Genomic DNA, 230686 nt, shown 5'->3' with positions numbered 1-230686 from the left:
CGTTGGTCATTATGGCCTTGGTGGCAGCAACCGCTTCTTATGAAGGTTTTGATTGGTCGTCCCCTTTATTTATGCTGGTTTTGCTTGGGGCCGTTTCCGCGCACATCAGCGTTAATATTTTAAATGAATATGAAGACTATGAATCCGGATTGGATGCCATGACTGAAAGAACGCCTTTCAGCGGTGGCAGCGGAGCACTGGTTAAAAACCCTCAAGCGGCCGAAGCGGTGGGGTCGTTGGGGTATTTGTTTTTAGGTATTGTGGTCAGTTTAGGCGTCTTTTTCGTTTATTTGCGTGGCTGGGAACTGCTGCCGATTGGGATAGCGGGTATTTTACTCATTCTTTTTTATACCTCTAAAATTACGCGTAGGCCTTGGTTGTGTTTAATCAGTCCTGGTATTGCATTCGGCCCTTTGATGATGACGGGGTCTTATTTTGTGCTAACCGGGGAGTACAGCTGGGTGATTTTCGGGCTTTCAACCATCGTGTTCTTTTTGGTAAATAACTTATTGCTTTTAAATCAATTTCCCGATGAAGAGGCAGACCGAAAAGTGGGGCGTTTTAATATTTTGATGCACCTTGGTTCTGAGAGCAGCAGTGTTATTTTTAACAGTTTTTTAGGGTTAAGTTATTTGGTGCTCGCTTATATGATCATTGATGGCTGGCTTCCATACTGGGCAGGCCTGGGCTTTTTTACACTGATTCTCGCTTGGCCGCTTCGAGTTACAGTAAAATATCATCATCATTCGTTAACGAAATTGCTGCCGGCACTGGGGTTGAATGTTTCTGTGGTGTTGCTCATGCCTAGCCTGATTGCGGTTGGATTGGTATTGGCTTTACCTTGAGTGGAGGTAGTGGGAGAGAATTATGTATAAAACCTTAATGGATACGGTTGGCAATACGCCTTTGGTCAAAATACAACGTATGGTGAATCCGGATACCAACAGTGTGGTGCTGGCCAAATTAGAAGGGAATAATCCGGCGGGTTCAGTGAAAGATCGTCCAGCGCTGAATATGATTGTGCAGGCTGAAAAACGTGGCGAGATTGTACCAGGAGACACTTTGATTGAAGCGACCAGTGGGAATACCGGTATTGCTTTGGCAATGGTCTCTGCGATGCTGGGGTATCGCTTAAAACTGATTATGCCCGATAATATGTCGATGGAACGACGTGCCTCCATGGCGGCCTATGGAGCAGAGCTCATTCTGGTGACACAAGAGTCGGGCATGGAAGGCGCGCGTGACTTGGCGCAACGGTTACAAGCGGAAGGAAAAGGTAAGGTGCTGGATCAATTTGCCAACCCTGATAATCCTTTGGCACATTATCAATCGACGGGCCCAGAGATCTGGCAAGACACGGAAGGGCAGGTAACGCATTTTGTCAGTGCGATGGGCACAACAGGAACAATCATGGGAACGTCGATGTTTTTAAAAGAACAAAGCAGTGCGGTTCAGATTGTAGGCGTGCAACCGACAGAAGGCGCTTCTATTCCGGGAATTCGTCGTTGGCCGAAAGAATACCTGCCTGATATTTATGATGACCGTCGAGTTGATCGGGTGATTGACTTGTCGCAGGATGTGGCGGAAGACACCATGCGTTCAATGGCGACGCAGGAAGGGATTTTTGCGGGCGTGTCTTCCGGTGGTGCGATGGCTGCTGCTTTACAGTTGGCGCAAGAAGTTGAAAACGCCACGATTGTTACGATTGTGTGTGATCGTGGTGACCGGTATTTATCCACGAATGTTTTTCCGACAGGCAACGTGACGCACGGTTAAGCGGTTAAAGTTATTTTAATTTAGAGCATCAGACAATAAGAAAATTATGGCAAGAGAAATTGAACGGAAATTTTTAGTGACAGGCGAGGAATGGAAAAAACTCGCAGATAAACAGATTCATTTTGCACAGGGGTATCTCAATGATATTCAGCAACCCGGCAGTAAAAGCTCGGTTCGTATTCGAATAGAAGGAGAGCAAGCCAATATTAATATCAAAAGTTTAGAGATTGGTTTGAGTCGGGATGAATATGAATATCCGGTTGATTTGGACGATGCAAAAAAGATGTTGAAAACACTTTGTGTCGGGCCGGTAATTGAAAAAATTCGTTATTATGTTACATTTGAGTCACATATTTGGGAAATTGATGTCTTTTTAGGCGATAATGAAGGTCTGATCGTAGCCGAGGTTGAATTGGCTTCGGAGGATGAAGCCCTTCAGCTACCTGATTGGGCAGCTAAAGAAGTGACTGAAATTCCACGCTACTATAATATTAGTTTAAGCCAGCGACCATATTGCAATTGGAGTGATGATGAAAAAGATAACTAACCCTCGTGTTCAAAAGGCTCAGAAGAAAAGCCTGATGCTACCTAATTTAACAGCCGCTATGATGCTGGTGTCGTCGACAGCTTGGTCTGCTCCTGGGTTAATTGATATTTATCAAATGGCGGTGTTGCATGATGCGAAGTTAGCTCAAGCTCGAGCGACGTATCAAGCGAACCAGGAAGCTTTAAATATTGCCCGTTCTCCTTTGTTACCTCAGATTGCCGCCAATGCCAATTACGTTAAAAATGACAGTAATGTCGATACGGCGGATGTCACCACACGTGAGTTGGGTGTGAGTATGACGCAGTCGTTGTATCAGCATGACAATTGGGCACGCTATTCGCAAGCAAAGTATCAGATGCAAAAATCAGAGTATCAAATTAAATTTGCGGAACAGGATTTGATTGTGCGTGTTTCAGACGCTTATTTTAAGGTGTTGTTGGCACAAGAAGATGTGAAACTTGCGCAAGCAAAAGAAGAGGCGGATAAAACCCAATGGGATAGAGCAAAAGCCTCAGCGGAAGTAGGGCTTGCAAGTAAGACTGATGTGTTACAGGCCAAATCCAGCTATGACTTGTCCAAATCACAGCGTATCACTTCTGAGAATAACTTGGATGTTGCCTATGAAGAGCTGATGAAGCTCACCGGAAAACCAGTCAGTGAATTGAAAGTGATTCAGCTGAATGTTGATTTACCTGCGCAAAACCTGAATATGAGCAAATGGGAAAGCATGGCGGAAGAGCAAAACCTAGACGTTCTTCAGGTAGAGGAAAGCGCGAATGTGGCTTCAAAAGAGGTTGAAGTGCAAAAATCCGGACACTGGTTTAATGTAGATTTGAAAGCACAATATACCGATCAATCTTATTCTGATTACAATGCGTTTTATCCTGGACAGTATGCTGACCGAAATAATTTGATGGTGGGCGTTTATGCGACCTTGCCTTTGTATTCCGGTGGGGGAGTCAGTGCCAAAGTGTCTGAAGCGAGAGCTAATTATAAGGCAGCCACGCTAGGCTTGCGTGATGCAAAAGAATCTGCTCGCCTGAACGCCCGTATTCAGGTACGTAATGTGGAGCGTGGCATGGAATTGGTGATGGCGAACCGAGCAGCCGTGTTATCAAATGATGCGTTCTTAGAAGCGGCAGAAGAAGGATATAAAGTTGGACTGAAAAACTTGTTGGAGGTTTTGACGGCGAGAACTAACATGTTCCAAGCCAGAAGAAATTTAGCCGAGTCGTTGCATAATGTGGTGTTAAGCCGGTTGAAATTGGAAGCTACGGTGGGACGCTTGACGGCTGACAAGTTAGTGCAGTTTGATAAAATCCTTTCGAACCCGACTCATGAAAAGATGCCTAAGCTTGAAAAATCACCTTCTTAATGATGTTGGCTTGGATCGTATCTTGTTATGCATTTTAAACCGCGGAGCAATGTGATGTTGAACCGCAGAACTTTTTTTAAAGCCAGCCTTGTTTCCGCAACAGGGTTGCTGTTACAAAGTTGCGCCTCTCAAGGGCAAGAGCGACAAATAAGAGTGGGGGTGACTTCTCGCCCCAGAATGCTTGATCCTCGTCAGGCAACGGATGCGTTGTCCAGCCGAGTCAATCGGTTGATTTATCGTCAGTTAATCGATTTTAATGAATCGTTTGAACCTATTCCCGATTTAGCCACTTGGCAACAAATCTCGCCAACACACTATCGTTTTACTTTAACAGAATTTCCACGGTTTCATCACGGTATGCCTTTAACGGCGGAAGATGTGGCCGCGACCTATCGAAGTATCCTCGATAAAGCATTAGGTTCTCCTCATCGAGGTTCGTTAAAGAAAATCACCAAAATTGAGGTGCTAAACAATGCGGAATTGGATTTTCATTTAGAGTCGCCAGATGCATTGTTTGTCGGGCGTTTGGTGATTGGAATTTTGCCGAAGGATCTGATAGACAATCAGCATGCTTTTCAAAAAACACCGATTGGTTCAGGGCCGTGTTTTTTCAAGTCGATGACAGAGCAGAAGCTTGTTTTAGAACGCCCGGATGCTGTGCAGTTGGTCTTTATTCCGGTTAAAGATGCGACCGTACGCGTGCTGAAATTACGCAAAGGTGAACTGGATATTCTTCAGAATGACTTATCGCCTGAATTGGTCTCATACTGCGACAAGCTGGATGACTTAAATGTGCAATGGCATGATGGCACTAATTTTGGGTATGTCGGTTTTAATTTTGAAGACTCGTTATTGTCGCAGTTAGAGATGCGACAAGCGTTGGCTTACGGTATTAACCGACAGGCGATTATTGATGCAATTTTCGATGGGCATGCGCGTTTAGCGGGTGGGTTGCTAGTGCCGGAACATTGGAGTGGGGTGGCAGACATTCATGGCTTTGATTATCGTCCTGATAAAGCCAAGCAATTGGTGGATTCTCTTAAGCAAAAACAGCCAGACCTGGTCAATGACGATGGAATGATAGAGTTGAGTTATAAAACCTCATCGGACCCGACACGTATTCGATTGGCGACCATTTATCAATCTCAGTTGAGAAAGGTCGGGATTGCTTTGAAGGTGCAAAGTTATGACTGGGGAACGTTTTACAATGATATTAAACAGGGCCGTTTTCAACTGTATAGTTTGGCTTGGGTAGGGGTGAAAAGTCCGGACATTTTCCAATATGTGTTCGACAGTGATGCGATTCCACCCAAAGGTGCTAATCGAGGGCGGTATCGAGATGCTCAGGCCGATGCGCTGATTCGTCAAGCAGGTCATACCCAATCATTAACCAAGCAGGCCGAGTTATACAAAGCGTTACAAAGGCGATTGCAGGAAACCTTAGCCGTTATTCCGCTTTGGTATGAAGATCAGTATGCCGTGACACGCCCACAGGTTAAGGGATATCAGCTCTATTCAGATGGACGATTTGATGGGTTGTTGTCTGTTGAGTTGAGCGAGACATAATTAAGAGAGGGTAAGTCATGTTGAAATGGGCTTGGTTGACTGTGTTTGGAGTGGTTGCGATTTGGTCTGCCATTGGCTCAAAAGATACGGTGACCTGGTGGTTGGAAGCTGGACCTGCCCTCATCGGTATTGTTGTGATGGCTTGGACGTATTATAGCTTTCGTCTTACGCCATTGCTTTATGTGCTGATCTTATTACACATGATTGTGCTTTTTGTTGGAGCGCACTATACCTATGCCGAAGTACCGCTTTTTGATTGGATTGGACAGCTCTTGGGCGAAGAACGGAATAACTTTGATAAGTTAGGTCATTTGATGCAAGGGTTGGTTCCGACTCTGATTGCTCGTGAAATTTTAATCCGAAAACAGGTGATTCAAAGCCAGGCCTGGTTAAATTTCTTTGCCGGTACTTTTGCTTTGGCCTTGAGCGCATTTTATGAACTTCTTGAATGGTGGGTTGCACTGATCAGTGAAGAGGCTGCGGAAGCCTTTCTAGGAACGCAGGGATATGAGTGGGATACCCAGTCTGATATGGGGTATGCATTGCTGGGCGCAATCTTAGCATTACTGTTTTTCAAGCGCCTTCATGACCGACAGCTTAAGAATCAATTAGCCCTCTAAGGTCGTTTTTTCGGCTGGTGTTTTGAGGGTGTTTCGACTTCAATGCTCATACCTTGACAGGTGTAGTAAAATAGACCACATTAAAAAAGGTTATACCTGCTTGTTATGACCCGCTGTTGTTAGGTAATTAGGAATTAAGGATACTTGTTTGAAAAATACATATGAAAAAATCATTAACGCTGCCGTATGTGTTTGGAATGAAGATTACAGTGCTCCTTTAAAATCCATTGCGAAAGAAGCAGGCATCAGTCGAATGACGTTGCACCGTCATTTTTGCGGCCGTGATGCCATTTTATTAGCCATTGTCGAAGACTTTATCGAAAAAATTGTACTCATCCTGAATCAGGCTGAAAAAGGTCAAGATGTACCGATTCAGCAAATGGAGTATTTGGTGAAGAATACGCACCGTTTGGTTGAAGACTATAATTTTTTGTTTGACTTGTTTGAACAAAAAGGGCGTCCGGAAGATTTAGTGGAACGTTTCAAACGGTTTGAAGATTTATTTGAAACCTTTTTTATCTCGATTCAAGCGAAAGGGGTGGTGAAACCTACAAATGCGTTATTTGAAGGTGTGATGAAATCAGGTTTTAGAATGAAGCAAAAAGGCTTTGATCAAGACTTGGATTTGGCTGAAATGATTTGGGATGCATACCAGTCTGCCATTTTTACTCCGGAATCCATTGAACAATATAAAGCGCACTCCTAGAAGACTTCTTAAGCTTTATCGTCCCTTTCTTTGTTTCATATTTAGCTGATATTTTTTATTGAAAAAATGGCCAGGCCTGGTCAATTTTAATTGTTTTGGAGTTCTTTCCAGGCAATCTTTCAAAGAACCCGTTAAAATAGATTTTTTACTGAATTTTACGATTGTATTTTGTTTTTATATTTATCCGTACCTCAACAGACCTTAAATGTTTTTGACTCTGAGCAAGACGCAGACCCTGTGTGTTCATTTGAAGTCAGCACGGCTTTGAATGGCATTGGAAGTGAAAAAAATTCAGGTAAGACACCAAGCGGACGATTGGTGGTGCGTGCAAAAATTGGACAAAATATGCCAGTGAATACGGTTTTTGTCGCAAGACGACCGACTGGTGAAATTTATTCAGATGCCTTAGCGCAATCAGCGCCGGAAAGAGACTGGATTTTAACGCGTATTTTATGGCTATCTGGCTTGGAATTGGGTAAAAATCGTTTGGGAGATGTCGATACCATGCAACGCTATATTTATATTCATGGTACACCCGATACCGAGCCGATGGGCGTGCCCAAATCTCATGGGTGTATTCGTATGCGAAATCAAGATGTAATGGCCTTGTTTGATTTGATTCCGGTTGGAACGGAAATGGTTATCGCCACATGATTCAGTATTTAGTGAGATTGCTCTTGTCGGTGGTTTTGATCACCTGGGTGGTCAGTAGTCTGGTGTTTTTATTGATTCATCTGGTGCCAGGAGATCCTGTTGCTGTGATGTTGGGGGACTGGGCCAGCCCAACTGATGAAGCGTTGCTTCGCAAACAACTCGGACTCGATTTACCGCTTTGGCAACAATACGGACACTATTTGTATGGATTGCTGCAAGGCGATCTCGGGCAGTCTTTATTTTACCATCAACCGGTTTCTGAATTGATTGGTGAACGCTTCCCGTATACTTTAAAGTTAGCCGTTATGGCATTGTTGATTGCCGTTTTAATCGCCTTTCCACTTGGTTATTGGGCTGCGCTAAGAGCCGGCTCCTGGCCAGATTATTTTTCGATGACGGTGTCGTTGCTGGGGGTGTCTATCCCTAATTTCTGGTTGGGGCCCATGTTGATTTTGGTTTTCTCGATTGGTTTGGCTTGGTTACCGGTTAGCGGGGCTGAACAATCTTTATCTTGGGTGTTGCCTGCCATTACGTTGGGAACCGCCTTGTCGGCGATTCTGGCAAGAATGTTACGTGCTTCATTACTCGAAATTTTTCATGAAGATTATATTCGTACCGCACAGGCCAAAGGTTTGTCGGCTTCTCGTGTATATGGGCAACACGCATTACGCAATGCTTTGCTGCCTGTTATCACCATCTTGGGGCTTCAGTTAGGCACTTTATTGGGTGGAGCGGTGATTACCGAAGTGGTGTTCGATTGGCCGGGGTTGGGTCAGCTATTGGTCGATTCTATTCAGCGGCGAGATTATCCGGTTGTGCAAGCCTGTATTTTAGTGATAAGTGTCGCTTACATTACCGTCAATGGCTTAACAGAAGTGGTCTATGCCTGGTTAGACCCTCGGATTCGATTGGCGAAATAGGAATAAGGTGATGCAAGCAGTTAGTTGGATTAAAAAGCTACCGTATTTGATTGTTCTGATTTGGATTGTCATGGCTGTTTCCGGCAGTTTTGTTGGTGTCAGCGCTATTGAAGTGCAATTAGATAAACTCTTACAACCGGGAGACCTATCTAATTGGTTGGGGTATGATCAATTAGGGCGTCCGGTTTGGGATCGATTGTTAATGGGCGCGCAAACTTCTTTTTTAGTGGCGGTTTCGGTGGTGGTTTTTTCCGCTTTGATTGGCACGACAATCGGTGTATACAGTGCTTATGTCGGTGGTTGGGTCGATAAAGTCATTATTAAAATCATTGACGTTTTTTTGGCTTTTCCCGGTTTGTTATTAGCCATTGCGCTGGCAGCGGTATTGGGGCCAGGCATTGAAAATGTGGTTTTTGCATTGGTTACCGTGGGCTGGGTGGGGTATGCACGTCTGGCACGTGCTCAAACGCTCAGCTTGAGGCAACGCGAACATATTCAGGCCGCTAGGGCAATGGCGCTTCCAACACATTTGATTTTATTTCGACATCTGATCCCTTTGATTTTAGCCCCGCTTGGTGTTGAAGCGACCTTTGGTATTGCCGGGGCGGTGATTTCAGAAGCAGGATTGTCTTTCTTAGGGCTAGGTGTGCAGGCACCGGATGCTTCTTGGGGGAATATGATCCGAGAGGGAACCCGTTATCTGTTAGTGGCTCCGCACTTGGTTTGGGCACCAGGCGTTCTCTTGATGTTAGTGGTGTTAGGAGTGAACCTATTAGGGGATCAATGGCGAGACAGGTTAGATGTTCGTGCCAGACCCCGTCATGTATGAGTTAGGAATCAATTGCAGATAAATCAGTTTATTCATGCTTCTCTTAACCGAATGCTTTCTAGCTTTTCAGTCATTGCTTGTTTCGTCAGTGGGCGACTATAGTAATAGCCTTGAATCAGTTGACAACCTTCTTGTAAGACAAAATCTTGTTGCTCCTGTGTTTCGATGCCTTCTGCAATAATGTCCAAATTTAAACTCTGGCTCATGGAGATAATCGCTTTGGTGATTTCCGCATCATCTTTATCTTGAGGTAAGTTTGAAACAAAAGAACGATCGATTTTGACTTTGGTAATGGGAAGCTTCTTTAAATAAGCCAAAGAAGAGTAGCCCGTTCCAAAATCGTCGATAGAGATGGTAATGCCTTTTCGTCTGAGTTTACTCAGAAGCTGGATAGCTAATTCAGGGTCTTGCATGACGGAGCTTTCCGTGATTTCAATTTCAACCCAGTCTGATTGACAGTTGTTCTTGCTTAATGCTGTGTTTAAGTTATGAAAAAAACGATTGTCGCGTAACTGTTTGGCGGAAACGTTTATTGCCATGCGAGCACGGGTTAAATTAGCTCGATGCCACTCAGAAATAGTCTGTGAAGCCATATCAATGATTTGTTTTCCTAACGGTATAATAAGCCCCGTTTCTTCCGCTAAGGGAATGAAATGATCAGGGGGGATAATACCCTTTTGTTCATGATTCCAGCGAACCAAAGCTTCAAAACCGACAATTCGATTGGTTGTAATGTCTACTTGAGGTTGGTAATACAGTTCAAACTGTTGATTATCTAGGGCATCACGTAAATTATTTTCCATTAATAAGCGATTATAGGCTTGTTCGGTCATTTCTTTAGTATAGAAGTGATATGTGTTTTTACCATCTTCTTTTGCCTGGTACATCGCAGCATCGGCATTTTGTAATAATTGATTGGCATCGGTTCCGTCGTTTGGGAAAATGCTAATGCCTATGCTGGCTGTTATGTGAAAAATGTTTTCATTCACAAAGATGGGATCGGAAAGCGTTTTAATGATCTTTTTGACCACATTAATGATGACATTATTGGTCTTCAGTTCATCGATTAAGATCGTAAACTCATCACCTCCTAAACGGGCAACGGTGTCAATCTCACGAATGGCTTTTTTAAGGCGTTTGCCACACTCAATGAGAACCAAGTCCCCGCTGGCATGACCAAAAGAGTCATTGATCTCTTTAAAACGATCCAGGTCGATAAACAATAGAGCGACCTTGTCGTGATTACGCTGTGCTTGATGAATGGCTTGCGTTAAACGATCAAGAAAGAGAACCCGGTTAGGTAAATCGGTTAAAGGATCATGATAGGCTATGAAGTCTAAATCGTTCTTTTGCTGTTGAAGTTGTTCTTGAATGTCTAAATAATTCGTAATTTCATGTCCAAGTTGAATCACAGAATTGAGTTGACCGCTCCCATCCACTAACGGAGTGACGGTGAATTCAAAATAACGAGATTTTTGATGTTGATCGATAAAATGGTGCACTGCTTTTTCAGGCTTGGCTGATTTTAAACATTTGGTAACCGTTTCTAGGTAATCACGGCTTTGCTCGTTTTTATTTACGTCATGACTATATTGCTTTGAAGACGAGGTTAAACCGATTAGTTGTTCTGCAGCCTCATTTTTCATGGTGATGGATAAATTTTTATCGTAGACCACGACGGAATCAGAGACGCCATCGATAACGTTTTGTAAGAAGTATTTTTGATGTGATAGTTGGCGCGTTTTCTGATGAACAGACTCGGTCAAGCGTTGATTAAATTCGGTAATCTGCGTTTTTTCACGTTTATTCAGTTGATAGAAATAAATAATTAAAAAAAATAAATATCCGATGGTTGCATAAACGTAGAGGCTGAATTGGTTGTTTGAAAGTTGACCCGTTTCAATTTTATTTAAAGGGTAAAAGAAGAAAAAGTGTCCCATTGGGTCATTGTTGACGTTGGGCAACTCATAATAAGTTACTAATTGTTGTTTTTGTTGATCGACAAAATAGGGAAGATGACGAGGTTGATGGCTGTAATCGATCAGTTGGTTTTGTTTGATGTCATCAAGGTGTTTGGGGTCAGCATTTAAGTTAGCGACATAATAATCGTCTAAGAAAGTTTGGGTAAAGGGTCTTTTCAGTTGAGAGTGGTAGCTTTTGTCCACCAAAAAAACAGGATCGATGTTTTTGTGTTTTAGTTTGGCCGCGATGGAATTGAATTTAGCAATGGTTTCAAACACGCCAATAAATTTTTTATCATGATAAATCGGAACGCTGGATTTAAAGGTTAGGTCATAAATTCCGGTACTAATGGTTTGCATTGGCTTGGGATCTTTAAACATCTGTTGTAAATCCAAGCGCTTTTCTAAAATATTGTCACCTTGTTTGGGTGTCCAGCTTCGATAAAAGCTTCGGCCATGTTCATCGATAATATGCAGCCAAATGTTTTTAAAATCCGATACTTTAGCTAATGCATTTAAATAGCCATCATAAGACAATTGATGGTTATTATTTAAAAGTGCTTTTTTTAACTTATCGTCTTGTGCCAAAGAGAGTGTGATAAAAGAGACTTTTTCTTGTTTGTTTTCAATCAGTGTTTGAATCAGGTCTTGAATTTCTTTAGCTTTGTTGGAATAAGCCTTTTGCTGAATTTCATTTTGCTGGTCATCAACATAAATACCAATAATGGCAAAAGTAATCACCAGCATCATTAATGAAAAGACGGTGGGGGCTATGAAGTTTTTAAGTGACATCAAAATAGGAATATCTCTTTATTTGACATGTGTGTTGACGGAATTCTATCATTAAAAAAGACCTTTTAGGTCGGCTTAATAATAAGGCCCTTAGTTTAATAAGGTAATTTTGAGAATTATACGTCTTTAATAGTATTTTTCATTAAACCTGATCAATTTTATCCTTAAATTCATATTTTTTACACTTTTTGATTCTAAGAAGCTAACAGAGCTTCTTTATTCAAGCTTGATACGTTTATAATCATCAAAATAATAAAGATATCACTTTAGGAAAATATGGAAAAATTATTAGGCCAAGCCATGCCTTTAGGCTGCATTATGGTTGATTTAGAATCGACAACTTTACAAGCACATGAAAAAGAAAGATTGTTGGATCCTTTGGTCGCCGGTGTGATTTTATTTAGCCGAAACTATGAGTCCATCGAACAACTTCAAGCTTTGACAACAGAAATCCATCAGTTACGCCACCCTAAGCTTCTGATTGGTGTGGATCATGAGGGTGGGCGAGTCCAGCGATTTAAGAAAGGGTTTTCGATGTTGCCTGCTATGGGGCAACTTGGAAAAAGTTTTCGAATGAATGAAAAAGAAGGTTTAGAGCTGGCTCAACAAGTGGGCTGGTTGATGGCGACAGAGTTGTTAGCTGTCGGGGTTGATTTTAGTTTTGCACCGGTAGTGGATCTAGACTATGGTGACAGCCGGGTTATCGGAGATCGAGCGTTTGATTCTGACCCTGTTATCGTTGGTAAGCTTGGAAGTGCTTTAGTCAAAGGAATGCGTGATGCAGGAATGGCTTCCGTAGCTAAGCATTTTCCAGGACATGGTTATATTCAAGCCGATACGCACTTAGAGGTGGCGGTTGATCATAGAGAATTCCAGGAGATAGCCCATAAAGATATTCAACCGTTTTTAAAGTTAATTGAAAATGGATTGGATGCTGTGATGCCCGCACATGTTCGTTATCCTCAAGTGGATGATTTGCCAGCGGGTTTTTCAAAAGTTTGGTTGCAGGATATCTTGAGGCAGAAATGTTATTTCGATGGAGCGATTATCAGCGATGATATGTCGATGCATGCTGCAACAGAGTTTGGTGATGCGCCGACGCGTGTAACCGCAGCTTTAAAAGCGGGCTGTGATTTGGTTTTAGTGTGCAACGATCCAATAGCCGCCGATGAGGTGTTAAGCCAGGTGACATGGGAAACCGGTCCCTTATCACATGCCCGGTTAATTCGGTTGCATGGAAAAGGCCATCTCAAGTTTTCTCAGTTGCATAATAATCCATTATGGCAATCACGGGCCTCGCATGTCAGTCAATTTTTAAACAGTGTCAACCAACAAGGACTTTTGGTATGAATGGTGGAGTATTTATGTTGCAAATGATTCAGGGGTTGCTTACTGGCTTTCTGGGAGGAGTCACTAGTATTGAAACTACTTTGCTTTTAAATGTTAGCAGTGATTCGTTGACGACAGTATTTGAAAATTTTACCAATAATAGTTTGGGGCAATTAGTTAGTCTGTTTCCAGAAACCTGGCGCTTCCTAGTTGAGTTGTTTGGCGGCCAAGTCTGGTTTATGTTGCTGGTACTGATTTTATCGATCACATTTCTTATCGATTTAGTTTTCAGGTTGGTCGTGAACTTTATTGATTACCTGTTAGATAAGCGTAAAAAGCGTTTCTTACAAACGATTCCAAAATCATTGACCAGTCCAATTTCGTTTTATATCTGGTTGTCAGGTTCCGTATTAGCTTTAACAACGATTATGAATCAATTCAAATTGTTCTTAGAGTTAATTCCTTATATCTCGAGCTTTAAATCCACTTTAGGTGTGATTGCGGTAGCTTGGTTTTCTGTTCGATGGGTTCACCGAATTGAGATCTACTTGAAGCGCTTAGAGAGAAAAGATAAGCGTTGGGACTCAGTGACGGTTGAGGCAGCAGGTAAAGTGTTTAGGCTCACTGTTTTTATCATAACAGCGTTATTTGTTCTGAGTTCTTTAGGGGTTAATTTAACCGGGTTAATTGCCTTTGGTGGTATGGGGGGCATTGCCGTTGGTTTTGCAGCCAAAGACATGGTGAGTAACGTGTTGGGTGGATTAATGCTTTATTGGGACAAACCTTTTGTCGTCGGTGATTGGATTCGATCACCTGAAAAGGAAATCGAGGGCACCGTCGAGAATATAGGGTGGCGTATCACCATTGTCAGAACCTTTGATAAACGTCCGCTTTATATTCCGAATGGTACTTTCAGCAATATCACGATAGAGAATCCTTCTCGCATGCAATATCGTCGTATTAAAGAAACCGTGGGGGTGCGTTATTGCGATGTGAAGTCGGTCGCGAATATCACCGCGGATATTCGAAAAATGTTACAAGAACATCCTGAAATTGCCAGTGATGAAACCTTGATCGTAAATTTTAATATGTACAACCAATCCACATTGGATATTCTGATCTATACGTTTACCAAAACTACCGTTTGGGTCAAGTTTCACGAAGTTAAAGAGGATGTTTTGTTAAAGGTGGCAGACATTGTTGAAGCACATGGTGCTGAGATGGCATTTCCTACGCGTACACTCTATGTTGAAGATGCCGTTAAGGTTGAAGGGGTTACAGAAAAGTCAGATGAGGCTGTAAAAGCTTGATGAGTTGGTTTTTGCATTATGAAATAACAAACGTTATTTCATAATGATGACTTCTCGCTCTAAATGGATGCCGAATTTGTGATCGACATCTTCTTGAATCGCTTCAGCCAGGTGCACGACTTCACACCCTTTGGCATCGCCAAGATTGACCAGCACTAGGGCATGTTTTTCGGATACAGCCGCATTTTTCATTTTACGACCTTTCCAGCCTGTTTTTTCAATCAACCAAGCGGCAGGAATTTTATATTCATTGTTGACGGTTTGGTGATGTGGTACTTCTCCATGAATCTTACAGAGTTCTTTAAAATATTGTTCTGTGATAAGAGGGTTTTTAAAGAAACTGCCGGCATTACCATAAATACGAGGATCTGGAATCTTTTCCTGACGAATTTTGGTGACGGTGTTAAAGACGTCTTCTGGCGTTAAATTTTCCATGGAAGGGAAATGGTGTTGTATGGCTTCTTTTAGAGGATCGTAGACTAGGTTTGGGTGACCGGCATGTGCTTTTCTTAAACGAAATGTGACTCTGTGAACCAATAATCGGTTTTCATGTTCCTGTTTAAAGATACTGGTGCGATAACCAAAATGACATTCAGTGTTTCTAAACTCCCGGCGTTCGCCCGTAAATAAGTTCAGGGTTTGTACGCGTGTAATTGTATCCCTGGCTTCAGAGCCATAAGCACCAATGTTTTGAACCGGGGCTGCCCCGACGGTGCCAGGAATAAGCGCCAGGTTCTCAAGTCCCCAATACCCCTTTTTAACGGTATATTCAACAAATTCTTGCCAAGGCAGACCTGCGCCGACAGAAATCCAGATATTATCTTCGTCTTCTTTCATGACTTTGATTTTGTCGAATTTACAGGTCACGATGACCTTTTCAAGGTCTTGTGTGAACAGAATATTACTTCCTCCTCCCAGTATGATCCAGGGTAGGGCAGCTAACTTGATATCCGACCGTAAAACAGGAATATCAGACTGTTTGGTGATTTCGACAAAATATTGGGTTTTGATGTCGATCTTAAACGTGTTTCTGTTTTTCAGGGAATAATTAGCGTGAATATGCATATCTGTTATAATTTTGAAGCAATAAGTCTGGGTATTATAAAGGAATAATGTATGGCGCAGTTAAAAGTTTCGGCGCAGTTATGGACATCACAAACTGTTTTTATTATGGCCGCAATTGGCTCTGCCGTTGGGTTAGGGAATCTATGGAAATTTCCGTATATAACCGGCGAAAACGGTGGTGGAGCCTTTGTTTTAGTTTATTTATTGTGTATTGTCCTTATCGGGTTGCCTATTTTAATTGCCGAAATCAGTTTGGGGCGCGCCGGTCAGGCGAATCCCCCTCAAGCAATGGCCAATATTGTTAAAACCACTGGTGCGAATAAACTCTGGGTGTTTTTAGGGTTTAATGCTGTTTTAGGTGGTTTATTGATTTTATCATTTTATGCGGTGATTGCAGGATGGGGGGTTGCGTATTTCATTGAAAGCATTTCCGGCGCTTTTATAGATATGAATGCGGCTCAGGCTCAAAGTCATTTTGATCAGTTCGTATCGAATCCATTAGCGGTTTTATTTTGGCATACGATTGTGATGCTACTAACCGTTTTGATTGTAGTGAAAGGGGTTCGCAGTGGTATTGAAAGAGCCATCAATATCATGATGCCCGGCCTGTTGATTATTTTATTGATTCTATTGGGATATGCTACCACTACAGGGGCCTTTTCACAGAGTTTTGAATTCCTGTTTAAACCTAATTTTTCTGCTTTGACCAGCGAATCGGTTCTAATTGCGTTAGGACATGCTTTTTTCACCTTGAGTTTAGGGTTTGGAACCATGATGGTTTATGGGTCTTATTTGCCGAAGAATTATTCGATTGTTAAAGCCAGTATGTGGATTGTGATCGCAGATACCGTGATTGCGTTGATTGCAGGCCTGGTTATTTTTTCCATTGTGTTTGGTAATGGATTGGAAGCCGGATCAGGCCCTGGCTTGTTGTTTGAAACATTACCGATTGCCTTTGGCCAAATGAGTGGCGGGTGGTTTTTTGGAACCTTGTTTTTTGGCATGGTGGTTTTCGCAGCATTAAGCTCTTCTATTTCGATGATTGAGCCTGCCATCAGTTGGTTAGAGCAGAATTGGGGGTATACACGTAAAAAAGCCGCCTGGTTGCTTGGTGGATTTGCCTGGCTCTTAGGGCTAGGAAGTGTCTTTTCCTTTAATCTCTGGAAAGGACAGACCTTTTTGGAAGATAAAACATTCTTTGAAAGCATCGACTTTTTAACTTCCAATATTATGTTGCCACTAGGGGGCATGTTTACTGCGTTGTTTGTGGGTTGGGTTTGGACACTTCAGCAGAGAAATAACGAGACGGGGATGCCGCCGAAATGGTCTGGTGTTTATTCTGTGATTGTGAAGTGGGTTGCGCCGATTCTGGTCTTTATTGTCTTTTTCGAAAGCGTCACGGGCTAAAATGAACGGTGGGAAGTAAAAAAGGATAAAGACTTTGTTTATCCTTTTTTTAAAAAGTATGAGCAAACGACGTTTAATATTGCGTCATATACTCACTTTGGACGAGACGTAACATCTCTAGGTTTTCCTGCAGCATTCTGCGTTGTAAATGGTGCGAGAATCGAAGGATGGATTTCATGACATTGAACATGAGTTTAGGATTGTGCTCGCCGAGCGTTTCAAACTCATCACGGTGAATAATCAGAACCGTTGCCTCATTACGAGCTTGTAAGCGCATGGTATGCGCAATGCCATCGATAAAGCTTAATTCACCAATTAAAGAGCCTTTTTTCAAGGTGTTGATGTGAATGGTCTTGTTAGGATTGATCACCTTTAAGATGTCCAGTTTACCTTCTACTAGGATATACAGATTACCATCCAGCGTATCTGGTTCGAAAAGCACTTCTTCTTTTGTCAGATTTTTTTGTTTTACAATCTCGGACAAGATTTCACAATCTTCTTGCGTTAAATCTGAACCCAGTACGGATTCAGAAATCAATTGGCTTTCAGCGGCTTTTGCCATTCTTTAACTCCTAAATAAGTCAATAATTTGAATTAGTGATCAATTCGTTCAATAGGGTAAAGGGTATCAAAAAAGAATGATAACCCCACCATAAATAATAGAATTAAAACAAAAACAATCAGCACTGTGCGGGCTTGTTTATTGTCGATAAATTTTTCTTTCCATCGCTCTTTCTTGACGTACGGCCATATGAGAGCAATGAAAATAACCAGTGCGAGTATTTGTAGAATGATTGAAAGCATTTACTTCACCAATATGTTAATCAGGGTGTTGAGATAGATTTGAGTTAATTTTTCTAAATCGGATACGCTGACACGTTCATCTATTTTATGAATGGTATCATTTAAAGGCCCTAATTCAATCACTTGTGCCCCTGTCTGCGCAATAAAGCGACCATCTGAGGTGCCACCACCAGTAGAAAGTTCGGGAGCCGCTCCCATTTCCTGTTCGATTGCTTTTGAGACCGCTTGGATTAACTCACCATCTGCAGGCGTGATAAAGGGTAGTCCTGATAAATTCCAATCCAAATCATAGTTGAGTTGATGTGAGTCTAAGATGTGATGAATGCCTGCTTTTAAACTTTCCGGTGTTTGCTCGGTTGAAAAACGGAAATTAAAGTCAACGACACAATCCCCAGGAATTACATTGGTTGCGCCTGTTCCGGCATGCACGTTGGAAACCTGAAACGACGTCGGTGGGAAGTAATCATTCCCTTGATCCCAAACCTTGTTTACCATGTCATTTAAGGCAGGCGAAAGGGTATGGATCGGATTTTCAGCCAGTTGCGGATAAGCAATATGCCCTTGAATTCCTTTTACTGTCAAATGTCCGCTTAAGGAACCTCTGCGTCCGTTTTTAATTGAATCCCCTAATGTATTGCTGCTGGAAGGTTCTCCGACCAGGCAATATTCAAACTTTTCATTACGGGCTTCCAAAGCTTCTATGACTTTTACGGTTCCATTGACCGCTGGGCCTTCTTCGTCGCTGGTAATAAGGTAGGCGATCGAACCTTTAAAATCTGGATATTGTGTGATGAATTGTTTGGTTGCCACCATAAAACAGGCGATGCTACTTTTCATATCAGCGGTGCCGCGTCCGTACATCATGCCATCGGCATCAATGTGCGCAGAGAAAGGGGGGTGTGTCCATCGTTCTTCCGGTCCGGTTGGAACGACATCCGTATGGCCTGCAAAAACGATAACCGGTCCATCTGTGCCTGCTCTTGCCCATAAATTTTCGACCTCACCAAAAGGCATTGATTCGATTTCAAAGCCAAGTGGCTTTAAGTAATCGGCGATAAGGCTTTGGCAGCCGTTGTCATTTGGCGTGACCGATTCAGTTTGAATCAGCTTTTGAGCAAGTTGAATGGTTTCTGACATCTTGTGTTTCCAGATAAGTATGGCTTATAAAAATTTAAGCAAATTGTTCTTGATATTGCGCTTCTTTAAATCCGAAGAGGATAGTTTCAGACGTTTGTAATACTGGACGTTTAATCAATGTTGGGGTGTCAAGTAATAACGCAAACTGTTTGTTTTCTATTAAATCATGTTTTTGTTCATCTGTTAATGCTTTCCATGCTTTGCTGCGCTGGTTAACGATGTCTTCAAAGGAGATTTTTTTCAGCCAAGCTTCAATGTCTTCTTTGGAAAATTGATCTTTTCGAAAATCGATGTATTCAAAATCAATCTGGTTTGCTTCAAGCCATTTTTTCGCTTTGCGAACCGTGTCACAATTTGAAATACCGAATAGTTTATTCATAAAAAGTCCTAAATTGAGAAGGTAGATGCAAAAATCCCCGCAGGAGCGGGGATTTAATGGATTACTGAAATAAGATTAAATATCTCTTAGTAATTCATTGATGCCCACTTTTCCAAGTGTTTTAGCATCCACTTTTTTAACAATGACCGCACAGTATAGGCTGTAAGTTCCATCCTTAGAAGGAAGGTTTCCGGAAACAACAACCGAACCTGCAGGAACACGACCATAATGGATTTCACCTGTTTCACGATCATAGATACGAGTTGATTGACCGATGTATACACCCATTGAGATAACCGAACCTTCTTCAACGATGACGCCTTCAACCACTTCAGAGCGAGCGCCAATGAAACAGTTATCTTCAATAATGGTCGGAGCGGCTTGAAGTGGCTCAAGCACACCACCAATCCCAACACCACCTGAAAGATGAACATTTTTACCAATTTGAGCACAAGAACCCACTGTCGCCCAGGTGTCGACCATTGAACCTGAATCTACATACGCACCGATATTGACATAAGATGGCATTAGAACGGAGCTTGGCGCGATAAAGGATCCACGGCGAGCCATTGCTGGCGGAACCACACGAATACCTGCTTGTTCAAAATCCGCTTGAGACCAGTCAACAAATTTTGAAGGCACTTTATCAAAATAGCGTGTTTCAGAAGAATTCATAACCGTGTTTTCTTCTGTACGGAAAGACAGTAAAACAGCTTTCTTTAGCCACTCATTAACTTGCCAGTCACCTACGCCTTTTTGCTCTGCAACACGCATTTTCCCTGAATCTAAAAGCATGATGGCTTCGTTGATGGCTTCTTTGGTTTCAGCATCAACGGTTTTTGGTGTGATTTCGGCACGACGCTCAAAGGCTTCTTCAATGACTTTTTGTAAATCTGCTGACATTTGATTTCCTATTTGTTTTAATTCTATTCAGTTAATTTAAATTTTAAAAATTTTTACAATTATAGCATTTTTAAGGAATTTATCATGGCAAAAGTGTTGGGTTTTGATCATGTCAGTATTATTGTTGAAGATGCTGAAAGGGCGTTGAAATTTTATCAGGAATTGCTTGGATTGGAACGGCTTGAACGACCGAATTTAGGGTTTCCCGGATATTGGTTGGACTTATTGAGCGGACAAAGTCTGCATATCATGCAGCTTCCTAATCCAAATGAAAAAACCACCAGGCCTGAGCATGGCGGGCGAGATTATCACTTTGCTTTGAGGGTGGATTCGGTTGCTGAATATGAAGCTTTTCTACAGCAGAATGATTGGGTGTATACCAAAAGTCAATCGGGTAGAAAAGCCTTATTTATTAAGGATTTGGATAATAATGCTTTTGAGTTGTTTGAAGTTTAAAAGTGTGATTTTATTGTTCAATGTTATTCAGTAAGGCTTGTTTTAATTCTTCCTGGCTGTGACGAGTATGAATGGATTCATTCGTCGTTGAACTGATCATAAAGGTGTCTTCAGCCTTTTCCCCCACGGTATTGATTTTGGCATCATGAACACGGATTTTACAGGACTTGAATGCTTGACCAATTTTGGCGAGCAGGCCTGGAATGTCCTTCGTGCTGATGCTTAGTTCGGTCAGCTCTTCATTAATCTCTTGAAACTGAATATGCGTGGGCATTTCAAAGACGCGAATACGTCTGGGTTCCGGTTGAGTAGGCGGGGTGGTGTCGTCTTTCAAGAAAAGTTGATGTTTCAATGTTTCTTCAATTTCAGCCAAAATCATCGGATCGGTAATACTGGTACTTTCTCGGTTTAAGAGATAGATAATGACCAGTGTCATATCATCTTCACCTGAATAGATTTTGGCTTCCACAATATTCAGGTCAAGTTTGTCTATGATTTGAGTGAACTGGGCGAATAGATAGTCACGATCATGCATGTAAATAATTAATTCGGTCGCGCCACGAGAAGTGGTGGGTTGAAGATGAATATTAATCGCTTCATGATCTTCTTCAAAAAGCACTCGGGTAATTCGAGCAATTTCTGCCGCGCTTTGACGATTGAAAAAATCGGTTTGCTCAAACGCTTGCCAAAATCCTTGGAAGTGCATTGGAATTAAGCCTCTTTTTTTCAACAATTCACTGGCTTTTTCTTTGTTGAAAATGGCTTGTTTTACCCGATCTCTAGGTTGGCTTGAAGAGCTGTCTAATGCTTGGGTGGTATTGTGATATAGCTGTAAGAAAAGTTGGTTTTTCCAGTCGTTCCAAACTTCATCCGAGGTTGATCTGACATCGGCAAGGGTTAACAGGTACAGATAATCCAGTCGTTGTTGTGTGCCGACTTTTTCGGCAAATTGCTGAATAATTTCTGGATCGGAAAGATCTTTTTTCTGGGCAACATAAGAAAAGTCCAGGTGCCGTAAAACCAACCAGCTGAGTAAGTCGGTGTCGTTTTTGTTCAGGTTGTGTTTTTGACTGAATGCTTTGGCGTCTACCGCTCCTAGTTTTTCATGGGCGCCATTACGGCCTTTGGCGATGTCATGAAACAAACCGGCAAGCAGTAAGATTTCTGGCTTACATAGTTGGGTTGCGATCTGATGTGCGGTTGGAAATTCGTAGGCATGTTGTTTAATGAAAAACCGTCTCAGATTTCGAATCACGAGAATGGTATGTTCGTCTACTGTGTAAGCGTGAAAGATATTAAACTGCATCAAGCCGGTTATTTTCTTAAAACTTGGTAGATATGCTCCTAGAATGCCATAAGCATACATACGTTTGACGGCCGCATTTACCCCTTTGGGTTGACGAAAAATCTCGATAAATAGCGCCTTATTGATTGGGTCTGACCGAAACTGGTCGTCAATTAAGTGTAGGTGGTTTCGAATCAAACGAATGGTGCGAGATCGAATGCCTTGAATTAGGTGCTGGTAATTTTCAATAATGATGAAAATCTCAAGCAGTGCCGTTGGGTTTTTGGCAAAAAGATTCTCTTTCACCACATCCAGATAATTGTTGATGATGCGAAAGCGTGGGTTGATCGGTTCGATTTTGTCTTCAGAGAAGTGATAGATTTCTTCTTTAAAATGCTGTAATAAAATTTCATTCAGTCTGGCCACGATATGCGCATTTCGATAGTAGGGCTTCATAAAGGCTTCAACTGCTTTTATGCTATCATTGTGTTCAGGTCGGTCATCATGGTTGAGTAATTCAGCCAATTGCTGTTGGTGATCGAATAACAAGCGGTCTTCATGGCGTTTTTTCAAACGATGTAATGCGAATCGAATACGGTTTAAATAAAGATAAGCCGCTTGGATTTCTTTATATTCCTGTAAAGCGATGAAGTTGTGTTGCATCAGCTCTTGCAATGAGCTGGCACCAAAGTGTCTTTTTGCAACCCAAAGAATGGTCTGAATGTCTCTCAATCCGCCCGGGCTTTCTTTGATGTTGGGTTCAAGCTGATACAAGGTATTATTGTAGCGCTTGTGGCGTTTTTCCTGTTCTTCCAGCTTGGCTTGGAAAAACTCATGGCTGGGCCAAAATGATTTTAGGTTAAACAGGTTTTGTAACGACAGGAACTGTTCATACTTTCCCGCAAGCCATCTTGCTTCCAGTAAATTCGTGGCTGTGGTGACATCTTCTCGACCAGCTTCAATGCAGTCTTCCAGGTTTCGTACTGCATGACCAACCTCAAAACCAATGTCCCAAAGATAAGTGATGAATTCAACTATTTTGGGTTGTAAATCGGCAAAATTTTCACCCAAAATCAATAAGTCAATGTCTGAGTAAGGTTGGAGTTCACCCCGCCCATAACCACCGACAGCCACAAGTGTAAGCTGTTCACACTCTTCTTTGGAGAAAAAATGTTCCCAAATCTTTTTAAGCAGTTGATCAATGAAAGATGTTCTTTCTTTGAGCAGCGTTTCGATTGAGCAACCCTTGTCGAATTTTACAAACTGTTGCTCATTGAAGTCTGTCAATACGGCGCGACCACTTTTTAATGAGGTATTTCGGTCTTCATGGTCTAGGTTATAGACAAAGCTTGGAGAGTGAGGTGAAGCTTGCTTGTCTGATAAGGTTGCCATACTTGAGTTCCTTGTGGTTGCGGTGACTTATGGAAGTACCGGCTTTTCGTTGGGGCGAAGGGTCAGCACTTCATAACCTTCTTTGGTTACGGCAATAGTGTGTTCCCACTGTGCAGAAAGTTTTCGATCGGCTGTTTTGACTGGGAAGATCGTGTTTTCTGGGTATTTTTTATTCGGCCCAAGTGTTTTAACGTTTGATTTACCTTGGTTGATCATCGGTTCGATGGTAAAAACCATGCCTTCTTCTAGGATAATATCTTTTAATTCTGGTTGGGTATAGTGAACGACTTGAGGTTCTTCATGGAATTCTGATCCGATGCCGTGTCCACAATATTCTTTTACCACGGAAAAGTGATTGTTGTGCGCATGGGTTTCAATTGCATAAGCAATATCGTAAAGCGTTGCTTTTGGCTTGACAGCTTCAATGCCCAACCATAAACATTCGTGTGCGACTTGGCAAAGCTTGTGTGCGAAAGGCTTTACTTCGCCCACTTCGAACATCATGCTGTTGTCACCAAAATAACCATCCTTGATAACCGTGACATCAATATTGACGATATCACCTTTTTTAAGTTTTTTGTCATGTTCAGGGATGCCGTGACAAACAACGTCATTGACTGAAATACAGCTTTCAGAAGGGAAGCCATGGTACCCTAAAGTTGCGGAAGTCGTGCCTTGCACGTCAGTCATGTGTTTTGCCATGATGTCGTTAAGCTCGCCAGTAGAAATACCGGGCTTTACATAAGGTTCAATCATTACCAGTACATCGGCAGCCAGTTTGCCGGCGATACGAAGTTTTTCCAGTTCTTGTTTCGTTTTAATCTTAATTGCCATTGAGCTTCCAAAAAAGTGATTGTAAAATTCAATAATACTTGAAGGTTTCGCGCTTTCATGGTATAAATGCGCCGCCTTTCGAATGAAGGTAATTTTAACAGAAAATCCACACGCCTGCCGACACATCAAACGGGGTGCCAGTTTCATTAATCTGGTTCGTTTGATGGGCAGGCGGAGGCATAACCCAATATGGAGAAAATCATGGCTAAAGTCACTATGCGCCAAATGCTAGAAGCGGGTGTTCACTTCGGACATCAAACGCGTTATTGGAACCCGAAAATGGGTGAGTACATCTTTGGTGCTCGTAACAAAATTCACATTGTTAACTTAGAAAAAACATTGCCAATGTTCAATGATGCATTGAACTTCTTAGGTGGTATCGCTGCGAAAAAAGGGACGGTTTTATTTGTAGGGACTAAACGTGCAGCAGGCGATCTAGTTGCTCAAGAAGCACAGCGTTGCGGTATGCCTTATGTCAACCACCGTTGGTTAGGTGGGATGTTGACTAACTTCAAAACAATCAAACAGTCAATCAAGAACCTGAAAGACCTTGAAGTTCAAGAGCAAGATGGTACGTTTGAAAAAATCACGAAAAAAGAAGCGTTAATGCGTTCACGCCAAAAAGCGAAGCTTGAGCTTTCTTTAGGTGGGATTAAAGATATGCGCGCTATGCCTGATGCGATCTTCATTATCGATACAGGTAATGAAAAAATTGCGATTCAAGAAGCGAAGAACCTAGGTATTCCAGTCGTTGGTGTTGTTGATACAAACAATGATCCTAACGGTGTTGATTACGTTATTCCTGGTAACGATGATGCTGTTCGCGCTGTATCTTTATACCTTTCTGCCGCTGCAGATGCGATTAATGAAGGTAAAGGTTCTATTACAACAGCAGTGGAAGGTGATGAGTTCGTTGAAGAGAAAGCAGAAGCTTAATTTTTAAACGGTACGCCCTTTCAAAAACAACCAGGCCTGGTGAATTCTTTCCAGGCCTTTCAATTTATTAAACTTATTTGAGGTCTAAAAAATGGCTGTTACTGCATCTATGGTAAAAGAACTGCGTGAAGCAACTGGCGCAGGCATGATGGATTGTAAAAAAGCACTTGCTGAAACTGATGGAAACATGGAAGAAGCGATTGAGTTTCTTCGTAAGAAAGGTATGGCAGGGGCAGATAAAAAGGCAGGTAGAACTGCAGCAGAAGGTGTGATTGCAATTGCAGTTTCTGATGATAAGAAAAAAGCCGCAATTGTTGAAGTGAACTGTGAAACAGACTTCGTTGCAAAAGGTGATGACTTTAAAGCATTCGCAGATGAAATCGCAGCGATTGTATTAGCGACAGGCACAATTGATGTTGACGCGCTAATGAATGAAAAAATGGCAAATGGTCAAACGATTGATGAAAAGCGTCGTGAAATGATTGGTAAAATCGGTGAGAACATGGCGGTACGTCGTGTTGAGTTGGTTGAATCAAATGGTACTATCGGTAAATACCAACATGGTGAGAAAATCGGTGTGGTTGTTGCTGTGAATGGTGGTGATGATGCACTAGTACGTGATATTGCAATGCATGTTGCGGCTGCGAACCCTTCTGCAATCTCTGCTGATGATGTTGACCAAGAGATGTTGGAAAAAGAGCGTAAGTTCCAAATCGAGCAAGCGCAAGATTCTGGTAAGCCAGCTGAAATCATTGAAAAAATGATTGATGGTCGTATGCGTAAGTATTTGCAAGAAATTACGCTACTAGGTCAAGCATTTGTGAAAGACCCTGATCAAACAGTTGAGAAATTGTTGAAAGCTGCTGATGCGTCAGTTTCTAATTTTGTTCGCCTAGAAGTGGGTGAAGGGATTGAAATTGAAGAAACAAACTTCGCTGATGAAGTGGCGGCGGCTGCAGCTGCAGTAAAAGGGTAAGTCAGAATTTCTGAATCGAAATTTTTGATTTTGCTTAAAAAGAAATGTCGCATTTCTAAAAAGGTTTTAAATCTTTGAATTAAAACCATGATAAGCAAAGCTTGTTTATCATGGTTTTTTTTTAACTATAATTTAAAACTTATTTTGAAAGACACTTTATAATGCGTTGCATTGAGTTGGTTTTCAAAATAAGTTTAAGAAAGTATAAGGTATAGCATGTCGTTAAAATACGCTCGAGTATTGTTGAAATTTAGTGGTGAAGCCTTGATGGGCCAAGGGCAATTTGGCTTGGACTCTAAGACGTTGCGTCAGGTCGTTTCAGAGGTGAAAGCCTTGCGTAATTTGGGGGTTGAAGTCGGTTTGGTTGTTGGCGGCGGCAATATTTTCAGAGGGGCTCAAATTGAAGGCGCTGGAATTCAGCGTACAACAGGCGATCATATGGGGATGATGGCGACAGTGATCAATGCTTTGGCACTCCGCGATGTGATTGAAGATATGGGGATGTCATCAGTTGTTTATTCAGCCATGGCGATTGAAGGTGTCTCTCATGGGTTTAATGCCAATCATGTCAAAAAAGGGATGGCAGAAGGGCAGGTAGCTATTTTTGCAGCAGGAACGGGCAGTCCTTTTTTTACAACAGACACAGCGGCTGCCTTGAGAGGTATTGAGATTGACGCAGATATCGTTTTAAAAGCGACGAAAGTTGATGGAATTTATACGGCGGATCCAGCCAAGGATTCAAGTGCCCAGCGTTTGGTTGAGTTAACTTATGATGATGTCATTCAGAAAAACTTACAGGTAATGGATATGACGGCATTTGTTTTATGTCGTGATCACAAAATGCCGATTCGTGTATTTGATATGTTCAAGAAAGATGCCGTTATTCGAATCGTTAAAGGTGAAGATGAAGGAACCTTGGTACATTAAATTAGCTGTTTGACGCTTGAATTCACAGGAGAGAAAAACATGATTGATGAAATTTTTGATGATGCAAATGACCGGATGACAAAATCGGTTGAGAATTTAGAAAGTAATTTTGCAAAAATCCGTACAGGCAGAGCGCACCCAAGTATTCTGGATGCGGTTAAGGTGGATTATTACGGGTCTGAAGTGCCGGTCAGCCAAGTTGCAAACGTAAACGTTGAAGATGCACGAACGTTAACGGTTCAGCCGTGGGAACAGTCAATGGTGTCTGTGGTCGAAAAGGCGATTATGACTTCTGATATTGGCGTTAACCCAGTGACGACAGGTAATGTGATGCGTATCCCTATGCCGCCTTTAACAGAAGAACGTCGTAAAGAATTTATCAAGCTAGCTAAATCAGAAGCGGAGCAAACCAAAGTGGCAATCCGTAATATTCGACGTGACGCGAATGCTGATTTTAAAAATCTCAATAAAGATAAAGATATTACCGATGATGAGCTTCGCCAAGCAGAAGATCAGATTCAAAAAGCAACGGACGAGCATGTTTCTCAAGTAGATCAAATGCTTGCTAAGAAAGAAGAAAGCTTGATGGAAATTTAGGCTGAAATTCTTTTGTTTTTACGGCATAATTACATGATGTGTTGTAGACAGCGGCCTGTCTTGGCGAAAGCCTTGAGAGGCCGTTTTTGTTTAAGTAATGAACGTTTAGGATAATTTTTGAGCTCTAAATCCACTTCTCCCACTATTCCAAAGCATATTGCCATTATTATGGATGGTAATGGACGCTGGGCAAAAAAACGGATGTTACCTCGTTTTGTAGGGCATCAAAAAGGGTTGAATGCTGTTAAGCGGGTGGTGAGTCGGTGCGCAGAACTGGGAGTGGATTCGTTAACTTTGTTTGCTTTCAGCACGGAAAATTGGAAGCGACCTGAAGAGGAAGTGAATAAATTGATGGGGCTTTTTTTAAAAGCTTTACAAAAAGAGGTCTCTAAACTTCATGAAAACCAGGTGCGTTTGCGGATTATTGGTGACCGAGATGCCTTTAATGAAGAGATACAAGCGCATATCGTACAAGCGGAACAGCTGACCGAAAATAATACCGGTTTGACTTTGAATATTGCCGCTAACTATGGCGGGCGTTGGGATGTCGTAGATGCGGTAAAAAGGTGGCATCAAGCGAATCCAACCAAAGAGGTGTCAGACCTGTCGGAATCGGATATTTGTCATTATATTTCTTTAGCTGATCAGCCTGTGCCAGATTTGCTGATCCGTACAGGTGGGGAGCAAAGAATCAGTAACTTCCTAATTTGGCAAATGGCGTACGCTGAGTTTTATTTCTGTGATGAACTCTGGCCGGATTTTAATGAAGAATCGATTGATCGTGCAATAGCGTCTTTTCAACAAAGAGAAAGACGTTTTGGCAAAACAAGTGAGCAGGTAGCCCAATGTTAATGCAACGTGTCATCACCGCCAGTCTGTTATTTTTATTGGTGGCTGGCTTATTATGGGCTAACAATGACCAGGCCTGGTTACTTTTTGCACTCGGTGTGAGCTTTATCTCAGCTTGGGAGTGGTTTGGGTTTACAGGTTCCGAGAAAATCATTCCTCGTGTGTTATATAGTGCTGTTGTGGCAACTCTTGTCTTTGTTGGCGTTAAGTTTGTTGGCAGTTCTGGGGTATTCATGCTGTTAACATTGCTGGTTATGCTTATTATGGCGATGACGGTGGTTTTATATCAGCGCCGTGCAGGGCATTTTCAAATTCGAAACCGTTTAATAATTTTATTATTAGGTCTTTTGGTCATAATGAACTTTGGCAGTGTTTTGCTGTTTTTTGTCAGCGAATATTCAGCAGGCATTGTGCTGTTAAGTTTGTTTGTGATCTGGGCCATTGATACCGGAGCTTATTTTTCAGGTAGGCGTTTTGGTCGACATAAGCTGGCTCATCATGTCAGCCCTGGTAAAACTTGGGAAGGTGTTTACGGTGGCGGGCTACTTGCGTTTTTAATTGCTTTAATTGGTTTGTCTATCCTTCAGCCTGCGCTGCAAACTTCTTTTTTGAGCACCGCTTTGGTTTTTACAGCGATAGGGCTTTTCTCAATCTTTGGGGATTTATTTGAAAGTCTCTTGAAGCGTCAAGCCAATCTTAAAGACAGCAGTCAGTTATTGCCTGGACATGGTGGTGTGTTAGATCGTGCTGATAGCTTGTTGGTTGCTCTTCCTATGTTTTATTTTGTATGGCAATGGGTGGTCTGATGACATTATTTTGGTCCATTATCGGTTTCATTATTGCAATGGGATTATTGGTGACCATTCATGAATGGGGTCATTATATTGTTGCTAAGCTGTTTAATATTAAAGTGACGCACTTTTCTATTGGGTTTGGTAAGCCCGTTTATGTTAAGCAGAAAGGCGAAACACAGTTTCAAATTGGCAGCATTCCTTTGGGTGGCTATGTTAAGTTTGCCGATGAGCGTGAAGGGAATGTAGCTCAAGAAGATTTGGCTAGAGCTTTTAATCGGCAAAATGTGTATCGCCGTTTTGCCGTCGTGTCAGCTGGACCGTTAGTGAATTTGTTTTTTGCTTGGGTTGCCTTTTCGTTGATTTATTTTTCAGGCGTGACTGGGTTAAAGCCCGTTTTTGAAGAAGTTTCACAACATTCCGTTTTATCAAAATCCTTACCCAATAACCACCAGGCCTGGCAAGTTGAGCGTGTTAACGGGAAAGACGTACTGGATTGGAAAGACGTTTATCATAATGTACTGCAAGCATTGGTTAATAACCAGCAAGCGATACAAGTTGGACTGGTTTCTGTTGATACTCAAGTCACGAAAACGATTTTTTTACCCTTGTCAGAACTCGATATTAATACGCCCAAACAGAAATGGCTTTCGGTATTAGGGTTTAAACCGAAATATCCTGAAATGCCGGCCATGATTGACCAAATCTTACCTAATTCTCCAGCTGAAAGACTGGGCCTTGAAAAAGGAGATCTGATTCTCCAGATTGATCACTTATCTGTAGAGAACTGGAATCAGTTTGTGGCGTATGTTCAAAAGCATCCGAATGAAAAGGTACAGTTATCTTTTAAACGAAATGATGTTGTTTTTCAAAAAGATGTTCAGCTAGATGAAAAAAGTTTTAATGGCCAAAAAGTTGGTAGTTTAGGCGCATCGGTTTTTTTAGATGAAACGCTGTTAAGTGATTATAAAGTTTCTGTTTCTTATGGTGTATTGGAGTCGATTCAAAAAGGTTGGACACATAGTTTAGCGTTACTTGATATGACCGTTAATATGATTAAAAGAATGGTCTTGGGTGAAGTCTCAATTAAAAACCTTTCCGGACCTGTTAGTATTGCAGAGTTTTCTGGACAGGCTTTACAAAATGGATGGGTCGCTTTTTTGAGTTTATTAGGGCTGTTGAGTTTGAGCCTAGGGATTTTAAATTTACTCCCCATTCCGGTATTGGATGGTGGACACCTCTTCTTTTATGTCATTGAGATGATTAAGGGAACGCCGGTCAAAGAATCGATTGAGCTGGTGGCTCAAAAAGTCGGTGTGGTTCTCATCTTGATGCTTACTTTTTTTGCTTTATTTAATGATGTGGTACGAATTTCCAATGGTTAAACAGTTTCTTCAATCTTCTCTTCTTGCATTCTTACTGCTCTTTAATCTCTCTGTTGTGAAGGCGTCGGATTTTCAAATTAATAAGATCCAAATAGAAGGAAATCAACGAATCAGTTTTGAAACGGTTCGTAGTTATTTACCGATTGAAGTAGGGGATGAGCTTTCCCGCTCGAAAGTGCAAAAAAGTATTCAAGCGCTTTATCAAACTGGATTTTTTAGAGATATTGCTTTCTTTCAAGAAGCAGATGGTATTTTAAAAATTAGAGTGCTTGAACGACCTTCTATTGCAGATATCAGTATTGAAGGTAATGAGCTGATTAAAACAGAAGATATGACACAAGCTCTGAATACGATGGGCGTTAAAAAAGGGCGTATCTTTAATGACACCCAGATGGAACGCATCATCCTGGATTTAAGAAGGCGTTACCAAAACCAAGGGTATTATGCAGCTGAAATTGATATTCAAGTCAAAGAGTTACCTCGTAACCGTGTGTCTCTTGAAATCAAAGTCGAAGAAGGAAAGCCCGCCAGTATTGGTCGAATTACTTTGGTGGGCAATAAAACTTATGATGATGCACGCCTAAAAGGAAATTTATTGCTATCAGAATCCGCAATCATAGGTGACTCTGATAAGTATGCAAAACCGAAGCTACAATCCGATATCGAAACTTTACGTTCCTATTATATGGACCGAGGGTTTGCGGAGTTTAAAGTGGCGTCGTCTCAAGTGAGTTTGTCTTTGGATAAAACGCAGGTCTATATTACTATCAATATGAAAGAAGGCGTGCAGTATACCGTTTCAGACATAAAATTCACCGGAGAAACCATTGTTAAACAAGATGAACTGAAGAGCTTGTTGAAAATTCATGAGGGGGATTTCTTTTCAAGAAGTCAGATTGTCGCAACGGTGAATGCGATTCGTGACCGTCTGAGTGAAGAGGGGTATGCATTTGCTGAAATCGAACCCATTACCCAGCTTGATAAGAATAATCGTCTAGTGTCCTTGGATTTCCGGATCGAACCGAAAAGCCGTGTTTATGTTCGACGTATCCGTATTGAAGGGAATACCCGGACGAGAGATTATGTGATTCGAAGAGAATTACGCCAGTTTGAAAACGCTCCTTATTCATTGAAGGCAGTGCGTCGCTCCAATACCCGCCTTAATCGTTTAGGGTATTTTAAAACGGCTAAGGTTGATACGGATCGTATTTCAAAAGATCAGGTTGATCTTGTAGTGAAAGTGGAAGAACAGTCAACTGGTGCCTTTAATGCCGGTATAGGGTATTCTCAGCTGGATGGTATCAGTTTCACTATTGGGGTGACTGAGCGAAATGTGATCGGGTCAGGTTATCGGGCCAATGTGAATGGAACTTATAGTGCCTCTACCAAGTCTGCTGACATCGGTGTGACAAACCCATACTTCACCGCAGATGGCGTTTCATTGGGTGGTGGGCTTTATTATCGTGAAATCGATGCCCAAGAGTTAAATGTATCAAACTATACAACGAATAACTACGGGTTAAGAGTGAATGTCGGTTATCCAACCAGTGAGTGGAGTAGCTTGAGTTATGGTTTGAAGTTTGATGATCAAACTCTAAAATGTATTGATACATTTACAGCCTGTAAGACATATACCAGTAATTATGGCCGTCACTTTAATTCTGTTCGCTATACCATGGGCTGGAGTTATGATACTAAAAATGCTTTCTACTTTCCTACCGATGGCCAGAGAACCAGTGTGAGTGGTGAGTTGGTGATGCCTACAAATTCTGATGTTTCTTTTTATAAGTTGTATTTAGAAGAAACCCTGTACCAACCACTTTCACAATATTTTACGCTAAGGCTTAAAGGGGATGTGGCTTATGGAGATGGTTATGGTGATCATGACGAGTTGCCCTTTTATGAAAACTTTTATGCGGGTGGAATTGGAACCGTTAGAGGGTTTGAGCCAAATTCTTTGGGCCCAAGATATGATGCCACAATCGATGGTTCAACGGACCCTATAGGGGGGAGTCTAAGAATTGTGACAAATGCAGAAGTGACTTTCCCGATGCCCTTTGTTGAAGATTCTGGAAATTTACGCTTGAGTCTTTTTGTGGATGCTGGGAATGTCTTTAGTGATGCAAGTGCCGTCAAATTACCTGAATTTAGGTCAGCAGCAGGGTTAGGGGTTGCTTGGATTACACCGGTTGGACCTTTAGCATTTAGTTTGGCTAAAGCGCTTAATTATCAAGATACCGATAGAACACAAGTTTTCCAATTTAACTTAGGTGTTCCGATGTAAGGATGGTTTTAAACCGCTGGGTAGAAGTGAATAGATCAGTAAAATGATTAAAAAATTTTATTAAATCGGATACAATAATTTCCATATATATTTTTTCGTAAGGATCGTTTTTATGCGTAAGTTGCTAAAGGTTTTTTTAGCGGGTGTTTTAACCATTTTATCAAGCCAGTCGCTAGCGGAACCCGTTAAATTAGGTGTGGTTAATGTAGGTTTGTTATTGGAAAAGGCCCCACAAGCGCAGGCAGCTGGTAAGAACCTAGAAAAAGAGTTCGGTCCTCAGCAAACCGAGTTGAAAAAATTAGCGAAGCAACTTGAAAAAAAACAACAAGATTATCAAAAAAATCAATTGATATTGTCTGACTCTCAGAAGGTGGCTGCAGAAAGAGAAATCAGCATGCTGACAAGAGATATTCAACGTAAACGAAATGATATACAAGAGTTGGTGAATATTCGTCGGAATGAAGAGTTGGCCAGTCTTCAAAGCTTAGTGAATCAAGCCATTAAAGAAATTGGCAAGCAGCAGAAGTTCGATTTGATACTATATGAAGGGATTGCTTATACCAACAATCGCTTGGATGTTACACAGGAAGTTTTAGAATATCTTGAAAAAGAGTATCGAAAAAAACGTGCTAACTTTAATAAATAATAAGTTGAGCGTTTAATTTGAAGTTAAAAAATATTGTAAATTACCTTAAAGAAGCAGGCATCGACGTCGAATTAAAAGGTGATGATTCTATTAATGTCGACCAAGTATCAGGCTTGGTAGAAGCACAGCAAAATCACATCAGTTTTTTATCCGATTCAAAACGACTCCATGAGTTGGAGACAACTTCTGCAGGTGTCGTTTTGATCAATCCGAAATTTGAAAGCCTAACCACCACGACGCGCTTGTTGGTTGACAATCCATATTTTGCTTTTGCTAAAGTGTCTCAGTTGCTTAACCCAGAAAGTTTTTCAGCAGGCATTCATGCTTCTGCGGTTGTGGATGATTCTGCCAAAGTTGCAGAATCAGCATGGATTGGTGAAAATGTGGTTATTGGAAAAAGAGTCACGATTGAAGATCATTGTTTTATTGGTCCAGGATCGGTTGTGTTGGATGACGCCGTCATCGGTCAAAAGACGCGTTTAGTTGCCAATGTTACAGTGATGCATGACTGTATAATCGGTAAAGAAGTTTACTTGGATCCTGGCTGTGTCATAGGTGGACAGGGCTTTGGTTTTGCTAATGAACAAGGAGAATGGCATAAAATTCCACAAATTGGTCGAGTTGTGATTGGAGACCGAGTTTTTGTGGGAGTGAATGCAAATATCCATCGCGGTGCCATAAATGACACTGTTATTGAATCAAATTGTATTATTGATAGCTTGGTTCATATTGCCCATAATGTTTCAATCGGTTATGGGTCGGCAATTGCTAGCCAAGTTGGTTTTGCGGGGAGTACCACTGTTGGGAAATATTGCGTTTTTGCTGGGCAGGCAGGTATTAATGGTCATATTTCCATTACCGACAAAAGCTATTTTGCTGCAAAATCAGGTGTAACACATAGTATTAAAGAACCAGGAAGTTATTCTGGTTTTCCAGCGATTCCAACACCAGAATGGCAAAAAAATATGGTTCGGTCGAAAGGACTGAATAAAATGGCTCAAAAGATAAAACACTTAGAAAAAGAACTACAAGAATTAAAATCTAAATTGGAAAATGACTAACATGTTGAATGTAAAAGAAATATTTGAATATCTTCCTCATAGATATCCTTTTTTATTAGTAGATCGTGTGACTGAATTTAAATCGGGCGAATCCTTAAAAGCCTATAAAAACGTGACTTATAATGAGCCGCAGTTCACGGGACATTTTCCTGATAATCCTATCATGCCAGGCGTTATGATTATTGAAGCGATGGCGCAATGTACAGGTATTCTTGCTTTTAAAACACAAGAAGTTAAACCTGATGGTACCTCAATGTATTACCTTGCAGCGGTTGATAATTGTCGTTTTAGGAAACCAGCCATTCCTGGTGACAAGCTGGAATTTGAAGTGAAAACCGTGAACAATAAAAAAGGCATCTGGAAGTTTGAATGTACAACCAGTGTTGATGGTAAATTAATCGCTTCTTGTGATATGTTGTGTGCTGAACGTAAAGTTTAATTAAGTAAATAAAGATAGAAAGGGTTAAATGTGATTCATTCAACAGCCATTGTGGATCCTAGTGCAACAATTGGAGAAGATGTCGAAATCGGCGCTTATTCAATTATTGAGGCGGATGTATCGATTGGGTCTGGTTCTGTTATTGGTCCCCATGTCGTTATATCAGGACCAACAACGATTGGAAATAATAATCGTTTTTATCAATTCTGTTCTATAGGCGCTGCTCCGCAAGATAAGAAATATGCTGATGAACCCACTCGTTTAACGATTGGTGATAATAATACATTTAGAGAAAATGTAACGGTTAATCGCGGTACAGCACAAGACCGAGGTGAAACCACTATCGGTAATGATAATTGGGTAATGGCTGGTGTTCATATTGCTCATGATTGTGTTATTGGAAATCATGCCATTTTTGCGAATGCTTCTGCCCTTGCTGGACATGTGATTGTAAATGACTGGGCTATCTTAGGAGGCTATACGTTAGTACACCAATTTTGTAATATTGGAGAGCACTCTTTTTGTGGCATGGGAAGTGTTATTAATCAAGATGTGCCTAACTTTGTCACTGTTTCAGGTAATCTTGCAGGCCCGAGAGGCTTAAATGTTGAAGGGTTAAAACGCAGAGGCTTTGATAAAGACCAGATTCACTTGGTTAAAAAAGCCTATCGAGCGCTCTATCGTACAGGGTATCGATTAGAAGAAGCCATTTATGAAATCGATGCCATTAATGATGAGCGAGATACGCTGGGATCACTTGTTAGCTTTTTAAAACAGTCTAGTCGTGGCATTGTCAGATAAATTGCAACCTGGTAAAAAACCTCCTGTTATCGCAATGGTTGCAGGTGAAGCTTCAGGTGATACATTAGGGGCTGACTTAATCCTCTCTTTAAAAAAACGTTTTCCTAATGCTCGATTTGTAGGAATTGGCGGTCAGAAAATGATCGCCAATGGGTTTGAATCCTGGTATCCCCTTGAAAAACTTTCCGTTATGGGTTTTTTTGAAGTATTAAAACACTTACCCAGTTTATTACGCCTCCGAAAAGAACTTATTCAAAGATTATTGCAATTAAGACCAGATGTTTTTATCGGTATTGATGCGCCTGATTTCAATTTTAAAATGGAAGGAATCCTAAAAGAAAGTGCTATTCCGACCATTCATTATGTCGGTCCTTCTGTTTGGGCTTGGCGTGAAAAAAGATTGTTAAAAATCCGTAAGCAAGTCGATGGTGTGTTGGTTTTGTTTCCTTTTGAGACGGCTTACTATGATAAATATGGCATCCCGTCAAAATTTGTAGGTCACCCCTTAACAAATCAAGTGGCAAACAGTCCGGATAAAGACTCTGCACGTCAGCAACTCGGGTTGGCGACAGGTACTCCTGTTACGGGGATTTTACCCGGCTCTCGATCTAGTGAAATCAACTTGATGATTGATGTTTATGTTCAAGCTGCGGTGAAACTGCATCATACATACCCCCAAATGAAATTTGTTATACCTTGTATTAATCAGTCGGCTAAAGAAAGAGTAGCCTTATCTATTTCAGAATACGGTAATGGGATAGATTTCATATTGTTAGATCAGCAAGCACAATTGGCAATGGCGGCTTCTGATCAATTAATTGTTACCTCTGGAACGGCTACATTAGAAGCTGCGCTCATGCAACGTCCTCTCATTTTGGCGATTAAGTTACACCCTGTTTCATATTGGATTATGAAGCGATTGGCGACCACGAAGTGGGTAGGGCTTCCTAATGTGTTGGCAGGAAAATGTATTGTGCCTGAATTAATTCAAGAAAATGCCACCGTAGATACAATTGCTTTGGCTTTAGGTAAGTTGATTACGGATGAAAATATGCGCGAAGCACAATTAACAGAGTTTAAAAAACAATACGAGGTGCTTAATCAAAATGCTTCCGAGTTAGCGTCTGATGCGATTGTTAAGTGGGCAAAGTTAAAGAATGGATAGCAGTAGTATGCAGGGGTGTTTGGATTTTACACGATATGATATTTCAGAGGAATTTATTGTTGGTGTAGATGAAGTTGGACGAGGTCCTTTAATAGGCGATGTTGTCGCTGCCGCTGTTATTTTACCGAAAGGCTGTCAACTGTTATTAAAAGACTCTAAAAAGTTATCAGAAACTAAAAGAGAACAACTTGCTCTTCAGATAGAGCAAGAAGCTATTGATTTTTGCGTTGCAACAGCTTCCCCGAAAGAGATTGACTCATTAAATATTCTCCATGCAACCATGCTTGCGATGAAGCGTGCGGTTGAAGGAATCAATAAACCTATTGAAAAAGTTTTGGTGGATGGAAACCGCTGTCCGAATATTCCTTATGAGTGCGAAGCAATTATCAAAGGGGATGGAAAGGTGCCTGTTATCAGTGCGGCCTCTATTTTAGCTAAGGTGCATAGAGATCAACAAATGCAGACACTACATGAGGCTTATCCCCATTATGGATTTGATGCTCATAAAGGGTATCCGACTAAGCTTCATTTAGAAAAATTGTCTCAACATGGTCTGATTCCAGGCTATCGCCATTCATTTAAACCGGTTAAGAATATTATGCAAATCTTACCTAAGGTATAAGTTTATATCTGGGTGGTAGCTTTTCGGTAATCAAGTTATATAGAATTTTAATTTGAGATAAATCGGGATTTAGATTAGAGTTTTTTACATAGAACCTTAAATGAAATTCTATTTGCGATAGTGGCAAATACATACTAGGAAATGTTATGAGTACGACTTTAGAGCAAGTTGAAAAAACGGCCCAGCTAAGCAAAAACAACCAGATGAGCCTAATGATTTTTCAGGTTCAGTTTCCTAGGGAAGGGGCGTCTTCACCTCCTTACTATGGCATGAATGTCTTCAAGGTGAGAGAGGTTTTAGAGGCGCGTGTTTATGAACTCTCCGATATGCCGGATGCGAACCCATTAATTGAAGGGATGATAGAGTTAAGAGGGGTTTATCTACCTGTCATCGACCTTCCTAAGTGGATGGGGTTTGAGATGACTGAAGAAGAACGGGAAAAATCCATTATCATTGTGTCAGATTTCAGCCATAACTTTATCGGTATGCGAGTCGCTCACATTCACGGCGTTGAAGAAAAAGAATGGACAGACATTAAGCCAGCCACGAATTATAACGTTGATGTGAACACCAATCAGGTTATTAATCATACTTACTTGGAAAACAGCGATCAGCTTTGTTTTATTCTTGATATTGAAAAACTATTGATTGAAGCGATGCCTTCAATGGCCGAAAAGATTTTTTCATCTGCTAAAGAAGTGAACTCGGGCGCACATGAGTTTACAGAGGAAGTGAAAAACCGCCAGATTCTTTTCGCGGAAGACAGTAAATCCATTCAACAATACATGAGTATGGTATTTGATCAGTTAGGTTTAAGATATCAAGGGTTTGAAAATGGTCGTTTATTAATGGATTATGTTGATTCTCTTGAGAATATGGATGACATTTCGATGATTTTTACAGACCTGGAGATGCCTGTTGCCTCTGGACATACGGTTATTAAAGAATTGAAGGCAAATCCCAAAACACGAAATATACCGATTGTTGTTCATACTTCTATGACCAGTGAAAATAACAGCCGAGAAGTCCTTGATATGGGAGCGGATCATTTCGTTGGAAAGGTTGATACGAACTTAATTGTAGAAACAATTAAGAAGATTGAGGAAAAATATTATAAAAAATAGCCGTCATTTTTAAATTTCAGACATAAAAAAAGGCACTGATCAGGTGCCTTTTTAGTTTAAAGTCGTCTTAAATTAACGTTGACGAGCTTTAAATCTTGGGTTTGTTTTGTTGATTACATAAACTTTCCCACGACGTCTAACAACTTGACAGTCTTTATGACGTGTTTTTGCTGATTTTAATGATGATAAAATTTTCATATTAGATATCCAATATTATTTTTGGTTGATATTGATCAACGAGTTCAAATTTGAAAGCGTGGATTCTACTGATTTTTTGATGGTTTGTCTAGTTTTTTTGTTAGAATGCCAACTCTTTTATAAAAGAGTCTGGTGCCGTTGATTATATCGATTAATAGGGCTTAGAGAAATTTTTTCTATTCAGTTTAAAAACAGCTTTGCTTGGGTTGGGAAAACAGTAGTTTCATGTCATTAAAAAAACAAATTCAGTCAATCCTTGGAAAAGACGGGCAACTCTCTCAAAATACACCAGACTATGAAGTGCGCCACGCCCAAGTCGAGATGGCAGAAACCGTTGCTGATGTGATTGAAGAAAGCCAAACACTCCTTGCAGAAGCCGGTACTGGAACTGGGAAAACCTTTGCTTATCTCATTCCTGCATTACTGTCAGGCAAAAAAGTCATCGTATCAACCGCCACAAAGACATTGCAAGATCAATTATTAAGTAAAGACATTCCTCTTTTGATGGATATTTGTAATGCAAAAGGCACGGCCAAGATTTTAAAAGGGCGTGAAAATTATATTTGTCCTCAACGTTTAGAAATTGCCGAAACGGCAGAGCAAAATACCAAAGAAGTCTGGCGAAAGTTGTCACTGATTCATGATTGGCAGGAAAAAACACTGGTTGGTGATAAATCGGAACTCACGTCATTGGATGAAAATGATCCGCTATGGAGTCGAGTTTGCGCGCGCATGGAGTTTTGTCAGGCAAATGAATGTACAGGTGATAATGGCTGTTTTTACCCTGGCGTAAAACAACAAGCCACAGATGCAGAAATCTTAATCGTGAATCACCATTTATTCTGTGCTGACTTAGCATTAAGAGAGCAGGGGTTCGGTGAAATTTTGCCAGAAGCCGATATTTATATTTTTGATGAGGCGCATCAACTTCCAGATATAGCAGCCCAGTTTTTAGGGTTTAGTGTGAGTCGATTTCAGTTAGACGAATTGGTCAGAGATGTTCGGTTGGCTTATAAAAAAGAATCGCCAGAAAGCATTGAGCTATCGGATCAAGCAAAAGCAGTGGAAGACAAAGTCCGCATTTTTAATGAAGCATTAGGCAAATGGGAAAAGCGTTGGACTTGGGAGAGTTTTTCTGAGGCCAAAACCGGTCATAAAACACTTGAGCACTTGCGGAACCAACTGTCGTTATTGGCTGACGTGATTAAACCTCTTACTGATCGAGGCAAGTTGTTGTCGGCTTTGTACAAAAGAACGCAGGAATTTGAAAAACAAATTGAGACCTGGTTAAAGGCTTCCTCAGAAAATCAAATACGCTGGATAGAATCTTCACAAGCAAGATTTAAACTCAATCTTACGCCATTAAGTGTTGCTGCACCATTTAGCCGACAGCGTGATGCATTGGGCGGGGCCTGGGTTTTTACTTCAGCCACGCTCAGTGTGAATCAAAGTTTTGATTATTTTGCTCATCGCCTGGGCTTAGAATCTGCGCGCACCCATCAATGGGAGAGTCCTTTTGATTATGATCAACAAGCAGTCATTTATCATCCAATCGGTCTGCCGGATCCAAAACACCCTGATTACATTAAGATCTGTTTAAGAGCGGCTTGGCCGTTATTGCTTACCAGTCAAGGAAGAGCATTTTTATTGTTTACCAGTCATAAGGCATTACAAGAAGCGAAAGTCATTCTTTCTCAGCACTGGGAAGGAACTTTGATGGTTCAGGGAGATGGCCCGAAAACGACGTTGCTTGCGCGATTTAAAGAAACAGATAATGCGATCTTATTAGGTACCAGCAGTTTCTGGGAAGGAGTGGATGTGAAAGGAGATGCATTAAAACTGGTTTTAATCGATCGAATCCCATTTATTCCACCAGATGATCCAGTCGTACAAGCAAGAGAATCTTTTTTGAAACAAAAGGGATTGAGTGGTTTCTTTAATTTTCAAATTCCCGAGGCAACGATTGCCCTTAAGCAAGGAGTTGGTCGATTGATAAGAGATTCATCCGACAAAGGGGTGTTGATGTTGTGTGACCCACGGTTGACTCAAAAATCGTATGGTAAGATTATTACTAATAGCTTTCCGAGTTTTAAATGGGTTTATGATGTGAACGAAGCAAAAGAGAAATTATTATGAATGTACTAGCAGTTGAGTCGTCGACGAAAGCGTGCTCGGTTTGCTTGAAGCTGGGTGATAAAGTCTATGTTGAATTTGAAATGGCACCACAGCGTCATGCTAACTTAATGCTTCCGATGGTTGAAAAGGTGTTAAATCAATCTGGTGTCACGCCTGACCACATTCATGCCTTGGCTTTCAGTGAAGGACCTGGTGCCTTTACGGGAATTCGAATTGCAGCAGGGGTGACACAGGGGCTTGCGTTAGGATGGGAAAAGCCAGTGCTTTCTGTTTCAACTTTGGAAGCACTGGCCTGGCAGGCTTATAAGGAGACGCACCAGACGGAGTGGCTTGCCTGCCTAGATGCACGAATGAAAGAAATTTACGTGCAATCCTGTCATATAGAAGCGGGGCAGTTAATGTCAACACAGGCACAACTGCTTTCTCAAGAACAGTTACTTGAAACTTTAAAAAACAGTGCTATAAAAAATGGTGTGGGAGATATCGATACGGAATATCCCGACGTGGTAAGTGTGTTTGAAACCTGGCAAAGTGCTTATCCTTCAGCAGAAGCAATTGCTGATATTACTCAGCAGCGTTTAGGTCAAGCAAAAATGCTTGACGAAGAGATTCCTTTGCCTGTTTACCTGCGAAACGATGTTGCTGATAAACCGGCGGCCATGAAATAATTTAAATTGCCTGTTTTTTAAGCAATAGAGGTGATGTGTAAGACTTTATTCAGTTTTTTGTTTTTGTTGAAATGTTGCACACATAATTATCCACAACTTCTGTGTATAGATTGCAGGAGCACTTTAGAGGATAATGGCATTGTTTGATTTTAGTTAAATAGACCGTGATACGGGCTTTGGAGCGTTGTTTTGAAAAGATTGATTAAACTGTTTTTTATAACGGTGTGCTTTAGTGCAATGTCAACTGCTTGGGCAGTTAATAACATGATGTCTCACCAATTTAAAGTAGGGGATACCGTTCTAGTCGGTTTTCCTGCAACGAATATTAAAGATGACGCCTATATCATCGGTGTTGTTCAAAAAATTACGCCGAAAGGCAATTATCAGATTACCGTCAGAGATTTTGTTGAAGGGCATGATTATGGGTTGTCTTGTGTTCCGATTGCAGTTGATTCAGCGGGAAATGAAACGGGTCAATCTGGCTGGGAAATGTGGGATAACACTAAGCAGTTGACCTCTAATGGCTTGCAATATATCGTGCCTGCCGATAAGGTGGTCAAGTTAGCCAAAGGTCAAATGAACTTTATCGATCGTTATAATGTTTACATCACTTACTCCCGTTGGAAATCGAATGTGCCGGTCATGTCAATTGATCGTTTAGAAAGTGCTGAGGCAGAAGCCAGATATGCAAACATTTCTGGAATGATTCCCGCTTTTGAGATTGCCAAACTGGATCGTGCCAGCTATTTTGATTCAAGTAATGGCCGTCCTTACTGGCCTTATGAAAGCGTGCCGCATTTAATCAAATTGATGGATCATGTGATTGCTTTACTGGATAGTCGACCTGAGCTTAATGAGCTTTGGAGAGCGAAAAAAAGAGATTGGGCAAAAATTAATCAAAGTATGGAAACGTACTTTCTAATTGATGCCATTGATAAAGCGGTTGATGATGCTTATTTTCTATTAAATGAAGAGGGGATTGAAAAAGCTGATTCAAAGGCACTTAAGCGCTTAAAAGAACAGCTTAAGTACCTAGGCAAAATACAGTAAATATTTTTGTTGGTTACTTAGAAAATTGATAATAGGTTTTGTTTAAGTAATCAACCACTTCTTCACGTTCCTCATCAAACCAACCAACATTTAAATTCTGGTCGCAGTAAGCGACCGCTTTCTGAAGATCCTTATAATTGTTCGGCGCCATTTTTTTCAGGTTGGGTTTGTTGTATCCAAGCGTGCTGTGGCACTTCATGCAGTTTGCTTCATCATGTAATACCTTACCAGGATGTACTTCTGCTAAAACGGTCAAGGGAGAGCATAAAATTGTGGTTAATACGGTTTTGTGAACGAGCTTCATTGGGGTTTCCTCCATCATATAACTATGAATTAAATCGGACTTACAATTAATGAATACTACTAATAATCTATTTCATTTTACTGCTTTAAGAAATAAATCTATATAAATGTTTTTATAGGAATTTAGAATGATTTTATATCTCATATTTTTCGTGTGACTTTAAGGTTTTTGAATCGTTTTTGAAGTGAAAAAATAGCCAGGTCTGGGTGTTATTCTTAAAAAAATCACTCAAAGATGGGATTAAACAACCGAATGATATAAAGTCAGATAAAATACGCGGTTAATATCACATATTCAAAGGACGGAACATGGTAGAACAAACGTTTATTAAAGGTAAGGATGCGTGCTTAGAGGATTCCATTAATAAAATGCAAACCTTACTAGGCAAGGCAGGGTTTGATATTGAAGAGGCTTCTTGGTTAAACCCAGTTCCGAATGTTTATTCTGTTCATATTCGAGACAAAAATTGTCCAGCTTTGTTTACCAATGGTAAAGGTGCCAGTCGAAAAGCCACTTTGGCTAGTGCTTTAGGTGAGTTTTTCGAACGTTTAGAAACAAATTACTTCTTTTCCGATTTTTATTTGGAGGAAACTCTGGTAAATGAGCAGGGTGAGTTTTCATGGGATGAAAAGGGGTTGTACTTCCCAAATGAAAAATCATTCGAGCTGTCAGAATTTCGCCAGTGCTTAAGTCCTGATTTATGGGAAATTTATGATCCTGAAGAAGAGATGGTTGCAGAAGATTTATTGAGTTTAAATGATGCTTCATCAAAAATTCGTTGTTTGCCTTTAACGAATGCTTCTACTCTTGATACCGTCTATTTTCCGATGAACTTGTTCAGTAACTTGTATGCCAGTAATGGTTTGAGTGCAGGTAATACACCTGAAGAAGCGCTTGTCCAAGGGTTGTCAGAGGTTTTTGAGCGCTGGGTGAAGCGGCAGATTTTGACAGAAAATTTATGTTTGCCTGAAGTGCCAGAAGCGGTGGTGCAGCGTTATCCCACGGTTGTTAAAGCAAGAAAAGCGTTGCAAGAACAAGGAATCGACGTCTCCATTCGAGACAGCTCTTTAGGGGGGCAATTTCCTGTAATGAATGTCACTTTGTTTGAGCAGAAAACCGGTCGTTGTTTTGCTTCCTTTGGCGCGCATCCTATTTTTGAAGTGGCGTTGGAGAGAACCTTAACAGAATCTTTACAAGGGCGCAGCTTGGATATGTTGGATGGGTTTCAGTTACCTGTTTTTGATGAAGCGCTTGTTGCAGATGATGAAAATATTGAAAATCATTTCATTGACTCCAGTGGATTGATTCATGCGAAATTTATTTCCCATCAGTATGACTTTGAGTTTAATGAGTGGGATTTTGAAGGTGACACACAAGCACAATATGAGCTTTTGGTTAAGAAAGTGCATGAGCAGGGCGCCGAAGTCTATTTTGCTCATTATGAACATTTTGGTATCAATGCCTGTCGTATTGTTGTGCCCAAAATGTCGGAAGTATTCCCTATGCACGAACTGGTAGATAATAACCAAAACAGAGGTCGTGTACTTCGAGAAATTTTATTGGAACTTTCTCAATCAAATAAAGCGAATCGATTTGAAAACGCTTTGGAACAAGTTGAAATGATGGGGTTTTCAGAGCATCAAGGTGTCGCCAATTTAATTGGTTTGTTGCCTGATCCAAATTCTTACTGGAAAAAATTTAAAATCGTTGAGCTACAAATGTGGTTGTTACTGGCCGTTAAAGACTATGAAATGGCTTATGAAAGACTGCAGGAGTGCCATTACTTTGTCGATGATGAAGCAATGGCTCTTTTGTACAAGGCGCTGGGGTTTGCGTTAGACATCTTGCTGGAAGACACGCTGACGGAATTCCCGCTGTCTGTGCAATCTCAATTATTTGGTGAGGAAGTGGTTGAAAAAGTTTGGCGAAACATTAATGGTGAAGAGGTTTTTGGCGGGTTAGAAATTGGAATGTCTGCGTTTGAAAACAGCCAAAATCATCAGGCTTTGATAACCGTCTATCAAAAGGTACAACAAGTTAAACATTTTGTGAACACCCAGTAAGGTTTCAGCTTGGTTTCGAATGTGTACGTGCTTTTTAGAAAGAACGCGTATCAGTTTTATGAGCAAGGGTTGCTAAATTTGTTAAAATAGCACGATATTTATAAAACTTAATCAAAAGAGCTGAACATTGGGTTTGGCTTGAACAGGAACACCTATGAAATTAGATTTTTTAGATTTTGAACAACCAATTGCAGAGTTGGAAGCCAAAATTGATGAGTTGCGTCACTTGGATGGTCAAGATATGGACCTGATTAAAGAAGTGTCTGCGTTAGAGCAAAAAAGTAAAAATTTAACCCAGTCAATTTTTAATCGTTTGTCTGATGTTCAGGTTGCACAAGTTGCGCGTCATCCACAGCGTCCATACATGCTGGATTATCTAAAAGAAATGTTTACTGATTTTAAAGAGATGCACGGTGATCGAGCCTTTGCAGATGATGCTGCGATTGTTGGCGGGCTAGCACGTATTAATGGTCAAGCGGTCATGGTGATTGGTCAAGAAAAAGGCCGAGATACCAAAGAAAAAATTCGTCGTAATTTTGGGATGCCTCGTCCTGAAGGGTACCGAAAAGCGCTGCGTTTAATGAAAACGGCTGAGACGTTCGGTCTGCCTGTTTTGACCTTTATTGATACCCCTGGGGCTTATCCGGGGATTAATGCTGAAGAGCGTGGTCAGTCGGAAGCCATTGCACGTAACTTGATTGAAATGTCAGAGCTGAAAGTTCCGGTTATCTGTACCGTTATTGGTGAAGGTGGTTCTGGTGGTGCATTGGCGATCGGTGTGGGCGATGTTACGATGATGATGCAATACAGCACCTATTCTGTGATTTCGCCTGAAGGGTGCGCTTCTATTCTGTGGAAAGATGCAGCCAATGCAGCAGATGCGGCCAGCGCTTTGGGTATTACGGCGCCACGGTTAAAAGAGCTTGGTTTGGTTGATGAAATTGTTGAGGAACCTTTGGGCGGCGCACATCGTAATCCTTCAGCCGCGGCTTCTTCTTTAAAAGATGCGATTTTAAGACAGTTAGAATTATTGAAAAACAAACCTGTTGATGAACTGCTTGAAGCTCGTTACCAGCGTTATATGCAATATGGTAACTTTGACGTTGCCTAAACCGGTTCTATAGGATTTTCATGTCTTATCAAAAGGTTGAGTTAGCCATCTCAAAGCTAATTCACCTTTATCCTTCTTCCGTTCAATTCTTGGTTGCCTTCAGCGGTGGGCTTGACTCTACCGTCTTGTTAGACGCGCTTTGTAAAAAGGTTCCACTTCACTCAATTCATGCCGTTTACGTCAATCATGGGTTACAACCCGAATCAAAACAATGGGCCGACGTGTGCAAACAGGTATGTGAACGATTAGGTGTTACATTTGAAAGTGTTGATGTTGAGGTGTCAGAGGTGTTACGCCAAGGAATTGAATCGGTGGCGCGTCAAAAGCGTTACGAAGCGCTTTATAACAGAACGACAAAAGATACGCTGCTTTTGACGGCACACCATCAAAGAGATCAAGCCGAAACGTTATTGCTTAATATGGCAAGAGGGGCAGGGATTGCAGGATTATCCGGTATGCCTTATGCGAAAGAAACTCATTGGAATGGGCAGATTCTAAAGCATTGTCGACCTCTTTTAAATGTGGATTATGATGCTATTCGGGACTACGCAAAACAGCATCGGCTTGATTGGGTTGAAGACTCATCGAATCAGGAGCTTGATTATCGTCGTAATTACCTGAGGCATGAGGTGTTGCCTAAAATTCGCCAGGCCTGGCCGTTTTCAGATGCTAATTTTGCCAAATCGGCGCAGCATTTAAATGAAAGTTTAGCGCTTTTGAATGAGTTGGCTGAAATTGATTTACAAGGTTCTGATTACAGTGATTTTTATTTGTCGTTCACTCATGTCAAAGAGCTCAAATGGTCTCGGATCAAAAATATGACTCGGTACTGGGCACAGTTTTATCTGTCAGGTTTTAGGTTGAATGCCAAAATATATCAATGGTTGCAAGAATGTTTGAATAACAAGAATCCTCAAGCCAAACCGAAAATGCTATTGGCTCATGGAGAATTGAGATTTTACAACCATGTTTTGTATTATTTTGAAGATTTGAAAATGAACTACTCGTTGGCTTTTGATGAGTTTGACGCGGGTGCATTGCAGTTTTTTAACGCATTGCGTTTTTCTGAACAGTTTTCACTGGAGCAAAAAGAAAAGCTGGAAGGAGCGATTGTACGCCCCCTACAAAACGATGATTTAAGTTTGTCAGAGCAAAAAAAAGCGCTGAAGAAATGGTTTAAAGAGAATAAAATTCCAGAGTGGGATCGTCAACGGTGGCCTGTGTTAGAAAAAGAAGGGCAGATGGTTGCAATTTTAGGGTTTTATACGAAAAAATCATTTTAATAATCTGTAATGAAAGATTGCTCAACCCTTGATAATCCGTTATAATTTGCTTCCATTCTTATTACCCAATTCTGGTGGGTGCTTTACTCAAAACAAAGCTCTCAATTTGCTGAATTAAGTCTAAACTAAAGTGATTTCATGACAAAGTTTATATTCGTAACGGGTGGTGTAGTTTCTTCATTAGGTAAAGGAATTGCAGCCGCATCTTTAGGGTCTCTTCTTGAAGCAAGAGGCTTGAAAGTCAGTATGTTAAAAATGGATCCATATATTAATGTAGACCCCGGAACCATGAGTCCGCTTCAGCATGGTGAGGTCTTTGTCACAGATGATGGAGCCGAAACCGACTTGGATTTAGGTCACTATGAGCGTTTTGTTCAGCGTAACTTCACCAAACGTAACAGCTTCTCAACAGGCCAGGTATACGAGAAAGTGATTCGCAATGAGCGCCGAGGAGACTATCTTGGCGGTACGGTTCAAGTGATTCCGCATATTACGGATGAAATTAAACACCGTATCAAACTGGCTGCGGCGGGTTCTGATGTCGCGTTAGTAGAAGTTGGCGGGACCGTAGGGGATATTGAATCCCTGCCTTTCCTGGAAGCGATTCGCCAATTAGGTGTGGAAGTCGGGCGAGACCGCGCGATGTTTATGCATCTGACGTTATTACCTTATATTGCGGTTGCCGGTGAAGTGAAAACTAAACCGACACAACACTCAGTAAAAGAATTGCGCTCGATTGGGATTCAACCGGATATTTTGATCTGTCGTTCAGAAAGAGCTTTAGAAGAATCTGAAAAACGTAAAATTGCATTGTTTACCAATGTTGAAGAAAAAGCCGTCATTAACTCCTTAGACGCTCGCACCATTTATGAAGTTCCACGTATGCTGCATGAGCAAGGTTTGGATCGTCTCGTTACGGACCGCTTTAGAATCGATGCGCCTGTTGCTGATTTATCTGACTGGGATGATGTGGTGCAAGCGCAACTTAATCCGGAAAAATCCGTTGAAATCGCAATGGTTGGCAAGTATGTTGACTTGACTGAAGCTTATAAGTCTTTGATAGAGGCGTTGATTCACGGCGGAATTCAAACTAAGACTCAAGTCAATATCCACTATATTGATTCTGAAGACCTTGAAAAAGATGGAATCGGTGCCATAGAAGACATGGATGCGATCTTGGTGCCAGGTGGTTTTGGCGAACGCGGTGTAGAAGGTAAAATTGCAGCGATTCAATATGCAAGAGAAAATAAGATTCCATATTTAGGGATTTGTTTAGGAATGCAAATGGCGGTGGTTGAATTTGCTCGTCATGTTGCTGGATTGCCTTCGGCACACAGTACAGAATTAGACCCTAAAACACAGACGCCAGTTGTTGCGCTTATTACTGAATGGACCGATGAAGATGGCCATCTGGTAGAGCGTGATGAAAAAGTGGATTTGGGTGGCACGATGCGACTGGGCGGACAAACCTGTGCATTGGTCGAAGGCAGTAAAATGCGTGATATCTATGGTAAGGGCGTTATTCGTGAACGTCATCGTCATCGCTATGAAGTCAATGATGGTTATATTGCTAAGTTGGAAGCGGCTGGTCTGAAGATTTCAGGTCGTTCTGAAGATGGGAATTTAGTGGAAACAGTTGAAATCGAAGATCATCCATGGTTTGTCGCTTGTCAATTCCACCCTGAGTTTACTTCTACGCCAAGGAACGGACACCCATTGTTTAAAGCGTTTGTGGAAGCGGCTAGTCAGCACAAACAAACAACTCATTAAGAAGGTTTTTGTATTATGAATTTATGCGGATTTGACGTTGGGATTGACCAGCCTTTATTTTTGATTGCAGGGCCTTGTGTCATTGAGTCAGAGCAACTTGCCATTGAGACAGCGGGTCAGTTAAAAGAATTAACTGATGAGCTCGGTATTCCGTTTATCTATAAGTCTTCTTATGATAAAGCCAATCGTTCTTCGACTAAAAGCTTTAGAGGGCTTGGAGTTGAAGAAGGCTTAAGAATTTTACAAAAAGTTAAAGATGAGATTGGCGTGCCCGTCTTAACGGATGTGCATGAAGACACGCCTTTAGATGAGGTTGCTTCCGTAGTGGATGTTATGCAAACACCGGCTTTTCTGGTACGTCAAACCAATTTTATCCAAAATGTGTGTCGACAAGGATTGCCAGTCAATATCAAAAAAGGGCAGTTTCAAGCACCTTGGGATATGGACCAGGTGGTTGCAAAAGCACGTGAAGTCGGTAATGATCAAATTATGGTCTGTGATCGAGGAACTTCTTTTGGTTATAACACCTTAATTTCAGACATGCGAGGGCTGGCATCTATGAGACAAACAGGATGCCCTGTCGTCTTTGACGCAACGCATTCCGTACAGCAACCTGGTGGCCAAGGAACCACTTCAGGCGGGCAAAGGGAAATGGTGCCTGTGCTTGCTCGTGCTGCGATTGCAGCTGGGATTTCTGGCGTCTTTATGGAAACGCACCCCGATCCGGAAAATGCATTGTCAGATGGGCCTAATATGTGGCCTATCAACCGTTTGAAGCCGTTGCTAGAAACAATGAAAGAATTAGATGAGGTTGTTAAAAGACACGGCTTCATTGAAGATCAATCGTAATAAGGTTTTTTAAAGGTAGGTATTTATTTGTCATCCTTTTGCCATACAAGCATATTAAACTGATATTGGTCTGTTAACCAAATAATAGTCTCGGCGGGAATTTGCTGAGTAAACTTCAAAGAATTTAGAATAAAAGTAAATAGGAAAATAATCATATGTCATTGATTAAGGATATCAAAGCTCGTCAAGTAATTGATTCTCGTGGTAACCCCACTGTTGAAGCGGATGTGATTTTAGACGATGGTTCTAAAGGTCGTGGTATTTCACCTTCTGGTGCATCAACAGGCTCTCGTGAAGCAATTGAACTGAGAGATGGTGATAAGTCTAAATTTGGTGGTAAAGGTGTACTGAAAGCAGTGAATAACATTAACACTGAAATCAGAGACTTGTTGATTGGTAAAGAAGCAACCGACCAGGCAGCCATTGATAATGCAATGATTGCATTAGATGGAACTGAGAACAAAGCGCGATTAGGTGCCAATGCAATCTTGGCTGTTTCAATCGCAGTTGCACAGGCAGCAGCACAGTCAAAAGGGTTGCCATTGTATGCTTATCTAAAAACAGATGATTATAAAATGCCGGTACCAATGATGAATATCATCAATGGTGGTGAACATGCTGATAACTCGGTCGATTTCCAAGAGTTCATGATTATGCCTGTGGGCGCACCAACTATGTCTGAAGCGATTCGCTATGGTGCTGAAATCTTCCATGCTTTGAAGAAAGTATTGCATGATAAAGGCTATAACACTGCGGTAGGTGATGAAGGTGGTTTTGCGCCAGATCTTAAGTCTAACGAAGAAGCCATTACGGTGATTTTAGAAGCCATTGATGCAGCAGGTTACAAAGCTGGTGAAGATATCATGATTGCTATGGATGCAGCCTCATCAGAATTATATAAAGATGGTAAATACTTCCTAGGATCAGAGAACAAAACACTGTCATCTAAAGAAATGGTTGATTTGCTTTCTGACTGGGTAACTAAATACCCAATCATTTCGATTGAAGATGGTTTGGACGAGTCTGACTGGGATGGCTTTAAGTACCAAACAGAAAAAGACGGTAAGCGTCTACAGATTGTTGGGGATGACTTGTTTGTAACCAACCCTAAAATCCTCAAAGAAGGGATTGAAAAAGGGATTGCAAACTCGATCCTGATTAAAATCAATCAGATTGGGACGTTAACTGAAACATTCGAAGCGATTCAAATGGCGAAAGATGCCGGTTATACTGCAGTTGTATCACATCGTTCCGGTGAAACAGAAGACACGGTTATTGCAGACATTGCGGTTGCAACGGGAGCGGGCCAAATCAAAACAGGTTCTTTGTCTCGAACAGACCGTATTGCTAAATATAACCAATTGATTCGTATTGAAGAAGAGCTTGGTTCAAAAGCCGTTTATCCTGGTAAAGATGCTTTTTACAATCTTAAGTAATCAAGGATAAAGGTGTGAAAGCAATTTACATTGTTCTCGCCGTTTTTATTCTGATTTTACAAATTCGCTTATTGTCCTCCGATGGAGGCGTAGGCGAATTGCTTTCCTTACAAAATAAGCTCGATGAGCTTCATGTCAAAATTGATGCCTTAGAAGATAACAATGCCTTGCTTAGAAAAGAGGTGCAAGACTTACAGTCAAGTACTGAAGCAATTGAAACGATTGCAAGACAAAAGTTGGGTATGATTGCTAAAGACGAGGCATTTATTAAAGTGATTGAATTACCCAAAAACACAGATCCGGGTAGTTTAGATCGTCCTGATGATAAAGCAGAACAGAGTCAAGAATAACCCTTCAGAGTTGATTGAAGCGTTTGAATTGGTTTTGAGTTCAGCTCTTCTTTTTTAAAAAGACATATACCGCTCCAGTACCGCCATCTTTAGGTTGGGCACTACAATAAGCGAGCACCTGTGGTACTTGTGGGAGTCTTTGATTAACCAAGTTTTTTAGAATGGGGAAGTCGGTTTTTGAATTGTATCCTTTTCCATGAACAATGATAAGGTAACGAGCCTGTTGTTGTATGGCGTCGGTTAAAAAATCTTTCAAAATTTTATCAGCTTGCTCTTCGGTGTAGCCGTGCAAGTCTAGTTGCCAATGGGTATGAAATTTTCCGTTTTTTAAACGCTTCATGTCCTGACTATGCACACTGGGTTGCTGATATGTTAAGCTTTCATGCGCTGTTACTTGCGAAAAAGAGGTTTCTATTGAGTGGCCATAAGGCGATTTGTCGTTCAAAGAGGGCTGTCGGCGTACTTTAGGTTTGAGCGATGAAGTTTGATGTGAAACCACTTTTTTGTCTTGGTTAAGTTTTTGCACACCTTGGACGGCTTCAGCAAATAAGGATTTATCTTCATCTGAAATATTAGACATACTATAATTGTTCAATCATAAAACAAATAAAATATTCTACCCTAACTAAGTAATTATATGAAAATCTTATTATCCAATGATGATGGTTATAAAGCCCCAGGGATTCAAGCTTTATGGCACTGCTTGAAGGAACTGAATCTGCACTCTGAACTGAGGCTGATTGCACCGGATCGAAACCGCAGTGCAGCCAGCAACTCTTTGACCTTAATGGAACCTTTACGGATCACTGATCATGGTGATGATATTTACAGTGTGAATGGGACACCAACTGATTGTGTTCACTTAGGCATTAATGGTGCGATGGATTTCCAGCCGGATATGGTGGTTTCTGGCATTAATGCCGGCGCCAACATGGGAGATGATGTTCTTTATTCGGGCACGGTCGCTGCGGCTACGGAAGGGCGGTTTTTAGGAAAACCTTCGATTGCCGTTTCTCTTTGCGGGCAACAGCACTTTGAGACAGCCAGCCAAGTTATGCTGGAGTTGTTTAAAAACTTTCATGAACTACCATTGGACAGCTCAACCATTTTAAACATCAATGTGCCGGATATTCCTTATGAGTCTTTAAAAGGTATTCAAATTACGCGTTTAGGTAAGCGACACTGCTCTGAAAAAGTGGTCACCACGCAAGACCCTAGAGGTAATCAAATATACTGGGTTGGACCTGCCGGTCAGGCTGAAGATGCATCAGAAGGTACAGATTTTCATGCAGTCGAAAACGGCTATGCCTCTATCACTCCTTTAAAGATTGACCTGACTCACTATGAAATGCAGGCTGTTTTAAAAGGCTGGTTTGAGAATAAAGTTGTATGAGTATTTTACAAGATCCGGTTCATTACCCGAATCCAGCCTATGAGGCCAACCAAGGGGTTGGAATGACCTCACAGCGTACTCGGAACCGGCTGGTTGAGCGATTAATCTTTTTAGGTATTACTGATCCTGACGTTCTGAATGCGGTGAGGGTGACACCTCGTCATTTGTTTTTAGATGAAGCCATGGCCAGCCGAGCTTATGAAGACACCGCGCTGCCGATTGGGTATTCACAGACCATTTCACAACCTTGGGTTGTGGCCAAAATGACGTCCTGGTTAAATGCTAAAGGATCCTTGAACAGGGTATTGGATATCGGAACAGGTTCTGGGTATCAAGCAGCCATCTTAGCTTTACTGGCTCAACAGGTGTATACGATCGAACGGATTGAGCCGCTTTTAATCAGAGCGGAACAGGTTTTAAAAAAACTTGAACTTGAAAATGTTATGTTTTCGCTAGCGGATGGGTACTGGGGATTACCTTCTTATGCACCTTTTGATGGTATTTTGTCGGCCGCTTCTCCGGAAAGAGTGCCTGAAGAGTTGTTCGACCAACTGGTTGAAAATGGTCGATTGGTAATGCCCATTGGCTCTGAAGAGCAACTTCTATATGGTTATGTCAAAACATCCACCGGCTATACAGAAGAATGTTTGGGGGAAGTCATGTTTGTCCCAATGTTGAAAGGCATCGAGTCTTAATTAGAACTGAAATGGAAAGAAGATTGAATGAAAATTTTTACTGCTCTTTATGATCGAGCATTACTTTGGGCAAAACACCCTAAAGCCACTAAATATTTAGGAGGGATGAGTTTTGCAGAAGCCTCTTTTTTCCCGATTCCACCTGATGTGATGTTGGCACCGATGAGTCTGGCTCAACCTAATAGGGCTTATTACTTCGCATGGATTGCGACGGTGACTTCCTTGCTAGGAGGGGTATTAGGGTATGCCATCGGTTATTGGCTTTTAGATGCCATTTGGCCTATCATTGAATCATTAAATTATGTAGATAAATATCGAGCAGTTGAGCGTTTTTTTGCGGATTATGGTGTTTGGATTGTATTTTTAGCTGGCTTTAGCCCAATCCCTTATAAATTGTTTACAATTTCTGCTGGCGCGACAAGTATGTCGATTTTGCCTTTTTTGCTGGCGTCTTTTGTAGGAAGAGGCGCTCGGTTTTTTTTAGTGGCGGCATTGATGAAAATCGGTGGAGAACGCTACGAATCAAAGATTCGCCACTCAGTGGATTGGATTGGCTATGGCACGATTGCTTTAATTGTCTTTTATTTGGTGGTAAAACAGCTGTAATGGTTAAAAAGTGTAACGCATGATACAAAAATTGATCGCTGTCTTTTTATTGATTGAACTTTCCTTGATTTTAACGGGTTGTGCGCCTGCAAAATACCGTGGCTGGGATGATGGTGATATGTATTTTGAAAAAAGCAGTCGTTCTTATTCTTCTTCATCAAGTTCGAGTGGTCATTGCACTAATCCTTATGTTGTACGAAGTGGTGATACGCTCAGTGTGATAGCACAACGCTGTGGTGTTAATATGTACCAACTGGCGGATCGTAATAACCTCGTGCCTCCTTATCGGTTGTTTGTTAAACAAGAGTTAGTTATTCCATCTGGTAACACCCGTTCAACGCAGGCAATGCCTACCTCAAAAGGTCAAAAGACGGCGTTTTCCTGGCCTGTGAAAACCAAACTGAAATATGAATATGTCCCTGATCGTGCAGGTATTAATGGGTTGGTGATTTATGGCAAGCCTGGTGAAAATGTTTATGCTGTTGAAGCGGGGCATGTAGTTTACGCCGGAAATGGTATTGCCCATTACGGTAATATGGTTATTATTAAGCATGATAATGAGTATTTAACCGTCTATGCACACAACCAGACCTTGAGAGTGCGGGAAGGTATGCGAGTCGAAAAACGGCAATTAGTCGCGACGCTTGGAAAAACAGGTAGCGTTACCAAACCTCAGTTATATTTAGAAGCCCGTTATAGAGGGCGTAAGGTAGATGTGGAAAAGCTATTTTCGCAATAGTTTCCATTCGTTGAATCGGTGTTAACCTTCGGGTGAAGTGCTTTCCGATAAAATTAATGCCAGTACGACTTCTCGATCTTCAGTTGTTAAAACATTATACGTCCGGCAAGCAGCTGCATTGTCCATGACTTCAAGCCCAATTCCTTTTTGAGCACAATAAGCAAAGAACTTTGGTGCTGGAAAGGTTTGATGTTCACCTGTTCCCAAAATAATCACTTCAGGTGTCAACTCCAAAAGTTGATCCAGGTGAGATTCTGTTAGCTCTGAAATATGTTGGCAAGGCCAGTCCGTTTTTAATTCGATTTGACTTAGAAAACAACTTGAATGAACATCGATATCATTAATTTTAACCAGGCCTGGTTGATATTTTTTCACGGAGAGAATATTGGAATCTCTATGTTCGGTAAATTTCATGTATTCGCTCTTTTTTAACCACGTTTTAGCGTGATTATATCGTACATTTCAATTGACGAAAAAAAATGTTTCTGTATCATTAACAGATTAAAATCTCAACACACTTTCTGCTCTTGGAGCCTTGAACTTCGGCTAAAAATAGTTAGTAAGAAGTTTAATGTCGAGTTTTCGAATGAGTCAATTCAATCTGCTTGAAATACACGTGTTTTTATCGATTAAAAAGCAGTTTGAAAATTTTTATTCAAAAGCAGGTTAATTGCATCAGAAACTCTGATCTAAGCTCCGTAACAGAACAATTTAAAGGTTATAAATAAGTGACTGGCGACTTTCAAAGAATTAAACGGCTCCCACCTTATGTGTTTAATATTGTAGGTGATTTAAAAGCAGAAGCCCGACGTCGGGGCGAAGATATCATCGATTTTGGTATGGGGAATCCAGATCAAGATACTCCAAAACATATTGTCGACAAGTTAATTGAAGTGGTACAGCGTGAAGGTACGCATCGTTATTCAGTCTCTCAAGGGATTCCACGTTTACGAAAAGCAATTTGTAACTGGTATAAAAACAGATACGATGTCGATTTGGATATGGACACTGAAGCGGTGGTTACCATCGGTTCGAAAGAAGGCTTGGCTCATTTAGCACTGGCCACTGTTGAGAAGGGCGATACGGTATTAGTTCCTAATCCTGCATATCCGATTCATCCTTATGGATTCGTTATTGCCGGTGCTGATATTCGCCATGTCCGTATGACGCCCGATGTGGACTTTTTTGATGAACTGGAGAAAGCGATTAAAGAATCATGGCCAACGCCTAAAATGTTGGTTTTAAACTTTCCTGGTAACCCGACTACCCAAACGGTCGATTTAGAGTTTTTTGAAAAAGTCATTGCAATTGCCAAAGAACACGACATCTGGGTTATTCATGATCTAGCATATGCTGACATCGTGTTTGATGGGTATAAAGCCCCATCTATTTTAGAGGTGGAAGGAGCAAAAGACATTGCCGTTGAATTCTATACCTTGTCAAAAAGTTATAACATGCCGGGTTGGCGTGTTGGTTTTATGGTTGGAAACCCTACTTTAGTTCACGCACTCAAACGAATGAAGTCATATTTGGACTATGGAACTTTTACGCCGATTCAAGTGGCTGCGATAGCCGCATTGGAAGGGCCGCAAGAGTGTGTGCAGGAAATTTGTGACATGTATAAAGTGCGCCGAGATGTGCTATGCCAAGGACTGAATAGTATAGGTTGGGAAGTGGAACCGCCTAAGGCAACGATGTTTGTTTGGGCACCAATTCCTGAAGCATATCGTGAAATGGGATCGCTGGAATTCTCAAAAAAATTATTAACAGAAGCCAAAGTAGCCGTTTCTCCTGGTATTGGATTTGGAGATTACGGGGATGACTATGTCCGCTTTGGTTTGATTGAAAATGAACACAGAACTCGTCAGGCTATTCGTGGTATTCGCGATATGTTTCGTAAAGATGGTTTGATTGGTTAAACGTTGGAGTTGTAGTGAAGCAGATTAAGTTAGGATTATTAGGATTTGGAACCGTTGGCGGTGGCACTGCCAATATTTTAAACAACACTCTCCCAGAAATTGAAAGAAGATTGGGAGGGGAGGCGACCATTGAAATCGTCCAGGTGGCTGTACGAGATCTAGCTCGTCAACGTGCTGTGGATACTGATGGTATGCAGATGACCGTCCGTCCGATGGATGTCGTCAATAATCCTGACGTCGATATTGTGGTTGAGCTGATGGGGGGAACAACCCTGGCAAAAGACTGCATTGAAACGGCTATTCGAAACGGAAAACATGTCGTTACCGCGAATAAAGCACTCATTGCCGAGCATGGTAATGAGCTTTTTAAGCTGGCGAAGCAACATCAAGTCATGATTGCGTATGAAGCGGCAGTGGCTGGTGGCATTCCAATTATTAAAGCCCTTAGAGAAGGGTTATCTGCCAATAAAATTGAATGGGTTGCGGGCATTATAAATGGGACAGGAAATTATATTCTGACCGAAATGAAACAGCCCGAAGCCGATTTTGCAGAAGTCTTGAAAACCGCACAAGAGCTTGGATATGCTGAAGCCGATCCTACTTTTGATGTAGAAGGGATCGATGCGGCGCATAAGTTGACCATTTTGGCATCAATTGCTTTTGGCATTAAACTTCAATTTGATCGTGTCTACACAGAAGGCATAAGCCAGATTACGGCAGAAGATATTCAATTTGCAAATCAGTTAGGGTTTGAAATCAAACACTTAGGGGTGGCTAGCCGATCAGAAAATGGTTATTCACTGAGAGTGCACCCAACTCTGGTGCCGCAATCTGTATTGTTAGCTCAAGTGAATGGGGTGATGAACGCCGTGATGGTGAGTGGGGATCATGTAGGGCCAACGATGTATTATGGTCCGGGCGCAGGGGCTGGGCCAACAGCCAGTGCCGTTGTGGCGGATATTATCGATATTATCCGTGCAGAAGAACAGTCCGATGCTTATCGTGTGCCCGCGCTTGGATTTGCACAAGAGAAATTGGAAGACGCGCCGGTGGTTGAAATCGATGAAATTACAACTGCCTATTATTTGAGATGTTTTGCCAAAGATAATGCAGGGGTGCTGGCAAAGGTCACTTCAATTTTGGCGGAGTTTAAAATTAATATTGAATTGTTACACCAAGAACCATCAAGTCAAAATCCAGATGATGCAACGTTGGTGATGATTACCAATGCGGTTAAAGAAACGGCATTGAATAAAGCGGTTCAGGCCTTAGAAAGCCTGGATGCGATTGATGGTAAAATCATGCGTATTCGTGTGGATTCTTTAGATTAAAGTCGCTTAGTCTTAAATGATAAAGCCGGGTTTACCCGGTTTTTTTAGCGCTTAAAAAAGGAAATATGGATGACACAATCAAAAGGTGTTGGTCAAGCGGTTACGTTCTGGCTTCCAGAACTATTACATCCTATTCAAAGTGATGAAGGTTCCACTTTAATCAAATCCATGTCATTGCCTCACCTACAGACACTTTTAAGTAAAGCGGATGTGTTTTCGGCTAAAAAAGCCACATTTCATCAGCAAGCAAGTTATTTATTCCATCAACCTGAGTGTTTGCCAGTGGCCTCAACCATGGCCGCTACCCAGATAACCGATTATGATTCCACTGCGTTCTGGTTGCGGGTCGAACCATTGCAAATGGTGGCGGATCGAGATACGCTGGTATTGATTCCTCCACAAGACCTGGCAATCACAGAAGCCGAATCTAAGGCTTTAATCAGCGCATTTAATGCACATTTTGAATCGGATCGAGTGCAATTGGAATATGGTTCTCCGCAGGATTGGTATTTACGAATTGCGCAACCGATTGATATACAGACGGTGCCGCTAGAACAAGCGGCTTACCAAAGTGTGGACGGGCTTTATCCTCAAGGCAATGCTGGTACCTACTGGCATCAAATGATGAACGAAGTACAAATGTTGTTTTATACCCATCCTGTAAATGAAGCGCGCCGTGAAAAAGGTTGGCCAGAAATCAACAGTATTTGGATTTGGGGAGAAGGGCAGGTCAAAGCCGATCGATTAACCCCGCGTGATAACGCCTGTATTTGGTCGGAGCACCCATACTTACAAGGAATGGCGCAGCTTACGAATGCTTCTGCTTTTGAGGTACCTAAAAACTACCAGGCCTGGGTAGAATCGGCGGATAAAACGCAAACCCAACACCATTTGATTCATCTTGAACCTCCATATCAAACCTTACAGAACAGTAGTAAAGAAGAGTGGCAGTCATTTTTACTTGAGCTGGAAGAACAGTGGTTTTCAGAGTTGTTTAAGGCGTTACGTCAGAAAGAAATTACGTCCTTGTTTATTGATTTAGGCAATCAGAAGCGTTATTACTTGACCCCAAAACATCTCAAGCGATTTTGGCGATTTAAAAAATCATTAACAAAAGTCTGATTTTAGACGCCGATTTACAAGGATTTTCTAACCTAATTTTTGTATAATTTGCCGTTATTTAAAAGCATACTAATTTACTGGAAACAGCATGAACTTTATTGAAACGCGTGGTAATGACGGTCAAAGAGCACCATCGATTACTTTTTCACAAGCTATTTTAAGTCCAATGTCCTCTTTTGGTGGTATTTATTCACCTGAATCATTACCGGTATTTGATGCCGAATTTTTAAACAGTCATGTGGATTCCGGTTATAAAAAATTAGCGAAAGATGTCCTAAGTTTGTTTGAAGTGGATATTGATGAAAAAGTCATTGATGATGCCCTGAGCTTATATGATCAATTCGATGATCCAAGTAATCCTGTACCGGTTGTGAAAGTGTACGATGATTTGTATGTCAGTGAGTTGTATCATGGCCCAACGCGTGCCTTTAAAGATATGGCATTGCAGCCATTTGGTAAAGTGCTGTCTTCCGTAGCGCAATCGAATCAGGAAAAATATCTAATTCTGGCGGCAACCAGTGGGGATACGGGGCCTGCCGCTCTAGAGACCTTTAAAAACCGTGACAACGTTCAGGTGGTTTGTTTGTATCCTGATGGGGGAACCTCTGATGTACAACGTTTGCAAATGGTAACGGAAGATGCGGATAACCTGAAAGTCATCGGGATTCATGGCGATTTTGATGATGCGCAAACGGCATTGAAAACTTTGTTGGTTTCAGATACTTTCCGTGACAAGTTAAAAGAAAATCATATTTCTTTGTCAGCTGCGAACTCAGTCAATTTTGGTCGTATTATTTTTCAAACCATCTATCACATCTACAGTTATTTAGAGCTGGTTCGCGTCAAAGCAATTCAAATGGGTGAGCAAGTTTATTTGAATGTTCCCAGCGGTAACTTCGGAAATGCATTAGGCGGTTATTATGCTTATAAAATGGGATTGCCTGTTAAGCAGATTCATATCGCTTCCAACCAAAATAATGTGCTCACGCATTTTATTAAAACGGGGCAATATGACTTGCGTGATGCGTCGGTCATTCCAACAACGTCTCCTGCGATGGATATTCTAAAGTCATCTAATATTGAACGTATCTTGTTTGATTTGTTTGGTTCTGAAAGAACGAAAGAACTGATGCTGCAGTTGGATACAGATAAGTATTACGCATTGACTGAATCAGAACTGAAAGAAATTCAGTCCATCTTTGCGGCGGATTTCTGTACCGATGAAGAAGGGAAGCAATATATTCGTGAAGCCTTTGCTGAGGGTTATTTAATGTGTCCTCACACAGCAACCTGTTTCAAACCTTATCATACCTGTCGTGAGGATCAATCCATTAAAACAATTGCCTACTCGACGGCTGAATGGACCAAGTTCTCACCAGTGATTGCAGATGCCTTGACGGGACAAAAGTTTGAACATGACCGAGATGCGTTACAAATGATTTCTGAAAAAGCCGATGTAAAGATTCCAAATCAAATTTCGGCGTTGTTTGATAAAGAAATTACTCAGAAAACGGTCATTGATAAAACGGATATTGAACAGGAAATTCTTAACTTTTTGGGTTAATTCAATGTTTTTTCAAATTTGACTCTATTTAAAAATGACCAGGCCTGGTCATTTTTTTTGACTTTTTTACAAAGGATTCATCGCAACAACTTTGAGTTGTAGAGATGTTTTTCCATAAAAAGTATTTAAACTGGGTTGGTAAGCACATTCCACGTTTTCACCGATCGAAAAGCCATCTGGCGCTTCAGCATTGGGTTTGGCATTAAAGAATATCGCTGAGATTATTTGGTGGTCGTCGGAACGCAATTTAAATGATAAGTGCGTTTTTGTTTGTCCGACAGGGCGCAAATCCTGTATTTCAAAAAATCCTGAAAACAAGGGCTTAGGCCATTCTCTTCCATAGGGTTCTAATAAATTCAGCTCTTGAATAAGCGAAGGCGTGAGTTGCCATCCGGCTAATTGACCATCAGTTTCAATGGTCGGTGTTGGAACGGTATGGTTCAGTTGTTCTTGAATCGTTTCTTCAAACAGCGTTGAAAAAATGTCGAACTTTTCAATGGGAATCATACAGCCTGCAGCGCCTTTGTGACCTCCCATGGATTTGAACAAGCCCGCATGGCGTTCCGCCATTGTTTGAAATGCTTCTCGCAAATCAATATTACTCACAATACCGCGCCCGCTTCCTGCCAAGTAGCCATCTTCCAGGTCCGTCATCGCAATGGTCGGTACACCGTATTGTTCTCCAATTCGAGATGCAATAATCCCTTGGATGCCGGCATTGCCGGTCATTCGAATACTTAAAGTAAATTTGTTTTCGTGATACAAGGCTTCAGCCGTTTCACGGGCTTGCTTTAACATACCTTCTTGCTGGCTTCGGCGATCTAGGTTGTCTTGATCCAATTGTGCCAGCAATGGGGTCGCTTGTTCGAGGTTGGGCGCATTTAAGAATTTAAATGCTGTGGTCACATCGCTGACGCGACTTGCAGCATTGATTCGGGTGGCCACCTGAAAACCAAGGTATTCGGCATTAAAGGGTTGCCCTTGATTGTCATTCATTTTCTGCAGAGCTTGCCAGGCAGGGTGCGTAAACTGATTGATGGCAGCCAAACCGGCTTGGACAATGGCACGATTATTCACACTTTTCAGGCTGACGCTGTCTGCCACTGTGCCTAATGCAATATTCTGCGTTAAATCCTTTAAAGAAGGCGTGCTCTCGGGAATGACCTGTCTGCGGATCAATTCCGCGCGCGTTTGTCCCATCACCAGAAAGATAACAAAACACCCCGCAACGGTTTTATCGTAGTTACAGCCCGTTTGCTGTGGGTTGACTGTGCAAGCGGCACTTGCTGGAGCACCTTCTGTCGTCATTTGGTGATGGTCTGTTACGCAGACTTTAATGCCGGCATCGGCCAGCCGCTTAATTCTTGGTTCGTCACTGGACCCCTGATCTGCTGAAATGACCAAATCAATCGTTCCGTCAATCGCTAAAATACGATTCACAACTTCTTCAGTGATTCCATAGCCTTCTTTACGCTCACCGATCATGTGTTCAATGCGTTCAGGTGACACGCCAAAATAATCAATGAGCGCCCGAGTTGCAACCCAGGCGGAAGTAACCCCATCGGTATCGTAATCGGTTGCCAGGACAATTTTACCGTCCGACTCAACGGCATCAGCGATTAGCTCGGCAGCTTGTTTGGCATTTTTTAGCTGTTCTGGGTGTTGTAGGTACTGCAGCTTCGGAAAAACGATTTTTTGCAATTCTTCGAGCATGTTATCATGACTGAAATCCGCTTCGGTTAACCGGTTGGCTACCAGTTTGGCTTGTAATTCTGATAACCCAAGCGAGAGGGCGGCCTGGTATATTTTATCGGATGGTGTTCTTTCGGTAATGAGCGGTTTTTTGGGATATTTAAGCATGGTGAAATTTTAACATGATTCTTTACTTGCATGGCTTTTTAAGCTCGGGAAATAGTTATAAAGGGCAGTGGGTTAAAGCGCATTTCAACGCCCTGGGAACAGAGGTGTTGACCCCGACTTACCCGATTGATTTTCCTGAGCATTCAGTGGCATTCATAGAATCTATTATTCAGGAATCCATTTTACCGCATGTCGAATCGAATCCTGATCAGGCCTGGTGTATTTTTGGCTCTTCAATGGGCGGATTTTATGGTCAATATTTGGCGCAGAAATATCAAGTGCCTTTGGTGATGATTAACCCGGCACTAGACCCTGTACCATTGCTTGAACCATATTCTGGCAGTCATGTGAATGAAGCAACTGGTGAGTCTTTTAAAATTGATTCACCATATTTAAAAGCACTGAAATCATTTTACCGGGCACCGGACACCTCGATTGATAGTTTGGTATTACTAGATGAAAAGGATGAAGTGATTCCTTTCCAAATTGCACAACAGCAGTATCAGAGCATTGGAAAAGTATTGGTTTTCAAAGAAGGGAATCATGCCTTTCAGCATTTGGAACCGGCTTGGCCGGAAATGCGCTCTTTTGTTGCAAAAAACAAGTGTTTATAAGTGCAAAAGGGGTAGGCGGGTTAAGCCATGATATCGATTAGAGTGCCAATCATGTCATCATAAGATTTAAACGATTTGGCAGAGGCTTGCACTTGGGTTTCGTTCTGTTTTAGATCAACCAATGCTTCAGTCTTGTCGGTGTTATTTGGATTTGCTAATTGCTGACTGTTATCAGCCAGCCGGTTAAAGCCATCTTGCATTCCTTGGTAAGCAAAGGCCGCTGCTGAATTTGAAACTTGCATAAAGGTTTTTCCGTTTGTTGTTGTGACTTTAACTTTTAAACTTTATGTTACTGCGGTTTATCTTTATCTGCAACAAAATAAGGGTCTCTGTTGACAGTGTATTTGACAAATACATTGCCTAAGATTTCACTGCCTTCTCGGTCCACTTCAACGGTCATGAGATCATTTTTCCAAATGTAAGCATTATAGTCCGGCATGCCTCCCCAGCCTTTACGAAGTACTTGAGTCGGTTGTCCGATTTGTTTCATAATTTCAAGAGCGACCGCTCGAGTCTGTACTGGGGTTCTGCGATTTTGAAATTCAATCGTTCGATACTCGAATAGCTGGTAAGCAGATGTCACTTTTCCCGCATTATCGTAACGAAACTCAACATAATAGCTGTCTTTAAAGCGTGAAACGGCAAAGAATTTATCAACATTGCGTTGCCTGACCGTGGAGCGTGCTTGCTTAAAGCCGCCAATGTCCCATAGTTGTTGACGTACGGAATCCAAATCACTTTGAGTTAAATCCAACCCCAATAGGGTGACCTTATCAATAGGCTTCGGGCGGTCTTCTGCCGCTGAAACGTTTCCAGGCAGAATGAGCATAAAGCTGATAATGAGAACCGATTTTAAAACAGTCGTTAACATAATGGTTTGAACTTTTAATTGGATATTGTTTATAACGGCAGGTTTAACCAGTTCTTGAGGGCTTCATTGGACAATTCTTCTTTTGGAGTAAGTGTGAATACTTGTTCTGGTCCATAATCTGGCGCTTCATACTGTATTAGTTGACGTTGCATCACGCTGATGTCGGCATCAGACGGGTTGTCATTTGTCTGTATTCGTTGAGCCAGACTGTCTTCAATGATCGATACGTGGTCATGGTGGGGGATGGAAAACACATAAAAGTTGTAATCCTGCTTTTGAGCCAGCTTTTGAAAAGGACGTCGATGAGCTTCCTTTAAAAAAGTGGCGTCGATAATGACACTGTAACCGGATGCTAAGGTGGTTTTCGCCAGCTCCAACAGTGTTTGATAGGTTCGACGATTCATTTCCGGCGAATACAATGATTTTTGTTTTGCCTTAGAAACACGTTGCAGTGGGGAAATCCCAAACAATCGTTTGCGTTCAATGTCTGAGCTGATAATAATCGCATCGAGGTGTTGTAGGATTTGCTGAGCGTAATGACTTTTACCCGATCCAGATACACCTTGCATTAAAATCAGTTTGGGTTCCGGTAGGGCATAAGCGGTGTCTTCGGCCTGTTTCAGATACGTCAATGCCAATGCATAATAATGTTCGGCTTCGAAGCTGTTTTTCTCTAACTGGTGGTATCTTAACGCGGTGATTTTAGCGCGAACCATTGTGCGATAAACTTGGTAGAATGTCAGTAAATTCAACCCATTGTAGTCACCTGTTAAATTAATGTAATAACTTAACAATTGTCGCTTTAGCCCAAGCTGATGACGGTTTTCCAAATCAATCATTAAAAAAGCCAAGTCATTCATTACATCAATCCAGCGAAATTGTTCGTTGAATTCAATGCCATCGAACAAGGTTGGTTTTTCATTTAATAATGTGATGTTATCAAGATGCATATCACCATGACAGGCTCGAATATAACCTTGTTTTTTTCGCTCCAGTAACGCTCTAAAGAGCGTTTTTTGCGTGAAGTGTGTCCAATCGGCCAATTGTCGTAGTCGATACTGTTGCTCTGGATGAGTAAATGTTTTTAATAAGGAAGGAAAATTATCCAACATAGGATGGATGACATTATCAGGATGTCCGAATGCTAGGTCATCAGAGACTTTTTCAGCGCATAAATGAAAATGTGCGATGCTTTCTGTCAATTGTTTTATTTGTGAATGGTTTAATGTGTGGTCTTTCAAATAGCGACCGAGCACAAGGTTTGGATCAAATTGCGTCATTTTAATCACATATTCAACCGGTTCGCCATGCGGGGTAAATTGTAAGTGATCGTTTTTCAGGTACAAAGGGCAGACGTCTAAATATAAGTCAGGCGCTGTTCGACGATTGAGGCTGATTTCAAGTTCGCAAAATCGCTTGCGCTCAGCTAGGTCAGTAAAATCCAGAAAACCAAAATCGACGGGCTTTTTGAGTTTGTAAGCAAATTCACCGGTTAAAAAGATAATGGAAATATGCGTTTCGATCGTGGTAATGACCTCCACGGCATGGGGGTAAAGCTTTGAGCAGGAAAGTTCGTCAAATAAAAAAGATAAATTCACAGATTTTTAGGGTTTGTCTAATATGTTAGACGTTTTGATTAGAGAATAAAAAGCCTGCCATGAAAGCAGGCATCAAGAAGGTTGTGGGAAATTTAGGGGTTAAGCAATCCCTTGTTTTTCACGCATTTCCTGTTTGGTTTTCATTTCAACAGTCAAAGTTGCTGTTGGTCTGGCTTCCATACGTGCTAAGCCGATTTCTTCACCGCTCATTTTGCAATAACCGTAATCACCATCTTCAATGTCTTTTAACGATTTATCGATTTTAGAAATTAGCTTTCTTTCACGATCTCTCGTACGCAATTCCAGTGCAAATTCTTCCTCTTGAGATGCACGGTCACTTGGGTCAGCAGGCGTTGAAGAGTCTGATCTTAGGTGTTGAACCGTGTTGGTTGCTTCCCAAATCAACTGCTTTTTCCATGCCAGTAACTTGTTCTTGAAATGCTCCAGCATTTCAGGACTCATGTACTCCTCACCTGGCTTCATTTCGTATTGAGGATAGTCTTCTATAAAATCACTTGAGCTTTCCATAACCTTCCCTTTTTTTGTTGTTCTTATTAAAAAATCTAACTGCGTTTTATACCAACTTTTAAAAAAAGTGACAACATAATTTTTTTTATATCTAAATGAATTCAATGTTGCAAATTTGTGTAAATACGCTTTAATAGGCGCAGTTTTAAAATTTAAATACTTAAAAAATATAAGGAATATGATAATGGCAGAACTACAAGCTTTGTTGTTTGACGTGGATGGGACTCTTTCCGATACAGAGAGGGATGGACATCGAATTGCGTTTAATATGGCTTTTGAAGAAGCTGGGCTGGACTGGGATTGGTCAGAAAGTCTATATGGAGAATTATTAGCCGTTACAGGTGGTAAAGAACGTATTCGTTTTTATTTAGAAAAATTTAATACCGCTTTTCAAAAGCCGGATGATTACGATCAGTTTGTCAAAGACTTGCATGCGGCTAAAACTAAGTTTTATACGCAGTTAATGGGTGAAGGTAAAATTCCTTTAAGAACAGGCGTTGAACGTCTCATTAATGAAGCGCGGGAAACCGGTATGCGTATGGCAGTGGTAACAACCACTACCCCTGAGAATGTCACTGCATTGTTGACGAATACGTTAGGACCGGATTCAGAATCATGGTTTGAAGTGATTGCAGCGGGAGATATTGTTCCTGCGAAAAAACCAGCTCCGGACATTTATGATTGGGCGTTAGAGCAGATGAATTTGAAGCCAGAACAAGCGATTGCTTTTGAAGATTCCTATAACGGGATTTTGTCGTCTGCTGGAGCGAATCTCCGTACCATCGTCACAATTAATGAATACACCAAAAATGATGATTTTTCACAAGCGGAATTGGTATTGAATCATATGGGGGAGCCTGATGAACCATTTGAGGTATTATCGGGTGACGCCAAAGGTAAAACCTATTTGGATTTAGACTTGGTTAAAATGATTGCCGAAGTTTAAAGTTCAAGTTTTCTAAACTTTCAGAGTTTGGTATAGAAAAGCCCCTTTATTTTGTAGAAGGGCTTTTTTATTTGGAGATTAAACGAGTGACCCCGAAAGCGGCATCAGTGTTGTTGGCCGGTTCAATTTCAGCTGCGAGTTGTTGCGCTCGAAGCGTCATCCAAACTGCATTTTTTAATCCGCCACCTGCGGTAAAAATTCTTTTTACTTTGGGGGTTCCCAGTTCAGAGAGTCGTTCATAAGCCAACACCTCAATTTCTACTAACCCTTCTATAATGGCCTGTAAAAACTCAATATCTGAATCCGGTCTGGGTGTTAATTTGGGTGGAAGCTTTGCATTCGAGATGGGAAAACGCTCTCCTGGTTCTAGCAATGGGTAGTAATGTAAGTGTGTTGGTTTGTCGATGTGGATCTGTGGGAGGAGTTCAATCAACGTGTCTAATGCAAAATATTTTAACAATACTGCACCGCCTGCATTTGAAGCTCCACCAACTAACCATTGTCCCTTTAAGCGGTGACTGTAGATCCCATATTGAGGGGCAAAAACAGGCTGGTCTGATAGAAGTTTGATGGCTAATGTGGATCCTAAAGATGTGACCGCATCGCCTACTTGATTTGCGCCAGAGGCTAGAAAAGCGGCAATGCTATCGGTGGTGCCGGTGTATACCATCAGATTGGGGTTAAATCCATATTGCTGAGTCAGGCCTGGTTGAATTTTAGCCAATTCTGTGCCCGGGGCGACCACATCGGGAAGCGGAATAGAGACAAGTTTTTTGACCCACTCTGGCCAACCTTGGCGCATCGAGTCATAGCCTAACTTAAGGGCATTGTTTTCATCGGTTATGTTTGTCTTTCCGGTCAAAAAATAATTTAAGAAATCAATTTGATGGCAAATGAAATATGCATTTAAGTCCTGTTGACTCTGAGTGGCTTGAAGATGGTTTTCCAGCCACAAGACCTTAGCCAAAGTGCTGGAAGCACCATGAGCCCCACTTTCATTTGGCCCCGCTTTTTTGATGAGGTTCGCTTGTGTTTGTGCCCGTTTATCGTCATACATCAAGGCGGGCGTTTTCGGTGTGCCATTCTGATCGCACAATAAAACAGTGGAGGAGGTCGCATCTAAAACCAGTTTGGTTATCTTGGAAACGTTGTTGAAGCTTTGTAATTGAGAAAATAATTTTTCTAACGTCATTAACCAAATTGCTGGATTTTGTTCACTTTGGTTGCTTGTCCGTTCTGGAAATGGCATGGTGACGGTGGTGCTGAATACAATCTTTTCTTCAGAAAAACCTTTTGATTCAACAACTACCGCACGCATACCAGACGTGCCGACATCAATTCCTAAAATAAATTCAGAATGGTTTGAGGATTTATGCATTCAACGTCTTCCCACGTTATTTAAAAAATATCAGTGAAGACACCAGATTAAAAGGTGTCTTCACTTTTCTTTATGGTGAAATTAAAGTAAAATTTTCTACATTCAGATTGTATTCTATCAACTCAAAAAAAATTAAGGGAAGTGCTGGATGAACGAATTGCAACAAGTATTATTGATATTTGCAATTATTGTCATTGTTGGGCTTTATATTTTACAAAAAGTCAAAGCTCGCAACAGCGATAACACAGCACAAGACGAGACGGAGACGAAAGAAAACACGTCCCGTCAAGATGCTTATAACGCCTTAAAGGAGTTGGGGGAAGCACACATTCCACTTTCCAGTCGAACACAAAATCGTTTACATGTTGAAGACGAGGCAGAGCAGGTTCCAGAGTCCCAGCTAGGCTTGTCGTTCGGTCAAGAGTTTGAGGTAGAAAAGCCTAAGGAAAGTAAGGCGGCAGAAGGCGCTACGGAAGCCGACATAGAGACTCATCGTAAGCCAAAACATGTGGTGTTGGAAGTTGAGGACATGAAGCCAATTGGCTCGGAAGGCGAACCAGCTTCTGCTTCTGACTATGAGCCCAGCTTTGGGATACCTGAAGAAGGTATTCAAAAAGCGGAGTCTGACGCTGATGTTGAGCAAAAAGAGCCTCAAGTTTTTGCCATTATTGTCATGGGAACGGATGATTTTCTGTGGCCGAAAGTCAACCAAACCTTACAAGGGGTTGGGCTGGTACCTTCAGAGACAGGTATTTTTGTTAAAAATGACTCGATGGGAAATGAGATAATCCGTGTAGCCAATTTGATAGAGCCTGGAACTTTCCCGTTAGATCAGCCTACCAACAGTGAGCTTAAAACAGTAGGCGTGGTTTTGATATTGGAATTACCAACTACCGTTAAAGCTCCAGCAGTAATGCATGACATGATTATGATGTCTCGCAAGATTTCGCAGCGTTTGAATGGGCGTCTTTATGATGCAAATCGACACTTATTGAAAGAATCTGACTTGCAAGCCATGCGCGATGCCGCGGTGGCTTATGAATCTTCAGCCATATAAACTTCCATGCAAGATCAAAAAGCCTATCAAAAGCTGGTTGAGTCCTTAAACCAGCACAGTTACCAGTATTATGTGCTGGATGACCCAATCATCAGTGATTCACAATATGATGTCCTCTACCAGCAATTGCTAAAGATAGAGGACGAACATCCTGATTGGATCTTATCGGAATCTCCCAGCCAGCGTGTTGGCGACCAACCTTTAAAAGAGTTTCAAACCGTGCGTCATGCTGTGGCGATGTTTTCTTTAGATAATGCCTTTGAAGATGACGAGTTGAAAAGCTTTTTGAAGCGCATTGAGGAAAAACTCCCCGATCAGAAATCGTTAACCTTTTCTGCTGAACCTAAAATGGACGGGTTGGCAATTAATATCCGTTATGAAAATGGACAGCTGGTCCAAGCTACCACACGTGGTGATGGGCAAGTAGGGGAAGATGTCACGCATAATATCCGTCCGATTCATTCCATACCTTTAAAGCTGTTTGGTGATGACTGGCCGGAAGTGGTGGAAGTGCGTGGCGAGGTGTTCATGTCGAAGTCTGCGTTTCAGCAGTTGAATGAATACCAACAAGAAGTGGGAGGAAAGATTTTTGCCAACCCGCGAAATGCCGCGGCTGGTTCATTACGCCAGTTAGATTCCAAAGTGGCTGCGAAACGTCACCTTAGTTTCTTTTTGTATGGCTGGGGAGAGTTAAGCGAAGACTGGCGATTGCCGCAATATTATTCTGAAATGATCGGACAACTTGTTGAATGGGGCTTGCCGGCCAATCCTCAGACTGAAATCGTCAGTGGGTTGGAAGGAATGTATGCTTATTATGAAAAGATTCAAGCAAAACGTTCCGATTTGCCTTATGAAATTGATGGCATCGTCTACAAGTTGAATGACATTAAACTTCAGCAACAATTAGGATTCACTGCAAGAGCGCCTCGATGGGCCATAGCTAGAAAATTCCCAGCTGAAGAAGTCTGGACGACATTAGTGGATATTGAGGTTCAGGTCGGGAGAACAGGTGCAATAACACCTGTTGCACGGTTGCAACCCGTCTCTGTCGGCGGCGTGATTGTGTCCAATGCAACACTCCACAATATGGATGAAATAAAGCGAAAGGATGTCCGTATTGGCGATACCGTTATTGTCCGTCGGGCAGGGGATGTTATTCCAGAAGTGGTCGGACCTGTTCTAGCTCAGCGCCCAGAAAACACAGAATTGTTTGAAATGCCTCAGCACTGTCCTGAATGCGGCTCAGATGTGGTTAAAGAGTTGGATAAAGCGGTTTTCCGTTGTACAGGTGGGTTAGTTTGTCCTGCGCAGCGTAAGCGAGCTCTGCATCATTTTGTATCAAGAAAAGCGATGGACATTCAAGGACTGGGCGATAAGTTGATCGATCAGTTGGTTGATAAAGGATGGGTAAAGCACCCCGATGATTTTTATCATTTAACGGTTGAGAGACTGGCAACCTTAGAACGCATGGCTGAGAAATCTGCACAAAATGTGGTTGACGGTATCCAGGCTTCTTTGGAAACCACTCTGGCGAAATTTATATACAGTTTGGGAATCCCTGAAGTTGGGGAAGTGACTGCTAAAAATTTAGCAAATCATTTCAAAAACTTGGATGCGATTAAACAAGCAGAATTTGAAGAGTTAATCATGCTTAATGATGTGGGGGAAGTGGTAGCGGAACACATTGTGAACTTTTTTAAAGAGCCGCATAATGAATCGGTTATAAAAGGGTTGCTTGATGCGGGAATGCACTGGCCAACACCTGAAACGACTCCAATCGTGGAAGATTCCCCTTTTGCCAATAAAGTAATTGTTTTGACAGGTACCTTGTCGGAAATGAGTCGGCCAGAAGCCAAAGTGTTGCTTGAAGCGCAAGGCGCTAAAATCACAGGGAGTGTGTCCGCCAAAACCGATTATGTCATTGCTGGTGAAAAAGCAGGCTCAAAATTGACCAAAGCAGAGTCTTTGGGTGTGGCTGTTTTGACTGAATCAGAATGGCTTGCAATGATGCCACAACAAGATTAAAGTTAAAACGCTTAAACCGTCTTATCTTTGATCGCTTATAAATATAAATAACCCCAATAATGGAACCGATATGGTCAGACCTCGTAACGTAAACAGAACCAAACAAAAAAAAGAAACACCTGATTGGGAACAAGAAGAGTTTGAAAGCCGAACGGATATCAAAAAAGCTGCCCAGGCGGTTACCGATTTAGGTGAGCAGTTATCGGAGTATTCCCCTTCAACTTTAAAGACGTTTAACTTGCCGGATGATTTGCTTAAAGCTATCTTGTTACTGAAAGAAATGAGAAACGGACCGGCTATTAAGCGCCAAAAATTGTATATCGGTAAGTACTTAAGAAAAAATGAAGATTTAATCACTCAAATTAAACAGCGTTTATTTGAAATAGAGCAAAAATCCAAACAACAAGCGGCGCATTTCCATCGTTTGGAGAAATGGCGTGATCGTCTGGTCTCCGAAGGAGATGAAGCGTTGAATGAATTCATGCAGTTGTATACCCATGCGGATCGTACGCAACTGCGCCAATGGATTCGAAATGCTCAAAAAGAATCGGAACAAAATAAACCGCCGAAATCTTACCGAGCGATTTTCCAATATCTAAAAGGTCTTGAGTGGTAAGCACCACTCGAGAGGCGCGTTAACCTTCAGGTCTTGTGGATTGCGCGCGAATCGTTTTCAGTGTCGTGGCTTTATAAACAAACGTGCCGAAAGGGATGAATGAGGCAAGAAAACCCTTAAAGGCCTGAATTTCTGTTAAACCCCCTTTTAAGGCATAACCAAACAACACAGCATTAAAGGCAAGAAAGAGTATTCCGTGTGCTTGTCCAACCCAACGTACCGCTTCCGGATAACCGAATTGATACTTTAATGGCATGGCAATAAACAGCAAAGCCAGTAGAGAAGTTCCTTCCAATATCGCCATCCATCTTACCAGTGTCATCCTGTTTCCTTGTGGTTTTAATCTGTTTGTTTAAAGCGTTCTGGATGTTAATAGCTTTAAATTTTCTTTTGAAATACGGTGCCCGAATTCAAACAAAATTAAGCCAAAAATTACCAGGCCTGCACCGGTTAGGATACGGCTATTAAGCGGTTCATTGTTCAATAAATAGCCTAAAAAGAGCGCCATAATCGGTGTGATAAGTGTGATTAGCCCTAGCCGAATGGCATCGATGCGCTTGAGCACATAATAATAAAGAATAAATCCGACCAAAGAGCCAAACACACCAAGATAAGTAATGGCCCAAAAAGATTTTTCAGATAACTGGGGTAACTGATAAAGGTACTGCGGGTGAATCAGTAGATAAACAAAGCTCGTCAGCCAGACTGCGGCGGCGACAATATGAGTGTTCGGCACGCCATGGTTCAGTTTCTTGACCAGCACAGTGCTGAGGGAATGAGAACTCGCACCTAATACCGCCAGGCTCATGCCTAACAAGAGTTGCTGATCTGGTGCAAAGTTGAGTTTAGGGATAAAAATAATTGACAGTCCTGCGAAGCTCACCAGTATGCCGATGTATTTGCTCAATGTCAGTTGTAAGTTTTTTAACAAAATGAAAGCAAACACTCCGGTTAAGATAGGGGTCAAGCCAAAAATAAGCGAAATCCAGCCAGAAGGCATGGTCTGGGCAGCATAATACATCGGTGTCATTCCTCCCAGCATCCCCAAGGTCGCTGCCAAATAGATTTTGATGTCTCGCCAATGGAAAGAAAAGCGAACACGAGTCATCCATATCAGAATCGGGATAATCAGAATTGCACTGATTAAAATGCGACCAGCCACCCCGACGAACCAGTTGTCATGACCACTCCACTGGATGGCCAACGGCGTTGTTGCCCAAATTAAAATGACTGCAAAATAAGCCAATGCCACTTTCATTGAAATGTAAAAATCCTTGTCACTAAATAGGTCTTTGAAAGATAAAAAGTTAATTTCGGGTTGATTTAAAGCAAGAGTTTTTAGGTGTGTAGCTCAAAAATACCTTGTTGTCGGTTTTTGCTGACTTGGCTGGCTTCAAATAATTCACCGTTCATTGCAATATAAATCCCTGAAGAAGCGAGTTGGGCAGCCATTAATGCTGTGCCAAGGTTGAAAGAAGCATCCGATTGATTAAGCTGAAAAGGGCGCATTGCTCCTGTTAAAACCACGGTTTTATCTGTCAGTTGACGCGAGTTTTTCAGGAATAAGGCGGTATCGGTCATGGTGTCGGTTCCATGAGTAATAACCACTCTATCCGTGGCGCTTTCCAGACAAGCGTCGAGAATTTTCTGTCGATCTGAGTCCAGCATCTCCAAGCTGTCTTTGAGCATTAAAACGTTCAGTTTAATTGGCAGGGTGCTGTTCGCTTCTTCCAGTAATTTAGGTAAGTGGGTTTCAGAAAAAATCAACTCACCGCTGGTGGCCTGATAATCTTTGTCCAAAGTGCCACCAGTGACTAGAAGTGTAATAGGTTGAGGAGATGCTTTCATTCGGTTTGGAAACTAAATTCGTTAAAGTTGAAAAAAGTTAGTTTAAGGTTGACGTAAAATACCAGTGACAATGCCCAATATTTCTATATTTTCATTAGTAATGTAGATCGGTTCCATGTCAGCATTGGCTGGTTGAAGTCGAATACCGTTTTTTTCAATATAAAACTTTTTCATTGTGACTTCTTCATTATTGATGCGAACCACGACGGATTCACCATTTTCAGCCGTTGAACGGCGTTCGATGATGACAATGTCTCCGTCTTCAATGTTTTCCTCAATCATGGAATTCCCTTTGACGCGAAGGGCAAAGGTTTCTTTGCGGACCATGCTTTGAGGTACGGAAACCGTGTCGTAATCCATTTCCATTTGAATGGGTTCCCCAGCGGAAGTCCACCCGAGTAAAGGAACCTGTACAAAATCATATTCCACCAACTCAACGGGATCAGCGGCTTCCAGTTGTAATTTTTGATTACGTTTGGGAATAAGATAAGCAACATTCGACATGGTTAAATCCTATTTAAAACTTGAATGAGAGTATCATCATAGCGGGAAAAACAAGATTATGGAAGCACCTTTTTAAAGGGTTTGACTTCCACTTTTTCATACACGCCTGCCGCCAAATAGGGGTCGGCATTTGCCCAGGCCTGAGCTTCTTCGATAGAGTCAAACTCCGCCACAATTAAACTGCCAGTAAATCCGGCTTCGCCTGGTTCGTTAGAATCAATGGCTGGATTAGGTCCCGCCAAAACCAAGCGGCCGGCTTCGGCCATTTCGTTTAAGCGAGCGATATGGCCTGGGCGTGCTTTTGCACGTAATGGTAAGCTGTCTTCAACATCATAAGCAAAAATAGAATATAACATAGGGTTTTTCCTCTAACGACGGTCTAAATTATGACTTTTTAGAATCATGTTTCGTTTCAACCACAGAGTCCAGCTCCACTTCAGCAAGGGTTTCAATGGTGTTGTCCATAATCTTCTCTTCCGTTTCATCCACTTGATCTGTGTCGGTAGATTTTATGAAGCGACTGATATACACCCCTTGAATTAAGATAAAGGCCAGTGTTAACCCCATCAACCCGAAGAGTTTGAAGTTGACCCAGGTATCTGTATCGTACTGATAAGCCACGTAAATATTGGCAATTCCTGAAAAGATAAAGAAAGCGATCCACATGTAGCTGAGTTTTATCCAAGCTGCATCTGGTAAAGAAATCGCCTGATCCATCATTCGACGGATAATCGGTTTTTGTCCAATAAAATGACTGCCCAAGAAAACCAAAGCAAACCCCCAATTAACGACGGTTGGTTTCCATTTGATGAACGTTTCGTCTTGCAGAACTAAGGTCGCGCCACCGAGAATCACAATCAGTGCCAGCGTAATAATGTGCATCTTTTCAACGCGTTTGTTTTTAGCATAAACGTAGGCTACCTGAACAATTGATGCAACGATTGCGACGGCAGTCGCGACATAAATGCCGTAAAGCTTAAAGGCGATAAAGAAAAGAATGACGGGAAAAAGGTCAAATAATAGTTTCATTGGAATACTTTTGTGCTGTGTTTGATAGAATAATAAAAAGAGTGGTTTTTCGTTAAAGTCTGACAACTCTCTCAATGAGTATAAAGCAGCATTTTATATGGGATTGCCCGTGAAAGAAAGGTAAAGCCGAGTGTTTTACGATTTTAGTCACGCTTTTACTCTGTATTCCCTTTTTCTTAGGAGCCTTATGAAAGTCGATTTTCATTGTCACACCAGTATTTCTGATGGGGCGTTGACACCCAAAGCATTAGTAGATCTTGCCAAGGAAAAAGGCATTACAACACTTGCCATTACCGATCATGATACGACTCATGGCTATGAGCTCATTAAGGATTATGCAGTGGAGCAAGATCTTGAGCTGATTGCAGCCTCAGAAATTTCTTGCCAATGGAAAGGGCACACCATTCATATTGTCGGATTAGAGGTCGATATTGATAACCCGGTTTTAAAAGCAGGTTTGAAAATGAATCGAATCAAGCGTTGGAAACGAGCATTTGAAATAGACATTAAATTTCAGCGCCGAAACTTGAATGGAATTCTCGAAAATATTTTACCGAAAATTCAAGAGGGTATGATTGGAAGAAATCATTTTGCACAGGCTTTGATTGAGAAGGGGGTTGTCAAGAATCAGCGACAAGCATTTGATAAATATCTCAAAAAAGGTCGCCCGATGTATGCAGAGGTTAACTGGCCCGAGCTTGAGGAAGTCGTCGGCTGGATTAAAGCTGCCAATGGCATCGCGGTGATTGCTCACCCTCATATTTATAAAATGACTTCCAACAAACTGAATAAAATGATTGAAGATTTCAAAGCCGCTGGCGGGCAAGCAATCGAAGTGGTCAATCAGCCTAGAGTATGTGCTGAGCAAACCGGTATGGCAGATCGTGCAGAGCGGTTTGAGCTATATGCTTCAATGGGGTCGGATTTTCATCGTCCAGAGCATACTTGGCGAGGATTGGGATGGTTGGCACCTATGCCAACAAAATGCACTCCAGTTTGGGAATTATTCGAGACCCCGATCACTACGTCTTAGTTGCGCATAATGGCCGGACTATACCGGATTCACTGGTATGATTCATAAGGGTTTCGTGTATAATTCGAATACGCCTAAAAAGCGTTGGTTTTTTACAAGAATATAGCCTTTAACCGGATTAAGATTGTGCGTAAAGATTGCTTATACATTTCAGTTCACCCTGAGAACCCTCAAGAAAGATTATTGTTGCAAGTTGTTGATGTGCTCAATAAGGGCGGAGTAATCGCTTATCCAACCGAGTCAGGGTACGCGCTTGGCTGTCTACTTGATAACAAAGAAGGCGCAGATCGAATTCGTGCCATCCGTCGCCTAGATGAAAAACATCACTTTACACTTGTGTGTCCTGATTTAAGCCATTTGTCAGCTTATGCAAAGGTAGGTAATGTTCAATTTCGTTACTTAAAATCGCATTTACCTGGCCCTTATACTTTTATTCTACCCGCGAGCCGTGAAGTCCCTAGACGCTTACAGACGCCTAAGCGCAAAACAATCGGATTGAGGGTGACGCCTAATGTCGTTACCAATGCATTGTTGTCCTTCTTTGATAAACCATTGATTTCGGTTTCGTTGATTTTACCAGGAGAAGAGCTTCCGATGACTGATGGCTGGTCTATTCAAGAAACCTTGGGGCATGCGTTAGACGCAGTTTTAGATGGTGGTTTTTGTGGATTTGAGCCAACTACTGTAATTGATTTCACAGACGATGTGCCCGAATTGATTCGTCAGGGACAAGGCGAATTTAAAGAGTAAATTCATTATCTTGTGTTGAAAAGTTCATAGGATAAATGGCATGTTTAAACATTCGAGGCAGATATGATTGAATTAACAGTGATGCAGAAAATTGCGATATGGACGATTCCTGTTCTGATGGCCATTACGTTGCATGAAGCAGCTCACGGTTGGGTGGCTTCTAAGTTAGGGGATAAAACCGCTTTAATGCTGGGACGTGTTACGTTAAACCCTTTAAAGCATATTGATCTTATCGGAACCATTGTGGTGCCAATTACTTTATTAATACTTGGTGGATTTGTGTTTGGCTGGGCGAAAGCGGTGCCGATTAACGCGCGTAATTTTAAAAATCCATCTGCCGATATGGCTTGGGTGGCGATTGCAGGGCCGCTTTCCAATTTTCTCATGGCCATTGGATGGGCCTTTATTGCGAAGTTAGGGTATGACTTATCTGCAGGTGGCGCATCGCCAGACAATATTGGACAATTCCTAACCTATTCCGGTATGGCGGGGATTGCCATTAATTTAGTGCTGATGGTGTTGAACATGATTCCCATTCCACCGCTTGATGGAAGTCGGGTTTTATCTGCTCTGCTACCAGCCCGTGTAGCATATTCATATAACCGTTTAGAGCCTTATGGCTTCTTTATTTTATTAGGTCTCTTGCTTCTTGGTGTGCTTGGCCCTATTATCTCTGGCCCGTATCAAGCATTACAGGCTTATTTACTCCAAATGGTAGGACTATCGTCATGACGACATCATCTTCAAAAACAGCTTCTTCTAAAAAACCAGCCGGAGAAAAGTTGCAAAAAATACTGGCCCGAGGTGGGTTTGGTTCTCGTCGTGAAGTGGAAAAACTCATTGCGCAAGGCCTGGTCAAAGTGAATGGTAAAGTCGCCACACTGGGAGACCGTGCCTTTCCAACGGACACCCTCAAAGTAAACGACCAGCTGGTTAAAGAAACCCGCCTTGAAAAACAGCCTACGCAGGTCATTCTTTATAACAAGCCAGAAGGGCAGGTGTGCTCCCGTAAAGATGAAAAAGGGCGTGAAACCATTTTCACCAGCTTGCCAAGAATCATCAATAGTCGCTGGATCAGTGTTGGTCGCTTGGATATCAATACTTCTGGGTTGTTGATTCTTACCAACAACGGTGAACTGGCAAACCGATTGATGCATCCTTCTTATGAAATGGAACGAGAATATTCCGTACGAGTGTTTGGTGAAGTGTCCGATGAGATTTTGAATCGCCTTAAAAAAGGCGTCAAGTTGGAAGACGGTTTTGCCAAATTCGAAAGCATTGGCAAAATTCCACAACAGGAAGAAGAGTCTATTAATCAATGGTATCGCGTGGTAATCAAGGAAGGGAGAAACCGTGAAGTGCGCCGCATTTGGGAGTCACAAGGCGTGCAAGTCAGTCGCTTGGTTCGAACGCGTTATGGGCAATTTTCGTTGCCACGTAATTTGCGCAGAGGTAAAAGTGAACCTTTAACCTGGAAGCAAATCAACCAGTTGCTGAAATCAGTCGATTTACCTGAAGAACCTCGTCCGGATTTAAGAAACAACCCAGCCAAAGCGAAAAAAATGTCTGCTAGACATGCCGAACCGTTTAAGAAAGAGACTGGGCGCGGGAAATACAAAGAAAAAGGTGAAAACCACCGTGAAGAAAAATCTAAGCCAAGATCGACACGACGTCGTTAACAGTAATCGCTAAAAACAGCCAGGCCTGGCTGTTTTTTTACAGTTTAATATATTGAATTTGCAGACCCTTTTAGAATAAATAATTGAAACCGACTATGATGAATAAAAGTATTGTTACCAACTTAATCAGTTTTTTACTATTAGTGTCAGGTGTTGTGCTGGACAACCAATGGCTATTAATGATTGGTTTATTTGCCTTATCGGGTGCCATTACCAATTGGCTCGCGATTTATATGTTGTTTGAGAAAGTTCCCGGCTTAGTTGGCTCGGGGGTGATTCCGGCACGATTTGAAGAGTTTAAATCTGCTATTCGTCAGTTGATGATGGAACAATTTTTCAGTCAGGAAAACATTGACCGGTTTGTCAGCCAAAGCGGCAAACCTAATTTACATTTGGCGCCTGTGATTGAAAAGGTGGATTTAACACCAGCTTTTGATCGGTTGGTGGATGTGATAATGAATTCTAGTTTTGGCAGCATGTTGGGCATGTTTGGTGGGGCGGATGCATTAACCCCCTTGAAAGAACCTTTTATCACCAATATGAAATCATCTCTGATTGAAATGACAGAAAATGAGCATTTTGTAAAATTATTGCAAGATGAGATCGATCAACCAGATGTGATGGCAGAAATTCGAGCCAAGGTAGAAACCATCATTGAAGCACGGCTCGCAGAGCTCACGCCGCAAATTGTAAAATCCATGGTACAACAAATGATAAAAGAACATTTAGGCTGGCTTGTTGTCTGGGGGGGTGTTTTTGGTGGTTTGATAGGCTTTGTGTCCACGTTTTTCATCGTTTAATCTATCGAAAAATTCCTTTTCACTTTTGTTATGGTCTAAAAAGAGTTGTAACAAAGTTTGACAGAACTTATACTCATAAAGGCAGGTTATTCATTCTAAACAACCTATAAGGAGTCAGAAATGAGTGATATCGATATTGGAATTATTGAAAAAGATCGTTTGAATACGGCAGAAGGATTAAAGCGTTTATTAGCTGATTCCTATACTTTGTACTTACAAACACACTACTTCCATTGGAATGTCACCGGACCCCAGTTTCGTGAACTGCATCTGATGTTTGAAGAACATTACACAGAGCTTGCGATCGCTGTTGATGATATTGCCGAACGTATCCGAACATTGGATGTCGTTGCTCCGGGAACTTATAAAGCTTTTGCAAAACTGACTTCGATTCAAGAAGTAGAAGACATTCCTGACGCCATGAAAATGGTCGATCTTTTGACAAAAGGTCATGAACAAGTTGTCAAAACGGCAAGAGAAGTCTTAAAAGTTGCGGAAGAAGCGAATGATGAATCCAGTGCCGCACTGGTATCAGATCGTATGCGTGTTCATGAAAAAACCGCTTGGATGCTTCGCGCAACTCGTCAATAAACCTGTTAATGAATCTTTCTTATTAAAAGGCCACCTCTGGGTGGTTTTTTATTCTGCCCTTTTTTTATTAAGCGGATTTAAAAGGAAATATTATGTCCGACCTATCTGAAGCACTTAATATGGATTTCACCCAAAAAGTGGTTGTGGAGACCGAAAAGTTGGCTTGGGTCGGTAGTCGTGCAGACAATGTATTGCGCAAACCACTGGAAAGGGAATTTGCTGAATCGGGCAGGGCGACCAGCATCGTTCAATTCTTTCCTGGTGCCAGTTTTCCAGCACATCAACATGGTTTAGGTGAAGAAATCTTAGTGTTAGAAGGCGTTTTTTCTGATGAAAATGGTGATTATCCCGCCGGCACTTATCTACGCAATCCTCCTGGTTCAATTCATTCGCCGCACTCTAAAGAAGGGTGTGTCATCTTTGTGAAACTGGAACAGTTCTCTCCAGAAGACACCGAGCAGGTGGTATTGGATACCAATCAAGCCGCGATGCAGCCGGGAATCGGTAATTTAGAAGTGTTAAGTTTGCATAGCTTTCAGACCGAACATTCTGCGCTGGTATATTGGCCGCCGGGTGAAAAGTTCCAACCGCATCATCATTGGGGGGGCGAAGAGATTTTGGTTTTGAAAGGCGAGTTTATTGACGAGCATGGCCGTTATCCAAAAGGCACATGGATTCGAAGCCCACACTTAAGTTTGCATGACCCTTATGTAGAAGAAGAAACTTTGATTTACGTCAAAACAGGACATTTGTAAGAATAAAAAAGGGCTTTGAGCCCTTTATTTATTATGAAAACCCAACTTACTGCCTCTTTCAGGTCAAATAAGTCATACAAACGCCATACGAACACAAATTACTTCGATTCTACAATGGGGGTTTTACGGTATGGGTAGTTTTTCAATCTAATGTCGCCCCGCTTAATAGGGTTGGTGAATGTTTTTCCTTTATCAACCCAATCGTCCCATTTGAAGTTTTTAATGACCTTTGCTTGATAGCTTTCATGCAAAGGATGACTCAGCACGTCGTTAATATGCTTCCATTGATAAAAGCGCAAAAGGTCTACTTGGTAGGGTGTCGGGTGTCCCTTTGAATTCTTAACCTCTTTTTTAAGGTTGATAACTTCCTGCATATTAACTTTAGGCGTCCATTTTATTTTTCCAGGAAGAACGACAGGCTCTCCAGGGATATTATTAATGCCTTTTTTCCAAGTTGCCAGAACAGCAATTTTAGTATCTTCACGATACAAAAGAACAGCATGGTTGTAATTCTTGTTTTTAAAAAAGCCAAGATTACCATATTGAATGCGTGCTCCAGTCAGGAATGCAACTGCATCTGACCAACATGGTCCCGTTCCTGAAATCGCTTTTAAAACACTTCTGTCTATGATTCCATCAGGAAAAAGGATCTCAAAAGCCATTTTCATACTATTGGCGGCATGTGTTGTTCCCTCGCAATCATGACCATGCCATTTAATCATATCTTTAATCGTTACGGCATAAGTGCGTTGATAATATCGTCCTTGAGTTCCCCTGGTTGCAAGAATCTCAAAAACAGGGGCATACGGCATTGCGACCATTGGAGCATACCAGGTAGGGGTACGATCTGGCTTAGTGACGCCCGTTTCTATGAAGATATTAACCCCTTGTTTATAGGTGGGTTCTTGTGCCTGGCTAGAGGCATTAAGACAGATTAACAAAATGGCTCCTAAATAAAATGGGTTTATATTCATTACTACTTCTCCTTTTGAATTTAATTAACTCAGCCCTTATGATTAACCATAAGGGGTATGTCGGGTGCGAGAAGATATGCTCAGCGCCGTTACAGTGATCATAATCAGTGCAATCCCGACAATTTGCGAACTGACCAGAGTTTCATTTAAAACCAATACGCCGAATAGGGTAGCGGTGACAGGTTCGATCATTGCCACCACTGAAGCGGTGGTCACCGCAGTCCGCTTTAGACCAATAAAATAAACAATGAACGACAATCCCGCGCCAAGTACGCCAAGGGTTACAAACAGTGGCCAATCTGATGTACTCAGTACTAAAACCATCTGCGCCTTATTCCCCAGTCCTATAAGAACGACAGTAAGTGTCGCGAATGCAATTACCAGAATCGATTGAGGGCTGCCGTATGCGCCAGCATACTTGAAGCCGAAAATAAAGATGGCGTAAGACACCCCCGCAAGTAGTCCGGTGACCAATCCGGTTAGAGTGACATCCTCCGATTCAATATCGTAAATACGTGTGAGCAGTCCAATTCCAAGCAGAACCAATGCAATCGCAACGCCCTTGGAAGCGGTGAATCTTTCGAGTTTGAGTGCAGATGAAACAAGGTAGACGAACACGGGTGCGCAATACATTAAGGTTGCCGCAACTGCGACGCTGCCTTCAGAAATGCTCACGAAGTAGAATGTGAAGTTACATGCAATGCCGAGACCGGCAAGAGCTGACCAAAACCACAATATGGGATTTGATAATCCACTGCTGCGTGGTCGAAAGGCTAACCAGGCAAGCACAAATAAGAATCCAATGGCGCCTCGGTAGAACGATACCACCAACGCATCCCAGCCTTCGGCCATGAGAATTGCACCAATGCCTCCTGAGATTCCCCAGCATAAAGCCGCCAACATCACGAAAGTCGTAGATAGACTCGTCATTTGCGCTCCTTAGGACATGGTGAAACATGGATGACGATGGTGTTTCGTTAAGTATCGCTCCGCAAACCTCTGGCTGTCAATACCAATCATAAACTGACCCGAAGACTTTTCTAACTGACAATACGTGTTTAGTTATCAATCTGTTTCTTGAACCGTTGATTTAGTGCCAAAGCTTTTTTATTTAAAATCTCTTCATGTGAGTACGTGGTGGTACCTTCATCGCATTTGATATTTTCTGTGCCCGTGAATATTCTCTTGAAGGTTTTGAAGAGGGTTGCACAAACCCTTGTGTAGAAGAGGCCTTGAATTATGTAAAAAAGGCATTTATAAGGCCGGCAAAGGATAGAGTTATGGGCATAAAACCACCAGGCCTGGTGGTTTTAAAGGGTAAATGAAAAGGGAATCCTTGATTATTGGAGCGGTAAATAGATATCGGTGATCAATTCATCTTCAGGCATTTCACCATTTAAGTTGGTGTAATGGAAAAAGCACGGAAAATCCCTTAGCTCTTCACTACTGTTAGGTAACCAGTTGCAATAAAGATGACGTACTTTATCGCCAATGGTCTTTAAACTCCCTTCATGACGTAATACGGCGCACTTTCCTCCTGGGATTGTTTTGTTGACTAACCCCTGTGCATTATCAGGAATGGTTTTTGTCACTTCTGCACATAGATCAAACCTAAAATTAGCAGGCTCAACTGTATCTGGATCATCATATACCAGCCCAAAACTTCTATGGCTAGTAACAGGAGAGTAAGGGGTTGTCTTTCGCCACTCTCGGAAAATTTTAAGTGAGTTTTCAATTTTTTCGGCTGGCCCTCTATGTTCCAATGCCGCAATCATAGTGTGCTCAAATTCAATCAGATCAATATTCATAACGATATTCCTCTCAATAATAGGTTGGGCATACTGGGCACGCCAGTTCTGCCAATTAGGTGATTGTCTAAACTGAGAAGGCGTTTGACCAAATGTGTTTTTAAAAGCTCTAGAAAAAGCTTCTGGACTTTCAAAGTTAGCTTCCAGTGCGATATCAATAATCCGCATCGTTTGATTGTAGGCCAGTTGTTGTGATGCACGTTTCAATCGTTGCATCAAAACAAACTTGCCGACCGTCATCCCCGTATAGCTTGAAAACTGTCGATGAAAATGAAACTTTGAAAAACAAGCCACTTCACTTAATTTTTCAATCGATAGATCATCATTGATATGAGCTTGAATATAATCATAGACCTGTTCCATACGGTTGGCGTAACGTTTAACAGCTTGTTTACTCATAATTGGGTTTGCCTCCTAAGTCGAAGACATTGTGAGGTTTTGACTGAATGTAAGCCTGATTGAAATTGCTGAACTTACTCAATTTTATTTATTAAAGAAATCAGCATTAAATTATATGAATATATAAGATTATTATCTACGTAATTGCTAGTAGATAAGAGGGTTTTTTCAGAACATGTTATGCTAAATATGAATTCAACAGGAGTATCACAATGATTTTTTTTCAAACCAAACATCATGCTGATGTCAGTATGTTTGACGATATTGCGCTGAAGTTGATTAGCTTAATGGGACACAGTGCAACTGTGCCTGGCGCATTAACCGAAGAAGAGGTTGAGCAGGCAATGAATAAATTAAGTGATGCGCTCGAAAGTCCTTCGGCTCAATCTGGAGATGATTGGGAAGATGATTCGGTGAGTTTAGCGCATCGTGCACAGCCTTTATTAGAATTATTGGATGCTGCGCACCGTAATCACGATCACGTTATCTGGGAAAAATCGTTACGTTAATTTAAAAATTACTCTTCTGAACGAAAACCTATCAGAAAGATTTTCAAAACTCTTTTAATATTTTTGAACGGATGCTTTGACAGTCATTTCAAAATGAGTGGGAAAAATGTTGTTTAATGGCTGATGTCGTAAGTTAAATTTTAAAGATAAGGTTTTGAACTTGTTCTTAAAAAAGCACAAATGACATAAATTCCTTTTGTTCAAATCAAACTGCCAGCCCTTCCTTTAAAACTGTTGTCAGAGTGTTAGAGAGGTTGTCCTTTAAAATATTTTTTAGTGATGCGCTTTAAGGCGGTTACTTTTAGAGGGGGTTCTTTTTTTAAAAGAAAAACCAAAATACTAAAAATAAAAAGGATGAATCCATGTTGAATCTTTCAGCTCGTGAACTGTTTGCTAAATTATTTTCGTTATTGTTCTACAGCCTATCGGCGGCCATCGTGGTGTCAATGTTGGTGATCGTGTTTGATGATATTCGAAATGGCACGGATCTGATGCAGATTTTAATCAAGCTCATCAACGGCGGTATTATCTCTTTGGCAGTGTTTGAATTGGCAACGGTGATCTGTGCTGAGTATGGCAGCAGTGCCGCTGAGCATGGGGTCATTACAATGTTAAGACGCACTTTACCGCGTTTTATTGGAACTGTGTGTGTGGCGTTATCGCTAGAAGGGTTGATCATGGTCATCAAGTACAGTCAATTAGACCTTGCTGGGAATTTATATTATCCTGTCGCTATTATTATCAGCACGGCTTTCTTATTGGCGGCTTTAGGCGTTTTCTTAAAATTAACACCGCCAGATGAGCAGTCAGTAAAACATTAATTGGCAAATGGAGTCTTCATGGCGATCTTTTCGATTTATCTTTTCCCTGTTTGGGTGTTAATTTTTTCTGCTTATGCGTTGATTTTTCCCGAACCGCTGGTTGAGATGAAATCGTCCATTGTTCCGCTGTTAATGGCGGTCATGCTTGGGATGGGAATGACGTTACGCTGGCAGGATTTCGTAGACGTGTTGCAGCGCAAGACTGCAGTGATGTTAGGGGTTGGTATTCAGTTTGTGGTGATGCCGTTAGCCGCTTTGGGGCTCTCGAATGTGTTGAACCTCTTTGAAGAATTAACCATCGGGTTGATGTTAGTGGGCACGACAGCTGGGGGTACGGCTTCCAATGTGATGACGTATCTGGTGAAAGGCAATGTGGCTTTATCCGTGAGTATGACACTGATCTCAACGCTGTGTGCGATTGTGTTACTACCGTTTCTCACTTGGTTTTATTTGGATGAGACGGTTGCTGTACCCGCTTGGGAAATGGTGGTGAGTTTAATTCAGTTGATTTTGTTGCCCATTTCCCTGGGAGTGTTGCTCAATCACTTTTTCGCCAAACCGTTGCAGTTGATTCAACCTGTTTTACCGGTGTTCTCGATGTTTGCGATTATTTTTATTATTGCGATTGTCGTGGCGTTGAACCATCTGCAACTACAAAGCGTTGTTTGGGTGTTGGCTTTGGCAGTGATAGCACATAATGCGATTGGTCTAATTTCAGGATATGGCATCAGTAAGCTGGTAGGGTTTGATGAAAGAACCGCGCGCACAGTGGCAATCGAGGTTGGTATGCAGAATTCTGGACTGAGTGTGGCCTTGGCATTGAAATATTTCACGGCAATGAGTGCGTTGCCAGGGGCGCTGTTCAGCGTGTGGCATAATATTTCAGGATCGGTATTAGCCGCATACTGGCAAAGAAAAGACCAAAAACAACATCAGAACGATCAATCATAAAAACAAAAAAACCACCAGGCCTGGCGGTTTTTATGACTCTAATTTACAAGTTGGTCTTTTGCTAAACTCAATAATGTGGTGGCGGTATTTCTTCACTGGGTAGCTTTATACCTGAGCTACTTTCATCTTTTAAGGCTTTAAGAATGTCGGAAAGTAATCGAATTTGGGCCTGTAGTTGCTGAATTTCTTGATGCTGTTTTCCCAGTGTTTGATTGAGATGTTCAATCACATCTTCCTGGTACGCAGAGCTAACCTCTAATTGATGTATTTTATCAGTTAAATCAATAACCTGTTCTTTTAATGCGTCAACCATTCTAAGACCTCTTTTTGTGTGTTTTGTGCATGCTCTAGCAAGACTCTATCCTGCACCGGGCTTGTCAGTTTCAGGCAGGCTTCATACAGTTCATCGCGGCGAAAGTAATGACACTGAATGTGGTCACCCACTTGATGTCGTCTTAAAAAATCTTCTAACCCTTGAATGTTGCTGATTTTGAATCCATTCAGTGCAATGATCTCATCACCTGAAGCTAATCCGGCTAATTTGGCTGGTTGGTCATTCCAAGTATGGGTCAGTCGAACGGTTTGATGCTCGGTGTTGATTAAGTTTGCTCCCAATTGTGGAGGGAAGTTTTTCTGCTCGGTTTTGCCACCTGGATCTTTTACGTTAATCGCAGGTCGAAGGGTAAAATCAATGCCGAACTTAGCAAATAAAGATTCAAAAGGAATGTCTTCTGTACCGAATAAGTGGCGGTCAAAAAAGTCGGTTAAATCGATGCCGGACACTTCTGAACAAAGTGCTTCGATTTCACCTTCTTGAATACCTTTACGGGTGACGCCATATCTTTGCCATAAAGTCAGGAGAACATCATCCAATGATTTTTGGTTGTTGGTTCCGGCTCGAATGGTTAAATCCAATCCGAGAGCCAATAAGCTACCTTTCGTGTAGTAGCTGACAATTGCATTAGGTGCGTTTTCATCCTGTTGGTAGAACTTGGTCCAGGTCATGAGGCTGGATTCCGCCACAGATTGTTTAAAGCGACCTGGCATTCGATAGACACGTGTCATTTCTTTCGCAAGCCGATCCAGATAAGTGTCATTGTCTAAAATGCCGGCGCGGTTAAGGATTTGCAGGTCGTAAAAAGAGGTAATGCCTTCAAACCACCACAATTGGTTTGTAAAAACAGGCTTATCCAACAACGGCGCTTGGTAAACATCAGGGCGAATGCGTTTAACGTTCCAGGTGTGAAAGTATTCATGGGAGCAGAGCTCTAGGAATTGAGTATAGCCATCGGTGGTTTTTTCGTCGGTAAGGTAAGGCAGGTCGGTTCGAGCACAAATCAGCGCTGTCGAATCCATATGCTCCAAGCCGCCATAATCCTTTTCTGTGACAGTAACTTGAAATAAATATTGTTTAACCGGATAAGGTTTGCCAAACAAATTAAGCTCGGTTTCACAGATTTTAGTTAAATCGTTGATTAGTCTTTCTTTATCCAGACGATCGAATTCAATACGCCCTGTCAGTGCCATGCGGTGTGGAATGCCGCAGGCGGTGAATTCTAAGCAGTGGAAGTTGCCCATTTCAACGGGGTATTCAATTAAGTCTAAATAATTCTGAGCGACATAATGCCCATAACCAAACGCATCGGTTTGTTGTTGGGGAAGGGTGGTCGCAACTTGCCAGTTTTCTGTTCGAGCATGTTCGGATCGAACCAGCTCGACATGACATGGTTTTTCTCGTTGATTATCAACTGCCAAAAAGGCCGAGGTGCCGTTAAAGAACGCATGAGTGGTATCAAAGTGAGCGCCTCGAACCGAAAGATCCCAGGCATAAACTTCATAAGACAGCGTGACCGCCTCATTAATTGGCTCCAGTTGCCAAGTTGATTTATCGATAGGGGTTAATTTAAGAGGAACACCAGAAGCGGTTTTAGCATGTAAGCCAATAATATGCTTGGAGAAATCACGAATTAAATAACTACCGGGTATCCAGTTCGGCAAACTGACGGTTTGACCTTTTGAGTCGGGAGAAGCAATTTCAAGTGTGACTGAAAATAAGTGGGCGTTTGGATTGGCTGGGCTAATTCGATACTGGATATCCGGCATTGTGAAGATTGTCCTCTTAAATGAATCGTTCTATAACTGTTAAAGATATTTATTTTAATCATTGTATTATAAAGTCAAAGTTTTTACTTATTGGTAATCCTAAGCATCAAGCATCTGATTAAACAGTCAGGCTATGAGAAAGGGGCGGATTTAAAGCCACAATCAGGGGGGTGCGGATTGAGTAATTCAATAAAGTTTTCTAATAAAAGATGCAGTGATATTTTCAATTCAGCACACAATCGAAAGGATATTCCCTTTATAATATGCCTACATTTTTGAATCTTTGTCTTTGTTAGGAAGACGACCAAATTATTTAGGAGAATTTTGTGGTCAAAACTCGCTTTGCTCCCAGCCCAACAGGCTATTTGCATATTGGTGGCGTTCGTACGGCGCTTTTTTCATGGCTTTATGCTAAGCAGAAAAAAGGGGAGTTTACCTTACGTATTGAAGATACGGATTTAGAGCGTTCAACTCAAGAATCTGTTCAGGCGATTCTAGATGGAATGGCGTGGTTAGGCCTAGATTATGATAAGGGGCCTATTTACCAAACAGAGCGCTTTGATCGTTATAAGGCCGTTATTCAGGATTTGATGGATCGTGGTTTGGCTTACTACTGTTATGCCTCACCTGAAGAGTTGGACGAAATGCGAGAAGCACAGAAGGCCCGAGGTGATAAGCCGCGTTATGACGGACGCTACCGTGATTTTGATGGCACGCCACCAGAAGGGGTGAAACCTGTTATTCGATTCAAAAACCCAGAAGATGGGGACGTGGTGATTGACGATTTAGTGAAAGGTCGAATCGTTGTTGCCAACAAGGAATTAGATGACTTGGTCATTGCGCGTTCCGATGGTACACCTACCTATAATTTGACGGTTGTGGTGGATGATATGGATATGGAAATGACGCATGTGATTCGTGGAGATGACCATATCAATAATACGCCTCGTCAAATTAATCTTTATAAAGCTTTGGGAGCTGAGCCGCCAAAGTTTGCGCATATTCCAATGGTGTTGGGTGAAGATGGTAGTCGTTTGTCAAAACGTCATGGTGCGGTTTCGGTTTTGCAATATAAAGAAGATGGGTTCTTGCCGGAAGCACTGCTTAATTATCTGGTTCGTTTAGGCTGGTCATATAAAGATCAGGAAATCTTTACGATTCAAGAAATGATCGATTTATTCCAATTGGAATCAGTCAATGCCTCACCATCAACCTTTAACATGGAAAAGTTGTTGTGGATTAACCAACAGCATATTCAAATGACGGACATTGATAATTTGGTCAAAAACCTAAAACCGTTTATGGATCAAAAAGGGATTGATACCGAAAAGGGTCCAGAATTGTCTCATGTCGCAAATTTATTGCGTGAAAGGGCGAAAACGTTAATTGAAATGGCGGACAGCGCAGCGTATTTCTACCAAGACTTTACCGAGTTTGAAGCTGGAGCTGCTAAAAAGCATTTACGTCCCGTGGCGGAAGAGCCATTACGTTTGGTGCAAAAGAAGTTTGCGGAGCTATCAGACTGGAAAGCCGGTAAAATTCATGAAGCCGTTCATCAAGCGGCGGAAGAACTTGAAATTGGTATGGGAAAAGTAGGGATGCCTTTACGTGTTGCGATTACAGGGGGCGGTCAATCTCCTTCAATAGATGCGACGGCAGAATTGATTGGACAGCAGAAATGCGTGGCACGTATTGACTTGGCTTTACAAGCAATCGAAGAAAGAAAGGCGAACAGCTAGTTGAAAGGGCTGATGAAGTTTAAGAGTCAGGTATTATTCTTAATACTGGAAATTTGACTGTTTTTTAAGCAAGTTTTCATGAAAAGTAAAAAGTATGTCACTTTTGTTAAAAAATGCTTGACCACTCTCGTCAGTTCTATATAATACGCGCCATCAGCTCAAGGGGGCTATAGCTCAGCTGGGAGAGCGCAACACTGGCAGTGTTGAGGTCAGCGGTTCGATCCCGCTTAGCTCCACCAGAACTGATTATTTTCCTTAGTTTTAAGACCACTAGGCCGGACTTAAGTAAGAGCTGAGAAAAATACTGGGAAACCAGAAATACATTGGATTAACACTGTTAATCAACTTTGTGTCCCGTTCGTCTAGAGGCCTAGGACACCGCCCTTTCACGGCGGTAACAGGGGTTCGACTCCCCTACGGGACGCCACTACGCGGGAATAGCTCAGCGGTAGAGCACAACCTTGCCAAGGTTGGGGTCGCGAGTTCGATCCTCGTTTCCCGCTCCATATTTAAGTGGGATGAATTGTCTACTTCTAGGTCAGTAGGTTAAGCACTTCATCTTGCTGCTTGTTGAAATACAGGCACGAATGACAAGTCATTCAAAACTTGTCCCGTTCGTCTAGAGGCCTAGGACACCGCCCTTTCACGGCGGTAACAGGGGTTCGACTCCCCTACGGGACGCCAATTCTGAAAGCTCGTTTATCGCTTGATAAACGGGCTTTTTTTATGTCTGTCGCTTTTCAAATTCTCTTCATTTATTTTCAAAATAATTCATCGTTCCCAGCGCCTTTTAAATCGGGTGTGCTTTTTGCTTTATCGCTGTCATAACGGTTTAAATTAATTAAAAAAATTAGGATTAAACTATCATTTTAGTACTGAGTTATTAAAATGAAGTTGTCGTCTTTTTGCGTACTTACTTGGGGGTGTTATGTCTAAAGCAGATATTGGTTTGGTTGGGTTAGCGGTAATGGGACAGAACTTGGTGTTGAACATGGCTGATCATGGATATCACGTTTGTGTCTATAACCGTTCGAAAGAGAAAACAGATGACTTTATTCATAATCGTGTTGAAGATCGTCCAGTCTCAGGAGCGAGTACGCTTGAAGAGCTTGTAGGGTGCTTGAAAGCGCCCAGAAAGGTGATGTTAATGGTTAAAGCCGGAGATGTGGTTGATTCATTTATTGATCAATTAGTGCCTTTACTTGATAAAGGGGACATGATCATTGATGGTGGAAATTCTCTTTACACCGATTCCACTCGACGGACGCAAGCTTTAAAGGAAAAAGGCATTTTATTTGTTGGTACGGGGGTGTCTGGTGGTGAAGAGGGGGCACGAACGGGCCCGTCAATTATGCCAGGTGGAAACCTAGATGCCTGGGCATCGGTGAAACCGATCTTTCAAGACATTGCTGCAAAATCTGACAATGCACCATGTTGTGACTGGGTGGGCCCTGAAGGTGCAGGACATTATGTCAAAATGGTGCATAACGGAATTGAATATGGGGACATGCAGCTCATCACGGAAGCCTATCAATTAATGCGAGAAGGGTTAGGGTTGTCTGCGGATGAATGTCATCAGGTTTTTTCTGATTGGAATCAAGGCGTATTGGATTCTTACTTAATTGAAATAACAGCTGATATTTTGAGTTTTAAAGACAAGGATGGCGAACCACTCGTTGATAAGATATTGGATGCGGCCGGGCAAAAGGGAACAGGGAAGTGGACTGGTATCAGTTCATTGGAACTGGGAATGCCGTTGACATTGATAACCGAATCGGTTTACGCACGGTGTTTGTCAGCACTGAAAGCAGAAAGAATCGCCGCCTCTAAACTTTATCCAAGAAAGCCGGCTGTTTCAGAAGCCGACAAAGACGCGATGCTACAAGCCATTCATGATGCGTTGTATGCTTCTAAAATTATTTCTTACGCACAAGGGTATATGTTGATGTCGGAAGCAGCGAAAGAGTTCGATTGGGAATTGAATTATGGTGGCATTGCATTAATGTGGCGGGGCGGTTGTATTATTCGAAGCACTTTCTTGGCTGAAATTAAAAAGGCTTACGATGAATCGCCAAACCTTTCAAATTTGCTAAGAGCGCCATTTTTTGAAGATGCCATTAAGAACGCAGAGGATAATTGGCGAAAAGCAGTCATTTTCGGTATTGAAAACCAAATTCCAACACCGGCGCTCAGCTCGGCATTGGCCTTCTTTGATGGGTATCGCAGTGAACGTTTACCGGCTAATCTGTTGCAAGCCCAACGTGACTATTTCGGCGCCCATACGTATGAAAGAGTCGATGCACCGAGAGGAGAATACTTTCATACGGACTGGATTCAGTCCGGTGGCAATGTGAGTTCAAGTACATACGAGGTGTAAGAATGTCTGAAGCGTGTACATATGTGGTTTTTGGCGCAACAGGGAATCTGTCTCTGACTAAATTGATGCCGAGTTTCTATCATCTTGAACAAATTGGTCGTCTTGCCGAAGGGGTTAAAATTTTAGCGATTGGACGCCGTCAGTGGGATAAAGACAAGTGGATAGAGGTCGTGAAAGAAGCGATTGGGCCGAAAGCACGAGGAGGGTTAGATCCGGAAATATTTCAGCGTTTTTGCGAGCGCTTGGATTATTGCGTGATGGATATTGAAAATGGCGAGGCTTATCCCGCCATGTACGACAAAATTCTTTCTTCAGGCTGGTCCAATAATATTGCGTATTATTTATCACTCGGCCCAGGAAGCTTTGCCAGCGTGGTTCGGTATTTAGGCGAGGCGGGCATGTTGCAAGAAAGGGATGGTTGGAAACGCGTGGTGTTGGAAAAACCCTTCGGGTTTGATTCTGACAGTGCCAAACAACTGCAAGCACAATTGAATAAATATCTTAAAGAAGAACAAACTTATCGTATCGACCATTATCTGGGTAAAGGAATGGTGCAAAACATCATGGTGTTCCGTTTTGCAAACCTGTTGATGGAACCTTTATGGAATCGTAACTTCATAGATCACATTCAGATTACACATGCGGAAGATAAACCAATAGGAACGCGTGCCGGCTATTACGATTCCAGTGGCGCCATGCGCGATATGATTCAAAGTCATTTATTACAATTGATGGCGCTGGTGGCAATGGAACCACCGGCTTCAATGGATGCAGAAGACCTACGTGATGAGAAAGTAAAATTATTGAAATCGATTCGTCCAATCGCCAAAAAGAATGTCAAAGCACAGTCTTATCGCGCGCAATACACCGCGGGGGAAATAAATGGTCAGGCGGTCCCCGCTTATTTAGATGAGCCGGGCATGGCGCCGGACAGTGTGACAGAAACTTATGCGGCCTTGAAGTTATATGTTGATAATTGGCGCTGGGCTGGCGTACCTTTCTATATCCAAACGGGTAAGAATATGCCCAAAAATAAAACAATGGTTTCAATTTGTTTTAAGCATTCTCCTAAGCAGTTTTTTAGAGAGTCACAAGTGAAGAAAATGCACCCAAACTGGATTATTTTCGGCATACAACCGGATGAGTCCATCAAGGTTGAAATGATGGCAAAACAACCTGGCCTGGAAATGAACACTCAACAAATCAGTCTGGATGCTGCAATGCGACCTGCCGGAATCGATTCGAATGATGCTTATGAAGAGCTGCTACTGGATGTGATTAAAGGCGACCGTTCTTTGTTTCTTCGTTATGATGAAGTTAAAGCCGCTTGGAAAGTTGTGGATCCAGTCATCGAAACCTGGGGGATGGAAACGGCGTATATCGATACCTATCGTTCTGGAACTTGGGGGCCGGAAGGTGCCAACAAGCTGTTTGACCACCCAGAAGAACAGGGCTGGCGCTATCATGTACATCCTGAGGTGGATTAATGCAAAATTTACCGGAAAATTGGACTGTATTTGAGTCAGCCGAACTTGTGGCGCAAGCTTTAGCAGAAACTTTGTTGGAGTTGGCAGAAAAAGCGATTGCCGTGCGTGGAGAGTTTTTGTTAGTAACGGCAGGAGGAACAACGCCTCAACGTTGTTATGAAATTTTATCGACCAGGGAAGCAGATTGGCAAAACTGGCATATCTACATGGGCGATGAACGCTGTTTACCAGCGGAAGATAAAGATCGTAATAGTGTTAATTTAAAGCAGGCCTGGCTATTTTTTGGCAAAATTCCATCCGATCATATTCATTTTATTCCAACCGAATTAGGCTCTGAATTAGCTGCTGAATCGTATCAAAAACTTCTGACCGATGTTACTCGTTTTGACGTCGTGTTATTGGGGATGGGGGAAGATGGTCATACCGCGAGCTTATTTCCGGGTCACGCATATCCCGGCGGGAAGGCGGTGGTGATTGAGCATGATTCTCCCAAACCGCCATCGGAAAGAGTGAGTTTGTCTTTTCAGGCCTTGAGTAAAAGCCGTTATGTTTTTAAGTTGATAACTGGAAAAAATAAGCGTAATGCCGTGCACCAATGGCTGTCTGGAGAACCTTTACCGATTCAAAAGGTAACAGGGGAACAGACTATGGTTTGGCTGGATGAATCGGCTTTACAGTTAAGCTCTGAAAGCAAGGTACAAAGGTAGTCTAGTTGGAATTAAAAGAGTCCCATTTTCTAACCCAATTAACTTTTTGACTAAGAGGCTTGTTGTTTATTTAAGTTAACGGATGTTGAGACAACGTTTTGAATCTGTTCGAGTTGATCAAGCAACTCCCCCATGTTGGTATGCGGTTCGACATCAATCTCTAAGGTCATGGAAACACTGCCATCAGATTTGTCCGTGCGCGTGTCTGAATTGTTAACGTTAATATCCCATTGCGTTAATTCCATCATGATGTCTCTTAATAACCCTTTTCGGTCGAAAGCAAGAATTTGCAATGTAGCTTCATACGTTGTCTCTTGCGGCTCAGCATTGTACCAAGCCACCTCGATTAAACGTTTTTGTTCCTCAAACGTTAGATTGAGGATATTGGGGCATTCCTTTTTATGAATCGTGACCCCGCGGCCACGTGTCACATAACCGACAATCTGATCGTTTTCTGTCGGTTCGCAGCAAGGCGCGATGGTGGTTTTAAGCCGTGGCGCACCAATAACAAAAGCCTTGCCCGGTTCCGCTGATTCTTCTGGAGGGAAAGAGGGTGGACGTGCTTGTGGTTTGTCTTCTTCAGGCTTAATCAGTTTTTGAATGGCATTTGTCAACTGACGTTCGTTGATTTGTCCTTTTCCAAGCGCTTCGTAAAATTCATCTAACTGTTCATACTTAAAGCGCTCAGCCACTTCTTCTGCTGAAATGTGCTCAGCATGCAAGCGACGGGCTTCTTTATTGAAAAGGGTTTCTCCCGACTCGGTGTTGGCTTCTTTATTCTGCTGGTTGAACCAGTGTCGAACTTTGGCGCGTGATCGACTGCTACCTAAATAATGCAGATTAGGGTTTAGCCAGTTTCGGTTCGGCGTGCCGCCTTTGACCGATAAAATTTCGACTGTATCGCCGGTATTCAGCTGGTAGGTAAGTGGCATGATTTTGCCATTGATTTTGGCGCCACGACAACGATGTCCTAATTCAGAATGAATTTGATACGCAAAGTCCAAAGGTGTGGAACCTTTGCTCATAGTAATGATTTCATTTTTAGGCGTCATGACATAAATATGTTCAGTCAGAAGTTCAGTACTGATTTCATTTAAAAGATCAGGATTGTCATTATATTCAAGCATTTGCCGAACTAAGTTAATACTCTGTTCAAGTGCCGGGTCAATGCTCTTGCCACCTTCTTTGTAACGCCAGTGAGCTGCCACACCAAATTCTGCATGCCGATGCATTTCATATGTTCGAATTTGAATTTCGACGGTTTTATTTTCTGAGCCGATAATGACGGTATGAATAGATTGGTATCCGTTTTCTTTTGGATTGGCGATATAGTCATCAAATTCTTCTTTGATATAAGGCCAGCGGCTGTGAATCATGCCTAATACTTCATAGCATTGCTGCACTGTATCGACATAAATCCGCACGGCTCGTAGATCAAAGAGTTCATCAATCGGCACGTTTTTGCGGGACATCTTTTTCCAGATGCTGTATATGTGTTTTGGCCGGCCCGAAATGTGGTGCTCAATACCACTGTCTTTAAGCATCTCTTCTAAAGAATCAATAATGCCTTGGATATAGGCTTCTCGACCCAAACGTTTGGCATCGAGTTGTCGGGCGACTTCTTTGTAAGTATCGGGTTGTAAAAAACGGAAAGACAGGTCTTCCAGCTCCCATTTTAATTGTGCAATCCCCAGCCTGTTGGCCAAAGGCGCGAAGATAAATTGTGTCTCGGAAGCAATTTGTTGGCGAATGGCTTCTGGTTCGTTTTTTAATGTTCGTAAACGCGCCACTCGGAAAGCAAGCTTGACAATCATGATACGAATATCCGATGTCATTGCGAGCAGCATTTGTCGCAGACGCTCTGTTTGCACTTCATTGGAAGTGGTTGCCGGGTGGAATTCTTTGAAGTGGTTCAGGCGCCGAACCCCCGTTACCATTTGAGCAATATGATCGCCAAATTCGTCAGAAATTTTTTCGATGGGATAACGTTGTTCTAACCCCATATCACTGATTAATGTTGCAATAAGAGTATCGCGATCAAGTTTTAGGTCAGAAAGGATAGTTGCGGCGTCGATGCTTCTAACCAGGCCTTTATGTTCTTCTTTCTCGGCTTCAAGCGCCATTTTACAAGCTTGTAGCGCAAGGGGGTCTGATTCATCGGTTTTGAAAATTGTTTGATATAGTGTTTGAACGGAATCCATCTTAAAACCTTATTTTCTTCTACAGGGGATTTTAAGCCAAAATCGTTCTTCAGTGGCACTAAATGCCGAATGAATACGTAAAAACTAGAGGGTTATTTTTTCTTTTCAGATAACATGGTTTTTGAAGTGTCTTTCTTTGCATCTAATACTAGGCTTCCAACTTTCCAACCGGCTTCTACCTTAATATTTGAATCTTCAGCGAAAATATAAAACTCTTCTTTGGGAGATATTGCAAAAAGAGGAGTGGCTTTATCTTGCCAATACTCTTGGTAGTCTTTAAAAGAAAAGTTTTCAGTAATATTCGTCACTCTTACTTCCGCTCCTTGGTTGATGAGGTTAGATAGCATTGGCCAGGTCACTTCATCTCCAAAGAGTACTCGAGGATTGAGATTGGTACTTAAACTTTTTTCTTCTGATATTTCTGAAGAGGGTACGGTGCTGAGTGCATAAATGTTTTCGGGGCCAAAATCCGCTCTGAAATGCGTGTAATACAAAGGATGTAACTCAGACTTAAAATCCATTAAAAGCATGACTTTATAAGGGTTGATGTCGAGATATAACTCGGCTTTTTTACTGAGAAGATCTCCATAATAAGTTTTGATGCCATGCATTTTGGCTTCTTTATCAGCTGCTCGGCTTTGAGTGGCAATCATGACTTCAAGCCCTTGGTCTTTTAGTGCTTGTGCGATGGCAATGGAGACTTTATTGGCTCCTACGATCAGTGCGCCCTGTGTGTCAATATGGGAAAGTTTGAGTTTTCGAGCAAGAAAACCGGCGGTTAATGATTGAAACAATACCGTGCCCATTATCATGATAAAGACTAACGGTAAAATTGTTTCCGCTCCAGAGATGCCGTTTTCTTCCAGCCGAATCGCGAATAAAGCCGAAATGGCGGCGGCTACAATACCTCGAGGAGAAATCCATGACAGTAAAATCAATTCATTAAATTTTAGCTCTTTACCTCCAATGGTGGAAATAAAAACCGAGAGAGGGCGGGCTACAAACTGAGCGATGACCAACAGTAAAAGGGCTGACCAGCTTAATGAAAATAACAGGTCAAAATCCATCCGCGCAGCGAGCACGATGAACAGCAATGAAATGAGTAAAACGGTTAAATGCTCTTTGAAGTCCAAAATGGAATGCATGCTGATATCTTTTTGATTCGCGAGATAAACCCCCATGACCGTAACGGCGACCAGGCCAGATTCATGTGAAATCTGATTCGAAACTGTAAACATCAATAGCACGACGGTTAAACTGAAAAAATTCGTGAGGTAGTTTGGTATCCAATGGTTTTTTAAACATTTTGCAATAAACCAGCCTCCTAGAAGCCCTAAAGTGGTCCCGATGGCAATCAGTTCCAAAAATGTTAGCAGTACATCGGTATGATTGGCGGAAGATACGATAAAGACATAAACCAGAATCGCGAGCATTGCCCCAATGGGGTCGATGATGATGCCTTCCCATCGTAATACACTACCAACCCGCTCGGTGATTTTCATTGACCTCAACATCGGCATAATGACGGTCGGGCCTGTTACAGTGACAATGGCTCCAAATAAGAAGGCAATTGGCCAGTCAAGAGAAGCTAAGTAATGTGCCCCGACCGCCATGACTATCCAAGTAATCAAAACGCCAATGGTGGTTAAGTTTCGAATGTAATACTTAACCCCTTTTATTTCAGAAAACCGCAGTGTCAGGCTGCCTTCAAATAAAATAATGGCCACCCCGAGTGAGACAAAAGGAAACAGTAGATCTCCCAGCAATATATCTGGATTCAACCACTCTAAAACAGGCCCTAAAATAATACCTGTTAGCAGTAAAAAGATGATGGCGGGCAAGCGAAGCTTCCAGCCAAACCATTGCGAAAGCATGCCGAAAAGAACTAATAGACTTAGTTGTAAGGGGATGGAAAGATATTCAAACACAGGCAGCCCTTGTTCAGTTACTGAAAAGATATAATACCTTTTAATAAAACACCTTACTAGGGACAGTTCACGTTATAATTTGCTTAGTTTAACGGCTTAATAGAGCCATGCCAGCAATAAATTGAGGCCTATTTAAGGTCTGTAATATATAAAAAGTAGATTAATGTCGCTCAAAAATTCTTTATTAACCCCAAATTCATTACGTTCCAGTGCTTCTCAATTCAGTGTCGCGCCGATGCTCGATTGGACCGATCGGCACTGCCGAGTCTTCCATCGTCAACTCACAAAGCATGCCTGGTTATACAGTGAAATGGTCACGACGGGCGCTATTATTTACGGCAATAATTTAGAACGTTTTCTTGGACATTCGGAGATGGACAGTCCTGTGGTTTTGCAACTTGGCGGTTCGAATCCAGAAGAGTTGGCTCATTGTGCCAGACTTGGTGAAGAGTGGGGTTATTCCGAAATTAATCTAAATGTAGGGTGTCCTTCCGATCGTGTTCAAAATAATATGATTGGCGCATGTTTGATGGCGCATCCAAACATTGTTGCGGATGCGGTCAGTGCTATGAAAGCTGCTGTTAAAGAGATTCCTGTGACCGTTAAAAGCCGTATCGGGATTGATGAGCAGGAAGACTTTGACGCTTTGGTCGAATTTGTTTCGGCCATTCAGGCAGCCAGAGTGGATGGTGTAATTATTCACGCGCGTAAAGCTTGGTTACAAGGGCTGTCCCCGAAAGAAAACCGAGATGTGCCGCCCTTGAAATACGACTGGGTGCGCCGAATCAAAGCCTTGTTTCCCGAATTGGAGATTGCCGTTAATGGAGGCATTCAAACCCCGGAAGCCGGGCTGAATTTTTTAGAAATTTTAAAGGACGATGCGCAATCGTTGCCCGCTGTCGACGGTGTTATGCTTGGGCGGGCGGTGTACGAAAAGCCTTATTTATTGACGGAAGTGGATGCGCTTTATTATGATGATGCTTCGCCTGTAAAAAGTCGAGAAGCGATATTGGAGTCGATGTATCCCTATATTGAAACTCATTTAACTCAGGGTGGGAAGTTAAATCAAGTAAGTCGCCATATGTTAGGGCTGTTTGCTGGCCTACCTGGTGGGCGAATGTGGCGTCGATACATTTCAGAAAATGCTTTTAAAACGGGCGCAGGAATTGACGTGTTGCAAGAAGCTTATCAGCGTGTGGCGAATGAAATTCAACGAATGGAAGAACAGAATAGATGATTTTATTAGAGGTGCCTTTTTCGGAAAAAGAAGCGGCTAAATCGTTAGGAGCGCGTTGGAACCCACAGGAAAAAAAGTGGTATATCCCTGATGAGCTAGAAAACGATTTAAGCGCTTTTCAGAAATGGCTACCTCTAGAGCAAGTGACACAAACGACATTATCGCCTGGGGCAGTGCCGGCTAATGAAAAAGAAAAAGGCGTTACCTTGTCACAACTGATGACTCAGGTTCAAGTGGCTTTACGCCAGTCTTTTCCAGGAGCCGTCTGGGTTAAAGCCGAAGTGGCAAACCTTAATGAACGTCGTGGCCATGTGTATCTTGAACTTTCCGAAACCGCCGAATCCGGTCAGCCCATTGCCACTTGCCGAGCCATGATCTGGCAGAGTAATGTTAAACGCTTATTGGAGCGATTTGCGCTAGAAACGGGATCTGAGCTGAAGCCGGGTCAAAAAATCTTATTGTTGGCGGAAGTTAACTTCCATGAAAAATTTGGCTTTTCTTTGGTTGTTCAGGACATTGATCCGAGCTTCACGCTTGGAGAATTGGAGGCTAATCTCAATAAGATTCGCCAGCAACTGATTGCAGAGAAGTTATATGATCTAAATAAAGCGTTTCCGTTCCCAGAAGATTTTTTTAGAGTGGCAGTGATTGCGCCACCTAACGCAGCAGGCCTGGGCGATTTTAGAGCGGATGCCGATTTGCTGCAGGCCTCGAATTTATGTGAATTTAAATATTTTTATACCGCTTTTCAAGGGGAGCGCGTTGAAGCAGAAATGCTGGCGGCATTTGAAGCGTTTAATGGGCTGCATGCCGCCAATCCATTTGATGCGCTCATCATTATTCGAGGTGGTGGGGCAAAGCTGGATTTAAATCCGTTGAATGTTTACAGCTTGGCAAAACAAATTGCCCAAACCACGATTCCAGTGCTGACCGGTATTGGTCATGAACGGGATAATACGTTATTAGATGAAGTGGCTTCGACCCGGTTTGATACCCCGAGTAAGGTGATTGCCGGAATTCGGCACGCCATTTTCAATCGTGCACAAAAAGCGCAGCAACATTGGCTGTTGATTGAGCGAGCCAGTCAGCTGTATGTGCAAAAACAAAAGCAGAGTCTTGCCGATTTGGAAAAGACCGTACAACGTCAGAGTTTAGCGATTACCGACAAGCTGAAGCGTACTTTGGCACCCTTGAATTATCAAATACAGCGCCAGAGCGTTAGTTTGCTGCAAAATAAAAAACACCAGCTGTCTCAGTTAAATCAAGAAGTTCATTATCAGGTAAATGGTGCCTTAAGTTTGCAAAAACAACAGCTTAATCAAATAAATCAAACGATAAAAACGGAGCCCTTTATGTGTTTGGAGCAGGCTAAGAGTAAAAATAAACAGTGGATTGGCTTTATTTTAAGCTCCGGTCCTAAAACACAGCTTAATCGTGGCTTTGCGATTATCAAAGACAAGCAGGGCACACCGATTAAAACAGCTCAAAAAGCGCGCCAGCAATCTCAGATTGATATAACCTTTAGTGATGGCATCGTTCAGGCCATTCCCATTGACGAAACGTAATATAGGATATTCGTATGGCAAAAGTAAATAATGCAGAAAGTTATCAGCAGAATTATGCAAAATTACAGGAAATTGCTCAAAAACTGTCTCATTCAGAAGAAATTGATATTGATGAACTGGTTCCGATGGTGGATGAAGCCACGAGAGCTTACCAGGTATGTCAGTCCCGAATTGAAGCGGTTGAAGCGGCTTTGAATAAGCGTTTGGATCAAGAATCTGATGATGAAAATGCGACTGAAAGTATTGAATAACACCGTTGAGACGTTTTTATGAAGCAAGCTACAATCTACCATAATCCTCGTTGTTCCAAGAGTCGTCAAACGCTGCAAATCTTGCAAGACAATGGCGTCAGCGTTAATGAAGTGCGTTATTTAGACATGCCACCCAGTATTGAAGAGCTAGATGCTTTATGCCATGCAATGAACATTACACCACAGGAAATAATTCGAACCGGTGAAAATTTGTTTAAAGAGCTCAAGCTTTCTTTAAACGATGACAGATCGAGAAATGAATGGCTCGAAATTTTGGTCGAAAATCCTAAGCTAATTGAAAGACCGATTGTTAAGGTGGGTCATCAAGTGGTAATAGGAAGACCACCAGAAAATGTATTAACCATCCTGTAATGTAATGAATCTCCAATTACATACTCATCCATAATTTCTTTTTTAACATAAATAATGACCAGGCCTGGTCATTATTCTAATGAATTACGTTATTGCTTAATTGTTGATTTTGAAGCAGAAGAAGAGTGTCTGTGTATCAATTTCTTTATCAAATATTGAATTTAACATAATATACATTATGCGAATATATTAATAAAGGGGATGAATAAGACTTAAATTATTAAAAATAACGCGGAGTATCTTTACGAATGAGATTTACGTATGGAAAAGTTTATGGGTATTTATTTGATGGGTATTGGTTGGTTGAGTCTGGACATCACTCTTTGAATATCCAGACCTTGTTGTGTGAATGAGTTATATTGACTGATACTTTTTATTTAAAGTAATCCATGTGTTCGCTTAGCATTATCATGATTGGTGCCATTGAAACGATAGCCATTAAAATCGGTACCCAAGCTTTAGGCTGATGGTGTTTAACACCCATTGCACCGGCAATGACGGCTATCGGTGCGGCAATCCAAGTAATTGGTGGAAATACAAAAGCGAAAAAGATTGCGATAATCCCTGCAACCATCCCTAGTGTTGCCTCGTTTCCTGGGTTGTAGGACTTAGTATCACGCATATCATCAGGCATGGTGCTGGATGACTCTATTCGTGCCATAATCGTCGAAATCTCGGCTTCAGATAGTTGATTTTGTGTTAATTCTAGATCCGTCATCCCTAACGTAATTTTTTGATTACGATATAGACTCTTAATTAAGTCATTCCAGTTTGCATCATCTGGTAATTGATCAACGATTTCATGCGCTTGTTGCTTGATTGACACCTTGTCACTCCTCTCATTATTTTTGTATTATTTACTTAAAATCAAAATTTTGGCATGTTTTTTTAAACTTATGCCAAGGATCATACCGTTTTAAGTCATTTTAGATTATTATATAACCATTATTAAGATACTCAACCGATAAATCATTTCAGGGCAAGGAGATTCTATCTATGGCTTTAATGCCAGGTTTACAGATTAATATAGGTCAACAGCTCAAACTGACTCCCCAACTGCAACAATCTATCAAAATTTTGCAATACTCTGCACTCGAGGTTCAGCAAACCATTTCGACGACGCTTGAAACAAATTTCATGTTAGAACTTGATGAGGATGGTCCAGATGAAGCTGAAGAGTTTGATGCGGCCGATTCTGAATATGAAGAAGAGCCAATAAATGAAGCGAGTGAGACGGAATTGGATATCGAATCTTCCGATACCCTTTCGGATGATTTGCAGGCGGATTATGAATGGGAGGAGGTTTATATAGACTCCCCTATCTCGAACTCTATTAAGTCCAGTAATAATGATGACTATACGGCTCCTGAGAATTATACGTCGGCTGAAGTGACACTCAGTGAAAAGCTTTACTGGCAATCTGATATTTATTCCTGGTCAGATTCTCAAGAAGTTATAGCCTCTTATATTATTGATGACATTGACGATGAAGGTTATTTGAAAACGCCTTTGGAAGACATTATGGCGTCGATTCAAAAAAATGAACCGGACTTAATCATTAGCATAGCCGATATTGAACAAGTGCTTTTTGTTATTCAACAATTTGAGCCGACGGGTGTAGGTGCTAGAAATTTATCGGAGTGTTTGATTCTTCAGCTTAAGGCGCTTCCTCAAAATCCTTATGTTGTGACCGCCATTAAAATCATTGAAGAGAATTTTGATCTACTCAGTGTGCGCGATTACAAGCGGATTAAAAAAATCTACCTATTGAATGATGAGGAATTGATGGAAGTCATTCATGTCATTCAGGCGCTCAGTCCGCGTCCGGGGAGAGAGTATTCTTCCACACAGGGTGAAATTGTTATTCCTGATCTGAAACTGTATCGTTCTAAAGATGGATTTATTGTGGAATTGAATCAAGATGCCTTCCCGCGTTTGACTATTAATTCTGCTTACATCGATATGGCCGGCAGTTTGGGCGCAGACAATTCAGATACCAAACAGATAAAAGAACAACTGATTGAAGCGAAAGGATTGATCAAAAGCATTCAAAGTCGCGGCGAAACTTTGCTGAGAGTTGGTAAGTATATTATTGAAAAGCAAGCTCGCTTTTTTGAAGAAGGTGAACAAGCAATGCAGCCAATGGTGTTGCGTGATGTTGCTGAATCTTTAGAATTGCATGAGTCAACCATCTCTCGTGCGACTAATCAAAAATATATGCAAACCCCAAGAGGTACGTTTGAGTTGAAGTATTTCTTTTCAACCGGGGTCTCTCAGTATGGCAGTGATGATCAATCCGCCATCGCGATTAAGTCGCATATTAAACAGCTAATTGAAGGGGAAGATCCTAATAAGCCATTAAGCGATAATAAATTAATGGCTTTGCTGGAAGAAAAAGACATCAATGTGGCACGCCGAACGATTGCAAAATATCGTGAAGCACTGCATATCCCCTCTTCCAGTGAACGTAAAAAATTGAATAAATTTAAATAGTTAGGTAATAGGTTTTAAGTAATTATGATTCCAAAGCAAGCCGTTGAGCACAGACAAGAAGTAGCACAGCAACAGTGGGAAGCGCAAGCTGATTTTAATGAATACATGTCTGCGGTGAATCCGCCGATGCCAAAGATTGATGTGGTCGATTATCCGTCCAGTTTGCATCAGTCTGGCGATACTCGAGTGATTCCTTTTGATCTTTCTAAAAGCTTGGATGTTGCCTACCCTGCGACCACGCCTAATTTAATGGCCAATTTCTTGAAAATTAACCCGAATGACACCTTGAAAACGCAAGTTGAGGCGACTTCTCAGATGTTTTTTGTGATTCGTGGTTCAGGGCGAACGCAAATGTCTGAAGGAACCATTGAGTGGAAAGCGGGAGATTTGTTTACTTTGCCTGCCGTCACGGATGCTTTGCATACGGCAACTGAAGACACAGCGATTTACTGGGTACATGATGCGCCTTTGTTGGAGTATTTGGGGGTTGTGCCTAAAACAAAACGTTTTGCACCGGTTCTTTACACCAAAGAGCGTTTGGATAATGAGTTGGATAAAATTCGAGAAGAAGCGGCAGGACGAAATCGCACAGGAATATTACTTTCAAACCCTAATTTTCCGCACACGTTAACGCTGACGCACACTTTGTGGTCACTTTATAATGCTTTGCCGGCAGGGGTTGTGCAAAAACCGCATCGACATAATTCGGTTGCGCTGGATTATTGCGTGTCTGCCGGACCCGATACTTATACCATGATTGCTAAAGAGATTGATGAAGATGGGAATCTGATTGATCCGATTAAAGCGATGTGGACACCCGGTTCTGTTTTTGTCACTCCACCAGGTTGGTGGCATTCTCATCATAATCATTCAGATCAGGATGCGATTGTGCTGCCGATTCAAGATGCTGGAATCATTATGAATATGCAAGTATTGGACTTTCAATATATCAAATAAATTGCTTAAATAAGTGGAACAATCGACCTCTTTGGAGTAGCAAACTATGTTAAACACTGATTACACCATCAGTATTATTGAAGATGATCCATTGCAACTGGAAAACCTTGAAACAGCTTTAATAGAACAAGGGTTTCAAGTGAAAGCCTTTTCGGATCGAAAATCGGCTGAAAAAAGCTTTGATGTGAGTCTGCCGGATTTAGTCATTTCCGATATTATTTTGGGTAATGAAATTGACGGTGGTTTTGAGCTTGCGAAGCACCTGTTGTCTTATGAACGCGCGATACCGGTGATATTTCTGTCGGAAAGACAATCTGAGTTTGATATTTATACCGGGCATGCATTAGGTGCGATTGATTATTTACCCAAGCCAATTAGCTTGAGCGTGTTAACCGCAAAGGTTAAAAACTTGCTTCGTATCACGGGTTCTAGCCCTGCCATCGATAAAAATGAGCAATCATTGATAAAAGGGTTGGATTTAGCAAATGAAGAGTTCAAAGCGTATTGGCAAGAAAAGCCATTGGATCTCACAGCCACTGAGTTTGAGATGCTGAAACAGTTCGCCTTAACCGGCGAGCGAGGCGTTGTGACGTATGATACCTTGCAGGAGTCTACTCAAGGAGTGGTTGAGCGAAATACCATTAACACACATATTTGTCGAATCCGGTCGGCTTTTAAGAAAATCGATCCTGAATTCAACTTAATTCACAATGAATATGGACGAGGGTACAGCTGGCACAAAAAATAACCAGGCCTGGCCAGTTTTGACTAATAGGATTGTTTAAAAAAGATTATGCAAAAACCGGCCTTTCGTCTTCGATTATCTATTCGAACAAGATTCTTTATCTTGTTGTTATTATTAACTGTTTTACCCTTTTTGGCCTATAAGTTTGCTGTGGATTTGCACCGATTGCTTTTGAAGAATCAAGCAATCATTCAACAGCAGACGGTGATTAATTTATCCTATATTCTGGAAAATAGAACCGATTTATGGGCGTTACAAATTCAGGCTGGTAACCCCACCAGTCAATTGTCCCATCTGAATCTAGAAAAATCCGTTCTGTGGATTGTGAATGAATATGGGCAAGCCACTTATGTGGTCGGTCATTTGCCGAACTATAATTCGTTAGAAAAAAATAATGACCCTTTTAGTTTGTTAGGGCATTATTTAATTAAAACGTTTTCAGCAATCATTCCTTATACCTTGCCCTACCCTTATCCCCAGAGTAAAACACCAGAAATTGCTTTAATACGACAAGCGATTAATGGACGAACCTTTCAGCAGTATCGTATGGATCGTAACAACCAGCCAGTATCCTTAATGTCGGCCACCCCTTTAAGAGTAAAAAACCAAATTATTGGTGCTGCGGTTTTAGAACAAACGATGGACAGCTTGCTCTCTGAGTCATTAAATTACTTCTATCGTTTGATTGGGATTGGCGGACTTGTTTTCTTAATGGTGATTTTGGGTGCCATTTTTTATACGGCATCGCTTTCGAACCGCATCGTCCGATTAGATAAAGATGTTCGTAATACCTTTGATAATTATGGCAAAGTAAACCAGTTGTCTTTTCCTGACACTCGAATTCGGGGCTATCACGATGAACTATCTGACCTAAGGCATCATATTTACGAAATGCTGACCCAGCTTTCCTCTTACGAGCGATACTTAAAACAATTACCAAGAACATTAAGGCATGAAATTCACAATCCTTTAAACCGTCTATCGATGTCTTTGTCATTGCTGGAGAAAGATGTTGAACATAAGCAAGTACGTTATTCAAAACATGCTTTAGAACAGTTAAAGCAAATTATTGCTTCTTTGTCAGAGGCCTCTAGTATTGAAGACAGTTTACATTCGCAAAGTCCAGAACCTTTCGATATTGGTGAAATGCTAAAGCACTATCTAGAAAGTATTCAGGAAACCAATGATAAAAAAGAAATTTTGGTGGACTATCAGTTGAAGCCGGAGACCTATATTCTAGGTGATGGTTTTATGCTAGAACAGCTCATGGATAAACTTATCAGTAATGCCAAGGACTTTAATGACCATCAAATGCCCATTAAGGTTTTAGCGAATCAGGTGGATAAAATGATCATTATTCGAGTTCAAAACAGCGGCCCACGGCTTCCCTCTGGTTATGAAAAGCAGATTTTTGACGGTATGATGTCCATTCGTGAAGTGAATGCAGATGATCAAACGCACTTAGGATTGGGCTTGTTTATTGTGAAGTTGATAGCAGATTTCCATCACGGAAATGTTGAGGCTCATAACTTGATTAATGTTCAAGACAATGAACCTTATGGTGTTGAGTTTAAACTGGAATTACCTATATATCGATTGACGCATTAATCTGGTTTAATACGGCAATAGGATCTTTTGCCTGGGTTATTGGGCGCCCCACTACCAGATAGCTTGACCCGGCTGATATGGCATCTGCAGGCGTCATGATTCTTTTTTGATCATTTATGTCAGCATTTGCTGGGCGGATGCCTGGAGTGACCAGGCAAAAATCTTGTCCAATCTCTTTTCTTAACTCTGATGCTTCTTGCGCCGAGCTCACTACGCCGTCTAGCCCAGAAGAGTGCGCCAGCTTAGCCAAACGTAATACATTTTCTTTTGGGGTTCCTGTTAAACCAACTTCTGCCAAATCTTCGGTCTCCATGCTGGTAAGAATGGTCACGCCAATTAAAAGAGGTTGGTGTGAGTGTGAGGCCGATAAAATTGCTTCTTTAGCGGCTTCCATCATTTTCCGGCCGCCTAGGCTGTGAACGTTTACCATCCAAACACCCATTTCTGCAGCCGCGCGACAGGCCATGGCGACGGTGTTAGGAATGTCGTGATATTTTAAGTCCAAAAAAACATCAAAGCCTTGTGCAATGAGCTTTTCAACGAGTTGCGGACCGCCAAGTGCGAACAATTCTTTACCGACTTTTAAACGGCATAGTCGAGGATCAAGTTGGCGAGCAAAGTCCTCAGCCAATTCGGTTTTAGGGAAATCAAGGGCAACAACAACTTTTGGATCAGGTTGGACGGATTGGTTCATGGTTAGTCTCTTAAATAAAGCAGTCTATATTATTTTTGGGATTTACAAATTTGAATGTTTGGTAATGACACGTGAGCTTTATTGCTCAGTCGTTTCAAGGCTTAATAACTTTTTATCACTGTCATTTTTTTGTGTTTGTAGCTCGAGCATTTGTTTTTTGAGTTGAATGATTTCATCCAATTGTTTTTTATTCGCTTTTTCATGTCGTTTGAGTTGCCATTTTAATTTCAACGTTTGTGAAAAAAAATAGAGACTGGCAAGGAGCATCCCGATGACGAGTGCAATTGCAAGTAAAAGTGATAATGGCATTTCGATTTGTGTCCAGAAAAGATCGAACGGGACAAGATTGGGGTTAAGGATTCCCAATGTTAAACCGATTAATAGAAAAAGGATTGTGAGGGTAAATGAAAAAAATTTAGTCATAAAAAAAGGGCCACAATGTTTTAAAAACATTGTAACCCTTTTCAAAGAATAGTTGAACGATATTAGCCAATAATATCCGTGAAATCTTTGGAAGCGTCTACCCTATCGCGCAGGGATTTTCCTGGTTTGAAATGAGGGACGCGTTTTTCACTTAATTCAACCTTTTCGCCTGTTTTGGGATTACGCCCTAAACGTGCTTTTCTATGATGAAGACTAAAACTACCAAAGCCACGAATTTCAATTCTGTCGCCTTCTGATAAAGTGTCTATCATCGAGTCTAAGATTTGGTTGATTGCTAACTCAACATCTTTTTGACTAAATTGAGTTTGTTTTCTTGCAATCAATTCAATTAATTCTGACTTAGTCATTATTATTGTCTCTTTCTTCATTCATTAAAAATGAATCGTGTTCTAGCCTGCTGTTGCGTTAGCATAAGCAGACTAGAGTTTTAATGTATTTACTGACCCATTCACAGCAGCGTGAACAGGTGTTGAATTACAATTAATCTTCAGAAGAAAGCTGACCTTTTAACAAGTCCCCTAAAGTGTTTTGTGCTTGAGGTTGTTTTGCTGAATAGTCTTTAACTGCATTCGCTTCATCTTGCATTGCTTTTGCTTTGATTGATAGCGAAACATTACGGTTTTTACGATCAACATTGACAATCTTAGCTTCGACAGAATCACCGACTTTCAATACTGAGCTCGCATCACGCGTATCTTCATCCAACTCAGAAGCGCGAAGATAACCTTCAACTTCTTCTGCTAGGTCAATCACTGCACCTTTTTCATCAACAGATTTAACTGTACCAGTTACGATGCTGTTTTTACCATTTTCAGCAACAAACTCACCGAAAGGATCTTGCTCAAGTTGCTTAAGACCTAGAGAAATACGCTCACGCTCAGGATCGATTGATAGAATCACTGTTTCTAGCTCATCGCCTTTCTTGAATTCACGAACTGCTTCTTCACCAGATTGTGACCAAGAAATGTCTGTCAAGTGGACAAGACCATCAATGTTACCATCTAGGCCAATAAAGATACCGAAATCAGTGATAGACTTGATGCTACCAGAGATTTTGTCACCTTTAGAATGCGTAGCTGAGAAAGCTTCCCAAGGGTTGACTGTACATTGCTTGATAGACAATGAAATACGACGACGCTCTTGGTCAACATCCAAGATTTTAACTTTAACTTCTTGACCGAGGTGAACCACTTTAGATGGGTGAATGTTACGGTTAGTCCAATCCAGCTCAGACGTGTGAACAAGCCCTTCAATACCATCTTCGATTTCAATGAAAGCACCGTAGTCTGTGATGTTCGCAACTTTCCCCATGATTTCTGAACCAATTGGGTAACGTGCAACCATATCTGACCATGGATCTTCTTGAAGTTGTTTCATGCCTAGAGAAACACGGTTTTTCTCTCTGTCGAACTTCAATACCTTAACTTCGATCTCATCACCAACTTGGATAACTTCTGAAGGATGGTTTACACGACGCCATGCCATATCAGTAATGTGCAATAGACCATCGATACCACCTAAATCAATAAATGCACCGTAGTCTGTTAGGTTCTTAACGATACCTTGTAGAACTGATCCTTCTTCCATGTTAGCAAGAAGTGCTTCACGCTCAACAGAGTTTTCAGCTTCGATGACTGCGCGACGAGAAACAACAACGTTGTTACGCTTACGATCCAGTTTAACCAGCTTAAGCTCTACTTCTTTACCTTCTAGGAAACCGAAGTCACGGATAGGACGTACATCCACAAGTGAACCAGGAAGGAAACCACGAACGCCTTCAACATCAACTGTTAAGCCGCCTTTAACTTTACCAGTCACTAGACCAGTTACAGTTTCGCCATCTTCTAGAGCAGTTTCCAAACGATCCCAAGTCTTAGCACGTTTTGCTTTTTCACGTGATAAACGAGTTTCACCGAAACCATCTTCTAGGGTTTCTAGATAAACTTCAACTTCATCACCAACGGCAACTTCAAGTTCTCCGTTAGCATCTTCAAATTGTGACTTAGGAATAGCAGACTCAGATTTCATACCTGCGTCAACTAGGACAGTTTCTTTGTCGATACCGACAACGGTTCCGATAATCAAAGAACCTGTTTTGAATTTGTCTTCTTGTAAAGACTGCTCAAATAATTCAGCGAAAGATAATTCACTCATGGATAATTTACCAAAATTTTCAAACCGGCTATTTCTATCGTATTGGGGTATCTAGAATAATAGTCGGGTCAGTTCTTAATCGTCGGCATCCCAACAAGCCAACAAAATACATTTTTATAAAAAACAAAATCCCCATTCGGAATTCGAACAGGGATTTTATTAAATCTTTTTAATTCAACAGGTTATAAATATAAATTATATAAAACCTACTTCATTAACCCAGCGTCATAGAGTTTGTTCAATGCCATTTGGCAGACATCTTCAATCGATAAATCAGTTGTATCAATCTCTAAAGCATCTTCTGCCGGCACTAATGGAGAGCTTTTACGAGTTCGATCTCGTTCGTCTCTTTCCATAATGTCTTGAGTTATTTGGCGAATATTAACATCAACTCCTTGATTTTTCAACTGTTTAACACGTCTTTTTGCTCTTTCTTCTGCGGAGGCTGTTAAAAATAATTTAACGGGTGCATGTGGAAAAACAACAGTACCCATATCTCGTCCATCAGCGATAAGCCCTGGTGGTTGTGCAAAGTCCTTTTGACGCTTTAGCAATGCGGCTCTGACTTCCGGAATAGCGGCAACTTTAGAAGCTACTGCAGCCACTTCTTCAGTGCGTACTTTAGAGGTGATATCTTTTTCACGGTAAAGAATGCTGTTTTCAATAAATTTAACGGGAAGATTTTCAGCTAAATCAACCAGGCCTGGCAAATTATCAAAGGCAATGCCCTCTTCAAGGGCACCATAAGCTAAACTTCGATAAATCGCACCACTGTCCAATAAATGAAATCCGGTTTTGCAGCATAAAAATTGTGCAAGTGTTCCTTTCCCAACCCCGCTTGGGCCATCAATAGTCACAACTGAGTTTGTCATAAAAATCCTTTTATACTTCGACGGCAGAGACGTTTAAGCCAACCGTATTCGCTAGTTCAATAAAGGTTGGGAAAGACGTTCTGACGTTAGCGCAATCATCGATCGTGATTTCTGAAGCGGCATTCAATCCAGCTACGGTCATTGCCATCGATATACGGTGGTCGTGATGGCTTTGAATTTCAGACGATTGGGGACTCTGTATGCCACCATTGATGATCATGCCATCTTCCGTTGGTTGTGCATCAATACCAACAGCGACTAAAGCATCTGCCATGACTTGAATTCGATCACACTCTTTAACACGTAGTTCCTCAGCACCCGATAAGGTCGTTTGCCCTTCTGCCGAAGCGGCCGCAACAAATAGCACCGGGAATTCATCAATGGCTAACGGAACCAATGCTTCCGGAATTTCAATTCCTTTTAGCTTGGAAGATTTAATGCGGACATCTGCTACCGGTTCTCCTCCTACCGTGGCTTCATTTTCAAGGGCGATGTCTGCTCCCATCAATTTTAAGATATCAATCACACCCGTGCGAGTCGGGTTGATGCCAACATGTTCAATCACTAAGTCAGCTTCTTCAGCAACCGCAGCGGCCACCATGAAAAATGCCGCGGAAGAGATATCAGAAGGCACGTCGATATTCTTGGCGGTTAATTTACCCCCTCCTTCTAACATGACTTTTGTTTGCATGTCGTCTAGTTTCTCGGAATGTACCGTGTATCCAAAGCCGTTTAACATCCTCTCTGTATGATCTCGTGTAGGAGCAGGTTCAATAACGGTTGTTTTTCCTTCCGCGTAGAGTCCGGCAAGCAAAACGCAGGATTTGACTTGAGCACTGGCCATCGGCAATGTGTAATCAATGCCTTTTAAGTCTGAGCTTGGGTGGATTTTTAAAGGGGGTTTCCCGCCTTCTGCGGTATCAATACGAGCGCCCATGTCAGCTAAAGGACTTGTCACGCGTTTCATTGGGCGTTTTGATAAAGAAGCGTCTCCAATCAATTCACACTCAAAATCCTGACCCGCTAAAATACCCGCCATTAGGCGCATTGCCGTTCCTGAGTTTCCCATGTCCAATGGGTGATCTGGTTTCTTTAAACCTTTTAAGCCCACACCATGAATGGTAACGTTTCCTTGGTTCGGCCCTTCTATTTCAACGCCCATTGCTTGAAAGGCTTTCAAAGTCGCTAAACTATCGTCGCCTTCTAAAAAGCCGGTTACCTGGGTAATCCCTTCGGCAATAGACCCCAGCATAATGCTTCGGTGAGAAATCGACTTATCACCTGGAACACGAATCCGACCTTTGATCGTCCCGCCGGGTTGAACCTTGAATTGAATGTTATTCGACATAATCTTTCCTAAACTTTTAACTCTTTATTAAAGGGTGTCCCTTTATTGAATATGGGTATCACGCGCCTTTTTGGCTTGAATGAAAAAATCATAAATTTTATCGGATTCCTGTTTTTCCACCAATGTAATCAAGTAATCCAGCTCCTGCTGGTAATTTTTAAGCCATTTTACAATGGCTTGGCTATTGCTCATCGAAATGTCTCGCCACATTGTGGCATCACTTGACGCAATGCGCGTGAAATCTCTAAATCCACCAGCCGTATATTGAAATACATTGCCAAGCTCTTCATGTTCATTAAGTAAATTGACCAAGCCAAAGGCCAATAAGTGCGGTAAATGACTGGTAGCAGCAAAGACTTCATCATGAAACTCAGGTGTCATTTCCGATACGTCGGCACCTAACGCTTGCCACAAATGTTGCACTTGTTCTAAAGCTTGTTTATCCGTTTCGGGTGACGGCGTTAGAATTACTTTATGCGCATCAAATAAGGCATCGCAAGCCGCTTCCACGCCACTTTTTTCCTTTCCAGCAATTGGATGTCCCGCAACAAAATGAGATGGGATTTTACCAAAGACATTCTTGACAGCATTTAATACACTGGCTTTAGCACTACCAACATCGGTAATAATCGTTTTGTCGGTAATGAATGGTTTGATATCAGCTAGAACTGCTTGCATCGCTCCTAGTGGTACAGATAATAAAATTAAATCGGCCCCTTTAACTGCTGTGGACAAATCTAAAGAATAATTGTCAATCACGTTAAGCTCAACAGCTGTCTGAAGTTCTTTTTCATTCGGACCAAATCCAGTTATCTGGTCACACAGTTGTGCTTTTTTGATGCCTTTTGCGAAAGAGCCGCCAATTAGTCCGACGCCAATGATTGTCATTTTTTTTAAATGCATGCTTAATATTCTTTTATGTGTATCGCTAGTTATTTGAAGTTTGATGAGGTGAGTATTTTATTCAAAGCCGCCATAAAATGTTGGTTTTCATTAGGTAGACCAATAGAAACTCTTAAAAACTCACTGAATTCGCCTTCTGACGCAACCGGTCTGACAATGACTCCTTCCTTCAACAAGGCCTGATTGATTTTAAGCGAATCAGCCCCTAGATTAACGCATACAAAGTTACCTTGAGAAGGGATAAACGAAAGTCCTTTTTCTTCAAAAAATTGTGTTAGCGTGCGCATGCCTTGTGTATTTAAATCAACGGTTTTTTTTACAAACATAGGGTCTTTAAGGGCTGCCTTAGCAGCCACTTGCGCTAAATGATTAATGTTGAAAGGTGCACGCAAACGATTGATGTAAGCAATTAACTCCTCATTGGCAACCATGTATCCGATTCTTAAAGCTGCTAAACCATATGCCTTAGAAAAGGTTCGGGATACTATTAGGTTAGGATATTGTTCGAGATAATCCAGTCCGTTTGCATATTCATCATGTGTGACATACTCAGTATAAGCCTCATCTAAAACAACAATAACATTAGATGGTACTTTTGAAATAAACGCTTCCCATTCTTTTTGAGTAAATAGCGTTCCGGTTGGGTTGTTTGGATTGGCTAGGTAGATTAACTTGGTTTTTTCAGTAATTGCATTCGCCATTGCTTCCAGGTCATGCCCCCAGTCTTTTGCGGGCACTTCAATCCCTGTGGCTCCTACTGCCTGGGTGCTGATAGCGTAGACGGCAAAGGCATATTGGGAATAAATGATTTCATCCTCTTTGCCGGCAAAAATTCGCGCAACCAGTTCAAGCAATTCATTAGAGCCATTTCCTAGCGCAATTTCAGAGGGATGTTTTTTTAAAAAGTCAGCTAAATCTTGTTTTAGGTAAAAGCTATTTCCATCCGGGTAACGCCCCATGTTAATGAGTTCAGATTGTACCGCTTTGAGCGCTTTAGGACTAGCACCTAATGGATTTTCATTTGAAGCTAATTTTGAAATACGTAGTAGGTTATGCTCTCGTTGTACTTCTGAAATGGGTTTGCCTGGTTGGTAAGTTTGAATGCCACTGATATGGGGCAAAACATCATCACAAAAGCGAGGCTGAGACATGGTTTGATTCCTAATAGGTTCGTTCAAAAATTAACTTAAAGGAGACACAGGAAAAGAGCCCAATAATTTAAAAAAGCTCGTTTTTTGTTGAACTTCTTTAATCGCCGCCATTAATCCTTCATCTTTTTGATGTCCAATAACGTCGATAAAAAATAGGTAATCCCATTTTGTTTCAGAAGAAGGAAGCGAAATGATTCGTGTCATACTGATATCTCGTTCAGCAAAGCTGGATAAGACGCTTAATAAGGCTCCTGCCTTGTTTGGCATGGCAATGACCATCGCCGTTTTATCGTCCCCACTTGGCTCCGTTTCTTCAGACCCTAAAACCCAAAATTTCGTTGTATTGTCCTTACGGTCTTCAATATGGGTTTCAAGTGTTTTTAGTTCATAAAGCTGAGCGGCTTGTTCGGATGCAATCGCACCAAGAGAGGCATCTTTTTGAGCCATTTGAGCTGCCAGCGCATTTGACTCCACCGCTTCGATTTGTACAGTCGGCATATTGTTTTTAAGCCAATTTTCACACTGTCCTAAAGCTTGAGGGTGTGCAACGACTTTCTTGATATCATCTATATGGTCTGCTTGTGACAATAAACAATGATGAATGACAAGACTGACCTCTCCGGATATTTTTAAAGGGGTGGAAATTAATTCGTTTTGTGTTTGTTTTACAATACCTTCCGAGGAGTTCTCCACTGGTACTAAGCCATAGTTGGCTTCATTTTTTTCAACCGACTGAAATACTTCTTCAATACTGGATACGGCATAAGGGTGCACTGAAGAACCAAATTGTTTTAACACACTGGCGTGGCTGTAACTTCCTTCTGGTCCAAGATAAGCAACCTTGATCGGTTGCTCCAACGCTAAGCAGACAGACATGATTTCACGAAATAAACGAGCCATGTCATCCCCTGAAATTAAACTTTTATTGCGTTCCTTAACAGCTCTTAGAACTTGTGCTTCACGCTCAGGTCGATAAAAGACTGCTTCAACCTTACCACCCTGTGTTTTGATGTCAGCTACTTTTTGAGCGCACTCAGCTCGTCGCGAAATTAAAGCTTGAATCTCAGAATCAATGGCATCTATTTCATCGCGAATTTGGCTTAATTGTTCTTTTTCAGTGTCGTTATTAGTCATACTGTTTTGTTAGCGATTTCTTGGTCAATTAAAGGATAGTTTTAGGCATATTTGGCTTCAAACTGTTTCATAAAGTCAATTAAAGCATCCACTCCGGCTTCAGGCATTGCATTGTATATGCTGGCACGCATTCCACCATAAGCCTTGTGCCCTTTTAGACTTAAAAGGCCGGCAGCTTTGGATTCTTCTAAGAAGACCGTGTCCAGTTCCGTGTTTTTTAACTTAAAGGTCACATTCATCCACGAACGAACGTTAGGATCAATTTCGTTATAGTAGAAATCGGACGCATCAATCAAGTCATAAAGCTTTTGTGATTTACGTTGATTCACTTCAGCCATAGCTTCCACACCGCCCTGCTCTTTGATCCAATCGAACACTAAACCAGCTAAATACCAAGAAAAAGTAGCCGGTGTATTAAACATGGATTCATTTGCATTGTAGGTTGCCCAATTCATTAGATTCGGCGTATCTGAACGTGCTTGACCAATTAAGTCTTCACGGACAATAACGATGGCTAATCCTGCAGGACCAATATTCTTCTGAGCGCCTGCATAAATCACACCATAGTCAGAAACATTTATTGGTCGAGACAATATGGTAGAAGAGAAATCAGCTATGATTGGTTTGTCTGTTTTAGGCAGGGTTTGAAATTCAACACCTGTAATGGTTTCGTTTTGGCAAATATGAACATATTTTGCATCGTCGGACAGTTGCCATTCAGACTCATCAGGGATAAAGGTTTCCGCTTCAGCAACGACATTAACATTTACATAGCGTGCAGCTTCTTTAATGGCTTTTTGTGACCATACACCAGTATTGACGTAATCAACCGTATCATTTTCAGACGTTAGGTTCATTGGGATGCCAGCAAACTGCAAAGAAGCACCACCATGAACAAACAATACTTTGTAATTATCAGGTATTGCCATGATTTCACGTAATGTGTGCTCCATGTTATGGGCCACTGCCATGAATTCTTTGCTGCGGTGGCTCATTTCCATAACGGACATGCCCGTATTGTTCCAATCTAAAAATTCTGATTGTGCTTTACGCATGACCGCTTCTGGAAGCATTGCAGGTCCAGCACTAAAGTTAAATGCTCTCATTGTCTCTCTTTAGCTTATTTTTGGGTTTAAAACTCTTTCTTGGTGTAAATATAACGTAAGGAGGGTTACATCCGCCTGGCGATAACCATCGCCAGGCAAAGAAAGAGGGTTGTAAATATAGTGAATCTAATCAGTTGTTTTACTGCTCAGTGTTATCTTCAGAAGAGGTATCTGGTGCTTGATCCAATTCTGATGTTTCTTCAGAATCAATGTCAGGCAGTTCATCTTCTTGAACATCAACAACCGCCAGTCCGACGACGATTTCACCCTTGCCAACATTAATCAGCTTAACGCCTTGAGTGTTTCGCCCGACCACTGAAATTTCAGATACGCGTGTTCGAACCAAAGTACCTTTGTTGGTGATTAATACTACTTCTTGGTCCGGCGTGACAGCAACAGAATAAACAACATTACCATTACGGTCAGATGTCTTGATCGAGATAACCCCTTGTCCACCACGATTGATGGTTGAGTAGTCATCCACAGGAGTACACTTCCCATAACCATGTTCGGTAGCTGTTAAGATCAGGGTGTCTTTGCGTGCGACTTGCATGCTGATGATAGACATGTCTTCTTTCAGTTTCATGCCTCGAACACCGCGCGCTTGACGCCCCATGACTCGAACATCATTTTCATCAAAGCGAATGGCCTTACCAATATTACTGAACAGCATAATATCCTGCTCACCATCAGTGATGGCCGTTCCGACCAGTTCATCATCATCCAGTAGATCCACAGCAATAATACCATTGGCTCTAGGGCGAGAGAAGTCAGATAATGCTACACGTTTAACAGTAGATTGTTTGGTCGCCATGAAGACATAATAACCTTCCGAGAACTCTGATACTGGCAGGATGGATGTGATGTGCTCACCTGTTTCAAGCGGTAGGACGTTTACAATTGGTTTGCCTTTTGAGCCACGGCTTGCCAACGGTAATTGCCAAGTTTTTTGCCAGTACAACTTTCCACGATTCGAGAAGCACAGCAGCATGTCGTGTGTGCTGGCCACAATCATCTGACCGATCTCATCGTCTTCTTTCATTTGTGTCGCTGACTTACCTCGTCCACCACGGCGCTGAGCCTGATAATCTGATAAAGGCTGTGTTTTAATGTAGCCATCACGTGATAACGTGACAATGCGGTTTTCTACCGCAATCAAATCTTCCGCATCTATGTCTTGATAGCTGTGGTCAATTTCAGTTCGGCGTTTATCGCCAAAGTTTTCAACGACTTCTTCTAATTCTTCACGCACCACTTCTGTTAAGCGATCAGGGTTGCGTAAGATTTCTAGGAATTCAGCAATTTTAAGGACTAAATCACGGTATTCGGCAATGATTTTATCTTGTTCTAAGCCTGTTAAACGGTGCAAGCGCATTTCCAGAATGGCTTGTGCCTGTACAGGTGAAAGTTTATAGACACCCTTACCATCTGAGCCGAAACCTTCAGGAAGATCCTCAGGGCGAATATCTTTCATTTCGACCTTTTCAAGAAGCTGCTCTACATTACCAATAGACCAATCTCTTTCCAGCATACGCTCTTTTGCAACTGAAGGACTTGGAGATGCTTTAATCAACTCGATCATTTCATCGATGTTGTTAAGAGCCAGTGCCAACCCTTCTAAGATGTGTGCTTTTTCACGCGCTTTACGCAGATCGTAGATAGTACGACGTGTCACCACTTCTCGACGGTGGCGAATAAAAGCTTCGAGTACGTCCTTTAGGTTTAAAAGCTTAGGCTGTCCATTGATCAAGGCAACCATATTAATACCAAAGACGGTCTGCATGGTTGTTTGTTTGTAAAGATTGTTGATCAAAACTTCCGGAACTTCACCGCGCTTGACCTCAATGACAATGCGCATTCCGTCCTTATCCGACTCATCTCTTAGAGCAGAAATACCTTCAATTTTTTTCTCTTTGACCAGCTCAGCGATACGTTCAATTAGCTTGGCTTTGTTAACCTGGTATGGAATTTCATGAACAATGATGGAGGATTTACCGTTTTTGTCCGTCTCAACACTGGTTCTGGCACGCATTTGAACACGTCCACGTCCCGTTTCATAAGCTTCTCGAATACCTTTTGTACCATTGATGATCCCATGTGTTGGGAAGTCAGGCCCAGGTAGGAATTCCATCAACTCTGAGATGTTCAGTTCAGGATTATCAATTAATGCAATACACGCACTGATAGTCTCATTCAAGTTGTGAGGGGGAATGTTCGTGGCCATCCCAACCGCAATCCCTGAAGATCCATTGACCAACAGGTTTGGAATACGAGTCGGGAGCACGTCCGGTTCGGATTCGGACCCATCATAGTTAGGAGTGAAGTTAACCGTTTCTTTTTCTAGATCTGCGAGCAGTTCATGGGCAATTTTCGACATGCGCACTTCTGTGTAACGCATAGCTGCGGGAGAATCCCCATCAATCGAACCAAAGTTCCCTTGACCATCAACCAACATGTAGCGCAGAGAGAAAGGTTGCGCCATACGAACAATCGTATCGTAAACCGCGGTATCACCATGAGGGTGATATTTACCAATCACGTCCCCGACGATACGGGCGGATTTTTTATAGGGCTTATTCCAAGAGTTCCCTAATTCATTCATTGCGTATAAGACACGTCGGTGAACAGGTTTCAAACCATCTCTGACATCAGGCAAAGCACGCCCGACAATAACACTCATCGCATAACTTAGATAAGATTGTTGCATCTCATCTTCTAATGAGATTGGTAGAATTTCTCTCGCAAAATCTGACATAGAATTACAGTTTTCTTTTTAGTTGAAATTGACTAAGGATTATACCCCAAATCAAACCATTTCCTCTAGGTTTTATGATGTTTGATACTTAAAATTAATAATAAATAAGCTTCGAGTGTTCTTTAATGCCGAATATTACTCTTTTTTACTTAATTTTATAGGTGGGATAACAGGATAAAATCAGTCTGATTTCAAGATGTTTCATCGATTAAATTAAATAAGAAACGGATGAGTTGCTATAATCACGTCAATTTTTAAATGTCGGAACAGAGGTGCGCATGTCACAAGCTGATTTGAATAAGCATGAAAACGCAGACCCATCTGAATTGAACAATTTTAATCAATTGGCAAGCACGTGGTGGGATGAGTCGGGCGAGTTCGGTGCATTGCATAAAATCAATCCTCTTCGAATAGAATTTATTAAACGGTTTCAATCTATTGAAAAAAAAGCAATTTTGGATATTGGGTGCGGCGGCGGCATTCTGTCTGAGTCTTTAGCAAAGGCTGGCGGAAATGTGACCGGAATTGATTTGGCTGAAGATGTGTTGACTATTGCACGTTTGCATAGCCTCGATACGGAAACCAAAGTGAATTATCACTTGATTTCTGCCGAAGATCACGCTCAAACGCATGAAGAAGAATACGATATCGTAACCTGTATGGAAATGTTGGAGCATGTGCCCGACCCTGCTTCCATTGTTCAATCGGCTGCAAAAGCGGTTAAACCGGGTGGGTGGGTATTTTTTTCAACACTGAATCGCAACTATAAATCATATTTGTTGGCTATTTTTGCTGCCGAGCAAGTGCTTAATTTGGTTCCGAAAGGCACACATACGCACGAAAAATTCATTTTGCCGTCCGAGTTGGATACGATGGCTCGCCAAGCCGGTTTATTTTTAAAGGAAGGTGCCGGCATTGATTTCAACCCCCTTTTGAAGCGATATCGTTTGACAGACAGTCTCGATGTCAATTACCTGCTGGCTTATCAAAAGCCTGTTGTTTAACCCCCTTTTATAACCTTGAGAGAAAGCATGAGTATTCAATGTGTTTTATTTGATTTAGATGGCACCCTTTTAGATACCTCTTATGATTTTGCCTACGCATTAAACCAAACCTGTCGTCATTATGAGCAACAACCTTTACGCTATCAGGATATCCGTAAAACAGTATCTCAGGGCGGACTAGCGATGACGCAGCTTGCTTTTCCTGGATTAGAAGGAGAAGAACTGGAAGCCAGAAGACAATTTTTTCTGGATGTGTATTTCAAAAACATCGATCATCACACTCGTGTTTTTCCTGGATTGGAAGCAGGCCTGGCTGAAATTGCTCAAAAAAACTTAAACTGGGGAATCGTGACCAATAAGCCAGGTTGGTTGACAGAAAAATTATTAGAAAATATTTCTTTTCCATCTAAACCACTCAGTGTTATTTCTGGTGATACGTTAAGCGTGAGAAAACCGCATCCGGAACCCTTATTGTTGGCCGCGCAACAATGTGGTGCGGAACCGGAAAATTGTATTTATATCGGAGATCATCCAAGAGATATTGAAGCCGGTATTAATGCTGGTATGCAAACCGGTGCAGCCATGTTTGGTTACTTGCCCGAAGGGGCGCAGGAAACTGCCTGGCCTGCCAATCATTTCTTTGAAACGCCTATTGAAATCACCCACTTTATTCGAGAGCAATTATGAGTATTTATTTAATTACAGGGGCGGCACAAGGACTCGGCCGTAGCTTGAGTTTGGCATTAGCCAAAGAAGATAATCAATTGATTTTATTAGATAAAGATTTAAAAGCATTAAATTATCTATATGATGAAATCAATAACACGAATGAATTGTTGGCGGAACCTGCGCTTTACCCGATGGATTTGCTCGGAGCGAATATCGACCATTATCAAGCTTTGACAACCACGCTTGAAGCAGAATACGGACGTTTAGATGGTGTCTTCCTGAATGCGGCTACGTTACCGGCATTTACACCTGTTGAACATTTTGATTACACGCAATGGTATGAAGTGCTCCATACAAATCTGAATGCCAATTTTCATTTAATTCAGCAAACCCTCCCCTTGTTAAAGCAAGCTGATAAGAGTGTAATGGTTGCGGTGTTGGATCAAAATATCGAAGAGCATCCTGCTTATTACGGTGCTTACGGTGCAGCCAAGGCAGGCTTGGAGCAGCTTATGAAAACCTGCGCGAAAGAAAACCCAGAAACTTCGGTTCGTTTTTACAATGCCAAGCTGGAAGGTTTTCAATCGAATACCCGCAGTCGTCAGTTTCCAAGTGAAAATCCAGCCACTCTTCCTACATCTGACGCCATTGCTCAGCAATTACTGAATGTGGTACTTGAGGGATTGACATCGGAGTCCATTGAAAAGCTTTAACGGCTTTTTCAAATCTACCAGGCCTGGGTACAGTTAAAACGTTATCGGGGCACTGAAAAATTCTCTAGCGGCCCAGCCTGAATCAATGTGGGGATTCTGTTTTAAGATAAGGTAAGACCCACATTTGATACAAAGAGGTAAAAAGCATGACCGTCGCGGCCAAGCTATAGCCAAACCCTTCTATAATCACCATCCAAGCAAATTGTGGATTCAACTTAGTCAGCCACCATGCAGCGACATCGACAATTAAAAAAGCAAATGGCACAAAAATCAGAATCGACTTGACCCATTTGTTAAACCCAACGGCCATTGAAAAAATATACCCGACAAAAAAGAAAATAAATGAAATACCGAATAAGTGAATATGAGAAACGCGGGTTAACGATGTAATGTCCGCCCCCTTATCACTTTGGGCTAACTCTTTCAAAGTGTCATATTGGGTGATATCGGGTAAAGACATCATCATATGTTTGTGGCCATGACACATCGCGCAGCGTTGCTCAACGATTGGTTTGACGGTGGATTTAAATTCAGCATGATCCGCACCATCGCGTGCCCATTTAATCAACACAGTACGCTCTTCAACCGGGGCTTTGTCTTTCATCGACCCGTTTAGTTTGTTTTCAAGTTTAGAATTGGTTCGATCGCCATAATAACTATAAACAATGTCATTGACCGATATACCGAATTTGCCATCTGCTTGTCCATGCGTCATCAATATCTGCCCGCCTGCAACCAGCAATCCTAAGCCGACAACCATGATGTATCCAGTAAAAAGGGATTTCAGTGCGAGTGGGAGATCAGGCAATGTATTGTTCATATTCTATCCAGCTTTTCGTGAATCAAAAACGTTATATTGGGCTTTCGATTATAGCAAGACGATGTCGATAATTATTTTAATTTGATACGTAAAAGTCGTATCATGATTTATATCATTTTTATTCCCCTTATAGGTTTTGAACGAGAGAGAAATTATTATGAACAATCAACGATACATTCGTTTTTTTGATCAAATCAGTATTGAAGATATTCCTATTGTGGGTGGTAAAAATGCTTCTCTTGGGGAAATGTATCAAGCGTTGACGCCGGTTGGTGTACCGGTTCCGAATGGCTTTGCCATCACTGCGGAAGCTTATCGTGCGCTTTTAACGGAAAATAATTTATGGGACACGTTACATGAGATTTTAGACCCTTTGGATGAATCCAATGTGGCTGACCTAGCTGAACGCGGATTGCGAGCGCGTCAGCTTTTACTGGACGCCCCGCTTCCTGATGATTTACAGGCGGAAATATTGCAGGCATACCAAACACTCTCTGCCAGCTTCTCAACCCCCATCAGTTTAGCAATTCGAAGTTCCGCTACGGCAGAAGATTTGCCGACGGCAAGTTTCGCTGGCCAACAAGATACCTACTTGAATATTCAAGGGGAAGTCGCGTTGCTGGATGCTTGTAAACGTTGTTTTGCAAGTTTGTTTACGGACCGCGCGATTCACTATCGAATTGACCGAGGCTTTGGACAATTTGACGTGGGATTGTCTATTGGGGTTCAAAAAATGGTGCGGTCAGATTTAGCGGCATCAGGCGTTATGTTCTCAATTGATACTGAGACGGGGTTTAAAGATGCTGTATTCATTACCGGGGCATATGGTTTAGGTGAAAATGTGGTACAGGGAGCCGTTGATCCAGATGAGTTTTATGTGCACAAACCCACTTTTGAACAAGGATATCGCCATGTATTACGACGTCACCTCGGTGCTAAAAAAATCAAGATGATTTACGCACCTGACTCAAAAGGCAGCCCGGTTCGAAATATCACTACGACTGAGTCAGAGCGCCAACAGTTCTGTATTAGCGATGAAGAAGCCTTGAAGCTAAGCGGTTATGCGATTCGCATTGAAAAACATTACAGCGAGAAAGCCGGCAAACTTCGTCCGATGGATATTGAGTGGGCGAAAGATGGGGATGATGGTCAGCTTTATATCGTACAGGCTCGACCTGAAACCGTGGTGTCTCAGAAAACGGGACATATCCTGAAGTCATATAAAATCACGCCAGAACCCGATGCTCAAGTGCTTACGCAGGGACGGGCCGTGGGTGGCAAAGTTGCCCACGGACAAGCGCATGTCATTCAAGATGTGGCTTATATCGACCAGTTTCAACCCGGTGAAGTGTTGGTGACGGATATCACAACACCTGATTGGGAACCTGTCATGAAAACGGCTTCTGCCATTATCACCAATCGTGGTGGACGCACCTGCCATGCCGCCATTATTGCACGAGAGTTAGGTATTCCTGCAATTGTCGGCTGTCCGCAGGCCACCAAGGATTTAGAGTCTAACCCTTACGTTACTGTGTCCTGTGCGGAAGGCGATACCGGAAAAGTTTATTTAGGTGAACAACCATTCGAAGTCATTGAAACCGACTTATCACACCTTGAAACCCCAAAAACGGACATTATGCTTAATTTGGGTAATCCAGATCTAGCCTTTCAGACCAGCTTTATTCCAAACCATGGCGTGGGGTTGGCACGAATGGAATTCATCATCAATGAATCGGTCAAGGCGCATCCTTTAGCCCTACTTCAACCTGAAAAAGTCACTGCCACGAAAGTGCGTGAAGCGCTGGATGAGTTGATCAAAGGTTATGACAACGGGGAAGCCTTTTTTGTTGACCAACTCACCAGTGGTATCGGAACCATTGCCGCCGCCTTTTATCCTAAACCGGTGGTGGTTCGTCTGTCGGATTTTAAATCGAACGAATATGCCAGCTTATTGGGTGGTAAATATTTTGAACCGGAAGAAGAAAACCCAATGCTAGGCTATCGGGGAGCCTCTCGATATATTTCTGGTGTCTTTGAGCCCGCATTTGCGATGGAGTGCCAAGCCATTAAAAAAGTGCGTGAAGAAATGGGGCTAAGTAATGTCATTGTGATGATTCCGTTCGTACGGCGTGTGGTTGAAGCCCAAAAAGTCATTGCCTTAATGGAAAAATACGGCTTAAAACGCAATAAAAACGCGCTGCAAATCTACATGATGTGTGAAATCCCGAACAATGTGTTAGAAATGGATGCTTTTGCGCCCTACTTTGATGGGATTTCCATCGGGTCCAATGACTTAACTCAGTTGGTATTAGGGGTGGATCGCGACTCCAGTTTGGTAGCTGACAGTTATGATGAACGTTCAGAAGGCGTCAAAACCATGATTCGCTGGGCTGTGGAAGGCGCAAAACGTAATGGACTTCATTCCGGACTGTGCGGACAAGCGCCGTCTGATTATCCAGATATCGCCGAGTTCTTGGTTGAGTTGGGCATTGACTCCATGAGCTTAAACCCGGATTCCGTTTTGACGACGATGCAATGCGTCTTGGAATTGGAGCAAAAAATGAATGCATAAAAATGTAAGGTTACTGCAGCTAAACTAGCTTAAAACTGCCCAGGCCTGGGCAGTTTTTAACGAGCCACGGGCTTTTCCTTAAACGCTTTTTTGATTAATTCCGGCGCTGAGTTCAACAGTTTTTGGGTGTATTTATGTTGTGGATTACACATAATGGCTTCCACATTGCCCTGCTCCACAATCTTACCCTGTTTCATTACGGCCACTTTATGCGCAATGGCTGGAATAATGGATAAGTCATGGGTGATGAATAAGTAAGACATTTGATAGGTTTTTTGCAGATCATTAAGTAAATCCAATACCTGTGCTCGAACAGAAACATCCAAAGCACTGGTCGGCTCATCGCAAATAATCAACTCCGGTTCTACAGCCAACGCGCGTGCAATACCGATTCGTTGACGTTGACCCCCTGAGAATTCATGTGGGTAACGATATTTGTGTTCCGGTAACAGCCCCACTTGCTGTAGTAAATCATCAATTCGTCGGTCTTGTGCTTCACGCCCTTTGGGGCCGACTTTCAAGCTATTCATCCCTTCACGAATGATGTCACTGATTTGCATTCTTGGGTTCAAGGCGGAAAAAGGGTCTTGGAAAATGACTTGTACTTTTTTACGTAACGGCTTCATGTTTTTTTCATTTAATTTAATGAAATCAATATCTTGCTCTTTGTTTTGAAAAACAACCGAGCCATCTGTCGTGTCAATTAAGCGTAAAATAGCTTGCCCGATGGTGCTTTTGCCACTGCCAGATTCGCCCACTAAAGCCAAAGTTTCTCCTTTTGCAATGGATAATGTCACGCCATCCACTGCCTTGACATAGCCCACTGTACGCTGGAAGATCCCTTTTTTAATTGGAAAATGCACTTTTAAATCATTGATCTGAAGTAGGTCTTGTGTATCTGAGATCGGTTTGTAGGTGTGTTTAGGAACGGCATCTTCCAGTAATTTACGCGTATAAGGGTGTGTCGGAGCCGTAAAAAAATGCGTTTTATTCGCCTTTTCAACGATTTCTCCTTGACGCATGACGGCGACATGATCTGCCATTTCATTGACCACGCCCATATCATGTGTGATAAATAAAATAGCCAGACCGCGTTCATCACGAATTTTCTTTAACAGTTGCAATACTTGAGATTGAATCGTCACATCTAAAGCGGTGGTCGGTTCATCTGCAATCAGCAAGTCAGGTTCACAGGCCAGTGCCATCGCAATCATCACTCGTTGTTTCTGCCCCCCTGATAGTTGATGTGGATACCAGTCATAACGTGATGTCGGTTCAGGAATGCCGACTTCTTCAAACAGAGAAATTACTTTCTCACGAGCTTGGTTTCGATTCATATTTAAATGAATTCGTAAAACTTCAGCAACCTGCTCCCCGACTTTCATAACGGGGTTTAAGGAAGTCATAGGCTCTTGAAAGATCATCGCCACTTGCTGGCCTCGGACACGTTGCATCTTATGTTCAGGCAACGTAAACAGACTTTGTTCATTTAATAGGACTTTACCTTCTGCGATGTCTAAGGCATCCGGTAGTAGTCGCATAATGGCTAATGACGTGAGTGATTTACCGCTACCAGATTCACCGACCAGTGCAAAGATTTCGCCTCGTTGGATGTCGAAACTGATCCGTTTGACTAATTCTTTGACGCCCACTCGGATGGTTAGGTCTTCAACACTTAAAACGGACTGTTTTGAAGTCATAGTAAATATCCTATCGATTATTACGTGGGTCTAAGACAGTTTGAACACGATCTGAAAACAAGTTCGCCGCCAAGACTAAGATAAACATAAAGAAAAATGCGGAAAACAATGACCACCAGACCATCGGCTCTCGTGCCATTTCAAGACGAGCTTGGTTAATCATATTTCCCCAACTGTGCATGGTTGGGTCAACACCAACCCCGACATAAGATAATACCGCTTCTGCCAATACCAGGCCACTGAAATCTAAAACAACCGAAATCAGCACAATGTGCATGACATTCGGCATGATATGACGACCGATGATTTTAAAACGGCTGACACCAAAAGCTTTAGACGCGGTGACATATTCAACTTGGCTGATTTTCAGCGTTTCGGCACGCAGTAGTCGACATAATCCCGTCCAGCTGGTCATGCCTAAAATAAAAATTAAAAACAACAGGCGCACATCCGCGCGTTCTTCTGTGCTAGTAAACCAGTCAGGATGATTCCCCATGATAACTTGCATGACCAGTACGGCAGCAGCAATCAGTAACACACCGGGTATAGAGTTCAATGTGGTGTAAATATATTGAATGACATCATCCACCCACCCTCTAAAGAGCCCAGCACTGATGCCGAGGGTAATCGAAAGCGGTAGCATGACTAAGGTGGTTAAAACCCCAATCAGTACACCGGTTCGGATGCTTTTTAACGATTCGTATAGTACATCGCCGCCCACCTTATCAGTACCGAATACATGATAAAAAAAGCTTAAGAAATAAAGCCAGCTCAAAAAGAGCATAATCACGGTAAAAGTGATGTAGGCGGTTCGCCATGGTAACAAGGTTTGGTTTCTAATCACTTTGATTATAAAGGCAAAAACCGATAACTGATGTACCCGACTACGCCATAAAGCATGGAGCCAGATAAATAGTAAACTGATGGCTATTCCTGCTAAAAAAGCTTCCAACGTGGCTTGTGTGATTGAAACCGATCCAGAAACATCAATATGCTTTAAAGGCCGGTAAATCTGTTGTATTTCTCCAAGCTCGTTAATGTTCAAACTTTTGTTATATTCGGTTGTCGCAAAAGGAGCCGAGTAAGTTCGTTCTTGCTGATAAGCTAAGTGCGGAAAAATAGCATCCAATGCACTTTGTGTTTCCGAGATAACCGTCGGATCTTTTGATTCGATTTTAAAGTGAATGGAATCCAACAATGCAATCGCAAGGTAAAACAGTAAAACAATGGCTGAAACCATCGCAAGTTTTGACTCAAAGATTTGTAACCACTGCTGTTTTACTTGAATCGATCGACTGATGAGTCGTCCCCATATTATAAGGGCGATGACCAGCCCCCAGATCATATAGTCGGTCCACAAAGGTATCAGGCTAAACGATGACATCAGTTCAACCTCACTCGGGGGTCAAAAACGGTATAAGAAATATCGGTTAAGATTAGGCCGATGATATAAAGGACCGAACCTAAAAAAACCATTGATTTGACAATTCCAAAGTCTTGGGCATGAATCGCATCTATGGTGTAGCTTCCAAGGCCGGGAATACCAAAAAACGACTCCATGATTAAACTTCCCATGAACAGTGTCGGAATGACAACGACGACCCCTGTTAAGATGGGTAATAACCCATTTTGTAATAAATGCCCAAATAAAACCTTAATTTCTGACAAGCCTTTGGCACGAGCTGTTCGAATATAGTCTTTATTGATTTCTTCCAGAAAAATGCTGCGATACCAGCGTACGCCGGCCCCCAGCCCTGCAAAAATGCCAATAAAGATGGGAAGGATTAGGAATTTCAATCCTTCCCAGCCATCGGTATAGCCAGAGATAGGTACCCAGTGCCATATTTTACTGAATAGAACCTGGCCGGCGATAATATAAAACAATCCCGAAATTGACATAATCGCGACGGCAACGACCATAGTAGCAGAATCAAGGACAGATCCGCGAAAGAGGACAATGAGCAAAGCAATGGCGATGTTGGTGATTAATCCAATGATGAACGTCGGTAAGGCGATTGCCAAGCTCGGCCACATTCGTTCTTGAATGTCCGCTGAAATTTGTCGGCCATCGTCGGATTGCCCGAAGTCAAACCAGAAAAGTTTTAAAGATTCCTGTACAAATAATGTGTCATTAAGTTTTGACAGACCGGAAGCTTCTTCATTGTAAAACAGAGGCTTGTCATACCCATGGGTTTGTTTCCAGGCGGCAATCATTTCAGGTGAAGTTTGTTTAGCACCCAGATGGGCACGTGCCATATCATCTGGGGTATTTACCATAAAAAATAACGCAAAAGTAATCAGGTTGACACCGATTAGAATCGGGACGGCAAACAATAGTCGACGGAGAATGTAAGCTAACATTATGCGTCCCCTTTCTTGTGCGGCACGATGACCGCTTTTTGTCGCGCTTGATAGGCTTTCAGCAACGGATACATAGAAACTATCAGCAACAATAATACAATGATAATCGGCCAGATAACGGGCTTATTCCAAGCTTTTTGTTTTTGTGCTCGCTCTTTTGCATCAATCCGTTTGTATTTAAGTGTATTGTTGGCTAATGGGTTGGCCCAAACATTATGATACCAGCTGTGGTAAAGCGCCAAACTTTTCGGATTAAATCCCCAGGCCCAAGGGGCATCCTCTTGAACAATTCGAACCATCTTTTTAATTAAAGCCAGTCTTTCAGGAGAGTTTTCCATGGTTTTGATTTTTTTAAATAAACGGTTAAACGCAGGGTTATTATAATTGGCGTAGTTAATCCCCGCACCGTTGGTTTGGGTAACAGATTGTGCCCCATTTAATAGGAATAAAAAATTCTCTGGATCCGGGTAATCGGCATTCCAGCCCCAACTGAACATTTGTCCTTTTGCACCACGCATTTTATCTTGGAAACGATTGTAGTCTGTTGCTCGAATAACCAGTTCAATTCCGAGTTTGGCGAATTGCTTACGGTACCAGTTCAGCTGTGCTTTACTGTCAGGCCCTGTTGCCGCCGTATCGTAATGTAAAACCAAAGGCTCGCCATTTGGTTTACGCCCATTAGGGTAACCGGCCTCTGCTAAGAGTTTTTTAGCCACGTCAATCGGTTTGCGTTTAGGGTGGCCATTTTTCCAATCGTACACAATGGGGTTGATCCCGTTTTTACCTGATTGGTGTCCAAAGATACCTGGAGGAATTGGGCTTTGTGCAGCGACGCCTCGACCATTCATGAAGATGGAGATGTATTCCTCAAAGTTTAAAGCAATGCTCAAGGCTTGGCGAAGTTTACGTTGTTTTTTTGAATACCCTCCTACAATGGGATCGGCCATATTAAAACCAAAATAATAAATGGTGGGTTCCACCGTATTTAAAAACTGTATGCCCTTCTCCTGCATTTCAGGCGTTAAATTTAAATGTCCTCCCCCGCTGATTGAGATCGCTTGGTCAAAACTGTCTGAGCTGACGCCAGAGGCGTCATAGTATCCTTGCAAGAATTTATTCCATAAAGGAACGCTTTCTTTCTCTAAAGAGTAAACCACTTCTTTGATGAATGGTAATGATTTGCCGGCATCTTTTAGTAAAATCGGGTCGGCATCCTCAGCCAAGCCGGATTCTGGGTAGAAGCCATGTTGGTAATTAGGGTTTGCCAGCAATCGCATTCTTTTATTTGGATTGTTTTCAACCAGTTGATAAGGACCTGTTCCAACCGGATAAGTATCTAATGAAATATTTTTTTCAGCCAGGCCTGGCTGGTTAAAGAAGACCTCGGCTTCCCAAGGGATGGGCGCGAAAAAATTCATGCTGAGCCAATATAAAAATTGCGGATATTTCCCATGAATTCGAATCTTCAATTCGGAATTTGAAATTACTTGAACCCCTGGAATGTGCATTGTTCGAAGTTTTTGCGGGGGTATTGGCTGCTTTGAAACTTGTTCCGAAAACTCTGATAAACCAACAATGAGCTGTTTCATCGTGCCGAGTATCGGGGAGTGATTCTGTTGGACAGCCATGCGTTTAATCGCATAGGCATAGTCCTCAGCCTCTAGCAATCGAGTATCCGTTTGTTTGAAATCTTCTATCGTTGTGATTCCTGATAGCTGTTCAGGTGTTAAGTGCGCTAGTGCCAGCTGCCCTTTTTCATCTTTAACAAACGCTGGATGAGGTTGGTATTGTATGTTCGGTTTTAAATACAGCGTGTATTCAGAATAAGTGATGTCAGCAGACTCTTCAGAGATAGGCTGTGCTTGTTGATTTAAATAGATGACTTTAGGTAACGACTGAAGAGTTAAGGGTTCCAGTGTATAAGGACGTTTTAAATAGTGGTATTGCAGCGGTGGTTCATAAACCTGGCCCAAAATGGACCACTCGTTGGCATTGTATGAAATAACAGGATCTAAGTGTTTAGGCTTAGAAGAAAAGGAGCTAAATAAAATAGGTTGCTCGACCATTTTCAAGTCATATGGACTGTTCCAACGACTTTGCTCACATCCCGAAAAGGATGTCAGTGCCATTAGAATTGTAATGATTTTTAGTAACTTAGAGAACACTCTTTATCTACTTTATATGTTATTAAATTCATTGACTGTTCAAAACATCCATCCTAAAAATTACGAATGTCTTTTTCCCGCTAAAAGAAGGTTATTATAGCCCTATTTTAACGTTATAATTACCCAAATATTTCTAGATGATCACTCACAAAAAAAGGAGTAAAAATGGGATTTCTTGCTGGTAAAAAAGCCCTCATTGTCGGTGTCGCAAACAATAAGTCTATAGCATATGGTATTGCAAAACAAATGCATGAACAAGGTGCGGAAATCGCCCTAACCTATCAAACTGAAAAATTGAAAAGCCGTGTTGAAAAAATTGCCGAAGAATTGGGCAGCAATATTGTGCTTCCATTGGATGTGACTTCTGACGAACAGATTGAGCATGTCTTTTCAGAGTTGAATAAGCAATGGAACGGGCTAGATATCCTAGTTCACTCGGTTGCGTTTGCCCCGCGTGAAGAATTAGAAGGTCGTATGATTGATGCTTCAACGCGATCTGGTTTTTCGGTTGCGCACGATATTTCCGCTTACAGCTTAACGGCCTTGACCAAAGCTGGTTATGATATGTTGAATAAGAACAATGGCTCCGTACTGACAGTTTCTTATCTAGGTGCTGAGCGTGCTGTGCCTAACTATAACGTTATGGGAATTGCTAAAGCCTCACTGGAAGCTACCGTGCGTTATTTGGCAGCAGATTTAGGTCAAGACGGTATTCGTGTGAACGCCGTTTCTGCAGGTCCTATCCGCACATTAGCCGCATCAGGGATTAAAGACTTCCGCACTATGCTGGATAAAGCGGCAGCTGCAACGCCGTTACGTCGTAATGTGACGATTGAAGAAGTCGGAAATACCGCAGCTTTCTTATGTTCTGATCTAGCGTCAGGCGTGACAGGTGAAATCACTTATGTTGATGGTGGTTACAATACAACTGCAAGTAATTAATATTACATAAGGAAAAAACAGCCAGACCTGGTTGTTTTTAGTTTGATAAAAGGCTCCGAAAGGGGCTTTTTTTATAGCTGTTAAAAACAAAATAATCTAATGGTATAGAAATCGAAAATGAATGCTTGAAAAGAATAAAAGAAAACTTACAGGAAAGTAAATGGCGGAGTGGACGGGATTCGAACCCGCGACCCCCTGCGTGACAGGCAGGTATTCTAACCAGCTGAACTACCACTCCGAACAGGGATGATGTTTATAGAAGACATCAAAAGTAAATGGTGGGTGATACTGGGCTCGAACCAGTGACCCTCGCCTTGTAAGGGCGATGCTCTCCCAACTGAGCTAATCACCCGAATCGTAAAACAATTCGAATCAGGATTATAAATAATGGCGGAGTGGACGGGATTCGAACCCGCGACCCCCTGCGTGACAGGCAGGTATTCTAACCAGCTGAACTACCACTCCGTACAGGTCTTCAAAATTGGTGGGTGATACTGGGCTCGAACCAGTGACCCTCGCCTTGTAAGGGCGATGCTCTCCCAACTGAGCTAATCACCCAATCTTGAATCTATTTACAATCATTTAAACCTTCTCAACATTGTTGAGCTTGCTTAACTGATGGGCGTATTATAAGTACTTAGCGCCCTTTGTCAAACACTTTGAGCGCTTTTTTTATATATTTTTGGCATAAAAAAACCCCTCATAATTTAACCTATTGATTTGATTAAATTTGAGGGGTTAGCTGTTTAGATAAAAAGGTTTTATCTTAGTTAACAGCTTCTTTCAATGCTTTACCAGCCGAGAACTTAGGAACTTTAGCAGCAGGAATCTGCATTTCTGCACCTGTTTGAGGGTTACGACCAGTACGTGCTGAACGCTCACCAACTTTAAAAGTACCAAAACCAATGATGGCTACAGAGTCACCAGAGCTTAAAGCTTTTGTGACTGTTGATACAGTTGCTTCAAGAGCCTTTGCCGCATCGGCTTTCGTTAAACCAGCTTCTTCAGCGATCGCACTAACTAATTCGGTCTTATTCATGATTTGAGTTTCTCCATAAGTATTAAGTATTCTTTCCACCTTTTTAGGCTTGCTGGTAGTTATATCAGCGTTCAATATTTACTGTCAAGCCTGTTTACACGAAATTTGCACATTTTCAGTGTCTTTTTGGGCTTTTTTTCTGAATTTCCTTATTGGATTGCTTATTTGCCACTAATTTTTCCATTTCAGCATCTTTCATACTGATGCCAGAAATCTCATCATTATCCACGTTCGGCAAACTTTCCAAGGCGACTTTAAAGACCTCATCAATCCATTGGACAGGATGGATATCTAATCCCTCTTTCACTTCATCAGAAATCTCGGCTAAATCACGCACATTCTCATAGGGAATCAGAACAGTTTTGATGCCTCCACGAGAAGCAGCCAAAAGCTTTTCTTTCAGTCCACCAATCGGCAAGACTTCCCCTCTCAAAGTAATCTCCCCAGTCATGGCCACATCCGATCGTACAGGAATTTGTGTTAGCACAGATGCAATGGCGGTACAGATGGCAATACCGGCACTCGGACCATCTTTTTTAATGGCGCCTTCTGGGAAATGCAAGTGGATATCTTGCTTCTCATAGAAGTCATCAGCCAATCCCAATTCTTTTGAGCGACTGCGTATCACGCTCATAGCTGCCTGAGTCGACTCCTGCATCACGCTCCCAAGCTGACCTGTTGAGGTGTTTTTACCTTTACCAGGCATGGCTGTTGCCTCGATACGCAGTAAGTCTCCCCCTACACGCGTCCAGGCAAGTCCGGCAACTTGACCGATCTGGTTGGTTTCATCCGCTAGGCCAAAACGATATTTTGCCACGCCTAGGTATTTATCCAATGTGTCTGGTGTTACTTTAATCGGCGCTTTGGCTTCATTTGTTACAATCTCTTTTAGAGATTTACGACAAATTTTTGCCAGATTTTGATCTAACAATCGTACACCCGCTTCACGGGTGTAGGTTTGAATGATTTTTAGAATCGTATCTGAAGGCACCTCTAACTCGCCTTGTTTTAATCCATGCTCTTTAATTTCACGCGGCAATAGATGCTGCGTAGCAATGTTAAGTTTTTCGTTTTCGGTGTAGCCGGCCAAGTCGATTATTTCCATTCTATCCAATAGAGCTTCAGGAATATCCATTGAGTTTGACGTGGCCACAAACATCACATCAGACAAGTCATAATCGACTTCCAGATAGTGGTCGTTGAAAGCTTTGTTTTGCTCAGGATCCAACACCTCTAGTAAGGCACTGGCTGGGTCGCCTCTTAAGTCACGCGCCATTTTGTCGATTTCATCTAAAAGAAATAATGGGTTCCGTGTACCAGCGGTTTTCATTTTTTGAATGACACGACCCGGCAAAGCACCCAAGTATGTTTTGCGATGCCCCCGGATTTCGGCTTCATCTCTGACACCACCTAATGACATACGTACGTACTTGCGATTGGTCGCCTCTGCGATGGAACGAGCCAAAGAGGTTTTCCCAACCCCTGGAGGTCCAACCAAACACAGAATTGGCCCTTTCATCTTGTTAACACGCTTTTGCACGGCTAGATACTCGATAATGCGCTCTTTAACTTTCTCAAGTCCATAGTGCTGTTTATCAAGAATCGTTTGTGCTTTATTTAAATCTTTCGATACACGCGAACGCTTTTTCCATGGAATACTGACCAACCATTCGATATAGGTACGAATAATGTTAGCTTCAGGTGACTGCGGTGACATCATTTTGAGTTTCTTTAACTCATCTTCAGCGACTTTAAGTGCATCTTGTGTCATGCCAGCCTGTTCGATCTGCTCTTTTAGTCGAGCAAACTCACTCACGCCATCTTCAGAGGAATCCCCTAACTCTTCATGAATGGCTTGTAACTTGGTGTTTAAATAGAAGTTACGCTGTGTTTGATCCATTTTCTTCTTCACGCGCGAATTAATTCGCTGCTCAGATTCTAATAAATCAATTTCCGTTTCAATGGTTTTTAAAATATGTTCCAGACGATCGTTAATCGTTAAAATTTCGAGTAATGTCTGCTTTTCTTCAATACCTAGTTTTAGGTTGGCAGAGATTGTGTCAACCAAACGATTCGGATCAGTGATTTTTTGGACACTTTTTAACACTTCTGAAGGGATCTTTTTCTTCAGAGCCGCGTAATCTTGAAAACGTTCCTGAATGGTTCGAACTAACACTACACCGTCATTATCCAGTTCTTCATCGGATTCGACTTGTTGAATGTCACCTGTTAAAAAATTCTCTTCATCATTTAAAGCTAACAGTTCAAAACGCTTCACCCCTTCGACTAATACTTTTAAGGTGCCATCTGGAAGTTTTAACAATTGAAGAATGTTTGCCATGACCCCTGTTTGATACAAATTATCAATGGTAGGTGTCTCTTCTGTTGCATTTTTTTGTGTCACTAAAAAGATCTGTTTATCTTCTTTCATGGCCGCATTCAATGCATTCATTGACTTGGGCCGTCCAACAAATAGTGGCACAACCATGCCAGGAAAGACAACGACATCTCTCAGAGCTAATACAAAGACATTTGTTTTGAATTCAATTTGGTCAATATCCATAGTGCGTTTTATCCATTTAGTTTTATAATCAGCTCATGAAGAGATGAGCAAAATCAATAAAGGCATGCCACCTTCTTTTTATCCTATATAAGGATAAAAAAGGTGGATTCAAGTGTAGATGTATAGGAGAGCTGTATTTTGAGAATTAGCTAGAGACTTTTTCTTTGCTGTCTTGATACATCAACATCGGCTTTTTAGTGCCTTTAATAACGGCCTTATTGATGACTACCTTTTCAACATTTTTCATGCTTGGCAAGTCATACATTGTATCAAGCAAAGTTTTTTCCAAAATCGATCTTAATCCTCGCGCACCGGTTTTTCTTTCAATCGCAAGGTTCGCAATTTCAGACAATGCATCTTTTCTAAACTGGAGTTCAACGCCTTCCAGTTCAAACATTTTTTGGTATTGTTTAACCAGCGCATTTTTAGGTTCTGTCAAGATTTGGATCAGCGCTTTTTCATCCAGCTCTTCTAGCGCGGCCAAGATTGGAAGGCGCCCTACAAATTCTGGAATCAGACCAAATTTCACCAAGTCTTCCGGTTCAATATTTTGGAATTTTTCAGAAACAGTCACTTTTTTGTCTTGAGATTTCACTTCTGCTGAAAAACCAATACCGATGTTTTTCTCGGTACGTTGTTCAATGATTTTATCCAGCCCTTCGAAAGCCCCACCGACAATAAATAAAATCTTAGAGGTGTCCACCTGAATCATATCTTGGTTCGGGTGTTTACGACCTCCTTGCGGTGGAATGTTGGCGACGGTTCCTTCAATCAATTTCAATAATGCTTGCTGGACCCCTTCACCGGAAACATCTCGTGTAATTGAAGGGTTTTCAGATTTACGAGTAATCTTATCGATCTCATCGATATAAATAATACCTCGTTCTGCTTTTTCAGCATCATTATCACAACGCTGTAACAATTTAAGAACGATACTTTCAACGTCCTCGCCCACATAACCAGCTTCGGTTAAGGTTGTAGCATCAGCAATAGCGAACGGTACATCTAGCAATCTTGCCAATGTTTGTGCCAGTAACGTTTTTCCGGACCCTGTTGGCCCAATTAATAAAATGTTACTTTTGTTCAGCTCAACTTCATCTTTTTGATGACCGCTTTCTAAACGGCGATAATGGTTGTAAACTGCGACCGACAAGACCTTTTTCGCCTGGTACTGACCAATCACATAATCATCCAGAATCTGGCTGATTTCATGCGGAGTTGGTAAGTGATCCAGCTCAAATCCGCTTAATTCCTCTTCACCGAATTCTTCTTTTAAAATATCGTTACAGAGTTCAACACATTCATCGCAAATATAAACCGAAGGCCCTGCAATTAATTTTTTTACTTCATCTTGGGCCTTACCACAAAATGAACAATATAAGGTTTTTTCACTCATCTGACTGCCTTCTTTTCTTAATTTAACGACGCGTTAGAACTTTATCAACCAATCCATAGTCACAGGCTTCGTCAGCACTCATGAAGTTATCACGATCTGTGTCGTTCTCAATCACTTCAATAGGTTGCCCGGTATGATCGGCAAGCGCTTTGTTTAATTTTTGTTTAATTTGAATAATTTCTTTCGCATGAATTTCAATATCCGATGCCTGACCTTGGAATCCCCCTAACGGTTGATGAATCATCACGCGAGAGTTTGGTAAGGCATAACGCTTGCCTTCTGCCCCGGCAGATAATAAAAAGGATCCCATGCTGGCGGCTTGACCAATACACATCGTGCTGACATCTGGTTTTATAAAACGCATGGTATCATAAATAGCCATTCCAGCCGTGACACTCCCGCCCGGTGAATTAATGTATAAATGAATGTCTTTATCCGGGTTTTCAGATTCTAAGAAAAGCAACTGTGCCACAATTAAGTTGGCCATATGGTCTTCAACTTGCCCTACCAAAAAAATAACACGCTCTTTTAATAAACGAGAATAAATATCAAACGATCTTTCTCCTCGACTGGTTTGTTCGATAACCATTGGAATTAGTGCGTCTTGAATCGGTGTAGAATGCATTCAAATAAACCTTTGTAATTTATGTATTTAAGGGTAATTCACTCGTTTTTTAACAAGAGAAACGAGTGAGTTATCTTTGATTTTGATTAATAGATGGCTCTATCTTAGCTTTTTATTAGGCAAAAAAAAACTTAACCTTGTTACAAAATGACATAATTTCGTAACAGAAGTTAAGTTTTTTAAGTTAGATGCGCTGATGCTTACGCAGCAGGACCAACAACTTCTTCAAATGATTTAGAAACTTCTTTAGTTTTTGCTTCAGAAAGAATCTTGTTCGTGATTTCTTTCTCAACCAAGATCGCATCAATTTCTTTTTGTGCTTGAGGGTTTTTTGCATACCACTCAATCACTTCTTGAGGATCTTCATAAGAGGAAGCTTGATCTTGAATGAAGGCTTGACGCGCTTCATCAGTCGCTTCGATCTTATACTCTTTGATCACTTCACCCAGGACCAACCCAATTTTAACGCGCTTTTCAGCTTCTGGTTTGAAAGCTTCTGCTGTTAAGCCGATGTCTTCTGCTTTTAAACCTTGTTGCTGGAATTGCTCAAGTTGACGTTCCATTAAAGCAGACGCTTCTTGATCTACCATTGCTTGAGGCAGCTCAACTTCAACCTTTTCTGCTAAAGCATCTAGCACAGCCGTACGGTTTTTGTTCTCAACCGAACGCTTCAGTTCTTTTTCCATGTTAGAACGGATTTCTTTAACCAGTGCTTCTTCAGTTCCTTCATCGATACCGAATGACTTAACGAATTCTTCATCAATTTCCGGTAACACTTTTGTTTGAACCGAGTGAACTTTAATATCAAATGTGACGGTTTGTCCTTTCAGCTCATCAGATTGGTAATCTTCAGGGAATGTCACTTCAATTGTTTTTTCTTCGTTCTTTTTCATGCCGATGATGCCATCTTCAAAACCAGGAATCATTCGGCCAGATCCTAGTTCCAAAGGAACTTCTTCAGCTTTTCCGCCTTCGAATTCTTCACCATCTTTTTTACCAACGAAATCGATGATTACCTGATCACCTTCTTTGGCTTTTTTGTTGCCGTTTGCAGGCTTCCAAGCCATCTTCTGTTCACGAAGACGGGTAACCATTTTTTCGACATCTTTATCAGTGATTTCTGAAGTGATTGTCTCAACTTTCAGGCCAGAGAATTTTGGTAACTCTACTTCTGGGAAAACTTCAAATGTTGCTGAGTAGACAATGTGACCATCTTTTTCATCTAACTCTTGAAATTGTGGGTAGCCTGCAATATTTAGAGATTCTTTTGCAACGGCGTCATAAAAAGACTGTTGTACGGTTTCACCCATCATTTCTTGACGAACCTGACCGCCATAACGTTTTTTAACCACGCTCATTGGTACTTTGCCAGGACGGAAACCATCCATTTTAACTGTACGACGCATTTGCGCTAAACGTTGTTCAACTTTACTGTCTAAATCACCCGCTGGAAGCGTGACATTAATTTTGTGCTCTAGACCTGTTTCTGGCTTTTCTACTGTTACTTGCATGTGTTTAATCTCAAAAATTAAAATCCGGTTAGACGTGAACGAAACTTCTTTTCCGCTCGGCGGCTTTACTCTACTGTATAAAATAAACGGTGAATTATACTGATTTTATTAAAGTAATGAAAGACATAGCCCTAAATTAATGCAGGGATATTCCTTGAAAAAGAAAGTTGTGATAAAATATTCGTATCGGTACATTTATGATTTATATATCAAAAAATGACAAAACAACGAATAAAACTAAAGGGTTAGAGAAAAATGACAATTGAAAAATTCATGATGATTATGGTGGGAAGCATGGTACTTGTGTCTACCATTTTGGCATACACAGTTTCAGCAAGCTGGTTATTGCTAACAGGTTTTATTGGTCTGAATTTACTTATTTCGGGTATCACCGGGTTTTGCCCAATGGTTTATTTTTTACGTAAAGCCGGTTTAAAGCATGGCTGTGCTTTTCGTAATTGCTAAGTTTTAAATTAAAAAAACCGCTGCCAACAGAGGAATAAGGGGCAGCGGTTTTTTTATACCTCTGAAAAAGAGTTTGTTATTTCCTCTATTTCATCTTCCAAAAGCAACCACTCGTCTTCCAGTGATTCAATCAATACCTTCAATTGTGCTTCTTGCTTTAAAATATCTTTAAGCTCTTTAGAACGGTTGGCTTCATACAAGGTCGCATCTTCCATTTCAGCATGTAAATCAGCCAATTGTTTTTGCGCATCAGATAGTTGTTTTTCAACTTTAGCCAGACGTTTACTTTGATCTCTAGTCGCTTCTTTGAGTTGCTTTCGATAATGCGCATTTTGTTGACGTTGTGCTTTTTTATTGGCACTACTGGCATTGCTGGTATCTGAAATATTGCCAGGCCTGGTCGATTTTTCCGCTTTGATCTGAGCTTGTTTTTCTTTTAACAAGCGTAATCGTTGTTGCAAGTAAGCATCCAGGTCACCATGATAGCGCTCAACACGTTGATCATGCACCCACCAGAATTGATCTACAATACTGGTTAATAAATGTTGATCATGCGTGACCAAAATCAGAGCGCCTGAAAATTCCTGCAAAGCCATTTCCAGAGCATCACGTGTTTCCATGTCTAAATGGTTGGTCGGCTCATCCAAAATAATCAGGTTCGGTTTTTGATACACCATTAAGGCCAGGGACAAACGCGCTTTTTCCCCACCAGAAAAGTGTTTTATAGGGTTTAAGGTTTTATCATGCGAAAAACCGAATTGCCCTAAAAAGTCTCTGGCTTCTTGGTCGGTGACACGCTCCATGTCCTCTTTTGTTAAAGACAGCATGTGTGCCAAAGGAGATTGATCGAGATTAAGGGACTCGAGCTGGTGTTGCGCAAAGTAACCTATTTTAAGCCCTTTGCTGTGAACCAATTTCCCTGATTTTGGGGGATTCTCTTTAATCAATAATTTTAAAAGCGTTGTTTTACCAGATCCATTGACCCCTACTAAACCAATTCTGTCGCCCGCGCGCAAGGTTAAGTCAACGTCTTTTAAAATCAAATGATCCTCGTACCCAAAGCTCAACGCGTCTGAAAATAACATCGGATCTGGCAAATGTTCCGGTTCCGCAAAATGAAATTGAAACGGGTTGCTGGCTTGTACCGCAGCAACGGACTCGATGCGTTCTAAAGCTTTCACTCGGCTCTGTGCCTGTTTCGCTTTAGAGGCTTTCGCTTTAAATCGTTCAATAAAAGATTTTAAATGCTGCATTTGTTGCTTTTGTTTGTCATGCAACGCTTGTTGTTGCATCAACTGTTCATTGCGTTGGCGTTCAAACGCGGCAAAATTGCCTGAGTAATATTGAATTTTGCCTTGATCTAGGTGGGCAATGCCTTGAACCACTTCATCTAGAAAGTGCCGATCATGGGAGATGACTATGACGGCACCCGAAAAGCCTTTTAACCATTGAATTAACCAGGATACGGCTTCAATGTCCAAATGGTTGGTGGGTTCATCCAATAATAGTAAATCGGCGCGTTGCATTAATGCTCGAGCCAGCTTCAACCGAACTTGCCAGCCACCTGAAAAAGACTCTACCGGTTTATTAAATTCTGCTTCTGAAAATCCCAGTCCGTACAAAAGTTGTTGTGCTTTTTGAGGGACTTCGTAACCGGATATGCGATCGAGTTCATCATAAGAAGCGACTAGAGCATCATGATCATTATTAAGTTCGGCCTGGTCAATTCGAGTTCGTGCTTCGGCGTAAAGCGTATCCCCTGTCGTGACGTATTCCATGGCCGAAAAAGATAGATGTGTTTGCTCCTGCTCAACATACCCGACTTGCCAGGTATCGGGCATGGCAATATTGCCGGCTTCTAAAGAAACTTCGTTTAAAATCGCTTTTAAAAGGGTCGACTTTCCTGCACCATTCTGACCAATTAAACCGATCTTCTGACCGGGATGTAAAGTCAATGAGGCGTTTTGCAATAAGGGTTTTAACCCGGCCATTAAACTGACGGACTGTATATTGAGCATAAATTAACGTGTTTCTGAAGGCAGGATAAAATGCCCTTCTGTTAATTGATATTGACGGTCCATTTTAGCGGCCAATGATAAGTCGTGCGTCACAACCAATAACGCAGTGTTTTGTTCTTGGTTTAATTCCAACATCAAATCGAATACCTGTTGTGCAGAACTTTCATCTAAGTTACCAGTCGGTTCATCGGCTAATACACAAGCAGGCTTGGTGATTAACGCTCGTGCAATGGCCACTCTTTGGCGTTCCCCACCCGATAACTCTGACGGTTTATGATGCGTACGATGCCCGAGTCCAACGCGCTCAAGTAAAGCACTTGCCTGCTTTTCGGCCTCTTTTGAAGGCGTGCGACGAACCCGTAAAGGTAACATCACATTTTCCAATGCATTTAATTCCGGTAACAGAAAATGAAACTGGTAAACAAATCCCATATATTGATTGCGGAGTCGCCCACGTTTCACTTCATTTAAATTTGAAAATTCTTGCGACATTAAGGAAACCGTTCCACCCGTTGGTTTATCCAAGCCGGCCAGTAAATGTAACAAGGTACTTTTCCCAGAACCAGAGCTACCGACAATAGCGACTTTTTCATTCGCTCTGAGTTCAAAGTCCAGTCCTTTGATGACGGCTGTTTTTAATTTTCCGTCACGGTATTCTTTTTCTAGATTTGAGGCTTGTAAAATTAAATCACTCATAACGTAAAGCCTCCGCAGGTTGAATTTTTGAAGCACGTCTGGCCGGATAAATCGTCGCCAGTAAGGTAAGGACAAAAGCTAATCCGGATACCGTCCAAACATCTTCCCAGTGTAAATCTGACGGGATTTTACTAATATAATAAATATCGGCCGGAAAGAACTTAAAGCCAAAAATGTTTTCAATAAACGGCACAATTACATCTATATTTAATGAAATCGTAACCCCTCCGATCACCCCTAGAATAGCTCCAAACGTTCCGATAATCAGCCCCTGTACGATAAAAATTGCCTGCACACTGCCAGGCGTGCCACCAATGGTTCTCAATACTGCGATATCTTTTTGTTTATCGGTCACCACCATCACCATGGTTGAAACAATATTAAAAGCGGCCACCATGATGATCAAAGTCAAAACAATAAACATCATACGTTTTTCCATTTCAATGGCCTTAAAGAAATTGGAATGTTGTTGCGTCCAATCTCTCATGTAAAGCACATCATCAATGTTTTCCGCAACGGCTTCTCTAACATCTCGAACGGCAAACATATCATCAAGCCGTAATTGTAAAGCGGACACTTGATGTCCCATTTTAAATACACGCTGCGCATCGGCCATATGCACAAGTGCTAAAGCGCTGTCATATTCATGCATTCCCACTTCAAACAAGCCCGAAACGGTAAAACGTTTTAAGCGAGGCACAACTCCCATTGGTGAAATGGAAGCCTGTGGCGCAACTAATGTAATTTTATCCCCAACGGAAACCCCTAGCCCATTGGCCAACTCTGTTCCCAGAATGACGTTATAGTCTTTGGATTTTAAATCGGATAAATGTCCATAGACCATTTTTGACTCAACATCTGCAACCTGCCCTTCATATTTCGGGAGTATCCCTCTAACCAACACCCCTTTTACTCGATCTCCATGCGTTAACATGCCTTGTCCCATCGCATTAGGCGCTGCGCCTTCTACATGAGGTAATTGTTTAGCGACCGAATACAAGTCTTGCCAGTGGTTTAAGCGCTCTCCACGTTCTGACAATGTCACATGCGCCGTCATGTCTAAGATACGATCACGGAGTTCTTGTTGAAACCCGTTCATGATAGACATCACGGTAATCAATGCCGTTACACCTAAACCGATTCCAATGATCGACGATAATGAGATAAATGAGATAAACCCATTCCGGCGCTTGGCACGTGTGTATCGATAGCCCAACAATAACTCAAATGGCAGTTTGAACATAAAAGAAAACCTTTAGCTGTTAGTCCTGTGAATTGATCGGTTGAAAAACGGGTAATCCGATATTAAATAAAATGGCCCAAATGCGTAGACTGAAAATAACCATAACGGACAAGATGACAGCTAAATCCACCGGAAGATTTAAATGCACCAAGACCAGTAATAAACTGATGCCGATAAATGAAGCTGTGGCATAAATTTCTTTACGAAAAATTAATGGAACCTCTCCCATTAAGACATCTCGAATCACACCTCCGACCACGCCCGTCATTACGCCCGTCATGATGATGATTGGATCAGAGAGTCCAAGCGCCATCGCTTTTTGCGCCCCTATGACACTGAAAACAGCAAGACCGAGCGCATCAAGATATAACAGCAGTTTGACCGGAATTTCTTTTATACGCGCATAGAAAAACAAGAAAAGAGTTGAGAAAACAACAACATATATGTAAATATTGTGTTCAACCCAAAAGACAGGCTGGTCTAGGATTAAATCACGTAAGGTTCCACCTCCGACTGCCGTCACCATGGCGATGACAATTGCGCCGAAGAGATCCAGTTGTTTCCGGCTGGCAGCCAGCAAACCAGTCATCGCGAAGACAACGGTTCCCAATAGATCAAGGTAATAAAGTGTTTGGACTAAATTCATGGCGGTTATTATAAAGCAAAGCCTTCCATGAAAAAGAGACTTTATTAAGGAAAGGTGGGACTTAATTTTGAAGTCATGCTGTTTTGGTTCGTCAGTGACCCGTTTTGTCTTAGTAGAAACAAAAACGCCCTCAGGGAGAGGGCGTTAATAAAGAGTAATAACGTGTTGTTATTTATCAGATTTTAAACGGTTTATGCCAAGCATTTTCATAATATACTTTTGATAAATAGGCTCGGAATTCCCCGCTTTCATGTTACGGATAAAGTATTTTTCAAAGGCAATCTTCGCCAGGTGAACCCACTTACCACGTTTTGCCCAAGTTAAGTTACGAGGTGGAATTTGTGGTAAGGCGACAAATGCAGCCCCGGTATCCCCCATATCCGCTAAACAGACCGTGTTCCAAGTCGGCTCTTCGTGTGCATCCTTTCCTTCAAGGTTTGCTTGAATGTTATGACAAATCGCTGTAACCATTGATTCAATCATCAACCCTGTTTTGGGCGTTCCAACTGGAACAGGCGTCGCTTCAACCGGCGGGATAGCTATCCCGACACCTAGCGCATAAATATTATGATAGGTTGGATTGCGGCTGAAATTATCCACTTTCACAAACCCACGAGGGTTTACAAGTGGTCCGCCCATGTTTTCAAGTTCAGCCAGTTCTTGTAAGAACTTAGACCCTTTAAAGGCAGGAAGCATCATGGAATACTTGAATGGCAATTCATGTTGATCAATCACATCCCCTTTATTATTGTGCTCATCAACATACATTTTGCCGTCTTCAATCTTGGTCACTTTTGCATTGCAAATCCAGTTGATATGGCGGTTACGCATTTCTGTTTCCATTAGGCCTTTAGAGTCACCTACACCACCTAACCCTAAGTGTCCAATATAAGGTTCAGAAGTAACAAATGTCATCGGCACTTGGCTACGAATCTTACGTTTACGTAAGTCCGTTTCCATGATCATTGCAAACTCATAAGCCGGGCCATAACAAGAAGCCCCTTGTACCGCTCCTACAACGATTGGACCAGGGTTGTCACAAAACTCTTCCCACTGCTCAAATGCTTCACTGGCGTGTGGTGTTGTGCAAACTGATACGGTATTCCCCCCTTGGCTTTTGGGTCCAAACCCCTCAATTTCTTCGAAAGCCAATGCCGGACCGGTTGCAAGAATCAAATAGTCATAGTCCATTTCTGTTCCATCATCCAAGGTCAGCTTATTATTAGGCGCATCAAGCTTGGTTGCTGTTTGATGATAAAACTCAATGCCTTTGCGTGTTAAATGCGGCTCTAATTTGAAAGAAATATCTTCTGGTTTTCGCCAGCCAACTGCAACCCATGGGTTTGAGGGGACGAAGTTAAATTCATCAATTGCATTTACAACTTTAATCGTGTGTTCCTTACCAAGTTGCTTACGAACGTCATAAGCCATTGGTAACCCACCCGTGCTTGATCCAACTACAACAATTGTTGCCATTTTTCGTTCCTTTTCATTAGTATCTTTTGTTTTTATTATTAGCTGTTCAGGGAAGCAAAATACCTATACAAGAAGTCGGGTACTTTGCTGATAGTACAAAGTTCTTGTGCGGCAATAATGAATCATTCATATTGAAATTAAAAATAGATTTTTCGAATACTTCATAATAAAAAATACTAATTTATATGAGGTTATTATTTTATGATCGTCGTAAACGTATCACTGGCAACAACACTAAAATAATATAAGAGGCTAAAAAAACCGTAAAAATTGTAATGAAACTAGCTTGCTGAATAAGCGTATTCGGGTGAAAACTCAAGATCAATAGACCGATCATTAAAAGTTGTGTTGTCAACCAGATAGGCCGCCCTACCGTGCTCAAGGCAAACCGATGGCACGAAGCATCATCATTAAAAAAACCACGTTTAGACTTCAAATAACGAGAGAAATAATGAATGGCATCATCCAACACCATTCCCAGAGGAACAATCAATACAAACGCAGAAATGGAAAGCACACCCTGGAATGAAAAATAAGCCGCTAAAACAATGACAACGGATAAAAAACTGCTTACGAGTGTTATAAAAGTTATTTTAAGGTCCTGCCAGATAATTAATAGTAAAAAAAAGCTAGCTAAAAGCATGACCCCTACCGAATACAACTGTGTCATAAATTGTGCAAGATATCCCAAGCTGATCAGCGACACGATAATCGAAATACTCACACCCAATTTAACAGCGCGAGGATATTGTTGAATTCGGCTGACCAAATCAACTAGGCCATGTCGGTCGTCATAATGCCCAACTCGGAATTCCAAGAAAAACTTTAACAAAATGATTGGCAACCAAGAAAGCAGTGTCAAATAACTGATAATGGCGCCAAGCACTACAATCCAAGCCATAGCATAAAAGCTGGCATCATAAAAAGCAGCGACAACAAATCCAAAACAGGTCGTGATATTTGACAATAAAATAGGCGTTGCATTTTGTTTTAAAGCTTCAGCTAAAGCATCGTGCTGAAAACTCCCACGCGCCATTTCTCTTAACAAAGTCGAGAGGACATGAACCAAGTTGCTCATCATCATGGCAATGATAACAACCCAACCTAAAACGGAATGCTCATCAAATGATATTTCAAGCCAGCTCATAATTCCCGCTAGCATCAATAGCGCATAGGCACTCAGTAAAAAAAGCAAGCCACCCGCTTTGATTGAATCCATGATTTTCATGGCCCAAAGAGACATGATTAGAAGACTTGTTCCGATGTAAATACTGCTTTGGGTATCCAATATAGAAAAATTGTTGAACAGCCCGGCTAAGATTCCTAATGAAATAAAAGTAAACAAGGTCATGAGAGAGCTATAGTGGTGCCCCATTATTTGTACCCAGTTGAATGCCCAACGTCCAGTCATGATCTGATTACCTCATTTTTCGTTTTCAACGTGTTCCTCCCCTGAAAAACGATATTTTGTTAGAATAGCGACATTTTAAATTAGTCCATAAAAAACATGTCAAAAAATCACTCGCCATATGCCTTATTAGAAGCGGACCAAATTTCTCTCAAAGGTCAAACTTCAACATGGTCTTTAAACAATATCTCTGAAAGTGCTCTCGCTTTGATTGAAAAGGCGCAAAAAGCGCCAGGCCTGGCTGTTTTATTGACTGAAGACATGGCTGAAGCCAACAAATACAATGAATTGTTACGCTTCTTTGCCGAAACAGATTACCCTATTCTAAGTTTTCCTGAATGGGAAACCTTACCGTATGACCAGTTTTCACCACATCAAGACATTATTTCACAACGTCTGAAAACTCTATACCAGCTGCCCAGTACTCAACAAGGGTTATTGATTCTACCTGTCAGCACGTTGATACAAAAAGTTGTTCCTCATCACTTTATAGAAAAATATACCTTTCTATTACAGTGTGGTGAAACGGTTGATATCGATGCCTTTACTCGCCAGCTAGAATCCAGCGGCTATCAACGTGTCAGTCAAGTGATGGAGCATGGGGAGTTTGCCGTGCGCGGTTCCATTATCGATTTATTCCCGATGGGAAGTCGAACGCCCTACCGGTTAGATTTATTCGATGAAGAGATTGAAACCATTCGAAGTTTTGATCCAGATACACAACGCAGTGTCGACTCGATTGACCAAATCGAATTATTACCTGCCAAAGAATATGATTTAACGCCCGAAGGAATTAGTCTTTTTCGTCAAAACTTCCGCAGTCATTTCGGAGATGATGCCCGTAATAGTCAACTTTATCGGTCAGTTAAAGATGGGCAGACGGTCGATGGCCTGGAATATTATCTCTCCTTGTTTCATTCCAATATTGCCACCTTATTTGACTATCTTCCGTCTGATTGCCTATTCTTCAACCAGGGTCATCTTCAGACACAAATTCGACAAAACTGGCAGGATTATCAAGAGCGGTATGATATTGCACAACATAACCCTGATTATCCGGTGCTGGCGCCGTCTGAGTTGATCTTGTCTGAAAATGAAGTTTTCTCTGCTTTAAAAGCCTTCCATCGCATACAGTTTTCATTGCAGCCAACGGATAAAGCTACGGCAACCTTTAAGACCTATCCATTACCGGACCTAACGATTCAATCAAACAGTGAATACCCGCTGGCAAAGTTGAATGCATTTCTAGATCAATATGCATCGGAACATAATGGCCGTATTCTTTATTGCGCGGAGTCCACTGGTCGGCGTGAAACCTTATTAACGATTTTATCAAAGCACCCACAGTTCAAAGGCAAATTACCCAAACAAATCGACAGCTGGGACGACTTTAAAACATCAAAAGCACCTTACGAAATCATCGTCGGCCCACTAGAAGACTCGGTTTATACCGATGATTTCTGTATTCTGTCGGAGTCCCAAATCTTCGGGCAAACGGTCATCCAAAAACGTCGTCGTAAGCGTAAACATTCCGAATTTGATAGCGCAATTTCAAACTTAATTGAATTGGATTTAGGACAACCTATCGTCCACTTTGATCACGGTGTCGGCCGGTTTCTAGGATTAGAAACGATGGCGATACAAGGTGAAGAGCATGAATTCCTTATGATTCAGTATGCAGGGGATGCCAAGCTTTATGTACCCGTTACCTCCTTGCACTTGATCAGTCGTTATACTGGTGCCAGTGCCGAAACCGCACCATTACACAAACTAGGATCCGATAAATGGGATAAAGCAAAACGCAAAGCGGCTGAAAAAGTTCGCGATGTTGCAGCCGAACTGCTCGATATCTATGCTCAGCGTGAAGCTCGCCCCGGCCATGCCTTCCAAACAGATGAAGAAGCGTATGCTCGCTTTCGTGCTGGCTTCCCATTTGAGGAAACACCGGATCAGGAAGCCGCAATCGAAGCGGTGCTGACCGATATGAAGTCCGACAAACCGATGGACCGGCTCATTTGTGGTGATGTTGGATTTGGTAAAACAGAAGTCGCGATGCGAGCCGCCTTTATGGCCGCTTATTCTGGTAAACAAGTCGCTGTTTTGGTGCCAACCACATTGTTATCACAACAGCACCTGGAAAACTTTAAAAACCGGTTTGCTGATTGGCCGATTCGCATTGAAGGACTGTCTCGTTTTCAAACCGCAAAAGAAACCAAACAAATTCTCGAAGCGGTGAAAAACAACCAAGTCGATATCATCATTGGTACCCATAAGCTCATTCAGAATGAGATGAAATTCGGAAATCTGGGGTTGATTATCATTGATGAAGAACATCGTTTTGGGGTGCGTCAGAAAGAACAGCTCAAAAAACTTCGTACCGAAGTGGATGTGATGACCATGACGGCAACCCCTATTCCTCGAACATTGAATATGGCGATGAATGATTTACGTGACTTATCCATTATCGCCACTGCGCCGGCAAAACGGTTGGCCGTGCAAACCTTTGTGCAAGACTGGAATCCGGATGTCGTCAAAGAAGCTTGCCTGCGTGAAATACGCCGTGGTGGTCAGATTTACCTGCTCTTTAACAATGTTGATAAAATTGAACAGATGGCTGAAGAAATGCAAGCGTTATTGCCTGAAGCCAAAGTTGAAACCGCACACGGTCAGATGCATGAAAGAGAGTTAGAACAAGTCATGCAGAATTTCTATCATCGCCGATTCAATATTCTGGTGTGTACCACCATTATTGAAACGGGAATCGATATTCCAACGGCCAATACTATTTTAATCCATCGGGCCGACAAATTCGGTTTGGCGCAATTGCATCAGTTGCGTGGTCGTGTGGGACGCTCCCATCATAAAGCCTATGCTTACCTGTTTACAGCGGGCAAATCTTTGATGACGAAAGATGCGGAAAAACGATTAGCCGCCATTGCCAAACACGACACTTTAGGCGCTGGCTTTATGTTAGCGAGCCACGATTTAGAAATTCGTGGTGCTGGTGAGCTCCTTGGAGATGGTCAATCAGGCCAAATTCATGAAATTGGATTCGGACTGTATTCAGAGTTACTTGATCGTGCGGTCAAAGCTTTAAAGTCAGGCAAACAGCCTGAGCTGGATGCCAAATTGCATACAGGCGCTGAAGTTGAACTGGGGATGCCCGCCCTGATTCCGGAAGACTATCTACCGGATATACATACACGACTGGTTTTTTATAAACGCATTGCCAGTGCTGAAGACAATAATGCCTTGCAAGAATTGGAAGTGGAAATGATTGATCGTTTTGGCTTGTTGCCAGACCAGGTAAAAAACCTGTTTGAAACCACAAGAGTTAAATTGGTCATTGACGCTTTAAACCTGAAAAAAGTGGAAGCCAGTGAAACAATGATCCGCATTCAATTTGGATCGTCACCTAACATCAACCCGCTTGAATTGATTAAATTAATTCAAAACCATCCGAAGAACTATCAGTTAAAAGGGCAGATTGAATTAAAATATTTCGATACAATGCCAGAGATGAAACAACGAATTCAAGCTATCGAATTAATCGTAGCGACTATTTCAAATAAGGAATAAGCTTTTATGCAACCCCGACTGTTCTTTACCTCCGCGTTACTTTTTTTAGCCAGCTTTTCATTGTCTGCACAAGCAGAAACAGAAGAAAACCTGCCTAAATACCAAGTTGAACTGATCGTTTTTGAAACCTTGGCCCTTAGAGGTTGGACGGAAGAATACTGGAAAGAAGACTTACCGTTGATCGATATGGAGGGGGCCCTCGACATCCCCTCTCTACCTGAACAACAGTTCATGCTGACTTCAGAAGAAGAAAAAATGACACCCAAGAAAGGCTATTACATCTTGTATCATCGTTCCTGGATCCTACAAGGTGCATCGGAAGAAAACAGTCAACCCCTTAAGATTGAAGAACTGCCGGAAGAAGATTATCAGCCTAAACTTTCAGGCACGTTAAAATTCTATAAATCTCGTTATGCCCATGTTCGCTTACACCTTGAATTGGAAAGAAAAATTCCTCACCAGGTAAGAGAAGAGTTTGCAGCCAATCAAAGTATCGACCCTGAAATGCTACCGGAATTTTGGCGTTTTCAATTGCAAGAAGCCCGAAAAGTTAAGTCTGGAGAGTTGCATTATTTTGACCACCCTATCTTTGGAGCCTTAGTTAAAATCCAATACCAGGGCCGTTAATTTATAAAGCCAGTTGGCTTCATTTGCTTTGCTGTAAATATAAAAAACCGCCAGGCCTGGCGGTTTTTTTGTGACTTTTCGATATTGCGTGAACTTTATTTATCTGGTAACACTAAGTTCAATTCCAATACTTCAAATCCATTGGCTTCATCAATTGAAATTTGTAACTGTTCCTGGTCAATGGTGACATACTTTGAAATGACCGCCAGAATTTCCTCACGCATCTTAGGCAAGTACTCTGGAGCACTGCGTTCTGAGCGTTCATGCGCAAGTAAAATCTGCAAACGATCCTTTGCAAGATTTGCCGACTTCTTTTTCTTTTGTCCGAGTAAATAGTCTAATAATGCCATAACTTACTTCCCAAATATTTTTTTGAAAAGGCCTTTCTTTTCGGCAATCAAGAAGCGATGTTCTTTTTCTTCGCCCAAGAAACGATCAACGACATCCATATAGGCATGCGCCGCATCAGAATCTTCCTCTAAAATAACAGGCTGTCCAGAGTTAGAAGCGTTCAATACTTGTTCGGATTCCGGAATGACTCCTAACAGTTTAATGTTAAGCAAGTCAGTCACATCTTCAACCGACAACATTTCTCCTGTCTCAACCCGGCTTGGGTTATAGCGGGTTAAAACAAGGTGCTCGATAATCGGTTCACCCCCCCCCTCAGCACGTTTGGATTTCGCTTGTAAAATCCCTAAGATACGATCGGAATCGCGTACAGAAGACACTTCCGGATTCGTAACGATGATGGCTTCATCCGCAAAATACAAGGCTAACTGAGCCCCTTTTTCGATCCCCGCAGGAGAATCACAAATGATAAAATCAAAGCCGTCTTCTTTTAAGTCATCAATAACTTTTCCAACGCCGTCTTGAGTTAAAGCATCTTTATCACGCGTTTGTGAAGCCGCCAAGATATAAAGGTTTTTAATTCGTTTGTCTCGAATTAACGCTTGATTTAAAGTCGCTTCGCCTTGAACCACGTTCACAAAGTCATAAACAACGCGGCGTTCACATCCCATGATCAAATCTAAGTTACGTAAACCAACATCAAAATCGATGACCGCAACTTTATAGCCTTTTAAAGCCAAACCAGCTGAAATACTTGCACTCGTAGTGGTCTTGCCCACACCACCTTTTCCTGAGGTTACGACGATTACACGTGACACCTAAGCTTCTCCTCGAATTTTAAAACAGGGTCCCATCAATATAATGAAAGACCTTAATGATAGAATTATAACTGAGTATTTTACGCTGCGTAAAATTACTCTGCCTTAAAAATTAATCCAGTAAATCTGGGTTAAAGACCAACTTCCCATCGGCTAAGCTGATTTCAACAAACCCGTTTTTAAATGACTCGTCAATGTCTTCTGACAATTGATACATTCCGGCAATGCACACCAGCTCGGGATTCAACTGTTTTGCAAAAATCTTAGCCTGCGTATCGCCAGACGACCCTGCAAACACTTTGCCCATCACTTTACCAAAAACATGTACATGTCCATCAGCCACCACTTCAGCGCCTGGATTGATTGACCCCATAACAATCAGGTCTCGATCCTTAGCATAGATTTGTTGTCCAGAACGCACGGAATTTTTTACCATTAAAGCTGATTTTAAACCGCCTTTTTCAGGTTCTTCTTTGGTTCTTTTAGGACGTGTTTTCGGTTTTTCTCTCGGAAAAATAGCCAGGCCTGCATATTCGGCCTGCTCTTTAATGGCTTCGTCTTCGGTTCGAATACCGATGGGAATCATTTGAAGCTGCGTTAAATACTCCACTAGCAGCGCCAAAAAGGTGGGATCTTTCAATGTCATTTGAGGTTCGAGTACAATCGGAATCCCCACAAAAAAGTCCGGTGCTTGTTCTATTTTTGCCGCTATGGCTTTTTTCGTTTCGTCAATTTGATCTGAAAAAAGGTTTAAAACCGTTAAAGAAAGGATAGAGCCTTTTAAATCTACTATTTTGCTCATGTGTTTGAGTTAGGCCTAGACAGTTAAAAACCATAATCTTACTTGACCAATAAGGGCGAGTCAAAGGCAAATTACGGTTAAAAAGGCTTTAAAAAAATATCTCAGTTAAGGATTTTAAAGCGGTGACCACAGGAGTTGATAAAAAATGATTTAAAATCAACGCAACATCAAATTATTCTCCATTTCACGGTGCTCATTGACTGTGTCAAAATGGTTGTAATTGGTAATAGACATATAGGAAGAAATATCGACTTCATGCACTTCTCCGCCACTATGTGAAATACTTTGTAACCATCCTTTTATTGAATTGCGCTTCGAATCTAAATAGGATGACAGGGAATTCTTTAATTCCTTCGAGATAGACAAATGTGCATAATGCGCACGACGATGTTGTGAGATAAAAGATACTTCTGATTCCAGAGCCAGCATGTGCAATAAATAATGGTCAGGAATGTTTAAAGAGTCTACTGGCCAAGTGATCCAACGATTAATATGTGACAAGGAAGGTTCATTCATAACTGCTTCAATACCCGCCAAAGGGCCACAGTACCCCGGCCGGATATCTGAAACGACAGGGGGGCCTAAATTTGAATAATCAGATAAATTCCGGTTTGCACTAATGACGATCGTAACTGTTTGAGTTACCCTCTCTGCTTGTCGTTGAATTTGTTGCAACACCACTTCGATAAAAGCTTTGTTGTTTCGGACACACCAACCTTTGTCCTGCCCACCCATTCGCCTGCCCTCCCCACCGGCTAGAATAAGCACGCCAATCATTACGGATTCACCCAAAAATCAACAATGTCGCCTGCCTGATAGGTTTGGTTTGGGTCGATTCGGATATAACCGCCTGATTCAACCAAATTCATAATCTGGCTTGTTGAGACATTTAAAATCGGCTTGACCCCTTGCTCTGTTTCCCTCACCTGACACCAGACCAAACAGTCATGGTTCATTTTAAGGTCACTGGCAAGTACCCTTTTTGCAGGCTTAATTTGCCATTCCTTTATACCGGCTTGTTTTCGAATAAAAGGGGTGACCAATGCTTGAAAGGTCATGAAAGCCGCCAAGGGATTACCCGGCAAAGCAAGAATACTGGTTTGCTGAGAAATTGCCATGGAGAAAGGTTTACCAGGTTTCATATTAAGCTTCCATGTCCAGAAAGAGTGACAAGCAGCTAAAGATGATTTCATAAAGTCCTTTTCTCCTACCGAAGCGCCCCCTACCGTCAGAATTACATCAACTTGGCCTTGCCAAGCGGCCAAACGGTGTTTGATTTCTGCCTCATCATCAGCCAGTCTTTCATTGGCGATGACATTAACCGGAAGCCTTTGGCAAAGGGACTCTATTAGAAAAGCATTGGCATCATAAATCTGCCCTTTTTTCAAAGGGTTTCCTGGTGTAACCAATTCATTTCCTGAGGTTAATATGACCAGAGTAACTTTTTGAAAAACCCGCAATTCATTGATGCCAACCGAGGCTAATAATGCTTGATCTTGGGGTCTAATGACGTGTCCTTTAGACAACAGTTTTTGGCCTTCTTTCACATCCGACCCAATGGGTTTAATGTGTCGCTTCGGCTTTAGAGTGTTCGGTTTGAAAACATATTGCCCTTGTTCTGTTTGCTGAATACATGCTTTTTCAATCGGCACAATGGTATCAACCTGATCGGGAACAACGGCTCCTGTCATAATATAGACAGCTTCATTTTCAGACAATGGCTCAGCAGAATGACCAGCAAAAGCGATTTGTTTGACAGGGAGACATTCCAAAGAAGAACGCGCTGAGAAACCATAACCATCCATGGCACTTTGTCGCCAAGCCGGCACAGATATCGGTGAAAAAAGATCCTCTGCCAAAATTCGACCCACTCCGACAGATAATGGAATTTGCTCATGTTTGTTCAGTGTTGTTGCTTTCGACATCACAAAAGTAAAGACATCATCAAAATCATGCCGTAACTCTTTATTATGCTTCAACATTCTATCTTCCTCCGAGCCCAATATCCCTTAGCTTTAGCAAGCGCTTCAACCTCGGAAAGCGAATCCAACAGCATCAAAGCCGTAGCGGTGGTCGCCACAACGGAGGATTCGCCATATAAATCCTTTTTGTCACCACGCCATAAATCAATGATGTCTTGCTGTTGCCATTCTTTTGGACGTATTTGACGTTCAATAATGCCTTTGAATGGATGTTGTCTCATTCCAGTGGCGTTTCTAGTCGAAAAATAGAGCTGTGTTAACGCATCGGGCCGTATTTCAGCCTCCCCACCTTCCCCTTTAAAGACCAAATTATGCTCAGTTCCAATGACCATGGCTGTTGAGTGATGAAGCGATTCCACACCCTTATGAAAAATACCTTGAATGGATGCAGGTGCATTCAATGGATTCAATAACTTAACAGCGGTATTAAAAACTGTTCGAACACCTAGCTCGGATTTTAAATGTAATATCTCGCGTAAGTCAGGCGCAAAATTTTCTAATGGAAGATAGGTCGCTTTGCATTCTGAAACCAAGTCCCGAGCGTGCATAATCGAACTGGCTTGATAAAAATTTAGCGGCTCTAAAAAGGATTCAACATATTGACGATTACTAAATTGGCCGGCATCCCCATGCAACAAGACTCGAGTGCCATTCTGCGTTAACAGTTTTATCGCCAGTAAAAAATAAGGAGGATAACGCCATTTACCGGCATAAGCCGCCCAATCCAATTCTACAACACCCTGTTTTTCATTGAGGTCTAATGCTTGCCTAATGCCTTTGACAAATCCGATGAGCTCATCAGGGGTTTCGCCATTTGCACGCATTAACAGTAAAAATGCGCCTAATTGCTTGTCTGTCACCTGTCCAGACAAAATCATCCCTAGCGCATCACTTGCTTCTGCTTCGGTTAAAGAACGTCGGCTGATAGGTCCTTTACCAAGAATCCTCAGGTATTGACTGAAAGGATGATCTGTCATGCCGGCACCTTATCATCCAATAATGACTTTTTTTGCAATCGTTCTCTGACTTTAATCACATCTCCTATCACTAATAATGCAGGAGGTTTAATAGACTGTTTTTGAATCGTTTCAGACAGTTTGGCCAGAGAAGTGACGGTTACCTTTTGGTTAACGCGCGTTCCATTTTCGATAATCGCAGCCGGCGTGTCTGGGTTAAGACCATGAGCAATCAAGCCTGCTTGAATTTTAGGAGCATTTTTAATTCCCATATAAAATACCATCGTATCACCGGATTGTGCCAGCTTGGCATAATCAATGCCTTGTGCGCCTGCCTGCTGGTGACCGGTTACCAAGGCCACAGATTGCGCATAATCACGATGGGTTAAAGGAAAATCTGCATAAACAGAACAGCCCGCGGCCGCCGTAATCCCTGGCACAACCTGATAAGGCACATCATGTTGCACCAAAAGTTCAACTTCTTCTGCTCCTCGGCCAAAAATGTAAGGGTCCCCTCCTTTCAATCGTGCAACACGTTTCCCTTGTCGTGCCAGATCCACCAACATTTGATTGATGTCTTTTTGATCAACCTTATGCCATTTCTCTTTTTTGCCTACGTAAATACGTTCAGCTTCACGTCGTCCCATTTCCAGAATTTCAGGTGCAACCAATCGATCGTATAAAATGACATCCGCCTGTTGTAGCAATCTAAGTCCTTTGAAAGTCATTAAATCGGGATCGCCTGGTCCTGCTCCGATAATATAAACCTCCCCCTGTGGCAAACTCTGCCCGTTGGTTCTGATTGTTTCAAGCTCGGCTTCCAATAAGGCTTCGGCTTCTCCTGTGTTCCCATGAACCGCCTTATCAATAAACAAACCTGATAAAAGGGTTTCCCAGAATGTTTTTCGTCCATCAATGTCCGAAATCACATTTTTGACTGCCTGACGATAACGACCCAGCAAATCCGTTAACACACTGAATCCATGTGGGATCATCGTTTCTAAACGTGCTTTCATTACTCGAGCCAATACCGGGGAGCGCCCTCCGGTTGAAATCGCAATGGTCATTGGGGCACGATCTACAATCGCAGGCAGAATGAAATCACAGTATTCGGTTTGATCCGCCACATTAACGGGAATGGCTTGTGCATGATACGTTTCATAAACCGCTAAATTTACGTTTTGATCATCTGTTGCGGAAATAACCAAGTTAGGTCGTGGCAATTGGGATACCAAGGCGGTCGAAAAGGTATTCATATGCCAAATGATTTTTCCTTGAGCCAAATGAAATGACATTTCATTCCCCAGTTTAGGTGCCACGACCGTGACGATGGCTCCCGACTTGATAAACAAATCGGCTTTTCTGGCGGCAACCGCTCCACCTCCAACAATCAGGCAATGCTGTTGTTCAATTTTCATAAAGATCGGTAAATAATCCATACACCCTCCTCATCCTGTTTTTTCAGAAACGCCTGAGTTCAGTTCAACCGCTAAAATTTCCGTTAATTCCGGAACACAACTACCGCAGTTTGTCCCCGCTTTAAGTGCTTGTCCTATGGCTTCTACACTGACTAAATTTTGTGCTTCAATCGCATCAATAATGGTGTTAATTCCGATCCCAAAACACGAACAAATCGTTCGCCCTGGGTCCTTCGCACCACTTGCTTTACCAGCCAACAAACTGCGACGCTCTGCAGAAGAAAGTTCCGAAGTTGAAAATAATTGACCTAACCAATCTCGGCTGGGCATTTTATGGTCCGCCGCCATAAAAAATACTTTTTGAAGTTGATCGTTCTTGATTAAGGCAGCACGGTATTGCTGACAAGAGGCATCGTCATATTCAATCCACTCCGTATTTTCTAGGGAAGACAGTACGGTTTTTGCCCAGGCCTGGGCATTTTTAAGTGCTCTTTCACTGGCGATTTCATACCGGTAAAAATGTTTACCCGTAATCTTTACCCAATAGTCATCGTCAAACAATTCTGGATCAATCTCAGTTCGACTTAAAATAAATCCTTGCCACTGCGCAGAATAACGTTTGATTTTCACAGTGGTGTGTTTTGATTCCGGTTGTCCGGAAAGCGGATCGACATGAGCCCTTACCAAACTGTCAACTCGACCGTGGCTGGCATACTGACTGGTCCAATGAATCGGTACAAAGATGTCACCCCGACGCTGTGCACGACTGATTTCAACCCGTCCGATCAACTGTCCAAGTTCATTTGAAACTCTAACCAAATCGCCTTCTGATAATTGATGGAGGCTGGCATCATCCGGGTGAAGCGTAATGTAAGGTTCATTCTTATGTGCCATCAACTTGGCTGTTTTAGCAGTACGAGTCATCGTATGCCATTGGTCGCGAACACGACCGGTATTCAATACATAGGGTTTGTTCTTTGTGGGCTGACTCAAGGGCGAATAAGGTGTGATGGCGATGAATTGCGCCTTTTTAGAAGGCGTATAAAAGCGACCATCTGAAAACATACGTTGTGTTCCGTTCGGTGCAGCGGCATTCACAGGCCATTGAGTCGGTTTTAAATTGGCATATTCTTGTTCAGAAATATTTGCAAATGCTGAAATATCAAAATCACGTGAGCCATTGTTTTCAAAGCCGGATAACTGAGCGTGTTCTCTGAAAATATCCACTGCGGTATCATAATTGAATGCATGCTCCCATCCCATCCTTTTGGCCACTTCCGATAAGATCCACCAATCAGGTCGAGCATTTTCTGGCCCTTGCATAAATTGCCTTTGAATCGAGATAGTTCGATCGGAGTTGGTCACGGCGCCATCGGTTTCTCCCCAGGTGGTGGCAGGTAATAACACGTTAGCAACTCGTGTTGTATCAGTGTCTTGCATGCAATCCTGCACCACAACATAGTCACATTTTTCCAGGGCGCGTTTGACGTTATCCGCATCCGGCATTGAGACCACCGGATTGGTATTCATAATCCAAATGGCTTTAATCTTGCCCTCGCCCACAGCTTGGAATAAATCGACTGCTTTCAAGCCGTTTTGTTGAGCCATGTTTTCGGCTTGCCAGAAACGTGCTACTCGATCGATATTTTGAGGGTCATTAAAATCCATATGGGCTGCGAGCTGGTTCGCTAAGCCTCCGACTTCTCGCCCACCCATTGCATTGGGTTGTCCGGTAACCGAAAACGGTCCCATTCCTTCTTTCCCAATTCTGCCCGTTGCTAAATGACAGTTAATAATGGCATTGGATTTATCCACGCCAGAGGATGATTGATTAATACCTTGCGAGTACATCGTCACCATTTTAGGTGTGTAAGTCGCCCAATCTAGCCACTGTCGCAAGTCAGTTTCATTAAGGTCGCATTGTGTCGCCAAATCCGATACATTGCCTTGCAGCTCATCTGCTTTTTGCAATGCGCTTTCAAATCCTTCGGTATGCTTTTGAATATAATCTAAATCAAGTGCATTCTGCTGATAAAGGTACGCCAACAAACCATTGAATAAAGCGGCATCCATTCCTGGCTTAATGGCTAGATGAAGGTCAGCAATGTCGCAAGTTGCCGTTTTACGCGGGTCAACCACCACAATTTTCAGTTTCGGATTTTTCTTTTTAGCCGCCGCAATTCTTTGATAAATAATGGGATGCGCCCATGCCGTGTTTGATCCCACCAACGTAATTAAATCGGCGTGTTCTAAATCCTCATAACAGCAAGGCACTGTATCGGAGCCAAACGCTCGTTTGTAACCTACTACCGCCGAGGCCATACAGAGACGGGAATTGGTATCGATGTTCGCGGTTCCAATAAATCCCTTAATCAATTTATTGGCAACGTAGTAATCTTCCGTCAAGAACTGTCCAGATACATAAAAGGCGACGGAATCGGGACCGTATTCTGAGATGGTTTTCTGAAACGTCTTAGCTACATCATTCAGTGCGGTTTCCCAATCGACGATGTTGCCATTAATCTGTGGGTGTAACATTCGCCCAGAAAAATCCACCGTTTCACCTGCGGATGATCCTTTAACGCATAATTTGCCATAATTTGCACGATGTGCTGACGAACCTTTAACCTTGACTTCGAACGAATCACTCTTGGTTGACGGTATTTTAGGCGAAACCGTCATACCGCACCCTACCCCGCAATAAGGGCAGGTTGTTTCGACATCTTCAGAGCTTAAAAACACAGGACGATTCATTTATAATTTTACCCAGACGGATTGATTTTCAATCTTCGTTTCGAATGTGGGAATAGAAATGGCCTCATCGTCCATACAAACCCCGGTATTTAAGTTGTAATGTTGTTTTTGCAAAGGAGACGCCACCATCAACTCCCCTTTTAGATCACCCACCATACCGCGGGACATCACATTGGCCTGACCAATCGGATCATAATTACTTAAAGCAAACACTTTATTTTCAACATAAAACAACGCAATCTGTTGATTTTCGATCAATGCCGCGACACCAGAATTATTTATTAAATCAGACAGTTGACAAACTTTTTTAAACTCACTCATGTCTTTATACCCTTCTCCATAAGGTTTCAAAAACAACCAGGCCTGGCTGTTTTTATGCATAACAACGGCATTAAGCGATTTCCTTAACTTGAACCGCAATTCCGTTCAATTTATCCTGCTCGGTGGCCGGACGAATTTGCCCTCGTTCTTGAACAAACAACTGCTCGGCTTTGTCATCCACATTGACAAAAGAACGGAATCTTTTAGTGAAAGATGGGCTTGCAATAGCTCGCTTCCAATCACATTCATAGGTTTCTCGCAAATCTTTCATTTGATCTTCGAGAGATTCGCCAATGCCTAATGAGTCTTGAATCACGACCTCTCGTAAATAAGTTAATCCACCTTCTAGATTATCCAGCCAACTGGCGGTTCTTTGCAGGCGATCCGCCGTTTTGATATAAAACATCAATAACCGATCGACATAACGGAAAACTTCTTCCTGAGTCAGTTTCGTTGCAAACAAATCAGCATGGCGTGGCTTCATTCCACCATTACCACATACATATAAATTCCAGCCTTCTTCTGTTGAAATCAAGCCGATGTCTTTTGCCTGTGCCTCCGCACACTCACGTGTACAACCCGACACCCCCATTTTGATTTTATGGGGTGAGCGAAGTCCCTTATAACGATTTTCCATATCAATCGCCATGGTCACGGAGTCATCCAAACCATAACGACACCAGGTAGACCCTACACAGGATTTAACGGTTCTCAGCGCTTTAGCATAAGCTTGACCTGATTCAAAACCAGCATCAATCAATTCTTTCCAAATCGCAGGAAGGTCATTCATCTGCGCCCCAAACAGCACAATTCGTTGTCCCCCGTTAACCTTTGTATAGAGCTTGTATTTGGTCGCTACCTGACCCAAAACAATTAATTTTTGAGGGGTTATCTCACCTCCAGGCACTCGAGGAATCACCGAATAGGTTCCATCTTTTTGCATATTGCCCAAATAATTATCATTGGTATCTTGTAGTGGAATTTTGTCAGGCTCCAAGGCATAACTATTCCATAAGGAGGCAAAAATATTGCCTGTGGTTTGTTTACAGATATCACAACCGTGGCCACGGCCATGCTTTTGGATAAGGTCTTCGAAGGTTTTAATTTCTTCAACCTGACAAATATGAAACAGTTCTTGACGGGTATGGCTAAAGTGTTCACAAAGGTCGGTATTGACTTCCACTCCACGCTTTTCTAGCTCATTGTTTAAAACATTGGTGACCAGTTGAACACATCCCCCGCAGCCGGTACCTGCTTGTGTGGATGCTTTCACGTCTGAAACGGTGCAACATCCTGCCTCAACCGATTGAATGATGTCTCCTTTTGACACGTCATAACACGAACAAAGCTGAGCTGTTTCCGGTAAAGCATCGGGGCCGAATAAATCACTACCACTGCCATCCCGGTTAGGAAGAATTAACGAATCCGGGTGTTCAGGTAGCGCCATGCCATTCAACATGATTTGCAGGAGATTGCTAAAATCCTCAGCGTCACCTACTAAAACCGCGCCAAGTAATGTCTGACCATCTGATGAAACGACGATTTTTTTATAGACCTCTTCCGGACCATTTTCATAGACATAAGACAACGCGCTTTCATCGTTACCATGAGGGTCTCCGATGGAACCAACATCAACCCCCATTAACTTCAGCTTGGTGCTCATATCCGCGCCTTCAAAGTTGGCAGAAGTTAAGTTCAGTTGATCAACGACGGCTTGTGCCATGGCATAACCGGGCGCAACCAGTCCATAGATCATCCCGTTATGTAACGCACATTCACCAATGGCATAAATATTAGGGTCTGACGTCAAGCATTGATCATTAACTTCAACCCCGCCGCGTGGCCCAATCGTTAATTCTGCTTGCTTTGCCAAATCATCACGTGGACGTATACCGGCTGAAAATAAAACAATATCAGTTTCCAAGGACTCTCCATCGGAAAAGATCATTTTATTAAGACAGCTTTCCCCGTCCGTAATCTCTTGCGTTGCTTTTGAAACATGGACATGGACGCCCATGTTTTCAATTTTTCTTTTCAGCAACCCTGCACCGCCCTCATCCAGTTGGACAGGCATTAACCTGGGCGCAAATTCAACCACATGTGTATCCAAACCAAGATCTTTCAGCGCTTTAGCCGCTTCTAAGCCTAATAAACCGCCGCCTACAACCACACCCGTTTTGCCGTTAGTGGCTGCAGCTTTGATGGCTTCTAAATCTTCAATCGTTCGATAAACCAAACAGCCAGCACGATCATTCCCTGTAATTGGCGGTACAAAGGGATAGGAACCTGTTGCTAGAATGAGTTTGTCATAACAAACTTTCTGACCGGATTCTGACGTAATCGTTTTTTGCGTACGATCAATCTCAATGACTCTATCTTTCAAATACAGCTGAATGCCATTCTCTTCATAGAACCCCGGTTTAACCAAGCTCAAATCTTCAGCCGTTTTACCTGAAAAATAAGAAGATAAATACACACGATCATAGGCTTTGCGAGGTTCCTCTCCAAAAACCGTTACCTCAAAGTTTTCAAAACCCTCGCTGGCGATAAGCTTTTCGAGAAAACTATGCCCGACCATCCCATTACCAATGACAACAATACGCTGTTTCATTTCCTGCTCCTAATCTCTAATTCCTGACTGTCAGCTTCAATAACCCGGACCAAAAACCAACGTATCTCGCATCGGCGAAATATTTTGTTTTTGTCGTAACAGTTCAAATAACCAAGTGGCACCGGTGGTGTCACCAAATAAAAGGGCTCCGATGACCTGATTGTTTTTTAATACAATTTTTCGATAAATATTTTTTGCCAGATCTCTAAAAACAATAACATCCGTTCCGTTTTCCCCTTTAAACTCACCCGCAGAAAACAGGTGAACGCCCGTGACTTTTAACATCGTCGAGGTAATGGAACCGGTATAAGACACGGATTGCCCCGCCAATCTTTTAGCTAGAATCTTGGCTTGCTCATACAAAGGGGCAACCAAGCCATACGTTTGGCCTCGGTGTTCATTGCACTCCCCTAATGCATAAATATTTTCAGCCGAAGTCTCAAGGAAGTCGTTCACCAAAATCCCTCGGTTGACTTCAAGGTTGGCTTGTTTGGCTAACTGTGTGTTAGGACGAATCCCTATCGACATCACCACGAGGTCAGTCACAATTTCTGACCCATCATCTAAGCGAATGCCTTCGACTTGATTTTGTCCAATAATTTCGGTGGCATTGACTCCCAGACGGAATTTCATCCCCGTGGTATCATTCGAACTCTGCTCAAGATGTTTTTTTAGCAATTGACCAGATTCTTTATCCATTTGCATATTCATCAGCACGTCACTTCGATGAATAACGGTGACGTCCATTCCTCTTTTCATTAAACCATGAGCAGCTTCCAATCCTAGTAAGCCCCCACCAATTACGACCGCTTTGTTATGACTTTGGGAAACCGATACCATGCTTTCGACATCACGAATATCTCTAAACGTGACCACGCCTGGTAAATCAACACCTGGAATCTCTAATTTAAATGGGTTCGAGCCTGTTGCGATAACCAATTTGTCGTAATAATAAGTCTCACCGCAAAAGGTGGTAAGAACTTGTCCAACCGGGTCAATAGCTGAAACCATCTTGCCGGTATGCAAACGAATTCTTCGTTCCTCAAACCAGGTTGCATCATGAGTCATTATCTCTGGAATCGTTTTTTCACCTGCCAATACCGGAGATAACATAATGCGGTTATAACCGCCAACTGGCTCTTTATTGAATACCTCAATTTCATAGCTGTTCGGAGCTTCTTCTAGCAAATGTTCAAGGAAACGAGTTCCCGCCATTCCTGTACCGACTAAAATGAGTTTCGGTTTCATAAAATCACCCGTTCCTTAATGATTAACCTTGCGTTGCTTTTCATATAAAAAGCGCAATACTTCTGAACGATAGTGGTTGTAAGTTGGATCATCCGCTAACGCCAACCGATCTCGTGGCTGTGGCAAATCAACCTTTAATATTTCTCCTATACTAGCCGCTGGCCCATTTGTCATCATCACAATACGATCTGACAATAAAACGGCCTCATCCACATCATGCGTAATCATAATAACGGTATTGTTCAAGTCTTTCTGAATCTCCATCAATGAATCTTGCAAATGCGCTCGGGTTAGAGCATCAAGTGCTCCAAAAGGTTCATCCATTAACATGATCTTAGGTTGCATCGCCAATGCTCGGGCAATACCCACACGCTGCTTCATGCCACCTGAAATCTCGTCAGGTCGTTTGTGCATCGCATGGTCCATGTGGACCAACTTTAAGTTATGTTCAATCCATTCTTTTTTCTCAGACGCGGTTTTGCTTTTTTTAAACACTTGATCAACCGCCAACTCCACATTTTCATAAGCCGTTAACCAAGGCAATAAGGAATGGTTTTGGAAAACAACCGCTCTTTCAGGACCGGGTTCGTTAACCTCTCTTCCATCCAGTAACACTCCGCCTTCGGTCGCTTCATACAATCCGGCAACGATATTTAATACCGTCGATTTACCGCATCCTGAATGCCCGATAAGAGAAATGAATTCTCCTTGTTGTATTTTTAAATCCACTTTTTCTAAAGCCCTAAAAGGCCCTTTAGGGGTTGGAAATTCAATTCCAACATTCGTTAATTCCAAATGAACTTCTGACATTTTTTTCTCCTACCCCTGCTTATCGTAATGTGACCGACTTATCCCAAGACACGGCTTTTTGCAAAACCAACATGCCTCGGTCTAATATAAACCCAACAATCCCGATCATAATGACGGCAACCATAATTCGGCCTAACGAATTAGAACTGCCATTTTGAAATTCGTCCCACACAAATTTACCCAGGCCTGGGTTTTGGGCCAGCATTTCAGCGGCAATCAACACCATCCATGCAATTCCTAAAGAAATTCTCAAACCGGTAAACATCATTGGGATCGAGCACGGTAGAACAATTTTTCGAACATGGGTCCACCAGTTCAGGCGTAAAACCTGACTGACATTTTTTAAATCTTGTGTCACCGTTGCCACACCTGCTGCGGTGTTGATAATGGTAGGCCACAAACAGCACAATAAAACAGTGAACATCGAATTTAAAAACGCCTTATCAAAAGCTGGGTCGTCCGTCACATAAACCGCTGACACCACCATCGTCACCAAGGGCAACCAGGCCAAAGGAGAAACAGGTTTAAATATTTGAATAAGAGGATTCACAGCAGCATAGGCATTGGCGCTTAACCCGATGATAATTCCAATTGGAATCGCAATGATTGAAGCTAGGATAAACCCACTCATGACGGTAACTAAGCTCCGTCCTATCTGTTCAAAGAATGTAGGCGGTCCGGTATAGTCGCGAATGGTTGGCTCATAGCTTGGATCTTTTTCCACTCTTTGTGCATTACGCTCGGCTTGACGCTCGTAAAACTTTTCTTCTTTAATAGCGCTTGCTTCCGCTTCTTCCTGCAACGAAATAAACTGCTCATACGTTTGTATTGGCCCTGGAAACTGGCCCAAAGAAGTATGAATATGCGAGGCGGCGCCTTGCCAAATGAATAAAAAAACCACCAGGCCTGCTATTGGCAAACCAATCATTTTTATAATGTTATTGAGTTGGCTTTTACGATCTTCACCAATCATCAGTTTGTAAAAAGGTTCAACAAGTGACCACTTTAAAGGATTCATAGAACTTACCTTTATTTCTCAAAAGCAGGTTCGTCTGAACCTGCGTATACGTTTATTTAAAGTTTTTCTTTGCCTTTCAATCCAATCTTAAGGCTATCGATGTATGCATTTGGTTTAGAGCCGTCATAAGGAATGCCGTCCATAAAGTCATTCTGAACGCCTCTGTAACCATCTGTTGTGAACACAGCAGTATCAAAATCAGATTTTTTCATCACGCCGTCTTCAATCAAAGCTGCAACCGCTTTTTTATAGATGTCTGGACGGTAGACTTTTTTAGCCATGTCCTGATACCAAGTATCTGGTTTATATTCTGAAATTTGCCCCCAACGACGCATTTGCGTCATATACCATATGGCATCGGAATAATAAGGGTAGGTTGCGTTATAACGGAAGAAGACATTGAAATCTGGCTCGGAACGCTTATCGCCTTTTTCATATTCAAATGTGCCAGTCATGGAGTTAGCGATAACTTTATAATCGGCCCCTACATAACTTGATTTAGATAGGATTTTGACTGCTTCCGGACGGTTTTTGTTATTCTTTTCATCCAACCATTTTGCAGCTCTGATCATTGCCTTTACGATTCGAATCGTCGTGTTCGGATACTGCTCATAAAAATCCTCTCTAAGACCGAATACTTTCTCAGGATTGTTTGTTTGAATGGAGTTATCTGAAATGACGGGAACACCGATGCCTTTGAAAACGGCCTGTTGATTCCAGGGTTCTCCGACACAATACCCTTCAATGGTTCCAGCTTCCATTGTGGAAGGCATTTGTGGAGGGGGCGTCACTGAAAGTAATACATCTGCGTTGAGTGTCCCTGCTGTATCCCCTTTATGAGGAGCGTAATAGCCAGGTTTCAAGCCACCTGCTGCTAACCAATAACGTAGCTCATAGTTATGGGTTGAAACAGGAAAGACCATTCCCATCTTAAAGGCCTTACCAGCATTTTTATAAGATTCCACCACAGGTTTTAATATCGATGCACTGATTGGATGTTTGGGCTTACCGTTTTCCATTTCAACATTGGGTTTCATCGCTGCCCAGGTTTTATTAGAAACGGTGATTGCATTACCATTTAAGTCCATCGAAATGGGTGTGATTACGTTTGCTTTGGTTCCATATCCTATGGTGGCCGCAATCGGTTGCCCGGCTAACATATGAGCGCCATCCAACTGACCATCAATAACCCTATCCAACAATACTTTCCAGTTGGCCTGAGCCTCTAACTGCACATAAAGCCCTTCATCTTCGAAAAAACGCTTTTCATAAGCGATGGCTAAAGGAGCCATGTCCGTTAACTTGATAAACCCGAACTTCAAATCTTCTTTTTCTGGATACCCTAGTGCGTATGCACTTCCTGATGAAAAAACCATTGCCGAGGCAATTGCCAGGGTTGTTTTTTTAATGAATGAGCGTCGACCTGTTTGTTGGTTTGTCATAATTTCATCCTTTTCGGTTTAATACTGTGTCATTCAACTAAAACTTTTAAATTCTTTTCATCGTTGAAGTTTTTTAAAAGCAAAAAAAAACGCCCACAGGCAATCTTCTCGCATGAGAAAATGCCTATGAGCGTCTATACTCTTTTCAAATTTTAAAAGTATTTAACGAATTTTATGCCAAAAAAATTAAATCCTTAATTAACAATAATTTAATTACAAACCAATAAAAACATCACGACTTTAAACTGCGCCATATTGAACCTTTATTGTTCAGAAATGCACCTAAATAAAACAATCTTCGCCTAACTCTACCCCTTCCAGCAACCATGGCTGCAGATGAATGCCTTCTTTTTTATGATTGACACTCGGTAACACCACACCTTGAGAAGAGATGATTTCCCGGTAGGTATCAGTCAAGTAAATGGATGCCGCCACTTTTTGTATGTCAACGCTATCATCTATTTGATTCGACTCTTTCATTTGTTCCAGAATCCATTCTGCATGTGACTGCCATGGGAAGTTTGCTAAATATTTAAATGGCACTGAAAAGTTAATCACTTTTCGGCAGAATTGAGTGTCTGGGTGATAAATATCACCATCTATCGCATTGCATAGAGACGCCTCTGGCGCACCCACATACTCTGGCCGAGCCAAGTACTTGATCAGTTGCTCTTTATGTTCAACTCGATCTATCCATTCACTTGCCTGATACAGAGCTGTAATTAACTTTTGATGCGTTGTTTTATTTTCATCCGCCCATTGCTTCGTAACACCCAAAACCTTTTCTGGCGCATTGTTCCATATTTCGTACCCCGTGATTAGGGTGACGGCTGTGCCGCATTTCACGGCATGTGAACTCCATGGTTCTCCCACGCAATAACCATCAATCAACTTTTCTTCTAAGGCTTTAACAACACTTGAAGGTGGCACAACCACTATTTGTACATCTCGATCTGCATCAACGCCTGCACTTTTTAACCAATGTCGTAAAAGATAATGATGCATGGAAAAAGGAAACACCACCGCAAACCTCAGGGGTTCCTGTCGATTCGCTGCTCTCTTTTGAATAAGTTTTTTCAAAACATATGCACTTTCTCTTGGTTTTAACAGCAGGTCTGAATCATATTGTTTCATTTCATTGAACAATGTATTCGAAACACCAACAGCATTGCCATTCAAACCAAAAGAGTACGCTGTGACCAAATGTTTTTTCAAACCTCCTATGCCTAAGGTTGTCGCCATTAACATGGGGGCAAGCATATGTGCCGCCTCGACCTCTCCAAAGATTAATTTATCTCGAATATTTGACCAAGAGACTTCTTTTTGTAACTGAACGTTTAAGCCTTGCTTTTCAAAGAAACCTTGTTCCTTCGCAACAATTAACGGTGCGCTGTCCGTTAAAGGGATAAATCCAATATTTACATTTTTCATTTACTTTTCACCACTCCAGCACACTAATGATATTTTCCGCCACGTCAGCCATGCGAATATTACGATCCATCGACATTTTTCGCATGGCTTCATATGCTTCTTGTTCCGAAACCCCTTTTTGAGACATCAACAGATGTTTTGCCTGATCAATCAGTTTTTTGCTTTCGAGTTCATCTTTTGTCTGTTTCAACTCATTTTTTAAAGCCTGGTATTCTCTGAAACGAGCAATCGCTACATTCATAATCGATTTAACACGTTGCTGATCCACTCCTTTGGCAATATACCCACTGACGCCTGAGCGTATCGCTTCCTGAATCACGGTTTCATCCTCAACATCCGAAAACATCACTACCGGCATCGGGTTATGCTCGTTTAATAATGACATGCTTTCCAGAATGTCTCGATCAGGCGAATCCGTATCAATTACGATCATATCGGGTAACACTTTAGCCACCTTCGATAAAAGGCTTGGTCCTGGCTCAACACGCGCAATAACCTCATACCCATGATCTCGCAATGCTTGAGACAATAATGCCGCACGAGCAGAATCATCATCCACCAGCATCACTTTTATAGGTTCATTGGCTTCGGCCATCTCTGCACCCTTTCGTTAACATCAAAAATGAAAAAATCATAAATGCATAATTACTTTTATTGAACTTATTTTTGCGATTGCTTTTCATAAAACTCATCAAATGCTTCGGCTGTTAATGCTTTACTATAATAAAATCCTTGAATTTCATCACATTGCCTTTCTTTTAAAAAATCCAACTGCGCTTGGGTTTCGACCCCTTCAGCGATTGTCTTTAAACCTAGGGCTTTTGATAAACTGATAATAGCTTCTACAATTGATCGATCATCTGAATCAACGGCAAGATCACGAATAAAGGATTGGTCGATTTTTAATTTCGACGCCTTAAAACGTTTTAAATAACTCAAAGAAGAGTATCCCGTCCCAAAGTCATCAATTGACATTTTAATTCCCTGTCCAACTAACTTATCCATCATGTCAATCGCTGCTTCTGGATTAGCCATTGCAACACTTTCTGTTAACTCTAATTCTAAAAACTCCGGAGAAACGCCTTCTTCTGTCAGGATTTTCATAACCTGTTTAGGCAAATCCTCATAACGAAACTGGACTGCAGACAAGTTAACAGCCACTCTAAAACATGGCTTATTGTGCTCAGACCATATTTTAATTTGTCTTATTGCTGTTCGTAACACCCACCAACCAACGGCTAGAATCTGTCCACTTTGTTCGGCCACCGGAATAAATTCTTGCGGAGAAATTTCCCCCATCTCTGGATGATTCCATCGAATCAAGGCTTCAACGCCAACAATATTGCCAGACTGAGCACAAACTTGGGGTTGATAATACAATTCAAATTGCTGGTTAAATAAAGCCATGCGTAATGCACTTTCAATTTGCATAAGTCGTGAAGAATGTGCTTGCATTTCCATCGTGAAGAATCGATAAACATTACGCCCATCATTTTTCGCTTCATACATGGCGGTATCGGCATTTTTCAAAAGGCTGTCTGCATCCACACCATCCTGAGGGTAAACCGCAATTCCAATTGAGGGCGTAATATAGAGCTTATAAGGTTTCAAATTCAGTTCATCAGATATTGTTTCCAAGATTTTTTCAGCTACATGTACTGCACCGTTTTCACCGGTATCAGGTAGAACAACAATAAACTCATCTCCACCTTGGCGCGCAATCGTATCCTCATCTCGTAATATTTTTAATATACGCTGCCCAACCTCAATCAGTAGCTGATCTCCAACTTGGTGACCTAATGTATCATTCACATTTTTAAAATGATCCAGGTCAATAAACAATAATGCTAATGGCGTGTTGTTTCTTTCTGCTGTACTGATACTGTGATGAAGTCGATCCATAAGCAGTTCTCTATTGACTAATCCCGTTAAGGGATCGTAATGGGCTAAATGCTTTATCTTTTCTTCCGACTCCTTTACTTTGGAAATATCATTAAAGATACCAACATATTCAGTTACATTGCCAGACGTATCCAATCCACAACTGATTGACAACCACTCTGGAAAAATTTCACCGTTTTTCCGACGGTTCCAAATCTCGCCTTGCCAGTGCCCTTTTTCTTTAATTGATTTCCAAATTTTTTGGTAAAACTCTTTAGAATGCCGACCTGAGGCCAGTATCTTAGGTGTTTTTCCTAACGTTTCTTCAACACTGTAGCCACTGATTTCTGAGAAGGCCTCATTCACCATTAATATCTTTTGGTTTGAATCCGTAATCATGATTCCCTCACGACTCTGTTCAAAGACCTTTGATGCCAACTCTACTTGAGCTTCCGTTTTCTTATGCTGACTGATATCTGTGATAAAACCATGCCATAAAATAGACCCATCTTCTTGTTTCTCCGGCATGGCATTACCTGACAACCACCGAACATCGTCATTCTCAAAACACACTCTATATTCTTGATACCAAGGTGCTAATCGCTCAGCCGATTCTTGAATTGATTGCTGTACAGCGTCAATGTCTTCTGGATGAATTACTTCAAAAACCTTATCTGCGCTCTCCATAACGTCTTCGGGTCTAACGCGATAAATGTCATACAAAGCATCACTTGCAAAAGGAAAGAAACTTGTTCCATCAGGCATTAAACGGAATTGATAAATCACGCCAGGTAACCTGTCTGCTAATTTTTGTAACCTATCATAGGCCTCTTGACGAGAAGCTTCTATTTCCTTGCGTTCCTTAGCGTGAAAAAAATCATTCAGAGCAAAGCTAATATCTACAGCCATTTCCAACAATAAATTTTGGATAGGCTCATCAAATGCTTCTTTTGTATCACTGTATAAATTAAGGGTTCCAACCACCTTAGAGTTTTGATGTAATGGCAGAGAAGCGGAAGATTGCCAGCCAAACTGCTTTGCACGTTCATGCCAGGGTTGTGTATGAGGATCTGTCTGAAAGTCTTGACACCAATAAGGTTCGTCTTGCCGAATCGCAAGTGCTGTCGGACCTTGCCCTATTTCAGCTTTTTGGTCAATTGATATTTCTAGCCCTTCAAGATATTCAGAGTTATTACCAAAATGAGCCACAGGGTAAACAAGGTTTGACTCTTTATCAATCTTACCGATCCAAGCCATCTTCATTCCGCCTTCACGAACCGCAATTTCACAGACTTTTGAAAACAAAGTGATTTGGTTGCTACTACGAATAATGGCTTCATTAGTGTGATTCATCGCAGAATAAAGTTTGGTCAAGCGTTCCAAGCGAGCTTCATCTTGTTTACGCTTACTGATATCTCTTGCCACCCCTAAAACGCCAATCACTTGCCCTTGTTCGTTTTTCATCGGCGTTTTAATGGTTGAAAAAAGGCCTCGATAACCGTTCTCTTTAAAGGTTAACCATTCTTCATTTTCGACAGATTCATTCGCTGCCATTGCATTACAATCATTTTCTCTAAAAAAATCTGCCAGCTCTTTATCAACAAAGTCATAATCCGTATTGCCAATGATATCGGCTTCTTTTGCACCAAAAAATTTTTCAAAACTTGGGTTACAACTTAAATACTTCCCTTCCGTATCCTTTAACCACACTAAGTCTGGAATAGTATGGACTAAGGCTGTCAATTGATTTTGATGTTCAATGTTAAGTTCAGCTAAATGCTTTAATTCTGTGACATCCTGTACCGTCATTAGATAGTACTGCACCACGTCATGAGCATCTCGTACACATTTAACATTAATGGTCCCAAAAACAATGCTACCACCAGCCGCTAACAGGTTAACTTCTGTAGTAAACCCTTCGCTTTTACCCGATTCAATCTTTTCTAATTGAGTAGAAACCTCCGCTAGATCTTTAGGGTGAATAATTTCTCTAAAGGTTTTAGATGCTAAATCTTGCGCTGAATATCTTAATATTTTGGGTAACCGATGATTAAACCGAACCCATTTGTCATGCTTAGCATCTAAGATCGCCATGCCGATAAATGGTAGTTCGTAAAATTTTTGCAGAACTTTTTCGGCTTCCGTTTTTTCCGCATACCGTTCTAATGCTTGTAGATCACGTTGTTTTTTCAAAACAATCAAAAAGGCAATTCCAATCAAAAATAAAGCGAAAAAGGAAACTAAAACAATCCAGAAAACCAAGTCGTTAAGTGATTTAGTTGATTCTTCCATATCAACTTTGGAAATAATCATCCAGTCTGTATTTTTGACTGGATAGTAAGCTGCTAAAACCCTAGCACCTCGATAATCAATCCCTTCAACAACGCCAGGTTCACGGTTCTTTAAAGCCACAACGGCCGGCAAAGTATCCTCGTTCATTGATCTTTCTACAATCCCCCCTTGGTTATCATTGACAGCATGACGTAGCGGCGATAAAAACTGAACACGCTTTCCTTTTTGTAAAACCAGCAAGGTTTCGCTAGATTGGCTAGAGGTTGGCCAACGTTTTAGGTAAGGGAAAATAAAATGGTTTGGGTCAAGATGTAATAAAACCACTGCCATCACTCTATTTTGTGGGGCTGAAGGTTCGAATAAAGGAACGACTATATCAAGATGAGCTGTCGTACCTGATTCAAAAGTCATATCACTCTTCACTATAGACTTGGTTTGAATGCTTTTATGAATGAGTTTTAATATTTCAGGGTTTGACAAATCATGAGCCTGTCCAACATTTAAAAGAAGTGAGGCATCCGGTTTAATTAGTGAAATGGATTCATAGTGATAAAATTCTTGCAATGCAGCAAACAGCTCAGAAATATTTTTCTTTTGATCCAATACCTGTTTGTTAAGCAGAATATTTTTTGTATATAGCAATAGCAATCTGTTACTAGAAACAACTTTGGTAACTTTGTCTTGCTCCTTGAGCCAGTTAGCAATCTGATAAGATTTAAGCTCCGCAATGCCCAGTAAATTATTAAAAGTTTGCTGTTGCATTTTAGGGCCATGGTTTGCAATAACCGTTATTGCAAATAAGGGCACCATTAAAAAAAGTAATAAAAACATCAGCCAAATACGGTAAGACTTAAGGTAGTGCTTTAACTTACTTTTCTTTTGAGTCATTCTTCATAATGCCTTTTGAACATACAACGATTACATGGAACTTTTTATCAATTATACTTAATAAGCATTATTAATTGTGTCAATCCTTTAAGACTCTTTGGATTGGAGCATATGACGTAAACAAGAAAAATAACCCAAGGGTCAATAGGCCAACACTGTAACGTCCTACCCAATCATGAGCAAAATGAAACAACTCTGGATGATCTAATACAACCAAGGTAATCAACAGCATCCGTATCACATTAATAACCAGTAAAGCGATATAACCTAATGCGCTCCAAATCAATCTATGCTTCCAATTAACTGGATAGGCGAGGATCGCGGCCAAATACAATAAAAAAGGGGTCAAACCGTTACACTCATGGACAATCCGTAAATTCATGCCATTTGCTAGAATGAGTGTATTGTCTTGGATACGAATCGGCAATTCTAGAATATCTACCCATAACCAGGTCAGATTCACAATCAAGTCAGTTTGAAGCTGATTAATCATAAAAAACGGACTGAATGCTTCAAAAAACACTAACCAAAAGAGTAAACACACCCAAAAAACATAACGAAGAATAAAAGCAAACATCGAAAATTCCTAACAACATGGATTGGTTTATTTTACCGTGAGTTAATAACAAAAAAGCGCCGAACGGCAAACCCGAACGACGCTTAATAAGACCTTATTAAATTCTAAACGTTACTTAGACAGCTTTCTGCGTGCAACCCATGCACCCAATCCTAAGAATCCTAAAATCATTGCAATCAAGCTTGTGTTATTGTAAGCGCTGAATGAACTTCCACCTTCTCCAGTCAAAACCAATTCCGTTGGTGGCTGATTTCCCTCTTCCATATACCCCGGAACATATTGATTTGAGTCTGCAATCGGAATCATTCTTAGCGTAAACGTATCTGAAGCTGGAGCAATATCTCCAACATCAACAGCATAAGTCAAACCAAGGTTGACCGTGTCTTCAATACCACCAATGTAATATTGAGAGTTACCAACATAAGAGTTCAACGTATCAACGGGTACTGGAGTAAAATTGTCTGCATCCCCTTTCAACCATTGATAATCCTCAACAGTGGTATTCGGGTTATCTCCCCACCAAGCAACTAATTGATCATCGGTATCAGGATTATTATCATCGTCATAGAAAATCCCTTTAGGCTGATACTTAGCTGGTAACCATTTACTGCCACCAAACAACGTCGTATAGTTACTGGTCATCGTGCCAGTAGAGGCGATTTCGTCTTTATTTGTATTTTCTGCATCAGTAAACCCTGCACGGTTGGTATTGTCAAAGAAACCTGGGTTAGGATGTTTTGGCGGATCTGCTGGCCCAAAGAGCCCAGCAGAGAAAGCAGCGCGATCTTCTGGCCCCCAGATATCACCCCCCCCTGTTTTTTCACCGGCACCATCAGACAATTCGACAGTGGTAGCCGCACCTATTGCTGTAAACGCTGCACCCACTCCTGTTCCGACTTGAATTTTAAAGCCCGATAAATGCTTACCAGTATAGTTATTCAACTTCTGCAGTACCATGTATCTTGTAGCACTATTAGGAGCTAAAGTAGCACTTGTATTACCATCAGAGACATTAAAGACCATATCAATCCCACCTGACGTTAGCGAAGCCGGTTGCGCACTGACTTTAAAACGTTTATGCGTTTGGAAAGCACTGTCACACATGGTTGGGTTTGGGTAGGATGAATCTAAAAACCCATCACTTGTCACCGCACCAGAAGGAGGGGTTAAATTTGAATCATCAGAATAACGATGATAAGCGGTACTCATAATGCAACTGGCAGGTTTTCCATTACTTTCATAGACCGTATCAGTATCGGTCAAAACTTTAACACCAGCCGGCTCTCCAACAGGCCAAACTTTACTCGCCAGCTTCCCTGTCAGATTGCTGGCACCATCATAGATGGCACTGTAAAATGTTTCACCATCTACCATCGCAGAATAAGTTCCCGTTGTAGTGGTCAAGTAAATTTGGCCACGTCTTTAGAGCAATTTAACCAGTAAATCTGCTCCGCCTTATTTGGCGTTTTACCGCCGTTAAATTGATGCGGCCTCACCTGTGAGTAATACCCTAGAATGTAATTTCCGATGTGTTTTTTGGCCTCTGCCAGATTCCGATAACCCGCTGTTGGAATCCATTCAGTCTTTAAGCTTCTAAAGAAGCGTTCCATTGGGCTGTTATCCCAGCAATTTCCTCTGCGACTCAAGCTCTGTTTTATCTTGTATCGCCACAGCGATTGGCGATATTTAACACTGGTATAATGGGTTCCTTGGTCGGAGTGAAACATCACACCTTCCGGTTTCCCCCTAGACTCATGAGCTATCGTTAAGGCTTTGACTGTCAATTCCGAATCAGGAGAGTAACTCATAGCCCAGCCAATAGGTTTTCTGGCAAACAGGTCTAGCACTACGGCAAGATAAGCCCAGCGATTGCCCGTCCAGATATAGGTGACATCACCCGACCACACTTCGTTCGGTTTACTCGGTGAAAACTGTCTATCGAGCAAGTTAGGTATGGCAATGTGTTCTTGCAACGCTTTTTTGTAGTTATGCTTCGGCAACTGGCAGCTTTGTAGTCGCAATTGCTTCATCATCTTGCCAGCACGATAACGACTGATTGGTAATTCTCTATCAGAGGATATCTGCTCAATCGTTCTTGCCCCGGCTGAACCGTTGCTTTCCGCATGAATTCGCCGAACCATAGCGAGTTCTTTAACTCGTTTGGCATTCGGTCGTCTGCGACGATTTTTCCAGTATTTAAACGTGCTACGGTGAACCTGGAAGACCTTGCAAAGACGCTTGACTGAATAGCGCTCCTGAAGCTTTTTGATGACCTTCAGCTGTTCAGTGAATCCGACATCAAGAGCGCTGTAGCCTTTTTTAATATGTCTTTTTCCTCTTCGAGGTACTTAACCCGCTTTTTGAGTTGCTGAATCTCAATCTGTTCAGGCGTTAAAGCACTGGCTTTAGGCGTTTTACCTTTGCGTTCTTCACGCAACTGCTTAACCCACTTATTCATCGTTGATAAACCAACACCCATGGCTTCAGCGGCTTCTGATGCCGTATAGCCCTGGTCAACGACCAATTGCGCAGATTCAAGTTTGAATTCGGCTGAAAATGTTCTTCTTGTCTTTGTCATTTTGACTCACCTTTTTGATTTAGATGCATTTTAGCATCTCCAATTAGGTGGCCAATTTCACTTTACCACTACACGTAGTCTCATCAAAAGACTTAGCGACAGCGTCACCCGTTTCAGCATTGATAATATTGACCGTAACATTATCTAAATTCCAACCGCCATAACCAAACTGCTTAAGTGAAGTAAAGTCGTAACTCGTCACCGGTGCACTTTGTGTTCCTACATCTGTTCCTTGAATTCCATCAATAGTATCTGCTTGTACCGCTGACATGGCACTCATACAAGCTAAACTTAACATTGAGAGCTTGAAATTATTAAATGATTTCTTTGTTGCCATAATTATATCCTCCTTAGGGGTAAAATCAGGTATGGCCTTTTTATTTCAAGAACTAAATAATTTACCCATACCTGAGCCAAATAAATGACTGCATACCCTTCAATTCTCTTTTAAAAATCTTCAAGCTTTCAGCCATCCTTAAATTAACTATAACGCATTTTTTCTATGGTTACATTTGAATTGTCTTTTTTTTACATTTTTTTTATTTTATAAACTTTAAAATTTTTTTATCACTAGGCAATGTACTCAATTAACGTTTACCCCCTGAGCGATTTCCTCCACCCATAGAGCCACGGTTACCTCCACCGTTCGAATTCCCGTTCATACCATTGCCATACGTTCTATTACCATTTCCTTTAAACCCACCTTCGCTTCTCTGGTACTTATGTTGCATTTGTCGATTGTATTGATACTGATTTTGAATACGTTTTTGTTGTCCTTGGGTAGAAGGTGCACTGGACCCCATTCGACCCGAGCCGTTTTGCTGCATTCTATTTTCTTGTGTTTGCACACGATCCTGCACTTGGCTCTGAGTTTGAGTTTGAACCTCATCAACAGCCATGGCTTGGGTTACAACGGCACCAGATAATAATAAACTTAGGATTAATGTATTTTTTTTCATTGTTTTCTTCCTTTAACTTGGATAACGAAACATTCTTTCCAAGCACTCAGTGTTTGGCTTCATCTTTATAATAGAACGATTTAATCGTGGCTGTCAATAAAAATGTAATATATTTACATTTTATTTAAGCGCAAAAAATTAAGGAGCAAAGTGAAGAAAAGGACTGACTCATCTACGTAATGCTATTTTTAGCAAAAGACTATTTCAAGAAAGAAAAAACAATTTAAAAAGACATAGAAATACTGTGAAAAATGAATGCAAGAAAAGCAATTAAATGATGAAGGTCGATATAAAGGAAATTATATCTTTAAAGAAATGGTGCCCAGGGCCGGAATCGAACCGGCACGGTGTTGCCACCGAGGGATTTTAAGTCCCTTGCGTCTACCAATTTCGCCACCTGGGCATAGAATCTGTTCGCCAACAGAAAAAATGCAATACGAAAACCCAAAACCATAATGGAGGCGGAACCCGGAGTCGAACCGAGGTCCACGGATTTGCAATCCGCTGCATAGCCACTCTGCCATTCCGCCTATTTGGAGCGGGAAACGAGGATCGAACTCGCGACCCCAACCTTGGCAAGGTTGTGCTCTACCGCTGAGCTATTCCCGCATTTCGTAATGAGGCCGTATTATAGGGGGTTGCGGAAAAATTACAAGCTTTTTTAATCAAAAAAATGACAAAAAAATAATGGTTGAAATTATCTTTTTACTAACCAGCTGATTATGATGACTTTTTTGTTTCGTCCGACACGGTTTCAAGCATGACTGGCAAAGCAGCGCGCCCATATTGATACCAAGTAATAACCGTTAACACCGCTGAAAAATACAACATCGGGAAGCCTAAAGTTCCCCAGTCGACCCCCCAAAGCTCGCCACCATACAACAGCCATGTTAATGCAGCCAGCTGTGAAGCGGTTTTGATTTTTCCTAAACTGGAAACAGCCACCACATCACGCGCATTGTTTTCCGCCATCCACTCTCTTAAAGCAGAAATACTGATTTCTCGCATCATAATCACAATGGCAGACAATGTTACCCAGATATTCTGATATTCAACCGACACCACAATCAATGCAGCTGCCACAATCAATTTATCCGCTACCGGATCTAGAAAAGCGCCGAGTTTACTGCTGACATTCAATTTTCTAGCCAGATAGCCATCAAACCAATCGGTAATGGCCGCAATCATAAAGGCCAAGCCGGCCCAAAAACGCGCATCCTCTATAGGGGCGTAATAACAGACTAAAAAAACAGGAATTAAGGCGACTCGAGACCAGGTCATGATCATAGGTAAAGATTGTAACGTCATAAGTGTCTTTGGTTAACTCATTAAAAAACTAAAAAAATATTACCATACCACTCTAGCGGAATGAGAATAAATGAAAAATAATCCTAAATCAGATTTCCCCGTGAAAAAAATCATAAATGGTCTGAGCAATTCGGTTACTGATTCCAGGTACTTTTTGTAACTCTGAGACCGCTGCATTTTTAACTTCTGCCAACCCGCCAAAATGGGTTAATAACTTATGACGCGTCTTAGCGCCAACACCAGGGATATCTTCCAAGCGAGAATGTGTCTGCGCTTTTTGTCGGCGGCTACGATGACTGGTTATGGCAAACCGGTGCGCTTCATCTCGAATATAATTCAGCAAATGCAATGCAATATCATCAGGTTCTAAATCAATCCCTTCCTCATTGAATGGAGTATATAAAATCTCCAGGCCTGCTTTACGCCCTTCTCCTTTGGCAACCGATACCAAAGGAAGATTATCCAGTTCCAGCGTCTTAAACACCTCAATAGCTTTGTTTAACTGCCCTTTCCCCCCATCAATCACAATAAGGTCTGGTAACGGTAACCCTTCTTTCTTCACACGGCTGTAACGCCGTGTGATCGCTTGATGCATAGCAGCATAATCATCTCCAGGCTGAATACCTTCGATATTGAATTTACGGTAAGCACTGGTATTAGGCACCCCTTCGCTAAACACCACGCAACTGGCCACCGTCTGATTTCCCTGGGTATGACTAATATCAAAACACTCCATGTGATTGGGAGGTGAAGCTAAGGCTAACACCTCTTGCAATGCCTTGACACGGTCCGTTTGTGAGGCTTTCTGCGTCAGCTGTTGCTTTAAACCAGATTGAGCGTTTGTCAACGCCAGTTTCATCAAACCTTTATGTGTTTGACTGACCGCTTTTCGAATCGAAACCTTGGCCTTTTTCTGTTCAGATAACCAAGCTTCCAATGACGGCTTTTCTTCCAATGTATCAGACACTAAAATCATCTGCGGAACCGGTAGATCAATATAATGTTGTGCGATAAAGGCACTAATGACTTCTTCCGGATTAATAGATTGCCCACCCATTTTAGGAAAGTAGTTCTGACTGCCCCACAAGTTCCCGCCGCGATACATCATAATTGATACACACACTTGGTTCGCTTCTTCTGCTAAAGCAACCACATCGGTATCTTTTGATCCGGGTTGATTAATTAAATGCTGGCTTTGTATCGCTCTTAAAGCAGAGATCTTATCTCGGTAAACTGCGGCTTTCTCAAACTCAAACTCATCGGAAGCTTGTTGCATTTTATGCCCGAGCGACTCAATCACGTCAAAACTTTTCCCTTCTAAAAAAGCAATGGTATGTTGCACATCTTCTTTATATTCATCCTCTGTGACCAACCCTTCTACACACGGCCCTGAACAGCGTTTAATTTGATATTGAAGACACGGGCGTGATCGATGGTTAAATACACTCTCAGCACACTGTCTAACCGGGAAAATCTTTTGCAGAGCATGTAATGTCTGATGCACGGCAGACGCATTTGGAAAAGGACCAAAGTAACGCCCCACTTTCCGTTTTGCACCACGATGATAGCTTAGCGAGGGAAATTTTTTTCCTGTTGATACAAAAATATAAGGATACGACTTGTCATCCCTAAACAAGATGTTATAGCGAGGTTTATGGCGCTTAATTAATGTATTTTCTAGGATCAACGCTTCGGATTCCGTATCCGTCACTGTCACTTCAATAGATGCAACTTGCGACACCAATGTTTCTGTCTTAATCTCTTCATGGCGTTTTTTGAAATAACTGGAAACTCGGCGCTTCAAGTTCTTCGCCTTACCCACATAAATGATTTGACCACTGGCGTCGTACATCAAGTAGACGCCAGGCCGTTCGGTTAAATGCTTTAGAAAAGCATCAATATCAAATTGGGTTTCGAATTGATTTGGCATTTGAGTTAGAATGGCGTTATTAAAATAATTATGAGTCTTACAGGCTTATTCATCTTGTGGGTATTATAAGGTATTGTCAATGGATAATCAGAATCAAAATGAAGGTTTAAATCGTTTAGCGGGTGCGGCAGAAAGTTTTGTTAAACAAGAAAAATGGAGTCGTCGCTGGACGAACCTATTAAAACTTTCGGTGATTCTTTACATCATTGTGACAATCGTCATGCTTGCCAGCCAGTTTACATCAGAAGAGGATGTATTGAGTGGCAGCAAACATGTGGCGGTTGTGAAACTTGAGGGGCCGATTATGCCAGGTAGCCGTACCAGTGCAGAAACCTTAAACCCGTTATTAAACAGCGCATTCAAAAACCCCAATTCTGAAGCCGTTATCATAAAAGCCAATTCACCTGGTGGCAGCCCAGTGCAATCGGCTCTCATTAATGATGAAATTACCCGCTTGAAAAAGCTTTATAACAAACCGGCTTACGTTGTTGTTGAAGATCTCTGTGCTTCCGGTTGTTACTATATCGCCGTTGCAGCCGATAAAATTTATGCCAACAAAGGTTCCATCATTGGTTCAATTGGCGTACGCATGGATACATTCGGTGTCACAGGTTTAATGGAAAAAATGGGCATTGAAAACCGTTCTATGCATGCAGGTGAACATAAAGCCTTTATCGATCCTTTCAGCCCCAAAGATGAAGGGGGGCGTCAATTCTTTCAAGAGCGTATTTTAGAAAGAACACATCAACAGTTTATCGAGGCCGTTCGAAAAGGTCGCGGGGACCGAATCAAAGAAAATGAAAACACCTATACAGGGTTGGTTTGGCTTGGAGATGAAGCCGTCAAGAATGGAATGATTGATGGTTTAGGTGACATCGGTTACGTCAAACGTGAAGTCGTCAAACAAACCAATACACGTCATTATGAAGCGGAAAAAACCTTTATGGAACAATTAATGGGTGATATCAGCAGTGAAACCGCTACTCGGCTTTCGATGTATTTCACCACATTAAAATAATGGTACAAACGAAGCCTTGTTATGAGCAGCTTAACCTAAAACGAGCATGATATAATTTGATCAAACCCCATTTTATGGAATAAAGACTGCAATATGCCAACTTCTTCTAAACAGCATCGGGTCATCAAATGGCGTTCTCTTTCGTCAAAGCGTCTTGCGTTTCTAGTCGCAACCAGTGTGTTTTTATTTTTAAGTGGCATGAGTTTTTGGGTCGGGTTTTCTAATTTCACGACCCAAAAACAGCACCTCATCAATTATGACAGCAGTCATGAAATGAATAGTTTTAACGCCAGTAAAAAGGCGCTTAACATTCACGCAAAAACCATTTTTCAAACCTCAATTTACAAAGATGATATCTTCAAACTCATGGCCAAAGCTTATCATGGTAATACGCAGGTCAAAGATAAGGTCAGAACAGAGCTTTATCATAAGCTCCAGCCCATCTACCAACTCTTACAACTTGAACACATCCGGCAGCTTCATTTTCACCTGCCTGGCGGAATCAGCTTTTTAAGATTTCATCGCCCAGAAAAATACGGTGATAACATATCAAGCGTCCGTTATAGCATCGTACAAGTCAATAAAACAAAAGCACCTATTTCAGGATTTGAAGAAGGTCGGATTTTTAATGGCTTTCGTCATGTTTTTCCAATTATTTACAAAGATGAGTTAGTTGGAACGGTTGAGATCTCTTTTTCAGTAGACGCAATCTATGAATTGATGACACACAGCAATAAAGAATTTTACAGCCTGTTACTAAAAAAAGACTTGGTAAAAGAAAAAGTATTCTCCAATGAACGCCAAAACTATGCCCCTTCTGCCATTTCCGACAACTTTTTAGTGGACAGAGCAGTAGAAGGCATGAAGTCCCATATCAATGCCATTCCTAAAAATAGAATTCAACAAATTAACAACGCTTTAAATGGCGAGTTTTTAAAACAACTGGATCGTCAGTGTCAAAGCTGTAACTTCATGATCAATGTTGATCAGACCTACTATTTGGTGAACTTCTTTCAGTTAAAAAATATCGAACAAAAACCTGTAGGTTATATCGTGAACTATCAGGAAGAGCCCGGTATTAAACTCATTACTGAAAATTTTTTACAACACTTGTTAATCAATGAACTCTTGCTATTCATTATCAGCTTATTGGTGTTCTTTTTTATTCGTAATCAAATTCGCCAGCGACGTTTACTACATAAAATGGCAAGAACAGACAATTTAACAGGCTTACCTAATAGAAGTATTTTTAAACGAGCGTTAAATGAAAACATCAAACGAAGCAATAAAAAGCAGTGGCCCTTAAGTTTGATTTTCTTCGATATTGATCATTTTAAAAAAATTAATGACACTTATGGCCACCTGGTAGGAGACAAAGTCCTTAAAAAGGTTGCTCGACACATTGAAGATGGGTTAACCCACAAAGACATTTTTGCCCGCTGGGGTGGAGAAGAGTTTGTTATTTTATTACCAAACACAAACCTACAAGATGCTGAAAAAGTTGCGGAAAGACTTCGACATAAGCTTGAAACCATGACGGATTTCGATATGCAAATTACGTCAAGCTTCGGGGTTTCAGACCTCCGTCCAGTTGATACTGCAGAAAGTTTGATGCAGCGTGGAGATGAAATGCTCTACCACTCAAAAGAACATGGACGGAATCGCGTAACGGCCAACCCTGCAATTCACTAAATCCGCGTTCAGCCTTACCCACACATTCTTATAAAAACAGCCAGGCCTGGCTCCATTATTCAACTCGTATTTAAATCCCTAAAACCAACAGACATAAAAAAACCGTTTGGCAACAAAGTCGCCAAACGGTTTTTTATGAAAAGTCTGTTTAACTTAAATAGTTAAGAAGCAACAGCTACCCCGATATCGGATAAGTTTTTAGGCGACTCCACTTTATAGTCCGCCATCTCATCAAACTGTAGGTAACGATACACTTCACCCGTCATCGTATCGAGCATCGCGACCGCGTCCATATATTCCTGAACGGTTGGGATACGCCCAAGTACAGAACACACGGCGGCTAATTCGGCCGAACCAAGGTAAACATTGGCACCATTTCCTAAACGGTTCGGGAAGTTACGCGTTGAGGTCGAGAACACGGTTGCCCCATCGGCAACACGAGCCTGGTTCCCCATACAAAGCGAACAACCCGGCATTTCAGTCCGTGCCCCCACTTTACCGTAAATGCTGTAATAACCTTCTTCGATTAATTGGCGCTCATCCATTTTGGTTGGCGGTGCAATCCATAAACGCGTCGGCACATTCCCCATTTGCTCAAGCACTTTACCGGCCGCACGATAATGACCGATATTCGTCATACAAGATCCAATGAAGACTTCATCAATTTTGGTATTTTGTACTTCAGACATCAGTTTCACATCATCTGGATCATTCGGACATGCCACAATTGGCTCTTTGATGGTATTCAAATCAATTTCAATCACCGCAGCATAATCTGCATCTGGATCGGATTCCAGTAATTTAGGATTATCAATCCAAGCTTGCATTTCATCACGTCGGCGCAATAATGTTCTAGCATCCTGATAGCCATTTTCAACCATCCAATCAATCAATGCCATATTGGATTTTAAATATTCAATGATCGGTTCTTCGCCTAATTTCACTACACAACCGTTGGCAGAACGTTCTGCAGAGGCATCGGATAATTCAAATGCCTGTTCCGCTTTCAGGTGTTCTAGCCCTTCAATTTCGAGTACTCGACCATTAAAGATGTTTTTCTTACCTTTCTTCTCTACGGTTAGGTGACCGTCCTGAATGGCTTGATACGGAATAGCATTTACCAAATCACGAAGCGTAATGCCAGGTTGCATTTCACCTTTAAAGCGAACCAAGACGGATTCTGGCATATTCAAAGGCATCACGCCTAACGTGGCCCCAAAAGCAACCAGGCCTGACCCTGCCGGGAATGAAATCCCGATTGGGAAACGGGTATGAGAATCCCCACCCGTTCCAACCGTATCAGGTAATAATAAACGGTTTAACCACGAATGGATAACACCATCTCCAGGACGAAGCGCCACACCGCCGCGACTGGTAATAAAATCAGGAAGAGAGTGTTGCAATTTGATATCAACTGGCTTCGGATACGCAGCAGTATGACAGAAAGACTGCATCACCAAATCCGCAGAGAAACCTAAGCAAGCTAACTCTTTCATTTCATCACGCGTCATTGCACCGGTTGTATCCTGCGACCCCACGGTCGTCATGCGTGGTTCACAATACATTCCAGGTCGAACCCCTTCAATACCACACGCTTTACCAACCATTTTTTGCGCTAACGTATAGCCATGCGCTGCCTGCGACTTATCCGTTGGACGAATAAACACATCAGAAGGTTCTAATCCAAGCGCCTCACGCGATTTATCAGTCAAACCTCGACCGATAATCAAGGGAACACGTCCCCCTGCTCTGACTTCATCCGGCATCGTGTCCGGTGCGAGTTCAAAGGTAGAAACTGTTTCACCCGCTTCATTCGTAATTTTGCCTTCATAAGGATGAATTGTAATCACATCGCCCGTATTCAGTTTTTCGACATCACATTCAATAGGCAAAGAACCTGAATCTTCTGCAGTGTTAAAGAAAATCGGCGCAATCTTGCCACCCAGTACCACACCACCCTGGCGCTTATTCGGTACATATGGAATATCGTTCCCGAAAAACCACATAACAGAGTTCATGGCTGACTTACGTGAAGACCCCGTTCCAACAACGTCACCGACATAAGCAACTGGGTGACCTTTTGCCTCAAGGCTGGCAATCGTGCCATCCACGTCGTCCATTCGAGACTTCAACATTTCTTTTGCATGCAATGGAATATCCGGACGCGACCAAGCAGCTGTTGCAGGTGACAAGTCATCCGTATTGGTTTCGCCTTCCACTTTAAAGACCGACACGGTGATTTGCTCTGGCATTTTCGGTTTCGACAGGAACCATTCCGCTTCAGCCCAAGACTTCAATACCTGCATGGCATAATCGTTTGTTTTCGATTTCTCGACCACATCATGGTAAGCATCGTATACCAATAATGTTTTTGATAAGGCTTTGACAGCTTCTTCTGCGACATCCGTGTTCGCACTGTCCAATAATTCAATCAACGGCAAAACGTTATAACCACCTAACATGGTGCCTAATAGGAAAGTCGCTTTAACAGGTGAAATCATCTCGACTTTGGTTTTCTCAGCCGCGACGTCTGCCAAAAAGCTTGCCTTAACGTATGAGGCTTCATCGACCCCTGGTGGCACTCGATTCACAAATAAGTCTAAAACAAAATCTGCTTCCCCCGCTGGCGGGTTTTTAATCAGCTCAACCAGTTTTGCCGTTTGTTCTGCATCCATTGGCAAAGGAGGAATCCCCTCTGCTTCACGTTCGGCCACATGTTGACGATAAGCTTCTAACATACTCTTTAAGTCCTTTCTGTTTAGATTTGGGAGTATTTTATCATAGACAAACCCAAACTCTTAAGCCAGTCATGCGACATCTTAAAAAATAATCCTTTCCGTCAGCACAAAAATGAATTTACACAGTGTTTCAGATTGATTAAATGACTCAAAATCCAATCTTTTTTATTCTTTAACAAATTGAATTAAAAGGTGCTTTAAATCTTTAATGAAGCGTCACCTTATGAACCCCTTCCCAAAAGAGCATGACCAGCAACCACAAATTCAAAGCAACAATAATAACAGTGGCTGTCCACGCCAGGAGCTTAGTGATTGGTTGGTTCACCAGCTCTCCCATTAATTCAGGGTTAGATGTCATCATCACTAAAGGAATGACCGCAAACGGCAACTGCATTGACAGAATGACCTGAGACAGAACCAATAAACTTAAAGGCTTAGCACTCAACAGAATCGCGATTGCTGCAGGGATCATCGTTGCCAAACGGATATAAACGCGAATTTTAAGAATATTAACAGGATGTTTTTTGAAAAAAGATTCAAACACAATTTGGCCAGCCAAAGTACCTGTTGCTGAACTGGCGATTCCAGAAGCCAATAAAGCAATCGCAAATGTCAATGCTGCGGAACTTCCCTGCAATGGACCTAAGGTATGATAAGCCTCATCAATATCGGTAATTAACAACCCTTTTTCATGGAATGCGGCAGAAGCCATAATCAAGATAGCGGAATTAATAATCCATGCTGCCATCAATGCCAGAATCGTATCCCACTTCATCATCTTATAAAAACGCTGTAGCGCTTCACCCGCTAAATTAGCTCGTGTCGTCACCTGGTGCGAGTGGAGATATAAATTATGGGGCATGACCGTTGCCCCTAAAATCCCCATCGCAATAAATAAAGCAGTGGTGTCCATAATCGTATCATTTGGAACTGCTAATGCTTGAGCCACTTGAACCCATTCTGGCTGGACCAGCCACAATTCCACCACATACCCTAGGCCAATGGTTGCAACGAAACCAAAGATAGTCATTTCCACCCAGCGAAAACCGAAACGCTCTAGCCAAAGGATCAGTAATACATCAAATATGGTTAAGAAAATAGCTGCAACCAAAGGAATGTCAAACAGTAGGTTTAAAGCAACGGCAACGCCTAAAAACTCCGCTAAGTCGGTAGCAATCATCGCCAACGCAGCCGATGACAATAAAAAAGTGCCCCCTTTTCCTGGGTGTTGACTTCGAATCATCTGAGCTAAGTTCTTCCCCGTCGCAATGCCTAATTTCGCACTTAAAAGCTGCATCAGTATCGCAACTAAAGAGGCTAACGTAATAACCCATAGAAAATCATAACCATAACGCGAACCGGCTTCTATCGATGTTGCCCAGTTTCCAGGATCCATATACCCAACCGACACTAAAAAAGCCGGCCCCAGAAAATACCAGAACGATCGCTGATGTTGCATTTTTTCTGCGGTTTGATGATTCATATAAAATAAATTTTCTTTATTTAAAATTAAAAAAATAATTAGCTATGACTAAATAACAACTGATTCAGTTTATAACATATATCAGGAAATGTTTATATAAAACCATTCGTATAATGTTGAGAAACAACTATTTACTGCATGTTACCAACCCGAATTCAGTGTTAAAATATAGTGCAACATAATCCTTTCACTGAAGCCAATATGCCTGAATCCGATATCCAACTCAGCCTTCAAGTTCATTCTTCTATGCAGACCATTGATAAAAATCAGTGGGACAGGTTGATTCGAGACAACACCCCTTTTCTAAAACATGCCTTTTTATCGGCAATGGAAACGCATGGCTGTGTCAGTGACAGATTCGGTTGGATTCCGCATCACATTACCTTGTCTTACCAAGATAAGATCATTGCCGGCATGCCTCTTTATGAAAAGCACAATAATTATGGCGAATTTGTTTTTGACCAAGCCTGGGAACAAGCATGGCATCAAGTTGGTTTAAGCTACTATCCTAAATTGGTTTCTGCGGTCCCCTATACCCCGGCACAAGGTCAACGGTTTTTAATCGATGCGGAAGTGGATTTCATCAGCCAAGAAAAATTACTCGACACTTTAATTCAAGCCACCCAGAGTTTAGCAACTGAATGGGACATGAGCAGCGTACACATCCTGTTTGCCGAAACAGATCAACAACACCAAATTGAAGAACTTGCTTTGCCTGATTTTTATTTTCGCCATGACTGTCAATTTCACTGGTTCAACCAAGAGTTTGAAACTTTTAACGACTTCTTGGCTTCCTTAAAGCGTAAAAAACGCAAGAATATCAAACAAGAGCGCCAATCCATTCTCAATAATGGCATTACGTTTCGTGTTTTAAATGGGCACACCGCCACAGATCAAGATTGGGAAATCTTTGATTTTTTCTATCAAAAAACGTTTATTGAAAAATGGAGCACACCCACCTTTAATTTAGGTTTTTTCAAAGCCATTGCCAAGGCCTTGCCAGACCAAATTGTATTGGTATTGGCAGATCGAGAAAATGAATGTATCGCAGGCGCCTTGATGTTCGAATCCGATACCGTCTTATATGGTCGGCACTGGGGATGCGCTGAGAATATCAAACACTTGCACTTCGAAACCTGTTTTTATCAGGGCATCGACTATGCAATAAAAAAAGGCTTGCGCGTATTCGAACCTGGCGCCGGGGGCGAACATAAAATTGCACGAGGGTTTGTGCCTGTTAAAATGCGTTCCACTCACTGGGTTAAAGACAACCCTTTTCCAGAAGGCTTAGCCAATTTTATCCGACAAGAAAGGCAGATGATTGATGATTATGCCGACGACTGCTTGGCGCATATTCCTTACCAAACACGGCCTAAAACCTTTTAGATTATAAATCAATTAATTGGAGAATGATTTGAAGACAGCGCTTTACCCCATTTGCCATCTAGGCAACGGAACCCTATCGGTCATGCCGAAACCTCGAACAGAGCAATTGCAGCAAGACATTTTTTCCTACAAGGAGCAAGGCGTTACCCATGTCATCAGCCTTTTAAAACCAGCTGAAATCGAAGCCTTTCAAATGAGGGAAGAAGCCGATATCTGTAAATCTTACCAACTGTCATTCACCCACTTCCCAATCAAGGATATGGACGTCCCGGATGTCTCCGCTTTAAAAGAACTTAACCTGGAACTAAAACAACAGCTTTCTAAAGGTGCCCATATCGCCATCCATTGCCATGGTGGGCGCGGACGAGCTGGAACCGTGGCCATCAGCTTAATGATAGAACACGGTTATGATGCGACTGAAGCCATGAAAATTGCCTCCAAAGCACGTGGAGACAAGATGCCGGTTTGCGATCTTCAAGTCGAGTTCATTCATTCTTATCATTAAAAACAGCCAGGCCTGGTCGTTTTGAACACAGAATGTGTCTATCATTAAGTCGAAGAAACCGCTAAAAACCATTTCGGGTGCATTCGCCCGAAGTCAGTTCGAACGTGCGTTTTCAATCCTTGTTTAGAATCCAGTACATAGGCCTGCGTCCCATCTCGAGCAAACACCACCCAGTGCCAGAAAGGCACGCCTTGTTCCAAATGCCACTTAACTGCCAGTAAGGCACAATCAGGCTGCGCATCCCAACCTGTAAAAGGAACCGTTTCATCCGCCACTTTTTTATCCAAGGCGGTTAACAAACACCGAACCGACGTTGTACTCGACCATAAGGTCTTATCTGCTGCATCAATGCCGAGTTGATTTGCGACCTTTTTGGCTTGCGAGTAAGTCAGCCCAGCAATCGCCGCCGAAGCAGCAATGCCGCAACCTGTTTTCTCTTCTTGTATCACAGGGGTCAACATTAATTACGAGACCTTTATTTAATTTATATCAATCACTTAAAAGACAATTTTAACGCTAAACAAGCATTTTTACACATTCAATTGAATGGCATATTTCAAAAGCCAAAAAAGTCACTGTTTTCGGGTATAATGTGCGCCATTAATTAGATTGAAAAGGAACGAACGCATGCAACTTTCAGAATTGACCGCTATTTCGCCTATTGATGGACGTTATGGTGCACGTTTATCAAGCTTAAAAGAAATTTTCAGCGAATATGGTTTGATTAAAAACCGTGTTAAGGTTGAAGTCTCTTGGTTACGTATGCTGGCGAACCACCCTGGAATCCCAGAAGTGCCGCCACTGAGTTCTGAAGCTGAAAACCACTTATTGAAGTTGGTGGATGAATTTTCCTTGGAAATGGCACAACGTGTTAAAGACATTGAGCGCACCACAAACCATGATGTAAAAGCAGTTGAATACCTCATTAAAGAGCACTTTGGTGACAATGATGAACTGAATGCGATTGGTGAATTTGTTCACTTCGCTTGTACCTCAGAAGACATTAACAACCTGGCTTATGCGTTAATGCTGAAAGATGCTCGTGCCACGGTGATCGTACCTGAAATGCAAACATTGGTTGATAAGATTTCTGAAATGGCGACTGAAATGGCCGACATTCCTATGATGTCTCGTACCCATGGTCAGCCAGCCTCTCCCACCACAGCTGGGAAAGAATTTGCCAATGTGGCGTACCGTTTACAACGTCAAATCAAACAGCTGATGAATGTCCAAATCATGGGAAAAATCAACGGTGCAACAGGGAACTACAATGCCCACCTTGCAGCCTACCCATCTATCAACTGGTATGAATTAACTGAGCAGTTTGTACAAAGTCTAGGACTGGCTTGGAACCCGTATACTATTCAGATTGAACCACATGATTACATTGCTGAATATTTCCATACCATGCAACGTTTTAACACCATTTTGATTGATTTCGATCGTGATATCTGGAGTTATATTTCAATCGGATTCTTTAAGCAAAAAACCGTTGCAGGTGAAATCGGTTCTTCCACTATGCCACATAAAGTTAACCCGATTGATTTTGAAAACTCGGAAGGAAACTTAGGAATTGCCAATGCGATCTTTGATCATCTGGGTCAAAAACTTCCGATTTCCCGCTGGCAGCGTGATTTAACGGATTCAACGGTGTTGCGTAACTTGGGTGTTGGGGTTGCACACACGATGATTTCATTGCAAGCGACCTTAAAAGGCCTAAATAAGCTGGATGTGAATGCACAAGCAATGGCGGATGACCTGGATAATAACTGGGAAGTCTTAGCCGAAGCAATTCAAACGGTCATGCGTCGTTATGGCATCGAAAAACCCTATGAAAAACTGAAAGAGCTTACGCGAGGACGCCGTGTCAACAAAGAAATCATGCAAGAATTTGTAGATACACTGGAATTGCCGGAAGATGCGAAGCAAAGCCTAAAAGAGATGACACCAGCTTCTTATATTGGAAATGCCGCGCAACAAGCACAGAATATTGAGTTGGCCTTAACGATGTTAAAAGGTCGTTAAGATAACCACTTGATATTTTTTTGTAAAAAACCCGGTTAAACCGGGTTTTTTTATCTCTTTTATAATTGATTTTTTAGACTTCGAACTGTTTTTTAAACTGACGAATACCAAATAAAAACAAGACAGACCCTAAAGCAAACAGTGCCAACAAATTCTGCCAAATAATCTCCAAGCCTGACCCTTTTAAAATAATGCCATACCCCATATTGATGTAATAGTATAAAGGCGACAACCAAATCAAAGCTTGCTCCCATTTCGGCATCGCTTCAGGTGGCGTAAACGCGCCCGACAATAAAATAATCGGCATCAACAACAAAATCGAAATAATCATGACTTGCGCCAAATTTTTACTGATGGTTGCAATAAACAATCCCAGACCGGAAACCGCATAAACATAAACGGCTGACACCAGAAAAAACAGGAAAAAACTGCCTTGAAAAGGGACATTAAAAACGGGTAAAAGCACTACAAAAATCGATAAAGCAATCCCACTTAATAAAATCAATTCAACAGCCAATATCTTCGGTAATAAAATTTGTAAGGGGGTAAGCGGTGCAATTGAAAGTTGTTCAATAGTACCGCGTTCTTTTTCTTTAACCACGATCGCCGCCGTTAAGAATAAAGAAAGCATGGTCATGACCGTCATCATTTCAGAAATGGACATAAACCAGGCATTATTCCCTTCAGGGTTGAACAAAACCATCTGACGCATATCCACTCTAGGCACTTCCAAGGCTTGTGCCGGTGTCACCTTCATTTGTTTCAGCATCCATTCTTGATTGAAATACGCGTTTGCCAACCCGGTGTAACTATTGGCAAGGTTGCCCAAAACGACATTACTGCCATCCAGTTGAAAACCAATAGCAGTGGAGTGCCCTTTCAGTAAATCTCTTTGAAAATGTGGTGGAATATCAACCACGCCAAGCAACTGGCTTTTATCCAGCAGCTCAAAAGCGGTCGCCTCTTCCGTAACCTGACCTTTGACATCAAAATAAGGCGGACGTAATTTATTTAACCATTCTCGACTGGCCAAAGATTGATCATGATCCATATAACCAATAGGTGCTTTAACCAGTTCTAAGCTGACCCCTTTTCCCGCAATATAGACTTCTCCAGTAAAGAAATAAATTGTCGCCACAACCAGAATCAAATCACGACTGAACTGTAACAGTTCTTTTTGTGTTAACGCAAAAATACGACGCCACCAAAGCCAGTTCATGATTTCACCCTCTTATGGAATCGAAGCACCGCAACCGTCCAATAAAGTAGAAAAAATCCGGCAATCACAAAAACATTAGGCCAAAGCTCTTGCCAGCCTTGTCCTTTTAAATAGGTGCCCCAAAGTATTTCCAATTGATACATTGCGGGAAAAGCATGCGCTTCAATTTTGGCTTCAGCTGCCATGGATGCAACCGGCATCATCAAGCCGGAATACATCATGGCCGGAATCATTGTTCCGATCATAGCAATCAGTGCCGCGGCGGCTTGCGATTTTACAAAGGTCGAAATCACCAAACCGATTCCCGCTGCACTGGCAACGTACAGTAGATTGCTCACCAATAACAACGACAACTCTCCTTTAAAAGGTGCTTCGAACAGCCACACTGCGGCTAAACTGAGAATGGAAATATTAATATAAGAAATCAAAATATAAGGCAGAATTTTACCTGTAATGAACTCTGCCGGAGTGGCCGTGGAAGCGTAGATATTGAAAATAGAGCCGCTTTCCTTTTCTCGAACCACGCCAAGTGCTGCCAGCATGGCCGGCGCTACCAGCATAACCAGCATAATCATTCCCGTACCCGTAGACCAGATGCTCTTCAATTCATTGTTATATAAGTAATGTGTCTGTAAGGTGACGGGACTTATTTTGGCATCCAATTCTTGTTTAGAAAGACCCTGCTTTTTAGCGAACCAATCTTGCATCAACTTGGAATTAAAATGCGCCGTGATCGCACTGACATACCCTTTTACCATGGAAGCCCGATACGTGAACTGTCCATCTATTTGGGCTTGTACGTCTGCCGGTTTACCTTGTTTCAGTTTTTTCGAAAATTCCGGTGGAATCACCAATAAGAATCTAACCTCTGCTTTGGCAATTAATTCATCGGCCTCTGACGCTTTTTTTAAATGCCCTTTATAATCAAAATACCGAGAGCTGATAAATTTATGCGAGTACTCCCGGCTCAAATCAGATTGATCATAATCAACAATCACAAAAGGCATTTTCTCGACATCAAAACTCATGCCGAACCCAAGCACCGTCATCATCACAAACGGGAAAATAAAAGCCATCGTGAAATATACTTTATCGCGCCAAATCTCAAGCCATTCTTTTTTCGACAAGGTTAGGATTGTATAAATATTCATTAAAAATGATTCCTAACGGAGCTCATGCTTAGCAAGAGCGGTTTCAATTCTATCAACAAAAACATCTTCTAAAGATGGTTGAAGCACCATGGTATCTTTTATTTCTATCTGGTTGTTTTTTAATACATTAACTACATCGTTTTTTGTTTTGGAAACTGTTTTAGAAAAGAGTTGAAGTCGATTCCCAAACAAAGAAAGATTGTCATAACCTGCCTTTTGCAAACAAGACAGCGCACGATAAGGGTGCGAAACGTTCACGCTCAGAACCTGTCCTTTTTGTTGCTTGAGTGTCTGCTTCAAGTTAACTGGCGTGTCATAGGCGACGATCTTTCCGGCTTGCATTAAAGCTAAGCGGTGGCAATGTTCCGCTTCTAGCATGTAGTGCGTTGTAATTAAAATAGCCACTCCCCATTCCGACGCCAGATTCACTAAAATACGCCAAAACTCAGAGCGACCAATCGGATCCACACCGGAGGTCGGTTCATCTAAAAAAAGCACTTTAGGCTGATGGATTAATGCACAGCCCAATGCCAGTCGTTGTCTTTTACCCATCGGTAAGCTACCAGCGGGTTCGTTTTGAACTGACTGTAAATGCCCGACATCTATTACCCAGTCAATCCGCTCTTGTAATCTTTCTCCGCTTAAACCATAAATTCGACCGAACAATTTAATATTTTCCAACACCGTTAGATCCAGGTACAACGAAAAGGCTTGTGACATATAGCCAATGCTTTCTTTAATTGCCATGCCTGAATGCGCCATATTCTGATTGGCAACAAATCCCGCCCCATCTGTCGGAGGAAGAATGCCGGTCAGCATTTTAATGACCGTACTTTTTCCAGCCCCGTTGGCGCCTAATAAACCAAAAATTTCACCAGGCCTGACCTCAAAGGTCACTTGATCGGCCGCGATGAAATCACCAAATCGTCGGATCAGGTTATCCGCTTGAATCAGCGGTTCATCAGTATTTACACGGTCTTTATCTGTGGGTGATTGAGAAATGGGATAAGACGGGTTCTGAAGTCGTTTGGCGGCCGAGCTTGAATGGTTTTTCAAATGATGAATAAAAAACTCTTCCAAGCCAATCGGTAAAAAATACCATTGATGCTCTTCAGAGCCGAGCTGTTCTTTTAAAATTGATTCAATGACATCTTTTTCCTGATCAAAGATAACCAGCCGAATCATTTGACCTAATTGCTCGACCGTTTCAAATTTGACTTTCAATCGAGCCAACACCACGCTGGGTTGAGAGGTTTCAATTTCAACTACCCAACCGGGCGATTTAGCAATAATGTCGTCAGCACGTCCTTGCACAAGTACTTTTCCTTGATGCATCACACTTAAACGATTAAATCGACTGGCTTCATCCATGTAAGCGGTCGAAACTAAGGCTGTCATCCCTTCATCCATTACCAAACGGTTCAGCATTTCCCAAAAATCTCGCCTAGAAATGGGATCAACTCCCGTAGTTGGTTCGTCCAGAATAATTAACTCGGGTTGGTGAATTAAAGTGCATACCAGCCCCAATTTCTGTTTCATACCACCGGACAAGTTTTTCATAGGTCTTGTTTTAAAAGGTGTCAACTTCGCAACTGACAACAACATCTCTTTACGCTGCTGCAACAAATCACTTGAGACGCCTCTTAAGTTCGCGAAAAAGTCGATATTCTCCTCGATACTTAAGTCTGGATAAAGATTCAAGCCTAAACCCTGGGGCATAAAACCGATGCGGTGTTTTATTTTTTCTGCCGATTTCTCGGAATCAATAAGCGTGTCAAAAACACATAAATCGCCTGAGTTATATGTTAATACGCCAGCAATGGCTTGCATCAATGAGCTTTTTCCCGAGCCATCCGGGCCAATGAGGCCATAGATTTCACCGGTCTGAATCTCAATCGAAATGTCTTCGAATGCGACTTTTTTTCGATAGTGCTTGCTAACTCGACTTACTTGAACCGCAAAATGCATCTTACTTCACCTGAATGTAAGCATCTGCCGGTAACCCCGGGGTAATCCTTTTCTTTGGATTATCGTCTAAGTACAACTTAATGGCATACACCAATTTAACGCGCTCATCTTGGGTTTGAACTTCTTTCGGGGTGAACTCCGTTTCCGAGGCAATGTATCGAATGGTGGCTGGAAAATCTTGCTCTGGCATGGAATCAATTTTAATCGTCGCTTTTTGCCCTAAGTGGACTAAACCAACCTTATTCTCGGCAATATACCCTTTCAGATAAACCTGGTGTAAATTAACAATATCAAACAGTCCGGCACCTGAAGCAATCACCTCGCCTTCATTAATCAGCTTGGTGGTGATGACACCTTCGGTCGGGGCTTTGATTTTCATGTCATCAAACACACTCATCGCTTCCATCAGAGCCGCTTGCGCTTGTAAATTTTGTGCCTTTATCGCATTGACATCATCTTGCTTGGCCTCTATCTGTTGCCAACCAAGTTTGGCTTCATTTAATGCTTTTTGTGCTTTATTGATAGCGGCTTTTGCGATCAACACATTATCGTCTGCAACCTTCATAGCTAAGGCAGCTGACTCATGCTGATGCTTTTGAATTGTTCCCTTTTCATATAAACGGGCATAACGCTGCTCATCTATTTTTGCCTGTTTTGCATTTTCAATCGCGCTGTTTAAAACCGCCTTGCTATGTCGCACGCTCGATTCAGCCGTTGCAATTTGTAAAGGCACTTGTTTTTTTAACACCTTCAACCCTGTTTTCGCCGCTTTTAATCTTGCTTGCGCAGCACCATAAGCTGCCGCTGCTTGAGTGACCTTTGCCCGAACCTGAGCATCATCTAATACTGCGAGCACCTGATCTTTTTTGACCACATCTCCCTCTCGCACCAAAACCTTTAAAATTTTGCCTGACACTTTAGTAGAGGCTAAATAGTGATCCGCCTCGGTTCGACCATTGACTTTCACCACATCGTCAGGCAAAGCCGCGGGCATTTCCTTTAAGTAAATGGATATCGCCACCGCAATGACAACTAGAAAAATAACACCGCTCAGCCAGGTTTTATGTTGAGTATTCATACCAATCCCAAAAATTATTTTTTACGGTTTTTGTTTCATTAAGTGCCAATTTAGGTATCATGAAACGCCTCCAAATAGTCTATATGAATGCATTTTAAAACGCTATAATGCACCCATATTTAATACGAGTTTTAACCACTATTATGATTCAATTTGATTCCATAGATAAAGAAACCTTCCTATCAGAGTATTGGCAAAAAAAGCCACTGTTAATTCGTAATGCATTGCCTGACTTCTCATCCCCTGTCACTGCTGAAGAGTTGGCCGGCCTGTCTTTGGAAGAAGAGGTGGAAAGTCGTATTGTCATCCAACACTCTACGGAAGACTATGAACTGAAAAAAGGGCCTTTTGAAGAATCCTTGTATGAAACACTGCCTGAAAAAAACTGGACGTTATTGGTTCAAGGTATGGATCGTTTATTGCCTGAGGTAACCGAATTACTGAATGAATTTGATTTTATTCCAAGCTGGCGTATTGATGACATCATGGTCAGCTATGCAACCGAAGGTGGGAACGTTGGCCCCCACTTCGATCATTATGATGTGTTTTTATTACAAGCTCAGGGTGAACGACGTTGGCAGTTGAGTGCACAAGATTGTGATGAAACCAACTATATTGAAGGGGTTGATTTACGGTTAATGAAACGATTTGTGGTAGAAGAAGAGTATGTTTGCCAACCGGGTGATATTCTGTATGTTCCACCTAAATGGGGACATCATGGTGTCGGCTTGACGGACGATTGCATGACATTCTCAATTGGCTACCGAACTTACCGTGGTTTAGAACTCTGGGACAGCTTTGGCGATTACTTAGCCGAAACCCAACAATTTCAATCACTTTACCAAGACCCTAACTGGCAAGGCACTGCATCTGGGCAGATTTCAGAAGGCAGTTGGCAACAAGCACAAAGCCTTCTGAAGGCCGCTCTTCAAAATGAAGAAGCGCTCAAAAACTGGTTTGGTCGCTTTGCGACACAATTGGATCAAGGTGCTTCACAATTGTTACCCGACCCTCTTAATGAAACGGAAAGCTGCCCACTGGAAACCTTTATCGAGGCATTACAGTCCGCTGAGGGCGTGTTACGTGATTCGGTCTGCCGATTTGCTTACACTGAATTTACTCAAGATCAAGTTAAACTCTATATCAACAGTGCAGAATGGCAAGACTTTAAAGCGGAATCGGACTTTATTCGCTGCTTATGTAATCAACGTTTTATTGACCAAGCCACCCTAACGCTCTATTTAAATCATGCGGGCAACCAGGCATTACTGTACGACTTATGGAATCTACAATTTATTGAAGTTATTCAATAACTTAAATAAATCAGCGTTAAAATACTTTAACGTATTTTAACGCGAACTGCTTTTAATAAGAATCTTCTTCATTTAAGTAAACATCTAACGCTTCGACCACCTGCATAATGTGTGGCTTAATCGAATCATGAAACACTTCTACTCGGTCTGACTCGCCATACCTAACACCCGGTAAGTCGGCAAAATCCCGTGTCTCAAACTGAATTAAATTCGGTGAAATAACTTTTACCGTTATCAAATATTGTGTTCGTAACGAGTCACCTCGAACTTCTGTGGTCACGACCCCTTTTCCATTTACTTGATTAGCTGTCGTATTGACATACTCAATATCCGCACCGGAAACTGTCGTACGCGATTTCATCCAACTTTTTATTTTAAGCAATAAAACCTGTTGGTTAGATGCTTCCGTATTCACCTGAATCATCGCTTCAATATGTTTATCATCAGGTCGAATCAAATCATTGCTACACCCCATCAACACTGATAACAGTAACAATAAAAACGTTATTTTCTTAAACACAAAATGCCTTATCATAATGTAATGATTTCAAATCCTTCCTCTTTCAAACTGTCTATGGTCCCAGTATGGGTCAGCACAGCAGAAGAGGATTTCTCAGGTCGTAAATATTGGCTGGCCACACGACGCAAGTCATCGAGACTGGTCTCTAAAACACCTTGTCGATGCTTCATACGTACCTCATGGCTTCGGCCATAAAGATCCTGATAAAAAGCTTTTCTGGCCTCACCTGCAGGCGATCCGGGCTTATCCATCGCACTGATCACGTTAAGAATGGCTTCATCCACTTTAGCTTGTGTGGCTTCACTACTCATGATCCAATCCAAGGAACGATCAAAATCAGACAAGGTTTCCAGTAATCTTGGATCACGGTAAGAAAAGAAGACAAAAGCGCCGGCTTCAGCGTTAAATGTGGCACCTCCACCATATGCACCGCCTTTTTCACGGATTTGAGAGTGTAAGAACCCATTACGCAGACACGCACCCAACACCGACAGCTTAGGGGCATCTTCATGTCCGGAAGGCACCGCTGGATAGGACTTAGCGCAAAAATTCACTTGAGTGCTGGTGACCCAGGCCTGGTGAATTCTGTCATGAGAAGCTGCCAACTTTAACCGGTCTGCATTTGGGGTATTGGTCATCATAGGTTGCCAGCTGGAAAGGCTTTCAATAGCGCCATCCAGACCTTCTTCATCCGAAATCACCAGAGATTGTTTAACCGAATCCATTAATTTACGTTGGATGGATTGAAATTGATTAGATAAGCTTTCTAACTGACTGTCATCCGACAATTCACCATAAAGGGATTTGATGGTTTGAATACCTGCAAAACCAGAACGATTAAAGTTCCAGTTCGCCACAGGAGAAGCATTCTGATTGGCAGCTGACATCGCCAACCCGTGACCATTCCCTGTCACCCCTTGATCAACGGAGGCACGGATCTGCCCGACAAGATCACGAATACGAGCGTGTTCATCAAATCGTGCCTGCCCTAACGTCTCTAACATTAAATTAGCCAAATCAGATTGATTGGTATTCAATGCCTTGCCTGACAAAATGAAATGGCTGTGGAACTGGTCAATATTATTTAAATCTGCACGCACCGTAGAACGAGCGGAAAGCCCACCCGTCACTGCAGCTTGCAAGGATTGCGTTTGTAAATAATCACGTTCTGCGGACCCTAATTCCGCTAAACAAGCATTAAACAAAGGCAACACCTTTTTTTCCTGTTCCGACAAGTCCGGCAAGTCCACGATAAGCTGTTGATAAGTCAACCCGTTCGTTCCCGTTTGATACGCGGTCGTGGTTGGCGTGTCTGTTTTTTTGGTCGGGCGGATATTCTTAATGTCAGCCGGCACATCGTCTTTAGTGACTTCTGGCAAGATTGAAGCATCATCCTCTTGTTCTTGGCGTGCTTTTAACGCTAACGATTGTGCAATGATTGCCTGTTTTTCGTCATCTGATAACTGTGCTTGAATATCAGCCAGCTTGGCTTTTTCAGCCGCTTCTTGCTGTGCCGATAAAGACTCGTCTGGCATCAATGTATATCGGACACGATGAGGGTTGTCCAGAATCCAATCTTGAATCAAGTCGGGAATAAACCTTGGGTTCTCAACCTCTTTTCTAAGTTGCTCTAAGGCAGCGTTGGTATCCAATAACGCAATGGGATCCCCTTCATGCATGGCCCCGGCCAAAGCTTGCATAATCAACTGTAATCCATAGGGATAACTGTCACCTCCAATTTCACGCTGTGAAAACTCAAGTTGATGCAGCATGGCTTCCACTTGTGCGGTATCAACGCCGTCTTTAACAATGTTTTCCAACGTTTCAATAATCAAGGTTTCAAGTGCTTGTGCATGTTCAGCTTCAGTTCCCTGAACCCCTGCAATGAAAGCCATTTCTTTATTTGAGTCTTCCAAACCACACAAAGGTGATGGCGCAGCCGCCAAATCAGACTCTTCCAAAGCCTGCCTTAATGGCGAGGCACTGTTATCCAATAAAACCGCTGACAACAAATGTCCTTTTAAAACATCCATCGGGTTTTTATTTTCACCTAACAACCAACCTAACACCACATGCGTTTTCTGGGTTAAAGATTCTTCATTTAAAGCATAAGTGCCGGTAACGGATTTAGGTGCCGAATAACGCTTTTCATTCGTTACCATGACCTTAGGGACGTTTTCATTAAAACGATGCAAGGCTAGGGTTTCAAATTCTGCCTGATGTGTTTCAGCAGGAATATCCCCATACGTTAAGAAAACCGCATTTGAAGGGTGATAATGGAAACGATGAAATTCGACTAACTGGTCATAGGTTAAGTCTGGAATATCTTTAGGGTCACCGCCACTGTTATAGTGGTAAGTAGAGGTAGGATACAATTCGCTCGAAAACTGCTGCCATAATGTTGAAACAGGTGAGCTCATCGCCCCTTTCATCTCATTAAAAACCACCCCTTTATACGTAAGGTTAGACTTGGCATTCTCCATTTCTTCAAACTCTAAACGGTGCCCTTCCTGAGCAAAATCTAGCGGGTCAATATTTGGAAAAAACACAGCATCCATATAAACTTCCAATAAGTTCTGAAAGTCTTTTCGATTCTCCGTCGCAAACGGATAAGCCGTCCAGTCACTCGAAGTAAAGGCATTCATAAACGTGTTCAGAGATCGGCGAATCATCATAAAGAAAGGATCACGAACGGGATACTTTTCACTGCCGCATAAGACCGTATGTTCTAAAATATGCGCCACCCCAGTTGAATCCATTGGAACCGTTCTTAAGGCAACCATAAACACATTTTGAGGATCATCTGCTGCAAGATGGTAATGCTCCGCTCCTGTGACCTTATGCTTAAAATGTTGAACGGTCATATTCAATGATTCTATAAAGTGTTCATTAATAAACTCAAACGCTGGGTGATGTTTTGACATATAAACTCTTCTTATTAATTAGAGATGCGAAAAAGGCCGTTAAAACGGCCTTTTAAGGAATACGAGACTTTTTTGAAAACCAAAAAAGAGTCGATAAAACGATTAAACCGCCTTCATAGATAACTTGACACGGCCTTGTTTGTCCACATCTGTCAGACGAACTTTAATTTCCTGTCCTTCTTTCAAATACTCATTCACATCTTCGACACGTTCATCGGCAATTTGTGAAACATGGACCAACCCTTCACGGCCAGGCATATAAGAAACGAAAGCACCGAAATCGACAATCTTAACCACTTTAGCATCATAAACTTTACCAATTTCAGGCTCAGCAGTAATCTCTGCAATACGCGCCTTAGCGGCATTAGCGGATTCATCATCCACCGCGGCGATTTTCACATTACCATCATCATCAATTTCAATGGTCACGCCCGTTTCTTCGGTAATCGAACGAATGGTTGCGCCACCTTTACCGATGATTTCACGTACTTTTTCAGGTTTGACTTTCACAGTAAAGAAACGTGGCGCCGTTGTTGCCACATCTTGGTTTGATGAACCAATTGCTTTTTCCATTTCCTTCAAGATATGCAAACGACCTTCTTTGGCTTGTTTTAAAGCAATTTGCATAATTTCTTGGGTAATTCCAGTAATCTTAATATCCATCTGCAATGCCGTCACACCTTGCTCGGTTCCGGCTACTTTAAAGTCCATATCCCCTAGGTGATCTTCATCTCCAAGAATATCTGACAGAACGGCAAAACCAGACTCTTCTTTAACCAAGCCCATTGCAATCCCTGCAATCGGAGCGGCAAGAGGCACCCCTGCATGCATTAAAGACATGGATGTGCCGCACACAGTTGCCATGGAAGAAGACCCATTAGATTCGGTAATTTCAGACACAACACGAATGGTATAAGGGAATTCTTCTGCCGTTGGTAGCAGAGCCGCTACCCCACGGCGTGCCAACATACCGTGACCGATTTCACGACGACCAGGTGTTCCAACTCGACCGCACTCTCCTACAGAGTATGGAGGGAAGTTATAATGCAGCATGAAACGATCACTATAAGATCCCGTTAAATCATCGACCATCTTAGCGTCTTTTTCTGTGCCTAACGTGGTGACAACAATGGCTTGCGTTTCGCCACGAGTAAATAAGGCTGAACCATGCACTTTCGGTAAAATACCGACCTGACAATCAATGCCACGAATGGTTTGAGTGTCACGACCATCAATACGTGGTTCACCAGCGATAATACGACCACGCACAATCTCTTTCTGAAGTTTACCAACCATTTTTTCGATATCCCCGGCATCGTATCCTTCCGGGTTTTCTTCTGTGGCTGCCAAAGAATCCATTACTTTGGTTTTGGCCGCATCAATCGCTGCATAACGATCCATTTTATCGGCAATATTGTAAGCTGCCTCAATATCTGATCGAATCGCATCAAAAACTTTGGTTTTTAAATCGACATCTTCTTCGGCTGGCTCCCAATCCCAAGCGGGCTTGCCTACTTCTGCTTTTAATTCCTTAATTGCATCAATGGCCACTTGCATCTGTTCGTGACCGAACATGACCGCGCCCAGCATAACTTCTTCTGACAACTCAGAGGCCTCAGATTCAACCATCAGTACAGCATCTGAAGTTCCTGCAACACTCAACTCCAAGTCTGACTCTTGAAGTTCTTGACTGGAAGGGTTCAAAATGTACCCATTGTCTTTATAGCCGACAACTGCTGCTCCGATCGGGCCATCGAATGGAATACCTGAAATAGACAATGCGGCAGAGGTTCCTAACATAGCAGGAACTTCCGTCCCGATTTCTGGGTCTAAAGAAACCACTGTGGCAATGATCTGTACTTCGTTCATAAACCCTTTCGGGAATAAAGGTCGAATTGGACGGTCAATTAAACGAGACGTTAATGTTTCTTTTTCTGAAGGTCGGCCTTCACGCTTTAAGAACCCCCCAGGAATACGACCCGCGGCATAAGCTTTTTCTTGATACTGTACCGTTAATGGAAAAAAGTCCTGACCTGCTTTGGCACTTTTCGCACCGACAACCGTCACTAATAGCTGGGTATCGCCCATTGCGACCATTACCGCACCATCTGCTTGACGTGCTATTTCACCGGTTTCAAAACGAACTTCATGCTTTCCATACTGAAAAGACTTAATAAACTTAGACATAACATATTCCTTGTCAGGTTAGATACGAGTTGTCGTATCAACGACCTACCTAGCCTATGAAACCTGAATCCTTAGACATTTTTTACACATTAAAACAGCTAAGGATTCAGGCTTAAAACGGTTTCCGGCCTGGGTCGTAAAAATAAAAAATTAAACGCTGAAACATTTTACAACAAATCACACAGCAAACAACAGACTGAGCAAGATTTATCGCAAAAGCTTTGTTTTATTCAGCTAAAAAAAAACCCCGCTGTGCGGGGTTTTTTTCTGCTTGGCGATTCTTACTTACGTAGACCAAGTTTTTTGATCAAATCAAAATATCTTTGTGCATTTTTCTTATGCAAATAATCAAGCAACTTACGACGACGGCTTACTAAACGTAAAAGACCTGTACGAGAGTGGTTGTCATGAATATGGCTTTTAAAGTGCTCTGTCAAATAAGTGATACGGTGCGTTAATAACGCCACTTGTACTTCTGGAGAACCTGTATCGCCTTCTGATGTTGCATATTCAGCAACAATCGCTGCTTTATCTTCTGGTGTTAACATAACTTTTATCCTTGATAAATCGGTTAAAAAATCTTTCATTCCGCAACCGATGGCAGAAATGAAAGAGCGTATTATACACGGTCTTTGCCTTTTGTCTATGATTCTAGGTAAGAAAATTCGTATTAATGACGCCCAAATCCAACCATATAATGTTCAAAATGAGAAACATCTTGACTCAAGGCTCTTACCAAATGATCTAAACTGACCACTGCATTTTCAACCAGGTTCACGGCGATATAAGGATGTTCAACTTTAAGGCGATCATACATTGGGCGTTTAATCTCTAACAAAGTCACTTCTTTTGATTTTGCAGACATTTTCAACATACGAGGCTTTCTGTCGAAGAATGACATTTCTCCAATCAAATTGCCAGGACCTTGTACCCCGACTTCAGCCTCATCTTGCCCATCTGTCGTAGTGAAAGCCACCTTCCCTTTCACAATGAAGAACATGGAATCTCCTACATCTCCCATGTCGAAAATAACATCGCCTTTTTTCAATTGTTTTTCTTGTAAAAACTCACTCATCACTTCGACATCAGGACGAGTCAATGATTCACAAATCGCATTTTCTTGAAAATAATCAAACAATTCGGCGGCAGTCATATTTAACATAGTATCAATCTCTTTCTAATCTTTTATTTTATCTTTTGCGCAATAAAGGACGCCACAGGGCGCCCATCATCAAGTGTATCTATTCTATCAACAATTACATGAAAATCTTCAAAGGTTTTTGCCAGTTCTCCTTTTTTCAAAATATAATTTGGATTTTTAGGAGATCCAAATGCTTCCACCCCTTCAACAAAAGTTTGAAAAACGACATATCCTTCTGGCTTTAGCATGGTTTTAAAGGTATCAAATAACGCCCGGTTGAGGTATCGAATGACCACAACAAGATCAACAGATTGACTGGGCAAACAACCGGCGGTGTTAACGGAACAGTTTTTCCATTCAATCTGTTGTTGATGGCATTTTGCTAACTGCTTGGCACGCTGTATTACCGCTTCTTTATGGTCAATACCGATCACTTGCCAACCGTTCATAGACAGATAAACCGCATCTCGTCCACCACCACACCCGATATCGATCGCGACAGGAGTTGTGTTTGAAAAAGAATGCTCAACATAATTCGTTAAAAACTCTTCAATCAACGGACTAGGCGACCATAAAACATGCGATTCCGTTCCAGAAACGGCCAGGCCTGGTAAATTTTGAATAACCGCAAGGTATTGCAGATCGGAAACACACCATACAACTTCATAGCCTTTTTCCATTAGGAATTGCTGGACATCCTGAATATTTATCTCATCTGCAACCAGTTGTAACTTAGCAGGCCTTGCCGGCAATTCATTCAAACGAAATTTCAATTCAGGCCAAGGCAAGTGAGTGGCCAACTTAAAATGACTTTCTCTAAACGCATCAAAACTGCGCGTATCGACTAATGATAGATCAGGGTTGTATCCCATCCTAAGCTCTTTTAAGGCAGTGATTCGTTGGCAGTCGCTAAATTAAACAACCGCTTAGGCTTCAGTAGTTGTTTTTCTGTCTGCCACTCACCAACTCCGATAAAACGCTCCTGCGGATCGTAAAACCGGACTAAGGGAGTTTGAGGCTCTTCAACGGCCAGTTTGCCTCCATGCAGAATTTTATCTGTTTCATCTGCATTCAAATGAATTGCTTGAAGGTGTTTTAGCGGCAGATCCAAGGGTTGAAGATAAGCGTCTTTATGCAACTCGATTTCTTCTAGGGTCGCCATTGCATCTCCGGTCAAGGCACCGGTTTGCGTTCGATGCAGTCCGGTCAAGTGTCCGACTGTTCCTAACGCTTTCGCAATATCTTCCCCAAGTGTTCTGACATAAGTGCCTTTTGAACATAGCACTTCAAAATGCACAACCGTGTTTTCAAAACCAATTAACTTTAATTCATAAATACGGACTGGGCGTGCCGCACGTTCAATATGAATACCTTTTCGAGCATATTCGTATAAAGGTTTCCCTTGATGCTTCAAAGCCGAATACATCGGAGGAACCTGCATAATATCGCCCTCAAACTGAGAAAATACCGTCTCCAACATCTCTTTACTCAACGCAGGAACAGGAACCGTCTTCAGGGGGTTGCCATCCTTATCTCCAGAGTCCGTTTCAACCCCTAATTGCAATGTGGCAATATACCGTTTATCTGAATCTAACAACAAACCGGAAACTTTTGTGGCCTCTCCTAAACAAATAGGGAGCAACCCTGTTGCAAAAGGGTCTAAGGCGCCTGTATGCCCTGCTTTCTTGGCATTATAAACTCGCCTAACCTGTTGTAGTAACCCATTTGAAGTCACACCTTCGGGCTTATTTAAAAGGACAATCCCATCAATATTTTGCCATTGCTTTTTTGCCATGCTGAACCGTAATTATTAACGTTAAAAGGTGTTATTTCTTTTGATGAAGCGCTTTAAAAATCAACTCTTCAATATGGCTCGCATTCTCCGCAACCGTATCATAGAAAAAGCGCACTTCAGGGGTGATGCGTAAATTCATGCGTTTCCCGATTTCCGAACGAAAGAACCCTTTCGCTTTTTCCAACGCTTTAATGGCATCTTGCGCTGGCTGATCTTTTTCATTCACACCGATAATGGTGAAATAAACCGTCGCAACACTTAAATCCTTTGAAATTTTACATTCGGTGATATTCACTTTCTCCAAGCGAGGATCTTTGGTATCACGGTGTAAGATTTCCATTAAAGTTTTGCGAATTTCTAAAGCCACCCGAGTCGGTCTACTGACTTCTTCATTCATAATAGTTTTCTCTTTTATTAGCTAGAAACAACAATGCCCCGATGACGGGGCACTGAAAAAATAATCTCTCTTTGCTTTAAAAGCAATCTACTTTTAAAACAAAGACGTGAGCTTAATTAGTCTAAAGTACGTTTAACTTCAACGCGCTCATAAACTTCAATCTGGTCACCGACTTTAACATCGTTATAGTCTTTAACTCCGATACCGCATTCCATGCCTTGACGAACTTCAGGTACATCATCTTTAAAACGACGTAGAGACTCAAGCGCACCCTGGTAAATAACGATATTATCACGAAGTACACGAATCGGATTATTACGTTTCACCACGCCTTCTGTGACCATACAACCTGCAATCAAGCCGATTTTAGGCGCTTTAAAGACATCACGAACATCAGCAACACCGATAATTTCTTCTTTGAAATCTGGCGCCAGCTTACCTTCAATCGCGCGTTTCACTTCATCGACGATTTCATAAATAACGCTATAGTATTTTAAGAAAATACCTTCGCTGTCAATCAAACGTTTCGCCTTAGCATCCGCACGGACGTTAAACCCGAAAATTAACGCATCTGAGGCCAGAGCTAGGTTGGCATCGGTTTCTGTAATCCCACCAACACCTGAAGAAACAACTGACACTTTCACTTCATCATTTGAAAGTTTCACAAGGGCATCAACGATAGCTTCGATTGACCCTTGTACGTCTGCTTTTAGGATGATGTTCACATTCTGAACTTCTCCCTCTTCCATCTTGTTGAACATATTATCCAACTTAGACTTCTGTTGACGCGCAATTTTCTTCTCTTTGTGCTTGCTTTGACGGAACATCGCAACTTCACGTGCTTTACGCTCTGATTCCACCGTAATCATGTCATCACCCGCAACCGGTACACCAGACATCCCCAGTACTTCTACAGGGATGGATGGACCAGCGCTTTCGACTTGTTCACCACTTTCGTTAACCAGAGCACGAACACGACCATATTCCATACCACACAAAGCAATATCACCTTTCTTCAGGGTTCCCGCTTGTACCAGTACAGTTGCGACCGGACCACGACCTTTATCTAATCGAGACTCTACGACAACCCCTTTTGCAGGTCCTTCAAGCGGTGCTTCAAGTTCTAGGATTTCTGATTGCAATAAGATTGCATCCAGTAAATCATCGATACCTTCACCTGATTTAGCGGAAACACGAACGAACTGAGTGTCACCACCCCATTCTTCCGGTACCACTTCCTCAGACACCAGTTCTTGCATGACTCTGTCAGGGTTAGCGCCTTCCTTATCCATTTTGTTAATCGCAATCACCATCCCCAAGTTAGCGGCTTTCGCATGCTGAATCGCTTCTTTGGTTTGCGGCATCACGCCATCATCGGCAGCAACAACAATGACAACAACATCCGTCACTTTGGCACCACGTGCACGCATTGCTGTAAAGGCTTCATGCCCTGGGGTATCGATAAAGGTCACACCACCATGACCCGTTTCAACATGATAAGCACCGATGTGCTGAGTAATTCCACCAGACTCACCATGAGCCACTTTCGCTTTACGAATATGATCCAAAAGAGAGGTTTTACCATGGTCGACGTGCCCCATGATTGTAACCACAGGAGAGCGTTGTACTGTTTCACCATTATAATCTTGGTTTACAACATCATCTTCAATCTGGTTTTCATTTACTAAAACAGGTTTGTGGCCCATTTCTTCAACCACTAACTGAGCAGTTTCCTGATCCAACACTTGGTTAATCGTTACCATGGAGCCAAAGCCCATCATCGTTTTGATTACTTCTGTAGCTTTAACAGCCATCTTGTCGGCCAGTTCTGAAACCTTGATGGTTTCACCTAGCGGGACATCTCTAACTTGTTTTTCAACAGGCTTTTGGAAACCATGTTCATTGTCAGTATTATGAGATTTTTTATGCCCTTTATGACGACGACGACCAAATGATTGATCCCCAGACATAGCAAGTGTCTTTTTAGACTGCTTCTCTTTAGGCTTAGGTTTCCCTTTATGTTTTGGTTCTTCCTTAATCGGCGCTTTATTTTGTTTTTTCTTATCGTGCTTATGCTTTTTATCGGTTTCAACAGGAACCGGTTCTGGCACAACATCTAAAATCGCCTCAGGTGACACTGGCGCTTCAGCTGCTTTTTCTTTTAGTGTTTCAGCTTCTTTAGTTGCTTTACTTTCCGTTGCAACATCCACTTCTGGCGCTTCCACCACTGCTTCTTCAACGATAGGCTCTTCGACAACTGGCTCTTCAACTGTTTCCGGCTTTTTAACGTAAGTTCGTTTTTTACGAACTTCAACATTCACAGTTCTTTTACCGGCACCTGAAGACAAGTTTAGCTTTTGAACTTGCTTTCTTTTCAACGTTACCTTCTTGGGTGCATCCACCTTTTCTCCATGGAGCCCTTTCAGGTAATTTAATAACGTCATTTTTTCATCATCAGATAAAAAGTCAGCTTCTTTTTTACCTGAAACGCCTGCTTCTTCTAACTGTGATAATAACTTATCAACAGAAAGTTTTAATGTTTCGGCAAACTGTTTAATTGATACTTGAGACATACACTAGTGCCCTCCTAGATTATTCAAACCATGGTGCGCGTGCTTTCAAAATCAATTCGCTAGCTGCGTCCGCATCCATCTCTACTATTTCTAATAATTCATCCGTGCCTAATTCAGCTAAATCTTCCTGAGTGATGATTCCTTTAGAAGCGAGCGTTTTTGCCATTTCTTCAGTCATGCCTTCTAAGTCCAATAAATCTTGCGCTGGTTCAGCCATGGCTGTTTTTTCTTCGTTTGCAATTGCTTGAGTCAACAGTGCATCTTTAGCTCTTTCTTTCAAAGCTGCAACAATTTCTTCATCAAAGCCTTCAATCTCTAACATTTCTGCAGCCGGTACATACGCAACTTCTTCAAGTGTTGTAAACCCTTCTGCCACTAGAACTTCTGCAAGTTCTTCATCGACTTCCAAGCCATTGACGAATAAATCCATCTGACCTTTCGATTCTGTTTCATGCTTAGCAGCCATATCGGTTTCAGACATGACATTCAGCTCCCACCCTGTCAACTCAGTTGCCAGACGGATATTTTGACCATTTTTACCAATTGCCTGAGACAACTGCTCATCATCAACTGCCAAATCCATGGTGTGCTTATCTTCATCAACCATGATAGAAGTGACTTCAGCGGGTGCCATAGCATTGATGACAAATTGCGCATCATTTGAATCCCAAAGGATAATATCGATACGCTCTCCGTTTAATTCATTGGTAACCGCTTGAACACGTCCACCACGCATCCCAACACAGGCACCAATCGGGTCTAAGCGCGGATCGTTAGCACGAACGGCAACTTTAGCTCTTAATCCCACATCACGAGCAGCACTCATAATATCGATTAAGTCGTCACCAATTTCAGGCACTTCGATTTTAAACAGTTCCATCAACATTTCTTTACATGCACGAGACATGAAAATCTGTGGACCGCGAGGGCGGAAAGAAACATCTTGAACGTAAGCACGGACACGATCGCCCATTTTAAAGTTTTCACGGTTAATCAATTCTGCACGAGGAATGACAGCATCAACATTATCACCTAAATCCAGAATGACATCGCCGCGGTCAATACGTTTCACCTGACCGGTTAAAATTTCTCCGATGCGTTTTGAATATTCTTCAACCACTTTTTTACGCTCAGCTTCACGGACTTTCTGAATAATCACTTGTTTCGCTGTTTGCGCACCAATACGACCAAACTCGATTGACTCAATCGGCTCTTCAATAAATTCGCCTGGTTCAATATGCGGCTCAACATCGACCGCATCCATGTGGCGAATATACCAACCGACATGATCTTCAATCTCAACATCGTCTTCAATCACTTCCCAACGACGGAAAGTCTCATAATCACCCGTATGTCGATCAATAGAAACACGGGCGTCAATTTCATCGTTATGACTTTTTCTAGTTGCTGTCGCTAGAGCCGCTTCAATGGCCTCAAAGATAATTTCTTTTTCCACGCCTTTTTCGTTAGACATGATTTCAACAACTGCTAAAACTTCCTTACTCATTTCTATTTCCTCAAAATAGGGGGTACGTTATATTTACTTTAAAGGGTTAAAACCCTTTGCTTAATTCATCAAAACTGGGGAACTACATTGGCTTTGTCAATTAAACTAAAAGGAATCTCGTAAAGTTCACCATCAACTTCAACGGCAATATCACTTTCTGACACTTGTGACATGACACCTTTAAAGCGTTTTCGACCCATAACAGGGCTAGACGTTCTGACTTGAACCTCTTGACCTTCATAAGCCTTATATTGCTCTGGATGAAACAAAGGTCTATCCATCCCAGGAGAGGACACTTCTAACATATAAGCATTCGATATCGGATCTTCTACATCCATAATCGCGCTCACCTGACGACTTACCTTTCCACAATCATCGACCGTGACACCCACTTCGTCTTTATCAATATAAACTCTTAAAGTGGAATGTTTCCCAGCAGGCAAATATTCACACCCCCAAAACTGAAACCCCATGGTTTCAATTGTTGGTCGTAATAAATTTTCAATCTTATCTTCCAAGGTCACAGAGGGTACTTTCCTTAATTCAAAAAATAAAAAACCCCGTAAAAACGGGGTTTTTAAAATTTAAGCAGAAAGAAGTCTTGAACCAATTTCTTTCTCTTAATGAAGATTTAAAAAACTGAAAATATTATAGCTACAAACCCCGTCTATGTCAATAAAGGCCTTGGTAGTTTTCTAATGACTTCAATTTGATATAGATCAGACTGGTCATAAAGGCATCACTAAACGCATCATGCTGACCTAAATTGGGCAATTCTAAATCCTTTAAAATCGCTTCGAAAGACAAGTCTATGATTTTTTTAGGAATAATCTCTTCTTTATAATCATAATAACGGGATGACACTTCAATTTGAGAATTGGGCAATGTAATGCCCAGCCAAGGCTTGATAATTTGATTGACCATCGCAACATCAAATTCTAAATAATATCCAACCAACGGTCGAGAGCCGATAAAATGTAAAAAGGCTTCAATCCCCTCTTGCTGGCTCAACCCGGCTTTCGTATCTTCGTTGCGAATCCAGTGGATCTTAATACTCTCTTCTGAAATTGTCTGCTCTTGCGCAAAAGTTAAACTTAATGCCTCACTCGTCAAGATTTCGTTTCCGCGAATTTTCATGGCACTTAAAGAAACGATCCGGTCTTTACGAGGATTTAACCCTGTCGTTTCACAATCAAAACAAACAACTTCATCGTCTGAGGCGATATCAAATAAAAATGCAAAGCGCGGATCTTTTAACCGATTTCGATTCCAATGTTGCTTTAGCCGCTCAAACATAAATGATAAAAACCTATAAAACCGCAGAAACTTTAAAATGATGATCTATCAATTTTTTGAAACGATTCACAACATTAAAGGCCTCTTTTAATAAATCCTGCTGAATAGGCGTTAAGTCAGACACCTGCAAAAAGTTATTCGGCATTTTATTTCGTCGCACTTGATCAACCATCGATTCCAACCTGAGCGTGTTTAAAAAATTTAAAGTCTCTCCCAGCTCTATACCAAATGAATCTGTTAAAACACCTTGTTCCATCAAAGCTTTTATACGCCAATGGGTATTCGTTTTCAAAATCCCTTTTTCAATTGCCAGGCATCGAACACCGTGAACAATTGGGAAAACACCGCCTTTTTTAAGATCAATCTGAGATTTGTGAGACTTTTTATCCGTGACCAGTTTGCCAAAAAAACTGATAGGGGTCTCAAACTGCAACACGGGCTTGGCAAAATGCGGTAGAAAATGTTGGTTCGCGGCCACCCATGTCAACATAACTTGCTTGGCTTCTAAGAGTAACGACTCATCCCCTAGAACGACATCAGCATCAAAGAAAATCGATAAATTCATAAAAGCATCGGCTGTCGGCTGAGTCATCCATTCTCTAAGCTGTTGCTTTAAATTCGACAGAGTTTGACACCATACAGGGTTTGAAACCATGATATTGCCGGGACATGGAGGAAACCCTAGTTCAATTAAGCTATGCGTGAACTCTTGCATAAAATCGACCAGGCCTGGGAGATTCTTAGCGGAATCCGGTAAAATAAAGGCATTATCCTGATCCGTTCTAATCACTTGCTCAGCACGCCCTTCACTGCCCATCACCAGCAAACAGCCAGATTCAAGTTCTGGAAAAGGTTTTAAAAACTCAAACACTTTTTCCATGATTTTGCGGTGCAGCTCATTGACCAATTTGGCAATATAATGCGTTTTCACACCCCGGTTATTTAAGTTGATCACCAATGCATCAATTTGATGAATCACACTTTTCAAATCTTCTATCTTTTCCGCTTGCTGAACACTCAACACCACCAAGCCAGACTGGTTGGCAAACATTCCCATTAAATCTTTCTGGTGCAATACGCCAACTAAGCCGTCATCAGACCGAACCACTAAACGATTGATTCGAAACTTCGTCATCTTAAGGAGTGCATTAAATAAATAATCGAATTGATGAACCGATATAATCGGCACTGTCGCCAAGCTTCCGACCTCCGACTCGACAGAAAGGTGGTCCAATGCCAGCGCATTAAGTAAATCAATTGAAGTGACTATCCCTACTTCATTTGAAGCGCTGAAATGTACCACACAAGCATCCGTTTGGTATTGCTGCATCTTTTGCACACACTCTCCAATACCTGTCGACTCGTTGACCTCCACTAGAGATTGTAGCGGCGCTTCTTCAACAACTCCCATTAAAGCCTCACTAGAGGACTCGGCTTGAATTTGTGCATGCAGTCGATTCAATTTTGCAGTGATATCATCGATAAAGAATCCTTGAATCTCGGGTTGAGACATCAACTCAAGAAAAACCGCTTGCGGCAAGCGATAAGCAATTGCCTCTTCAATCACTTCATAACGAAGGTACGATTCTCTTTTTAATAACAAACCATCCCCGAAAAAAGTATTTGCACCGTAAACCGCTCGTTGACGATTGCTTTCATCAAATTCAGCAATATGACCTTTAATCACAAAATATAAAAATGTACTTTGCTTTGAAGACGCACGACTTGATAGCTCAAGCGTTGTCTTTAAAGGAAAATACACTACATCCAAAGCAGAAGCTAAGTGCGTCAATTCTTTCAAGCTCAAAGCAGAAAATGGTTCCACTTGCTTTAAAAAATTTAGCTGTTGTTGAATAGACATAATGTCACTCTCACTGAAACCCAAACAAAAAAGGAGGCTAAAAAGCCTCCTTTATCTTACTTGAAAATTTGAATTTTAACCAACTTAGTGGTTCGAAGCGCCTTCAGCGCCGATCCCTGTTTGCGATCTCACAAACTGAGCTTCAAATCCTTCAAGATCTTGCTTCGCTCTAGCGGATTTATCCGTGATAGAGAAGAACCAGATACCTACAAAGGCAATGATCACTGTGAACAATGCTGGGAACTTGTAAGGTACAATTGCGTCACCCATTGCAAGGATTTGCGTCCAAACAACCGGTCCTAACACAACCATTACAACGGCAGAGATTAACCCTAACCATCCACCAATAACAGCACCACGTGTGGTCATCTTGCTCCAGAACATCGACATAATCAACACTGGGAAGTTAGCCGAAGCTGCGATTGTAAAGGCCAAAGCCACCACGAAAGCGATGTTTTGATCTTTAAACCCAATCCCGAAGATAATCGCTAAGGCACCGATCACAAAGGTCGCACCTTTTGCAACTTTAGTTTCTTGCTCTTCTGTCGCGTTTTTATTAATCACATTCGCATAAATATCATGTGAAATCGCAGAAGCACCTGCCAGTGTCAAACCAGACACAACTGCCAGGATTGTGGCAAATGCGACAGCAGAAATAAAGCCGAGGAAGAAGTCACCACCAATAACATGAGACAAGTGAATTGCCGCCATATTATTACCACCGATTAACTTAGAACCATCCATATACTCAGACGCAACCACCATCGCAATCGCACCGAAACCGATGATGAAAGCTAGAATATAAAAATACCCAATGAAACCGGTCGCATAAAATACCGACTTACGGGCTTCTTTTGCGTCAGGAACTGTAAAGAATCGCATTAGGATATGTGGTAAACCAGCGGTACCAAACATCAAGGCAATCCCTAATGAAATCGCGTTAATTGGATCAGAAACAAATCCACCTGAGTACAAGATATCCATGTTGTTTTCACGGTTTTCTACGGCTGTTTTAAACAAGGTTTCAAAGCTGAATCCCATGTTATACATGACCGCAACGGCAATAAAGGTTGCACCCGACAGTAACAGAACCGCCTTGATGATTTGTACCCAAGTCGTTGCCAACATCCCACCAAATGAAACGTAAGCAATAATCAAGATACCGACCATGACAACGGCGTAATTGAAATCTAAACCAAACAAAAGCTCGATTAACTTACCTGCACCTACCATTTGTGCGATCAGATACAGAATAACAACTGCAATCCCACCAAAGGCCGCTAAAACACGAATAGGTGTTTGCTGGAAGCGATAAGCTGCCACATCCGCAAAGGTAAATTTCCCTAGGTTTCTTAGACGTTCAGACATCAAGAAAAGGATAATCGGCCAACCAACAAGGAAACCAATGGCAAAAATCAAACCATCATACCCTTTTAGGTAAACCATCCCTGTAATCCCAAGGAAAGACGCGGCAGACATATAGTCACCGGCAATCGCCAAACCATTTTGAAGACCTGTAATACCACCACCGGCAGCATAAAAATCTTTAGCAGACTTGGTTCTTTGGGCTGCCCAGTAGGTGATATACAAAGTCGCCCCTACAAAGATAACAAACATTGAAATAGCCGACCAATTGGTGACTTTTTCAACAGGCGCTGCAACATCAATCCCAGCTGCATAAGCAGTGATTGGAGCTGCAATCATAACCATTAAGGCTAATAACTGTTTAAATCCGAATTTCATTATTCAACCTCTTTTTTAATTTTAGCAGTTAATTCATCAAAATCCGCATTCGCCTTCTTAACGTAGTATCCCGTTAATAAGAATGCAAAAATAATGATTGCGACCCCAACTGGAAACCCAATTGAGACATAGCTACCGCTAACAATGGTTGTAAAAAATGCCGGATCAAATGCTAAAAGCAAAATGTAACCGTAATAAACCACCAACATTGCTAAAGAAAGTCCCCACGCCAGTGCGGTACGCTCTTTAACAAGCTGTTGATATTCTGGAAGATTCTTGATCTTCTCAATTTTAGACTGTTCCAAAGCCTTCCTCCTATGATAGTTAATCCCCAACCGTAGCATCACTTATATTTATTTTACGGTTAAGTTCTTTAAAATATGACTCTTAAACGAGCCATAAATATTATTAAAGCCTGCAGGTCTAGAGCATTATCTCTATCCCTTTGCGGCTTTAATAATTCTGGTGCAGTTTATAATGCCTATCTTATTTATTCGGCTGCATAAACTGGTCCAAAATGCTCGGGTCTTCCAAAGTAGAGGTATCTGATGTAATCTCCTCTCCTTTGGCAATACTTCTTAACAGACGGCGCATAATTTTACCGGATCGAGTTTTCGGTAAATTTGAACCGAAACGAATATCATCAGGTTTGGCAATCGGTCCAATTTCTTTTGCAACGTGATTACGTAGCTCTTGCACCAATGCTAGACGCGCATCCCCTTCTGGAATTTCCTGATTCAGTACAACAAATGCGAAAACGGATTCCCCTTTAACATCATGCGGTTTACCAACCACAGCTGCCTCAGCTACTTTTTCATGCGACACCAATGCAGATTCAATTTCCATCGTCCCCAAACGGTGACCGGATACATTCAATACATCATCAATACGTCCCATGATCCAGAAATTGCCATCTGTATCTAAATGTGCGCTGTCACCAACGACATAATATTTATTTTTGAACATCGCGAAATACGTATCGACAAAACGCTCATCATCCCCCCAAATGGTTCTAACCATTGAAGGCCAAGGTTTACGAATAACCAAATAGCCGCCTTCACCATGGGTGAGTTCTTTGCCTTCTTCATCCACGATATGGGCATCAATTCCAGGCAATGGTTTCGTACAAGAGCCCGGTTTCAAGTCGGTCACACCTGGAATAGGCGCTATCATATGGGCACCCGTTTCAGTTTGCCACCAAGTATCCATAATTGGGCACTCTCCACGACCAATCACTTCGTGATACCACATCCACGCTTCTGGATTGATCGGTTCTCCGACCGTTCCCAACAGTCTTAATTTAGACAAATCATATTGTTTCGGTAAGTCATCCCCAAACTTCATCAATGCGCGAATGGCGGTTGGAGCGGTATAGAACACCGTAACACCATGATCCTGACAAATTTGCCAGAAACGTCCAGCATCAGGGTAGGTTGGTACACCTTCGAACATCAGCATGGTCATTCCCATGGATAACGGGCCATAAGCCACATAAGTATGACCCGTAATCCAGCCTACATCAGCAGTACACCAAAAAACATCACTGTCTTTTAAGTCAAAAACCCACTCATTAGTTAGATGAGCATTTAACAGGTATCCCCCTGTACTGTGCTGAATACCTTTCGGCTTCCCTGTTGAACCTGAAGTGTAAAGTAAAAATAAAGGGTGTTCCGCATTCACCATCACGGCATCATGGTAGTTACTCATGCCGGCCACTGCATCGTGCCATGAGATGTCACGATCGTCTTTCATCTTAACGTCATCGTCCGTACGCTTATAAACAATGACTTTACGAACCGAATCGCCGCCTTTTTCAAGTGCTTCGTCTACCGCGCCTTTCAAGGGAACAGATTTACCACCGCGACGACCGGCATTTGCGGTAATGACCATTTTGGCGCCGGCATCTTCAATACGATCACGCAAAGCTTCTGCAGAGAAACCACCAAACACAATTGAATGAATCGCACCGATACGAGCACAGGCCTGCATCGCAAATACGGCTTGAGGAATCATCGGCATGTAAATCACCACACGATCCCCTTTTTCAACCCCCTGTGCTGTCAATGCATTTGCTAAGCGACATACTTCATCATGTAAATCCTTATAAGTATATTGCTCTACGGAACCATCATCCGCTTCAAAAATAATCGCTAACTTGTCTTCTTTCTCCGCCAGATGGCGATCAATACAATTGTAAGAAGCGTTCAACTCACCATCTGAAAACCATTTATAAAAAGGAGGGTTTGAGTCATCCAACCCAACCGTAAAGTCTTTAGACCAACTCAGTTTTTCTTTGGCCAGATCAGACCAAAAACCCTCATAGTCTTCAGAGGCCTTTTTCTTCAATTGCTGATATTTTTCTTCAGTAATATTCGCCTGTTTCTTAAAGGCTTCGGTAGGTTTGAACACTCGGTCTTCTTGCAAGACCGATTCAATGTTGTTAGACATTCATGTCTCCTATTTGACAATTGTTTTCTCAGTAAAATTAAACGCTCTTACCAGAACCGTTCGTCGAGTTTTCTATATTCTATAGGTTATACACCTGCATTAGGAATAAAAAAACTTTATAACAAACCGTTAAGACAAAATAGCCTGTATTGCTTATATAAAATCATCCATGATTTTAAAGGGGTCAGTGGTTAAATAACCACCTCAGGACGCCATCCATTTCCTCTCAAAACCTCTAACAGCTCATCATCAGGAAAGAAAGTCACCCCGTCTTCCGTAATCATTTGCGCGCGTGCGTCACCATTTTGATAATCAATCACAAGTGGCAACCCTTCTTCCGAAGAGTAATGCGTCAGCACGGTTGATAATTCTTGAATTCGATTGACAGCCAAAGAGTCGTCTGCGAAAAGTTTTATCGCTCTGGCTTTTTCTGCTCTGGATTCTGCTAATGTCACAACTTGCTCGGCATCCAGCTTAATACCGCCATTAAAGGTATCTTCCGCTACCTCACCATAAACCAGAATAACGGTATCTGGAATTAAAATGTCACGACAAGCCTCAAACACAGCCGGTCTTAACACCACGTCCAAACGTGCTGTTTGGTCATCTATCGCAAGAAAGCCCATTCGACTCCCGTTTCTAGTGACTTTATTGCGTGCTTCCACAATCAGACCCGCTGCCCATTTTTTATTCCACTTTTCGGGCCGCAGTGCAGACAGTTTCTGCTCAACCATCTTATCCAGTTCTTCCCGATAAATTTCAATTGGGTGGCCGGTCATATAAAGCCCCAACACATCCTTTTCGCCTTTCAAACGGAGCTTTTCAGGCATTTCAGGAACATCCACCAACTTCGACTCGTTTTCGGCCTCAAAAGAAGTGACATCACCAAACAAATCCGTTTGACCAGCTTCTTCATCTTTTTGTTTTTGCTCAGCTTTTTGCAATGCCATACCGACACTGTCTAGCATTGCCTGGCGATTATCATGAATACAATCCATCGCTCCGGCAGAAATCAACGCTTCAATCACGCGCTTATTCACTTTTCGTGTCACACGTAAACAAAAATCAAATAAATCCTGATAAGGGCCATTTTGTTTACGCTCAGCAACAATGCCTTCTAAAGCCGATTCCCCGACACCTTTTATGGCGCCCAATCCATAACGGACCGCTTTTTGCCCGCGAATGGCTTTAAAGTGAATTTCGCCTTCATTAATGCTAGGTTGCGCCACTTCAATCCCCATGGCATAACACTCATTGACCATATGAACCACTTTATCGGTGTTATCCATATCAGAGGAAATCTGCGCCGCCATAAACTCAGCAGGATAATGCGTTTTCAACCAGGCAGATTGATAAGAAACCAACGCATAAGCAGCCGAGTGAGATTTGTTGAACCCATATCCAGCGAACTTTTCTACCAAGTCAAAAATTTTCATGGCCAGGTCGCCATCGACGTTATTTTTGATCGCTCCTTCTTTAAAAATAGAGCGCTGCTTCGCCATTTCTTCAGGTTTTTTCTTCCCCATGGCTCGACGAAGCATATCGGCACCACCCAGCGTATAGCCGGCTAGGACCTGAGCAATCTGCATGACTTGCTCTTGGTACAAGATAACTCCATAAGTGGGTTCTAGGATGGTTTTTAAAGAATCATGTTGATATTGTGCATCTGGATAAGACACTTTTTCTTTACCATGCTTACGCGCAATAAAGTTATCCACCATGCCCGATTCAAGCGGACCAGGACGGAATAGTGCCACCAAAGCGATAATGTCTTCAAAGCAATCCGGACGTAAACGAACAATCAGGTTTTGCATTCCGGAAGATTCTAACTGGAAGACCCCTGTCGTTTTACCAGTTTTAATTAAATCAAACGTTTCCGCATCATCCAATGGAATCCGTTCAATTTCAACAAAGCCTTCCTCCCCTTGTTGCTTCCCTTCATTGATAAAGTGTAGTGCCCAATCAATAATAGTCAGAGTTCTCAACCCGAGGAAGTCAAATTTGACCAGGCCTGCCGTTTCAACATCATTTTTATCAAGCTGAGTAACCACACTGCTGCCATCAGGTTCGCACAACACCGGACAGAAATGGTCTAAAGGTTTAGGGCCAATCACCACCCCTCCGGCATGCTTCCCAGTATTACGAACCGTGCCTTCCAGCTTCAAAGCCAAATCGATCAAAAGACGAACATCTTCTTCATTATCATAGCGTTCTTGTAGCTGCTCTTCTTGATCCAGTGCACCTTGAAGTTTGATCCCTAAATCGTTTGGAATCAGTTTGGCAATACTGTCCACCATGCCATAACCATTCCCAAGTACACGGCCAACATCTCTGACGACCGCCTTAGCCGCCATGGTTCCAAACGTGACAATCTGAGATACATGATCCTGACCATATTCACGAGCGACGTAATCAATGACCTCATCACGACGCTCCATACAGAAATCAACATCAAAATCGGGCATGGAAACCCTTTCCGGATTCAAGAAACGTTCGAAGAGTAAGTCATATTCCAGCGGATCCAAATCGGTAATCTTTAATGCATAAGCCACTAATGACCCAGCCCCGGACCCACGCCCCGGACCCACCGGAACCTGGTGGTTTTTCCCCCATTGGATAAAGTCGGCAACGATAAAGAAATAACCAGGGAACCCCATTTGCGTGATAATATCCAACTCAAATTTAAGTCGGTCATCATAAGCTTTGCGTTTTTCAGTGAATGCGTCAGATGGCAAATCACCAAACAAAAAGTTCAAACGCTCATCCAAGCCTTTTTGAGATTCTAAAATAAAGTACTCATCCAGCGTCAACCCTTCTGGCACAGGGAAATCCGGTAGAAAATAAGTGCCCAGTGTCAGAGAGACATTACAACGCTTAGCAATCTCTACCGTGTTCTCGATGGCTTCTGGAATATCTTCAAATAACTCAACCATTTCTTCCGAACTACGATAATACTGCTCTTCTGAATATCGTTTTGGACGATTCGGATCATCCAAAATATAGCCATCATGAATACATACTCGTACTTCATGAGCATCAAAGTCTTCCGCCTGTTCAAAACGGATATCATTGGTAGCCACCACCGGTAACTCATATCGTTGAGCAACATCCACCGCACCAGCAATATAAAGTTCTTCCTTATTTCGCCCAGTACGAATCAACTCCAAATAAAAACGGTCCGGGAAATAAGAAGCCCACCAACTGACTCTTTTAGCAGCTAAATTTGGCTTTTCAGCCAAAATGGCTTGACCCACATCACCATCCTTACCGCCTGATAAAATAATCAGGCCTTCGTTGAATTCAGCCAACCATTCTTGTTTGATTAATGCCTTCATATCGTTTTGAACCACTTTTTGGTTCTTGAGATAAGCCATTGAAATCAGATGGGACAGGTTCAGGTAACCTTGGTCGTTTTGGCACAAACAAACAACTGTAAAAACGTTCCCGTCCTCAGCCTCAATCAATAAATCAGAGCCTATAATCGGCTTAATACCCGCATCCATCGCGGCCGTATAAAATTTAACCAAAGCAAACATATTCATCTGGTCGGTTAATGCCAACGCGGGTTGCTGACTTTTTTGGGCAAGAGAGATAGCGGACTTCACTCGAATAGTCGAATCGACTACCGAATATTCTGAATGGACATGAAGATGTACAAATTGAGACATAAAAAGTAAAAAGGCCGTTTTTTAGAGCGCAAGTTAAAAACTTCAAGTGCTTTCCAAAATCAAATTTTGGAGTTCATCAAAGCTTCCTCAATACATTGCTTTATAATAGCTGCATATTCTATGATAATTTGAGTTAAAAAAATAAGATAATTTCAATGTCTGAACCGATTCATCAACCTTTTTGGCTTGATAGCAAGCCTGTTGTTTTCCCGCCAACCCATCTTGCCATGACAGAACCGGATGGCCTCCTCGCTGTAGGAGGCGATTTAACACCAGAATGGTTACTCAATGCTTACCATAAAGGTATTTTTCCATGGTTTAATGAAGATGACCCAATACTTTGGTGGACGCCAAACCCAAGGTCTGTGTTGTTCATAGATTCCCTCAAAGTCAGGCGCAGCTTAATCAAAACCATCAGAAAGCAAAAATTCACAATCACACTTGATCAACAGTTTGAAAACGTTATGCGCCAATGCGCCACCATTGAGCGCCACGACCAGGATGGTACCTGGATTTCTGAGGACATGTTATCAGCCTACGGTCAACTTCATAAAAGCGGACATGCGCATTCTGTTGAGGTCTGGGAAGATAATCAGCTGGTTGGTGGCCTTTATGGCGTTGCGATTGGAAAGGTGTTTTTTGGAGAATCCATGTTTTCAAAAAAACCGGATGCATCTAAAATTGCCTTAGTCGCTTTATGCCAACAACTCAAAGCTTGGGGGTTTCGCATAATCGATACTCAAATGGAAACACCGCACTTAAGATCACTTGGAGCCACTCTCATTTCTAGAGAGTATTTTGAGTCGATTCTGAAACAAGAAACCCATAAGGACTTTCCTCCGAAATTATGGCAGCTAGAGGTAAACTGGCAAAAACCTTTTCTAGCAGAACACGTTTCGAACAAAACCAACCAATCTAACCCTTAAAACCGTTGTTTTATTAAATAAATAGACAAAAGTTTGAATAAATCTTGAAGCATTGCTATAATCGCCGCTTATTTTTTATAGGGGCAATAAAGCTAAAAAGTCTATGTCAAAACAAGATGTTATTGAATTCGACGGCGAAGTGATTGAAACTTTACCGAACACAATGTTCAAAGTCCGTTTAGAGAACGGTCATGAAATTTTAGCGCACATTTCTGGGCGCATGCGTAAAAACTATATTCGTATCTTAGCGGGTGATAAGGTTAAGGTTGAACTAACGCCTTACGACCTAACGAAAGGTCGTATCACTTATCGCGGCAAATAAAGTTCTCTAAAACAACTCTATAAAAATAAAAAAAACCGCTTTAAAGCGGTTTTTTTATTTCAAAACGTTTTACATCAAGCCAAGTAACCTCTAAACCAATTCCTCAGCATGCAACACTATGCCGGATTCGTCGGCATCAATCACCACTTCTCCGCCAGATTGCAACTCACCAAACAACAGCATCTCTGCTAATGGTTGTTTAATCTTTTCTTGAACTAAGCGAGACATTGGTCTGGCACCCATAAATGGATCATATCCCTCTTTCGCTAACCACTTGCGAGCAGAAGTCGTTAACTTGATTGAAACTTTTTTGTCTTGCAAACTGTTTTCAAGCGCATAAATAAACTTATTAACCACTGAATTCATTACTTCTGGTGACAAGCGATTAAACTGAACCACGCCATCCAAACGATTGCGGAACTCAGGAGTGAAGACTTTTTTCAACTCGCCCTGAAAATCCATACTATGATCCTGTACGGCAAAGCCGATGCTGGCTCTTGATGCAGCTTCCGCCCCGACATTCGAGGTCATAATCAAAATAACATTTCTAAAATCAGCTTTACGACCATTATTATCTGTCAAGGTACCGTTATCCATCACCTGCAACAGCAAGTTAAAGACATCAGGGTGTGCTTTCTCGATCTCATCAAGTAAAACAACGGAATGCGGATGTTTGTTAACAGCCTCTGTTAACAAACCGCCTTGATCAAACCCGACATACCCCGGTGGCGCACCAATCAGTCGCGAAACAGAATGGCGTTCCATGTATTCAGACATATCATATCGCAACAGCTCAACATCAAGGTGTTTCGCCAATTGCTGTGTCAATTCTGTTTTCCCCACCCCAGTCGGGCCAGCAAACAAGAAAGAAGCTGTTGGGCGGTCTCCATCATTCAAACCTGATCGAGCCAGCTTAATGGCCGAGACAACGCTGTGCACTGCTTCATCCTGCCCAAAGACCACACGTTGTAGACTTTCTTCCAGGTTCATTAATTTGTCTTTTTCTTTCTGAGTAATCTGAGACACAGGAATACGCGCAATATTCGCTACAATTTGCTGAATCTCAGCCACAGAAATTTGTTTTTTACGTTTACTTTTCGGCATCAATGCTTGTTTCGCACCGGCTTCATCAATCACATCAATCGCTTTATCGGGTAAATGACGGTCATTAATGTAACGCGCCGATAAATCCACTGCCATTTTTAATGCCGGTAACGTGTATTTCACATGATGATGACTTTCGAATTGCGATTTCAAACCTTTTAAGATTTCAAACGTTTCTTGGGTAGTCGGCTCATGTACATCAATTTTCTGGAAACGACGCGCCAAAGCACGGTCTTTTTCAAATATTCCCCGATATTCTTCATACGTTGTTGCGCCAACACAGCGTAATTTACCCGATGACAATGCCGGCTTCATCAAGTTAGACGCATCCATTGCTCCACCTTGTACGGCACCGGCCCCGACAATGGTATGAATTTCATCAATAAACAAAATCGCATGGGATCGTTCTTCCAGAGCTTTTAGCAAGGCCTTGAAACGCTTTTCAAAATCCCCTCGATAACGTGTTCCTGCCAGTAAAGCGCCCATGTCCAAACTGAAAATCTCAGCATCCAGCAACTGCTCAGGCACTTTCTTTTCAACAATACGGTGTGCCAATCCTTCTGCCACAGCGGTTTTACCCACCCCTGGCTCACCAACCAACAAGGGGTTGTTTTTACGACGTCGACTCAAAACCTCTAATGTACGCGTCAATTCCCATTCGCGCCCGATAATTGGGTCAATGCGTCCCATTTCAACTTCTTCATTGAGATTAACACTGTAATTGGTAATGGGGTTATTTTCAGACTCACCGACTTCCGCATCTTCAATTGACTCTTCAGAGGGAGAAGACGTCAAAAAATCTTCTTGTTGCTGCGCCGTTACCCCATGTGAGATATAACTCAATATATCGACACGGTGAACTCCGCAGCTTTCCAAAACATAAACAGCGTGAGAATCCTGTTCCGAGAAAATCGATGCCAGAACATGCAAGCCCGTGACTTCGGTATAACCATTTGACTGCACTAAATAAATCGCGCGCTCAATCACGCGTTGGAAAGCCATCGTAGGCAATAATTCTTCTGTCTTGATACCCGCTGCTTCACTATCAAGATACTTCTCTAGTTCAGATTCAACAGTGGTCAGTTTCACGCCACACGCTTCTATTGCTTCTCGCACAGAGGGCAACCCAAGCAACTCTAATAACAAGTGCTCCAGAGTGACATACTCATGCTCATACTCATTTGCCAAACTAAAGGCATTACTGAGAGTGAGCTGTAATTCTTTACTTAACATTTAAACCACCTCCATTTCACACTGCAGAGGGTGTTGGTGTTCTCTGGCATATTGATTCACTTGCATGACTTTCATTTCAGCCACTTCTCGACTATAAACACCACACGTTCCTTTTCCTTTCGTATGCACCGCTAACATAACCGTATTGGCTTTTGCTTCATCCATTCCAAAAAAACGAGTCAGCACATCCACAACAAAGTCCATCGGAGTAAAGTCATCATTTAACAAAACGACTTGGTAACGCTTTGGCGGCTTAACTTTGGGTCTGGCCGTCTCTAAAACAACACCATCATCTTGAAAAGGCTGGCTTGGCATTCTGATTCCTTAGATTTAATTTAACAGAGCTACGTTTAAGCAGCAATCAATTTTGCATACAGGTGACCAGGCAAATTAATTTCATCCCCGGGCAGCCCCATATTTCGGACTAAAATATAGTCATTCGGTGAGTAGTTTTTGGGAACCGTTACACTCGCGCTCCCGGCAGGTGATTCTAAATCCAATTGCATCCCGGGAACCAACAACGTACTGGGCACCTGAATCGTGCCATAAATATCACACCCTTTCAGTTCCCATTTCAACGAATCCAACTTCAATTGAAATTTTACTAAATAATCGCCTGGCTCGCCACCAAACAGGCCATGGTACCCTTTTCCTTTTAAACGAAACGTCTTATTGAGAAAGGCGTCACGAGTGAATTTCATTTTGACCTTAAGACCCGGGATATAGAAATAGCCGATTTTTAATAATCGAATAGCATAACGAAGTGTTAAAGGATAGGTAATCACACGATCTTTTCCGCGAATCGGTCTTTGCTTACGCCACTGATAATCGTTTTTATTTTTCTGCGAACCCGGTTGTGACGCAGTGCGTTGCCGAAATGAATTTGACTGATAACGCGGACGAGACTGCTGGCGGTTCATTCTGCAAAACTCTCGCCAATAGGCCTCTTTGAATTTAGTTAGGACTTCATAAGCTTCTGAAATTTCCTGAAATTTTTCAGTGGCATTATGAATTTTAGAAACATCTGGATGATAGCGTCGCGCCATCTTACGATAGGCTTGCTTGATCGTTTTATCGCAAGCTTGGTGGTGAACCCCCAATAATGCAAAGTAATCTTTTGAAATATCGTAACGAGTGTTCAACATGAATTTTTCGTCACTTTCTGCCGCATAAAACTAACAACTTAATTCTTCCAATGAAAGTCTTTATTATGATTTATTCTAACGGTTTTTCAGGGTAAAAAAAAGCTTTCAAACAGATAAGATTTTGAGTTTTATAACCAATTGAAAAGTAAGCATTTCAATGGATTTGGCATACTATTTTAGAACCTTAATAAAAAACAA

The 230686-nt window shown here is 41.9% G+C and carries 200 protein-coding genes and 11 tRNA genes (1 of these 211 only partly in view); 94 read left to right on the top strand and 117 right to left on the bottom strand.

What is annotated here, in order from left to right; translation table 11 throughout:
• The 10 genes from GHNINEIG_RS06900 to GHNINEIG_RS06855 all read left to right on the top strand — a co-directional run.
• A protein-coding gene (locus tag GHNINEIG_RS06900) for a prenyltransferase (RefSeq protein WP_135795967.1) crosses the window boundary here: on the top strand, nt 1–845 show its 3' portion. 55 nt of this gene lie to the left of the window's left edge; 845 of the gene's 900 nt are visible here — the last part of the coding sequence; the start codon falls outside the window, past its left edge; the stop codon is at nt 843–845.
• Nucleotides 846–867: 22 nt separating this feature from the next.
• Nucleotides 868–1776, top strand: a complete 909-nt coding sequence (gene cysM, locus GHNINEIG_RS06895; protein WP_135795966.1) for a cysteine synthase CysM — start codon at nt 868–870, stop codon at nt 1774–1776.
• Nucleotides 1777–1822: 46 nt separating this feature from the next.
• Nucleotides 1823–2323: a CYTH domain-containing protein gene (locus GHNINEIG_RS06890; RefSeq protein ID WP_135795965.1), complete on the top strand. Its 501-nt coding sequence runs from the start codon at nt 1823–1825 to the stop codon at nt 2321–2323.
• The gene (locus GHNINEIG_RS06885) at nt 2304–3698 is read left to right on the top strand and encodes a TolC family outer membrane protein (RefSeq protein ID WP_223260853.1); all 1395 of its coding nucleotides are present in this window, start codon (nt 2304–2306) and stop codon (nt 3696–3698) included. Before GHNINEIG_RS06890 ends, GHNINEIG_RS06885 begins: the two co-directional genes overlap by 20 nt.
• Nucleotides 3699–3752: 54 nt before the next feature.
• The gene (locus GHNINEIG_RS06880) at nt 3753–5264 is read left to right on the top strand and encodes an ABC transporter substrate-binding protein (protein WP_135795963.1); all 1512 of its coding nucleotides are present in this window, start codon (nt 3753–3755) and stop codon (nt 5262–5264) included.
• Between the two features lie 17 nt (nt 5265–5281).
• On the top strand, nt 5282–5884 hold the full coding sequence (locus GHNINEIG_RS06875) for a DUF2238 domain-containing protein (protein ID WP_135795962.1): 603 nt from the start codon (nt 5282–5284) through the stop codon (nt 5882–5884).
• A gap of 148 nt (nt 5885–6032) precedes the next feature.
• Nucleotides 6033–6590 (top strand): TetR/AcrR family transcriptional regulator, encoded by a 558-nt coding sequence (locus tag GHNINEIG_RS06870; protein ID WP_189636854.1) that lies wholly within the window; start codon nt 6033–6035, stop codon nt 6588–6590.
• A gap of 168 nt (nt 6591–6758) precedes the next feature.
• Nucleotides 6759–7244, top strand: a complete 486-nt coding sequence (locus GHNINEIG_RS06865; protein WP_135795960.1) for a L,D-transpeptidase — start codon at nt 6759–6761, stop codon at nt 7242–7244.
• The gene (nikB, locus tag GHNINEIG_RS06860; protein WP_135795959.1) at nt 7241–8164 is read left to right on the top strand and encodes a nickel ABC transporter permease; all 924 of its coding nucleotides are present in this window, start codon (nt 7241–7243) and stop codon (nt 8162–8164) included. The genes GHNINEIG_RS06865 and nikB overlap by 4 nt, the downstream gene beginning before the upstream one ends.
• A gap of 10 nt (nt 8165–8174) precedes the next feature.
• On the top strand, nt 8175–8993 hold the full coding sequence (locus tag GHNINEIG_RS06855; protein WP_135795958.1) for an ABC transporter permease: 819 nt from the start codon (nt 8175–8177) through the stop codon (nt 8991–8993).
• A gap of 32 nt (nt 8994–9025) precedes the next feature.
• Here GHNINEIG_RS06855 and GHNINEIG_RS06850 read toward each other — a convergent pair whose 3' ends face one another.
• Nucleotides 9026–11746, bottom strand: coding sequence for an EAL domain-containing protein (locus GHNINEIG_RS06850; protein WP_135795957.1), 2721 nt, complete (start codon nt 11744–11746; stop codon nt 9026–9028).
• 276 nt (nt 11747–12022) lie between these two features.
• On the opposite strand from GHNINEIG_RS06850, the gene nagZ reads away from it, so the two are divergent.
• Nucleotides 12023–13096: a beta-N-acetylhexosaminidase gene (nagZ, locus tag GHNINEIG_RS06845; RefSeq protein ID WP_135795956.1), complete on the top strand. Its 1074-nt coding sequence runs from the start codon at nt 12023–12025 to the stop codon at nt 13094–13096.
• Nucleotides 13097–13110: 14 nt separating this feature from the next.
• Nucleotides 13111–14385 (top strand): mechanosensitive ion channel family protein, encoded by a 1275-nt coding sequence (locus GHNINEIG_RS06840; protein WP_223260852.1) that lies wholly within the window; start codon nt 13111–13113, stop codon nt 14383–14385.
• Between the two features lie 33 nt (nt 14386–14418).
• Here GHNINEIG_RS06840 and murB read toward each other — a convergent pair whose 3' ends face one another.
• A complete protein-coding gene (murB, locus tag GHNINEIG_RS06835; protein ID WP_135795955.1) occupies nt 14419–15450 on the bottom strand; it encodes a UDP-N-acetylmuramate dehydrogenase in 1032 nt (343 codons plus the stop codon).
• 51 nt (nt 15451–15501) lie between these two features.
• On the opposite strand from murB, the gene GHNINEIG_RS06830 reads away from it, so the two are divergent.
• The gene (locus tag GHNINEIG_RS06830; RefSeq protein WP_135795954.1) at nt 15502–16857 is read left to right on the top strand and encodes a sodium-dependent transporter; all 1356 of its coding nucleotides are present in this window, start codon (nt 15502–15504) and stop codon (nt 16855–16857) included.
• A gap of 73 nt (nt 16858–16930) precedes the next feature.
• Here the strand turns inward: GHNINEIG_RS06830 and GHNINEIG_RS06825 are convergent, their stop codons facing one another.
• The 4 genes from GHNINEIG_RS06825 to dapD all read right to left on the bottom strand — a co-directional run bounded on the left by GHNINEIG_RS06825 (nt 16931) and on the right by dapD (nt 20080).
• Nucleotides 16931–17419, bottom strand: coding sequence for a Crp/Fnr family transcriptional regulator (locus tag GHNINEIG_RS06825; RefSeq protein ID WP_135795953.1), 489 nt, complete (start codon nt 17417–17419; stop codon nt 16931–16933).
• 242 nt (nt 17420–17661) lie between these two features.
• Nucleotides 17662–18798 carry a succinyl-diaminopimelate desuccinylase gene (gene dapE / locus GHNINEIG_RS06815; RefSeq protein ID WP_135795951.1) on the bottom strand — a complete coding sequence of 379 codons (1137 nt, stop codon included), beginning with the start codon at nt 18796–18798 and terminating at the stop codon, nt 17662–17664.
• A 34-nt stretch (nt 18799–18832) separates the two neighbouring features.
• Nucleotides 18833–19177, bottom strand: coding sequence for a Spx/MgsR family RNA polymerase-binding regulatory protein (locus tag GHNINEIG_RS06810; RefSeq protein ID WP_135795950.1), 345 nt, complete (start codon nt 19175–19177; stop codon nt 18833–18835).
• Nucleotides 19178–19252: 75 nt separating this feature from the next.
• Complete coding sequence (dapD, locus tag GHNINEIG_RS06805) at nt 19253–20080, bottom strand: 2,3,4,5-tetrahydropyridine-2,6-dicarboxylate N-succinyltransferase (RefSeq protein ID WP_135795949.1); 828 nt, start codon at nt 20078–20080, stop codon at nt 19253–19255.
• 84 nt (nt 20081–20164) lie between these two features.
• On the opposite strand from dapD, the gene GHNINEIG_RS06800 reads away from it, so the two are divergent.
• Nucleotides 20165–20536 (top strand): VOC family protein, encoded by a 372-nt coding sequence (locus GHNINEIG_RS06800; protein ID WP_135795948.1) that lies wholly within the window; start codon nt 20165–20167, stop codon nt 20534–20536.
• A gap of 10 nt (nt 20537–20546) precedes the next feature.
• On the opposite strand, the gene glnD is transcribed toward GHNINEIG_RS06800, so the two are convergent.
• Complete coding sequence (gene glnD, locus GHNINEIG_RS06795) at nt 20547–23213, bottom strand: [protein-PII] uridylyltransferase (RefSeq protein ID WP_135795947.1); 2667 nt, start codon at nt 23211–23213, stop codon at nt 20547–20549.
• Between the two features lie 27 nt (nt 23214–23240).
• Complete coding sequence (map, locus tag GHNINEIG_RS06790; protein WP_135795946.1) at nt 23241–24047, bottom strand: type I methionyl aminopeptidase; 807 nt, start codon at nt 24045–24047, stop codon at nt 23241–23243.
• 201 nt (nt 24048–24248) lie between these two features.
• Between map and rpsB the strand changes: the two genes are divergently transcribed.
• The 15 genes from rpsB (at nt 24249) to GHNINEIG_RS06715 (ending at nt 38650) form a co-directional block, all read left to right on the top strand.
• The gene (gene rpsB / locus GHNINEIG_RS06785; RefSeq protein WP_135795945.1) at nt 24249–24983 is read left to right on the top strand and encodes a 30S ribosomal protein S2; all 735 of its coding nucleotides are present in this window, start codon (nt 24249–24251) and stop codon (nt 24981–24983) included.
• A 91-nt stretch (nt 24984–25074) separates the two neighbouring features.
• A complete protein-coding gene (gene tsf, locus GHNINEIG_RS06780; protein ID WP_135795944.1) occupies nt 25075–25959 on the top strand; it encodes a translation elongation factor Ts in 885 nt (294 codons plus the stop codon).
• Nucleotides 25960–26175: 216 nt separating this feature from the next.
• The gene (gene pyrH, locus GHNINEIG_RS06775; protein WP_135795943.1) at nt 26176–26886 is read left to right on the top strand and encodes a UMP kinase; all 711 of its coding nucleotides are present in this window, start codon (nt 26176–26178) and stop codon (nt 26884–26886) included.
• Nucleotides 26887–26925: 39 nt separating this feature from the next.
• Nucleotides 26926–27483 carry a ribosome recycling factor gene (frr, locus tag GHNINEIG_RS06770; protein WP_135795942.1) on the top strand — a complete coding sequence of 186 codons (558 nt, stop codon included), beginning with the start codon at nt 26926–26928 and terminating at the stop codon, nt 27481–27483.
• Nucleotides 27484–27600: 117 nt separating this feature from the next.
• Nucleotides 27601–28335, top strand: a complete 735-nt coding sequence (locus tag GHNINEIG_RS06765) for an isoprenyl transferase (RefSeq protein WP_135795941.1) — start codon at nt 27601–27603, stop codon at nt 28333–28335.
• Entirely contained in the window at nt 28329–29138 is an 810-nt protein-coding gene (locus GHNINEIG_RS06760) for a phosphatidate cytidylyltransferase (RefSeq protein ID WP_135795940.1), read from the top strand. Before GHNINEIG_RS06765 ends, GHNINEIG_RS06760 begins: the two co-directional genes overlap by 7 nt.
• On the top strand, nt 29138–30508 hold the full coding sequence (gene rseP / locus GHNINEIG_RS06755) for an RIP metalloprotease RseP (RefSeq protein WP_135795939.1): 1371 nt from the start codon (nt 29138–29140) through the stop codon (nt 30506–30508). The genes GHNINEIG_RS06760 and rseP overlap by 1 nt, the downstream gene beginning before the upstream one ends.
• Entirely contained in the window at nt 30501–32792 is a 2292-nt protein-coding gene (gene bamA, locus GHNINEIG_RS06750) for an outer membrane protein assembly factor BamA (protein ID WP_135795938.1), read from the top strand. The genes rseP and bamA overlap by 8 nt, the downstream gene beginning before the upstream one ends.
• Before the next feature lie 112 nt (nt 32793–32904).
• Nucleotides 32905–33438 carry an OmpH family outer membrane protein gene (locus tag GHNINEIG_RS06745; RefSeq protein ID WP_135795937.1) on the top strand — a complete coding sequence of 178 codons (534 nt, stop codon included), beginning with the start codon at nt 32905–32907 and terminating at the stop codon, nt 33436–33438.
• A 17-nt stretch (nt 33439–33455) separates the two neighbouring features.
• Nucleotides 33456–34499 carry a UDP-3-O-(3-hydroxymyristoyl)glucosamine N-acyltransferase gene (lpxD, locus tag GHNINEIG_RS06740; protein WP_135795936.1) on the top strand — a complete coding sequence of 348 codons (1044 nt, stop codon included), beginning with the start codon at nt 33456–33458 and terminating at the stop codon, nt 34497–34499.
• 1 nt (nt 34500) lies between these two features.
• Nucleotides 34501–34938 (top strand): 3-hydroxyacyl-ACP dehydratase FabZ, encoded by a 438-nt coding sequence (gene fabZ, locus GHNINEIG_RS06735; RefSeq protein ID WP_135795935.1) that lies wholly within the window; start codon nt 34501–34503, stop codon nt 34936–34938.
• Nucleotides 34939–34968: 30 nt separating this feature from the next.
• Nucleotides 34969–35739: an acyl-ACP--UDP-N-acetylglucosamine O-acyltransferase gene (lpxA, locus tag GHNINEIG_RS06730; protein ID WP_135795934.1), complete on the top strand. Its 771-nt coding sequence runs from the start codon at nt 34969–34971 to the stop codon at nt 35737–35739.
• Nucleotides 35723–36904 carry a lipid-A-disaccharide synthase gene (gene lpxB, locus GHNINEIG_RS06725; protein ID WP_223260850.1) on the top strand — a complete coding sequence of 394 codons (1182 nt, stop codon included), beginning with the start codon at nt 35723–35725 and terminating at the stop codon, nt 36902–36904. The genes lpxA and lpxB overlap by 17 nt, the downstream gene beginning before the upstream one ends.
• Nucleotides 36897–37526 (top strand): ribonuclease HII, encoded by a 630-nt coding sequence (gene rnhB / locus GHNINEIG_RS06720; protein ID WP_135795933.1) that lies wholly within the window; start codon nt 36897–36899, stop codon nt 37524–37526. Before lpxB ends, rnhB begins: the two co-directional genes overlap by 8 nt.
• A gap of 146 nt (nt 37527–37672) precedes the next feature.
• The gene (locus GHNINEIG_RS06715) at nt 37673–38650 is read left to right on the top strand and encodes a chemotaxis protein (RefSeq protein ID WP_135795932.1); all 978 of its coding nucleotides are present in this window, start codon (nt 37673–37675) and stop codon (nt 38648–38650) included.
• Between the two features lie 72 nt (nt 38651–38722).
• Here the strand turns inward: GHNINEIG_RS06715 and ykgO are convergent, their stop codons facing one another.
• The gene (ykgO, locus tag GHNINEIG_RS06710; RefSeq protein ID WP_011370693.1) at nt 38723–38848 is read right to left on the bottom strand and encodes a type B 50S ribosomal protein L36; all 126 of its coding nucleotides are present in this window, start codon (nt 38846–38848) and stop codon (nt 38723–38725) included.
• Nucleotides 38849–39073: 225 nt separating this feature from the next.
• On the opposite strand from ykgO, the gene GHNINEIG_RS06705 reads away from it, so the two are divergent.
• The 3 genes from GHNINEIG_RS06705 (at nt 39074) to GHNINEIG_RS06695 (ending at nt 42702) form a co-directional block, all read left to right on the top strand.
• Nucleotides 39074–40984 carry an ATP-dependent DNA helicase gene (locus GHNINEIG_RS06705; RefSeq protein ID WP_135795931.1) on the top strand — a complete coding sequence of 637 codons (1911 nt, stop codon included), beginning with the start codon at nt 39074–39076 and terminating at the stop codon, nt 40982–40984.
• Nucleotides 40981–41652 (top strand): tRNA (adenosine(37)-N6)-threonylcarbamoyltransferase complex dimerization subunit type 1 TsaB, encoded by a 672-nt coding sequence (tsaB, locus tag GHNINEIG_RS06700; protein WP_135795930.1) that lies wholly within the window; start codon nt 40981–40983, stop codon nt 41650–41652. The genes GHNINEIG_RS06705 and tsaB overlap by 4 nt, the downstream gene beginning before the upstream one ends.
• 237 nt (nt 41653–41889) lie before the next feature.
• Nucleotides 41890–42702, top strand: coding sequence for a hypothetical protein (locus tag GHNINEIG_RS06695; RefSeq protein WP_135795929.1), 813 nt, complete (start codon nt 41890–41892; stop codon nt 42700–42702).
• Nucleotides 42703–42715: 13 nt separating this feature from the next.
• Here the strand turns inward: GHNINEIG_RS06695 and GHNINEIG_RS06690 are convergent, their stop codons facing one another.
• Nucleotides 42716–43006: a hypothetical protein gene (locus tag GHNINEIG_RS06690; RefSeq protein WP_223260849.1), complete on the bottom strand. Its 291-nt coding sequence runs from the start codon at nt 43004–43006 to the stop codon at nt 42716–42718.
• A 308-nt stretch (nt 43007–43314) separates the two neighbouring features.
• On the opposite strand from GHNINEIG_RS06690, the gene ycaO reads away from it, so the two are divergent.
• From ycaO to GHNINEIG_RS06655, 7 genes are all read left to right on the top strand, one after another.
• Nucleotides 43315–45069, top strand: coding sequence for a 30S ribosomal protein S12 methylthiotransferase accessory factor YcaO (ycaO, locus tag GHNINEIG_RS06685; RefSeq protein WP_135795927.1), 1755 nt, complete (start codon nt 43315–43317; stop codon nt 45067–45069).
• Between the two features lie 154 nt (nt 45070–45223).
• On the top strand, nt 45224–46180 hold the full coding sequence (locus GHNINEIG_RS06680) for an acetyl-CoA carboxylase carboxyltransferase subunit alpha (RefSeq protein WP_135795926.1): 957 nt from the start codon (nt 45224–45226) through the stop codon (nt 46178–46180).
• A gap of 20 nt (nt 46181–46200) precedes the next feature.
• Nucleotides 46201–47463, top strand: a complete 1263-nt coding sequence (gene tilS, locus GHNINEIG_RS06675; protein ID WP_135795925.1) for a tRNA lysidine(34) synthetase TilS — start codon at nt 46201–46203, stop codon at nt 47461–47463.
• Between the two features lie 138 nt (nt 47464–47601).
• Nucleotides 47602–49233 (top strand): CTP synthase, encoded by a 1632-nt coding sequence (locus tag GHNINEIG_RS06670; protein WP_135795924.1) that lies wholly within the window; start codon nt 47602–47604, stop codon nt 49231–49233.
• Between the two features lie 15 nt (nt 49234–49248).
• Complete coding sequence (gene kdsA / locus GHNINEIG_RS06665) at nt 49249–50082, top strand: 3-deoxy-8-phosphooctulonate synthase (RefSeq protein ID WP_135795923.1); 834 nt, start codon at nt 49249–49251, stop codon at nt 50080–50082.
• Nucleotides 50083–50237: 155 nt separating this feature from the next.
• Nucleotides 50238–51518, top strand: coding sequence for a phosphopyruvate hydratase (eno, locus tag GHNINEIG_RS06660; protein ID WP_135795922.1), 1281 nt, complete (start codon nt 50238–50240; stop codon nt 51516–51518).
• A 14-nt stretch (nt 51519–51532) separates the two neighbouring features.
• Nucleotides 51533–51868 (top strand): FtsB family cell division protein, encoded by a 336-nt coding sequence (locus GHNINEIG_RS06655; protein WP_135795921.1) that lies wholly within the window; start codon nt 51533–51535, stop codon nt 51866–51868.
• A gap of 40 nt (nt 51869–51908) precedes the next feature.
• On the opposite strand, the gene GHNINEIG_RS06650 is transcribed toward GHNINEIG_RS06655, so the two are convergent.
• Entirely contained in the window at nt 51909–52448 is a 540-nt protein-coding gene (locus GHNINEIG_RS06650; protein ID WP_135795920.1) for a Smr/MutS family protein, read from the bottom strand.
• A 57-nt stretch (nt 52449–52505) separates the two neighbouring features.
• On the opposite strand from GHNINEIG_RS06650, the gene surE reads away from it, so the two are divergent.
• Genes surE through GHNINEIG_RS06630 form a run of 4 tightly spaced genes read left to right on the top strand, consistent with a single transcriptional unit; the run spans nt 52506 to nt 55301 of the window.
• On the top strand, nt 52506–53261 hold the full coding sequence (gene surE / locus GHNINEIG_RS06645; RefSeq protein ID WP_135795919.1) for a 5'/3'-nucleotidase SurE: 756 nt from the start codon (nt 52506–52508) through the stop codon (nt 53259–53261).
• Entirely contained in the window at nt 53258–53956 is a 699-nt protein-coding gene (locus GHNINEIG_RS06640) for a protein-L-isoaspartate(D-aspartate) O-methyltransferase (protein WP_135795918.1), read from the top strand. Before surE ends, GHNINEIG_RS06640 begins: the two co-directional genes overlap by 4 nt.
• 27 nt (nt 53957–53983) lie before the next feature.
• Nucleotides 53984–54562 (top strand): YqaA family protein, encoded by a 579-nt coding sequence (locus tag GHNINEIG_RS06635; protein ID WP_135795917.1) that lies wholly within the window; start codon nt 53984–53986, stop codon nt 54560–54562.
• Between the two features lie 19 nt (nt 54563–54581).
• Nucleotides 54582–55301 carry a LysM peptidoglycan-binding domain-containing M23 family metallopeptidase gene (locus GHNINEIG_RS06630; protein ID WP_135795916.1) on the top strand — a complete coding sequence of 240 codons (720 nt, stop codon included), beginning with the start codon at nt 54582–54584 and terminating at the stop codon, nt 55299–55301.
• A gap of 21 nt (nt 55302–55322) precedes the next feature.
• On the opposite strand, the gene GHNINEIG_RS06625 is transcribed toward GHNINEIG_RS06630, so the two are convergent.
• Nucleotides 55323–55715, bottom strand: a complete 393-nt coding sequence (locus tag GHNINEIG_RS06625; RefSeq protein ID WP_135795915.1) for an Mth938-like domain-containing protein — start codon at nt 55713–55715, stop codon at nt 55323–55325.
• Nucleotides 55716–56029: 314 nt separating this feature from the next.
• On the opposite strand from GHNINEIG_RS06625, the gene alaC reads away from it, so the two are divergent.
• The 4 genes from alaC to thrC all read left to right on the top strand — a co-directional run bounded on the left by alaC (nt 56030) and on the right by thrC (nt 61237).
• Entirely contained in the window at nt 56030–57220 is a 1191-nt protein-coding gene (gene alaC / locus GHNINEIG_RS06620) for an alanine transaminase (RefSeq protein ID WP_135795914.1), read from the top strand.
• Between the two features lie 14 nt (nt 57221–57234).
• Entirely contained in the window at nt 57235–58551 is a 1317-nt protein-coding gene (locus GHNINEIG_RS06615; protein WP_135795913.1) for a homoserine dehydrogenase, read from the top strand.
• Nucleotides 58552–58620: 69 nt separating this feature from the next.
• Nucleotides 58621–59673: a hypothetical protein gene (locus tag GHNINEIG_RS06610; protein ID WP_135795912.1), complete on the top strand. Its 1053-nt coding sequence runs from the start codon at nt 58621–58623 to the stop codon at nt 59671–59673.
• Between the two features lie 88 nt (nt 59674–59761).
• Nucleotides 59762–61237 carry a threonine synthase gene (gene thrC, locus GHNINEIG_RS06605; protein WP_135795911.1) on the top strand — a complete coding sequence of 492 codons (1476 nt, stop codon included), beginning with the start codon at nt 59762–59764 and terminating at the stop codon, nt 61235–61237.
• 66 nt (nt 61238–61303) lie between these two features.
• On the opposite strand, the gene GHNINEIG_RS06600 is transcribed toward thrC, so the two are convergent.
• Entirely contained in the window at nt 61304–63097 is a 1794-nt protein-coding gene (locus GHNINEIG_RS06600; RefSeq protein WP_135795910.1) for a single-stranded-DNA-specific exonuclease RecJ, read from the bottom strand.
• A 14-nt stretch (nt 63098–63111) separates the two neighbouring features.
• Between GHNINEIG_RS06600 and GHNINEIG_RS06595 the strand changes: the two genes are divergently transcribed.
• Nucleotides 63112–63711: a YqiA/YcfP family alpha/beta fold hydrolase gene (locus GHNINEIG_RS06595; protein WP_135795909.1), complete on the top strand. Its 600-nt coding sequence runs from the start codon at nt 63112–63114 to the stop codon at nt 63709–63711.
• A gap of 20 nt (nt 63712–63731) precedes the next feature.
• Here the strand turns inward: GHNINEIG_RS06595 and GHNINEIG_RS06590 are convergent, their stop codons facing one another.
• The 4 genes from GHNINEIG_RS06590 to dksA all read right to left on the bottom strand — a co-directional run bounded on the left by GHNINEIG_RS06590 (nt 63732) and on the right by dksA (nt 66708).
• Nucleotides 63732–63953, bottom strand: a complete 222-nt coding sequence (locus tag GHNINEIG_RS06590) for a hypothetical protein (protein ID WP_135795908.1) — start codon at nt 63951–63953, stop codon at nt 63732–63734.
• A 47-nt stretch (nt 63954–64000) separates the two neighbouring features.
• A complete protein-coding gene (locus GHNINEIG_RS06585) occupies nt 64001–64582 on the bottom strand; it encodes a hypothetical protein (protein WP_135795907.1) in 582 nt (193 codons plus the stop codon).
• Between the two features lie 29 nt (nt 64583–64611).
• Complete coding sequence (locus GHNINEIG_RS06580; RefSeq protein WP_135795906.1) at nt 64612–66180, bottom strand: bifunctional aminoglycoside phosphotransferase/ATP-binding protein; 1569 nt, start codon at nt 66178–66180, stop codon at nt 64612–64614.
• Between the two features lie 99 nt (nt 66181–66279).
• Complete coding sequence (dksA, locus tag GHNINEIG_RS06575) at nt 66280–66708, bottom strand: RNA polymerase-binding protein DksA (protein WP_135795905.1); 429 nt, start codon at nt 66706–66708, stop codon at nt 66280–66282.
• Between the two features lie 184 nt (nt 66709–66892).
• Here dksA and GHNINEIG_RS06570 point away from each other — a divergent pair, with 184 nt between their 5' ends.
• Entirely contained in the window at nt 66893–67654 is a 762-nt protein-coding gene (locus GHNINEIG_RS06570) for an HAD family hydrolase (protein WP_135795904.1), read from the top strand.
• Nucleotides 67655–67721: 67 nt separating this feature from the next.
• Here the strand turns inward: GHNINEIG_RS06570 and GHNINEIG_RS06565 are convergent, their stop codons facing one another.
• Nucleotides 67722–69032 carry an FGGY-family carbohydrate kinase gene (locus GHNINEIG_RS06565; protein WP_135795903.1) on the bottom strand — a complete coding sequence of 437 codons (1311 nt, stop codon included), beginning with the start codon at nt 69030–69032 and terminating at the stop codon, nt 67722–67724.
• Nucleotides 69033–69180: 148 nt separating this feature from the next.
• Between GHNINEIG_RS06565 and GHNINEIG_RS06560 the strand changes: the two genes are divergently transcribed.
• From GHNINEIG_RS06560 to yjgA, 3 genes are all read left to right on the top strand, one after another.
• A complete protein-coding gene (locus tag GHNINEIG_RS06560; RefSeq protein ID WP_135795902.1) occupies nt 69181–70089 on the top strand; it encodes a cell division protein ZipA in 909 nt (302 codons plus the stop codon).
• Nucleotides 70090–70095: 6 nt separating this feature from the next.
• On the top strand, nt 70096–72114 hold the full coding sequence (ligA, locus tag GHNINEIG_RS06555) for an NAD-dependent DNA ligase LigA (protein WP_135795901.1): 2019 nt from the start codon (nt 70096–70098) through the stop codon (nt 72112–72114).
• Between the two features lie 70 nt (nt 72115–72184).
• The gene (gene yjgA, locus GHNINEIG_RS06550) at nt 72185–72730 is read left to right on the top strand and encodes a ribosome biogenesis factor YjgA (protein ID WP_135795900.1); all 546 of its coding nucleotides are present in this window, start codon (nt 72185–72187) and stop codon (nt 72728–72730) included.
• A 19-nt stretch (nt 72731–72749) separates the two neighbouring features.
• Here yjgA and GHNINEIG_RS06545 read toward each other — a convergent pair whose 3' ends face one another.
• From GHNINEIG_RS06545 to GHNINEIG_RS06520, 6 genes are all read right to left on the bottom strand, one after another.
• Nucleotides 72750–73052, bottom strand: a complete 303-nt coding sequence (locus tag GHNINEIG_RS06545) for a DUF3817 domain-containing protein (RefSeq protein ID WP_135795899.1) — start codon at nt 73050–73052, stop codon at nt 72750–72752.
• A gap of 30 nt (nt 73053–73082) precedes the next feature.
• Nucleotides 73083–73988 (bottom strand): DMT family transporter, encoded by a 906-nt coding sequence (locus GHNINEIG_RS06540; RefSeq protein WP_135795898.1) that lies wholly within the window; start codon nt 73986–73988, stop codon nt 73083–73085.
• 80 nt (nt 73989–74068) lie between these two features.
• The gene (locus GHNINEIG_RS06535; protein WP_135795897.1) at nt 74069–74578 is read right to left on the bottom strand and encodes an asparaginase domain-containing protein; all 510 of its coding nucleotides are present in this window, start codon (nt 74576–74578) and stop codon (nt 74069–74071) included.
• Between the two features lie 42 nt (nt 74579–74620).
• A complete protein-coding gene (gene lexA / locus GHNINEIG_RS06530; RefSeq protein WP_135795896.1) occupies nt 74621–75082 on the bottom strand; it encodes a transcriptional repressor LexA in 462 nt (153 codons plus the stop codon).
• 56 nt (nt 75083–75138) lie between these two features.
• A complete protein-coding gene (locus GHNINEIG_RS06525) occupies nt 75139–75438 on the bottom strand; it encodes a YciI family protein (protein ID WP_135795895.1) in 300 nt (99 codons plus the stop codon).
• Between the two features lie 28 nt (nt 75439–75466).
• Complete coding sequence (locus GHNINEIG_RS06520) at nt 75467–76111, bottom strand: septation protein A (protein WP_135795894.1); 645 nt, start codon at nt 76109–76111, stop codon at nt 75467–75469.
• A 187-nt stretch (nt 76112–76298) separates the two neighbouring features.
• Between GHNINEIG_RS06520 and GHNINEIG_RS06515 the strand changes: the two genes are divergently transcribed.
• The 7 genes from GHNINEIG_RS06515 (at nt 76299) to GHNINEIG_RS06485 (ending at nt 81719) form a co-directional block, all read left to right on the top strand.
• Nucleotides 76299–77144 carry a PHP domain-containing protein gene (locus GHNINEIG_RS06515; protein ID WP_135795893.1) on the top strand — a complete coding sequence of 282 codons (846 nt, stop codon included), beginning with the start codon at nt 76299–76301 and terminating at the stop codon, nt 77142–77144.
• 126 nt (nt 77145–77270) lie between these two features.
• Nucleotides 77271–77894, top strand: a complete 624-nt coding sequence (locus tag GHNINEIG_RS06510) for an L-threonylcarbamoyladenylate synthase (RefSeq protein ID WP_135795892.1) — start codon at nt 77271–77273, stop codon at nt 77892–77894.
• Between the two features lie 63 nt (nt 77895–77957).
• Nucleotides 77958–78626 carry a site-2 protease family protein gene (locus GHNINEIG_RS06505; RefSeq protein ID WP_135795891.1) on the top strand — a complete coding sequence of 223 codons (669 nt, stop codon included), beginning with the start codon at nt 77958–77960 and terminating at the stop codon, nt 78624–78626.
• On the top strand, nt 78623–79573 hold the full coding sequence (gene rluB / locus GHNINEIG_RS06500; RefSeq protein ID WP_135795890.1) for a 23S rRNA pseudouridine(2605) synthase RluB: 951 nt from the start codon (nt 78623–78625) through the stop codon (nt 79571–79573). Before GHNINEIG_RS06505 ends, rluB begins: the two co-directional genes overlap by 4 nt.
• Nucleotides 79574–79668: 95 nt before the next feature.
• Nucleotides 79669–80373 (top strand): DUF445 domain-containing protein, encoded by a 705-nt coding sequence (locus GHNINEIG_RS06495; protein ID WP_317616022.1) that lies wholly within the window; start codon nt 79669–79671, stop codon nt 80371–80373.
• Between the two features lie 120 nt (nt 80374–80493).
• Nucleotides 80494–80964, top strand: a complete 471-nt coding sequence (locus GHNINEIG_RS06490) for a Dps family protein (protein WP_135795889.1) — start codon at nt 80494–80496, stop codon at nt 80962–80964.
• A 92-nt stretch (nt 80965–81056) separates the two neighbouring features.
• A complete protein-coding gene (locus GHNINEIG_RS06485) occupies nt 81057–81719 on the top strand; it encodes a cupin domain-containing protein (protein WP_135795888.1) in 663 nt (220 codons plus the stop codon).
• 98 nt (nt 81720–81817) lie between these two features.
• Here GHNINEIG_RS06485 and GHNINEIG_RS06480 read toward each other — a convergent pair whose 3' ends face one another.
• From GHNINEIG_RS06480 to GHNINEIG_RS06470, 3 genes are all read right to left on the bottom strand, one after another.
• The gene (locus GHNINEIG_RS06480; RefSeq protein ID WP_135795887.1) at nt 81818–82693 is read right to left on the bottom strand and encodes a formylmethanofuran dehydrogenase subunit E family protein; all 876 of its coding nucleotides are present in this window, start codon (nt 82691–82693) and stop codon (nt 81818–81820) included.
• 42 nt (nt 82694–82735) lie between these two features.
• Nucleotides 82736–83545: a DMT family transporter gene (locus GHNINEIG_RS06475; RefSeq protein ID WP_262982076.1), complete on the bottom strand. Its 810-nt coding sequence runs from the start codon at nt 83543–83545 to the stop codon at nt 82736–82738.
• A gap of 488 nt (nt 83546–84033) precedes the next feature.
• Nucleotides 84034–84900 carry an AraC family transcriptional regulator gene (locus GHNINEIG_RS06470; RefSeq protein ID WP_135795885.1) on the bottom strand — a complete coding sequence of 289 codons (867 nt, stop codon included), beginning with the start codon at nt 84898–84900 and terminating at the stop codon, nt 84034–84036.
• A gap of 212 nt (nt 84901–85112) precedes the next feature.
• Here GHNINEIG_RS06470 and GHNINEIG_RS06465 point away from each other — a divergent pair, with 212 nt between their 5' ends.
• From GHNINEIG_RS06465 to GHNINEIG_RS06455, 3 genes are all read left to right on the top strand, one after another.
• On the top strand, nt 85113–85409 hold the full coding sequence (locus GHNINEIG_RS06465; protein WP_135795884.1) for a DUF1840 domain-containing protein: 297 nt from the start codon (nt 85113–85115) through the stop codon (nt 85407–85409).
• A 362-nt stretch (nt 85410–85771) separates the two neighbouring features.
• Nucleotides 85772–86230: a hypothetical protein gene (locus tag GHNINEIG_RS06460; protein WP_135795883.1), complete on the top strand. Its 459-nt coding sequence runs from the start codon at nt 85772–85774 to the stop codon at nt 86228–86230.
• 18 nt (nt 86231–86248) lie between these two features.
• Entirely contained in the window at nt 86249–87181 is a 933-nt protein-coding gene (locus tag GHNINEIG_RS06455; protein ID WP_135795882.1) for a bile acid:sodium symporter family protein, read from the top strand.
• 67 nt (nt 87182–87248) lie between these two features.
• Here the strand turns inward: GHNINEIG_RS06455 and GHNINEIG_RS06450 are convergent, their stop codons facing one another.
• Both GHNINEIG_RS06450 and GHNINEIG_RS06445 read right to left on the bottom strand, forming a co-directional pair.
• The gene (locus GHNINEIG_RS06450; protein ID WP_135795881.1) at nt 87249–87494 is read right to left on the bottom strand and encodes a SlyX family protein; all 246 of its coding nucleotides are present in this window, start codon (nt 87492–87494) and stop codon (nt 87249–87251) included.
• Nucleotides 87479–89284: a M61 family metallopeptidase gene (locus GHNINEIG_RS06445; protein WP_135795880.1), complete on the bottom strand. Its 1806-nt coding sequence runs from the start codon at nt 89282–89284 to the stop codon at nt 87479–87481. Before GHNINEIG_RS06445 ends, GHNINEIG_RS06450 begins: the two co-directional genes overlap by 16 nt.
• Nucleotides 89285–89610: 326 nt before the next feature.
• Here GHNINEIG_RS06445 and gltX point away from each other — a divergent pair, with 326 nt between their 5' ends.
• The 8 genes from gltX (at nt 89611) to pgl (ending at nt 95594) form a co-directional block, all read left to right on the top strand.
• Nucleotides 89611–91023, top strand: coding sequence for a glutamate--tRNA ligase (gltX, locus tag GHNINEIG_RS06440; protein WP_135795879.1), 1413 nt, complete (start codon nt 89611–89613; stop codon nt 91021–91023).
• Between the two features lie 163 nt (nt 91024–91186).
• A tRNA-Ala gene (locus GHNINEIG_RS06435) sits at nt 91187–91262 on the top strand.
• A gap of 112 nt (nt 91263–91374) precedes the next feature.
• Nucleotides 91375–91450, top strand: a tRNA-Glu gene (locus GHNINEIG_RS06430).
• A 4-nt stretch (nt 91451–91454) separates the two neighbouring features.
• Nucleotides 91455–91529 (top strand) — tRNA-Gly (locus GHNINEIG_RS06425).
• Nucleotides 91530–91631: 102 nt separating this feature from the next.
• Nucleotides 91632–91707 (top strand) — tRNA-Glu (locus GHNINEIG_RS06420).
• A gap of 244 nt (nt 91708–91951) precedes the next feature.
• Nucleotides 91952–93400 carry a decarboxylating NADP(+)-dependent phosphogluconate dehydrogenase gene (gene gnd, locus GHNINEIG_RS06415; protein WP_135795878.1) on the top strand — a complete coding sequence of 483 codons (1449 nt, stop codon included), beginning with the start codon at nt 91952–91954 and terminating at the stop codon, nt 93398–93400.
• 2 nt (nt 93401–93402) lie between these two features.
• Nucleotides 93403–94887, top strand: coding sequence for a glucose-6-phosphate dehydrogenase (gene zwf, locus GHNINEIG_RS06410; protein ID WP_135795877.1), 1485 nt, complete (start codon nt 93403–93405; stop codon nt 94885–94887).
• A complete protein-coding gene (gene pgl / locus GHNINEIG_RS06405) occupies nt 94887–95594 on the top strand; it encodes a 6-phosphogluconolactonase (RefSeq protein ID WP_135795876.1) in 708 nt (235 codons plus the stop codon). Before zwf ends, pgl begins: the two co-directional genes overlap by 1 nt.
• 50 nt (nt 95595–95644) lie before the next feature.
• On the opposite strand, the gene GHNINEIG_RS06400 is transcribed toward pgl, so the two are convergent.
• Nucleotides 95645–97795 carry a RelA/SpoT family protein gene (locus tag GHNINEIG_RS06400; protein WP_135795875.1) on the bottom strand — a complete coding sequence of 717 codons (2151 nt, stop codon included), beginning with the start codon at nt 97793–97795 and terminating at the stop codon, nt 95645–95647.
• Nucleotides 97796–97887: 92 nt separating this feature from the next.
• Nucleotides 97888–99723: a cation:proton antiporter gene (locus GHNINEIG_RS06395; protein ID WP_135795874.1), complete on the bottom strand. Its 1836-nt coding sequence runs from the start codon at nt 99721–99723 to the stop codon at nt 97888–97890.
• A 163-nt stretch (nt 99724–99886) separates the two neighbouring features.
• Here GHNINEIG_RS06395 and dusA point away from each other — a divergent pair, with 163 nt between their 5' ends.
• Genes dusA through arsC form a run of 4 tightly spaced genes read left to right on the top strand, consistent with a single transcriptional unit; the run spans nt 99887 to nt 103148 of the window.
• Nucleotides 99887–100960, top strand: a complete 1074-nt coding sequence (gene dusA, locus GHNINEIG_RS06390) for a tRNA dihydrouridine(20/20a) synthase DusA (protein WP_135795873.1) — start codon at nt 99887–99889, stop codon at nt 100958–100960.
• Nucleotides 100957–102525, top strand: a complete 1569-nt coding sequence (gene xseA / locus GHNINEIG_RS06385) for an exodeoxyribonuclease VII large subunit (RefSeq protein ID WP_135795872.1) — start codon at nt 100957–100959, stop codon at nt 102523–102525. Before dusA ends, xseA begins: the two co-directional genes overlap by 4 nt.
• A 14-nt stretch (nt 102526–102539) precedes the next feature.
• Nucleotides 102540–102776 carry an exodeoxyribonuclease VII small subunit gene (gene xseB / locus GHNINEIG_RS06380; RefSeq protein WP_135795871.1) on the top strand — a complete coding sequence of 79 codons (237 nt, stop codon included), beginning with the start codon at nt 102540–102542 and terminating at the stop codon, nt 102774–102776.
• A gap of 18 nt (nt 102777–102794) precedes the next feature.
• A complete protein-coding gene (arsC, locus tag GHNINEIG_RS06375; protein WP_135795870.1) occupies nt 102795–103148 on the top strand; it encodes an arsenate reductase (glutaredoxin) in 354 nt (117 codons plus the stop codon).
• Nucleotides 103149–103521: 373 nt separating this feature from the next.
• Here arsC and GHNINEIG_RS06370 read toward each other — a convergent pair whose 3' ends face one another.
• A complete protein-coding gene (locus tag GHNINEIG_RS06370) occupies nt 103522–103974 on the bottom strand; it encodes a hypothetical protein (RefSeq protein ID WP_135795869.1) in 453 nt (150 codons plus the stop codon).
• Nucleotides 103975–104144: 170 nt separating this feature from the next.
• Here GHNINEIG_RS06370 and GHNINEIG_RS06365 point away from each other — a divergent pair, with 170 nt between their 5' ends.
• The 4 genes from GHNINEIG_RS06365 to GHNINEIG_RS06350 all read left to right on the top strand — a co-directional run bounded on the left by GHNINEIG_RS06365 (nt 104145) and on the right by GHNINEIG_RS06350 (nt 108951).
• A complete protein-coding gene (locus GHNINEIG_RS06365) occupies nt 104145–105641 on the top strand; it encodes an RNA polymerase factor sigma-54 (RefSeq protein ID WP_135795868.1) in 1497 nt (498 codons plus the stop codon).
• 24 nt (nt 105642–105665) lie between these two features.
• Entirely contained in the window at nt 105666–106598 is a 933-nt protein-coding gene (locus GHNINEIG_RS06360; RefSeq protein WP_135795867.1) for a cupin domain-containing protein, read from the top strand.
• Between the two features lie 46 nt (nt 106599–106644).
• Entirely contained in the window at nt 106645–107346 is a 702-nt protein-coding gene (locus GHNINEIG_RS06355; protein WP_135795866.1) for a response regulator transcription factor, read from the top strand.
• A 99-nt stretch (nt 107347–107445) separates the two neighbouring features.
• Entirely contained in the window at nt 107446–108951 is a 1506-nt protein-coding gene (locus GHNINEIG_RS06350; RefSeq protein ID WP_223260848.1) for an ATP-binding protein, read from the top strand.
• Here the strand turns inward: GHNINEIG_RS06350 and pyrF are convergent.
• The 11 genes from pyrF to gyrA form a co-directional block, all read right to left on the bottom strand.
• Complete coding sequence (gene pyrF / locus GHNINEIG_RS06345) at nt 108929–109645, bottom strand: orotidine-5'-phosphate decarboxylase (protein WP_135795864.1); 717 nt, start codon at nt 109643–109645, stop codon at nt 108929–108931. The two genes, GHNINEIG_RS06350 and pyrF, sit on opposite strands and share 23 nt — an antisense overlap.
• 78 nt (nt 109646–109723) lie before the next feature.
• The gene (locus tag GHNINEIG_RS06340) at nt 109724–109954 is read right to left on the bottom strand and encodes a LapA family protein (protein ID WP_262982058.1); all 231 of its coding nucleotides are present in this window, start codon (nt 109952–109954) and stop codon (nt 109724–109726) included.
• A 176-nt stretch (nt 109955–110130) separates the two neighbouring features.
• Complete coding sequence (locus GHNINEIG_RS06335; protein ID WP_048810657.1) at nt 110131–110436, bottom strand: integration host factor subunit beta; 306 nt, start codon at nt 110434–110436, stop codon at nt 110131–110133.
• 133 nt (nt 110437–110569) lie between these two features.
• A complete protein-coding gene (gene rpsA, locus GHNINEIG_RS06330) occupies nt 110570–112243 on the bottom strand; it encodes a 30S ribosomal protein S1 (protein WP_135795862.1) in 1674 nt (557 codons plus the stop codon).
• Between the two features lie 206 nt (nt 112244–112449).
• Complete coding sequence (gene cmk, locus GHNINEIG_RS06325; RefSeq protein WP_135795861.1) at nt 112450–113115, bottom strand: (d)CMP kinase; 666 nt, start codon at nt 113113–113115, stop codon at nt 112450–112452.
• Nucleotides 113116–113125: 10 nt separating this feature from the next.
• On the bottom strand, nt 113126–114463 hold the full coding sequence (aroA, locus tag GHNINEIG_RS06320; protein ID WP_135795860.1) for a 3-phosphoshikimate 1-carboxyvinyltransferase: 1338 nt from the start codon (nt 114461–114463) through the stop codon (nt 113126–113128).
• A 42-nt stretch (nt 114464–114505) separates the two neighbouring features.
• Nucleotides 114506–115366: a prephenate dehydrogenase gene (locus tag GHNINEIG_RS06315; protein WP_135795859.1), complete on the bottom strand. Its 861-nt coding sequence runs from the start codon at nt 115364–115366 to the stop codon at nt 114506–114508.
• Nucleotides 115367–115395: 29 nt separating this feature from the next.
• On the bottom strand, nt 115396–116517 hold the full coding sequence (hisC, locus tag GHNINEIG_RS06310) for a histidinol-phosphate transaminase (protein WP_135795858.1): 1122 nt from the start codon (nt 116515–116517) through the stop codon (nt 115396–115398).
• Nucleotides 116518–116547: 30 nt separating this feature from the next.
• Complete coding sequence (pheA, locus tag GHNINEIG_RS06305; RefSeq protein WP_135795857.1) at nt 116548–117651, bottom strand: prephenate dehydratase; 1104 nt, start codon at nt 117649–117651, stop codon at nt 116548–116550.
• Between the two features lie 41 nt (nt 117652–117692).
• Nucleotides 117693–118757 (bottom strand): 3-phosphoserine/phosphohydroxythreonine transaminase, encoded by a 1065-nt coding sequence (gene serC, locus GHNINEIG_RS06300; protein WP_135795856.1) that lies wholly within the window; start codon nt 118755–118757, stop codon nt 117693–117695.
• 139 nt (nt 118758–118896) lie between these two features.
• Nucleotides 118897–121512, bottom strand: a complete 2616-nt coding sequence (gene gyrA, locus GHNINEIG_RS06295) for a DNA gyrase subunit A (RefSeq protein WP_135795855.1) — start codon at nt 121510–121512, stop codon at nt 118897–118899.
• Nucleotides 121513–121790: 278 nt separating this feature from the next.
• Between gyrA and ubiG the strand changes: the two genes are divergently transcribed.
• The 3 genes from ubiG to GHNINEIG_RS06280 are packed head-to-tail and all read left to right on the top strand — an operon-like array spanning nt 121791 to nt 123898.
• Entirely contained in the window at nt 121791–122516 is a 726-nt protein-coding gene (gene ubiG, locus GHNINEIG_RS06290) for a bifunctional 2-polyprenyl-6-hydroxyphenol methylase/3-demethylubiquinol 3-O-methyltransferase UbiG (protein ID WP_135795854.1), read from the top strand.
• Nucleotides 122517–122543: 27 nt separating this feature from the next.
• On the top strand, nt 122544–123203 hold the full coding sequence (locus GHNINEIG_RS06285) for an HAD family hydrolase (protein ID WP_135795853.1): 660 nt from the start codon (nt 122544–122546) through the stop codon (nt 123201–123203).
• On the top strand, nt 123200–123898 hold the full coding sequence (locus tag GHNINEIG_RS06280; RefSeq protein WP_135795852.1) for an SDR family NAD(P)-dependent oxidoreductase: 699 nt from the start codon (nt 123200–123202) through the stop codon (nt 123896–123898). The genes GHNINEIG_RS06285 and GHNINEIG_RS06280 overlap by 4 nt, the downstream gene beginning before the upstream one ends.
• A gap of 82 nt (nt 123899–123980) precedes the next feature.
• Here GHNINEIG_RS06280 and GHNINEIG_RS06275 read toward each other — a convergent pair whose 3' ends face one another.
• Entirely contained in the window at nt 123981–124718 is a 738-nt protein-coding gene (locus GHNINEIG_RS06275; protein WP_135795851.1) for an elongation factor-1 alpha, read from the bottom strand.
• 157 nt (nt 124719–124875) lie between these two features.
• Here GHNINEIG_RS06275 and ppsA point away from each other — a divergent pair, with 157 nt between their 5' ends.
• Nucleotides 124876–127290, top strand: coding sequence for a phosphoenolpyruvate synthase (gene ppsA / locus GHNINEIG_RS06270; protein WP_135795850.1), 2415 nt, complete (start codon nt 124876–124878; stop codon nt 127288–127290).
• 56 nt (nt 127291–127346) lie between these two features.
• Here the strand turns inward: ppsA and GHNINEIG_RS06265 are convergent, their stop codons facing one another.
• Genes GHNINEIG_RS06265 through GHNINEIG_RS06250 form a run of 4 tightly spaced genes read right to left on the bottom strand, consistent with a single transcriptional unit; the run spans nt 127347 to nt 133480 of the window.
• Nucleotides 127347–128990, bottom strand: a complete 1644-nt coding sequence (locus tag GHNINEIG_RS06265) for an ABC transporter ATP-binding protein (RefSeq protein ID WP_135795849.1) — start codon at nt 128988–128990, stop codon at nt 127347–127349.
• Between the two features lie 10 nt (nt 128991–129000).
• Nucleotides 129001–130374: an ABC transporter permease gene (locus GHNINEIG_RS06260; protein ID WP_135795848.1), complete on the bottom strand. Its 1374-nt coding sequence runs from the start codon at nt 130372–130374 to the stop codon at nt 129001–129003.
• Nucleotides 130374–131351, bottom strand: a complete 978-nt coding sequence (locus GHNINEIG_RS06255; RefSeq protein ID WP_135795847.1) for an ABC transporter permease — start codon at nt 131349–131351, stop codon at nt 130374–130376. Before GHNINEIG_RS06255 ends, GHNINEIG_RS06260 begins: the two co-directional genes overlap by 1 nt.
• The gene (locus GHNINEIG_RS06250) at nt 131351–133480 is read right to left on the bottom strand and encodes an ABC transporter substrate-binding protein (protein WP_135796842.1); all 2130 of its coding nucleotides are present in this window, start codon (nt 133478–133480) and stop codon (nt 131351–131353) included. Before GHNINEIG_RS06250 ends, GHNINEIG_RS06255 begins: the two co-directional genes overlap by 1 nt.
• Before the next feature lie 201 nt (nt 133481–133681).
• On the opposite strand from GHNINEIG_RS06250, the gene GHNINEIG_RS06245 reads away from it, so the two are divergent.
• Entirely contained in the window at nt 133682–134458 is a 777-nt protein-coding gene (locus tag GHNINEIG_RS06245; protein WP_135795846.1) for an enoyl-ACP reductase FabI, read from the top strand.
• A 161-nt stretch (nt 134459–134619) separates the two neighbouring features.
• Here the strand turns inward: GHNINEIG_RS06245 and GHNINEIG_RS06240 are convergent.
• The 9 genes from GHNINEIG_RS06240 to tig form a co-directional block, all read right to left on the bottom strand.
• Nucleotides 134620–134696: transfer RNA gene (locus tag GHNINEIG_RS06240), tRNA-Asp, on the bottom strand.
• A 38-nt stretch (nt 134697–134734) separates the two neighbouring features.
• Nucleotides 134735–134810: transfer RNA gene (locus GHNINEIG_RS06235), tRNA-Val, on the bottom strand.
• Nucleotides 134811–134846: 36 nt separating this feature from the next.
• A tRNA-Asp gene (locus GHNINEIG_RS06230) sits at nt 134847–134923 on the bottom strand.
• 17 nt (nt 134924–134940) lie between these two features.
• Nucleotides 134941–135016, bottom strand: a tRNA-Val gene (locus GHNINEIG_RS06225).
• A 208-nt stretch (nt 135017–135224) separates the two neighbouring features.
• Nucleotides 135225–135500, bottom strand: coding sequence for an HU family DNA-binding protein (locus tag GHNINEIG_RS06220; protein ID WP_262982075.1), 276 nt, complete (start codon nt 135498–135500; stop codon nt 135225–135227).
• 112 nt (nt 135501–135612) lie between these two features.
• Nucleotides 135613–138060, bottom strand: a complete 2448-nt coding sequence (lon, locus tag GHNINEIG_RS06215) for an endopeptidase La (RefSeq protein ID WP_135795845.1) — start codon at nt 138058–138060, stop codon at nt 135613–135615.
• A 145-nt stretch (nt 138061–138205) separates the two neighbouring features.
• Nucleotides 138206–139456, bottom strand: a complete 1251-nt coding sequence (clpX, locus tag GHNINEIG_RS06210) for an ATP-dependent Clp protease ATP-binding subunit ClpX (protein ID WP_135795844.1) — start codon at nt 139454–139456, stop codon at nt 138206–138208.
• Between the two features lie 22 nt (nt 139457–139478).
• Complete coding sequence (gene clpP / locus GHNINEIG_RS06205) at nt 139479–140081, bottom strand: ATP-dependent Clp endopeptidase proteolytic subunit ClpP (protein ID WP_135795843.1); 603 nt, start codon at nt 140079–140081, stop codon at nt 139479–139481.
• Nucleotides 140082–140281: 200 nt separating this feature from the next.
• Entirely contained in the window at nt 140282–141592 is a 1311-nt protein-coding gene (tig, locus tag GHNINEIG_RS06200) for a trigger factor (RefSeq protein ID WP_135795842.1), read from the bottom strand.
• Between the two features lie 255 nt (nt 141593–141847).
• Between tig and GHNINEIG_RS06195 the strand changes: the two genes are divergently transcribed.
• Nucleotides 141848–142057 carry a YgaP family membrane protein gene (locus GHNINEIG_RS06195; RefSeq protein ID WP_135795841.1) on the top strand — a complete coding sequence of 70 codons (210 nt, stop codon included), beginning with the start codon at nt 141848–141850 and terminating at the stop codon, nt 142055–142057.
• 53 nt (nt 142058–142110) lie between these two features.
• Here GHNINEIG_RS06195 and GHNINEIG_RS06190 read toward each other — a convergent pair whose 3' ends face one another.
• The 6 genes from GHNINEIG_RS06190 to GHNINEIG_RS06165 form a co-directional block, all read right to left on the bottom strand.
• On the bottom strand, nt 142111–144075 hold the full coding sequence (locus GHNINEIG_RS06190; RefSeq protein WP_135795840.1) for an ATP-binding cassette domain-containing protein: 1965 nt from the start codon (nt 144073–144075) through the stop codon (nt 142111–142113).
• A 3-nt stretch (nt 144076–144078) separates the two neighbouring features.
• Nucleotides 144079–144771, bottom strand: a complete 693-nt coding sequence (gene lolD / locus GHNINEIG_RS06185) for a lipoprotein-releasing ABC transporter ATP-binding protein LolD (RefSeq protein ID WP_135795839.1) — start codon at nt 144769–144771, stop codon at nt 144079–144081.
• Nucleotides 144764–146014: a lipoprotein-releasing ABC transporter permease subunit gene (locus tag GHNINEIG_RS06180; protein WP_135795838.1), complete on the bottom strand. Its 1251-nt coding sequence runs from the start codon at nt 146012–146014 to the stop codon at nt 144764–144766. Before GHNINEIG_RS06180 ends, lolD begins: the two co-directional genes overlap by 8 nt.
• Nucleotides 146015–146033: 19 nt before the next feature.
• Nucleotides 146034–146660, bottom strand: a complete 627-nt coding sequence (locus tag GHNINEIG_RS06175) for a trimeric intracellular cation channel family protein (protein ID WP_135795837.1) — start codon at nt 146658–146660, stop codon at nt 146034–146036.
• A 168-nt stretch (nt 146661–146828) separates the two neighbouring features.
• Nucleotides 146829–148136 (bottom strand): NAD(P)/FAD-dependent oxidoreductase, encoded by a 1308-nt coding sequence (locus tag GHNINEIG_RS06170; protein ID WP_135795836.1) that lies wholly within the window; start codon nt 148134–148136, stop codon nt 146829–146831.
• Between the two features lie 199 nt (nt 148137–148335).
• Complete coding sequence (locus tag GHNINEIG_RS06165; protein WP_135795835.1) at nt 148336–149547, bottom strand: hypothetical protein; 1212 nt, start codon at nt 149545–149547, stop codon at nt 148336–148338.
• Between the two features lie 96 nt (nt 149548–149643).
• On the opposite strand from GHNINEIG_RS06165, the gene mfd reads away from it, so the two are divergent.
• Both mfd and GHNINEIG_RS06155 read left to right on the top strand, forming a co-directional pair.
• Nucleotides 149644–153123, top strand: coding sequence for a transcription-repair coupling factor (gene mfd, locus GHNINEIG_RS06160; protein ID WP_135795834.1), 3480 nt, complete (start codon nt 149644–149646; stop codon nt 153121–153123).
• A gap of 6 nt (nt 153124–153129) precedes the next feature.
• Complete coding sequence (locus GHNINEIG_RS06155) at nt 153130–153750, top strand: peptidoglycan binding protein CsiV (RefSeq protein WP_135795833.1); 621 nt, start codon at nt 153130–153132, stop codon at nt 153748–153750.
• Between the two features lie 95 nt (nt 153751–153845).
• Here GHNINEIG_RS06155 and minE read toward each other — a convergent pair whose 3' ends face one another.
• The 27 genes from minE to uvrC all read right to left on the bottom strand — a co-directional run bounded on the left by minE (nt 153846) and on the right by uvrC (nt 184122).
• A complete protein-coding gene (gene minE / locus GHNINEIG_RS06150; RefSeq protein WP_011370589.1) occupies nt 153846–154100 on the bottom strand; it encodes a cell division topological specificity factor MinE in 255 nt (84 codons plus the stop codon).
• Between the two features lie 3 nt (nt 154101–154103).
• Nucleotides 154104–154916 (bottom strand): septum site-determining protein MinD, encoded by an 813-nt coding sequence (gene minD, locus GHNINEIG_RS06145; protein ID WP_135795832.1) that lies wholly within the window; start codon nt 154914–154916, stop codon nt 154104–154106.
• Nucleotides 154917–155028: 112 nt separating this feature from the next.
• The gene (minC, locus tag GHNINEIG_RS06140; RefSeq protein WP_135795831.1) at nt 155029–155718 is read right to left on the bottom strand and encodes a septum site-determining protein MinC; all 690 of its coding nucleotides are present in this window, start codon (nt 155716–155718) and stop codon (nt 155029–155031) included.
• Between the two features lie 156 nt (nt 155719–155874).
• Nucleotides 155875–156495 carry a molybdenum cofactor guanylyltransferase gene (gene mobA / locus GHNINEIG_RS06135; protein WP_135795830.1) on the bottom strand — a complete coding sequence of 207 codons (621 nt, stop codon included), beginning with the start codon at nt 156493–156495 and terminating at the stop codon, nt 155875–155877.
• On the bottom strand, nt 156495–157700 hold the full coding sequence (locus tag GHNINEIG_RS06130; RefSeq protein ID WP_135795829.1) for a molybdopterin molybdotransferase MoeA: 1206 nt from the start codon (nt 157698–157700) through the stop codon (nt 156495–156497). Before GHNINEIG_RS06130 ends, mobA begins: the two co-directional genes overlap by 1 nt.
• A complete protein-coding gene (locus GHNINEIG_RS06125; RefSeq protein WP_135795828.1) occupies nt 157694–158677 on the bottom strand; it encodes a glycosyl transferase family protein in 984 nt (327 codons plus the stop codon). Before GHNINEIG_RS06125 ends, GHNINEIG_RS06130 begins: the two co-directional genes overlap by 7 nt.
• Complete coding sequence (gene cysG / locus GHNINEIG_RS06120; RefSeq protein ID WP_135795827.1) at nt 158674–160095, bottom strand: siroheme synthase CysG; 1422 nt, start codon at nt 160093–160095, stop codon at nt 158674–158676. The genes GHNINEIG_RS06125 and cysG overlap by 4 nt, the downstream gene beginning before the upstream one ends.
• Before the next feature lie 9 nt (nt 160096–160104).
• Nucleotides 160105–162828, bottom strand: coding sequence for a nitrate reductase (locus tag GHNINEIG_RS06115; protein ID WP_135795826.1), 2724 nt, complete (start codon nt 162826–162828; stop codon nt 160105–160107).
• Nucleotides 162829–163209, bottom strand: a complete 381-nt coding sequence (gene nirD, locus GHNINEIG_RS06110; RefSeq protein ID WP_317616020.1) for a nitrite reductase small subunit NirD — start codon at nt 163207–163209, stop codon at nt 162829–162831. It abuts the gene before it with no gap.
• A 10-nt stretch (nt 163210–163219) separates the two neighbouring features.
• Nucleotides 163220–165760, bottom strand: coding sequence for a nitrite reductase large subunit NirB (gene nirB, locus GHNINEIG_RS06105; protein ID WP_135795825.1), 2541 nt, complete (start codon nt 165758–165760; stop codon nt 163220–163222).
• A gap of 36 nt (nt 165761–165796) precedes the next feature.
• A complete protein-coding gene (locus tag GHNINEIG_RS06100; RefSeq protein WP_135795824.1) occupies nt 165797–167008 on the bottom strand; it encodes an NAD(P)/FAD-dependent oxidoreductase in 1212 nt (403 codons plus the stop codon).
• A 15-nt stretch (nt 167009–167023) separates the two neighbouring features.
• Entirely contained in the window at nt 167024–167818 is a 795-nt protein-coding gene (locus tag GHNINEIG_RS06095; RefSeq protein WP_135795823.1) for an ABC transporter ATP-binding protein, read from the bottom strand.
• A 19-nt stretch (nt 167819–167837) separates the two neighbouring features.
• Nucleotides 167838–168836: an ABC transporter permease gene (locus GHNINEIG_RS06090; protein WP_135795822.1), complete on the bottom strand. Its 999-nt coding sequence runs from the start codon at nt 168834–168836 to the stop codon at nt 167838–167840.
• A gap of 56 nt (nt 168837–168892) precedes the next feature.
• Nucleotides 168893–170278: a CmpA/NrtA family ABC transporter substrate-binding protein gene (locus tag GHNINEIG_RS06085; RefSeq protein ID WP_135795821.1), complete on the bottom strand. Its 1386-nt coding sequence runs from the start codon at nt 170276–170278 to the stop codon at nt 168893–168895.
• A 282-nt stretch (nt 170279–170560) separates the two neighbouring features.
• Nucleotides 170561–171709, bottom strand: a complete 1149-nt coding sequence (locus GHNINEIG_RS06080; protein WP_135795820.1) for a CmpA/NrtA family ABC transporter substrate-binding protein — start codon at nt 171707–171709, stop codon at nt 170561–170563.
• A 7-nt stretch (nt 171710–171716) separates the two neighbouring features.
• The gene (locus GHNINEIG_RS06075) at nt 171717–172304 is read right to left on the bottom strand and encodes an ANTAR domain-containing response regulator (RefSeq protein ID WP_135795819.1); all 588 of its coding nucleotides are present in this window, start codon (nt 172302–172304) and stop codon (nt 171717–171719) included.
• A gap of 65 nt (nt 172305–172369) precedes the next feature.
• Entirely contained in the window at nt 172370–176770 is a 4401-nt protein-coding gene (locus GHNINEIG_RS06070; RefSeq protein ID WP_135795818.1) for a bifunctional diguanylate cyclase/phosphodiesterase, read from the bottom strand.
• A 79-nt stretch (nt 176771–176849) separates the two neighbouring features.
• Entirely contained in the window at nt 176850–177347 is a 498-nt protein-coding gene (locus GHNINEIG_RS06065) for an archaeosortase/exosortase family protein (RefSeq protein ID WP_135795817.1), read from the bottom strand.
• 111 nt (nt 177348–177458) lie between these two features.
• Entirely contained in the window at nt 177459–178751 is a 1293-nt protein-coding gene (locus tag GHNINEIG_RS06060; RefSeq protein WP_135795816.1) for a choice-of-anchor F family protein, read from the bottom strand.
• Nucleotides 178748–179925, bottom strand: a protein-coding gene (locus GHNINEIG_RS06055) for an IS3 family transposase (protein WP_135795037.1) whose coding sequence is annotated in 2 segments (ribosomal slippage) — nt 178748–179661 and nt 179661–179925 — 1179 coding nt in all. Because the reading frame shifts where the segments join, the coding sequence is not laid out codon by codon here. Before GHNINEIG_RS06055 ends, GHNINEIG_RS06060 begins: the two co-directional genes overlap by 4 nt.
• 43 nt (nt 179926–179968) lie before the next feature.
• Nucleotides 179969–180262: a hypothetical protein gene (locus GHNINEIG_RS06050; RefSeq protein ID WP_135795815.1), complete on the bottom strand. Its 294-nt coding sequence runs from the start codon at nt 180260–180262 to the stop codon at nt 179969–179971.
• 250 nt (nt 180263–180512) lie between these two features.
• A complete protein-coding gene (locus tag GHNINEIG_RS06045) occupies nt 180513–180884 on the bottom strand; it encodes a hypothetical protein (RefSeq protein ID WP_135795814.1) in 372 nt (123 codons plus the stop codon).
• Nucleotides 180885–181200: 316 nt separating this feature from the next.
• Nucleotides 181201–181287, bottom strand: a tRNA-Leu gene (locus GHNINEIG_RS06040).
• Nucleotides 181288–181340: 53 nt separating this feature from the next.
• Nucleotides 181341–181414 (bottom strand) — tRNA-Cys (locus tag GHNINEIG_RS06035).
• 4 nt (nt 181415–181418) lie between these two features.
• A tRNA-Gly gene (locus tag GHNINEIG_RS06030) sits at nt 181419–181493 on the bottom strand.
• 111 nt (nt 181494–181604) lie between these two features.
• Complete coding sequence (pgsA, locus tag GHNINEIG_RS06025) at nt 181605–182192, bottom strand: CDP-diacylglycerol--glycerol-3-phosphate 3-phosphatidyltransferase (RefSeq protein WP_135795813.1); 588 nt, start codon at nt 182190–182192, stop codon at nt 181605–181607.
• Between the two features lie 88 nt (nt 182193–182280).
• Nucleotides 182281–184122, bottom strand: coding sequence for an excinuclease ABC subunit UvrC (gene uvrC / locus GHNINEIG_RS06020; RefSeq protein ID WP_135795812.1), 1842 nt, complete (start codon nt 184120–184122; stop codon nt 182281–182283).
• Between the two features lie 79 nt (nt 184123–184201).
• Here uvrC and GHNINEIG_RS06015 point away from each other — a divergent pair, with 79 nt between their 5' ends.
• On the top strand, nt 184202–185140 hold the full coding sequence (locus tag GHNINEIG_RS06015; protein ID WP_135795811.1) for a S49 family peptidase: 939 nt from the start codon (nt 184202–184204) through the stop codon (nt 185138–185140).
• A 93-nt stretch (nt 185141–185233) separates the two neighbouring features.
• Entirely contained in the window at nt 185234–186832 is a 1599-nt protein-coding gene (locus tag GHNINEIG_RS06010) for a sensor domain-containing diguanylate cyclase (protein WP_135795810.1), read from the top strand.
• Nucleotides 186833–186993: 161 nt separating this feature from the next.
• Here GHNINEIG_RS06010 and acnB read toward each other — a convergent pair whose 3' ends face one another.
• Both acnB and GHNINEIG_RS06000 read right to left on the bottom strand, forming a co-directional pair.
• Nucleotides 186994–189570, bottom strand: coding sequence for a bifunctional aconitate hydratase 2/2-methylisocitrate dehydratase (acnB, locus tag GHNINEIG_RS06005; RefSeq protein WP_135795809.1), 2577 nt, complete (start codon nt 189568–189570; stop codon nt 186994–186996).
• A gap of 205 nt (nt 189571–189775) precedes the next feature.
• Nucleotides 189776–191053, bottom strand: a complete 1278-nt coding sequence (locus tag GHNINEIG_RS06000; protein WP_135795808.1) for an Nramp family divalent metal transporter — start codon at nt 191051–191053, stop codon at nt 189776–189778.
• Between the two features lie 171 nt (nt 191054–191224).
• Between GHNINEIG_RS06000 and GHNINEIG_RS05995 the strand changes: the two genes are divergently transcribed.
• Together GHNINEIG_RS05995 and GHNINEIG_RS05990 are read left to right on the top strand one after the other, a co-directional pair.
• Nucleotides 191225–192439, top strand: coding sequence for a GNAT family N-acetyltransferase (locus tag GHNINEIG_RS05995; protein WP_223260847.1), 1215 nt, complete (start codon nt 191225–191227; stop codon nt 192437–192439).
• 28 nt (nt 192440–192467) lie between these two features.
• On the top strand, nt 192468–192944 hold the full coding sequence (locus GHNINEIG_RS05990) for a protein-tyrosine phosphatase family protein (protein ID WP_135795807.1): 477 nt from the start codon (nt 192468–192470) through the stop codon (nt 192942–192944).
• Between the two features lie 44 nt (nt 192945–192988).
• Here GHNINEIG_RS05990 and GHNINEIG_RS05985 read toward each other — a convergent pair whose 3' ends face one another.
• Nucleotides 192989–193405 carry a hypothetical protein gene (locus GHNINEIG_RS05985; protein WP_135795806.1) on the bottom strand — a complete coding sequence of 139 codons (417 nt, stop codon included), beginning with the start codon at nt 193403–193405 and terminating at the stop codon, nt 192989–192991.
• A gap of 166 nt (nt 193406–193571) precedes the next feature.
• Between GHNINEIG_RS05985 and purB the strand changes: the two genes are divergently transcribed.
• Nucleotides 193572–194969: an adenylosuccinate lyase gene (gene purB / locus GHNINEIG_RS05980; RefSeq protein WP_135795805.1), complete on the top strand. Its 1398-nt coding sequence runs from the start codon at nt 193572–193574 to the stop codon at nt 194967–194969.
• 73 nt (nt 194970–195042) lie between these two features.
• Here the strand turns inward: purB and GHNINEIG_RS05975 are convergent, their stop codons facing one another.
• The 4 genes from GHNINEIG_RS05975 to GHNINEIG_RS05960 are packed head-to-tail and all read right to left on the bottom strand — an operon-like array spanning nt 195043 to nt 200385.
• Complete coding sequence (locus GHNINEIG_RS05975) at nt 195043–196188, bottom strand: ABC transporter permease (protein WP_135795804.1); 1146 nt, start codon at nt 196186–196188, stop codon at nt 195043–195045.
• On the bottom strand, nt 196185–197339 hold the full coding sequence (locus GHNINEIG_RS05970) for an ABC transporter permease (protein ID WP_135795803.1): 1155 nt from the start codon (nt 197337–197339) through the stop codon (nt 196185–196187). Before GHNINEIG_RS05970 ends, GHNINEIG_RS05975 begins: the two co-directional genes overlap by 4 nt.
• A 12-nt stretch (nt 197340–197351) precedes the next feature.
• Nucleotides 197352–199307: an ATP-binding cassette domain-containing protein gene (locus tag GHNINEIG_RS05965; RefSeq protein ID WP_135795802.1), complete on the bottom strand. Its 1956-nt coding sequence runs from the start codon at nt 199305–199307 to the stop codon at nt 197352–197354.
• A 1-nt stretch (nt 199308) separates the two neighbouring features.
• Nucleotides 199309–200385, bottom strand: coding sequence for an HlyD family secretion protein (locus GHNINEIG_RS05960; RefSeq protein WP_135795801.1), 1077 nt, complete (start codon nt 200383–200385; stop codon nt 199309–199311).
• 143 nt (nt 200386–200528) lie between these two features.
• Here GHNINEIG_RS05960 and GHNINEIG_RS05955 point away from each other — a divergent pair, with 143 nt between their 5' ends.
• Complete coding sequence (locus tag GHNINEIG_RS05955; RefSeq protein ID WP_189636852.1) at nt 200529–201698, top strand: cupin domain-containing protein; 1170 nt, start codon at nt 200529–200531, stop codon at nt 201696–201698.
• 52 nt (nt 201699–201750) lie between these two features.
• On the opposite strand, the gene GHNINEIG_RS05950 is transcribed toward GHNINEIG_RS05955, so the two are convergent.
• From GHNINEIG_RS05950 to dnaE, 17 genes are all read right to left on the bottom strand, one after another.
• Entirely contained in the window at nt 201751–202218 is a 468-nt protein-coding gene (locus GHNINEIG_RS05950; protein WP_135795799.1) for a hypothetical protein, read from the bottom strand.
• An 11-nt stretch (nt 202219–202229) separates the two neighbouring features.
• On the bottom strand, nt 202230–205142 hold the full coding sequence (locus GHNINEIG_RS05945) for an insulinase family protein (RefSeq protein ID WP_135795798.1): 2913 nt from the start codon (nt 205140–205142) through the stop codon (nt 202230–202232).
• 102 nt (nt 205143–205244) lie between these two features.
• Nucleotides 205245–207329, bottom strand: a complete 2085-nt coding sequence (gene pnp, locus GHNINEIG_RS05940) for a polyribonucleotide nucleotidyltransferase (protein WP_135795797.1) — start codon at nt 207327–207329, stop codon at nt 205245–205247.
• 281 nt (nt 207330–207610) lie between these two features.
• On the bottom strand, nt 207611–207877 hold the full coding sequence (rpsO, locus tag GHNINEIG_RS05935; protein ID WP_011370550.1) for a 30S ribosomal protein S15: 267 nt from the start codon (nt 207875–207877) through the stop codon (nt 207611–207613).
• Nucleotides 207878–207999: 122 nt separating this feature from the next.
• Nucleotides 208000–208491 carry a Crp/Fnr family transcriptional regulator gene (locus GHNINEIG_RS05930; RefSeq protein WP_135795796.1) on the bottom strand — a complete coding sequence of 164 codons (492 nt, stop codon included), beginning with the start codon at nt 208489–208491 and terminating at the stop codon, nt 208000–208002.
• A gap of 23 nt (nt 208492–208514) precedes the next feature.
• The gene (locus tag GHNINEIG_RS05925; protein ID WP_135795795.1) at nt 208515–209342 is read right to left on the bottom strand and encodes a methyltransferase domain-containing protein; all 828 of its coding nucleotides are present in this window, start codon (nt 209340–209342) and stop codon (nt 208515–208517) included.
• An 11-nt stretch (nt 209343–209353) separates the two neighbouring features.
• Complete coding sequence (gene truB / locus GHNINEIG_RS05920; RefSeq protein WP_135795794.1) at nt 209354–210265, bottom strand: tRNA pseudouridine(55) synthase TruB; 912 nt, start codon at nt 210263–210265, stop codon at nt 209354–209356.
• Nucleotides 210266–210296: 31 nt separating this feature from the next.
• Complete coding sequence (gene rbfA / locus GHNINEIG_RS05915; RefSeq protein ID WP_135795793.1) at nt 210297–210662, bottom strand: 30S ribosome-binding factor RbfA; 366 nt, start codon at nt 210660–210662, stop codon at nt 210297–210299.
• A gap of 116 nt (nt 210663–210778) precedes the next feature.
• The gene (gene infB / locus GHNINEIG_RS05910) at nt 210779–213235 is read right to left on the bottom strand and encodes a translation initiation factor IF-2 (protein ID WP_135795792.1); all 2457 of its coding nucleotides are present in this window, start codon (nt 213233–213235) and stop codon (nt 210779–210781) included.
• A gap of 19 nt (nt 213236–213254) precedes the next feature.
• Nucleotides 213255–214742 (bottom strand): transcription termination factor NusA, encoded by a 1488-nt coding sequence (gene nusA / locus GHNINEIG_RS05905; RefSeq protein WP_135795791.1) that lies wholly within the window; start codon nt 214740–214742, stop codon nt 213255–213257.
• A 68-nt stretch (nt 214743–214810) separates the two neighbouring features.
• Nucleotides 214811–215266 carry a ribosome maturation factor RimP gene (gene rimP / locus GHNINEIG_RS05900; protein WP_135795790.1) on the bottom strand — a complete coding sequence of 152 codons (456 nt, stop codon included), beginning with the start codon at nt 215264–215266 and terminating at the stop codon, nt 214811–214813.
• 148 nt (nt 215267–215414) lie between these two features.
• Nucleotides 215415–216038, bottom strand: coding sequence for a 3'-5' exonuclease (locus GHNINEIG_RS05895; RefSeq protein WP_135795789.1), 624 nt, complete (start codon nt 216036–216038; stop codon nt 215415–215417).
• Between the two features lie 13 nt (nt 216039–216051).
• Nucleotides 216052–217899, bottom strand: a complete 1848-nt coding sequence (locus GHNINEIG_RS05890) for a putative nucleotidyltransferase substrate binding domain-containing protein (protein WP_135795788.1) — start codon at nt 217897–217899, stop codon at nt 216052–216054.
• Between the two features lie 84 nt (nt 217900–217983).
• Nucleotides 217984–219642 carry a cation acetate symporter gene (locus tag GHNINEIG_RS05885; protein ID WP_189636939.1) on the bottom strand — a complete coding sequence of 553 codons (1659 nt, stop codon included), beginning with the start codon at nt 219640–219642 and terminating at the stop codon, nt 217984–217986.
• Nucleotides 219642–219947, bottom strand: a complete 306-nt coding sequence (locus GHNINEIG_RS05880; protein ID WP_135795787.1) for a DUF485 domain-containing protein — start codon at nt 219945–219947, stop codon at nt 219642–219644. The genes GHNINEIG_RS05885 and GHNINEIG_RS05880 overlap by 1 nt, the downstream gene beginning before the upstream one ends.
• A 181-nt stretch (nt 219948–220128) precedes the next feature.
• Nucleotides 220129–222090, bottom strand: a complete 1962-nt coding sequence (acs, locus tag GHNINEIG_RS05875; protein WP_135795786.1) for an acetate--CoA ligase — start codon at nt 222088–222090, stop codon at nt 220129–220131.
• Nucleotides 222091–222281: 191 nt separating this feature from the next.
• Nucleotides 222282–225758 carry a DNA polymerase III subunit alpha gene (dnaE, locus tag GHNINEIG_RS05870; protein WP_135795785.1) on the bottom strand — a complete coding sequence of 1159 codons (3477 nt, stop codon included), beginning with the start codon at nt 225756–225758 and terminating at the stop codon, nt 222282–222284.
• Nucleotides 225759–225913: 155 nt separating this feature from the next.
• Here dnaE and aat point away from each other — a divergent pair, with 155 nt between their 5' ends.
• Together aat and infA are read left to right on the top strand one after the other, a co-directional pair.
• Nucleotides 225914–226684: a leucyl/phenylalanyl-tRNA--protein transferase gene (gene aat / locus GHNINEIG_RS05865; protein WP_135795784.1), complete on the top strand. Its 771-nt coding sequence runs from the start codon at nt 225914–225916 to the stop codon at nt 226682–226684.
• A gap of 103 nt (nt 226685–226787) precedes the next feature.
• The gene (gene infA / locus GHNINEIG_RS05860) at nt 226788–227006 is read left to right on the top strand and encodes a translation initiation factor IF-1 (RefSeq protein WP_011370535.1); all 219 of its coding nucleotides are present in this window, start codon (nt 226788–226790) and stop codon (nt 227004–227006) included.
• Between the two features lie 90 nt (nt 227007–227096).
• On the opposite strand, the gene clpA is transcribed toward infA, so the two are convergent.
• The 3 genes from clpA to GHNINEIG_RS05845 are packed head-to-tail and all read right to left on the bottom strand — an operon-like array spanning nt 227097 to nt 230488.
• Nucleotides 227097–229343 carry an ATP-dependent Clp protease ATP-binding subunit ClpA gene (clpA, locus tag GHNINEIG_RS05855; RefSeq protein ID WP_135795783.1) on the bottom strand — a complete coding sequence of 749 codons (2247 nt, stop codon included), beginning with the start codon at nt 229341–229343 and terminating at the stop codon, nt 227097–227099.
• Nucleotides 229344–229658, bottom strand: coding sequence for an ATP-dependent Clp protease adapter ClpS (gene clpS, locus GHNINEIG_RS05850; protein WP_135795782.1), 315 nt, complete (start codon nt 229656–229658; stop codon nt 229344–229346).
• 35 nt (nt 229659–229693) lie between these two features.
• Complete coding sequence (locus GHNINEIG_RS05845; RefSeq protein ID WP_135795781.1) at nt 229694–230488, bottom strand: DnaJ domain-containing protein; 795 nt, start codon at nt 230486–230488, stop codon at nt 229694–229696.
• Between the last annotated feature and the right edge of the window lie 198 nt (nt 230489–230686).

Source organism: Hydrogenovibrio crunogenus (genome assembly GCF_004786015.1).
Taxonomy (GTDB): Bacteria; Pseudomonadota; Gammaproteobacteria; order Thiomicrospirales; family Thiomicrospiraceae; genus Hydrogenovibrio; species Hydrogenovibrio crunogenus.
This window is presented reverse-complemented; position numbering and strand designations above follow the sequence as displayed.

Excerpts from the sequence above, each read along its gene's own strand:
- GHNINEIG_RS06825 (WP_135795953.1), bottom strand. The coding sequence starts at position 17,419 with ATGGCAAAAGCCGCTGAAAGCCAATTGATTTCTGAATCCGTACTGGGT.
- GHNINEIG_RS06690 (WP_223260849.1), bottom strand. The coding sequence starts at position 43,006 with ATGAAGCTCGTTCACAAAACCGTATTAACCACAATTTTATGCTCTCCC.
- GHNINEIG_RS06490 (WP_135795889.1), top strand. The coding sequence starts at position 80,494 with ATGAGTGATATCGATATTGGAATTATTGAAAAAGATCGTTTGAATACG.
- GHNINEIG_RS06875 (WP_135795962.1), top strand. The coding sequence starts at position 5,282 with ATGTTGAAATGGGCTTGGTTGACTGTGTTTGGAGTGGTTGCGATTTGG.
- hisC (WP_135795858.1), bottom strand. The coding sequence starts at position 116,517 with ATGTCTCAGCCTCGCTTTTGTGATGATGTTTTGCCCCATATCAGTGGC.
- nikB (WP_135795959.1), top strand. The coding sequence starts at position 7,241 with ATGATTCAGTATTTAGTGAGATTGCTCTTGTCGGTGGTTTTGATCACC.
- GHNINEIG_RS06610 (WP_135795912.1), top strand. The coding sequence starts at position 58,621 with ATGACACAATCAAAAGGTGTTGGTCAAGCGGTTACGTTCTGGCTTCCA.
- GHNINEIG_RS05970 (WP_135795803.1), bottom strand. The coding sequence starts at position 197,339 with ATGAATATTTATACAATCCTAACCTTGTCGAAAAAAGAATGGCTTGAG.
- acnB (WP_135795809.1), bottom strand. The coding sequence starts at position 189,570 with ATGTTAGAAGCTTATCGTCAACATGTGGCCGAACGTGAAGCAGAGGGG.
- GHNINEIG_RS06560 (WP_135795902.1), top strand. The coding sequence starts at position 69,181 with ATGAACGAATTGCAACAAGTATTATTGATATTTGCAATTATTGTCATT.
- map (WP_135795946.1), bottom strand. The coding sequence starts at position 24,047 with ATGGCAATTAAGATTAAAACGAAACAAGAACTGGAAAAACTTCGTATC.
- GHNINEIG_RS06475 (WP_262982076.1), bottom strand. The coding sequence starts at position 83,545 with ATGGCCGAAGGCTGGGATGCGTTGGTGGTATCGTTCTACCGAGGCGCC.
- nirB (WP_135795825.1), bottom strand. The coding sequence starts at position 165,760 with ATGAAACAGCGTATTGTTGTCATTGGTAATGGGATGGTCGGGCATAGT.
- GHNINEIG_RS06100 (WP_135795824.1), bottom strand. The coding sequence starts at position 167,008 with ATGAAACCGAAACTCATTTTAGTCGGTACAGGAATGGCGGGAACTCGT.
- GHNINEIG_RS06255 (WP_135795847.1), bottom strand. The coding sequence starts at position 131,351 with ATGTTAGCTTACATTCTCCGTCGACTATTGTTTGCCGTCCCGATTCTA.
- GHNINEIG_RS06850 (WP_135795957.1), bottom strand. The coding sequence starts at position 11,746 with ATGTCACTTAAAAACTTCATAGCCCCCACCGTCTTTTCATTAATGATG.
- infA (WP_011370535.1), top strand. The coding sequence starts at position 226,788 with ATGTCAAAACAAGATGTTATTGAATTCGACGGCGAAGTGATTGAAACT.
- GHNINEIG_RS06535 (WP_135795897.1), bottom strand. The coding sequence starts at position 74,578 with ATGAAAGCATCTCCTCAACCTATTACACTTCTAGTCACTGGTGGCACT.
- GHNINEIG_RS06360 (WP_135795867.1), top strand. The coding sequence starts at position 105,666 with ATGATTCCAAAGCAAGCCGTTGAGCACAGACAAGAAGTAGCACAGCAA.
- GHNINEIG_RS06650 (WP_135795920.1), bottom strand. The coding sequence starts at position 52,448 with ATGTCTAATATTTCAGATGAAGATAAATCCTTATTTGCTGAAGCCGTC.
- GHNINEIG_RS05895 (WP_135795789.1), bottom strand. The coding sequence starts at position 216,038 with ATGTTTGAGCGGCTAAAGCAACATTGGAATCGAAATCGGTTAAAAGAT.
- serC (WP_135795856.1), bottom strand. The coding sequence starts at position 118,757 with ATGAGAGCATTTAACTTTAGTGCTGGACCTGCAATGCTTCCAGAAGCG.
- ycaO (WP_135795927.1), top strand. The coding sequence starts at position 43,315 with ATGGTAGAACAAACGTTTATTAAAGGTAAGGATGCGTGCTTAGAGGAT.
- GHNINEIG_RS06400 (WP_135795875.1), bottom strand. The coding sequence starts at position 97,795 with ATGGATTCCGTTCAAACACTATATCAAACAATTTTCAAAACCGATGAA.
- GHNINEIG_RS06130 (WP_135795829.1), bottom strand. The coding sequence starts at position 157,700 with ATGTTGAAGCATAATAAAGAGTTACGGCATGATTTTGATGATGTCTTT.
- GHNINEIG_RS06595 (WP_135795909.1), top strand. The coding sequence starts at position 63,112 with ATGATTCTTTACTTGCATGGCTTTTTAAGCTCGGGAAATAGTTATAAA.
- GHNINEIG_RS06855 (WP_135795958.1), top strand. The coding sequence starts at position 8,175 with ATGCAAGCAGTTAGTTGGATTAAAAAGCTACCGTATTTGATTGTTCTG.
- gyrA (WP_135795855.1), bottom strand. The coding sequence starts at position 121,512 with ATGTCAGATTTTGCGAGAGAAATTCTACCAATCTCATTAGAAGATGAG.
- infB (WP_135795792.1), bottom strand. The coding sequence starts at position 213,235 with ATGTCTCAAGTATCAATTAAACAGTTTGCCGAAACATTAAAACTTTCT.
- clpA (WP_135795783.1), bottom strand. The coding sequence starts at position 229,343 with ATGTTAAGTAAAGAATTACAGCTCACTCTCAGTAATGCCTTTAGTTTG.
- kdsA (WP_135795923.1), top strand. The coding sequence starts at position 49,249 with ATGAATTTATGCGGATTTGACGTTGGGATTGACCAGCCTTTATTTTTG.
- truB (WP_135795794.1), bottom strand. The coding sequence starts at position 210,265 with ATGGCAAAAAAGCAATGGCAAAATATTGATGGGATTGTCCTTTTAAAT.
- zwf (WP_135795877.1), top strand. The coding sequence starts at position 93,403 with ATGTCTGAAGCGTGTACATATGTGGTTTTTGGCGCAACAGGGAATCTG.
- GHNINEIG_RS06280 (WP_135795852.1), top strand. The coding sequence starts at position 123,200 with ATGAGTATTTATTTAATTACAGGGGCGGCACAAGGACTCGGCCGTAGC.
- GHNINEIG_RS06125 (WP_135795828.1), bottom strand. The coding sequence starts at position 158,677 with ATGACAGATCATCCTTTCAGTCAATACCTGAGGATTCTTGGTAAAGGA.
- GHNINEIG_RS06695 (WP_135795929.1), top strand. The coding sequence starts at position 41,890 with ATGTCAACTGCTTGGGCAGTTAATAACATGATGTCTCACCAATTTAAA.
- cysM (WP_135795966.1), top strand. The coding sequence starts at position 868 with ATGTATAAAACCTTAATGGATACGGTTGGCAATACGCCTTTGGTCAAA.
- GHNINEIG_RS05930 (WP_135795796.1), bottom strand. The coding sequence starts at position 208,491 with ATGTTAAATATGACTGCCGCCGAATTGTTTGATTATTTTCAAGAAAAT.
- yjgA (WP_135795900.1), top strand. The coding sequence starts at position 72,185 with ATGGTCAGACCTCGTAACGTAAACAGAACCAAACAAAAAAAAGAAACA.
- GHNINEIG_RS06890 (WP_135795965.1), top strand. The coding sequence starts at position 1,823 with ATGGCAAGAGAAATTGAACGGAAATTTTTAGTGACAGGCGAGGAATGG.
- GHNINEIG_RS06715 (WP_135795932.1), top strand. The coding sequence starts at position 37,673 with ATGAGTACGACTTTAGAGCAAGTTGAAAAAACGGCCCAGCTAAGCAAA.
- GHNINEIG_RS06175 (WP_135795837.1), bottom strand. The coding sequence starts at position 146,660 with ATGAATTTAGTCCAAACACTTTATTACCTTGATCTATTGGGAACCGTT.
- GHNINEIG_RS06465 (WP_135795884.1), top strand. The coding sequence starts at position 85,113 with ATGATTTTTTTTCAAACCAAACATCATGCTGATGTCAGTATGTTTGAC.
- GHNINEIG_RS06880 (WP_135795963.1), top strand. The coding sequence starts at position 3,753 with ATGTTGAACCGCAGAACTTTTTTTAAAGCCAGCCTTGTTTCCGCAACA.
- GHNINEIG_RS06080 (WP_135795820.1), bottom strand. The coding sequence starts at position 171,709 with ATGAAAAATGTAAATATTGGATTTATCCCTTTAACGGACAGCGCACCG.
- GHNINEIG_RS05925 (WP_135795795.1), bottom strand. The coding sequence starts at position 209,342 with ATGGGATACAACCCTGATCTATCATTAGTCGATACGCGCAGTTTTGAT.
- GHNINEIG_RS06630 (WP_135795916.1), top strand. The coding sequence starts at position 54,582 with ATGATACAAAAATTGATCGCTGTCTTTTTATTGATTGAACTTTCCTTG.
- GHNINEIG_RS06365 (WP_135795868.1), top strand. The coding sequence starts at position 104,145 with ATGGCTTTAATGCCAGGTTTACAGATTAATATAGGTCAACAGCTCAAA.
- GHNINEIG_RS06285 (WP_135795853.1), top strand. The coding sequence starts at position 122,544 with ATGAGTATTCAATGTGTTTTATTTGATTTAGATGGCACCCTTTTAGAT.
- rpsO (WP_011370550.1), bottom strand. The coding sequence starts at position 207,877 with ATGTTAACACCAGAAGATAAAGCAGCGATTGTTGCTGAATATGCAACA.
- GHNINEIG_RS06745 (WP_135795937.1), top strand. The coding sequence starts at position 32,905 with ATGCGTAAGTTGCTAAAGGTTTTTTTAGCGGGTGTTTTAACCATTTTA.
- GHNINEIG_RS06505 (WP_135795891.1), top strand. The coding sequence starts at position 77,958 with ATGATTGAATTAACAGTGATGCAGAAAATTGCGATATGGACGATTCCT.
- GHNINEIG_RS06265 (WP_135795849.1), bottom strand. The coding sequence starts at position 128,990 with ATGACTTCAAAACAGTCCGTTTTAAGTGTTGAAGACCTAACCATCCGA.
- GHNINEIG_RS06495 (WP_317616022.1), top strand. The coding sequence starts at position 79,669 with ATGATGAATAAAAGTATTGTTACCAACTTAATCAGTTTTTTACTATTA.
- GHNINEIG_RS06260 (WP_135795848.1), bottom strand. The coding sequence starts at position 130,374 with ATGTCATCGTTTAGCCTGATACCTTTGTGGACCGACTATATGATCTGG.
- GHNINEIG_RS06315 (WP_135795859.1), bottom strand. The coding sequence starts at position 115,366 with ATGCATTTAAAAAAAATGACAATCATTGGCGTCGGACTAATTGGCGGC.
- gnd (WP_135795878.1), top strand. The coding sequence starts at position 91,952 with ATGTCTAAAGCAGATATTGGTTTGGTTGGGTTAGCGGTAATGGGACAG.
- GHNINEIG_RS05985 (WP_135795806.1), bottom strand. The coding sequence starts at position 193,405 with ATGTTGACCCCTGTGATACAAGAAGAGAAAACAGGTTGCGGCATTGCT.
- GHNINEIG_RS06670 (WP_135795924.1), top strand. The coding sequence starts at position 47,602 with ATGACAAAGTTTATATTCGTAACGGGTGGTGTAGTTTCTTCATTAGGT.
- mobA (WP_135795830.1), bottom strand. The coding sequence starts at position 156,495 with ATGATTGGCGTGCTTATTCTAGCCGGTGGGGAGGGCAGGCGAATGGGT.
- GHNINEIG_RS06015 (WP_135795811.1), top strand. The coding sequence starts at position 184,202 with ATGGATAATCAGAATCAAAATGAAGGTTTAAATCGTTTAGCGGGTGCG.
- GHNINEIG_RS06600 (WP_135795910.1), bottom strand. The coding sequence starts at position 63,097 with ATGCTTAAATATCCCAAAAAACCGCTCATTACCGAAAGAACACCATCC.
- GHNINEIG_RS06070 (WP_135795818.1), bottom strand. The coding sequence starts at position 176,770 with ATGACTCAAAAGAAAAGTAAGTTAAAGCACTACCTTAAGTCTTACCGT.
- bamA (WP_135795938.1), top strand. The coding sequence starts at position 30,501 with ATGGTTAAACAGTTTCTTCAATCTTCTCTTCTTGCATTCTTACTGCTC.
- GHNINEIG_RS06045 (WP_135795814.1), bottom strand. The coding sequence starts at position 180,884 with ATGAAAAAAAATACATTAATCCTAAGTTTATTATTATCTGGTGCCGTT.
- GHNINEIG_RS05845 (WP_135795781.1), bottom strand. The coding sequence starts at position 230,488 with ATGTTGAACACTCGTTACGATATTTCAAAAGATTACTTTGCATTATTG.
- GHNINEIG_RS06760 (WP_135795940.1), top strand. The coding sequence starts at position 28,329 with ATGTTAATGCAACGTGTCATCACCGCCAGTCTGTTATTTTTATTGGTG.
- xseB (WP_135795871.1), top strand. The coding sequence starts at position 102,540 with ATGGCAAAAGTAAATAATGCAGAAAGTTATCAGCAGAATTATGCAAAA.
- GHNINEIG_RS06705 (WP_135795931.1), top strand. The coding sequence starts at position 39,074 with ATGTCATTAAAAAAACAAATTCAGTCAATCCTTGGAAAAGACGGGCAA.
- pheA (WP_135795857.1), bottom strand. The coding sequence starts at position 117,651 with ATGACTAATAACGACACTGAAAAAGAACAATTAAGCCAAATTCGCGAT.
- glnD (WP_135795947.1), bottom strand. The coding sequence starts at position 23,213 with ATGGCAACCTTATCAGACAAGCAAGCTTCACCTCACTCTCCAAGCTTT.
- pnp (WP_135795797.1), bottom strand. The coding sequence starts at position 207,329 with ATGTCTAAGTTTATTAAGTCTTTTCAGTATGGAAAGCATGAAGTTCGT.
- nusA (WP_135795791.1), bottom strand. The coding sequence starts at position 214,742 with ATGAGTAAGGAAGTTTTAGCAGTTGTTGAAATCATGTCTAACGAAAAA.
- nagZ (WP_135795956.1), top strand. The coding sequence starts at position 12,023 with ATGGAAAAATTATTAGGCCAAGCCATGCCTTTAGGCTGCATTATGGTT.
- tilS (WP_135795925.1), top strand. The coding sequence starts at position 46,201 with ATGTCTTATCAAAAGGTTGAGTTAGCCATCTCAAAGCTAATTCACCTT.
- rseP (WP_135795939.1), top strand. The coding sequence starts at position 29,138 with ATGACATTATTTTGGTCCATTATCGGTTTCATTATTGCAATGGGATTA.
- GHNINEIG_RS05955 (WP_189636852.1), top strand. The coding sequence starts at position 200,529 with ATGATTCAATTTGATTCCATAGATAAAGAAACCTTCCTATCAGAGTAT.
- purB (WP_135795805.1), top strand. The coding sequence starts at position 193,572 with ATGCAACTTTCAGAATTGACCGCTATTTCGCCTATTGATGGACGTTAT.
- GHNINEIG_RS06195 (WP_135795841.1), top strand. The coding sequence starts at position 141,848 with ATGACAATTGAAAAATTCATGATGATTATGGTGGGAAGCATGGTACTT.
- pgsA (WP_135795813.1), bottom strand. The coding sequence starts at position 182,192 with ATGACGTTACAATCTTTACCTATGATCATGACCTGGTCTCGAGTCGCC.
- GHNINEIG_RS05975 (WP_135795804.1), bottom strand. The coding sequence starts at position 196,188 with ATGAACTGGCTTTGGTGGCGTCGTATTTTTGCGTTAACACAAAAAGAA.
- GHNINEIG_RS06095 (WP_135795823.1), bottom strand. The coding sequence starts at position 167,818 with ATGTCAGAAGTTCATTTGGAATTAACGAATGTTGGAATTGAATTTCCA.
- GHNINEIG_RS05960 (WP_135795801.1), bottom strand. The coding sequence starts at position 200,385 with ATGAATACTCAACATAAAACCTGGCTGAGCGGTGTTATTTTTCTAGTT.
- GHNINEIG_RS06540 (WP_135795898.1), bottom strand. The coding sequence starts at position 73,988 with ATGAAAGTGGCATTGGCTTATTTTGCAGTCATTTTAATTTGGGCAACA.
- GHNINEIG_RS06810 (WP_135795950.1), bottom strand. The coding sequence starts at position 19,177 with ATGAATAAACTATTCGGTATTTCAAATTGTGACACGGTTCGCAAAGCG.
- clpX (WP_135795844.1), bottom strand. The coding sequence starts at position 139,456 with ATGAGTGAAAAAACCTTATATTGTTCATTTTGTGGTAAGGCCCAAGAT.
- GHNINEIG_RS06840 (WP_223260852.1), top strand. The coding sequence starts at position 13,111 with ATGTTGCAAATGATTCAGGGGTTGCTTACTGGCTTTCTGGGAGGAGTC.
- GHNINEIG_RS06485 (WP_135795888.1), top strand. The coding sequence starts at position 81,057 with ATGTCCGACCTATCTGAAGCACTTAATATGGATTTCACCCAAAAAGTG.
- GHNINEIG_RS06165 (WP_135795835.1), bottom strand. The coding sequence starts at position 149,547 with ATGACTGGACGTTGGGCATTCAACTGGGTACAAATAATGGGGCACCAC.
- aroA (WP_135795860.1), bottom strand. The coding sequence starts at position 114,463 with ATGTCGAATAACATTCAATTCAAGGTTCAACCCGGCGGGACGATCAAA.
- nirD (WP_317616020.1), bottom strand. The coding sequence starts at position 163,209 with ATGCATAAAAACAGCCAGGCCTGGTTGTTTTTGAAACCTTATGGAGAA.
- rpsA (WP_135795862.1), bottom strand. The coding sequence starts at position 112,243 with ATGAGTGAATTATCTTTCGCTGAATTATTTGAGCAGTCTTTACAAGAA.
- GHNINEIG_RS06115 (WP_135795826.1), bottom strand. The coding sequence starts at position 162,828 with ATGAATCGTCCTGTGTTTTTAAGCTCTGAAGATGTCGAAACAACCTGC.
- GHNINEIG_RS06010 (WP_135795810.1), top strand. The coding sequence starts at position 185,234 with ATGCCAACTTCTTCTAAACAGCATCGGGTCATCAAATGGCGTTCTCTT.
- GHNINEIG_RS06680 (WP_135795926.1), top strand. The coding sequence starts at position 45,224 with ATGAAATTAGATTTTTTAGATTTTGAACAACCAATTGCAGAGTTGGAA.
- tsf (WP_135795944.1), top strand. The coding sequence starts at position 25,075 with ATGGCTGTTACTGCATCTATGGTAAAAGAACTGCGTGAAGCAACTGGC.
- GHNINEIG_RS06450 (WP_135795881.1), bottom strand. The coding sequence starts at position 87,494 with ATGGTTGACGCATTAAAAGAACAGGTTATTGATTTAACTGATAAAATA.
- uvrC (WP_135795812.1), bottom strand. The coding sequence starts at position 184,122 with ATGCCAAATCAATTCGAAACCCAATTTGATATTGATGCTTTTCTAAAG.
- rbfA (WP_135795793.1), bottom strand. The coding sequence starts at position 210,662 with ATGAATGAAGAAGTCAGTAGACCGACTCGGGTGGCTTTAGAAATTCGC.
- GHNINEIG_RS06250 (WP_135796842.1), bottom strand. The coding sequence starts at position 133,480 with ATGGCACTGACATCCTTTTCGGGATGTGAGCAAAGTCGTTGGAACAGT.
- xseA (WP_135795872.1), top strand. The coding sequence starts at position 100,957 with ATGATTTTATTAGAGGTGCCTTTTTCGGAAAAAGAAGCGGCTAAATCG.
- thrC (WP_135795911.1), top strand. The coding sequence starts at position 59,762 with ATGAACTTTATTGAAACGCGTGGTAATGACGGTCAAAGAGCACCATCG.
- GHNINEIG_RS06640 (WP_135795918.1), top strand. The coding sequence starts at position 53,258 with ATGAGTATTTTACAAGATCCGGTTCATTACCCGAATCCAGCCTATGAG.
- ykgO (WP_011370693.1), bottom strand. The coding sequence starts at position 38,848 with ATGAAAATTTTATCATCATTAAAATCAGCAAAAACACGTCATAAAGAC.
- GHNINEIG_RS06085 (WP_135795821.1), bottom strand. The coding sequence starts at position 170,278 with ATGACAAACCAACAAACAGGTCGACGCTCATTCATTAAAAAAACAACC.
- GHNINEIG_RS06480 (WP_135795887.1), bottom strand. The coding sequence starts at position 82,693 with ATGAATATAAACCCATTTTATTTAGGAGCCATTTTGTTAATCTGTCTT.
- dapE (WP_135795951.1), bottom strand. The coding sequence starts at position 18,798 with ATGTCAGAAACCATTCAACTTGCTCAAAAGCTGATTCAAACTGAATCG.
- arsC (WP_135795870.1), top strand. The coding sequence starts at position 102,795 with ATGAAGCAAGCTACAATCTACCATAATCCTCGTTGTTCCAAGAGTCGT.
- GHNINEIG_RS06275 (WP_135795851.1), bottom strand. The coding sequence starts at position 124,718 with ATGAACAATACATTGCCTGATCTCCCACTCGCACTGAAATCCCTTTTT.
- mfd (WP_135795834.1), top strand. The coding sequence starts at position 149,644 with ATGTCAAAAAATCACTCGCCATATGCCTTATTAGAAGCGGACCAAATT.
- GHNINEIG_RS06885 (WP_223260853.1), top strand. The coding sequence starts at position 2,304 with ATGATGAAAAAGATAACTAACCCTCGTGTTCAAAAGGCTCAGAAGAAA.
- GHNINEIG_RS06000 (WP_135795808.1), bottom strand. The coding sequence starts at position 191,053 with ATGAATCATCAAACCGCAGAAAAAATGCAACATCAGCGATCGTTCTGG.
- tig (WP_135795842.1), bottom strand. The coding sequence starts at position 141,592 with ATGCAAGTAACAGTAGAAAAGCCAGAAACAGGTCTAGAGCACAAAATT.
- GHNINEIG_RS06515 (WP_135795893.1), top strand. The coding sequence starts at position 76,299 with ATGAAAGTCGATTTTCATTGTCACACCAGTATTTCTGATGGGGCGTTG.
- GHNINEIG_RS06170 (WP_135795836.1), bottom strand. The coding sequence starts at position 148,136 with ATGGCAACAATTGTTGTAGTTGGATCAAGCACGGGTGGGTTACCAATG.
- dksA (WP_135795905.1), bottom strand. The coding sequence starts at position 66,708 with ATGGAAAGCTCAAGTGATTTTATAGAAGACTATCCTCAATACGAAATG.
- GHNINEIG_RS06565 (WP_135795903.1), bottom strand. The coding sequence starts at position 69,032 with ATGCATAAATCCTCAAACCATTCTGAATTTATTTTAGGAATTGATGTC.
- dusA (WP_135795873.1), top strand. The coding sequence starts at position 99,887 with ATGTCGCTCAAAAATTCTTTATTAACCCCAAATTCATTACGTTCCAGT.
- pyrH (WP_135795943.1), top strand. The coding sequence starts at position 26,176 with ATGTCGTTAAAATACGCTCGAGTATTGTTGAAATTTAGTGGTGAAGCC.
- GHNINEIG_RS06180 (WP_135795838.1), bottom strand. The coding sequence starts at position 146,014 with ATGTTCAAACTGCCATTTGAGTTATTGTTGGGCTATCGATACACACGT.
- aat (WP_135795784.1), top strand. The coding sequence starts at position 225,914 with ATGTCTGAACCGATTCATCAACCTTTTTGGCTTGATAGCAAGCCTGTT.
- clpS (WP_135795782.1), bottom strand. The coding sequence starts at position 229,658 with ATGCCAAGCCAGCCTTTTCAAGATGATGGTGTTGTTTTAGAGACGGCC.
- murB (WP_135795955.1), bottom strand. The coding sequence starts at position 15,450 with ATGCATATTCACGCTAATTATTCCCTGAAAAACAGAAACACGTTTAAG.
- GHNINEIG_RS05965 (WP_135795802.1), bottom strand. The coding sequence starts at position 199,307 with ATGCATTTTGCGGTTCAAGTAAGTCGAGTTAGCAAGCACTATCGAAAA.
- GHNINEIG_RS06470 (WP_135795885.1), bottom strand. The coding sequence starts at position 84,900 with ATGAGTAAACAAGCTGTTAAACGTTACGCCAACCGTATGGAACAGGTC.
- GHNINEIG_RS06590 (WP_135795908.1), bottom strand. The coding sequence starts at position 63,953 with ATGCAAGTTTCAAATTCAGCAGCGGCCTTTGCTTACCAAGGAATGCAA.
- GHNINEIG_RS06545 (WP_135795899.1), bottom strand. The coding sequence starts at position 73,052 with ATGACACTGGTAAGATGGATGGCGATATTGGAAGGAACTTCTCTACTG.
- minE (WP_011370589.1), bottom strand. The coding sequence starts at position 154,100 with ATGGCATTATTAGACTATTTACTCGGACAAAAGAAAAAGAAGTCGGCA.
- cmk (WP_135795861.1), bottom strand. The coding sequence starts at position 113,115 with ATGACAAACTCAGTTGTGACTATTGATGGCCCAAGCGGGGTTGGGAAA.
- GHNINEIG_RS06455 (WP_135795882.1), top strand. The coding sequence starts at position 86,249 with ATGGCGATCTTTTCGATTTATCTTTTCCCTGTTTGGGTGTTAATTTTT.
- minC (WP_135795831.1), bottom strand. The coding sequence starts at position 155,718 with ATGAGCAAAATAGTAGATTTAAAAGGCTCTATCCTTTCTTTAACGGTT.
- lexA (WP_135795896.1), bottom strand. The coding sequence starts at position 75,082 with ATGTCGAATGTTGCTTATCTTATTCCCAAACGTAATCAAAAATTACAA.
- GHNINEIG_RS06155 (WP_135795833.1), top strand. The coding sequence starts at position 153,130 with ATGCAACCCCGACTGTTCTTTACCTCCGCGTTACTTTTTTTAGCCAGC.
- rpsB (WP_135795945.1), top strand. The coding sequence starts at position 24,249 with ATGGCTAAAGTCACTATGCGCCAAATGCTAGAAGCGGGTGTTCACTTC.
- GHNINEIG_RS06075 (WP_135795819.1), bottom strand. The coding sequence starts at position 172,304 with ATGGCCGAAGCCAATGAACCTATAAAAGTGATGCTGGTGGATGATGAT.
- GHNINEIG_RS05945 (WP_135795798.1), bottom strand. The coding sequence starts at position 205,142 with ATGTCAAAACATCACCCAGCGTTTGAGTTTATTAATGAACACTTTATA.
- ubiG (WP_135795854.1), top strand. The coding sequence starts at position 121,791 with ATGTCACAAGCTGATTTGAATAAGCATGAAAACGCAGACCCATCTGAA.
- pyrF (WP_135795864.1), bottom strand. The coding sequence starts at position 109,645 with ATGAACCAATCCGTCCAACCTGATCCAAAAGTTGTTGTTGCCCTTGAT.
- clpP (WP_135795843.1), bottom strand. The coding sequence starts at position 140,081 with ATGCATTCTACACCGATTCAAGACGCACTAATTCCAATGGTTATCGAA.
- lon (WP_135795845.1), bottom strand. The coding sequence starts at position 138,060 with ATGGATATTGACCAAATTGAATTCAAAACAAATGTCTTTGTATTAGCT.
- acs (WP_135795786.1), bottom strand. The coding sequence starts at position 222,090 with ATGTCTAACAACATTGAATCGGTCTTGCAAGAAGACCGAGTGTTCAAA.
- GHNINEIG_RS06570 (WP_135795904.1), top strand. The coding sequence starts at position 66,893 with ATGGCAGAACTACAAGCTTTGTTGTTTGACGTGGATGGGACTCTTTCC.
- GHNINEIG_RS06800 (WP_135795948.1), top strand. The coding sequence starts at position 20,165 with ATGGCAAAAGTGTTGGGTTTTGATCATGTCAGTATTATTGTTGAAGAT.
- GHNINEIG_RS06090 (WP_135795822.1), bottom strand. The coding sequence starts at position 168,836 with ATGAATCCTTTAAAGTGGTCACTTGTTGAACCTTTTTACAAACTGATG.
- GHNINEIG_RS06355 (WP_135795866.1), top strand. The coding sequence starts at position 106,645 with ATGTTAAACACTGATTACACCATCAGTATTATTGAAGATGATCCATTG.
- rnhB (WP_135795933.1), top strand. The coding sequence starts at position 36,897 with ATGGATAGCAGTAGTATGCAGGGGTGTTTGGATTTTACACGATATGAT.
- GHNINEIG_RS06050 (WP_135795815.1), bottom strand. The coding sequence starts at position 180,262 with ATGGCAACAAAGAAATCATTTAATAATTTCAAGCTCTCAATGTTAAGT.
- GHNINEIG_RS06520 (WP_135795894.1), bottom strand. The coding sequence starts at position 76,111 with ATGAAACTATTATTTGACCTTTTTCCCGTCATTCTTTTCTTTATCGCC.
- fabZ (WP_135795935.1), top strand. The coding sequence starts at position 34,501 with ATGTTGAATGTAAAAGAAATATTTGAATATCTTCCTCATAGATATCCT.
- GHNINEIG_RS05890 (WP_135795788.1), bottom strand. The coding sequence starts at position 217,899 with ATGTCTATTCAACAACAGCTAAATTTTTTAAAGCAAGTGGAACCATTT.
- GHNINEIG_RS06245 (WP_135795846.1), top strand. The coding sequence starts at position 133,682 with ATGGGATTTCTTGCTGGTAAAAAAGCCCTCATTGTCGGTGTCGCAAAC.
- GHNINEIG_RS06340 (WP_262982058.1), bottom strand. The coding sequence starts at position 109,954 with ATGCCATTATCACTTTTACTTGCAATTGCACTCGTCATCGGGATGCTC.
- ligA (WP_135795901.1), top strand. The coding sequence starts at position 70,096 with ATGCAAGATCAAAAAGCCTATCAAAAGCTGGTTGAGTCCTTAAACCAG.
- cysG (WP_135795827.1), bottom strand. The coding sequence starts at position 160,095 with ATGGATTATTTACCGATCTTTATGAAAATTGAACAACAGCATTGCCTG.
- GHNINEIG_RS05885 (WP_189636939.1), bottom strand. The coding sequence starts at position 219,642 with ATGAAATTCGGATTTAAACAGTTATTAGCCTTAATGGTTATGATTGCA.
- dapD (WP_135795949.1), bottom strand. The coding sequence starts at position 20,080 with ATGTCAGCAGATTTACAAAAAGTCATTGAAGAAGCCTTTGAGCGTCGT.
- GHNINEIG_RS06625 (WP_135795915.1), bottom strand. The coding sequence starts at position 55,715 with ATGAAATTTACCGAACATAGAGATTCCAATATTCTCTCCGTGAAAAAA.
- GHNINEIG_RS06830 (WP_135795954.1), top strand. The coding sequence starts at position 15,502 with ATGGCGCAGTTAAAAGTTTCGGCGCAGTTATGGACATCACAAACTGTT.
- GHNINEIG_RS06335 (WP_048810657.1), bottom strand. The coding sequence starts at position 110,436 with ATGACTAAGTCAGAATTAATTGAATTGATTGCAAGAAAACAAACTCAA.
- GHNINEIG_RS06460 (WP_135795883.1), top strand. The coding sequence starts at position 85,772 with ATGTTGAATCTTTCAGCTCGTGAACTGTTTGCTAAATTATTTTCGTTA.
- frr (WP_135795942.1), top strand. The coding sequence starts at position 26,926 with ATGATTGATGAAATTTTTGATGATGCAAATGACCGGATGACAAAATCG.
- pgl (WP_135795876.1), top strand. The coding sequence starts at position 94,887 with ATGCAAAATTTACCGGAAAATTGGACTGTATTTGAGTCAGCCGAACTT.
- eno (WP_135795922.1), top strand. The coding sequence starts at position 50,238 with ATGTCATTGATTAAGGATATCAAAGCTCGTCAAGTAATTGATTCTCGT.
- surE (WP_135795919.1), top strand. The coding sequence starts at position 52,506 with ATGAAAATCTTATTATCCAATGATGATGGTTATAAAGCCCCAGGGATT.
- ppsA (WP_135795850.1), top strand. The coding sequence starts at position 124,876 with ATGAACAATCAACGATACATTCGTTTTTTTGATCAAATCAGTATTGAA.
- rluB (WP_135795890.1), top strand. The coding sequence starts at position 78,623 with ATGACGACATCATCTTCAAAAACAGCTTCTTCTAAAAAACCAGCCGGA.
- GHNINEIG_RS06635 (WP_135795917.1), top strand. The coding sequence starts at position 53,984 with ATGAAAATTTTTACTGCTCTTTATGATCGAGCATTACTTTGGGCAAAA.
- GHNINEIG_RS06525 (WP_135795895.1), bottom strand. The coding sequence starts at position 75,438 with ATGTTATATTCTATTTTTGCTTATGATGTTGAAGACAGCTTACCATTA.
- GHNINEIG_RS06445 (WP_135795880.1), bottom strand. The coding sequence starts at position 89,284 with ATGCCGGATATCCAGTATCGAATTAGCCCAGCCAATCCAAACGCCCAC.
- tsaB (WP_135795930.1), top strand. The coding sequence starts at position 40,981 with ATGAATGTACTAGCAGTTGAGTCGTCGACGAAAGCGTGCTCGGTTTGC.
- GHNINEIG_RS06065 (WP_135795817.1), bottom strand. The coding sequence starts at position 177,347 with ATGTTTGCTTTTATTCTTCGTTATGTTTTTTGGGTGTGTTTACTCTTT.
- GHNINEIG_RS06190 (WP_135795840.1), bottom strand. The coding sequence starts at position 144,075 with ATGCTCAATATACAGTCCGTCAGTTTAATGGCCGGGTTAAAACCCTTA.
- GHNINEIG_RS06585 (WP_135795907.1), bottom strand. The coding sequence starts at position 64,582 with ATGTTAACGACTGTTTTAAAATCGGTTCTCATTATCAGCTTTATGCTC.
- lolD (WP_135795839.1), bottom strand. The coding sequence starts at position 144,771 with ATGAGTGATTTAATTTTACAAGCCTCAAATCTAGAAAAAGAATACCGT.
- dnaE (WP_135795785.1), bottom strand. The coding sequence starts at position 225,758 with ATGTCTCAATTTGTACATCTTCATGTCCATTCAGAATATTCGGTAGTC.